This window comes from Pseudoalteromonas sp. 19-MNA-CIBAN-0066 (genome assembly GCF_040308705.1).
GTDB lineage: Bacteria > Pseudomonadota > Gammaproteobacteria > Enterobacterales > Alteromonadaceae > Pseudoalteromonas > Pseudoalteromonas nigrifaciens.
Genome location: NZ_JBEONZ010000005.1, coordinates 1 through 176,982 on the forward strand (window position 1 = coordinate 1; position 176,982 = coordinate 176,982).

General features: G+C 38.8%; 167 protein-coding genes and 6 pseudogenes. 105 read left to right on the forward strand and 68 right to left on the reverse strand.

The window, feature by feature from the left end; all coding sequences use genetic code 11:
- Positions 1-139: 139 nt before the first annotated feature.
- The 6 genes from AAEZ18_RS04545 (at position 140) to AAEZ18_RS04570 (ending at position 5,093) form a co-directional block, all read left to right on the forward strand.
- Positions 140-1,096, forward strand: coding sequence for a phosphotransferase (locus AAEZ18_RS04545; RefSeq protein WP_350594048.1), 957 nt, complete (start codon positions 140-142; stop codon positions 1,094-1,096).
- A gap of 145 nt (positions 1,097-1,241) precedes the next feature.
- Positions 1,242-1,871: a uracil phosphoribosyltransferase gene (gene upp, locus AAEZ18_RS04550; protein WP_011330005.1), complete on the forward strand. Its 630-nt coding sequence runs from the start codon at positions 1,242-1,244 to the stop codon at positions 1,869-1,871.
- Between the two features lie 24 nt (positions 1,872-1,895).
- On the forward strand, positions 1,896-3,137 hold the full coding sequence (locus tag AAEZ18_RS04555; protein WP_350594053.1) for a uracil-xanthine permease family protein: 1,242 nt from the start codon (positions 1,896-1,898) through the stop codon (positions 3,135-3,137).
- An 80-nt stretch (positions 3,138-3,217) separates the two neighbouring features.
- The gene (locus tag AAEZ18_RS04560; protein WP_350594046.1) at positions 3,218-4,090 is read left to right on the forward strand and encodes a kinase; all 873 of its coding nucleotides are present in this window, start codon (positions 3,218-3,220) and stop codon (positions 4,088-4,090) included.
- A gap of 216 nt (positions 4,091-4,306) precedes the next feature.
- Positions 4,307-4,696: a cytochrome b562 gene (locus AAEZ18_RS04565; RefSeq protein ID WP_350594044.1), complete on the forward strand. Its 390-nt coding sequence runs from the start codon at positions 4,307-4,309 to the stop codon at positions 4,694-4,696.
- A 10-nt stretch (positions 4,697-4,706) separates the two neighbouring features.
- Positions 4,707-5,093: an OsmC family protein gene (locus tag AAEZ18_RS04570; RefSeq protein ID WP_350594042.1), complete on the forward strand. Its 387-nt coding sequence runs from the start codon at positions 4,707-4,709 to the stop codon at positions 5,091-5,093.
- Between the two features lie 83 nt (positions 5,094-5,176).
- Here the strand turns inward: AAEZ18_RS04570 and ykgO are convergent, their stop codons facing one another.
- Complete coding sequence (gene ykgO / locus AAEZ18_RS04575) at positions 5,177-5,311, reverse strand: type B 50S ribosomal protein L36 (protein WP_011330010.1); 135 nt, start codon at positions 5,309-5,311, stop codon at positions 5,177-5,179.
- Between the two features lie 264 nt (positions 5,312-5,575).
- On the opposite strand from ykgO, the gene AAEZ18_RS04580 reads away from it, so the two are divergent.
- Together AAEZ18_RS04580 and AAEZ18_RS04585 are read left to right on the forward strand one after the other, a co-directional pair.
- Positions 5,576-5,845, forward strand: a complete 270-nt coding sequence (locus AAEZ18_RS04580) for a hypothetical protein (protein ID WP_179807125.1) — start codon at positions 5,576-5,578, stop codon at positions 5,843-5,845.
- Between the two features lie 292 nt (positions 5,846-6,137).
- Positions 6,138-6,617 carry a hypothetical protein gene (locus AAEZ18_RS04585; protein ID WP_350594040.1) on the forward strand — a complete coding sequence of 160 codons (480 nt, stop codon included), beginning with the start codon at positions 6,138-6,140 and terminating at the stop codon, positions 6,615-6,617.
- Positions 6,618-7,635: 1,018 nt separating this feature from the next.
- Here AAEZ18_RS04585 and AAEZ18_RS04590 read toward each other — a convergent pair.
- From AAEZ18_RS04590 to AAEZ18_RS04605, 4 genes are all read right to left on the reverse strand, one after another.
- Positions 7,636-7,845, reverse strand: coding sequence for a cold-shock protein (locus AAEZ18_RS04590; RefSeq protein WP_011330012.1), 210 nt, complete (start codon positions 7,843-7,845; stop codon positions 7,636-7,638).
- Between the two features lie 189 nt (positions 7,846-8,034).
- Positions 8,035-8,244, reverse strand: a complete 210-nt coding sequence (locus tag AAEZ18_RS04595; protein ID WP_011329603.1) for a cold-shock protein — start codon at positions 8,242-8,244, stop codon at positions 8,035-8,037.
- Between the two features lie 190 nt (positions 8,245-8,434).
- Entirely contained in the window at positions 8,435-8,641 is a 207-nt protein-coding gene (locus tag AAEZ18_RS04600) for a cold-shock protein (protein ID WP_011330013.1), read from the reverse strand.
- 391 nt (positions 8,642-9,032) lie between these two features.
- Positions 9,033-9,686 carry a DUF6058 family natural product biosynthesis protein gene (locus tag AAEZ18_RS04605; protein ID WP_011330015.1) on the reverse strand — a complete coding sequence of 218 codons (654 nt, stop codon included), beginning with the start codon at positions 9,684-9,686 and terminating at the stop codon, positions 9,033-9,035.
- Between the two features lie 172 nt (positions 9,687-9,858).
- Between AAEZ18_RS04605 and dapA the strand changes: the two genes are divergently transcribed.
- From dapA to AAEZ18_RS04710, 21 genes are all read left to right on the forward strand, one after another.
- Entirely contained in the window at positions 9,859-10,776 is a 918-nt protein-coding gene (gene dapA / locus AAEZ18_RS04610) for a 4-hydroxy-tetrahydrodipicolinate synthase (RefSeq protein ID WP_208833946.1), read from the forward strand.
- A 117-nt stretch (positions 10,777-10,893) separates the two neighbouring features.
- Positions 10,894-11,607, forward strand: a complete 714-nt coding sequence (locus AAEZ18_RS04615) for a beta-ketoacyl synthase chain length factor (protein ID WP_086995798.1) — start codon at positions 10,894-10,896, stop codon at positions 11,605-11,607.
- On the forward strand, positions 11,600-12,385 hold the full coding sequence (locus AAEZ18_RS04620) for a lysophospholipid acyltransferase family protein (RefSeq protein WP_089369240.1): 786 nt from the start codon (positions 11,600-11,602) through the stop codon (positions 12,383-12,385). The genes AAEZ18_RS04615 and AAEZ18_RS04620 overlap by 8 nt, the downstream gene beginning before the upstream one ends.
- On the forward strand, positions 12,382-12,639 hold the full coding sequence (locus tag AAEZ18_RS04625; RefSeq protein ID WP_011330019.1) for a phosphopantetheine-binding protein: 258 nt from the start codon (positions 12,382-12,384) through the stop codon (positions 12,637-12,639). Before AAEZ18_RS04620 ends, AAEZ18_RS04625 begins: the two co-directional genes overlap by 4 nt.
- A 25-nt stretch (positions 12,640-12,664) precedes the next feature.
- Positions 12,665-12,910, forward strand: coding sequence for an acyl carrier protein (locus AAEZ18_RS04630; RefSeq protein WP_011330020.1), 246 nt, complete (start codon positions 12,665-12,667; stop codon positions 12,908-12,910).
- A gap of 4 nt (positions 12,911-12,914) precedes the next feature.
- Positions 12,915-13,481: a COG4648 family protein gene (locus AAEZ18_RS04635; protein ID WP_086995804.1), complete on the forward strand. Its 567-nt coding sequence runs from the start codon at positions 12,915-12,917 to the stop codon at positions 13,479-13,481.
- On the forward strand, positions 13,474-14,853 hold the full coding sequence (locus AAEZ18_RS04640) for an AMP-binding protein (protein ID WP_192532286.1): 1,380 nt from the start codon (positions 13,474-13,476) through the stop codon (positions 14,851-14,853). The genes AAEZ18_RS04635 and AAEZ18_RS04640 overlap by 8 nt, the downstream gene beginning before the upstream one ends.
- Complete coding sequence (locus AAEZ18_RS04645) at positions 14,837-15,196, forward strand: ApeI family dehydratase (RefSeq protein WP_011330023.1); 360 nt, start codon at positions 14,837-14,839, stop codon at positions 15,194-15,196. The genes AAEZ18_RS04640 and AAEZ18_RS04645 overlap by 17 nt, the downstream gene beginning before the upstream one ends.
- Positions 15,197-15,946, forward strand: a complete 750-nt coding sequence (locus AAEZ18_RS04650; protein ID WP_350594037.1) for a glycosyltransferase family 2 protein — start codon at positions 15,197-15,199, stop codon at positions 15,944-15,946. It begins immediately after the preceding gene.
- Positions 15,936-16,895 carry a lysophospholipid acyltransferase family protein gene (locus AAEZ18_RS04655; protein WP_350594035.1) on the forward strand — a complete coding sequence of 320 codons (960 nt, stop codon included), beginning with the start codon at positions 15,936-15,938 and terminating at the stop codon, positions 16,893-16,895. Before AAEZ18_RS04650 ends, AAEZ18_RS04655 begins: the two co-directional genes overlap by 11 nt.
- 2 nt (positions 16,896-16,897) lie before the next feature.
- The gene (locus tag AAEZ18_RS04660) at positions 16,898-18,442 is read left to right on the forward strand and encodes an HAL/PAL/TAL family ammonia-lyase (RefSeq protein ID WP_011330026.1); all 1,545 of its coding nucleotides are present in this window, start codon (positions 16,898-16,900) and stop codon (positions 18,440-18,442) included.
- Positions 18,435-18,863, forward strand: a complete 429-nt coding sequence (locus tag AAEZ18_RS04665; RefSeq protein ID WP_350594033.1) for an acyl-CoA thioesterase — start codon at positions 18,435-18,437, stop codon at positions 18,861-18,863. Before AAEZ18_RS04660 ends, AAEZ18_RS04665 begins: the two co-directional genes overlap by 8 nt.
- Before the next feature lie 21 nt (positions 18,864-18,884).
- On the forward strand, positions 18,885-19,424 hold the full coding sequence (locus tag AAEZ18_RS04670; protein WP_011330028.1) for an outer membrane lipoprotein carrier protein LolA: 540 nt from the start codon (positions 18,885-18,887) through the stop codon (positions 19,422-19,424).
- A 40-nt stretch (positions 19,425-19,464) separates the two neighbouring features.
- The gene (locus AAEZ18_RS04675; protein ID WP_350594030.1) at positions 19,465-21,726 is read left to right on the forward strand and encodes an MMPL family transporter; all 2,262 of its coding nucleotides are present in this window, start codon (positions 19,465-19,467) and stop codon (positions 21,724-21,726) included.
- Between the two features lies 1 nt (position 21,727).
- Positions 21,728-23,023, forward strand: coding sequence for an NAD(P)/FAD-dependent oxidoreductase (locus AAEZ18_RS04680; protein ID WP_350594028.1), 1,296 nt, complete (start codon positions 21,728-21,730; stop codon positions 23,021-23,023).
- 156 nt (positions 23,024-23,179) lie between these two features.
- Entirely contained in the window at positions 23,180-23,599 is a 420-nt protein-coding gene (locus tag AAEZ18_RS04685) for a DUF3261 domain-containing protein (RefSeq protein WP_231613330.1), read from the forward strand.
- On the forward strand, positions 23,596-24,768 hold the full coding sequence (locus tag AAEZ18_RS04690) for a beta-ketoacyl-ACP synthase (protein WP_350594026.1): 1,173 nt from the start codon (positions 23,596-23,598) through the stop codon (positions 24,766-24,768). Before AAEZ18_RS04685 ends, AAEZ18_RS04690 begins: the two co-directional genes overlap by 4 nt.
- Positions 24,761-25,231: a hotdog family protein gene (locus AAEZ18_RS04695; RefSeq protein ID WP_225740935.1), complete on the forward strand. Its 471-nt coding sequence runs from the start codon at positions 24,761-24,763 to the stop codon at positions 25,229-25,231. Before AAEZ18_RS04690 ends, AAEZ18_RS04695 begins: the two co-directional genes overlap by 8 nt.
- Complete coding sequence (locus AAEZ18_RS04700; RefSeq protein WP_086995832.1) at positions 25,228-25,953, forward strand: 3-ketoacyl-ACP reductase FabG2; 726 nt, start codon at positions 25,228-25,230, stop codon at positions 25,951-25,953. The genes AAEZ18_RS04695 and AAEZ18_RS04700 overlap by 4 nt, the downstream gene beginning before the upstream one ends.
- Positions 25,953-27,182 (forward strand): beta-ketoacyl-ACP synthase, encoded by a 1,230-nt coding sequence (locus tag AAEZ18_RS04705; RefSeq protein ID WP_350594024.1) that lies wholly within the window; start codon positions 25,953-25,955, stop codon positions 27,180-27,182. The genes AAEZ18_RS04700 and AAEZ18_RS04705 overlap by 1 nt, the downstream gene beginning before the upstream one ends.
- A gap of 90 nt (positions 27,183-27,272) precedes the next feature.
- The gene (locus tag AAEZ18_RS04710; RefSeq protein ID WP_011330036.1) at positions 27,273-28,574 is read left to right on the forward strand and encodes a DEAD/DEAH box helicase; all 1,302 of its coding nucleotides are present in this window, start codon (positions 27,273-27,275) and stop codon (positions 28,572-28,574) included.
- 91 nt (positions 28,575-28,665) lie between these two features.
- Here the strand turns inward: AAEZ18_RS04710 and AAEZ18_RS04715 are convergent, their stop codons facing one another.
- On the reverse strand, positions 28,666-30,276 hold the full coding sequence (locus AAEZ18_RS04715; protein WP_011330037.1) for an NAD(P)/FAD-dependent oxidoreductase: 1,611 nt from the start codon (positions 30,274-30,276) through the stop codon (positions 28,666-28,668).
- Positions 30,277-30,470: 194 nt separating this feature from the next.
- Here AAEZ18_RS04715 and fdxA point away from each other — a divergent pair, with 194 nt between their 5' ends.
- Positions 30,471-30,794: a ferredoxin FdxA gene (gene fdxA / locus AAEZ18_RS04720; protein ID WP_011330038.1), complete on the forward strand. Its 324-nt coding sequence runs from the start codon at positions 30,471-30,473 to the stop codon at positions 30,792-30,794.
- Between the two features lie 146 nt (positions 30,795-30,940).
- Positions 30,941-33,183: pseudogene (locus AAEZ18_RS04725) on the forward strand (carbohydrate binding family 9 domain-containing protein).
- A 301-nt stretch (positions 33,184-33,484) separates the two neighbouring features.
- On the opposite strand, the pseudogene AAEZ18_RS04730 reads toward AAEZ18_RS04725, so the two are convergent.
- The 6 genes and pseudogenes from AAEZ18_RS04730 to AAEZ18_RS04755 all read right to left on the reverse strand — a co-directional run bounded on the left by AAEZ18_RS04730 (position 33,485) and on the right by AAEZ18_RS04755 (position 36,629).
- Positions 33,485-34,191: pseudogene (locus tag AAEZ18_RS04730) on the reverse strand (TorF family putative porin).
- A gap of 10 nt (positions 34,192-34,201) precedes the next feature.
- Positions 34,202-34,630, reverse strand: a pseudogene (locus AAEZ18_RS04735) (BCCT family transporter); the annotation flags it as partial.
- Positions 34,587-35,054, reverse strand: a pseudogene (locus AAEZ18_RS04740) (aldehyde dehydrogenase family protein); the annotation flags it as partial. The pseudogenes AAEZ18_RS04735 and AAEZ18_RS04740, both read right to left, overlap by 44 nt.
- A 1-nt stretch (position 35,055) precedes the next feature.
- Complete coding sequence (betI, locus tag AAEZ18_RS04745) at positions 35,056-35,631, reverse strand: transcriptional regulator BetI (protein ID WP_086995886.1); 576 nt, start codon at positions 35,629-35,631, stop codon at positions 35,056-35,058.
- 438 nt (positions 35,632-36,069) lie between these two features.
- Complete coding sequence (locus tag AAEZ18_RS04750) at positions 36,070-36,372, reverse strand: hypothetical protein (RefSeq protein ID WP_350594022.1); 303 nt, start codon at positions 36,370-36,372, stop codon at positions 36,070-36,072.
- Positions 36,372-36,629, reverse strand: coding sequence for a DUF3081 domain-containing protein (locus AAEZ18_RS04755; protein WP_086995854.1), 258 nt, complete (start codon positions 36,627-36,629; stop codon positions 36,372-36,374). The genes AAEZ18_RS04750 and AAEZ18_RS04755 overlap by 1 nt, the downstream gene beginning before the upstream one ends.
- Positions 36,630-36,775: 146 nt before the next feature.
- Between AAEZ18_RS04755 and AAEZ18_RS04760 the strand changes: the two genes are divergently transcribed.
- Positions 36,776-38,056, forward strand: coding sequence for a flavohemoglobin expression-modulating QEGLA motif protein (locus AAEZ18_RS04760; protein WP_011330049.1), 1,281 nt, complete (start codon positions 36,776-36,778; stop codon positions 38,054-38,056).
- Between the two features lie 441 nt (positions 38,057-38,497).
- Here AAEZ18_RS04760 and AAEZ18_RS04765 read toward each other — a convergent pair whose 3' ends face one another.
- Genes AAEZ18_RS04765 through AAEZ18_RS04780 form a run of 4 tightly spaced genes read right to left on the reverse strand, consistent with a single transcriptional unit; the run spans position 38,498 to position 43,113 of the window.
- Positions 38,498-39,301, reverse strand: a complete 804-nt coding sequence (locus tag AAEZ18_RS04765) for a DUF1338 domain-containing protein (protein WP_086995857.1) — start codon at positions 39,299-39,301, stop codon at positions 38,498-38,500.
- Positions 39,302-39,350: 49 nt separating this feature from the next.
- A complete protein-coding gene (astD, locus tag AAEZ18_RS04770) occupies positions 39,351-40,817 on the reverse strand; it encodes a succinylglutamate-semialdehyde dehydrogenase (RefSeq protein WP_350594020.1) in 1,467 nt (488 codons plus the stop codon).
- Positions 40,818-40,823: 6 nt separating this feature from the next.
- The gene (gene astA / locus AAEZ18_RS04775; RefSeq protein ID WP_350594018.1) at positions 40,824-41,858 is read right to left on the reverse strand and encodes an arginine N-succinyltransferase; all 1,035 of its coding nucleotides are present in this window, start codon (positions 41,856-41,858) and stop codon (positions 40,824-40,826) included.
- A gap of 49 nt (positions 41,859-41,907) precedes the next feature.
- The gene (locus AAEZ18_RS04780) at positions 41,908-43,113 is read right to left on the reverse strand and encodes an aspartate aminotransferase family protein (RefSeq protein WP_011330053.1); all 1,206 of its coding nucleotides are present in this window, start codon (positions 43,111-43,113) and stop codon (positions 41,908-41,910) included.
- A gap of 191 nt (positions 43,114-43,304) precedes the next feature.
- Between AAEZ18_RS04780 and AAEZ18_RS04785 the strand changes: the two genes are divergently transcribed.
- The 3 genes from AAEZ18_RS04785 to AAEZ18_RS04795 all read left to right on the forward strand — a co-directional run bounded on the left by AAEZ18_RS04785 (position 43,305) and on the right by AAEZ18_RS04795 (position 45,057).
- Positions 43,305-43,733 (forward strand): Lrp/AsnC family transcriptional regulator, encoded by a 429-nt coding sequence (locus AAEZ18_RS04785; protein ID WP_011330054.1) that lies wholly within the window; start codon positions 43,305-43,307, stop codon positions 43,731-43,733.
- A 282-nt stretch (positions 43,734-44,015) separates the two neighbouring features.
- Entirely contained in the window at positions 44,016-44,402 is a 387-nt protein-coding gene (locus AAEZ18_RS04790; RefSeq protein ID WP_350594016.1) for a hypothetical protein, read from the forward strand.
- A 226-nt stretch (positions 44,403-44,628) separates the two neighbouring features.
- Positions 44,629-45,057: a hypothetical protein gene (locus tag AAEZ18_RS04795; RefSeq protein ID WP_011330057.1), complete on the forward strand. Its 429-nt coding sequence runs from the start codon at positions 44,629-44,631 to the stop codon at positions 45,055-45,057.
- 79 nt (positions 45,058-45,136) lie between these two features.
- Here the strand turns inward: AAEZ18_RS04795 and AAEZ18_RS04800 are convergent, their stop codons facing one another.
- Entirely contained in the window at positions 45,137-46,057 is a 921-nt protein-coding gene (locus AAEZ18_RS04800; protein ID WP_041454933.1) for a hypothetical protein, read from the reverse strand.
- 224 nt (positions 46,058-46,281) lie between these two features.
- Between AAEZ18_RS04800 and AAEZ18_RS04805 the strand changes: the two genes are divergently transcribed.
- The 3 genes from AAEZ18_RS04805 (at position 46,282) to rluF (ending at position 49,671) form a co-directional block, all read left to right on the forward strand.
- Positions 46,282-47,496 (forward strand): HDOD domain-containing protein, encoded by a 1,215-nt coding sequence (locus AAEZ18_RS04805; RefSeq protein WP_179806894.1) that lies wholly within the window; start codon positions 46,282-46,284, stop codon positions 47,494-47,496.
- A gap of 11 nt (positions 47,497-47,507) precedes the next feature.
- Entirely contained in the window at positions 47,508-48,602 is a 1,095-nt protein-coding gene (locus AAEZ18_RS04810; protein WP_350594015.1) for a DUF418 domain-containing protein, read from the forward strand.
- Between the two features lie 85 nt (positions 48,603-48,687).
- Positions 48,688-49,671 (forward strand): 23S rRNA pseudouridine(2604) synthase RluF, encoded by a 984-nt coding sequence (gene rluF / locus AAEZ18_RS04815; RefSeq protein WP_182683614.1) that lies wholly within the window; start codon positions 48,688-48,690, stop codon positions 49,669-49,671.
- 71 nt (positions 49,672-49,742) lie between these two features.
- Here rluF and AAEZ18_RS04820 read toward each other — a convergent pair whose 3' ends face one another.
- The 3 genes from AAEZ18_RS04820 to AAEZ18_RS04830 form a co-directional block, all read right to left on the reverse strand.
- On the reverse strand, positions 49,743-52,277 hold the full coding sequence (locus tag AAEZ18_RS04820) for a putative bifunctional diguanylate cyclase/phosphodiesterase (RefSeq protein ID WP_350594012.1): 2,535 nt from the start codon (positions 52,275-52,277) through the stop codon (positions 49,743-49,745).
- A gap of 252 nt (positions 52,278-52,529) precedes the next feature.
- Complete coding sequence (locus AAEZ18_RS04825) at positions 52,530-55,610, reverse strand: efflux RND transporter permease subunit (protein WP_089369264.1); 3,081 nt, start codon at positions 55,608-55,610, stop codon at positions 52,530-52,532.
- 2 nt (positions 55,611-55,612) lie between these two features.
- Positions 55,613-56,695, reverse strand: coding sequence for an efflux RND transporter periplasmic adaptor subunit (locus AAEZ18_RS04830; RefSeq protein ID WP_089369265.1), 1,083 nt, complete (start codon positions 56,693-56,695; stop codon positions 55,613-55,615).
- Positions 56,696-56,819: 124 nt separating this feature from the next.
- Here AAEZ18_RS04830 and AAEZ18_RS04835 point away from each other — a divergent pair, with 124 nt between their 5' ends.
- The gene (locus tag AAEZ18_RS04835) at positions 56,820-57,722 is read left to right on the forward strand and encodes a LysR family transcriptional regulator (protein WP_011330065.1); all 903 of its coding nucleotides are present in this window, start codon (positions 56,820-56,822) and stop codon (positions 57,720-57,722) included.
- The gene (locus AAEZ18_RS04840) at positions 57,712-58,017 is read left to right on the forward strand and encodes an MGMT family protein (RefSeq protein ID WP_011330066.1); all 306 of its coding nucleotides are present in this window, start codon (positions 57,712-57,714) and stop codon (positions 58,015-58,017) included. The genes AAEZ18_RS04835 and AAEZ18_RS04840 overlap by 11 nt, the downstream gene beginning before the upstream one ends.
- Positions 58,018-58,174: 157 nt before the next feature.
- Here the strand turns inward: AAEZ18_RS04840 and AAEZ18_RS04845 are convergent, their stop codons facing one another.
- Positions 58,175-58,306 (reverse strand): putative transporter small subunit, encoded by a 132-nt coding sequence (locus tag AAEZ18_RS04845; protein WP_011330067.1) that lies wholly within the window; start codon positions 58,304-58,306, stop codon positions 58,175-58,177.
- A gap of 9 nt (positions 58,307-58,315) precedes the next feature.
- On the reverse strand, positions 58,316-59,941 hold the full coding sequence (locus AAEZ18_RS04850; RefSeq protein ID WP_192531854.1) for a sodium:solute symporter family transporter: 1,626 nt from the start codon (positions 59,939-59,941) through the stop codon (positions 58,316-58,318).
- A 425-nt stretch (positions 59,942-60,366) separates the two neighbouring features.
- On the opposite strand from AAEZ18_RS04850, the gene AAEZ18_RS04855 reads away from it, so the two are divergent.
- Positions 60,367-60,849, forward strand: coding sequence for a thioesterase family protein (locus AAEZ18_RS04855; protein WP_350594009.1), 483 nt, complete (start codon positions 60,367-60,369; stop codon positions 60,847-60,849).
- A gap of 218 nt (positions 60,850-61,067) precedes the next feature.
- On the opposite strand, the gene AAEZ18_RS04860 is transcribed toward AAEZ18_RS04855, so the two are convergent.
- Both AAEZ18_RS04860 and trhA read right to left on the reverse strand, forming a co-directional pair.
- Positions 61,068-61,697 carry a trimeric intracellular cation channel family protein gene (locus tag AAEZ18_RS04860; protein WP_011330070.1) on the reverse strand — a complete coding sequence of 210 codons (630 nt, stop codon included), beginning with the start codon at positions 61,695-61,697 and terminating at the stop codon, positions 61,068-61,070.
- 284 nt (positions 61,698-61,981) lie between these two features.
- Positions 61,982-62,611, reverse strand: a complete 630-nt coding sequence (gene trhA / locus AAEZ18_RS04865; protein WP_089369268.1) for a PAQR family membrane homeostasis protein TrhA — start codon at positions 62,609-62,611, stop codon at positions 61,982-61,984.
- Between the two features lie 169 nt (positions 62,612-62,780).
- Here trhA and AAEZ18_RS04870 point away from each other — a divergent pair, with 169 nt between their 5' ends.
- The 16 genes from AAEZ18_RS04870 (at position 62,781) to AAEZ18_RS04945 (ending at position 74,635) form a co-directional block, all read left to right on the forward strand.
- Positions 62,781-63,122 (forward strand): hypothetical protein, encoded by a 342-nt coding sequence (locus tag AAEZ18_RS04870; protein ID WP_011330072.1) that lies wholly within the window; start codon positions 62,781-62,783, stop codon positions 63,120-63,122.
- A 216-nt stretch (positions 63,123-63,338) separates the two neighbouring features.
- On the forward strand, positions 63,339-63,611 hold the full coding sequence (locus tag AAEZ18_RS04875; protein WP_011330073.1) for a hypothetical protein: 273 nt from the start codon (positions 63,339-63,341) through the stop codon (positions 63,609-63,611).
- A 219-nt stretch (positions 63,612-63,830) separates the two neighbouring features.
- Positions 63,831-64,409, forward strand: coding sequence for an LON peptidase substrate-binding domain-containing protein (locus AAEZ18_RS04880; protein ID WP_011330074.1), 579 nt, complete (start codon positions 63,831-63,833; stop codon positions 64,407-64,409).
- A gap of 69 nt (positions 64,410-64,478) precedes the next feature.
- Positions 64,479-65,102 carry a sigma-70 family RNA polymerase sigma factor gene (locus AAEZ18_RS04885; RefSeq protein ID WP_011330075.1) on the forward strand — a complete coding sequence of 208 codons (624 nt, stop codon included), beginning with the start codon at positions 64,479-64,481 and terminating at the stop codon, positions 65,100-65,102.
- Positions 65,095-65,769 carry a ChrR family anti-sigma-E factor gene (locus AAEZ18_RS04890; RefSeq protein WP_011330076.1) on the forward strand — a complete coding sequence of 225 codons (675 nt, stop codon included), beginning with the start codon at positions 65,095-65,097 and terminating at the stop codon, positions 65,767-65,769. Before AAEZ18_RS04885 ends, AAEZ18_RS04890 begins: the two co-directional genes overlap by 8 nt.
- Positions 65,770-65,793: 24 nt before the next feature.
- A complete protein-coding gene (locus tag AAEZ18_RS04895) occupies positions 65,794-66,747 on the forward strand; it encodes a YbgA family protein (protein ID WP_011330077.1) in 954 nt (317 codons plus the stop codon).
- The gene (gene phrB / locus AAEZ18_RS04900) at positions 66,747-68,153 is read left to right on the forward strand and encodes a deoxyribodipyrimidine photo-lyase (protein ID WP_350594007.1); all 1,407 of its coding nucleotides are present in this window, start codon (positions 66,747-66,749) and stop codon (positions 68,151-68,153) included. Before AAEZ18_RS04895 ends, phrB begins: the two co-directional genes overlap by 1 nt.
- 1 nt (position 68,154) lies before the next feature.
- Positions 68,155-68,583 carry a nuclear transport factor 2 family protein gene (locus AAEZ18_RS04905; protein WP_011330079.1) on the forward strand — a complete coding sequence of 143 codons (429 nt, stop codon included), beginning with the start codon at positions 68,155-68,157 and terminating at the stop codon, positions 68,581-68,583.
- A gap of 2 nt (positions 68,584-68,585) precedes the next feature.
- Entirely contained in the window at positions 68,586-69,296 is a 711-nt protein-coding gene (locus tag AAEZ18_RS04910; RefSeq protein WP_350594005.1) for an SDR family NAD(P)-dependent oxidoreductase, read from the forward strand.
- On the forward strand, positions 69,293-70,549 hold the full coding sequence (locus tag AAEZ18_RS04915) for an NAD(P)/FAD-dependent oxidoreductase (RefSeq protein ID WP_011330081.1): 1,257 nt from the start codon (positions 69,293-69,295) through the stop codon (positions 70,547-70,549). Before AAEZ18_RS04910 ends, AAEZ18_RS04915 begins: the two co-directional genes overlap by 4 nt.
- Positions 70,542-71,279: a DUF1365 domain-containing protein gene (locus AAEZ18_RS04920; RefSeq protein ID WP_350594002.1), complete on the forward strand. Its 738-nt coding sequence runs from the start codon at positions 70,542-70,544 to the stop codon at positions 71,277-71,279. The genes AAEZ18_RS04915 and AAEZ18_RS04920 overlap by 8 nt, the downstream gene beginning before the upstream one ends.
- Before the next feature lie 44 nt (positions 71,280-71,323).
- Entirely contained in the window at positions 71,324-72,586 is a 1,263-nt protein-coding gene (locus AAEZ18_RS04925; protein WP_350594000.1) for a class I SAM-dependent methyltransferase, read from the forward strand.
- On the forward strand, positions 72,564-73,064 hold the full coding sequence (locus AAEZ18_RS04930; protein ID WP_011330084.1) for a DUF2878 domain-containing protein: 501 nt from the start codon (positions 72,564-72,566) through the stop codon (positions 73,062-73,064). The genes AAEZ18_RS04925 and AAEZ18_RS04930 overlap by 23 nt, the downstream gene beginning before the upstream one ends.
- A 53-nt stretch (positions 73,065-73,117) precedes the next feature.
- Complete coding sequence (locus tag AAEZ18_RS04935; protein WP_041454935.1) at positions 73,118-73,609, forward strand: chalcone isomerase family protein; 492 nt, start codon at positions 73,118-73,120, stop codon at positions 73,607-73,609.
- Position 73,610: 1 nt separating this feature from the next.
- The gene (locus tag AAEZ18_RS04940; protein WP_182678660.1) at positions 73,611-74,150 is read left to right on the forward strand and encodes a DUF3833 domain-containing protein; all 540 of its coding nucleotides are present in this window, start codon (positions 73,611-73,613) and stop codon (positions 74,148-74,150) included.
- 209 nt (positions 74,151-74,359) lie between these two features.
- Positions 74,360-74,635 carry an HU family DNA-binding protein gene (locus AAEZ18_RS04945; RefSeq protein WP_008166804.1) on the forward strand — a complete coding sequence of 92 codons (276 nt, stop codon included), beginning with the start codon at positions 74,360-74,362 and terminating at the stop codon, positions 74,633-74,635.
- Positions 74,636-74,787: 152 nt separating this feature from the next.
- Here AAEZ18_RS04945 and ilvN read toward each other — a convergent pair whose 3' ends face one another.
- The 8 genes from ilvN to AAEZ18_RS04985 form a co-directional block, all read right to left on the reverse strand.
- Positions 74,788-75,288, reverse strand: coding sequence for an acetolactate synthase small subunit (gene ilvN / locus AAEZ18_RS04950; protein WP_011330087.1), 501 nt, complete (start codon positions 75,286-75,288; stop codon positions 74,788-74,790).
- Positions 75,288-77,012 carry an acetolactate synthase 3 large subunit gene (locus AAEZ18_RS04955; protein ID WP_011330088.1) on the reverse strand — a complete coding sequence of 575 codons (1,725 nt, stop codon included), beginning with the start codon at positions 77,010-77,012 and terminating at the stop codon, positions 75,288-75,290. The genes ilvN and AAEZ18_RS04955 overlap by 1 nt, the downstream gene beginning before the upstream one ends.
- Positions 77,013-77,450: 438 nt before the next feature.
- Entirely contained in the window at positions 77,451-78,458 is a 1,008-nt protein-coding gene (locus AAEZ18_RS04960) for an isocitrate dehydrogenase (protein WP_011330089.1), read from the reverse strand.
- A gap of 187 nt (positions 78,459-78,645) precedes the next feature.
- Entirely contained in the window at positions 78,646-80,328 is a 1,683-nt protein-coding gene (locus AAEZ18_RS04965; protein ID WP_192531851.1) for a hypothetical protein, read from the reverse strand.
- 12 nt (positions 80,329-80,340) lie between these two features.
- Positions 80,341-80,724 (reverse strand): DUF3192 domain-containing protein, encoded by a 384-nt coding sequence (locus AAEZ18_RS04970; RefSeq protein ID WP_011330091.1) that lies wholly within the window; start codon positions 80,722-80,724, stop codon positions 80,341-80,343.
- A 69-nt stretch (positions 80,725-80,793) separates the two neighbouring features.
- On the reverse strand, positions 80,794-81,567 hold the full coding sequence (xni, locus tag AAEZ18_RS04975; RefSeq protein WP_350593998.1) for a flap endonuclease Xni: 774 nt from the start codon (positions 81,565-81,567) through the stop codon (positions 80,794-80,796).
- A gap of 8 nt (positions 81,568-81,575) precedes the next feature.
- Entirely contained in the window at positions 81,576-82,919 is a 1,344-nt protein-coding gene (ppnN, locus tag AAEZ18_RS04980; protein WP_011330093.1) for a nucleotide 5'-monophosphate nucleosidase PpnN, read from the reverse strand.
- 216 nt (positions 82,920-83,135) lie between these two features.
- A complete protein-coding gene (locus AAEZ18_RS04985) occupies positions 83,136-84,650 on the reverse strand; it encodes a GGDEF domain-containing protein (protein ID WP_350594051.1) in 1,515 nt (504 codons plus the stop codon).
- 226 nt (positions 84,651-84,876) lie between these two features.
- On the opposite strand from AAEZ18_RS04985, the gene AAEZ18_RS04990 reads away from it, so the two are divergent.
- From AAEZ18_RS04990 to AAEZ18_RS05000, 3 genes are all read left to right on the forward strand, one after another.
- Positions 84,877-86,664, forward strand: a complete 1,788-nt coding sequence (locus AAEZ18_RS04990; RefSeq protein WP_309217421.1) for a M61 family metallopeptidase — start codon at positions 84,877-84,879, stop codon at positions 86,662-86,664.
- A 165-nt stretch (positions 86,665-86,829) separates the two neighbouring features.
- The gene (locus tag AAEZ18_RS04995; RefSeq protein WP_350593996.1) at positions 86,830-88,929 is read left to right on the forward strand and encodes a sensor domain-containing protein; all 2,100 of its coding nucleotides are present in this window, start codon (positions 86,830-86,832) and stop codon (positions 88,927-88,929) included.
- A 178-nt stretch (positions 88,930-89,107) separates the two neighbouring features.
- Positions 89,108-91,279, forward strand: coding sequence for a S46 family peptidase (locus tag AAEZ18_RS05000; RefSeq protein ID WP_350593994.1), 2,172 nt, complete (start codon positions 89,108-89,110; stop codon positions 91,277-91,279).
- Between the two features lie 133 nt (positions 91,280-91,412).
- Here AAEZ18_RS05000 and AAEZ18_RS05005 read toward each other — a convergent pair whose 3' ends face one another.
- Complete coding sequence (locus tag AAEZ18_RS05005) at positions 91,413-91,745, reverse strand: PBPRA1643 family SWIM/SEC-C metal-binding motif protein (RefSeq protein WP_179806871.1); 333 nt, start codon at positions 91,743-91,745, stop codon at positions 91,413-91,415.
- A 185-nt stretch (positions 91,746-91,930) separates the two neighbouring features.
- On the opposite strand from AAEZ18_RS05005, the gene AAEZ18_RS05010 reads away from it, so the two are divergent.
- The 4 genes and pseudogenes from AAEZ18_RS05010 to AAEZ18_RS05025 form a co-directional block, all read left to right on the forward strand.
- Positions 91,931-92,149, forward strand: a complete 219-nt coding sequence (locus AAEZ18_RS05010; protein ID WP_257025405.1) for a MetJ regulator of methionine regulon — start codon at positions 91,931-91,933, stop codon at positions 92,147-92,149.
- A 179-nt stretch (positions 92,150-92,328) separates the two neighbouring features.
- The gene (locus AAEZ18_RS05015) at positions 92,329-93,600 is read left to right on the forward strand and encodes an O-acetylhomoserine aminocarboxypropyltransferase/cysteine synthase family protein (protein WP_086997553.1); all 1,272 of its coding nucleotides are present in this window, start codon (positions 92,329-92,331) and stop codon (positions 93,598-93,600) included.
- Positions 93,601-93,836: 236 nt separating this feature from the next.
- The gene (locus tag AAEZ18_RS05020) at positions 93,837-94,178 is read left to right on the forward strand and encodes a LacI family DNA-binding transcriptional regulator (RefSeq protein WP_352255071.1); all 342 of its coding nucleotides are present in this window, start codon (positions 93,837-93,839) and stop codon (positions 94,176-94,178) included.
- Between the two features lie 15 nt (positions 94,179-94,193).
- Positions 94,194-94,847, forward strand: a pseudogene (locus tag AAEZ18_RS05025) (substrate-binding domain-containing protein); the annotation flags it as partial.
- 172 nt (positions 94,848-95,019) lie between these two features.
- Here the strand turns inward: AAEZ18_RS05025 and gntU are convergent.
- Positions 95,020-96,363, reverse strand: a complete 1,344-nt coding sequence (gene gntU / locus AAEZ18_RS05030; protein ID WP_011330103.1) for a gluconate transporter — start codon at positions 96,361-96,363, stop codon at positions 95,020-95,022.
- A gap of 153 nt (positions 96,364-96,516) precedes the next feature.
- Between gntU and AAEZ18_RS05035 the strand changes: the two genes are divergently transcribed.
- A complete protein-coding gene (locus tag AAEZ18_RS05035; RefSeq protein ID WP_011330104.1) occupies positions 96,517-97,056 on the forward strand; it encodes a gluconokinase in 540 nt (179 codons plus the stop codon).
- Positions 97,057-97,225: 169 nt separating this feature from the next.
- Here AAEZ18_RS05035 and AAEZ18_RS05040 read toward each other — a convergent pair whose 3' ends face one another.
- The 14 genes and pseudogenes from AAEZ18_RS05040 to hisG all read right to left on the reverse strand — a co-directional run bounded on the left by AAEZ18_RS05040 (position 97,226) and on the right by hisG (position 113,330).
- A complete protein-coding gene (locus AAEZ18_RS05040) occupies positions 97,226-97,402 on the reverse strand; it encodes a DUF1289 domain-containing protein (protein ID WP_350593990.1) in 177 nt (58 codons plus the stop codon).
- A 16-nt stretch (positions 97,403-97,418) separates the two neighbouring features.
- Entirely contained in the window at positions 97,419-97,934 is a 516-nt protein-coding gene (locus AAEZ18_RS05045; RefSeq protein WP_350593988.1) for a hypothetical protein, read from the reverse strand.
- A gap of 104 nt (positions 97,935-98,038) precedes the next feature.
- The gene (hisIE, locus tag AAEZ18_RS05050) at positions 98,039-98,653 is read right to left on the reverse strand and encodes a bifunctional phosphoribosyl-AMP cyclohydrolase/phosphoribosyl-ATP diphosphatase HisIE (RefSeq protein WP_341255519.1); all 615 of its coding nucleotides are present in this window, start codon (positions 98,651-98,653) and stop codon (positions 98,039-98,041) included.
- Entirely contained in the window at positions 98,650-99,423 is a 774-nt protein-coding gene (gene hisF / locus AAEZ18_RS05055) for an imidazole glycerol phosphate synthase subunit HisF (protein WP_011330107.1), read from the reverse strand. Before hisF ends, hisIE begins: the two co-directional genes overlap by 4 nt.
- Positions 99,424-99,819: 396 nt before the next feature.
- Entirely contained in the window at positions 99,820-102,195 is a 2,376-nt protein-coding gene (locus AAEZ18_RS05060) for a diguanylate cyclase domain-containing protein (RefSeq protein ID WP_350593986.1), read from the reverse strand.
- A gap of 322 nt (positions 102,196-102,517) precedes the next feature.
- Positions 102,518-102,673: pseudogene (locus tag AAEZ18_RS05065) on the reverse strand (SDR family NAD(P)-dependent oxidoreductase); the annotation flags it as partial.
- Between the two features lie 235 nt (positions 102,674-102,908).
- Positions 102,909-105,974 carry an efflux RND transporter permease subunit gene (locus tag AAEZ18_RS05070; protein WP_011330110.1) on the reverse strand — a complete coding sequence of 1,022 codons (3,066 nt, stop codon included), beginning with the start codon at positions 105,972-105,974 and terminating at the stop codon, positions 102,909-102,911.
- Positions 105,975-105,985: 11 nt separating this feature from the next.
- Positions 105,986-107,053, reverse strand: a complete 1,068-nt coding sequence (locus tag AAEZ18_RS05075; RefSeq protein ID WP_089369283.1) for an efflux RND transporter periplasmic adaptor subunit — start codon at positions 107,051-107,053, stop codon at positions 105,986-105,988.
- A gap of 564 nt (positions 107,054-107,617) precedes the next feature.
- Positions 107,618-108,346: a 1-(5-phosphoribosyl)-5-[(5-phosphoribosylamino)methylideneamino] imidazole-4-carboxamide isomerase gene (locus tag AAEZ18_RS05080; RefSeq protein WP_089369284.1), complete on the reverse strand. Its 729-nt coding sequence runs from the start codon at positions 108,344-108,346 to the stop codon at positions 107,618-107,620.
- 33 nt (positions 108,347-108,379) lie between these two features.
- The gene (hisH, locus tag AAEZ18_RS05085) at positions 108,380-108,970 is read right to left on the reverse strand and encodes an imidazole glycerol phosphate synthase subunit HisH (RefSeq protein ID WP_089369285.1); all 591 of its coding nucleotides are present in this window, start codon (positions 108,968-108,970) and stop codon (positions 108,380-108,382) included.
- Entirely contained in the window at positions 108,967-110,028 is a 1,062-nt protein-coding gene (gene hisB / locus AAEZ18_RS05090; protein WP_192531739.1) for a bifunctional histidinol-phosphatase/imidazoleglycerol-phosphate dehydratase HisB, read from the reverse strand. The genes hisH and hisB overlap by 4 nt, the downstream gene beginning before the upstream one ends.
- Complete coding sequence (hisC, locus tag AAEZ18_RS05095; RefSeq protein WP_350593983.1) at positions 110,025-111,134, reverse strand: histidinol-phosphate transaminase; 1,110 nt, start codon at positions 111,132-111,134, stop codon at positions 110,025-110,027. The genes hisB and hisC overlap by 4 nt, the downstream gene beginning before the upstream one ends.
- Complete coding sequence (hisD, locus tag AAEZ18_RS05100; RefSeq protein WP_350593980.1) at positions 111,124-112,425, reverse strand: histidinol dehydrogenase; 1,302 nt, start codon at positions 112,423-112,425, stop codon at positions 111,124-111,126. The genes hisC and hisD overlap by 11 nt, the downstream gene beginning before the upstream one ends.
- A 5-nt stretch (positions 112,426-112,430) precedes the next feature.
- Positions 112,431-113,330 (reverse strand): ATP phosphoribosyltransferase, encoded by a 900-nt coding sequence (gene hisG, locus AAEZ18_RS05105; protein ID WP_011330118.1) that lies wholly within the window; start codon positions 113,328-113,330, stop codon positions 112,431-112,433.
- 397 nt (positions 113,331-113,727) lie between these two features.
- Here hisG and AAEZ18_RS05110 point away from each other — a divergent pair, with 397 nt between their 5' ends.
- A complete protein-coding gene (locus tag AAEZ18_RS05110; protein ID WP_011330119.1) occupies positions 113,728-113,964 on the forward strand; it encodes a hypothetical protein in 237 nt (78 codons plus the stop codon).
- Positions 113,965-114,072: 108 nt separating this feature from the next.
- On the opposite strand, the gene AAEZ18_RS05115 is transcribed toward AAEZ18_RS05110, so the two are convergent.
- Positions 114,073-115,368: a cation:proton antiporter gene (locus AAEZ18_RS05115; RefSeq protein ID WP_086993462.1), complete on the reverse strand. Its 1,296-nt coding sequence runs from the start codon at positions 115,366-115,368 to the stop codon at positions 114,073-114,075.
- Between the two features lie 334 nt (positions 115,369-115,702).
- On the opposite strand from AAEZ18_RS05115, the gene yoaA reads away from it, so the two are divergent.
- From yoaA to AAEZ18_RS05130, 3 genes are all read left to right on the forward strand, one after another.
- Complete coding sequence (yoaA, locus tag AAEZ18_RS05120) at positions 115,703-117,619, forward strand: DNA repair helicase YoaA (protein ID WP_350593978.1); 1,917 nt, start codon at positions 115,703-115,705, stop codon at positions 117,617-117,619.
- 9 nt (positions 117,620-117,628) lie between these two features.
- Positions 117,629-118,333, forward strand: a complete 705-nt coding sequence (gene tsaB, locus AAEZ18_RS05125) for a tRNA (adenosine(37)-N6)-threonylcarbamoyltransferase complex dimerization subunit type 1 TsaB (protein ID WP_179806858.1) — start codon at positions 117,629-117,631, stop codon at positions 118,331-118,333.
- Between the two features lie 76 nt (positions 118,334-118,409).
- The gene (locus AAEZ18_RS05130) at positions 118,410-118,739 is read left to right on the forward strand and encodes a hypothetical protein (RefSeq protein ID WP_086993466.1); all 330 of its coding nucleotides are present in this window, start codon (positions 118,410-118,412) and stop codon (positions 118,737-118,739) included.
- A 92-nt stretch (positions 118,740-118,831) separates the two neighbouring features.
- Here the strand turns inward: AAEZ18_RS05130 and AAEZ18_RS05135 are convergent, their stop codons facing one another.
- Entirely contained in the window at positions 118,832-120,121 is a 1,290-nt protein-coding gene (locus tag AAEZ18_RS05135; protein WP_350593976.1) for an alkaline phosphatase, read from the reverse strand.
- A gap of 328 nt (positions 120,122-120,449) precedes the next feature.
- On the opposite strand from AAEZ18_RS05135, the gene AAEZ18_RS05140 reads away from it, so the two are divergent.
- The 4 genes from AAEZ18_RS05140 to kch all read left to right on the forward strand — a co-directional run bounded on the left by AAEZ18_RS05140 (position 120,450) and on the right by kch (position 125,614).
- Complete coding sequence (locus AAEZ18_RS05140; RefSeq protein ID WP_350593974.1) at positions 120,450-121,301, forward strand: alpha/beta hydrolase; 852 nt, start codon at positions 120,450-120,452, stop codon at positions 121,299-121,301.
- Positions 121,302-121,415: 114 nt separating this feature from the next.
- Positions 121,416-123,068, forward strand: a complete 1,653-nt coding sequence (gene fadD / locus AAEZ18_RS05145) for a long-chain-fatty-acid--CoA ligase FadD (RefSeq protein ID WP_089369289.1) — start codon at positions 121,416-121,418, stop codon at positions 123,066-123,068.
- Between the two features lie 51 nt (positions 123,069-123,119).
- The gene (gene rnd, locus AAEZ18_RS05150) at positions 123,120-124,250 is read left to right on the forward strand and encodes a ribonuclease D (RefSeq protein ID WP_011330127.1); all 1,131 of its coding nucleotides are present in this window, start codon (positions 123,120-123,122) and stop codon (positions 124,248-124,250) included.
- 188 nt (positions 124,251-124,438) lie between these two features.
- A complete protein-coding gene (gene kch / locus AAEZ18_RS05155; protein WP_011330128.1) occupies positions 124,439-125,614 on the forward strand; it encodes a voltage-gated potassium channel protein in 1,176 nt (391 codons plus the stop codon).
- A 218-nt stretch (positions 125,615-125,832) separates the two neighbouring features.
- On the opposite strand, the gene minE is transcribed toward kch, so the two are convergent.
- From minE to minC, 3 genes are read right to left on the reverse strand one after another with little or no spacing between them, the layout of a single operon-like run.
- Entirely contained in the window at positions 125,833-126,099 is a 267-nt protein-coding gene (gene minE / locus AAEZ18_RS05160) for a cell division topological specificity factor MinE (protein WP_024604840.1), read from the reverse strand.
- A 1-nt stretch (position 126,100) separates the two neighbouring features.
- Complete coding sequence (minD, locus tag AAEZ18_RS05165) at positions 126,101-126,910, reverse strand: septum site-determining protein MinD (protein ID WP_011330130.1); 810 nt, start codon at positions 126,908-126,910, stop codon at positions 126,101-126,103.
- 5 nt (positions 126,911-126,915) lie between these two features.
- Complete coding sequence (minC, locus tag AAEZ18_RS05170; RefSeq protein WP_011330131.1) at positions 126,916-127,620, reverse strand: septum site-determining protein MinC; 705 nt, start codon at positions 127,618-127,620, stop codon at positions 126,916-126,918.
- Between the two features lie 155 nt (positions 127,621-127,775).
- Between minC and AAEZ18_RS05175 the strand changes: the two genes are divergently transcribed.
- The gene (locus tag AAEZ18_RS05175) at positions 127,776-128,057 is read left to right on the forward strand and encodes a YcgL domain-containing protein (protein WP_179806791.1); all 282 of its coding nucleotides are present in this window, start codon (positions 127,776-127,778) and stop codon (positions 128,055-128,057) included.
- Positions 128,050-129,066 (forward strand): lytic murein transglycosylase, encoded by a 1,017-nt coding sequence (locus AAEZ18_RS05180; protein WP_179806790.1) that lies wholly within the window; start codon positions 128,050-128,052, stop codon positions 129,064-129,066. Before AAEZ18_RS05175 ends, AAEZ18_RS05180 begins: the two co-directional genes overlap by 8 nt.
- A 63-nt stretch (positions 129,067-129,129) precedes the next feature.
- Here AAEZ18_RS05180 and AAEZ18_RS05185 read toward each other — a convergent pair whose 3' ends face one another.
- Positions 129,130-129,675, reverse strand: coding sequence for a GbsR/MarR family transcriptional regulator (locus tag AAEZ18_RS05185; RefSeq protein WP_058375105.1), 546 nt, complete (start codon positions 129,673-129,675; stop codon positions 129,130-129,132).
- Positions 129,676-129,900: 225 nt separating this feature from the next.
- Between AAEZ18_RS05185 and adhP the strand changes: the two genes are divergently transcribed.
- Positions 129,901-130,911: an alcohol dehydrogenase AdhP gene (gene adhP, locus AAEZ18_RS05190; protein WP_011330135.1), complete on the forward strand. Its 1,011-nt coding sequence runs from the start codon at positions 129,901-129,903 to the stop codon at positions 130,909-130,911.
- A gap of 73 nt (positions 130,912-130,984) precedes the next feature.
- Here adhP and AAEZ18_RS05195 read toward each other — a convergent pair whose 3' ends face one another.
- Positions 130,985-133,405 (reverse strand): TonB-dependent receptor, encoded by a 2,421-nt coding sequence (locus AAEZ18_RS05195; protein ID WP_350593971.1) that lies wholly within the window; start codon positions 133,403-133,405, stop codon positions 130,985-130,987.
- Between the two features lie 292 nt (positions 133,406-133,697).
- Positions 133,698-134,969, reverse strand: coding sequence for a Xaa-Pro dipeptidase (locus AAEZ18_RS05200; RefSeq protein WP_350593970.1), 1,272 nt, complete (start codon positions 134,967-134,969; stop codon positions 133,698-133,700).
- Positions 134,970-135,126: 157 nt separating this feature from the next.
- Here AAEZ18_RS05200 and AAEZ18_RS05205 point away from each other — a divergent pair, with 157 nt between their 5' ends.
- The 14 genes from AAEZ18_RS05205 to AAEZ18_RS05270 all read left to right on the forward strand — a co-directional run bounded on the left by AAEZ18_RS05205 (position 135,127) and on the right by AAEZ18_RS05270 (position 151,747).
- The gene (locus AAEZ18_RS05205) at positions 135,127-136,980 is read left to right on the forward strand and encodes a DUF885 domain-containing protein (RefSeq protein ID WP_350593968.1); all 1,854 of its coding nucleotides are present in this window, start codon (positions 135,127-135,129) and stop codon (positions 136,978-136,980) included.
- Between the two features lie 93 nt (positions 136,981-137,073).
- Entirely contained in the window at positions 137,074-137,586 is a 513-nt protein-coding gene (locus AAEZ18_RS05210) for a YcgN family cysteine cluster protein (protein ID WP_086999091.1), read from the forward strand.
- On the forward strand, positions 137,586-138,098 hold the full coding sequence (locus tag AAEZ18_RS05215) for an RNA methyltransferase (protein WP_011330140.1): 513 nt from the start codon (positions 137,586-137,588) through the stop codon (positions 138,096-138,098). The genes AAEZ18_RS05210 and AAEZ18_RS05215 overlap by 1 nt, the downstream gene beginning before the upstream one ends.
- 279 nt (positions 138,099-138,377) lie before the next feature.
- Complete coding sequence (locus AAEZ18_RS05220; RefSeq protein ID WP_197107484.1) at positions 138,378-140,267, forward strand: methyl-accepting chemotaxis protein; 1,890 nt, start codon at positions 138,378-138,380, stop codon at positions 140,265-140,267.
- A gap of 103 nt (positions 140,268-140,370) precedes the next feature.
- Complete coding sequence (locus AAEZ18_RS05225; protein WP_350593966.1) at positions 140,371-140,985, forward strand: DsbA family protein; 615 nt, start codon at positions 140,371-140,373, stop codon at positions 140,983-140,985.
- Between the two features lie 308 nt (positions 140,986-141,293).
- Positions 141,294-142,046: a DUF3450 domain-containing protein gene (locus AAEZ18_RS05230; RefSeq protein WP_011330144.1), complete on the forward strand. Its 753-nt coding sequence runs from the start codon at positions 141,294-141,296 to the stop codon at positions 142,044-142,046.
- Between the two features lie 10 nt (positions 142,047-142,056).
- Entirely contained in the window at positions 142,057-143,424 is a 1,368-nt protein-coding gene (locus tag AAEZ18_RS05235) for a MotA/TolQ/ExbB proton channel family protein (RefSeq protein WP_350593964.1), read from the forward strand.
- Between the two features lie 3 nt (positions 143,425-143,427).
- On the forward strand, positions 143,428-143,955 hold the full coding sequence (locus tag AAEZ18_RS05240) for a MotA/TolQ/ExbB proton channel family protein (protein WP_011330146.1): 528 nt from the start codon (positions 143,428-143,430) through the stop codon (positions 143,953-143,955).
- Between the two features lie 54 nt (positions 143,956-144,009).
- On the forward strand, positions 144,010-144,420 hold the full coding sequence (locus AAEZ18_RS05245; protein WP_011330147.1) for an ExbD/TolR family protein: 411 nt from the start codon (positions 144,010-144,012) through the stop codon (positions 144,418-144,420).
- Between the two features lie 9 nt (positions 144,421-144,429).
- Positions 144,430-145,035: an energy transducer TonB gene (locus tag AAEZ18_RS05250; protein ID WP_011330148.1), complete on the forward strand. Its 606-nt coding sequence runs from the start codon at positions 144,430-144,432 to the stop codon at positions 145,033-145,035.
- A 51-nt stretch (positions 145,036-145,086) separates the two neighbouring features.
- Positions 145,087-146,412, forward strand: a complete 1,326-nt coding sequence (locus AAEZ18_RS05255) for a tetratricopeptide repeat protein (protein ID WP_197182658.1) — start codon at positions 145,087-145,089, stop codon at positions 146,410-146,412.
- Between the two features lie 309 nt (positions 146,413-146,721).
- Positions 146,722-148,329 carry a beta-helix domain-containing protein gene (locus AAEZ18_RS05260; RefSeq protein ID WP_197182648.1) on the forward strand — a complete coding sequence of 536 codons (1,608 nt, stop codon included), beginning with the start codon at positions 146,722-146,724 and terminating at the stop codon, positions 148,327-148,329.
- A 72-nt stretch (positions 148,330-148,401) separates the two neighbouring features.
- Entirely contained in the window at positions 148,402-151,125 is a 2,724-nt protein-coding gene (locus AAEZ18_RS05265) for a TonB-dependent receptor domain-containing protein (RefSeq protein ID WP_197182647.1), read from the forward strand.
- A 274-nt stretch (positions 151,126-151,399) separates the two neighbouring features.
- Positions 151,400-151,747: a hypothetical protein gene (locus AAEZ18_RS05270; protein ID WP_089369299.1), complete on the forward strand. Its 348-nt coding sequence runs from the start codon at positions 151,400-151,402 to the stop codon at positions 151,745-151,747.
- 275 nt (positions 151,748-152,022) lie between these two features.
- Here AAEZ18_RS05270 and AAEZ18_RS05275 read toward each other — a convergent pair whose 3' ends face one another.
- On the reverse strand, positions 152,023-152,220 hold the full coding sequence (locus AAEZ18_RS05275) for a hypothetical protein (RefSeq protein WP_231618002.1): 198 nt from the start codon (positions 152,218-152,220) through the stop codon (positions 152,023-152,025).
- Positions 152,221-152,488: 268 nt separating this feature from the next.
- Here AAEZ18_RS05275 and asd point away from each other — a divergent pair, with 268 nt between their 5' ends.
- On the forward strand, positions 152,489-153,628 hold the full coding sequence (gene asd / locus AAEZ18_RS05280; RefSeq protein WP_058375120.1) for an aspartate-semialdehyde dehydrogenase: 1,140 nt from the start codon (positions 152,489-152,491) through the stop codon (positions 153,626-153,628).
- A 138-nt stretch (positions 153,629-153,766) separates the two neighbouring features.
- On the opposite strand, the gene AAEZ18_RS05285 is transcribed toward asd, so the two are convergent.
- On the reverse strand, positions 153,767-154,576 hold the full coding sequence (locus AAEZ18_RS05285; protein ID WP_197182657.1) for an ion transporter: 810 nt from the start codon (positions 154,574-154,576) through the stop codon (positions 153,767-153,769).
- Between the two features lie 80 nt (positions 154,577-154,656).
- Between AAEZ18_RS05285 and AAEZ18_RS05290 the strand changes: the two genes are divergently transcribed.
- From AAEZ18_RS05290 to AAEZ18_RS05310, 5 genes are all read left to right on the forward strand, one after another.
- On the forward strand, positions 154,657-154,869 hold the full coding sequence (locus AAEZ18_RS05290; RefSeq protein WP_011330154.1) for a hypothetical protein: 213 nt from the start codon (positions 154,657-154,659) through the stop codon (positions 154,867-154,869).
- Positions 154,870-154,965: 96 nt separating this feature from the next.
- A complete protein-coding gene (locus AAEZ18_RS05295) occupies positions 154,966-155,247 on the forward strand; it encodes a hypothetical protein (protein WP_011330155.1) in 282 nt (93 codons plus the stop codon).
- 69 nt (positions 155,248-155,316) lie between these two features.
- Entirely contained in the window at positions 155,317-155,508 is a 192-nt protein-coding gene (locus AAEZ18_RS05300; RefSeq protein WP_197107473.1) for a YwbE family protein, read from the forward strand.
- Positions 155,508-156,026: a DUF4240 domain-containing protein gene (locus AAEZ18_RS05305; RefSeq protein WP_086999126.1), complete on the forward strand. Its 519-nt coding sequence runs from the start codon at positions 155,508-155,510 to the stop codon at positions 156,024-156,026. The genes AAEZ18_RS05300 and AAEZ18_RS05305 overlap by 1 nt, the downstream gene beginning before the upstream one ends.
- Positions 156,027-156,217: 191 nt before the next feature.
- Entirely contained in the window at positions 156,218-156,679 is a 462-nt protein-coding gene (locus tag AAEZ18_RS05310) for a hypothetical protein (protein WP_011330158.1), read from the forward strand.
- An 18-nt stretch (positions 156,680-156,697) separates the two neighbouring features.
- On the opposite strand, the gene AAEZ18_RS05315 is transcribed toward AAEZ18_RS05310, so the two are convergent.
- The 3 genes from AAEZ18_RS05315 to AAEZ18_RS05325 form a co-directional block, all read right to left on the reverse strand.
- Positions 156,698-157,957 (reverse strand): Y-family DNA polymerase, encoded by a 1,260-nt coding sequence (locus AAEZ18_RS05315; RefSeq protein WP_192531722.1) that lies wholly within the window; start codon positions 157,955-157,957, stop codon positions 156,698-156,700.
- A complete protein-coding gene (umuD, locus tag AAEZ18_RS05320) occupies positions 157,945-158,358 on the reverse strand; it encodes a translesion error-prone DNA polymerase V autoproteolytic subunit (protein WP_011330160.1) in 414 nt (137 codons plus the stop codon). Before umuD ends, AAEZ18_RS05315 begins: the two co-directional genes overlap by 13 nt.
- Positions 158,359-158,440: 82 nt before the next feature.
- Entirely contained in the window at positions 158,441-158,860 is a 420-nt protein-coding gene (locus tag AAEZ18_RS05325; protein ID WP_197182646.1) for a MarR family winged helix-turn-helix transcriptional regulator, read from the reverse strand.
- Positions 158,861-158,980: 120 nt separating this feature from the next.
- Between AAEZ18_RS05325 and AAEZ18_RS05330 the strand changes: the two genes are divergently transcribed.
- The 3 genes from AAEZ18_RS05330 to AAEZ18_RS05340 all read left to right on the forward strand — a co-directional run bounded on the left by AAEZ18_RS05330 (position 158,981) and on the right by AAEZ18_RS05340 (position 162,132).
- Positions 158,981-159,724 (forward strand): siderophore-interacting protein, encoded by a 744-nt coding sequence (locus tag AAEZ18_RS05330; protein WP_197182645.1) that lies wholly within the window; start codon positions 158,981-158,983, stop codon positions 159,722-159,724.
- A gap of 128 nt (positions 159,725-159,852) precedes the next feature.
- Entirely contained in the window at positions 159,853-160,842 is a 990-nt protein-coding gene (locus AAEZ18_RS05335; RefSeq protein ID WP_041455000.1) for an LLM class flavin-dependent oxidoreductase, read from the forward strand.
- Positions 160,843-161,112: 270 nt separating this feature from the next.
- Positions 161,113-162,132 carry a patatin-like phospholipase family protein gene (locus AAEZ18_RS05340; protein WP_011330164.1) on the forward strand — a complete coding sequence of 340 codons (1,020 nt, stop codon included), beginning with the start codon at positions 161,113-161,115 and terminating at the stop codon, positions 162,130-162,132.
- Positions 162,133-162,226: 94 nt separating this feature from the next.
- Here AAEZ18_RS05340 and AAEZ18_RS05345 read toward each other — a convergent pair whose 3' ends face one another.
- Positions 162,227-162,658: an Lrp/AsnC family transcriptional regulator gene (locus tag AAEZ18_RS05345; RefSeq protein ID WP_011330165.1), complete on the reverse strand. Its 432-nt coding sequence runs from the start codon at positions 162,656-162,658 to the stop codon at positions 162,227-162,229.
- A gap of 168 nt (positions 162,659-162,826) precedes the next feature.
- On the opposite strand from AAEZ18_RS05345, the gene ocd reads away from it, so the two are divergent.
- The 4 genes from ocd (at position 162,827) to AAEZ18_RS05365 (ending at position 167,545) form a co-directional block, all read left to right on the forward strand.
- A complete protein-coding gene (gene ocd, locus AAEZ18_RS05350; RefSeq protein ID WP_197182644.1) occupies positions 162,827-163,897 on the forward strand; it encodes an ornithine cyclodeaminase in 1,071 nt (356 codons plus the stop codon).
- On the forward strand, positions 163,894-164,805 hold the full coding sequence (ctlX, locus tag AAEZ18_RS05355) for a citrulline utilization hydrolase CtlX (RefSeq protein ID WP_193038656.1): 912 nt from the start codon (positions 163,894-163,896) through the stop codon (positions 164,803-164,805). The genes ocd and ctlX overlap by 4 nt, the downstream gene beginning before the upstream one ends.
- Positions 164,806-164,911: 106 nt before the next feature.
- Positions 164,912-166,318, forward strand: coding sequence for an alanine/glycine:cation symporter family protein (locus AAEZ18_RS05360; RefSeq protein WP_197182643.1), 1,407 nt, complete (start codon positions 164,912-164,914; stop codon positions 166,316-166,318).
- Positions 166,319-166,501: 183 nt separating this feature from the next.
- Positions 166,502-167,545, forward strand: coding sequence for a patatin-like phospholipase family protein (locus AAEZ18_RS05365; RefSeq protein ID WP_197182642.1), 1,044 nt, complete (start codon positions 166,502-166,504; stop codon positions 167,543-167,545).
- 141 nt (positions 167,546-167,686) lie between these two features.
- Here AAEZ18_RS05365 and AAEZ18_RS05370 read toward each other — a convergent pair whose 3' ends face one another.
- From AAEZ18_RS05370 to AAEZ18_RS05385, 4 genes are all read right to left on the reverse strand, one after another.
- Entirely contained in the window at positions 167,687-169,303 is a 1,617-nt protein-coding gene (locus AAEZ18_RS05370) for a glycerol-3-phosphate dehydrogenase/oxidase (RefSeq protein WP_197182641.1), read from the reverse strand.
- A gap of 122 nt (positions 169,304-169,425) precedes the next feature.
- Positions 169,426-170,322, reverse strand: a complete 897-nt coding sequence (locus AAEZ18_RS05375; RefSeq protein WP_011330171.1) for a fructose bisphosphate aldolase — start codon at positions 170,320-170,322, stop codon at positions 169,426-169,428.
- Between the two features lie 111 nt (positions 170,323-170,433).
- The gene (locus tag AAEZ18_RS05380; RefSeq protein WP_197182640.1) at positions 170,434-171,402 is read right to left on the reverse strand and encodes a class 1 fructose-bisphosphatase; all 969 of its coding nucleotides are present in this window, start codon (positions 171,400-171,402) and stop codon (positions 170,434-170,436) included.
- A gap of 289 nt (positions 171,403-171,691) precedes the next feature.
- Positions 171,692-172,453: a DeoR/GlpR family transcriptional regulator gene (locus tag AAEZ18_RS05385; RefSeq protein ID WP_011330173.1), complete on the reverse strand. Its 762-nt coding sequence runs from the start codon at positions 172,451-172,453 to the stop codon at positions 171,692-171,694.
- A 188-nt stretch (positions 172,454-172,641) separates the two neighbouring features.
- On the opposite strand from AAEZ18_RS05385, the gene glpK reads away from it, so the two are divergent.
- Both glpK and AAEZ18_RS05395 read left to right on the forward strand, forming a co-directional pair.
- The gene (gene glpK / locus AAEZ18_RS05390) at positions 172,642-174,126 is read left to right on the forward strand and encodes a glycerol kinase GlpK (RefSeq protein ID WP_192531716.1); all 1,485 of its coding nucleotides are present in this window, start codon (positions 172,642-172,644) and stop codon (positions 174,124-174,126) included.
- A 271-nt stretch (positions 174,127-174,397) separates the two neighbouring features.
- The gene (locus tag AAEZ18_RS05395; protein ID WP_033103174.1) at positions 174,398-175,129 is read left to right on the forward strand and encodes an MIP/aquaporin family protein; all 732 of its coding nucleotides are present in this window, start codon (positions 174,398-174,400) and stop codon (positions 175,127-175,129) included.
- A gap of 220 nt (positions 175,130-175,349) precedes the next feature.
- Here AAEZ18_RS05395 and AAEZ18_RS05400 read toward each other — a convergent pair whose 3' ends face one another.
- Positions 175,350-175,973: a hypothetical protein gene (locus tag AAEZ18_RS05400; protein WP_197182639.1), complete on the reverse strand. Its 624-nt coding sequence runs from the start codon at positions 175,971-175,973 to the stop codon at positions 175,350-175,352.
- Positions 175,974-176,262: 289 nt separating this feature from the next.
- On the reverse strand, positions 176,263-176,826 hold the full coding sequence (locus AAEZ18_RS05405) for a lipid-binding SYLF domain-containing protein (RefSeq protein WP_089369312.1): 564 nt from the start codon (positions 176,824-176,826) through the stop codon (positions 176,263-176,265).
- Positions 176,827-176,982: the final 156 nt, after the last annotated feature.

Here is a 176,982-nt window from a genome sequence, read left to right on the forward strand (position 1 = left end):
CCTTTGGCGAGAAAATGGCCGAATTATAACAGCTGGCCATCTAATCTGAGAAATTGCACTTATTATCCGAATTTAGGCTTTTTATAATAACAACGCTTTGCGTTAAACTAACTAAAATTTATTAATATTAAGTGCGGCTATGGCTTTTTACCTTTCTTTATTACAGCAACAGTTTAAACAGATAAAAGTGGGGGCTACGCTGACTTCTTTGTGGAGTGGTTGTGGCAGCATAGTGGCTTGTGAGCTTGACGGACAGGCGTGTGTTATAAAGGCGGTGAATATTCCTGAGGTTATAAATCACCCAAAGATTAAACAAACGGCGTTTGCTGTTAATCGTAAGCGTAAATCTTATAATGTTGAATACTACTTTTATAATGATTGCAGCCAGCAGTTACCTAATAACGCTGCTGCTATTGGCTGTTTAGCCGCAATCCAAAATGATCAGCAATATGTGCTGGCGTTTAACGATTTTACCCAGCAGGGCTATGTACAAGCTTTGCCTCAAGACTATCGCGAGGTTATTAAATGGTTAGCGCATTTTCATGCGTTTAATCTAACAATTGAAGCTGTTACTCACGCGGCTGAAAAGTTATGGCCACAGGGCAATTATTGGCATTTAAGTACGCGTCCCGATGAGCTTACAAAGCTCCAGCAATCAGCTATTAAGCAGGTTGCAGCTAAGCTAAATACGACATTATGCAATAGTGCATATAAAACAGTAATTCATGGTGATGCCAAGCTGGCAAATTTTGCCATAAACAAACAGCAGCACGTGCTAGGGTACGACTTTCAATATGTAGGTGCTGGTGTTGGGGTTATAGACGTGATGTATTTTATGACAAGCTGCTTTAACGAAACACAATTGCATCAGCATGCTGATAGTTGTTTAGAGTGGTATTTTAGCAAATTGAAGTTAGCATTAGGCGTTTATCATCCTAAGGTAGAGGCAAGTAAAGTGATTAACGATTGGCGCAATTTATGGAGTGTTGCATGGGCCGATTTTTATCGTTTTTTAGCAGGGTGGAGTCCAGAGCATAAAAAAATAAACAGTTACATGTTGCTTCACGTAAAGAGTGAGTTAAAAAAACACATTTAATTAACGCTTGAATTAGGTATATTGCCTTAATATCAGGCAAAATAATGTTATTTGGCAGCAATTGTGAGAACTTAACGAAAACTGCAGGCCAAATGCACTTTTTTACTATAAAATATCGCAAATTTTATCACTAGGTTTTTTTAATATGGCTATTCACGTTATAACTCATCCCCTTGTTCAACATAAATTAGGCTTAATGCGCTCCCATGGAATTAGCACTAAAAGCTTTCGTGAATTGTGCTCAGAAGTAGGTACTTTATTAACCTACGAAGCAACTCAAAACCTACCGTTAGAAGATAACGAAATTACCAGCTGGGATGGCACAAAGTTAAATGTGCAGCATATTAAAGGTAAAAAAATTACTGTAGTGCCTATTTTACGTGCGGGCTTAGGCATGATGGACGGTGTGATGCAGTTATTGCCGGCTGCCAAAGTAAGTGTTGTAGGCCTTGAGCGAAACGAAGAAACATTAGAGCCAATTCCATACTTTGAAAAGCTAGTAAGTAATATTAATGAGCGTTTAAGCTTAGTGATAGATCCTATGCTTGCAACAGGCGGCACTATGATTGCCACTATTGATATGCTTAAAAAGGCAGGCTGTAAAGAAATCAAGGTAATTGTATTAGTTGCAGCTCCTGAAGGGGTTGAAAAAACATTAGCTGCCCATCCAGATGTAGAAATATATACTGCATCGGTAGACAGCCACTTAAACGATAAAGGCTATATTGTGCCTGGTTTAGGTGATGCAGGTGATAAAATTTTCGGTACGGTTTAAGTGAAAACAGTGCAAAACGATACGATGAAAAACAATGCCATGTTCTCAATAAAAACGATACTTACTGGTGCGCAAATGTTGTTTGTAGCATTTGGCTCATTAGTACTAGTACCGCTGTTAACAGGGCTTGATCCAAGTGTTGCTCTTTTTACTGCGGGCTTAGGTACGCTATTATTTCAGTTTGTTACTAAAGGCCAAGTACCCATATTTTTAGCGTCATCGTTTGCTTTTATTGCACCGATTATTGCCTCAATACAAATGTGGGGCATACCTGCCACTATGGGTGGTTTAATGGCGGCTGGTTTTGCTTATATGCTATTGAGCTTTTTAGTTAAATTTAAAGGCACTGAAACGCTACATAAAATATTACCCCCAATAGTAGTCGGGCCGGTTATTATGGTTATTGGCCTAGCTTTAGCACCGGTTGCCGTAAACATGGCCATGGGCAAAAGTGGTGACGGCAGCACGCAAATTATTGCTTATGATAGTGCTATTTACATCTCATTATTTTCTTTAGTGGTTACGCTTATATTAGCGGTATGGGGTAAGGGTGTATTTAAACTTATTCCAATATTAGCAGGGGTGGTAGCAGGTTATAGTTTATCGCTTGCTATGGGCGTGGTGCAATTTGACGCCGTAACTAACACACAGTGGTTAGCTGTGCCTAACTTTGTTTTACCTGAGTTTAAATGGCAAGCCATTTTGTTTATGGTGCCGGTGGCGATTGCTCCCGCTGTTGAGCATATTGGCGACATGATGGCGATTAGCCAAGTTACCAATAAAGATTTTTTGAAAAAACCAGGGCTACATCGCACTCTATTTGGCGACGGATTAGCTACCTCAGCAGCATCATTGTTTGGTGGGCCGCCAAACACAACTTACTCAGAAGTAACCGGTGCGGTAATGCTGACTAAAAACTTTAACCCAAAAGTGATGATATGGACTGCAATTATTGCCATTACTTTAGCCTTTATAGCTAAAATGGGCGCAAGTTTACAAACAATTCCAGTGCCGGTTATGGGCGGCATTATGATTTTATTGTTTGGCTCAATTGCAGTGATCGGATTAAACACTTTAGTTAAATCTGGGGATGATTTAAGCGAACCGCGTAATTTAAGCATAGTAGCGCTTATTTTGATTTGTGGTATTGGTGGAATGCATATTGGCAGTAGTCAGTTTAGCCTAGAAGGCGTAAGCCTCTGCGCTATTTTAGGCATAGTGCTAAACTTAGTGTTACCAAAAGCCGAGAAGAAAAACGCAGCTTAAATTTATAGATAAGTTAAACTAACCTAATAGCGCATATATATGCGCTATTTTTTTAGCTAAAATAAAGGCGCAATAGAAATATGGATATCAGTGATTTTTTAGCAAAACATCAATTACCAATAAGCTATCAACAGCAGTGTGAACAGTTTTTTATTCCGGTAGCAAAAAATATATTGCACGCTAAAAAAAACAATACTCCGTTATTTGTTGCTATTAATGGCAGCCAAGGCTCGGGTAAAACCACCTTGGCTGATTTTTTAGTAACTTGGTTGGCAAAAAATAGTTCGTTTAATAGCATAGCGCTTTCTATTGATGACTTTTACCTTACTAAGCAGCGCCGACTGCAGCTTGCAAAAAATGTACACCCGCTACTTGCCACTCGCGGCGTACCCGGCACGCACGATGTAGCTTTAATGAAAAGCACACTTGAGCAGTTACTAGCAGGGCACAGTTGTGTGCCTCTACCTCATTTTAATAAGCATTTAGATGACAGTGCGCCACATAACGAGTGGCCGCGTAATAATACCGCTGTCGATATTATTATTTTAGAAGGGTGGTGCGTAGGTAGTAAGGCACAATCGGCATCAGCATTAACTGCGCCATTAAATGAGTTAGAGCAAAATGCAGATAGCCAAGGTGTTTGGCGTAACTATGTGAACAATTGTTTAAAAACAGAATATTTAAACATTTTTGCTAAAGTTGATTATTTAGTGATGCTTAAAGCCCCTAGTTTTGCTGCCGTATTTGCATGGCGAAAAGAGCAAGAGCAAAAGCTTATAGCCTTAAAAGGGCAAGGTGCAGGCACTATGAATGACGCCCAACTTAGATACTTTATTGCTCATTTTGAGCGTGTCACTCGAGAAAATTTAAACACACTAGCATCAACAGCAAACGCCCTTGTAACACTTAACGAGCAACGTGAAATTAGTTGCTTGGAGTTTAAAGCTGATTAATTAAAATGTTATGTCAGCAGCAATTGTGGCTTGCTATAACAAGGTTGAGTTTACTAAGCTCCTCAAAAAAGTCGCTCTTTACTCTTTAAGTTTGCATCTAAACTGTAAAGGGGCTTTACACAGCGAACAAGGCTAAACATTACACACTTTCATTTGCGGTTACTTACTAGCGTATTATTGGTATAATCGACGGAGTTTTTAATTGAAAGGTTTATCATGAAGTACTTTTATTTTGTTTTTATTTTACTCACGTCATCAGTCTCAATTGCCAGCGCGCCAGTTGACCTTGAAATTAATATGAAAAACACGGGGCTTGCATATAAACAAGCAGTGCAAGCGACTAATATTGACGAGTTTAACCTTGCGATTAATGAATTCATCTCGTTAGTGGAAATAAGTAAAACAGCTAAGTTTTATAAAGAACTAGAGCAATCATTACAAGGGCTTGATAAAGTCATTGCTCAGGCTGAGCTTGCAAAACAAGCTGCTAACCTGCAAGGTTTGAGTGCGGCTAAACAGCCACTAAAAAATATAGATAATTTACGTAAAAAGTACCATGAGTTACATGAGCCTCCAGGCTTTTTTGAATTACTATTTGGAAAATAAGGGACCCTCGATGGAAATTTCAGTTGTAATGTTAGATGGCCAAAAGCTCAGTGCTAAATTTGGCGATCATGAAGTGATAAGCGATCAGAGTTTGGCTGCAGGTGGCAACGCAGAGCACCCAGAACCGTTTGATTACTTTTTAGTGAGTATGGTGTTATGTGCAGGTTTTTATGCAAGAAAGTTTTGCCAACAACGCGATATTTCGACACAAGGGATGTCACTTAAGCAAAATAACGAAAATGTGGATGAAGATGGTAAAAAGTTATTTTCTATTGAGATAACACTCCCAGATGGATTCCCTGATAAGTATAAAAAAGCACTGGTTGCCGCGGTAAATACCTGCACCGTGAAAAAAGTAATTCAGGCAGTACCTGAATTTTCAGTGGTAGTTAAATAGATAGTTAAATAAGTAGTTAATTAAAGTCACTGAGTGTTACACAACATTCAGTGACTGCTTTATAAAGTGATAGTGGTCAAATGCTATTTCTTTTTCATACCCTGAACAGCTTTAAAGCGCGGGTTCTCCTTACAAATCACAAACACGCGTCCTTTACGTTTTACAACTTGACACCCTGCACGCTGCTTAGCACTTTTAAGTGAGCTTAATACTTTCATTTTATACCTCATTAATAAATAAAATAGGGAAATTCTCATAACAGCATTACGTTATGTGATATTATATTATTTTATTCATCAGGATCTATAGCCACTCAAAAATTATTTAATAAGCATTTAAAAACCATAATTGCTGGCTATTTATGCAAACAAATCAAAAAATGAGCAGTTAAACCAAAAGTGCTGGCTATTGGCGTTTAGCCTGTTATAACTATAATTACATTCGTTAAAAACAGCATAAACAGTAGATCTCAGAGGTAACATATGAGCGACGCAATACAAAAACAACAACAAATAGATCAAGGGGTAATGGATACTCTAAAAGAGCGCGACCATAGTGTTTTAGCACAACAAGTAAACCCTTTAACTTGCACCCATAATGATATTATTGAGTTACTTGCCCAATATATGGCATTAAGTGAACAAGATAACGATGATCTATTTGATCACTGGTTTGATAATTTATCAAAAGAACAACACACAGTATTAAAGGTATTTGAGGTATATAGAGGGCAGTATGAACACCAAAATTAAAATTAGTAAGAGAAGTTTTCTCTAAAAATTTCAGCTGTTAATCACTTCATTTCAAGTTATATACGCACAATTTTTAGTTAACCATTTGAATTTAAATTACTAAATTCAAATAGTTAACTCTCTTAAACGCACCTTAGTGCTTCAAAGTAAACACAATAACCTCTTATACTAAAAAGTAATTCCGGCATCTATTTATAATTTCAGTATTTTATTGATTACTTACATCTTTGGAATGATATTTGCTTGTAATTATAGAAATAAAATCGTCAATATTTAGACACATGAGGTAAAAATGAATTTTGGAGCTCTTTCTTCACAGTTATACAATGACAATAGCTATTCAAACCTAAGTAATTTAAATAAAAACACTGTAAAAATGGATGATCCTAGTAAAAGCGCAGAGGCTAAACCAGATACTTCTTTAAATAAAAGCGCTGAAAAAACAACGAGCTCAACTGAGACTATTGAAGACATAAAGCCGGTCATCAGCACCGAAACAGAAGATTCGAGCGACAACTCAGCAGTTCAAATGCATAAAGCTATCGGATCAATTAAGGACTTGCAGAATAAAATAAAAGAAATGACCAATAATTCTGATACGCCAACAGAAGAAACAGCAGAAGAACTAAGTAAACTTAAAAAGCAACTCGACAGTGAGCTATCGTCGATACAGTTAACAGTGCGAAAAAATGTATCTACTTTAATGGATTCACTATTTTCATCATCTTCAGATAATAAATACTCAGGTTTGCTTTTTAACAACAAAGTATAATCAAACTTAACTTTTCATGTGTTTATCAGTTTAATCGTGGCTTTATAAAGTCTAAAAAGCTGCGAGTCCAGCTTGTATTATTTCGCGATTATTGACTGCTATAATAACACTTGGTAGTAACTCTATAAGTATGTAATTTCTAATCATGAAATGTGAAAGAAAAGCAATACCTTGACGTGCGACACATATTTTCCTGAGTAGCTTTACCACTTCTAGCTGAATTAATACGTAACTTATCGAGCATGTAATAAATTATGCTTAAGTACTTTTCAATGGGTGAAAGGTAGAAAACATGAATCAGAAAGAACTTGAAGCTTAATACTTTTGTAAAGAAAGCCGCAAAAGTATTAAAATAGGTGAAGGGTGAAGGCGGTTAATTTGAGTTGAATATACCCTGCAACCGTAATGGTGGCTTGTGCCTCTCTCTCTGTAAAGAAATCAACTCCACTTTACCTCAATGAACAACAAAGTATTATGTTTACACGGTAAAGGAATGACGACGCGTAATATTGTAATTCATTCGATAAGACCTATTACGCCAAAAACCTTCTTAACTGAACTTCCCAAGTTAGAAGGTTGATGGTTGGTAAATAGGGCTGTTAGAGCTGTTTATATGGGCTGTATTTGTTTGAAAGCTAAAGAGGTAATAAGCTGATTGTCAGCAAAGTGATTAATTTGATACTAGGCGTTGACGTTACAGGCTAAAAAGATTTATTGGGATGTGTCTTTGAAGATGATATGGGTATATTGGGCTATATTTAAAATTAGTACTTACATAGGTATTGTCAAAGGCTAGCTTTAGGCGCGTAAATTCTCTTTCCCCCTATTAAAATCTCTAACTAGAAGAAAAGCAATTAAAATATTATACAGTTCCATGTGTTATTAAATTTCTTAACCAAAGTTCAAGTTAAATAGTAATGCTATAAATATAGAAAAGTAAAACAAAAAACCCACTATAGTCAGGCTATGAGTGGGTTTTTAGTGCGCTTTAAATTAAAAACGCATCAGCTAAAACAGCTTAGATAGCTACGATGTTTTCAGCTTGTGGACCTTTTTGACCTTGTGTAACAGTAAACTGTACACGTTGGCCTTCAGCTAGAGTTTTGAAACCGTCGCCAGAAATTGCGCTAAAATGTGCGAAAACGTCTGCGCCAGATTCTTGCTCGATAAAACCAAAACCTTTTGCTTCGTTAAACCATTTTACTGAACCAGTAGTTGTATTAGACATAATTATATCCTAAAAAATTAATAAAAGTGTGCCTGAAAATAGGCGATTGAGCTGGAAAAAACCTATATTTAACTTGAGGATAACGCGAAGGATTATTACTAATATCAACGTGGTACTTACAAATAAACAGTATTTCTTTCAAACTTATATAAATAGATGGGTTATAAATAACCCATCAACTTAAACATCTTAGATACAAACGATGTTTTCAGCTTGTGGACCTTTTTGACCTTGTGTAACAGTAAACTGTACACGTTGGCCTTCAGCTAGAGTTTTGAAACCGTCGCCAGAGATTGCACTGAAATGTGCGAAAACGTCTGCGCCAGATTCTTGCTCGATAAAACCAAAACCTTTAGCTTCGTTAAAAAACTTTACTGTACCAGTAGTTGTATTAGACATAATTGTATCCTAAGAAATTAATAAAAAATGTGCCTGAAAGTAGGCGATTAAGCTGGAAAAAATAAATATTTAACTTGAGGATAACACAAAGGATTATTACTAATATCAACGTGGTACGTACAAATAAACAGAACTTCTTTCAAACTAATATTCATTAACGGGTTATTACTAACCCATTAAATTAAACAATTTAGATGCAAACAATATTTTCAGCTTGCGGGCCTTTTTGACCTTGTGTAACAGTAAATTGTACACGTTGGCCTTCAGCTAAAGTTTTGAAGCCATCGCTAGTAATTGCGCTAAAATGAGCAAAAACATCAGGGCCAGACTCTTGTTCAATAAAACCAAAACCTTTTGCTTCATTAAACCATTTAACTGAACCAGTTGTTGTAGACATAGTAGTATCCTAAAAAATTAAAGTGCGCCCTATATAAGGCAATGTAAAGAGTAAGAAAACATATATTTAACTGAGGATAGCGCGAAGGATTATTACTAATAACAACGTGGTACTTACAAATAAACAGGGCTTTCTATCAACCCGATGCGACGTACTTTAACAGCAACCTCTGGCGGATATCAAGCTTTATTTTAAGTTTAGTTTTACGCATAGCACTTTGATCATCTGACTTTGTTACATACTTTATATAGGAATACTTGTATTGAGGGGGCTGTAACGCAAACAAACACTAATCCTATAGGCTGTATTTTCTTAAGCTACTGGCCGCTATACGTATATTCGTTAATTATAAATTGGCAGAGTTAATCTTAAAGTAGTAGTACATTAATAATTACTTTATCGATAAGTCGTATTTTAAAATAAGGGTATCTATATAGCGGGTTCTAAGTGTGTGTTGTTTTTCGTGATCGGCACCATGGCTCAAAGCCCGGTTGAGTAACTTTATAGCGGGGTGCAGTTTTGCACGCTCATCTTGATCTAACCCCGCTTTACTGCGTAATTCGGTTATGTCATCAACCACCAGGCGGCCTATATCAACAGCCACTATTTCGTCTATTAAGCCATTTTGAGTAAGCACGCCATATTTGCTGCATAAAAATTGCTGCCATACTTGTTGTACATGTTCTTCTATTTCGCAACCAAATAGTTCTTCGTTAAATTCAAACCCTTGTTGGGCAAGTTTGGTTAAGCTGGCGGTATATTGCTGGGCAAAGTAATTAAATGCCTGGCTGGATGAATCGATTTTTTGTTTTATCAGCCCTTGCCCCCAGTTTACACAACCTCGTGGGTAATAATCGTCGTACTCTTCGCATTCGTACAAACCCGAGTATGAGCTGCAACTTAGTTGGTTTTTAATACAATAACTAGGCTTAGGAAATACACTTTGCTGTTGCCAATGCTCAAGCTTATCTGCATCAATATTGAGTGCCTGGCATAGCTCGTCGGTATGATAAAAATGGGTTGTTAAGTACTGAGATAAACGCATAAAAGCTCGCCTAATATTAAAAATACAAACACTGTTTATATATACAGTTGTTCATTTTGTATTATCAAACTTAATATTACAAGCCATTTTATTACAAAATATGCGTTTACAGCTGCAAAAGCACACATAAATATGGTACAAATAGCGCAAGTTTTATAAAGAATGATTTTTTATGCGCAGCCTAGAACAAATTAAACAAGCAAGTCTTATTACAGCAATTAAAACACCTTATTTATCGAGTGGCGAAATTGACCTTGCAACATACGATCGCCTTGTTGAGTTACAAATAGCAGCTGGGGTTGACGGTATCGTTGTAGGCGGCACTACCGGCGAAGGCCAGTTAATGAACTGGGAAGAGCACTTAATGCTCATAGCGCATAGCGTAAATAAGTTTAGCAGTAAGCTAGTAATTGTAGGTAATACGGGCAGTAATAATACCCGAGAAGCGATTAAAGCCACTAAATATGGTTTTGCCAGTGGTATGGATGCTGCGTTGCAAATTAACCCTTACTATGGGCGCACCTCTATTGCGGGTGTAAAAGAGCATTTAAAGCGTGTTCTTGATATTGGCCCTGCATTTATTTACAACGTAGCGGGGCGTACAGGACAAGACTTAACGCCTGATATTATTGAACCACTAGCAAAGCACGAACATTTTATTGGTGTTAAAGAGTGTGGTGGTAACGAACGTATAGCTCATTATGAGAAGCAAGGCATAGCGTGTTGGTCGGGTAATGATGATGAAAGCCACGATGCTCGTCATACTCATGGCGCTCATGGGGTTATTTCGGTTAGTTCTAATCTTATGCCAGAATTGTTTCGCCAGTTAATGGATGCGCCAAATGCTGCGCTAAATACGTCATTACAACCATTAATAAATTGGTTGTTTTGCGAGCCAAATCCAATTGCGATTAATACTGCACTCATGATGACTGAGGCAGTTGAACCGGTATTTAGATTACCTTACTTACCCCTTAACGACGCACAGCAACAACAAGGTGAAAAGTTGATTAATCAGCTAAGCGCAAGTGATGTTGTTGGTGGCCATGCTCGCTGCATAAATGAACAAGAATTCTTTTTAATATCATAGAATTATTAGCCAGCGCTGAATGGAAATTCAGCGCTGGCTTTTTTTATTGTTTATTTTACTTTTTTTGTTAAAAAATGTAAGATCCTGCGTCCTATCATTAACTAAATATGTATATTTGTGAAATTTGTTGTTGAACAACTCGCTACATGGATCCAGCCAGAACAGCGACAAATAGAAAGCGATCATTGGTATGATAACTCGCCTATAACACTTGATTGGGTTGCACCTATGCAACGCCGGCGTATGACTCGTTTTAGCAAAATGGTATTACACAGTGCTCAGCAAGTAAGTAGCGCTGATCAGTATACTAATTTATCGGCGGTGTTCTCATCGCGCCACGGGGACTTTCATAAAACAGCCAATTTATTAGTTGATATAGTTAATCAGCAACCATTATCGCCCACAGGTTTTGGCCTGAGTGTGCATAATGCCGCAGCCGGACTTTTTAGTATTATCAAAAGTAATACCTGTGCAATGAATGCTATTGCAGCAGGGGCTGAGAGTTTTATGTGTGCAATTGTAGAGGCCTACATTCGCCTTGTTGATAGCAATGAGCCGTACATGTTAGTAGTCCATAGCGATGAAATCCTCCCCGATATATATAACCAATTTGCTGACGAGCTACAAATTACTCATTCCATTGCTATGATAGTGCGCCTTGCTCAAGCAAATGAGCCGTGCTTTAGTTTAAATAAAGTACTTAACCCTGCTGCAAAAAATAGTAACTTACCAATGAGCCTGCAAGGTGCTAAAGCCCTACACGATAAAAAAAGTGCGATATTAACCCACACTACATTGGCTCATCATTGGCAACTTACCTACCATGATTAAACACATTATAAAAATAACAGGGCTTTGTTGGCGTGTGCTTGCAACCGGTGTTTGTTTTAGCGTGTTTGGCATAGGTGGTTTAGTACTGACATTAGTGGTTTTTCCGCTGCAAAACGTATTAGAAGCAGATGTAAACACCCGTAAAAACAGAGCAAGAGCGACAGTACATTACTGTTTTAAATTTTTTGTTGGATTAATGCATTACACAGGCGTTATTCGTTTTAATATTAAAGACAAAACCCAGCTTGCTAATTTAAACGGAAAATTAGTACTTGCCAATCACCCCTCTTTAATTGATGTGGTTGTGCTTATATCTGTGATTAAAAATGCAGATTGCGTAGTAAAAGCCCATTTATTTAAAAACCCCTTTATGCGCGGTGTAATTAAAAGTACTGGTTATATAAGTAACGAAGATCCAGAAGGTTTATTACGTGAATGTGAGCGCAGTATAAGCAAAGGAAATAACTTAATAGTTTTTCCTGAAGGCACACGTTCACAGCCCCATACTGCACTTAAGTTTAAACGAGGAGCGGCCAATATAGCACTTAGATGTAATGTGCCAATCGCTACAGTATTAATAAAAATGCAGCCTAATACCTTAACCAAGGGTACACCTTGGTATAAAGTAGCGCCTTATCAAGCGCACTTTAGCTTGCAGCTGGCCAGCAAGCAGTTTAACAGTAACCTGCCTTATGTTAGTGACACACCCGCTATACAATCTCGGCATTTAACTAACAGCTTACAACATTATTTTACAGAAGAACTGAGCAATTTATGACTGAATTAAAAGTACAAATTAAACAATTAATTATATCCAGCCTTGATCTAGAAGATATGACAACTGCAGACATTGCTGATGATGAAGCATTATTTGTTGATGGTTTAGGGCTCGATAGCATAGATGCACTAGAACTTGGTTTGGCAATAAAAAAACAATTTGATGTGAAAATAGATGCCAATTCAGAGCAAACAAAAGCGCACTTTGCCTCGGTGAATTCTTTAGCACACTTTATAGAACAAGCACGTTCTTAAATTATAAAAATATATAGGAATAACAATGAAAACCGCTGCTGAAATTTATGATGTATTACACGGCATTTTAGAAAACGATTTTGAGATAGACCCAGCCGACATAAACCTAGACGCCAACTTATATCAAGACCTTGATTTAGACAGCATTGACGCTGTTGACTTGGTAGTAAAACTAAGAGAAATCACCGGTAAAAAAATTGATCCTGATGCATTTAAGCAAGTACGTACTGTGCAAAATGTAGTTAGCGAAATAGAAAAGCTCGTTAACTAAATAAATGCTTAAAGCCTTGTTAACCACCCTTATTATGCTTTGTTTGGCCTGCTACCCAGTTATTGTGTATGTGGGCCTGACGCAGTTTAATAGCCAACTGCTATCGATCGTATTATTATTTTTGCTTGCACTACGCTTGTGGTTAAGCAAAGCATTATTTGACAAAATGCCGTGGTTAAAGCCAGCGACATTTTTAGCTGTGATAGCAATCGTATTGTCAAAAGTGTTCGACAGTGATGTGGGTTTACGTTTATACCCGGTGATTATTAACACTGTGATGTTGCTCGTGTTTAGCTACTCACTTTATAAAGGGCCATCAATAATAGAAACCTTTGCCCGCATCACTGAGCCTGAGCTCGATGAGCAAGGTGTGCAATACACTAAAAAAGTAACTCAGTTGTGGTGCGTTTTTTTTATAGTTAATGGTGGTATTGCCTTATATACCAGCCTGTTTGCTAGTTTGGCAGTGTGGGCTTTTTATAATGGTGTGATTGCTTATGTAGCTATGGGCGTGTTGTTTGCCTTAGAGTGGCTAGTCAGGCTAAAAGTAAAAAGGAAAGCGCGTGTTTAGTACCTTTCAAAGTAAAGTATTTCAAAGTAATAATGTTAGTGTGTGCTTTAATCATGAAAATAAGGCAGTGACACAACGCCAGTTTGTTAGCGATGTTAATCGGCTATTAGCTAAGTATTCACCGGGCACAGCGCCCACATCTGTGGTGTTATATAGCACTAACACTTATAAGTTTGCGGTGAGTTTAATGGCACTCACCTTGCGCGGTTGCACGGTTATACTGCCACCTAATGGTCAACCCGAAACACTCAAAGCCTTACTACAGCAAACGCCTTGTTTTTTAGGTGACTCAGAGCTTGTTGAACCACTGGGTATTGACTTTATCAATATAGAAAACTTGCCTGAACAGCCTGGCTTTTTTCCTTTAGCGCAACTTGTTTGGCCCAAAGAAGGGAACTTGGTGTTTTACACTTCAGGATCAACAGGTAAAGCTAAGCCAATTGTAAAGTCGTGGCAAACAATTAACAAAGAGCTGAGCATTTTATCAAGCAGTTATGCGTTAAAATGTATGCCAATGTTTATTGCTAGCGTATCGCATCAGCATATTTACGGGCTGCTATTTAGGTTGTTATGGCCACTTAGTACCGGACATGTCGTTGATACCGATTTACTACACTACCCAGAGCATATAGCCGCCAAGCTCAAGGGCGCTAAACAAGTGGTGTTAATTTCTAGCCCCGCACAGCTAAAACGATTACGCGCAGACAACGTATTAATTGAACAAAAATCTCACTTACAATGGATATTTTCATCTGGTGGGCCGCTGGCAAACGAAGATGCAGTATCGCTATTCAGTCAGTTAAATAAACCAATAACACAAGTGTTTGGCAGTACCGAAACCGGTGGTATAGCGTATCGACAAGTTACCTCGCTTGAAAACGTGAGCTCGTGGCAGCCGTTTTCAGGTATAAAAATGAGTGTTGGCACAAACGATAGACTCCTTTTAAATTCACCGTTAGTGAACCACAAAGATTACCCGCTTGACGATAGAGGTTTGGTGCTTAAAAGTGGTCAATTTAAACTGCTTGGTCGATTAGACCGAATCATAAAATTAGAAGAAAAACGCCTCAGTTTGGATGAACTAGAACACCACCTAGCAAGCAGTGAGTGGGTAAACGACGTTAAAGTAATTGTATTACCTGGGGCAAGGCAAGTAATAGGTGCGGTAGTTGTGCTTAGCCAGCAAGGGGTAAAACATTTACAAAGTGAAAGTAAATTAGCCACTAATAAGCTTTTAAAAGAGCATGCACTAACGCGTTTTGAGCGCATTTGTACGCCTAAAAAGTGGCGTTTTATAGAGCAGTTACCTTATAACAGCCAAGCTAAATTAAACTTAAAAGCATTGGAGCACCTTTTTGACAAAGTTGATTAAAACGCAGCCGCAACTACTTAAATGTGAGCAAACCGAGCAAGGTTATCAATTAAGTTTATTTGTGCCCAAGGATTTAGATTACTTTAATGGCCATTTTAAAGACGGCCCTATTTTAGCAGGCGTAGTGCAGCTAGATTGGGCGGTTGCTGCAATTTGTAAGCAGTATAATATTCAATTAGCGGTAAAGAATGTCGAAGTGCTAAAGTTTCAGGTGGTGATTACGCCGGGCCTTACTATGGTATTAGCCATAGAGCAAAAAGCGCTTAATAAGTATGTGTTTTCTTATCGCTCGGCTAAGGGGCAACATGCGTCTGGGCGGATTGTTTTTGAAAGTGTTGTTTAAATGAATAAGTTTTGTATTGTCATTCCAAACTACAATCATACCTCTGTGATAGCGGGGGTATTAACCAGCCTAGCTGAATATAACTTACCAATTATTATGGTAGATGATGCAAGTAATGAGGCAGCTAAAGCAGTGTTTTCTGCACTTACACAGCAGCACCCGTTACTTACCATTGTTACCCATGAGCACAACCAAGGTAAAGGTGGGGCGGTACAAAGCGGTTTGCATTATGCGTATCAGCAAGGGTATTCCCATGCTATTCAAGTTGATGCCGACGGCCAACATAACTTGGCCGATTTAGCGCAGCTTTTGCGCCTGTCAAACGCCAATCCACAGGCATTAGTAAGCTGTTGCCCAATATACGACGCTTCAGTGCCTAAGCATCGCTATTTAGCACGGTACTTAACTCATGTGTGGGTATGGATTGAAACCCTTAGTTTTGAAATTGTTGACTCTATGTGTGGCTTTAGAGTGTATCCGCTGGGAGCCTGCGAAAAACTGTTAAAAGAAGTTAAGCTGGGCAAGCGGATGGACTTTGATCCTGAAATATTAGTGCGTTTATATTGGCGTAATGTGCCGTTTATATTTTTACCTAGCCAAGTGATCTATCCAGAGAATGGGCTTTCTCACTTTCAGCCATTGCACGACAACGTGCGTATATCTTGGCTACATACGCGATTATTTTTTGGTATGTTAGTGCGCTCGCCTTGGCTTATAGCACACAAATTAAAGAGACGTTATGGCCGTTAAACATTGGTCTAAAATGCAAGAGCGCGGTAATTATTTAGGCATTCAAACTCTGCTATTTACACATAAAATACTGGGTCGCAAAGGGCTGTGGCTAATTTTGTTTCCTGTGGTGGTGTATCTCTTTATTACTGGTAGGGTTGCCCGTGCTGCTTCAAAACAGTTTTTACAGCAAGTTAATTTGTACACCGGCACTAGGCAAAGCGTGACACTTAGACAGCAACTAAAGCACTTTTGTAGTTTTGCCGACAGCGCCTTTGATAAAATAGATGGTTGGCTTGGGCGTATTAGCTTAAGTGATATTGAATATACCAACGAGCATTTATTTAGCCAATTAAATGAGCAACGCCAAGGGGCTATTTTTATTGGCTCGCATTTGGGTAATTTAGAAGTGTGCCGAGCGCTTAGCCAACATCGCAGTGGCAAAGTTATTAACGTGCTGGTGTTTACTCATCATGCAGTAGAATTTAATAAAATGCTGAAAAAAATTAACCCCAACGTAGCGGTTAACTTAATTCAAGTAACTGACTTAGGCCCAGGTTTAGCTATTTTATTGAAAGAAAAAATTGAGCAAGGCGAAATTATTGTTATTGTTGGCGATCGCACCAGTACCACCACTGCCGCGCGCTCTGTGCAAGTGCCTTTTTTAGACAAGCCAGCCCCGTTTTCTCAAGGACCTTTTATTTTAGCGGCATTACTTGATTGCCCAGTTTATTTTTTGTTTTGTTTAAAAGATCAGCAAAGCAGTAAGTACCACGTAATATTTGAGCAATACAGCAACAGCTTAAAAATGCCACGCACCCAACGACAGGCAATTTTAAACCAAGTAATTACAGACTATGCGCAGCGTTTAGGTCACTATGCTGCGCAATATCCTTATCAATGGTTTAATTTTTACGATTTTTGGCAAAATGATCAGCAAGTCGCCCGCGATCAAGCAAAGGAGAAATAGAAGTGCCAGTTCAAAACACACAGCTTTTTGGTCAGCAGCGATTATCAATCGAAAACATTGTTGATATTGCACATAACCACACCCAAGTGCAAATTAGTGGTTGCAGCGAATTTAGTAGCAAAATTAATAGTGCGCTGAGTTTTTTAGATACATTATTAAAAGAAGACGGCGTTATTTACGGTGTAACGACCGGTTATGGCGACTCAGTAACCGTAGCAGTACCATTAAATTTAGTAGATGAACTCCCCCTACATTTAACGCGATTTCATGGATGTGGACTAGGCGATGTATTTAATAAAGTACAAGGACGAGCAATTTTAGCCACGCGGCTTACGTCTTTATCGCAAGGCTACTCGGGTATTAGCTGGGAAATGCTGAATTTACTGCGCGACTACTTAAATCACGATATTGTACCGGTTATTCCTCAAGAGGGATCGGTAGGTGCCAGTGGCGACTTAACGCCATTATCTTATGTTGCTGGTGCTATGATAGGCGAGCGCGACGTATATTATAAAGACACCGTACGTAATAGCTTAGCGGTAATGCAAGAAGTTGGCTTAACGCCGCTCGTGCTGCGCCCAAAAGAAGGCCTTGCAATAATGAATGGCACCGCGGTAATGACCGCATTAGCCTGCTTAGCCTTCGACAGAGCCAATTATTTAGCCAAATTAGCCAGTCGTATTACCGCCATTGCTAGCTTAGCGCTCAAAGGAAATAGCCATCATTTTGATGAAATTTTATTCTCGGTAAAACCTCACCCAGGGCAGCAGCAAATAGCACGTTGGATCAGAGATGATTTAAATCATCACGACCATCCACGTAATGCCGACCGCCTGCAAGATCGCTACTCAATTCGCTGTGCACCGCATGTTATTGGTGTGCTGCAAGACAGCTTGCCGTTTTTTAGGCAAATGATCGAAAACGAATTAAACTCAGCCAACGACAACCCAATTATTGATGGCGAAGGGGAGCATGTACTGCACGGCGGGCATTTTTATGGCGGCCACATTGCCATGGCAATGGACAGCATGAAAACCGCAGTAGCTAACTTAGCTGATTTAGCCGATCGACAAATAGCCTCATTGGTTGATACTAAATATAACAATGGTTTGGCGTCTAATTTATCCGACAGTGCCCCTGAGCGTCGTTATATAAATCATGGTTTTAAAGCGGTACAAATTGGTGCCAGTGCTTATACTGCTGAGGCATTGAAATTAACTATGCCTGCCAGTGTATTTTCGCGCTCTACCGAGTGTCACAATCAAGACAAAGTAAGTATGGGTACCATAGCCTCGCGCGATTGTTTACGTATTTTACAGCTTACCGAGCAAGTGATGGCCAGTACCTTATTAGCCGCTATTCAAGGGTTAAGGCTGCGAATTAAACAAGGCGAATTAGAATTTACGAGTTTAACTGACGATATGCAGCATATGTATAGCGATATAACAGGTTACTTTGAAAACCTGACCGAAGACAGACCAATGGAAGCGGTGCTAAGACAAACTATTAGCTATATTCAAAGCAAACGCTGGGCGCTTTATGAATAATAAAGGCGCATTACTTTCGCACAGCGTAGAAATAGAAATCCCTTTTCATGATTGCGATCCAATGAATGTAGTGTGGCATGGTAATTACCCACGCTATTTAGAAATTGCTCGTTGTGAGTTACTCAGAATATTTGACTACGACTACCTGCAAATGAAAGACTCTGGATTTGCGTGGCCCATTGTTGATATGCAAATTAAATACGTAGCATCAGCTGTATTTACACAAAAAATTAAAGTGGCAGCGTATTTAAAAGAGTATGAAAACCGCTTACGTATTGATTATGTTATTACCGATGCAATCAGTAATAAGCGCCTTACCAAGGCGTCCACTACACAAGTGGCGGTAGAAATTAGCTCCAAAGAAATGCAATTTGTTTCACCCCCAATACTTTATGAAAAACTAGCCCCTTTTTTAAAGTAGCTGGCAATTAAAGGAGAAGGAATGACAATGTTTAAATTATTTATAACCAGCGTATTGCTGCTATTTTGTAGTGCATTGCAAGCAAACACTGTATCGCAGGTAAATACCACATTAAAGGCTGATACAGTAACGGGTGAGTTTAAACAATATAAACAACTTGCTGGTTTTGCATCGCCGTTCGTCTCCTCTGGGGTGTTTTCTCTAAATGCCAAAAAGCTAGTATGGCAAGTAGAACAACCGGTAAAAAGCGCATTGATTGTAGAAAATGGCCAGGTATTGGTTGAAAATGCTAAAGGGGAGTTTGTACCACAGCCAGGCAGTGAGCAGTTTGTAGGGCTTTTAACTGACTTACTCAGTGTAGATATGAGCGCCCTTGCAACACGCTTTAGTATAAAAGCGCAAAACAATTGCCTGCAACTAACCCCAAAAGAAGCGTTGTTACAGCAATTATTTAGCCACTTTACTTTGTGTGAAAGTGATAAAACGGTACACAGCATCATCCTTTATGAGCATTCAGGTAGTAAAACAACTATTGAGTTTAGTTACCCTGAGCAGCCTTAACGGCTCAATCGTTTAAATAGTTAATTAATGGAATAGTGGATTGAAGAAACGAATTGGCATTGTTTTTATTTGGTTTAGTGGTTTAATTTTGCTTTTAACCAGTATATTTTGGCTGACTAAACCTACATTTAGTGCTGATATGTTTAGTTTGCTGCCAAAATCGCATTCTCAATTAGCTTATGGCGAACAGCTGTTTTTTGAAAAAAATGCCCACCGTGTGGTGTTTTCATTTGCTGGTGAACAAAAAAATAACGCCCACGATGAATTTAACAATTGGCTTGAGCAGCAAGGTATAACAAGCACATTTAATTTTCCCTCTATAAACGCTTTAACAACCACATTTGCGCCTTATAAATATGCACTATTAAGTAAGCCCTATAAGCAAAAAATAGCAGACAAAGCCAGCTTTGAGCAGTTTTACCTGCAGCAGTTAAATCAGTTAGGATCGCCATTTGTTAGTGCTACATTAAGTACTGATATTAGTTTAAGTTTAGCTGGCTTTATTAGCGAAAACTTAAGCCAAAGCCAAGTTTTTACTATTAAACAAAACCGCCTCACTCGCCAGTATGAGGGGGTTGAATATGCAATGCTTTTTGCCACACTGCCAGAGCCAAACTTGAGCATTAATAATGCAATTAGCTTAGCTGCTAAAATTAAAACGCAAATAAACACCCTAAGTAAAGCGTACCCAAATACCACTATTTCCTATTCAGGGGTGCTGTTTCATACGGCTGAAAATGCCCAACAAGCAAAATACGAAATGAGTTTGTTTGGTGGTATTAGCCTAATGGCACTAATGGTTATGGTGTTTTGGGTATTTAGAGCGATTAGCAGTATTTTATTAGCGAGCTTTACAGTGCTTAGCGCATTAATGGGCGGCGCTATTGTTATGTTATTGGTGTTTAACAGCATTCATTTATTAACCTTGGTATTTGCCGTAACCTTAATAGGCATTGCTATTGATTACGCCTTTCATGGCATGACCGACTTAGCTAAAGTAGCAAATGAAACTGCACAGCAGGCCTCTTCTAACGGCTATAGCAAAGGGGTGAAATCGGCGTTATTACTCTCTTTTATTACGACCGCATTAGGCTACAGCTGCTTATTAGGTGCACCGTTAACCTTATTAGCGCAAGTGGCTGTGTTTGTTATAGCGGGCTTATTTAGTGCATGGCTGTTTACTGTGTTAATTTTACCATTTTGGCAGCAAACACTGCGTGTATCGACATCAAGTTTATTACTCAGTAAAAAAATAACGCGGGTGTTTTTGTACTGTAATAAAATAAAAAAACCACTGTTTATTGCGCTAAGTATAGTGCTTGCAAGCTTATTGGTATTAAAACCGATTGAGTTTAATGATGATATTAGATTGCTTAATGCCAGCTCTGAGCAGCTAATGGCAAGTGAAAAAAAACACTTAACTTTACTGGATCAATGGCGCAGCCATATAGTATTTATTATTGGCGACAATGCACAACACGTGTTACAAAAACAACAGCGGTTAGTTAGCGATTTAACCGCGAGTAACCCGCATATTAAACACAATGCCATTAACCGATGGCTGCCTAGTATTGAGCAGCAAAAAAATAATTTAGCGGTGTTTAATCAAGCTAAAAAAAGTGGTGTGTTTGCACTCACCGAGCAATTAACTGGGCGGCAATTAAGTAGCGGCCCCGCGCAATTTATTACCTATAACACATTATTAAATAGCGAATTTAAACCCTTATTGTTAGCGCAAATGCATGTTGAGCCGCAGCAAGCCATAACCTGGATGACAATTACCAATATTAATACACAGAGCTTAAGCGCCGCGCTTTTAAAAGATGATGGCTTATTGCTATATAATAAACCGCAGCAAATTAGTGCGTTATTAAGCGATTACCGAGCATACTTATTGTTAAGTTTAGTGCTTGCAGGGGCCATTAGTTGGTTACTTTTTAGTTGGCGTTTTGGCGTAAAAATTGCCACTTTACAACTGTTAAGCTTGTTATTAGTGGTTGTTAGCATGCTGTGGGTGTGTAATGCAATTCAAGGCAGCCTGTCGTTATTTAATATGTTGGGCGCGTTGCTAGTGGTAGCCTTAGCTATTGACTACCTTGTTTTTTATCAAATAAATAAGTTACAGCCAAAAAATATATTGGCAATTAGTTTATCTGCAGCGTCTTCTATGTGGGTGTTTGGTATGTTAAGTGCCTCAAGCACCCCTGCTATTTTTAGTTTTGGACTTACCGTAATGGTAGGGATTTTAGCGGTATATATTTTATCGCCGCTGAGTGTATTACCCTCGCAAAAGGAAGGATAAAGTGAATAACCCTGAGCAGTTTGATGTTGTTGTAATTGGTGCGGGCCCCTCTGGCGCACTTGCAAGTAGCCTTTTAGTGCAAAAAGGCTGGCGAGTATTAGTGCTTGAGCAACAGATTTTTCCGCGCTTTACTATAGGTGAGAGCTTGTTACCGCAATGTATGGAATATTTGGCCGACGCTAATTTAGTCGCTCCATTGCATGAACACGCTGCTAGTTTGGGGTTTCAGTTTAAAAACGGCGCTGCGTTTCATCGAGCGGGTGAAAATACCGCTATTAATTTTACCGAAAAATCATCACCAGGGCCAGGTACTACTTATCAAGTGAAAAGAGGGCTGTTTGATAAATTACTAGCCGATAATGCACAGCTGCAAGGGGCTGTTATTCGTTATCAGCACAGTGTTAAAGACTACAAGGTTACTGATGTTTTTGAAAACAGTTCCGATAAAGGTAATACCAATAAAGATAGTACCGATAAAAATGGTGGTGCAACCTTATTAGTACACGACGCGCAGCAGCTGCCTTACCAAGTTCAAGCACGCTTTGTGTTAGATGCCAGCGGCTTTGGCCGAGTATTACCTAAACTACTAAACTTAGAGTTACCTTCTAACTTTCCGGTACGCAGTGCTTATTTTAGCCACTTTGTAGATAATATTAGCGATGAAAATTTTGATCGTAATAAAATCCTCATTACCGTACACCCAGAGCACCGAGATATATGGTATTGGCTAATTCCCTTTAGTGATGGCACCGCAAGTATTGGTGTTGTAGCAGAGTCTGAGCGTTTTAATGACGACGAAGCAGAGGTAATGTTAAATCGCTTTTTAGAGCAAGATCCACATTTAAAAGCACTGCTAGCTAAACGCGAATTAATTGGGCCAGCTCGCAGCATAACAGGCTACTCCTCTAATGTGAGTAAGCTGTATGGACAGCACTTTGCGCTATTAGGCAATGCGGGAGAGTTTTTAGATCCGGTGTTTTCATCAGGAGTAACCATTGCGCTTAAATCAGCAAGTTTAATTGCACCTTTGGTCGATCAGTATTTAAAAGGTGAGACGATTGACTTTGAGCAGCATTATGCAAAACCGCTACAAGCGGGAGTTAACTGTTTTAGAACTTTTGTTACAGGCTGGTACGATACGCGCTTTCAAGACGTAATATTTCATACAGAGCAAAACAAACAAGTGCGAGAAATGATCAGTGCAATTTTAGCCGGATACGCATGGGACACGAGTAACCCATTTGTTGCACAAAGTGAGCGCCGCTTAAATGTGCTAGCTCAGCTGTGCCGAAACTAATATGTTGAAATTAATATGCTTAAACTAATACTCCAGCGTGCACTGCTATTGCTAACCTGCATAGTGCTGTCAGCCTGTGCGAGTCAGTTTAGTTCCAGTGCAGCTATAAGCATAGCACCTGCGGCTAGCCTAAATTTAAATAGCATGGCGCCATCAATGTATGGCCGCTCTTGGCAACAAGTGTTATTTATTACCACTGGGCAAGAGCAGCATACCTTGTTATCGCAATTGGCGGTTAATGAGGCGGGAGGGGTCAAGTTGCTGATGATGACCAGCCAGGGCTTTCCAATTGTAGAGCTTGAAAAATCACCCAAAGAGCCAATTAAAGCTAAAAAAATGCTTGTAGGCGTCGATATAAATCCTGCTTATGTATTGGCCGACATTGCCTTAGTACATTGGCCTGTTGCGTTTATAAATGAGCAGCTGAGCGGCGCACTCGTGGAGCAAGTAGGCACACACAGACAAGTACTACAAAATCATAAAACCCTGATCACCATTGACTATAACGATGATGCAATTACGCTGCATAATATTGTACGTGATTATAAAATAATATTTAAAAAGGTAACTCAGTGACATATTGGCTAAATAACTTAGGTATTGTTAGTGCGATGGGAGTAGGCCCGCAGGCAACTCTCGATAGCTTAAACAGTTATAACTCTGCAACGCCTATATTAACTCTAAATTCTACACTTAGCGCGCAACAACAGCCGTTATATGTTGGCAAAGTAACCTCGGTTGCGTTGGCGCAAAAAAAACGTATAAATACCTTTATTGATATGTGCTTAGCGCAACTACAAACAACTATTGAGCAATTTTCGCATATCGATAAATCCCGTATTGCGGTGGTGTTAGGCACGAGTACTTCGGGTATTGCAGATGGTGAACGGGCTCGTGCTCATTTTGAACACACAGCGCAATGGCCAAATGACTTTCATTATTATGACCAAGAACTTGCCACCCCAGCACACTATATTGCGCAAAAGCTTGATGCAAAGGGACCCTGTTATAGTATTTCTACAGCCTGTACATCAAGTGCAAAAGCATTACTAAGTGCCCGCGCACTGCTAAAAGCTGATATGGCCGATGTTGTTATATGCGGTGGCGTTGACACCCTATGCCAACTTACTCTCAATGGTTTTGATTCGTTAGCGTCGTTAAGTAGCGGAGTTTGCCAGCCGTTTTCAAGTAGCCGAGACGGCATTAATATTGGTGAAGGCGCGGCATTATTTGTAATGAGTAAAGGCGTAAGCGCAATTACAGATAAAGCAATTGCACTGTACGGTGGCGGCGAAAGCTCTGATGCACATCATATTTCAGCGCCCGATCCCAATGGTATGGGCGCGCAATCTGCAATGCAAAAAGCACTAAAACAAGCGCAATTAGCTGCCCATGAAATTGACTACATAAATGCACACGGTACCGCAACGCTAAAAAATGATGAAATGGAGGCACTTGCAATTAATCGTGTGTTTGGCAACAATACGCCACTTAGCTCAAGCAAGCACTTAACTGGGCATACCTTAGGAGCTGCAGGCGCAATTGAAGCCGCGCTATGCTGGCTACTTCTTAAAGAGCAAGGCCAGTATGCATTGCCGTATAACGTATTATCAACAGGCGGTAACTTGGCCGATGTAAAAATAATAAAACAAGCATTTAAGCCCAAATTGCGTTACTGCTTGTCAAACTCATTTGCCTTTGGTGGCAATAACGCCAGTTTAATTTTAGGTATTGCCGATGAATGAGCTGAGCAGTAATCATTACGCAATTGAGCAGTTGCTTGCCCACGACGCACCAATGATTTTAATTGACACTTTAACGCATTATAGCGCCGAGAGTGCGCGTTGCCAGGTAACGATTACACCGCAAAGTGCGTTTTATAATGCCGATATTGCCGGTGTACCCAGTTATATTGGGGTTGAGTATATGGCGCAGTCAATAGCCGCTTACGCAGGCGCATTAGCAAACGATGCAAATGAGCCTCCTAAAATAGGCTTTTTAATTGGTACGCGTAAATATCAAACCCATCAAGCGTGTTTTAAAGTTAATAGTAGTTTAACTATTAAAGTGCATAAGCTATATCAAGAAGAGTCGGGATTGAGTGTGTTTGAATGCCAAATAATCCACGGCGATACATTAGCATGTGAAGCAAAAATTAATGTTTTTCAGCCCGAAAATCCGCTGGAATTTATAAGAGATAATCAATGACAAAACGAATTTTAGTCACAGGTTCAAGCCGTGGCATAGGCAGGGCTATTGCGCTTAAATTAGCATCCCAAGGGTATGACATTACAGTGCATTGTAAAAGTGGTGTGGCAGATGCACAAGCAACTTGCGCAGCAATACAGGCATTAGGCCAAGCTACTAGCTTATTACAATTTGATGTATGCGACAGAGCCGCCGCCAAAGCACAAATAGAGCAAGACATAGCCCAGCATGGTGCTTATTATGGCGTGGTATGTAACGCAGGTATTACCAATGATATGGCGTTTCCGGCTATGCAAGGCGAGGACTGGGATTGCGTTATTCGTACCGGGCTTGATGGCTTTTATAATGTGGTGCACCCCACGGTAATGCCTATGGTGCAAAACCGTAAAGGTGGGCGTATTGTAACCATGGCTTCTGTATCGGGCATTGCCGGTAACCGTGGGCAAGTAAATTACAGTGCGGCAAAAGCCGGTATTATTGGCGCTACAAAAGCGTTGTCGTTAGAGTTGGCTAAGCGAAAAATAACCGTAAACTGCGTTGCACCTGGGTTAATAGAAACCGCAATGACTGACGAGTTACCGGTAGACGAAATGCTAAAAATGATCCCGCTTAAGCGTATGGGCACAGTAGAGGAAGTTGCGGGTACTGTGGCATTTTTAATCTCAGATGATGCGGCCTACATTACCCGCCAAGTCATTTCAGTTAACGGCGGTATGGTGTAATGAAGCGCGTTGTAGTGACAGGTATGTCGGTGATCACCGCACTTGGCGATGAATGGTCGGTATTTAAACAAGCACTGATCAGAGGCGAAAATGCAGTGACCACTATGCCACAGTGGGACAAAGCACCAGAGCTTAATACGCGTTTAGCGGCGCCGGTTACTCATTTTGAGCGACCGAGTCATTATAAACGTAAACAAATACGCTCAATGGGGCGAGTGGCGCTTATGTCAACACGCGCTACAGAGTGCGCGTTAGAGCAAGCCCAGTTACTCAATCATAGTAGCTTAACCGATGGCTCTACGGGGGTTTCTTATGGTTCATCTATAGGGTCAACCCCGCCGTTACTCGCGTTTGCTAATATGATGGAGTCGGGCTCTATGTCTGGGGTAACAGCCACTAGTTATATTCAAATGATGGCGCATACTGCTCCGGTTAATGTTGGAGTGTTTTTTGGCTTAAAAGGGCGAGTGATCACCACAAGCTCAGCTTGTACCTCAGGCTCACAAGGTATTGGTTATGCCTATGAAGCAATAAAATTTGGTCGTCAAAAGGTGATGGTTGCTGGTGGTGCAGAGGAGTTATGTATTACCGAAGCCGCAGTATTTGATACCTTATATGCTACCAGCACAAAAAACGACACACCCAAGTTAACCCCCAGGCCATTTGATAAAGGCCGTGATGGATTAGTGATTGGCGAAGGTGCTGGCACACTGATTTTAGAAGAGTATGAACACGCAAAAGCGCGCGGTGCCACTATACTGGCAGAAGTGGTTGGTTTTGGTTGTAATAGTGATGGTGAGCATGTTACTCAACCTACCTCTAAAACAATGCAAATAGCGATTGAACAAGCCCTACACGATGCAAATTTAACCGCCCAGCAAATTGGTTATGTAAGTGCGCATGGCACCTCAACCGATCGAGGCGATATAGCAGAGTCGCATGCCACTTTTAACGCATTAGGGGCAAAACCCATTAGCTCTTTAAAAAGTTATTTAGGCCACACTTTGGGCGCATGCGGTGCTATTGAAGCGTGGGCGACGATTAATATGATGAATGATAACTGGTTTGCCCCCACAATAAACCTCACCGAGGTGGATAACGAGTGCGCTCAACTTGACTATATAACCGAGCAAGGGCGAGAAATTAACACCGATTATGTAATGAGTAATAACTTTGCTTTTGGCGGTATTAATACCTCTTTAATATTTAAACGCTATAAAACAGATTAAACCATGCAAAAGTAAAGTAATGACTAACTGTTAGCACTTTTTTACTGTATAATTTGCGACCCTTGATAATGTGGCCGCAGGTTATACACCATGAATTTTAAATCTTTTAGTTTTGCTCCTGAACTTGTTCAGGCGTTAGACGAACTTAACTATCACACCCTTACGCCCATTCAGCGCGCAGCAATTCCTGCTGTTCGTAAAGGTAAAGACGTTTTAGCAAGTGCACAAACGGGGACGGGTAAAACCGCCGCGTTTGCGCTACCAATTATTCAAAAATTATTTGAGTCTGAAGTAAGCACTACTAATGCTCCGCATGCTTTAGTTTTAGCGCCTACGCGCGAACTTGCAGAGCAAATAGCAAATAACTTTAAAGACTTCGCAAAACATACTTCGTTAAAAGTAGTCAGCTTATTTGGTGGTGTTAACACCGCAGGCCAAGCTAATGCACTTAAAGAAGGTGTTGATATTGTAGTAGCAACGCCAGGGCGTTTACTTGATCATATTCGCTTAGGTAACTTAAGCCTTGCCAGCGTAAAGCACTTAGTACTTGATGAAGCCGACCGTATGCTCGATATGGGCTTTATTGAAGAGATGCAAGGCGTTATAAAAAGCTGCGCTGACGATCGTCAAATCTTGTTGTTTTCAGCTACTTTCCCAGCAGCAATTAAACAGTTTGCATCTAAAGTATTAAAACAGCCAGAAATAGTACGTGTTGATCAAACAAACAGTACTGCTAGCACTGTAGCGCATGTGGTTTACCCCGTTGAAGAGCGCCGTAAGCAAGAGCTGCTTTCTGAGCTAATTGGTAAGAAAAACTGGCAGCAAGTGTTAGTATTTGTAAACATGAAAGAAACAGCCGATGAGCTAGTAACAGAGCTTAACCTTGATGGCATTCCGGCTGCGGTTTGTCATGGCGATAAGTCACAAGGTAATCGTCGTCGTGCGCTGCGTGAATTTAAAGAAGGTAAAGTACGTGTATTAGTGGCAACAGAAGTTGCGGCGCGTGGCATTGATATTGATGGTTTACCGCGTGTAATTAATATTGACTTACCTTGGCTTGCAGAGGACTACGTACATCGTATTGGTCGTACTGGCCGCGCAGGTAAAGAAGGCCAAGCAATTTCGTTTGTAAGCCGTGAAGAAGAAAACATGTTGTTTGAAATTGAAACCTTAATTGGTCAAAAAATTAAACGTGTTTACTTAGAAGGCTATGCAGTAAGTAACCGTGAAGTATTAATTGATAAAATTGGCAAAAAGCCTGCACACTTACGTCGTACTCGTGCTAATAAGCCATCTGGTCAAGCAACTGGCGAAGCAAGAGCAGTAAATCGCTCACGTATTTCTAAAATACGTAAAAGCTTAAAAGGCGAAAAACTGTCGCTTAAAAAGTAATTAATAATGCGCTAACCTAATATGGTTATTTGCAGTTACAAAAAAACCTGAGCTTCCTCAGGTTTTTTTATGGCTTAAATTAATAAAACGCTTATTTTGCGTTTTCTAGCATTGAAAGCGCCACCGCTTCAGCGGCTTTAATACCATCAATACCTGCCGATAAAATACCACCGGCATAGCCTGCGCCTTCGCCAGAAGGGTAAAGCCCTTTAGTATTAATACTTTGAAGTGTTTTATCGCGCTTAATACTTACCGGCGAAGAGGTACGTGTTTCTACCCCTGTTAGTAAGCCATCATTAGTTGAAAAACCACGAATTTGCTTATTAAATGCCGGAATTGCTTCACGCAGAGCATCAATTGCATATTTAGGTAATACATCGGCTAAATCGGTTAATTTAATACCCGGCGTATAAGATGATTGCACATCGCCTAAAGCTGATGACGATTTACCCTTTAAAAAGTCGCCAATAAGTTGTGCTGGCGCATCGTAATTACTGCCGCCAAGTTCGTATGCTTGTTTTTCAAGTTTACGTTGTAACTCAATACCCGCTAATGGATGACCCGGGAAGTCTTGCTCTGGCGAAATACCTACAACAATAGCGCTGTTTGCATTTCGCTCACTACGAGAATATTGGCTCATACCATTGGTAACAACTAGGCCTTCTTCAGAGGTGGCTGCAACCACAGTCCCCCCTGGGCACATACAAAAACTATATACGGTACGGCCATTATCACAGTGGTGAACTAGTTTGTAATCAGCAGAGCCTAAAATGGGGTTACCTGCATTGTCACCAAAGCGGCACTCATCGATCATAGATTGCTTATGCTCGATCCTAAAGCCCACCGAAAATGGTTTAGCTTCCATGTAAATACCTTTTTTATATAGCATATCAAAGGTATCACGGGCACTGTGACCCACAGCAAGCACTACATGGCGGGTATTTAGCTGCTCGCCATTTGACAAGGTTAAGCCCGTTACTTGGCCGTCTTCTAAATGAATGTCGTCTACGCGAGTGCTAAAGCGAATTTCGCCGCCAAGTTCTACAATATGCGCGCGCATTTTTTCAATCATAGTTACCAGTTTAAAGGTTCCTATGTGTGGCTTACTTACGTATAAAATTTCTTCTGGCGCGCCAGCGGCAACAAACTCGGTAATAACTTTACGGCCATAATGTTTTGGATCTTTTACTTGGCTGTATAATTTACCGTCGGAGAATGTACCTGCGCCGCCTTCACCAAATTGTACATTTGACTCGGTATTTAGTGCGCGCTTACGCCAAAAACCAAAGGTATCTTTAGTGCGCTCGCGTACTTCTTTACCACGCTCTAATATTATTGGCTTAAAGCCCATTTGTGCCAACACTAAACCTGCAAATAAACCACAAGGGCCAAAGCCTATTACGACAGGGCGCTCTTTTAAATCGTTATTTGCCTGGGCAACAAACTTATAAGCGGTGTCGGGTGCTACTTTTACATGCTGATCTTTGGCAAAAGTTGTGAGTAACTGCTCTTCGTTATCAACGCTTATATCTAAGGTATAAATAAGTAAAATAGCTGTTTTTTTACGGGCATCGTAACCACGTTTAAACACATTAAAACTATGTAACTGTTCTGGCGTTATTTTTAGCTTACTGACAATGGCATCTTTAATTGCATTTTCGTCATGATCTAGCGGTAGTTTTATTTCGGTTAAACGTATCATTTTGTCTCTTTTAGGTGTCTTAGCGGGCTTTTAATTACCGCTCACAATAAGGGGAGTAGCGCAAATAGCACCACAAAACATAAGGCGCTTATTTTACGTTAAATTACGCTATTATGGCACTCATATATTGTATTTTAGCCTTGGTTGGGTATGATCTGCCGTTGTCGTTATAAAACCTTAGGCATTGAACCATTATGGCATTTGTAGTCACCGAAAACTGTATTAAATGTAAGTACACAGATTGCGTATCAGTGTGCCCAGCAGATGCATTTTTTGAAGGCCCTAACTTTTTAGCTATAAGCCCAATTGATTGCATTGACTGTGGTTTATGCGTACCTGAATGTTCAGCTGATGCTATTTATCAAGAAGATGAATTACCAGAGTCACAACAAGAGTTTACCGAACTAAATGCCGAGCTTGCACTTATATGGCCACGCATTACGCAGGCAAAACCAGCCCCAGCCGATGCTGATGAGTGGAATGGTATTGCTGATAAACTCAAGCTTATTGAAACCTAATCGCTGCGCTTAAATACTTCTTTATTATTAATTAGTTAATGTTATGCAGAAAACTCTTTGCAAGGTATTAACAAATCCATTGGTATAAACTACAATCCACGCCAGAAATTACTCTTATTGAGTAATTTAAGTCTAAATGGCTGTTTATGCGGTACTTAATAATAAAAAAACAATCAGTGTTCTTTATTTTAAGCTTTTTCTTTCTTTTACTCACCACTCCAAGCGCGCTTGCCAATAAACAACACTATTCACTCACGCGTATTAATAAAAATATAACAGTAGATGGGGTAATGAATGAGGCGCATTGGCAAGATGCCACGCGCATTGCATTGCAGTTTCAAGATGAACCAAATGAAAAAGGTACGCCACCGGTAAAAACCGATGCTTATATATACGAAGACGGCAGTAACTTATATGTAGCGTTTGTTGCACACGATCCTGACCCAACGCACATTCGCGCTGCACTGCGAGATCGCGATACTCTGTGGCAAGATGACACCGTGGCACTAGTAATTGATACCTTTAATGATGAGCGCTCTGGTTATGAATTTTATGTGAACCCGCTAGGGGCTCAGGGCGATATTCGCATGACCGACACCGATGGCTGGCAACAAGACCTTTCTTGGAATGCCATTTGGGATAGCGCAGGCAAGATAACTGAGCAAGGTTATGTGGTAGAAATGCGTATTCCTTTTAAAGCGCTGCGTTTTGCACAAAATAAAGAGCAATTAACCTGGGGTTTTGCCCTAATGCGCAATTATCAACGAGATGTGCTTTATCAGTTATCAAACATTGGGTTTGATCGCGATATTAAGTGCAGCCTTTGTCAGTTTGATAAGCTTACCGGCTTTGAAAAAATAACGGTCAGCAAAAACCTGCAATTAACGCCTACTTTAACTGCGCTGCGTAACGATACCAAATCACAGTTACCGGGTGATTGGGAAAATGGCGATGTAAACGCCGAAATAGGTATAGATTTACGCTGGGGCTTAAGCCAAGACGCCGTTATAAACGCCACTATAAATCCAGACTTCTCGCAAGTGGAAACCGACTCTCTGGCGCTGGATATTAATACCACTTACTCTATATACTATGAAGAAAAACGGCCGTTTTTTTTAGACGGTGCGTCATATTTTAAAAGTAGTTTATTTGAGCTTTTATATACTCGCACCATTGCAGATCCTAATCTAGGCGCTAAATTAACCGGCAAAACAGCTAATCACAGTTATGCGGTGATGTTTGCCGATGACGACAATAGCAATATTTTACTGCCAACTAATCAGGGCTCAGGATTTGCAAGCTTAAACGAAAATACCAAAGTGGCAGTGGCGCGTTACCAGTACGATATTGGCCAGCAAGGCACTGTAGGGATTTCAAGTACGCATCGTGAAGGTGATGACTATCGCAATACGGTTTTATCAGTTGACGGTAGTTACTGGTTTAATCAATCAGACACCTTAAGTTATCAAGTTGCGAGCAGTGATACCCGCAACTCAGCATTTTTAGTTGAAAATTATAACCTGTCACAAACACAATCCGATCAAGCGTATGCAATTAAGCTCACCCGCGATAAACGCGATTATAAATTATTCGCAGAGTACGAAAATATTGGCGCAGATTATCGTGCCGATTTAGGCTATCAAGCTAAGGTCGATTACGAAAAAGTTATTTTAGGAGGCGGGCAAACCTGGTATCGAGATGAAAATGATTTAGTTACCTCTTGGTCATATGTAGCTGATTGGGATAAAACTTGGGCGAAAAATGGCGATTTACTTGAGCAAGAGTACGAAGGTTATTTAAGCTTTAAAGGCCAAAAACAGTCTATTTTCGAAATAGGGCTGATACATAGGTATGAAAATTATAACACTAATTTTTATAATCAAAACATTGGTTATATTTACAGCGGATTTAAACCAACAAAAGATCTTAGGCTGTCTTTGTATGTTGAATACGGGAGTCGCATTGACTACAGTAATGAGCAACTAGGTGACGCCTTTGATACCCAAACTCAAGCGGTGTGGGGTATAAACAATCATTGGCAAGTTGACATAAAGCATAGCTACAGCCAATTAGACAACCTACAAGGGGGCGTGTTTTTACAGCTAACCTAATTGATTTTAGTCTTTACTATAAATTTAATATGCGCTCAATGCTAAAGCTTATTTGGCAATTTGAAGATATTGATCGCAACGAAAATGCTTATTTTTATCAAGTGAACCAAACTAATAAAGATTACGGCAGCCAACTCGTTTATTCGTACAAAATTAATGCGCAAACATTATTTTACTTAGGGTATTCAGATAAAGGTTACCAAGATGAATCACTTAAAAGCTTTGAGCGCGACCAGCGCACCTTTTTTACTAAAGTCAGTTACGCACGGCAGCTTTAAGTAAGGTAAAAAACAACTCGAGTAGGGCTAGCAAGGATGATGGTTTGGATAAGTTTATCAACGCTTATAAAAGTAGATGCTTTAATAATTTAATAGCTTGAAAACTATGTAAAAAGGGTATTACGATTGCCATTGATGATTTTGCACTGGTTTTAGCTTTGTAAGTACTTTGGCTGATTTACCTATAGATGTGATTTAAATTGCTCGATCTTTTATTACTCAAGCAAATAAAAGTAAAAATGCCACTTAACTTAAGTGGCATTTTTTTGCTAAGTAATAGCATTCATTTAATTAATTAAGTTTATAAATTAAACGTACGTGATACGGCCAACACCAGGCGCTCATCTGTGTAGTCGTAATCTAAGCTGGTGTTCTCGGCGGCAACTTCAATATTAAAGCCTTCATAGCTAGTTTTGTATGCTAAGCGGTAATGGTTGTAAGATTTTTTTCATTGCTATCCCACGCGTATTTTTTACCGTCTAATGAGTTTGAAATATCAAAACTTGCACGTAACGCATGGTTAGGTGCTAACTCATATGTATGCGCTATTTGTGATATAACATGCCCTGCGCCGCTGCCAAAGTAGTCCCAGCTGTACCAAAAGTTAAGCTCTGTTTGGCCATAATCACTCGCATAGCCAAATTTTGTATAGGCTTCGCCATAATTAAAATCACTGCCGTCACCTTGATACGTATAATAAGCAATACCGTAATCTAGACTAACTTGTTCGTTAAGTTGCATAAAACGCCCAACGTAAGCGTCAAGCTCAAAGTCTATATCGTCGAGACCAATAATATCTACGTTAGAGGCCCAAATACCCGCATAAACACCGTTATCAAATGCATAATCAAGGCTTGCTTGAATTGCTGGGTCACTGTCGGTTTGGGATACACCATTAAAAGTATAGTCAGAAGCTGCAGTAATGGTTGTTGACCAATTTGCCGCTGCAGTTGTAGATAAAAGTGTAAAAGGTAAAGCGATAAAAAGTTGTTTTAGTTTATTATTCATAATGTTGTTCCTAGCTCATATTTTCAATTTTGGTGTAATCAATTTTGTTTGCTTTTGGTGAGCCTATAATGTCGTTCACCGTTTTTAATTTGTTGTAGCCAATATAAGCAATACAAATAAAGAACAAGGTAATAACTAATGCGCCAACCCATTGAATTTGTAAAAACTCTAACTTAAATAGTAATGTTAACAACGACAAAGCAACAATATTCATGGTTAAATATTTAAATTTACCTAAGCGTTTAACCGTCAAGTTTAAGTTATCTGTGTATAACCGGATAAGCGAATCAAGAGAGTTAATTACAAAAATAATACCAACAAATACCATGGCAAAGTTTTTAATACCTTCGGTAGGAATACCAGCTTCGTGGTAGTGATAAAGCACACTAAACCAGATAGCAATTGGAATTGATGGGAAAATCAACATTGCAGCCAATACCTAAAGGCTCTTTACGGGTATAGTAAAAGTCGCTGCCAACCATTTGTTGTTGGCCAACTTGTGCCGGTGCTAAACCAGCAAAGAATTCAATAACATCAGCGCCTGTTTCAATATCTACACAGTTTGCTTCTTGCATTGGTTTGCCGGTATCAAGTACCTCTACCAGCGCTAGCTCATCATTGCGCTCGCGTAAAATTGCTACGGCCTTGAGTAAAATGCGACTGCGCTCAATAGGCGACATGGCCGACCACTGCGCAAAACCTTGCTTTGCACTTGCAATGGCAGCGTTTTGAATAAACTCGTCAGCAATTTCTACTGCATAAATAACTTCACCCGTAGCAGGGTTAGTTACATCAAATGTTTTGCCGCTTTTATTTGCAAGGAAGTGGCCGTTAATAAAATTTTGATAGACAGGTGTTGTCACGCTAGGCTCCATATTGCTTGATGAGTGAATGCACATAACTTTTTGCTAGCTTTTCACTGTGATTAAACTGATGTTCGTTTGATTTACTAAGTACTGCGCGTAACCATAGGCCGTCGATCATGGCGGCGCTAAGTTCGGCAGCTTGTTTTGCTTGCTCAGTGGGCATTAATTGCTTAAATGAAAATGCTAAATTACTTTGCAAGCGTTTGCTGTTTACATTTTGTAGCCGGTGTAATTCGGCATCGTGCATTGATTGTGCCCAAAAGCTCAACCAAGTTCGTGTAGTGTCTGAGCGCTGTTGCACAAGTGCAAAGTTAGCTTCAATAATAAACATTAAGCGCTGCGTCGCGTTGGTATTTGCTTCAAGCTTGCAAACAAGCTCCTGTTTTAAACTCGTAAGTAAATACCTGACCGTTGCTTCAATTAATCCCTGCTTACCACCAAAGTAATGACTAATAATGCCAGAGGATAATCCCGCATTTTTACTAATACTGTTAATAGTGGTTGCTTGTAAACCGCGCTGTGCAACCGACTCAATTGTTGCGTCAATTAGCTGCTGACGTCTTATAGGTTCCATTCCAACTTTAGGCATATTTATTATTAATTGACCGTTCAATAAACATAAGCTTAAGGTAATAGCTCTAACAATTCAAGGCGCAGGTAAATGATCGGATGCCTAAATGTAGATGAAATATTAACAAAAAAGGTAATCTAGCATACGTAAATAACAAACAATTAATTTAATTTATATTATTTAAAAACAATAGTTTACGCGTTGTTTTATAGTGAGGTAAGTGAGGGTTATTTTTACTAAGAAATAAAATGTAAATAATTTCAAATAATATGCTTAGTACGGTAATCATTAGAGCACTAACGGTATGTGTTGCTGTTTATATAGCCAAAATTGCAATGGATATAATTATAACAACAGGCTGGTTTTATAAAGTTAATGTAAATATAGCAAAGCAAGAAGGGTTAATATATATACAAAGCAGAGGTATTGTTACAGCTTTATTTAAGGCGTTAATATACCTTTGAACAAAAGAGGATAACGCCTAAGACGATTTCCAATGTAGTCATCGGCCATAATTTGTGCGCAAATTTTATCCACGTTATTACATGCTGCAAACACCCAGTCAAATCGCTCAATAGCGAGAAGAAAGCCTTTTTTTAAATGAGTTTGGGTGCGGTAGTAAGCTAGGTTGTGGCGAATAATTTCGAGCTTGTGCGGATTAGCTTCAAGCTCAATAATTACTTGCGTAATAAAGGAAGTATTGAGCTTGCTAGTGGCGCGTTTTTTAAGCCTGGGTGGCAGCATTAGGTTTCATTGGCAATATTGTGTAATTTTTTTAAAAAGTCATCTTTTTGTTTTTCATGTTCGTAATCAAGATGATACGTATTATGAAAACCAAAGCGCAGTTCTACCCCGCTGCCTTGTAAATAAATGGTATAACCGTCTGCGTCTGAATACGCGGTAACGCCTTGATAATGCTTAGCATCATCCTGCATTTCGCCGCGTTGTATTATGCGTTCATACACAGCTAAAATTTGCTTGTTGTCGATTTCATTTTTCATTAATTAATCCTTAACTTTGCAAGTGTATACGTATTAGATATGTGGCCCGATCATCTTAAAAACAATGGTTAAAAAATGATGATATTACTTTGTAATTTGGTTATTTTAAATTATGCTCACAATTCATTATTTGTTGAGCTTACACCATGATAGACAAGGCGTTACTACTTAAAACTCGTGAATTATCAGATCAATTAGTTGCCCTGCAAACACCTATAAGAATACTGGATGCGATTAATTGGGATAAACAAATTAAAGAAGAATTTTTTAGACAAAAATGTCAAAAAAATCCAGTTATCGATCGTGCATATTATCAGCAGCGCGATTTAGGATTTGTGCCCAGCGAACTACGCCAAGCGTTTTCTACTTTGCAGCGTAACATTATTAACCAGTTAGGACAGCTAAACCCAATAGCTCAATATATGGGAAAAATGTGCAGCGAGTATAAAACCGTATTAAGCATGCTGGAATATCGAGGAACGCCTGAATTTCATGACCTATCAGTAGAGCTATTTGGGCACCCTAAAGATTTGTTTCATGCTGGTGAGCCTTCACTTACTGAGCTGGCAAACATGTTAGAGCGGCCGCTTAAAAACTTATTAATTGCCGATATACTGCCAGACGATCCTAAAAATATAGCAGCAAGCGATGCTGTGCGTATTTTATCTGAGCAAGTTAATGCCAGTATGGTAGGGATCAACGTAGAGGTAATGCTAAGCGATGGCATAGTGAGCGATGCAGCAGCTGGGGCTAATAATATTAAGCTAAATAAAGATGTGAAGTTTTCGCAGCGTGAACTCGATATTCTAGAAGTGCACGAAGGCTGGATACATGTAGGCACGACGCAAAATGGCCTAGCGCAACCTTACTTAACCTGTTTAAGTAAAGGCACGCCAAGCTCAACAGTGACCCAAGAGGGCCTTGCGGTATTAACCGAAATTATTACCTTAAAATCAACACCACGGCGCTTATCTAAATTAGTTAACCGTATTCAAGCGGTAACCAAGGTAATTGATGGTGCTGAATTTGTTGACATTTACCGCGATTATGTAGCGCAAGGATTATCGCAAGATGAAAGCTATACTTTAGCTCAGCGTGTATTTAGGGGCAGTACACCCACAGGTTTGCCGTTTACTAAAGACATTGCCTACATTAAAGGCTTTGTTTTGGTGTACAACTTGATTCGGGTTGCCATACAACTGGGCCGAATTGATCAACTGCCTTTATTATTGGTGGGAAAAATATCGATTGATGACTTTAGGCTGATTACGCAACTGCATAGTTTAGGAGTAATCGAATCGCCTAAGTTTGTACCGCCACACTTTAAAGACTTACGCGGTTTAGCAACTTGGCTCAGTTTTGGGCGCTTTATTGGTGACTTGTCGTTTGAACAATTAGAAAACGATTATAAGCCGCTGTTTTTATAATAACCACAGAGAGCTTGTCTCCCTTAAAGCAAAAAAACGCAGTTGGAATGAGCAACTGCGTTTAAGTATATAGTTACAAGCCAACGTAACTATAGTTGAGGAAAGTTTGCTAGTAATTAGCCAGGTAAAACTTGGCTGTATAGTTGCTGATTTGCCTTGCTACAAACTAGGTCTGTAATCTACTCGGATTGATTATAATCAAGAAACGGCGAAATAATAAAACGTGTTTTTAATTGGTGCAATAGTTAATTTTAAATAACGTGGAATTAATTTAAGTTAATATAAAACAGTAGTTTGGGTTGTTAATTTAAATCATCTTATCGATAAGTGAAATTAATCGAAGCGCCATTACGTTAGTAAATCTCTTCACCAGAGTTGATGTTAAATAGGCATAAAAAAAGCCCTTTACGGGCTTTTTAAAAGTAACTAAATACAGGCTAGTTAGCGCGCATTGGTACTTTCAAAAATTTTATCGGCAGAGGCTGCTACAAACCCGGTGTAAAGCTCGCCATCGGCTTTAGGATAGCGAATAGCAAACTCATAAAAACAGCTAGGAATGCTCATTTCACCATCGCTAAAGCTCACTGAGTACTCATCAGCAAGGGTTGACGATTGCTCAAGTAATACCTCTGGCGAGCCTTTTACTTCGCCGCCTGAGCTGTTAAGTGTAAAGCCTGCATCTTTTAGTGCTTGGTTAACATCTTCAATATTATCAAACTTATCAAGGGTATTAATATTTACCGTAAAGTGATTAGCTCGATAACCCCATGCCGACATCCACGCTGCATATTCGCTCTCGGCAAGAAGTTGTTTATAAGTGTCTGTGCTTACTTGCCAGTGCGTGCCTGAGTATAAAAAGTTATCGGCAGTCACTGCGCTTTCGTCAATTTGGCTTACCATATCATTTACAATTGCTTGTAACTCAGGAGAGCATTTATCGACCAACAACTCAGAAATAAATACTTTTGGCTGTGTTAAATCGCTATGCTCGTAGTGCTTTGCGTATAGTTTTTTAGCTTCAAAGTGATACTCACCGCATTCTTTATAACCTAAAGCTAAAAAGTGTGCTGCCAGCTTTTCTAAGCCCACTTTTTCAATGTTAAAGGTACGCAGAGCAATATGATCGTTAATAATGTCATCTTTTTGCGTTGAACCTAATAGATCATGAATTTTGTCTGCCGATGGCGTTACGTTTAAGTAGTTTTGCCATAGGTTATCAAATAATGTATTTACATCAGTATGCATTTTAAATCCTTAAATTTTGTTATATACCTTAACGCTAGTTAAGTTGTATTTATTCAATTATTAAGCCCGGCGCGAGGGTTTGCGGTAAAGTTACTTTATCTGATTCAACAGAAGCTACCGGGTAGGCGCAATAATCGGCAGCGTAATAGGCGCTTGCTCTGTGATTACCACTGGCGCCAATGCCACCAAATGGTGCAGCGCTAGATGCACCGGTAATGGGGCGATTCCAGTTAACAATGCCAGCACGAATACGCTTTAAAAAGTGGTTATAATCGTTTTCACTATCGGCGAGTAAGCCGGCAGATAAACCAAAGCTGGTGTTATTTGCTTCATTAATGGCGCTGTCAAAATCGCTGTAGCGATATATTTTAATTAATGGCCCAAAATGCTCTTCATCTGGCATATCATTAACATTAGTCACATCGATAATACCTGGGCTGACAAAACCAGTACCTGGTTTTAATTGCTTAAGTTCAACTAAAACCTCAGCGCCTTTAGCGACAAGTTCATTTTGCGCAGCCACCATACCTAATGCTGCTTTTTCGCTGATCATAGCACCCATAAATGGCTGCTCTGTTGCAAAGCTGTCATCAACTACAATATTTTTAGTGGCGCTAATAAGCTTAGCTAGAATGGCATCGCCATTACTCGAGTTTTCAATAAATACACGGCGTGCACAGGTACAGCGTTGGCCAGAAGTAATAAAGCCCGACTGAATAATGTCGTGTACTGCGGCGCTAACATCGTTTACGTCTTTAATTATAAGCGGGTTATTGCCGCCCATTTCAAGCGCTAAAATTTTACTCGGGTGGCCAGCAAACTGTTTATGTAATAAATGACCTGTATTAGAACTACCGGTAAAAAATAAGCCATCTATATCTTGGTGAGCGGCCAATGCCTTACCTGTTTCAATTTCGCCTTGTACTAGGTTAATTACACCAGCAGGTAAGCCCGCCTTTAACCACAGCGATAAAGTAAATTGTGCTACATGAGGAGTAAGCTCTGAGGGTTTAAATACCACAGTGTTACCCGCTAAAATAGCGGGCACAATATGCCCGTTAGGCAAGTGCCCAGGGAAGTTATAAGGGCCAAAAATAGCCACTACACCGTGCGGCTTATGCCTAATAAATGCTTTAGCACCTGGCATTGGGTTTTCTGTGGTACCGGTACGCTCATTATATGCTTTTACCGAAATAGCGACTTTACCTGTCATCGCGCCTACTTCAGTACGGGTTTCCCATAAAGGCTTCCCGGTTTCTTGGGCAATAATGACGGCAAACTCTTCGCTGTGTTCTTTTAGTTGTGCAGCAAAGTTCTCTAGTATGGTAATGCGCTGCTCAAGCGGGGTATCAGCCCACTGTAACTGCGCTGCTCTTGCGGCTTTTATTGCGCTATTTACTTGCTCAGCACTGGCGCCATTACCTTGCCAAATTGTTTCGCCATTGCTTGGATTAATTGAGACAAACGCGGGGCCTTGGCCTGCTTGCCATTGGTTATTTATAAGTTGTGTATTCATATATATTTACAGACGAAAGAATCGTGCTGCATCTCCTTGGCTTAACTTAAGTGCATCAGCCACTGCTTGGCTAATGATTAACGTATGCTTTGCATGATTATAATGCGCGTGTTTAGTAAATGTAGCTCTAAAGTCACTCACACCATGATTACAAATAGCGAGCGTGTCGGAACTGTTTTGTGTTATATGTTCAAGTTCACCTATGGTAATAGGGCACACTTGAGACTCGCGAATACTGCGAATATTACCTAGCTTGGCTTCTACAGTGGGGCCGGCATCAAATAAGTCAACATAGCCGCGATGTTCAAAACCTTCTTTTTCGAGAAGTTTAAGCGCGGGTTTGGTTTTTTCATGAACATGACCGATCACAGCTTGGGCTTTTTTACTCAGTAAATTTACGTAAATAGGGTACTTAGGCATGAGCTCGCTAATAAATACCTTGTCGCCTAAACCGACTAAATGATCTGCTTGTGGAAACTCAATACTAAAAAAGTGCTCTTGTAGCCATTGCCAAAATGGCGAATGGCCGTGCTCGTCGCTTACACCGCGCATTTCGGCAATGACGGTATCGGCAAAGCGTTCACTGTGCTGCGCCATAAACAAAAAGCGCGAGCGCGATAAAAAGCGCCCAGTTAAGCCTGCACGGCTGTCTTCACGTAAAAACAAAGTGCATATTTCAGAGCAACCCGTGTAGTCGTTACACATGCTCAAAATATCAACAGTGTTGTATACATTTAATGTAGGCGAGTGATGCACTGTTTTACCTAAGTGATAATGATATAGCGGCACAGTTAAGCCTACAGCGGCTTCTATTGCGGTTGTGCCAATCACTTTACCTGTTTCACTGTCTTCTAAAACAAATAAATAGCTCTCGTCCAATGGTTTATTAATGTTTTTAGCAAAGCTTTTTTCAGCGCGGTCAATTTTTTCTTTTAGCTGGGTGTCATCTACGGGCAAAGAGGTAAACCCATGCCCAGACTCTATTGCTATTTGCTTAAGCGCATCAAAGTCGTTGGCTGTAATAGGACGTAATACTTGCATTAATTACTTGCTCCAATAGCACGCCCAAAGGCGTGCTGGTTTACTATTATTAACCGTTAACTACATCGCTTACGGCTTTATCAAAGCGCTCTAGGCCTTCTTTAATATCTTCTAACGGAATAACTAAAGACGGAGTAAAACGAATAACATCCGCACCGGCTACTAAGTTCATTAAACCATTGTTAGCACTGGCTATTAAAAAGTCGCGTGCACGCCCAGCAAACTTGTCGTTTAGTGCAGCACCAATTAATAAACCTTTACCGCGAATTTCACTAAATACATTATATTTTTCGTTAATCGCATTTAGGCCATCACGAAACAGCTGTTCGCGCTCTTTTACGCCGCTAAGTACTTTTGGGGTATTTACTGTATCAAAAGCGGCTTCGGCTACGGCGCAGGCTAATGGATTTCCACCGTATGTAGAGCCATGTGTGCCAACTTTTAAATGCGCTGCTATTGCCGTGGTGGTGATCATGGCACCGATAGGAAAGCCTCCACCTAACGCTTTTGCTGTAGTTAAAATATCAGGTACTACGTTTAAGCCCTGATACGCGTATAAATCGCCAGTACGGCCAACACCCGTTTGCACTTCATCAAAAATAAGCAGCGCGTTGTGCTTAGTACATAGCTCGCGTACTTTGTGTGCAAAATCGTCAGTGGGTGAAATAATACCGCCTTCACCTTGTAGTGGCTCCATCATTACCGCACAGGTTTTATCGCTAATAAGGGCTTCAAATGCGCTAATGTCGTTAAAATCGCAATGCACAATATCGGCAGGCTTAGGGCCAAAACCATCTGAATAAGCTGCTTGACCACCAACCGTTACGGTAAAAAAGGTACGACCGTGGAAGCCTTTATTAAAAGCAATAATTTGCGTTTTTTCAGCACCGTGTACGTCTAGGGCAAAACGACGCGCTAATTTTAGCGCTGCTTCGTTAGCTTCGGCACCCGAGTTGGCAAAGTACACTTTTTCAGCAAATGTAGCATCAACCATTTTTTTAGCTAAACGCAAAGCAGGCTCATTAGTCATTACGTTTGATAAATGCCAAATTTTTTCACCTTGCTCTTTTAGTGCATTAACTAAAGCCGGATGACAATGTCCTAAACAGTTAACCGCAATACCACCGGCAAAATCAATAAACTCGTTATTATCTTGATCCCATACACGCGAACCTACGCCGCGTACCGGAATAACTGCTGAAGGATTGTAGTTTGGCACCATTACATCGTTAAATAAGTCTCTAGTTACTTGCATTTTTACACCTAAATTATGTGGCTACTTAAAAAAGTGTTGCTAAAACAAAGAAGAACTTAGCCTGTATTCTTCAGTAAACACTGTGTTTTTTGTTATAAGTGTCATTATCGAAGGTTGTGAATGAAATTTGCAGTGCTATTTTGTGAAAAATGATTAGAATAAAAGTCAAATTAACGAAGGGTTTGTGCATTATGATAACTCCACAAGACGAAAAGCTATTATCTATTTTAAAAACCAATGCCAGAGCGAGTATTTCAGATTTAGCTAGGCACCTTAATTTATCACGCTCAACTGTACAAAGCCGCATGTTAAAGCTAGAGGAAAGTGGCGTAATTAAAGGTTATAGCGTTGATTACGGCGATGACTTTTTAAATAGTATGGTAGCCGCTCATGTGTCTATTAAAGTAAGGCAAAAACTGACGACAAAAACCAATTTAGAGCTAAAGCAAATTAATGCTATATCGCAGCTTTATGCTATTAGTGGCGAGTTTGACTTAATTGCAGTTGTGCAAGCACAAAACTTAGAACAACTTAGCCACTTACTCGATGATATTGGCAACTTAGATGGTGTAGAACGCACTACTTCATCTGTTATTTTAGAAACCAAATTTAAACGTTAGGTTTGTTGTATAAAAATGTAAACAGGTAGCGATTACGCATTGATATAGCAAGCAATTTATAATAAAGTTATTGCATAGAGTACAAGCTCTAATGTCATGAAAGTGGATACTATTAGCTTGTACTTTGTAAACAAGGACTGTTTAAATAAACTTAGGAAAGTTGAATTTTACTCTCCCTTTTAATTCAATTAATAGCAATCAATTTACAGTACATTGGGTAGTTTATTTCATTAGCCGCACTGCCAAGGAATCAGCAATCTGCTGACATAATAAGGACAAATTGTGAAAGTTATTATAACCATCATTGTTTTATTAATAATAACGAGTGGCTATTACCTTAGTGTTCATGCCACCATTTTTAATGCGAACAAAACTATTGAAGTTAAAGAGTATAGCGATTTATTTTATAAACTAGGCTCAGATTCGGCCCCAGACTCAGTGAGCATAGATGAAATTATTGCTGGAGCTTCACAATTTGCACTTTCAATGTGCGATGATGCAGTTTATCAGCAGGTTTTAGGGAAAACGGTTGACTCTTGCAAACTCAAGTTTCATCAATCAAAAGCAAAATGCGCACAGTTTTTAACGGCGTATAACGCAGCATTTTACGATAAAAAAACACCGGTTAGCTTAGTCGCAGAAAAGTTTATTGACTGCGTAAGTTCGTAATATTTTAATTACTTATCTTTTGCTCGGGTAAATGCGTTAAACTTGTCACTAATAATTTAGTGGCTTTCTCGTCATTTAAATAGCTCTCTTAATCAATGGTATTGGTATTAATCTTGATAAAGTGCACTTCATTGCAGCTTATATTTATTAATTTGCTAAAATAAGTTTATTAAAGAGAGAATGATTAATTTACCCACTATTTAGTGGTAGCAAAAGGTAATTAGCAATGATGAACACCAAAGTATATAAAGCAGTACACGACTTAGCTGAAGAGCTAATGGCGGCTGCAAATAAAAACGATACAAAAAAGTTCGAGTCACTTTACGCGCAGCTTAAAGCAATTTGTATTGAAAACGAAAATACCAGCAAAGATCACCCTGTACAATGGGAAACGCTGGCTGATTTTACCGAAGAATTAGAGGAAGCAATTGAAGGCTACGAAAAAGCATTAAAAAAATCGATAGCCATTAACTCTAAAGATCATATGTCGTCGGTTGCATTTTCTATGGCAACTTTGCAGTTAGAATTAGGCCAAAAAGAGGCTGCAATTAAAAACCTTCAAGATGCTAAAATCAGCGCTAATAAAATTTCTGATAAAGAGCTTAAAGCAGAAATACACGACCTACTAGAGTCGCTGGTAGAAGAAGAAGGCTAGAGCCTTTTTTATTGATATTTATTTTGCTGAGCTACCTAAGCTCAGCACTTTAAAGTAATACATTAAGCACCATTAGTTATTATGGTTTTAAAGGGGCTTTTCTAATGATTTGCTTTTTGGCTTCGTCGAGTTTTATAACATAGGCATTACCGCCGATACCTTTAAATTCTTCATCGGTAAATACTATGGTGTTGTCGTCGTAAAAAGTAACCGCTTCTTTTTGGGTAACAATGCCTAGGTCTATTCGCGACACGTCACCCGAGAAAAACTTATCCCCTTTAAAATTTTCAAATAACCAAAGGCTAGTTGAGTCTAATAACACTAGTTTTTTCCGATCAGGGCTCAGTGCAGCAGAGGTTATCCAGCAGAGCTTTTCCATGGTGGTGCAGGTTTTAAATGAGTCGATTAGTTCTGCGTTAAAATTAGCCGCATGATCACCCACTTTATATACATTTGTAATGCCATCAAAGGGTTCAGTACGATTTTTGGTAAATAAATATAAGTGCCTACCTAATGCTACAAACGCCTCTAAGTCATAATTGCGGTTATCTGGAGCAACCGGTGTACCGTCTAACTCGGGGTAGGTAAACTTAATTATTTCAGCTTCGGTGGTATCGGTTTTAATATCAATGGGGTTTTCTATTTTATAAATAGTAAGCCAGCGGCGCTCATTGGTGTTATTACCAAAATCACCTAAAAAAAAGTGCCCAAATTTATTTTGGGTCATATCTTCCCAATCTATATTTTTAGCGTTAGTCACTAATATTTCTTTAGCAATTGAGCCATCATCATTGAGTCGGTAAAGTTTAGGCTCGTCGCCGCTATCGTTAATAGCCCATAAGCGTTTATGCTTATCATACTCAATACCAGATACTTCTTTGAGCCTAGGGTCAACAGAAATCATTTTTTTGCTATACAAGGTATAAATAGCAGAGCCTATATATGTGGCACTAAAAATAAACAGAGCAGCAATAGAAAGTAGAATGCTTTTTTTCAACATCAAATTAATATATTTCAGAATGTTAATTAATATATCGTTATTATCGCTGATGGTAGAAGAGAACTAAAGACTTATCTTGTAGCGTTTATTAACGGTTGCTTAAAATTGCATGTATTTTAAACTAAACGGTTTAAATAACATGATTTTGTCGAAGAAAAGTGACAATTATTGCTGATTACGTTATTAATAGCTAAGTACTATATAAAAACTAAGAAGTAGGTAATGTGTCTGTATTTGTTGCAAGGCAAGCAATATTAAATCGTCGCCAGAATGTGGTTGCTTATGAGCTATTATTTCGTGATAGTGATAAAAACTATTTTCCAGAAATATCTGATGGCCAAGCAACGGCAAGGTTGATCATGGAAAATCAGCTTAACTTAGGAACCCGCCATATAACGTCAGGTAAAAAAGCGCTGATTAATATAGGACCAGAGTCGTTAAAACTCGATTTATGTGCATTTTTACCCTGTAAAGATGTGGTGATTGAGTTACTCGAAACCATAGAGCCCACAGACGATAATTATGAGTTATGCCGTGATTTATTTCATAGTAATTATAAATTAGCGTTAGATGATTTTGTGTACACCCCACAGTGGGAGCGTTTTTTAAAGCTGGTAAATCTGATTAAGTTTGATATACGCCAAACCCCATTACCTGAAATTGCCCAGGTTGTTAAAAAACTAAAAAAACATAAAAGAATAAAAATACTTGCCGAAAAAATAGAAACGCCCGAGGAGTTTGAACTTGCCTATAAAATGGGCTTTGATTACTTTCAAGGTTATTATTTTGCAAAGCCAACCATGCTTAAACAAAACGATATTGACTATAATTACGCGCTAGTAATTGCAATTTATGCAGAAGTTATGAAACCCAATCCAGATATAAGCGTAATTTCTGGTTTATTTGAGCTTGATGCTGCGCTGGCATACAAACTATTACGCTTAATTAATAGTGGTGTGTTTCCTATTAAAAGCCAAATATCTTCCCTTAAACAAGCATTAGTATACTTAGGTCAGGAACGGTTAAAAAAGTTTGTAAGTTTGATTGTGACCGCTCATACCGCTAAGTCTAAGCCTGCCGAGTTAATGCAAATATGCGTAGTTCGTGCTCGCTTTTGCGAACTAATTGCCGCGCAAATAAGTAAACAGCAAAAAGGTGAAGCTTTTTTAACCGGGCTATTTTCGTTACTCGATGCCATATTAGATCAACCTATGAGTTTATTAGTTAATAAACTACCATTTCCAGATGACATTAAAGCAGCATTACAAGGCGAAAAAAACACCTTGCATTATATTCTTGAAACCGTAAAAGCATATGAATCAGGGAGCTGGTGGACATTAGAGCAAGCCGTTTTATTAATAAATATAGATAGCAAATTACTACCTAACATTTATAAGCAAGCGGTAAACTGGGCCGATAGCTATAAAAATACCACGTAATGGAATAGGTAATGCGTAATTATAATTTAGACTTCATTCGTGGTATTGCCGTACTTGGCTTGGTGTTTATGAATATATACACCTTTGGAGTATTTGAACTCGGTTATACGCCCCTAACAACCCCACCAAGCAGCGATAGCCTGATTCAAACATTAAACCTAATATTTATAGAGGGGCGTTTTAGGAGCATATTTAGCATACTGTTTGGGGCGGGTTTATACATACAATGGCAACGCTATAACTTGGTTTTACCACTTAAAAGCCGCCTATATTGGTTACTAGTTTTTGGTTTATTACATGGTTTTTTACTTTGGGCCGGCGATATTTTGTTTTTGTATGGGGTGTCGGGGTTGCTTGCTATAAGGTACTTAAGCAGTACCAATGAGCAACTTTTAAAGCACGCCTATGGGTTTATTCTACTCTCGGGTTTGGCAACCGCTTTAGTTATGTATAGCGTACCAGAGACATTAATATACCGTGATTCGCCAGAGTTTAATGCTTTGTATAGCCAATACTTTCAATCATATGGCGATCACTTGTTATCTAACATAACTATGAACGCCTTAATGGTGTTTATGGTGCCTATACTTACTATGTGGGTAACGACAGCGCTAATGTTATTAGGTATATATCTGTATAAGCAACAGGTGTTTGCTAGTGGCTTATCGGCAAAGCAACTCATTTTAGTAATTAGTAGTGCGCTACTATTTACCAGTTTACGGCTAACTACAGAGCAATATAGCAGTGGTGTATTTTATGCGCTGCAAGAATTAATTAACAGTGTGGCAGCATTATGTATGGCGGTTATTTATATTCACATTGCAGTTAAGTTGTGTAGTAACAATGCCAACACAGGAAAATTAATTCAACAAGTAGGGCGTTTAGCATTTAGTTTATATATAAGCCAAACGTTAATGCAACTTGTGTTGTTTAAAGTGTTTTTTAAGCAGTGGGCGCTCAGTTTTAATCGTATTGACTATTGTTTAGTTGCTACCTTACTAATCGTTATTCAGCTTATTATTACCGCCATTTATAGCCGCTATTTTCAACAAGGCCCTTTAGAATACATATGGCGAAAATTAACCTACGCAAAAATCACTGCTTAAACGGCTACAAAGGTTAAATTAAGGGCGAAAAATTATTGTGGGTGGTTTAAACTAGCAGCCTTTAAAATTAAGGTGAATTGCTTCCATGACAGACTTAAAACGATTAAATAAATTTATTAGCGATACTGGCTTTTGTTCGCGACGCGAGGCTGATAAATATATTGAAGACGGTCGTGTTACTGTTAATGGTATTCGCCCGGAAATGGGCGTAAAAGTTTCATCTACTGATGTTGTATTGGTAGATGGCAAAACACTTAAAGCAATCCCTAAACGCGTTTATATTGCCTATAACAAACCCGTTGGTATTACCTGTACTACAGAGCGAAAAATTCAAAGTAATATTGTTAAAGCAGTTAATTACCCCGATAGGATCTTTCCAATAGGGCGCTTAGATCGCCCATCTGAAGGGCTAATATTTTTAACTAACGAAGGCGACATTGTTAATAAAATTTTGCGCGCTGGCAATAATCACGAAAAAGAATATGTAGTTACTGTAGATAAACCATTAAACCGTCAGTTTGTAGCTAAAATGGGTAATGGTGTGCCCATACTCGATACCATCACTAAAAAATGTAAAGTAATCCAAACCGGTGCGCAGCAGTTTACTATTATTTTAACCCAAGGGTTAAATCGTCAAATACGTAGAATGTGTGAATATTTAGGTTACGAAGTGGTCACACTCAAACGCGTACGTATTATGAATGTGACGCTTAAAGGTTTAAAAGTAGGGCAATGGCGTCACTTAACTGAACAAGAAATGGCGATTATAAACAACTCTATTTCTGACTCAGGAAAAACCCAAGAGCATTCAGTATACGATGAAGCAAACGCTTTACAGCAACAAAGCCCGCAAGCTGTAGCTAAGCCGCAAAAAACAAGTGATAAAAAACGTGATTTTCAGGGCGAAAACCCTAAACGTTTTAATCAAGGTGAGCGCACTGAAGAACGTAAAAAAGAGCGTAGTAAAACGCCTTATCAAAAGCGCTCAACCACTTATGTTGGTAAACCTAAAAGTATAAAAGCAAATAAATCATCCGACTCAAAAGGAATATTGAGCCTTAAAAAATAAAGCGATATAACATTAGGTACAGTACAACAACTTAATTAACCTGCGATTTTAATAATTTATTATCAAAATCGCTATTTGTTGCTATGTATATATTCTATAAGTTTATCCAGAGGCATAGGTTTACAGTAATAAAAGCCTTGTATTCTAATGTTATTGAACTTAGATAAATAACCAATCAGCTCAGGACTTTCTACACCTTCTACTACCACTGTTTTATTTAACTGCGTGCAAATATTAATAATGCCTTCTAGCAATGCTCTTTTTTGCCCAGCTAATTCGGCGCCAATGGTAAATTCACGATCTATTTTTATTATATTTGCCGGCTGACGCGATAAATAAGACAAGCTTGAGTAACCCGTCCCAAAGTCATCAATTGCTACATTAAAACCTTTATTCATCAGTGCCTTAAGCACTTTTTCAATAGCGCCTTTTTCTGACATAATCATTTCGGTCACTTCGATGGTGAGTAACTTAGGCTGTATGTTTTTTTCAGACGTTAACTTATACAGCTTTTCGGTAAAGTTTCGCTGTTGTATTTGTTGGGGTGAAAAATTAACCGCAACACAAATATTTTGTAATTCAGCTATAGTACTTATATCATTTAGTACTTGAGTAAGGACTTGTTCGCCCACTTGTAGTATTTGCCCTGTTTGTTCTGCAATAGGAATAAAAACAGCAGGAGAAATGTAACTGCCATTATTTTTCCAGCGAACTAGAGCTTCTACAGCAACAATACAATGAGTAGTTAAGTTATAAATGGGTTGATAATAAACCTCTAATGCCTCATTTTTAATCGCTTTTTGTAGCTCACTTCTAATTGTAACCATAAAATTATGGCTCTCATCCATAAGCTTATGGTAAAAGCAAAATTGATTGCCGCCTAAAGCTTTAGCGTTATCCATTGCTATATCAGCTTGTTGTAGTAGTAATGCAGGGCTAATGACCTCTCCATCAGACATAGCTATGCCAACACTCACAGTAAGGTGGATATCAACCTCACCTAAGTTATATATATCGGCTAGCGATTTTATTACGAGTGTAATTTCATCCGATAGCTGCTGCTTAGATATATTACAGTAATGCAATACAAACTCATCATTACCAAAACGCGATATGGCGCCTGCCCCAACAGCATTTTTCTTAAGCCTTTTAGCGACTAATTGCAAAACCATGTCACCTAATTTATGGCCTAAACTATTGTTTACTGCGCTAAAGCCATCTAAATTAAAAAACACCATCGCACAATTTACATCGACACAGTTAACTTGCTTAGCCTCTATTTCTGCATTTAATGCATCACGGCGCAGCAGGCCGGTTAACTCGTCGTATTTAGCCATTTTATGTAACACAATAGACTGTTGTCTGAGCAAAAAAGTAGAGTCAGTGGCTAATATCAAAATATAAATAAACGCAAAAGTAAGCCATATTATCATTTGCTCAATTTGTGCAGCTTCCCTAAGTTTTGAATAGTCTTTAATAAAGCTATAAACGTTGTGCTTAATTAATCCTCTTACAACAATTTCGTTAACTATATAGTGCTTACTATAACGGCTTAATAAGCTATTTAAGTCTTGAACATTTTTTTGGTTTTTGTCGATTGCGAAATAAATTTTAGGTGTTAACTCAATAAAAGTATCAAACGAGCTGAGATAATCTATGTATCTGTTTTCAATTAACAAGTTTAAATTTAACAGTGCCAGCACTTGGTATTTTTTACCATTGCTTGCCGTTATTGGAATTGAGAACATAATTATGGGCGTGTCTGTGTCTAATGTTGCTGAGTTAGCCGCAAATCTAACTTCATTTTTAGCGGCTTTTAACCAGTTAGTAATAGGAGTGGTTGAAATTAATCCGTCATTAGTAAATTGCTTAGAATACGTTGTGCCGCTTATGTAATTCAAATCTTCATCGAGAAGAAGCATACTGCTAATAATTTCAAAGTCTTGGGTATAAATTTTTAAGTCTATATTAGCCATTTTTATAAAGTCGTCGGCATTCACTGCTTCTAAACGTGTTTTTATGCGAGTAAGTGATGTGATATGACTTTCGAGGTTTTTATTGAGTATAGTTTCAACAAACTTAATTTTATTTTGTGCATCTACAGCTACATTAGTTACCGTTTTAACCGCGGTAACTTGCCAAAGTGTTATGCCAATAAAAATAGCAAAAAACGTAATTACTTTAGCGGTTATAGAACCTTTAACGGTAGTAATTGGGTTTTTAATTTTTATAATTAAAGCTAAAAAAAACACAAATACCATTACAGCACTAAAAGATGAGATAAAAGGGTTATGGCTGTCCCAAAACCAGCTACTGCTATCGTGTCGCCACAAACTTAGCTCAAAGTTAATAAACAATATAGCGCCGGTAATGAGTAATATAGGTATGAGATATTTAATTTTTTTTGTAGGTAAAACCTTAGGTAAAAAAGCCAATAAAATAGCTAAGCCTAACGCAGTCAAAGAAAGTTGCAGAGAAATAACCGGCATTAAGCTTTGCGTAACAACAACACTTTCTAAAGCCCCCAAAAATGCAACAACAAGAAAAAATTGGATAAAACCTAAATACAATATACTTGCTGCTGATTGAGTTAGGGATAGTCTCATTATTTTCTCATGTCCTTAAAATGATTAACCTTAAAGTTACATTAGCATTATTAAAACAAAATACCAGATATTTAAAATGTTTGTATGTATATAAAATATAAGAAAAACGATGTTTTTGAGCGGCATAATCACAATGGTACTTTATTACTAAGAGTAGGCAGTTATAAGGCAGTTATAAGGCAGGTATAAAGTGGTATATAAAATAAACGCAGCTTTAGCTGCGTTTATTAATATACTAAAAGCTTATTTGCTTTATTTAATTCGAGTTTTAAGTGGCTGATATTCAATTTTATATATAATGGTATAAAGCACAGGCACTACAATTAAAGTTAATATGGTAGCAAAACCTAAGCCAAACATAATGGTAACCGCCATTGATTGAAAAAACACATCAAATAATAGTGGGATCATCCCCAATATAGTGGTTATTGCTGCCATAGCAACAGGGCGTACACGGCTTACTCCTGAATCAAATACCGCCTGGTATGGCGCTTTACCTTCAGATAACTCAAGATTTATTTGATCCACTAATACTATGCCATTTTTTATTAACATACCGCTTAAGCTTAGTAATCCTAATAATGCCATAAAGCTAAACGGCGCATTCATGACCAATAGCCCAGCGCTTACCCCAATAATTGCCAGTGGTACAGTAGCCCAAATAACTAAAGGCTGCTTAACAGAATTAAACAGCAATACTGTAATTGCAAACATAGCTAAGTAACCAATCGGCAATGAGCCAAAGATAGCTTTTTTAGCTTTACTCGATGACTCGTATTCGCCACCCCATTGCATTTCGTAACCGCGTGGCAGCTCAATGTTTTCGATATCGGTGCGAATGCGTGCAAATAGTTTAGCCGGCGTTTCGTCACTTAGTACATCATGGTCAGCCATAACGGTAATAGTGCGCTTACGATCGCGGCGCATAATCAAGCTGTCTTCCCATTCAACTACAAACTCATCAACAACTTGAGTAACCGGTATAAACACCCCCAATACTGGGCTGAAAATTTGTAGGTCGTGTACACTTTCTACGTTTAAGCGCTCGTTAGCAGGAGAGCGCGCAATAATAGGCAGTAATTGGGTGCCATCACGATATACACCTACTTGCTTACCCGACAAGTTAGTAAGCAATACTTGATCAAGGTCTGATTTACTAATACCTAAACGACGCGCTTTTTGTTCGTTAAACTGTGGGCGGATCATTTTGGTACGTGCCCGCCAATCATCACGAATATTATGCGAACCTGTATCTTGCGCTATGATATGTTTGGCTTGAGCAGATAGTTTTCTAAGTACAACTGGATCTGGGCCTGAAAAACGCGCTTCTATTTTTGCATCAGTTGAAGGGCCTATTTCCATAGGTTTAACTTTAAGCTGTGCGGCAACCGGATTGTTCTGTGCAAAGTCTCGTACTTTTTGCATAACAGTGGCAACTGCTTCACGGTCAGTTACACGAATAATTAATTGCCCGTACGCGGGGTATGATTTTTCAGGAGCATAGGTAAGCATAAAGCGCGGAGCACCTTGGCCTACAGTACTGGTTATTTCAGTAACGAGCGGGTTTTGCTGTAAAAATGCTTCTAACTTTTTAATCCCCTCAAGCGTTGAGCGAATATCAGCGCCTTGTTCTTGCCAATAATCGACATAAAACATTGGCGTATTAGATGCCGGAAAAAATGATTGCTTTACAGCGCCAAAACCAACAACAGCACTACATAACAGTACTAACATTAAAACTAAAGTGCTTTTTCTAAAGCGCATAGCAAGGTTTAAACTGGCTTTGTAACTGGTGAATATAAAACCTTGATATGGGTCGTCATACTGTTGCTCGCCATCAGCGTTTAATTGCGTTTCTTTAAACATTAGGTTGGCAAAAAATGGTGTGAGGGTAATGGCAGTGATCCAGCTTAATAAAAGCGAAATAAGTAATACCCAAAATAAACTACCGGCAAACTCACCGCTGGCGTCGGAGCTTAAACCAATCGGCGCAAATGCAGTAATCGCAATCACAGTTGCCCCAAGTAATGGCCACTTAGTTTGTTCAACAATATTAATAGAGGCTCTTAGCTTAGTTTGCCCACGTTTGAGGTTAATTAAAATACCTTCGGTAACAACAATGGCATTATCAACAAGCATACCAAGTGCGATTATTAGCGCACCTAACGAAATTCTTTGCAAATCTATAGCAAATAACTTCATAAAAATAAAAGTACCTAAAACGGTAAGCAGTAAAATACCGCCAATTAATAGCCCGCTTTTAACCCCCATAAACAGCAGTAACACTATAATTACAATAGCAATCGCTTCAACTAAGCTAACAATAAAACCGTTTACCGATTTTTCTACTTCGTTTGGTTGGTTATAAACAGCATTAATTTTAATCCCATGTGGCCGCTGGTACTCAAGCGACGCAAGGTGCGCGTCAATGTCGTTACCTATATCAACCACATTAACGCCCGACATAAACGACACGCCAATTAACAATGCTTGTTGTTGGTTGTAACGAATAATATTGTTGGGCACTTCGGCGTACTCGCGATATACCTTAGCTACATCACCTAAATAAATTAGCTCGCTGGCACCCGATTTAGAAATAAGCAGGGTTTCTAACTCTTTTACATCTTTAAACTCGCCAGTAGGATGTAAACGAATAGACTCACTGCCGACCCTAATTTTACCTGCGTTAGAAACCGTATTTTGCGATTGTAATAATTGAAAAATATGACTAGGCGCTATGCCTAATTGAGCAAGTTTTTGCGTAGAAATTTCAACCATTACTTGCGCTTGTTGCTCTCCTGCAATAGTTACTTTACTTACGCCTTTAACCAGTACTAGTTCGCGTTTAAGGTAGTCTACGTAGTCTTTAAGCTCGTCATACGAATAGCCGTCGCCGGTTACTGAATACATTACGCCGTAAACATCAGCAAAGTCATCAATAATTTTACTAGCGTATACACCACTGGGCAAAGATGGGTTGAGGTCGTTAATTTTACGCCGCATTTCATCCCAAATTTGTCTTAACTCTTGTTTTCGGTAGTTACTTTTCATTTCTACGGTAATTTGCGACTTACCATTTGACGAAATAGAGGTAACGTAATCAACGTAAGGTAATTGCTGAATCGCATTTTCGATAGGAAAGGTAACTTCTTCCTCTACTTGCTGTGGCGACGCGCCGGGATACATGGTGATAACCATGGCTTTTTTTAACGTAAATTCAGGGTCTTCTAATTGCCCTAAGTCAAAATAAGAAACACCACCGCCAATAAGTAGCAGTAGGGTAAACATCCAACTAATAACTTTTTTCTCTATAGATAGTTGTGCAAAGCTCATAATTATAGGCCTCGCTCTTTATTCCATGGGCGTACCTGCATGCCTTCTTTTAATGAATGTACACCGGCAGAAACAATTTGCTGTCCTTCTGTAATCCCACTGAGTACTTCAATGCCATCGCGGTGTAATTGGCCCACTTTTACTGCTTGTTTATGTATTTGGCCGGTTTGCTCGTTATATAACCATACATAAGCGTTGTTACTAATAGATTGCTGCGGATCAGAAAACACTGCCTCGTTGGGCAAAATAGTGTAAGCGGTTTGTGATTGCGTTACTTTACTTAAATCGATAAGTACGCGGCCAGTCATACCGGCAAGTAAGTTAAAATCTTCTGGCACTGGCAGCGAGAACACAACTTTATACGTTAATGTGGCGGGATCTGCTTGAGTGTCCCACTCCTTAAGTGTGAGTGTGTATTTTTTATCGTGATAGCCGTCAAAAATAACCGTTGGTTGGTATTGAGTTCCTTTAATAAAGCGCGCCACAATTCTTTCAGGTACTTGAATTTCAACATCCATTAAATCGCGGGTTTCTAAACGCAGTATATTTTGCTTTGCTTGTACACTTTCAAAGTTTTTTACAAACACTTTTGCAACAGTACCCGCAAATGGCGCTCTAAGTTGGCTATATTCCACATTCGTTTGTGCAATTTTAAAGGCCGATTCGGCAACTTGCTTGTTAGCAATAGCCTGATCAAGCTCTGATTGGCTGGTAATGCGTTTTTCGAATAGTTGTTCAATGCGCCCTAATTGTGATTTAGCCAGCTCGTAGCGGGCTTTACGCTCATTATATTGCAGCTGAAAATCTTCAGGGTCTAACTTAGCTAATAGTTGTCCTTTTTTTACATGCTGACCCGCTAATACCGGAAACTCAACCAGCTCACCACTTACTCTAAATGCAAGGTAAGAGCCTTGATTTGCAACTACTTCACCAGGAAAACTGCGAATGTTAACTTGCGAATCGTGACCAATATTAAATAACTTTACCGGGCGTATTGGCTCTTCTTTTACTTGCGGCTCAGGCTCAGAGCAGGCTATTAAACCAAGTAAAGTCGTCGTTACTACACATAGACGTAAGAGGTGCATATTTTCTCCATGAAAATTAAAAGCTAAATAAAGTCAGTGCAGCATACTCCGCAAACATATAAAATAAAATTCATTAAATTTTAAAAACTCAATAAGTTTTACTTATGTTGTTATTGGCAGTGCTATGAAACTCAACCAGCTACAAATATTAGACGCCATTGTACAAAGCGCAAGCTTAAGTGCAGCGGCACTTAAGCTACACAAAACGCAGCCAGCGCTTACGTTAGCAATTAAAAGTTTAGAGACAAAAATAGGCTTTGCGCTACTCGACCGTTCGCAATACCGTTTACAATTAACCGAAAAAGGGCGGATTTTTCATCGCCAAGCTAAGCAACTACTCAATAACAACGAAGAGCTTGCACAACTTGCAAAAGAGCTAGCACTGGGCAATGAAGCGCAATTTAGAATTTGTTATGAACAAATATGCCATGTGCAAAGCTACAATGAGATCATAAGTAATACTTTTAGAGTATTTAATAGCACTGAGTTTAGTTTAACCAGTGGTAAACGTTTTATTTCGTTGGAGCAAGTTAATAATGGCCAAGCAGAGCTTGGCATAGGCCCTTGGTTTGACTTGTTTCATGCTACCGGCGATTTAGAAAGCTTGCCCATAGGCAAGCTCGACATTGGTATTGTTAGCGCAAAAAATATTATACCCAACACACTTAGCTACAGTGAATTACAGTCGTACCCGTGTTTAGCCATGTTTGAAAGCGGCCTGAGTATAGACAGTGATAGGCTGTCTTATTCTAAAGGCCCAGCAATGATGAAAATTGACGATATATCGAGCTTAAAATCGTTTTTATTATCGGGCGCTGGTTGGGCTATGATCAGCTTAGAGCATTGCGCTGAAGAAATTAAATCGGGGTTATTACAAAAAGTCAGCATAACTGATCGCGAGCATGAATTTAGCACGCAAATTCGCGTTTTTAGGCAGCACTCTAGCCATCATGGGCCAGTAGCACGTACTATTTGGCAGCAGTTTACTCAACTTAGCCAGGCGTATTTGAAAAAACATGGAAATTGATAAAGAAACGCTTATTTATACCGTTATTGGTAGTATTCCTAAAGGGCAAGTTGCAAGTTATGGGCAAGTAGCCGCTATTGCGGGGTATCCGCAAAATGCGCGTTTAGTGGGGCGGTTATTAAAGCTAATGCCCAACGACTCAACAATTCCTTGGCATAGAGTAGTAAACAGCCAAGGTAAAATATCGTTTCCTATAGGCAGTAATAAATACCAAGAGCAGCGACAAAAGCTGTTATTAGAAGGCATTGCATTTAAAAATGAGCGAGTGAATATGCGTGTGTACCAATGGCAGTAATATAACAATTTTAATCTGCCTGCTGTTTACTTAGCCACTTGCTTAATGAGTGCGCTGTTAAAATAGTGCTAGCGTTAAAGTGTTTATAACTAAGTGCTTAACGCAATAAAAAGGGCAAGTTAAATGCTTGCCCTAGTTTGCGTGTAAAGTGCATGCTTTACACTAAGTTTTTGCCTTTTTGTTTCGCATTTTTAAGATCTTTTATAAGTGAGCAAAGTAAAATAACAAATACACCAAAGGCAATCACAGGCCAAATTAATACATAAATAGTAAGTAATGTTGTAGACATAATTTTTCCTTATTTATTGTCACTAAATTCAACAACACGTTGCTTAATTAAAGCAAAATCAAACGCGCTTTTGTTGCTGGTTAAGGTAAGCACTACACAAATAATAGCGCTGGCACCGTAAGCGGTCAGTGAGCTTAGCAATACAATATAGTCGCGTAAAAAACCTAAAGTAAAAAACAGTAGTATTACGGCTGTTATTGCGCCCAAAATTAACCCCGCAGTGCGGCCAAAAAAACCAAAACACATTAAGCCAATAACAACACCGCCGCCTACGCTTGCTATTACCTCAAAAAACAACGCGACAGCGCCAGTTAATTCCAGCCACTCAAAGCGTGCGATAATAAAGAGTAAAAACGCGCCGGTTACCGCGGCAGTAAACGCCAGATTTGTCACCTTATTCCAATATAAGCTAGAAATAACCGGAAACACAATTGCGCCCCACAGTGCGCCAACAAAAATTAGCATTGAGAGAATATCGAGTTTAAGGCTTGCAAATATAACGCCTAACATGGTGGCAACAACCATGGTAAAGCGGCCAACCCAAAGCATTTTTTTAGGATTAGGGTTGTTTTTACTTAAATGTTTACCGTATACGTCGGTCATTATAATTGCCGATAAGGCTGACAAGTCAGAATCGGCGGTGGATGAAAGCGAGCCAATAATCATCACAAATAATACTAATACCATTACAGGTGACAGGTAGGTGGCGGCCATCTGTGGAATGAGGTTATTTAAATCACCGTCTATAGGTTGCACGCCGGCTAGTAACGCCAGTAAACCCAGCATACCTAAGCCTATAACAATAGAGCCATAACCTATGGTTGCTGTAATAAAGCTCGGTTTTATTAAGTCTTCGCGTACAGCAAATAAGCGTTGGGCAATAGTTTGATTACCAATAGCGTATGCAAGAACTGCAACAAAAAATGGCGCGCCTTGCTCTAAAATGGCAGTAGTAGAGAAAAAGTCAGCTTGTTCTATTGTTAAATTACTCATGCCTTGAGTAAATAAGTCGGGGCCATCGAGCTCAAAAAATAGCATAGGAATAATAACCACAGCGGCGAGCATCATAGCCATTAACTGGCCAAAATCGGTAAAAACCGAGGAGCGAAACCCCGACCAAAAAGTGTATATAAGCACGCCAGAGCCTGCAATTAATACCCCTTCGGTAAAGTTCAGTGGTGATAAAATATCTACCAGCGCACCGGCTGCAGTAAAGTTAACCATTAAACTAATTATACTGCCGACTATGTTTGAGGAGGCTAAAATCATTTGGCTAGCACTGCCATGCCGCGCATGCATAATTTCGGCTAAGGTACGCGCATTTGGCGCAAGCTCTCTAAAGCGCTTACCAAAGGGGTAAATAAATAAAATCATCAGTGCGCCCCAAAAACCGTAATGGATTGCCCCCGATAAACCATATTTGTACCCTGAGCTTGCAGCAGCATAAAACGATGCTGCCCATATCCATGTGGCTGTCATACTCGCTGCAGACATGCTAAATCCAACGGATCCGTTGGAAACCATATAGCCATCGGCATTTTCTTGTTTTTTGCCAATACTTAGCGTGAATAAAAAGGTTAAACCATAAAAAGCAAATAAAACCAGCAGTATAGTGCTGGTACTAAACTGAAACATTTTGACTCCTTCGCCGCGTCACTCGTCATTACAATAGAGGTAATAAGGTGACGGTTATTATTTATTTTACGCAGTTAAAAACGCACGTAAATAATTAGAGGGCTACTAAAAACTTTATAAAATAGCTTAATAAAACTAGTAGCAAAAAATAGCTGATACGATCATCAGTAAAGAATAATGTAAGCAAAAACGCCCACATAAGAAATTAATGTTAACACAAATGGAGGATGTTATGTGATTTAGCTTGGTTTACAGTATTAAATGCTGAAATTGGTGCTGCTCAATATTTAATATAAATCAATTTTCCGCTAACGAATAACAACCAACAGGACAGCTATTTAATGTAATTACACAGCCAGTTTTCAGTGTTTGGTTAATACAGCAATAGCAGCTTAAGCCTTATCGTTACCCTAAAAGGAAGTAAAATGTCGCTCTACCCATTTAAAAAATATTCAGCCACAGTGCCCACCCAGTGGGTTGATTTTAACGGCCATATGAATACAAAATATTATGGTTTAGTTATTTACGATGCGCATATAGATTTTACCGAACATCTGGATTTAGGTGAGCGATACCGTTATGCAAATAACTGCAGCAAAGCATTAGTCGAAAGCCATTGTATTTTTGAAAGGGAGTTGTGCGAAGGCGATAAAATTGAGGTTGTGTCTTGGCTGTTGTACGTTGATGAAAAACGTATTCATACATTTCATGAAATATATTGCACCAATAAAGGGTATCGCGCCGCTGCGGGCGAGCACTTAGATTTGCATATTGATTTAGCAACCAGGCGAGTATCTCCATTTCCAAGTGAGGTGCTAGAGCGTTTAAAGGTAATAGAGCAGCAATTTTGCCAACTACCCAAGCCCGTTAAAGTGGGCAGTACAATTAAAATACCCAGCATAACTTGAACTATGGATAACAAATCTATTTCAAGCAGCTATTTTCGGCGCTAACTACGTTAAAATTACTTGCAATAGGCTAGCTATTGGCGCGTTAATTCGCCTTGTTTTCACTGAAAATCTCTTAATCAGAGTTCATGTTATATATTTCACGTTGATTTTATTTTAGCGGCAGGTAGAGCATAAGCTGCCGCTAAAGCGAAACACAAAGCGGTTAATTTTTAGCGTTATTTATTTTTAACTGTTCTTTTTCTAAATATGTTTGGCTGCCAACCCCAATGCAGCGCGCCCAAACGTAAAAATACGGTAATAAACAAGGAGCCTAAAATACACCATATATAAGACACTCCGAGTAAAAACAACGCTGCATAAGTTAAACCGCCCGACAGACACGCAGTAGAATACAGCTCTTCGCGCATTACTAGCGGAATTTCTCTGCAAATTACATCGCGCATTAGCCCGCCAAATATACCGGTAGTCATACCCATGGTAATGGCAACTATCATGGTAGTGCCTTCAATTAACGACTTTTCAATGCCGACAATGTTAAATATAGCCATGCCTAATACATCAACTAGCAGCATGTAATAATTAGATACGTGCGGTAAATGGCGAATAAACACCACCGCAATAAATATTGCGCCATAGGTGGCGTATAAATAATCGGGCTCTGCAATCCAAAACACTGGCTGATTTAATAATATATCACGCAGTGTACCGCCGCCAAGCGCAGTAACTGAGCCTACAACTACAACACCAAAACCCCCAATGTTTTTTTCGTGGCCTAATAAAGTGCCCGATATAGCAAAAAAGGCCACCCCAATTAAACTCATAAAATGAAAGTATTCAAACGCCATGGTGTGGTTTCCTTACCATAATTAGGAGAGGTAGAATTAATAAACAGTGTAGCGTATTTAAAATTTATTTTTGCTGAACACTCCCCCCACAACAATAGCTTTAATATGAAATTACGTAGGTTGGTTTAGGCGCAGTGAACCCAACGAAAAAAGGCAGCATCAATTAATCTAGGCGTTTTGCATTATAGATTGGCTTAAATAATTGGCTAAACTAAGCATCAATTTAATAAATAAAATAAACCTTATTCACGATTTTATCGGCTTTATCAGAGGACGCTTTCCTTTCAATACACATAACGACTAATACCTACATAGTGACAAACGCAGCCGGCAATAACAAATAAGTGCCAAATGGCGTGGCTAAATTGGGTGTTTTTGGCGCTGTAAAATACTGTGCCTAGGCTGTAAAAAATGCCGCCGGCAAGTAACCAATATAATGCGTTTACATTAATAACTAAGTAAAGCGGATAAATAATGGCGAGTGCAAACCATCCCATAAGTAAGTAGGTGGCAAGGGAGACTTTTTTATTACCATTGTGAACTAAAACTTTATACGCTACGCCAGCAAGTGCCACTGACCAAATAAAGGTGAGGGTTGCCCAAGACCAAATACCTGTTAACGACAGGTGTAAAAAGGGAGTGTAAGTACCGGCAATAAGAATATAAATAGCGCAGTGGTCGCACTTTTTATAAAATGCTCTGAGCCTAGGTTGTACACTGGCGTGATATAAAGTAGATGATAAAAACAAAATAAAGATGCTGGCGCTATAAATCGTTGCACTTATATAGGCTTTAGTGCTACTTGATTGATTAAACAGATCCCACATTACCCAGAAAGCAAATAACACACCTATTGCATGGCTAATTACATTGAGCTGTTCTTCTTTACGCGAATAGGGCGCATTCAATGACATAACTGATCCTACCACTTTTAATTGTTTTCAGTGTACGTGTGTACGCTGAATCTTTCAATTATTATAAGCAAACATAAGGGCAAACTTTCGCTTGCTTTAAAGGCTCATTAATTCAATATGTTTTACTACAAAATAGGCTGAACACTCAACTGTTACTTAAAGGAAAATTATGCAAAAAAGCTTTAAAGCAGCATTACTTAGCGCTTTAATTTACCCAGGTGCTGGGCACTTTGCGTTAAAAAAGCATTTAATAGGCGCTATTTTTGCGGGAGTATTTTCGGTTTTACTACTGTTAACTTTACAAGAGGTGTATGCAATGGCGCAATGCATAGCTAATGACATAGTAAACACAAGGGGCGGTGCTAGCTTTGATGATATTTTGGCTGCAGTAAAGCACCCATCAGCGCACTGTGCAGCATTAGGGCAATACCAGTATATTTACTTAATGTTGGTTATTTGGTTTTTGAGCATAGTAGATGCTTACAGGTTAGGTAGAAAGGCGGTTAAATAAACAGCGGTATTGGCGCATAAATAAAGCGTGTTATATTAACTAAAATTTAGCTGAAAAGTTAAATTAATTAGTTATATTAACCAACGCTGAATTTCATTTTCGGCTACTTTTATTTAAATATATTTTATAAACAATGGGTTATATTTTTAATTTAGTGTGGCACATCCCTTGAATATGTAATTGAGTCGAAACAATACACAAACAAGGAAATCCATTATGAAACATTCAATTAAAATCGCTATGGCAAGTTTATTAGTATTAGGTTCGTTGCAAGCAAACGCAACCGAAGTTGACCTTGATGTAACTGATATGCTCACACAAACAATTACCAGCTATATATCGCAAACCACCATAGAGCTTGAAAACTCAATAAAAGACACGCTTACTTTTAATACCGAAACTATGCTTAATAGCTGGTTAAGTGAGCCATTAATTACCGATATTCAAGCTGAAATTAAAACCGAAAATACCGTTAAACCAGTGCAATAATATACGTCAATTATAAGGAATAACCCTATGAGCAGTGAATTTGGATTATTTGCTTTAATGCTGGCGCCGGTTGTAAGTATGATCAGCGCTTATTATTCGGTGCAATTACTTAAAAGTATGGGAGCGTGGTTTAATATTTAACATTGGTTTAATAAAAGCTGATCGACTTAGTTAAAGCGCACGTAAATGAAGGCAGAATGTTTTAAACAAGTAGACTTTATGAAACGTGCGATTTTTCCATTACCCTTATTTATCCTCCCTGACGGTTATACGCGTTTACGCATATTTGAACCTCGCTATTTAAATATGGTTAAAAGCGCATTAAAAGAAAACATTGGATTTGTGCTTTGTAGTTTTGAGCACGACACGCCATTTAATATCAGCGCCCAAGGTTGCCTAATGAACATTATTGACTTTGATCAAGATGATAATGGCATGCTACTTATAGATGTATGTGCTACTCAAAGTGTGCAAATAAACGATGTGTTTCAAGACGAGCAAGAACTGCGCTACGGTTTAATGTCGAACTGTAATACGCCTTATTGGTACACAGAGGCAAACAATAATATTGGCGAGCATAAACGCCTACAAGATACGCTGCGTGAAGTGTTCACTAATAACCCAGAGCTTAGTTCGTTATATAAACAAACCTATTTTGACAAGCTTACTTGGGTTGCTGCTCGATGGCTTGAGCTGTTACCTATATCTATTGAGAAAAAACAGCAACTTGCGTTTGAAACTAACTTTGATAACTTACTAAGTTTCCTCCATACTGTGATTAATAACGAATTTGCCTAATTTAATTTGATCCTTATTTAATTATTGCCCGTATTTACATGTACTAAAGCAATAACGGGATAAATTACTATGGTAAGTCAACAACAATCATTACGTTGTGAACCTAATACAGGTAAGTACACTGCCATGCCAGAAACGCCAAGTAAGGAATTGATGCAAGCATTAATTGATGTTGCACAAAGCCGCGATAAAAAAGCATTTGCTTATTTATTTGAATATTTTTCGCCAAAAATTAAACGTTTTGGTATCAAGCAATTTGGTATTGAAGCTCAAGCAATGGAGTTAGTGCAAGAAACACTAACATCGGTTTGGCGTAAAGCACATTTGTACAATAGTGACAAAGGGGCTGCGACTACTTGGGTTTACACGGTAATGCGAAATGCTTCGTTTGATATGCTGCGCAAAATGAAAAGCAATAAAGAAGAAAACATCAGCGAAGATATTTGGCCGTTATTGAACGAATCGCAAAATACGCATCACGAATACACAGATCATTTAGAAGATAAACAAATTAAACGCTACCTTGAAAAGCTACCAGTAGCTCAGCGGGAAGTAGTAAGAGGTGTTTATTTTCAAGATATGTCGCAAGAACAACTTGCACAACAACTTAATATTCCAGTAGGCACGGTAAAATCACGGTTACGTTTAGCCTTGCAAAAATTACGTAATGAAATGGGAGATCAGCATGATTAAACATCACCCGAGTGATACTTTACTGACACAATATTGCAGTGCATCACTTAGCGCATCGTTAAGTTTAGCTGTGTCTATACACGTAGATATGTGCCCAGTATGCCAAGAAAAAGTAACAAAGCTTGAAGCTGATAATGCAGCTGAAGTGTTTAACGATGCATTACCTTCAGAGGCTAAGGATGATACTAGTGGTTATTTTGAGCAAGAAAGCTCAAGCTTATTTGATTTAATAACCAGCGATACCAGTATTGATGAAGTATACGAAGTTGAACCAATTGCTGTTGAAATAAACCAGCAAAACTATCAACTGCCGCGTGCTTTAACACGTATTTCGCACAGCAAATTTACTCAAGTTGGCAAACTAGCCCGCTCGCGCGTTGCCCTAGATGATGGCCCATTACGTACCAGCTTATTGCACATTGCTGCGGGTGGAGAAATACCAGAGCATACTCATACCGGATTTGAGATTACTTTGTTACTAAACGGCGAGTTTAGCGACGAAGAGGGTAGCTACGTACCGGGTGATTTTATTTGGCAAGATGGCAGCCATCTGCACACACCGGTAACAAAAGAAGGCTGTTTATGCTTTACAGTAGTCAGTAGTGCGCTACATTTTAATAAAGGGCTGAGTAAGTTACTTAACCCAATTGGTAATTTAATTTACTAATATAAACAGTTTATTAGGGATATTATGCAAGCTGATACAATTAAAATAGGCATTAGTGCATGCCTAGCAGGCGAAAAAGTGCGTTTTGACACAGGCCATAAACGCTCAAACTTTTGTATGGATGAGTTTGCAAAGCATGTTGAATATACGCGCTTTTGCCCAGAGGTGGCGGTGGGTTTACCTATTCCAAGGCCAACTATTCGCCAAGTACGAGTAGGCGATACAATAAAAGTGTGTCGCCCTGATGGTTCTGGCGACGTTGGACCACAACTTACTGCTTACGGTATTAAAGTAGCTACCGAACAAGCGAAAGAGTTAAGCGGCTTTGTGTTTTGTGCTAAAAGCCCAAGCTGTGGCATGGAGCGCATTAAAATATACAACGAAGCGGGTACTGGTAACACATCAGAAGGTGTTGGTTTTTTTGCAGAGCAAATAATGAAGCACAATCCATTATTACCGTGCGAAGAAAATGGCCGTTTAAACGACATGCACTTGCGTGAAAACTTTGTAATGCGAGTGTATACGTTTAAAAATTGGCAAAAATTAATACAGCAGCCACTGAACGTTCATCGCTTAACCCAGTTTCATGCGCAATATAAATACTTGTTAATGGCGCATAATTACCAAGCTTACCGCGATCTAGGTCATTTGTTAGGCACGTTTTTAGGTGATGACGTAACCGAGCTTGCTGATAAGTACATTTTAGGTTTGATGAATGGACTTAAAAAGCCAGCCTCACGCAAAAATAATTGTAATACCTTAATGCATTTACAGGGCTACTTTAAAAAAGATTTATCGTCAGTCGAAAAACAAGAAATGCGAGAAGCAATTGATGAATACAGCGATGGTTTAGTGCCTCTTTACGTGCCACTTACTTTGCTAAAGCATCATTTAAAAGTGCACCCAAACGAGTATCTTGAAAAACAAGTATTTTTTAATCCTTATCCTAATGAATTAAAACTACGCTACGGTATTTAATGAACACATTATTTTGGTTTAGGCGCGATTTGCGCCTTTTTTCTAATGAGGCGCTAATTCAAGCGCTTAATAATGGCGCTAACCACGCTATTTTTTTTATCTGCGAAAAACAATGGCAGCAGCATCAAGCAGCGCCAATACAAATTGACTTACTTAAACGTCGCATTACTTACCTGCACCAGCAACTTGCTGAGCACGGCATTACCTTACACATTATTGACGCACCATACTTTACTGATTGCGAAACTCAATTCATTGATTTTTGTAAGGCTAATAATGTTAAGCATGTAATTGCCAATACCGAGTATGAACTAAACGAAGTAAACCGCGATAAAGCCATTTTAGCAAAGTGCGATGAGCTTTCTATTACGTTTACCTTGTACGAAGGCGATTTAATTGCCCCGGTAGGCAGCGTTAAAAACCAAAGCAATGAAATGTACAAAGTATTTACGCCATTTAAACGTGCTTGGTTAAAGCAGTACATTGAGGTGCATTTTTCTTTGCCGCAGTGGCCTGTAGAGCACGTTAGCGGCGGTGCGCAGTTAAGCAAAAACGAAACAAATTTACTCAAAGGCGATAGCAGCTCTGAAAAATGGCCCGTTGATGATAAAACATTGGCCACTGTGGTCGATAACTTTATTTGCGATAAACTAACAAGTTACGACGATCACCGTGATATTCCCAGTATTAAAGGCACCTCAGGCCTTAGCCCTTATTTAGCGCTAGGTATTATTAGTACTAAGCAATTATTAATAAATATACAGCAGCGCTACCCCGATATCTTAAGCACTTCAAAAAGCAAAACCTTTACTTGGGTTAATGAGCTTATTTGGCGTGAATTTTATCGGCATTTAATTGCGCAATTTCCAAAGCTTTCGCGTGGCGATAATTTTAACGAAAAGTATAACGCGGTAGTTTGGCGTAGCAGCAATGACGAATTTAAAGCATGGTGCGAAGGCCGCACAGGTTACCCGCTTGTTGACGCTGCGATGAGGCAACTCTTGCAAACCGGGTGGATGCATAACCGTTTACGCATGGTGGTTGCTAGCTTTTTAACTAAACACCTACTTATAGATTGGCGCAAAGGCGAGCGTTTTTTTATGCAACATCTTATAGATGGCGATTTGGCCTCTAATAATGGTGGTTGGCAGTGGGCGGCCAGTACCGGGTGTGATGCACAGCCTTACTTTAGAGTTTTTAATCCTATAAGACAAAGTGAACGCTTTGATCCAAACGGCGAATTTATTCGTAAATACATACCAGAGCTTGAAAACGTGCCAGATAAACACATTCACTTTCCACATAGCTATTTAGCCTCATTGGGGCAAAGTGATTCGTGTTATTGGCCAGCAATTGTTGATCATAAAGCGGCGCGAGAGCGTGCCCTAGCAGCATTTAAGGTATGATATGGATAACCAGTTACCAGTAGATAAGTTTGTAGATATATATCAAAAACTTAATAATAGTAACCTTGATTTATTAAGTGAAATTTACTGCGACGATATACAATTTACCGACCCAATGCACAACATTAATGGCATTGTTGAGCTGCGCAAATACTTTGCTAATTTGTATAGCAATGTTACGCATTGCCAGTTTGATATAACTGATTCCTTCAGTGTTGCCAATAACGCCTTTGTGTATTGGAGTATGCATTATGTGCATCCTAAATTAGCCTCAGGAAACACCATTACTGTGCAGGGGCACAGTAAGCTTACATTTAACGGTGACAAAATAATTGAGCACCGCGACTATTTTAACGTAGGCGAGCTACTGTATAAGCATATTCCTTTATTAGGCCGTATTATTAAGCTTATAGATAAAAGGGCGGGCTAATTATGATCACACTTATTACCGGTGCTACCTCAGGTATTGGCGAACAATTAGCAATAAAATATGCCGAGCAAGGCGATACTGTTATTGCTTGCGGTCGTAACAGCGAAAAGTTAGCTGAGCTTGCTAAGCATAACAATATTCAAACCTGCCAATTTGATGCTACAAACTTACAACAAATAAAGTCGGCTACCATTGGCTTTACTCATTTTGATCGGGTCATACTCAATGCTGGTAACTGCGAATACGTTGACGATGCACGAAATTTTGACAGCGCCTTATTTGAGCGGGTCATTAGCGTTAATTTACTGGCTATGGGGTATTGCTTAGAAGCTTTATTACCTAAAATAAATAGTGGTGGCCAGCTGGTGTTAGTCAGCTCAAGTGTAACCTATTTAGCACTACCGCGCTCAGAGGCGTATGGCGCTTCTAAAGCGGGTGTAAGCTACTTGGCTAAAAGCTTAGCAATTGATTTAAATGACGTTGATGTAACCTTAGTGCATCCTGGTTTTGTTAAAACCCCTCTAACTAATAAAAATGACTTTCCTATGCCTATGGCCGTTACAGCGCAAAAAGCGGCAGACTATATGATAAAAGGCATACACAAGCGTCGTAAAGAAGTGCATTTTCCGTATCGTTTTACACTAATATTAAAAGCACTGCGCATATTACCATTGCCGCTGTGGCTCAAAATTGCAAAAGGACTAGCGCGTTGAAAAAAATAGCTATAATTGGCACTGGCGTTTCAGGTTTAACCTGTGGGCATTTATTGCATAAGCACTATGATGTAACGCTATTTGAAAAAAACAATTACATTGGTGGCCACACGGCTACGGTTGATGTGCAAGTTGATGGTATTGAACACGCGATTGATACTGGTTTTATTGTATTTAATAACAGAACCTACCCTTATTTTGAAAAGTTATTAGCGCGTATTGGCGTTGATAAGCAAGAAACAGAAATGAGTTTTAGTGTGCATAACGATGCCACAGGTTTTGAATACAACGGCCATACCTTTACGAGTTTATTTGCACAGCGTCGTAATATTTTTAGACCAAAGTTTTGGCGTTTACTGTACGACATAGTTAGGTTTAATAAATTATGTAAAACAATACACGAGCAAGGCAGCTATAAAGCCGATCACTCATTAGGTGAGCTACTAAGTGAGCATAATTTTAACGACTTTTTTAAATATCATTATATTTTACCTATGGGCGCTGCTATTTGGTCTACCAGCATTAAAGAAATGCAAAATGTAGGCGTTGAATTTTTTGTTAAATTCTTTTTTAATCATGGCTTATTAGATGTAGTAAACAGGCCGCAATGGTATGTAATACCCGGTGGTTCTCGTCAATATATTAACCCGCTAATTAGAGGCTTTGCCGACAAAATTAAACTCAATACAGATATTAAATCAGTAACTAGAGCTGCCGATAAAGTAACCATTGTGTTTGCTAATGGTGAGCAAAGCGAGTTTGATAAAGTGATATTTGCTTGTCATTCAAATCAGGCGTTAGCGTTATTGGGCGATGCCAGCGAGCAAGAAAAGTCAGTGTTGGGCGCTATTCCTTATACCGAAAATTCAGTGGTGCTTCATACCGATACTAATTTATTACCCGACAGAAAAGCAGCCTGGGCTAGTTGGAATTATTTACTCAATAATAATACCGATAAAGCGGCTGTTGTTACGTATCAAATGAATATACTTCAAGGGTTACAGTCAGATACGCAGTTTTGTGTAACATTGAACCATCTACAAGGAATAGAAAAGAGTAAGATATTACGTGAATTTACTTACCATCACCCAGTATTTAACCAAGAATCGATAGCCGCGCAGCAACAAAAGCACAGCATTGACGGGAAAAATAATAGCTATTTTTGTGGTGCGTATTGGTATAACGGTTTTCACGAAGATGGGGTGCATAGTGGCGTAGACGTTGCCAAACAGCTTGGGGTTGAATTTGACTAGCGCTGTATATTTAGGCGATGTAAAACATCGCCGTTTTGCGGTTAAAAGCCATAGCTTTAGTTACCCTTTGTACATGATGTGGGTTGATTTAAATAACCCACAGCAATTAAACGGTGTCCATAGCCAATTGGGCAGTTCAGGTTTTAAAACTCTTAAATTTAACCAAGCAGACTATCTAAATAAAGACCCGCAATTAAATACCTTTTCGTTAGTAGAGCGCGCGCGCAAACACCTTGCAAAGCTAGGTGTTAAACAAACCTTTAGCCATGTTTATATGCTGGGGCAATTACGCTGTTTAGGTATTTACTTTAGCCCAGTAAATTTTTATTTTTTTGGCCATAACGATACAAAATTTAGTTACATGATCGCAGAGGTTAGCAACACACCTTGGAATGAACGCCACTATTATTTAGTTCCGTTAGAAAAAAAAGTGAACTTTAAGAAAACCTTTTCCGTATCACCTTTTATGGACTTGGACATGAACTACCACTGGCATATTCGACAAACGCAGGATAAAGCATTAATACAGATTAAAAATATACGCGACGAGCAGGTATTATTCGACGCTACACTAAGGTTAAAACGCCACGAATTAACTGAGCAACAAGTAAGTAGGTTGCTTAAACGTTTTCCGGCGATGACTTGGTCAATTTTTAAGGGTATTTATTATCAAGCATTAAAGTTGTTTATTAAAAGAGTGCCTTTTTTAGGCCACTCAGGTAAGCCATAAAGCAAGTTGTTATGTTGTTTAAGAGTAATAATATAGGTGATTTTATGGAAAAAGCGACGCATTTACGTTGTCAAAATAATCGAAGCTGGCTTACTAATTTATATAAAAAAATAGTATTTAAAGCCTTTTCATCGATTCAAACAGGGCAAATAACGTTAGTTGATAATAACGAACGCAGTACTTTTGGCGATTTATCGTCAGCTGCAAAAGTAACGATTACTGTTAATAATAAAGCAATGTACAAAGCATTTTGTTTGTCGGGTAGTGTGGGCGCAGGCGAGTCTTATATTTTAGGACAATGGTCTTGCGATAACTTAACTCAGCTGATCGAAATATTTGCAATTAATCAAAATCAATTAGATGCTTTTGAAAAAAAGTTTTCTTTTTTCAGTAATATTGTCAATCGCTTAAATCACTTAAAAAACAAAAACTCAGAATCGGGTTCGAAAAAAAATATTATTGCTCATTATGATTTAGGGAATGATTTATACGAATCGTTTTTAAGCAAAGAAATGCTCTATTCGTGTGCAGTCTATCCCGAAAAAGAAGCAACCTTAGAGCAAGCTCAACAATATAAGTTACATCGAATTTGTGAACAAGTTGAACTACAAAAAGGCGACTCGGTAATAGAGATAGGCACCGGATGGGGGGCATTCGCAATTTATGCAGCTACTCATTACGACTGCTATGTTACTACCACGACTATATCTGATGAGCAGCACGACTATGTTGAACAAAAAGTGAAGCAACTTGGGCTTGAACATAAAATAACTTTGCTTAAATTAGACTACCGTTCACTTAAAGGGCAATACGATAAACTGGTTTCAATTGAGATGATTGAAGCGGTAGGGCACGATTACCTACCAAGCTTTTTTACTCAATGTAGTGCGTTATTAAAAGATGATGGCGCTATGCTTATTCAGGCGATTACTATTGGCGATCAGCGTTATAAACATTATTTAAAAAATTCAGATTTTATTCAGCAATATATTTTTCCTGGTGGTTGTTTGCCATCGTTAAATGAAATGAGTGAACAAATTAAAAATAATACCGATATGGTTATTCATACCGTAAACGATATTGGTGCCCATTATGCACGTACACTTGCCGATTGGCGTACGCGCTTTATACAAAGCTGGCCAGACTTAGACAGCTCTAAATTTGATGAGCGCTTTTATCGTTTGTGGTTATTTTACTTTGCTTACTGCGAAGGTGCATTTAGAGCACGTGCAACTAGTACCGTGCATTTAATGGCGCGTAAACCACGTTTTATCAGTACTGATGATGAAATTGCACTCGGTTATTAATTTTGTGTTATTTCAAGCAGTGTGGTTTTTATCCTTACTGCTTGAATCAAGCTCTGTTGTGTTTAGTAGCGCTATTATTGCGTTGATGTTTTATTTATCAAAACAAAAGAAGCACGACGCATTACTGGTTTTAGTGGCTTTGCCCTTGGCTTTATTGAGCGAGTTTATTGCCGTTAAAAGTGGCTTATTAGAGTTTAAAGTATCCCCATTTCCTGTTTGGCTTGCCTTATTGTGGTTTGCATTACTGCTTAGCATAAACACCTCAATGCGCTTTTTAATCTCACTAAAACTTTGGCAAGTATTTATTATTTGCCTTGTGTTTTCCCCTGCAAGTTACTGGGCCGGCGCGCGCTTTGAAGTGCTAAATTTAGGCCTGCCACTATTGGAGTTTTGGCTGGTATACGGTGCTCTTTGGGCTGCTGTATTTACTTTAATTATTTTAGCTAATTTAAAACTTAAATTACTTATTACTCGCTGATCCTCGCCCTTGCCGCTCCCGTATGATTATTCACTTACCTGAAGGGATTTACCATGAACGCTATATTTAAAGTACTGTGTATTTGTTTACTCACAACGAGTTGTGTTGCTGTGGCACAAATTAGCTTAACGAAGGTAGGGGATGCGCGGATGGAGTATTTATTTTGGGATGTATACGACGCTACATTATTTACTACAACAGGAGAGTATAAGCTAGGCGATAATCCGATTAAATTTAAGCTGACTTATTTGCGTGACTTTGCTGCTAAAGACATAGTAAAAGCGACCAACGAGCAGTGGCAACATTTAGGTAAAAAACAGCTAACAACGCAATATAGCGATAAATTATTAGCGATGTGGCCAAATATAAAAAAAGGCGAGTCGTTAACGCTCGTAACAGACAAGCAAGGGCTTAGTGTTTTTTACCATAATGATAAACACATTGGTGAAATTAATGAGCCTGGCTTTGCCGCTGACTTTTTGGCGATTTGGCTGAGCGAAAATACCTCTGAGCCCGCACTTCGAAAGCAATTATTAGGAAATTAATATGACGATTTTAAATTATGCAAAAGTAACCTTTGCCGCTATATGTGCGCTGTTATTGGTAAGTTGCTCTGCCCCCAATGTCGAACATTACAATAACACCTCTCCAGAATTTGACTTTAAAACGTTTTTTAGCGGAAATTTAAAAGCCTATGGCGTTGTACAAGACTATAAAGGTGAATTAACCCGCAAGCTCGTGGTTGACATGCATGCAAGCTGGGAGGGCAACCAAGGCGTTATAGAAGAAGATTTTATTTATGATGATGGTGAAACTCAAAAACGTATTTGGAAAGTAACACTCAATGATGACAAGAGTTTAACCGGCACTGCAGATGATGTTTTAGGCACAGCTAAAGGGAAAAGTGATGGCAGTGTATTTCATTGGAATTACGCTGTTGAACTGCCGTACGATGGCAGCACTTTAACGGTAAACTTTGATGATTGGATGTACTTGGTAACACAAACTCGCTTGATAAACCGTACGTCTATTGTTAAGTTTGGTATCGAAGTTGGGGAAGTTACCTTGGTTATCGAAAAAATATAGCTTATGACTTTGTGGCTTAACTTGCGTTAAAATTGCACTTAAATTAAGTCTTTGTTAACTCAACACGCTGTATTTTACCGATAATTATTTTAATTTTACGCATTTTATAAGATTTTAAGCAAAAAATGCAATTTGCTGTTGCTAACTCTTCAAAAATGCATAAAGATAGGTTTTGCGAAGGCAAAATAATAACGAATAGGAATCAAATAATGAATAAAGCTCAATTAGTTGAAAAAATTGCTACTGATGCAGAAATCTCTAAAGCCGCTGCTACACGCGCTCTTGACGCGTTTACTGGCGCTGTAACTTCTTCTTTAAAAGAAGGTGATTCAGTAGCGTTAGTTGGTTTTGGTACTTTTTCGGTTAAAGAACGTGCAGCACGTACTGGCCGTAACCCACAAACGGGTGCTGAGATCCAAATCGCAGCGGCAACTATCCCAAGCTTTAAAGCAGGTAAAGGTCTTAAAGATCAAGTAAACCTTTAATTGTAGGTTTATCTAATTAAATGAAAAGAGGGCCTTTTAGCCCTTTTTTTTATGCCTAAAATATTTGCCAACCTTGATAACATTATAATTACATTTAATAATTGTAATAAAGTTAATCCACCTTTATTAAGGTGGATTAACTTTTTAGTTATTTATTTGGCTTTTAGGGCTTTATCGCCACGGCCAATGCCAACTGCACCAGAGCGCACTACCTCAATAATGTCGGTTTCGTGGCGTAGCGTATCTAAAAATGATTCAATTTTATCTGTGCTACTCACTAACTGTAGGCTATAACTTAGCCGGCCCATATCTAAAATAGTCCCTTGGAATACATCTGCTACGCGGGTAACCGCTGCGCGTGTTGTTTCGTCTTGGGCAAATACTTTAACCAATAATAGTTCACGCTCAATATGACTCATTTCGGTTAAATCAATAATTTTTAGTACATCAACAAGCTTGTTTACCTGTTTGGTAATTTGCTCTACTACACGGTCATCACCCATAGTGGTAATAGTAATGCGCGATAAAGACTGATCATCCGTTGTGCCAACCGTTAGGCTGTCGATGTTATAAGCACGCTGCGAAAATAATCCTACAATACGCGACAGTGCTCCTGGTTCGTTTTCTAATAATATAGATAAAATACGACGCATTATGCTTTTACTCCTTTACGTAGCCACATCTCATCAATGCCACCAAACTTAATTTGCATTGGGTATACATGTTCTTTTTCGTCTACAAGAATGTCTAAAAATACTAAACGATCGTTAATCGACATGGCTTTGTCGATAGCCGGTTGTAACTCATCTAGGGTGTTTACTTTAATACCTACATGGCCGTAGCTTTCTACTAATTTAACAAAATCAGGCAAAGACTCCATGTAAGATGATGAATGACGCCCGCCATACACCATATCTTGCCATTGGCGTACCATGCCTAAAGAGCGGTTATTTAATGAAACGACTTTTACCGCTAAGTTATATTGTAAACACGTAGCTAGCTCTTGAATATTCATTTGAATAGAGCCGTCGCCAGTAATACATACCGATTCTTTATCCGGAAAAGCAAGTTTTACACCCATGGCAGCAGGTAAGCCAAAGCCCATAGTGCCAAGGCCGCCTGAGTTGATCCACTGACGCGGATGTTTAAACGGGTAATACTGGGCTGCAAACATTTGATGTTGGCCAACATCGGAGCTTACATAAGCGTCGCCATTGGTGGCTTTATAAACCGCTTCAATTACGGCTTGCGGTTTAATTGCATCGCCATCGGTGTTATAGCTTAAGCACTTTTGTTCGCGCCAGCTGATAATTTGACGCCACCAATCTTCTTGGGCGCTGCGATCAATTTGAATAGGGCTCTTATCAATACCAGCTTGTAGCTGCTCTAGTACGGTTGCAAGACAGCCAACTACCGGAATGTGAGCTTTAATTGTTTTAGAAATAGACGTTGGATCAACATCTACATGCACTATAGTGGCGTTGGGACAAAATTTTTGCACATTATTGGTGACCCGATCATCAAAACGCGCCCCTAATGCTAATATTACATCGGCATTAGCCATGGCTTTATTGGCTTCAAGGGTGCCATGCATACCTAGCATGCCTACAAAGTTTGGATGCACGCCTGAAATGCCACCTAGCCCCATAAGGGTATTGGTAATTGGCGCATTTAGTGACTCTACCAAGTGAGTTAATTGCTCAGAAGTGTTTGAAATTACAATTCCGCCGCCAGAGTACACTACCAGTTTTTTTGCTTCTAGTATGGCGGTAACGGCTTTGCGTATTTGTTTTGAGTGGCCTTTAGTGTTTGGGTTGTAAGTTCTTAAATCGGTAGATTTAGGAAATTCATAATCAAACTTTATCTCAGGGTTTAGCATGTCTTTTGGCAGCTCTACTACCACTGGGCCTGGGCGGCCTGTGCTGGCAATATAAAAAGCTTTAGCTAAAATAGTTGGGATATCTTTTGCGCTTCTGCAGTTAAAGCTGTGCTTTACTATAGGGCGCGAGCAACCAACGATATCAGTTTCTTGAAAAGCATCATCACCAATCAAGTTGGTAGGTACTTGCCCCGATAGCACGACCATTGGAATGGAGTCCATATAGGCTGTAGCAATGCCGGTAATACAGTTTGTAGCACCAGGGCCTGATGTTGCCAGTACTACGCCTACATCGCCAGTAGCACGCGCATAACCATCGGCCATATGTGTGGCGGCTTGCTCATGACGAACTAAAATATGTTCAATGTCGTCTTGCTGGAAAAGCGCATCGTATAAATCTAATACTGACCCCCCGGGGTAGCCAAATATGTATTTAACCTTTAATTCTTTTAATGCCTGAACAACTAGTTCAGAACCATTATATTGTTGTTTGCTCATCCTCATTCCTCTGCCGTTATTTTTATGCATAAAAAAACCCCCGCATGGGGCGGGGGTTTTTAAAAAGCAGTATCACCTTTCAATACATCCCCGCTGGGCTTATAACTAAGACCAGTACGAGTACGACTAATAGGCGAATTGTAGTATTCATAATTAATTACTCTATTACAAAGCGTTAATACTGCTTTAAACTAAAATTGTGTATGTGGTTATTTTTAAGGGTTTTGAGGGAGTATGTCAACCGCGAAATGGCTTTTTTGCATTGTTTTTTCTCATCATGCTATTTTTGTGCTGGAATTAGTTGTTTTTTGAAGTTTGAAAGTGGATAAAAGGAGGTTTTATGCAGTTTTATAAGTTGGAATATTAAAAAGCCAGCAATTGCTGGCTTTTTATATCAGTACGCTTACAAGTACTTATGTATGTACTTTATACTTTATATTACAAACGGTCGATAACAGCTTGAGTAAAGTCTGTTGTACCGTGGCTGCCGCCTAAATCGCGAGTAGTACGATCGCCTGACTTAATCACATCAGCAACTGCACTTCTAATGCGCTCTGCGGTGTCGCCCATGTTTAAATGCTCAAGCATTTGAATAGACGCTAAAATTACAGAAGTAGGGTTAGCTAAGTTTTTACCTGCAATATCAGGCGCACTGCCGTGTACTGCTTCAAAAATTGCAGTATCTTCGCCAATGTTAGCACCTGGTGCCATGCCTAAGCCGCCAACTAAACCAGCACATAGGTCTGATAAAATATCACCAAATAAGTTTGTGGTTACTATTACGTCAAACTCTTCTGGCGTCATTACTAGTTTCATACAGGTTGCATCAACAATCATTTCGGTTGATTCAATTTCTGGGAAACGCTCAGCAACTTCACGCGCTACTTTTAAAAATAGGCCTGATGTAGATTTTAAAATATTTGCTTTATGTACCGCTGTTACTTTTTTACGGCCTTCACGTACTGCTAGCTCGTAAGCAAACGTTACGATTTTTTCTGCGCCTTCGCGAGTAATAACAGATTTTGCTTCTGCTTCGTTACCATCTTCACTTACAATTTGACCAGCGCCAGAGTACATACCTTGGGTGTTTTCACGAATAGTAATGATATCAATATCATCATAACGTGCTTTTGTGCCTACAAACGATTTAACAGGACGTACGTTTGCGTACAAACCAAATTGCTTACGTAGTGTTACGTTTATAGAAGTAAAGCCTTCACCAACTGGCGTTGTTAAAGGACCTTTTAAGGTGATTTTGTTTTTAGCGATAGTATCGATTGTGTCTTGCGGAAGTAACTCACCTGTTTTTTCAAGTGCAGCTAGGCCAGCATCAACAAATTCATAATCAAAATCGCATCCTGCGGCTTTTAGTATTTCAAGTGCTGAGTCGATAATGCTAGGGCCGATGCCGTCGCCTTTGATCACTGTTATGGTTTGTTTGGCCATTAACTTATCCTTTAAAGAGTTTGATTTGCACATAAATTGTGGCTCCGAGGGAGCAACTGCTTGTTAGAAAATTTATGTGAACGAGCTTGAGAATTCAAGGGCGCATTTATACCAATTATTAAGTCATTTTGCCAGTTTATACTATTAATACTGGGTATAACCGCTGCTTATAGTTAAAATAAGTAGCTTAAATACTATCAAACAAAGCTAATGTTTGAAGTTTGTCATAAAAATCGGCTTGATTGTCCCAGCCCTGGGCTATTAATTGCTGCTTAAGTGTTTGCTGTTGCCAAGGTGTTAATGCTGTTTTTGGCTTAAACACGCTTTGTGCTACTACTTTAAATGCTACCCATAGCTTACTTTGCTCAGTGAGTTCGTTTTTAGCTACTTGTTCGGCATCTAATAATGCAAAGGTCCATGGGTTATCACTTAAAAGCGCTGATAACTGCTGATTTAAATGCTTACTATCCATGCTTTCTATGCCAAAAAATGCGCACATAGGTGTATCGGATGATTTATTGGGGGCGTGCGCTATAGGCGTCTTTCTTGAAAGTTGCGTACTACAATGTATTAAAAAGTAATGCGCGTAAGCATATAAAGGCAAACAAATATGCTCAAACTGATATTGCTTATTGTTATAGACCAATAGCCTCATTATATCGACCATACATTTGAGTCGATTAACTAAAAAAGCATGTAAAGGATGCGGAATAGCAAAAACTAGTTGCTCAAACACCACGCGCTGTATAATAGCAGGGGCATTATTGTAGCCAACCATAGACAAACTATGCGTTAAATTTTTAGCGGCTTGATGCTCTTTGTTATACGGTTTAACTGCTTGGCATAAGCTTTTAATAACATTAGGATGTGGGGCTAATAAAGTATTTATATTGTTAAAGCTATACTCTTGTTGCAGTTTAATAAGCCCAATTAGATCATATAATGTGTTTTGGGTACTGGGAGTTGCGGCTTTTATATTTACATATTCAGTATCCCACACTTTATAAAGTATACGTTTATCAGCGCATAGCCATTGTACTGCGTTATCGTTAAGCGTTGCTTTTACCCTGTACCAAACTATTTTGTTCTTTAAGCTTTTAATAAGTATGTGGCGCTGCTCGGCGTCGGTTGCTAAATAAATCATTGCTTGTTCGGCATATAAAACTCGGCTCCCGGGGAGCAAAGGACCAATATGCGCAATTAATGATTTTAAGAGCCGCTGAGCAAATAAATTTGGGGTTCGCAAATATAAGTCGCCTATCGCTTTATAAAAATTTATTTGCTGATTTGCTGCATTACACGTGAGGTTAACTGCCAAAATATTAGCTAACGCCACAATTATTGTGCCGCCATCGTATAACATTATTTTAGGGGTGCTTACTAAAGCGTGTTTATATTTACTCAGTTTAGCTAATACTTGAGTAATACTATGAGCAGGTTGTTTTGCGGTTAGTAATACGCGCGCTGCAAGTTTGTGGCGTAATTGCCATATTTGGCTTTCGGTACTGGTAAACGCTATTTGTTTGGACAGTTTATTAAGTTGAGCGCCTACGCACAAGTGCTCAATTAATGACGCACTAATATACAACTCACTTAGTTCGTCATCGTAATTTTGGCTTACGCACAGTGCGGTTGTTAAAATACATTGGTTAATTACAAGGTTGGTAGCAAAGTCGTACTGAGTTTTATAAAGCATAAGTTGCGCTTGTAGAGCACTCGGGTTTTGCTTATAAAGGGTTCGGTATTGCTCTGCAAGTTTGCACACTAGCGGATAAAAGGTAGGCCATTGTTTTTTATTATTGTATGAAGCTAAAAATAGCTGCGTATGCTCAAGCAACCTTTTTAGCTTTATTGATACAGGCTCATCCATTATGCCGTTTCCCTAACCTGGTTTTAGATATTGATCGTAAGCACTGGGACCCCATAAAATGAGCTGCCCGTTTTTAAATAATAAGCCGGTACATTCATCTATAGTAGTAATGCCGTCAGATGTTTTATGCTGGGTACGATAAAAAACAATTTGCCATACTTGGTCCTCATCACGCTTAGCAAAGGTAAGATCTGGGCTACCTAAATATTCGAGTACACTATTGAGGGTTGCAGTGTCTTCTATTTTTAGCTTTTCGATATAGCGTTTATTATAGGCTTCTCTGTCTTGCCAAATCATAGCTTGTGGATCATCTTTATAAAAAACGATCACTAACGTGGCTATTAGCGCATACAGCCCTAAACCTAAAATTAAATATCTAAAAAACTTTTTGAACATTACTTACTCTACTAACCATCACTGCTAATAGTATACGTATTGTCGTACGGCAGTGCTATTAACTTGCGACTAATTAAGCCTTAACTGCTTTAAACTAAAGCCTAAGTTTATATCGGTGCGTAAACTAACCAGTTGCTTTGAAATAACATACATATCCATATTCTCAGTTAGCTTTTTACGTAAGCTGGCACTAAGAGCATCGTCATTGAGTGCATCCTCGACAGAGCTATAGTTATTAACTAGTAGCTGTGCCGATTTAGTGCCTATGCCTTTTACGCCCGGAATATCATTGGTTTTATCGCCAGCAAATGCCCAAAACTCTACTAGTTTTTTTTGCTCAACGCCAAAGCGTTGCTTAATACTATCTTGATCTAAATAATGTTTTTTAAAATAATCATACACAGCTATATGCTCATTTAAAAAAGGTAAAAAGCCTTTATCAGTTGAGACAATCACACTGCTGATGTTGTTATGTGATGCCTTATTTGCAAGAGTTGCAATAATATCATCAGCTTCATCGTTTATTGGTTCAAACACTACAGTACCGGTTTCTTCAATGGCGGCTTTAAATTGCACTAATGCATCTTTAAGTATTTGTGGCATAGGAGCACGGGAGTGTTTGTAATCTTTATAAAAATGATAGCGCCAACTTTTATCGCCATCAAATACGGCAATGGCATGGGTTGCTTTAGTGCTGCTTAAAAGTTTTGAGCAGGTATGCGCTACACGTGCGCAGCTTGCTTTAAGCATCTGCTCATCACTGTGATGTTTTTGATTCGCGTCAACCGCGTAAATGCGCCTAATTAAATTAAGCGCATCAATAAGTAATAAATGGGGTTTCAATACAGAACTCACGCCTTGATTGTGTAGCAGGGGACATATTTACTGCCGGGTAGTTTCATTCTTCCCTCGTCAACATAAGCTTGTAATAACTTATCCATTGCTTTCATTAAACTAGGCTCGCCACTTAGAATATAAGGCCCATGTTGTTTAATTGCTTTTACGCCTTCTTCTTTAACATTACCGGCAACAATGCCCGAAAATGCGCGGCGTAAATTTGCAGCTAATAACTGTTTTGGTTGTTCTAGGTGCAAGTCTAGGTTCGCCATTTGTTCATGTGATGGTATAAACGGCTGTTGAAAGTCATTTTCTATTTTTAATGTCCAGTTAAAATAGTATGCATCGCCTTGGCTTTTACGATAGTCGCGAACATTAGCCATGGTCGACTTTAATTTTTGCGCTACTAATTGTGGGTTATCTATAATAACTTCAAATTTGCTGAGTGCTTCTACACCCAGTGTCATTTCAATAAAGTGGCACAGCTCTTTAAAGTAGGCTTCACTTTGTTTGGGTCCTGTTAAAATAACCGGTAGGCACTGCTTGTCATTTTCTGGGTGTAATAATATCCCTAATAAATAAAGAAACTCTTCAGCAGTACCAGCGCCACCAGGAAAAATAATGATAGCGTGCGCAGTGCGTATAAAGGCTTCTAAACGTTTTTCTATGTCGGGTAAAATGACTAATTCATTTACAATTGGGTTAGGCGGCTCTGCTGCAATAATGCTGGGCTCGGTTAATCCTAAATAACGATTGTTTTTAATGCGCTGCTTAGCGTGGCCAATAGTAGCGCCTTTCATTGGACCTTTCATAGCGCCAGGGCCACAGCCGGTACAAATGTTTAAGCCGCGCAGGCCCAGCTCATAGCCTACTTGTTTGGTATATTTATACTCAACTTCACTAATAGAATGCCCACCCCAACATACAATCATGCTTGGTTCGCTGTTTACTTTTAGTGCATCGGCATTTCTGAGCATATCAAAAACCATGTGGGTAATGGCTTTTTGTTCTTTAAGATCTTTTTCGTATTTTTGACATATAAATAAAATATCGCGGATCACAGAAAATATATGCTCGTGAATACCGGTAATAATTTCACCATCAACAAATGCGGTATCAGGTGCGTTAATTAGTTCTATTTTTATGCCGCGCTCACGGCTAACTAAACGAATATCAAAGTCTTGGTATTTATCGTAGATGTCGCTACTTTCATCTGTATGGCTGCCTACGTTGAGGACGGCAAGCGCGCAGTTTCTAAATAATCGATAGCGTTCACTAGCGGAAGATTGCTCTAATAAATCAACTTCTAATTGCGACAGTAAATCTAAAACCCCAGTTGGGTTTAACTGTATTAACATCGGCATTCTCCTTGCTGCTTAATACCAATTGAATACAAGCGTTGATTGTTCTAGCAGGTTAAACTCATTTTGGGCACTTGAACTTATATAAGTAATATATAAGGCGCCGTACTTTTTTAGAGCGGTAGCTATAATTAACGACTCATTTAATACAATTGGTATAAAATGTAAAAAACTAGCTAGTTATAAAACTCAAAACAATTGAGCTATATAACATTATTTACGTATACACAGACGATCCCGACCTGCGTTTTTGGCTTCGTATAAAGCATCGTCTGCTCTATCAAATGCCTTTAATAATGTGTCACCTTGTTTAAACTGAGTTGCGCCAAGTGACACTGTAATTTCTATTTGCTTATCTTTAAACTTAAACGGGATCTTTTTTATATTCTTTTTAAGCTTTTCGAGTTGGGGAATGGCATGCTCCAAAGAAGTACCTGGCATTAATAGTACAAATTCTTCGCCGCCATAACGCGCTATAAAGTCAGTTTTTTCTATCGACTTTTGCAAGGCTTTAGCAATAACTTGTAGCGTAATATCTCCAGCAGTATGACCAAATCTGTCGTTTATTGACTTAAAATAATCTACGTCAATTACCACCAGAGTAACATCGGATGCTTGCACATTAAATAAGTGCATTTCGTGGTTATAGCGCTCATCAAACGCAGCTCGGTTTGGCAGTTTAGTTAGGCTATCGAACAGGCTTTTAAAACGTTGATCGTTAAGACGCTTTTTATACTTTGTGAGTTTTTTTTCTAGGCTGCCAATACGATTATTTATTTCATCAAAGCTGGTTATAAGTACTTTGCGATCTTTGCGTTCAAGTTCTTCTTTGGCAATAAAATCTTCACCGAGGGATTTTAATTCATGATCAACCAATTTTCTTAACGATGAAATTGAAGTGGTACTCTTAGTTTGTTCATTAAGATTATTAATTTTAGTTTTTATACGCTTATTTAATACGTCAAACTCAATTCCCATAGATTCGGAATGTTTACTGGTCGAAAAAATCGAATGGTGTAACTCTTCTAAGGTTTTATTTAAAGACACTAAAAAGCTTTGCGCTGATTGGCGCTCGTTATTAATGTTTTTTACAATAATACTAATAATTTCAATCGCCGCAGCGAGTAAGTCATCTACTGTATTACTTTGTAAAATAGTGGTTCTTATCGATTGAATTTGCTCAGCTGCTTCATCTTCAAGTACCAGCTGGTGGGCAAGTTCTAACAACTTTTTAGCAATTGCTGGAGTATCGGTATGTTGTTCTGCGGGTATTGCATTAAATTTAGTGTGCAATGCTTGGTTATAAATAGTAATTAATTGATTTAATAGCGGTATAAAACCATGGGTTGACTGAACGGCATCAAGTTCATTATCTAACAAGTTACGCAGTGTTCTGCGTGTGTTGTCAGGTAAACCATTGGTTTTTTGTAATTGTTTACCTGCATTTTTTACACTTGTGCGTAAATCGCGTTGATGAGCGAGTTGAATGGCTTCTTGGTTTTTTAAAAGTACTAAAATATCATTAATTAACGGCGATAAGTGCTCAAAGCTAACTCCTTTATTAAGTGCGCTTCTAAATTTGGCTAGGCGATTATCTAATTCAATATCAAGACCCTTACAGCTTAAAGATAATTTAGCTGCAAAATTTGACAGAGTATCTACTTGAGTTTTCCTTGCGCTCTCAATTACTATTCGTTGTTCAATAGCTTGTTTGAGTTTTTTGTCCATAGGATTAGATTTATCAGGCACCTAAACATACCGCCATTGTGTTAATTAGTATCAGTTAAGTTTACAACAAATTTATATTAAGTGTAGTTATCTCATTAAAAACTTTGTGTTTTTAATGAGATATTGCCAATAAACGTATCTAAAAGTCTATTTATCGCTTTTAATTCACTTTTAAATAGCGCCTTGTTAGTCTTCTTTACACACTAAGTTATCTTTATGAGCCATTATGAAAAAGCTATTAGCGCTGTCTATTTTAGCCGCATGTTCAGCCCCTACGTTTGCTGATGTAAATTATTCATTAAACATTTCTCAGCCACAGCACCACTTAGGTAATGTTACGGTAGAGTTTCCCAAAACGGCACAAGCGCATTTAGACATTAAATTACCTGCATGGCGCACTGGGCGTTACGAAATATTAAATTTAGCCAATGGGGTGCGTTACTTTGATGCAAAAGACAGTACGGGTAACCCCCTAAAGTGGGAAAAAATTGATCACAGCACCTGGCGTGTACATTTAAATAAACCAACTAAAGTTAACTTAGCATATCAAGTATACGCAAATGAGCTTGGCAAACGTGCGCGCCATATTGATGACAGCCATGCATTTATTGATGCATCAGGCTTTTTTATGTTTAGTGACTCATTTCGCCAAGAACCCGTTACGGTTAATTTAGAGGTGCCTAAACAGTGGCGCTCTGTTTCTGGAATGAAAAATAACAAAGGTAAAAATACATTTAAGGCGGCAGATTATGACGTACTTGTAGACTCACCAATCGAGACAGGTATTAACCAATTACACACCTTTAAAGTTGATGGCCGTGAATACGATTTAGTTATATGGGGCGATGGTAATTATGATGTAGAGCTCATGCTAACTGATCTAAAAAAATTAGTGGCTACTGGTAATGTAATTTGGGATGGCTACCCGTATGAACGTTATGTATTTATGGTGCATGCAACATCGGGAGCGGGTGGTGCTACTGAACATTTAAATTCGACTATTATTCAGCGCCCGCGAGACCGATTTGCGAAGCGCGAAGATTACTTAGCCTTTATAAGCACTGCGGCACATGAATTTATTCATACTTGGAACGTTAAAGCATACCGCCCAGCGGGCCTTACACCTTACGATTACACCAATATGAATTACTCTAAATTACTTTGGATAGCAGAGGGCTCAACCAGCTATTTTGAAGATCATTTATTAGTGCGTTCAGGCATTCAAAGCACTGATGAGTTTTTTAACCTACTGAGTAAAACAATTAATCGTCATCTACAAACACCTGGTCGCGAAGTACAAAGCGCCAGCGAAACCAGCTTTGATAAGTGGATAAACCAAGGCGGGGACCACGCGCGTAATTACTCTACTAACATTTATTCAGAAGGCTCATTGTTATCTCTTGCTTTAGATATTGATTTACTAGAAAAAAGCCAAGGTAAAATAAGTTATCGCGATGTACACAAGGCACTTTATAAGCAACATAAATTACCTGCAGGTTTTACTTCTTTAGATGTACTCAATATTTTAAAAGACCTAACCGGGCGTGATTACAACACTTGGTGGCAAACTAATGTCGACTCGCCAGCTTCACTAAATTTTGACGAGTTACTCAATAAAGTAGGTTTAACATTTGAGCGTCCAGAAAAAGCGAAAGCCTTAGCGAGTATAAATGCTGTGGCAAAAAATACCGGCCAACTCCTTACGCTTTCGCATGTTAAACGCGGTGGCAGTGCATGGCAGGCAGGCTTAACAACAGATGATAAAATTGTTGCTATTAATAAGCATCACGTTGGTAAGGATTTAACCAGCAGCCTAGAAATGTATAAAGTAGGGGATAAAATTACAATTGATTACATTCGCCGCGATGCACTTGCTAGCACCAGTTTAGTTTTATCAGAAGATTTTGATAAACCTAAAAAGGTGATTGCTAATAAGCAAGCATCGAGTGAACAAAAGGCGTTGTTTAAAGCATGGATAGGTGTTGAGCATCCTAATAACGCTAAAAAAGATTAACATTAATGAGTTAAAAACTAATAACTAAAAGGAGCAACGGCTCCTTTTTATTTTTACACTCTTATATTGCCGCATTACCTAAAAGCATTTATTCGCTCCTTTAAGTGTTAATTTAATTATTTCGTTCTATTATTAACATTAAGTATTGTTTAGTAATTAATCAGAATGAAATCTAAAAATAATATACATACTTTAGCTCACCAATATGTTGTTAATGACCCATTACATCAATTATTTGATGCTGTGAATGCTATTTCTGTACAGGGGTATGATGAACAACGCCGTGTTATTTATTGGAATAAAGGCAGCGAAGTACTCTATGGCTATACAAAAAGTGAAGCAACAGGTAAGAAAATTGAAGACTTAATTATACCAAGTGATTTACAAGAGATAGTGATTGCTGCCCATACTCATTGGATCACAAAAGGAATAGAAATTCCTGCAGCAGAGCTAACTCTTCGTGATAAAAATAATAATGATGTTTCGGTGTTTTCAAGCCATGTAATGTTTATAAATCAATATGGCATTAAACAAATGTATTGTATTGATATTGATTTAACCGATGTTAAACAGGCGCAAGAACAGGCTATGTTTAGAGAGAAAATGTTGGAAACAATATTTGAGGCTATTCCTGATCTATTTTTTGTAATGCAAGAAGATGGCAAAATCCTTGATTATCAAGCCAGCAGCAGTAGTAGCAGTAATCTTTATGCTTTACCTCAGCAATTTATTGGTAGCAGTATGTTTGATTTATTACCAGACGATGTTAGCAGTAAGTTTAGAAAAAATATTTCCCAAGCCTTAAGCCAAAAACAAATGGTGAGCTTTCAATATCAACTAACTATGTCGCAGGGAGCTGTGTACTTTGAGGCAAGAATTAACCATGTTTCGCAATACCAGCAAGTTATGGTTATTATTCGAGATATTACCGAGCAGCACGATGCAGAAGAGCTGATCCGTAAACAAGCTTATTATGATAATTTAACCTCTTTACCTAACCGCTTTTTAGCACTTGACCGACTATCGCATATGCTTTTTGAAGCACAAAGAAACAAGGGGCATGTGGCTGTACTTTTTATTGATTTAGATAACTTTAAAAAAGTAAATGACTCGTTTGGCCATGAACTAGGCGATAAGCTACTGGTTAAATCAGCTGCAAGATTACAGCAAGTCATTCGCAAAGAAGACACCATAGGGCGTTTAGGAGGAGATGAATTTATTGTACTGTTGCGGGGTATTAATAGTCATTATAACGCAATAGATATTGCAGAAAAGCTACTGAAAAGTTTTACCTCGCCATTTAAAATTGAAGGGAGAGAACTTGTACTCACTATGAGTATTGGGGTTGCTATGTACCCCGAAAATGGCGATACAGCGTCTGATCTTTTACGCAATGCAGATACGGCAATGTATCAAGCAAAAGCCTTGGGACGTAATAGTTACTCGTTTTTTACTCCACAAATGAACGTAGTAATTCAGCGTCGCCTTGCGATAGAGGAGCAGATGCAAGGTGCGTTACAGCGTAATGAATTTGAACTATATTACCAACCGCAGTTAGATGTTAAAAATAAACATGTTACTGGCGCGGAAGCTTTGCTACGTTGGTATAACCCAGTGCTGGGGAATATACCGCCCGATGAATTTATTCCAATAGCCGAGCATAATGGATTGATTATCCCCATTGGGAAGTTTGTTATTAAGCAAGCCTTACAGTTTTTAAAAAAATGGCAAAATCAGTGCTTTAATAAAGGGCAACACCATAAATATACTATGGCTGTTAATTTATCCCCAAGTCAATTTAGAGACACATCCCTACTTAGTTTTATAAAAGACACTCTTAGCGAGCTAGATGTAAAGGCTAAATATTTAGAGTTAGAAATTACCGAAGGGGTGTTAATGAATGCTAAATTGAATATAAATGACACCTTGCAAGAAATAACTAAATTGGGCATAAAGCTATCAATGGATGACTTTGGTACTGGGTATTCATCATTAAGCTATTTAAGGCAGTACCCTTTTAATGTTTTAAAAATAGATCGCATGTTTATTAATGGCATTACATCCAAAAAAGAAGACTGTAATTTAGTCAAAGCAACTATAGCCATGTCGCATAGCTTAGGGTTAACCGTGGTTGCAGAGGGAGTGGAAACGAAAGAGCAGCTTGTTTTACTTGGTGAGTTAAATTGTGATTTTGTTCAAGGTTACTATTTTAGTAAGCCATTACCTGAGGAGTTGTTATTGGATTTTTCACCAAGGTTTTTATAAATAATCACATATTATATAAAGTAGTTATAAGTAAATACAAAATATAGCTGCCACAATTTGCTATTAACGCTATATATGAGGGTTTATAGGCCACATTGTAACAATTTATTACCACGGTATTGACCTGCATAATACTTCACGAGTAACCTGTTATAGAAACAATAAAAAGGACTCTATAATGCGTTTAACACCTCTTGTCGCTACAATAGCATCAACTTTAGCAATTACACTCTCAAGCACTGCAATTGCAGATGAAGGCATGTGGCAACCACATCAGCTTCCAGAATTAGAATCAATATTAAAAGCCAAAGGGCTTGAAATAGATGCTAAATCTATTTCAAAATTAACCGAATTCCCGATGAATGCGGTAATTAGCCTAGGTGGTTGTACGGCATCATTTGTATCGCCAAAAGGTTTGGTGGTAACAAACCATCACTGTGCTTATGGCTCTATTCAATACAACTCAACAACCGATAATAATATTTTAAAAAATGGCTTTTTAGCTAAAACTCCAGCGCTAGATTTACCCGCAGCTCCTGGCTCTCGTGTTTATGTTACTAAAACCGTAACTAACGTTACCGACAAAGTAATTAAAGACACTCAAAAGTTAAGTGCTAAAGCACGCTACGATGCCCTTGAAAAAAACGAAAAAGCATTAGTAGCTCAGTGTGAAGCCGATGAGAGCTATCGTTGTAATGTGTATTCGTTTCATGGTGGCTTAGAGTATTACCTCATTAAGTCGCTAGAAATAAAAGATGTACGCTTAGCATACGCTCCCGCTATGGGCGTAGGTAAATATGGCGGTGATATAGACAATTGGATGTGGCCGCGCCATACCGGCGACTTTGGTTTTTACCGTGCGTATGTAGGAAAAGATGGTAAACCAGCACAGTACAGCGAAGATAACGTACCTTATGAACCCGATTCTTACTTAAGTGTAAGTGCTAAAGGTGTGCAAGAGGGCGACTTTGTAATGGTAACAGGCTATCCGGGGCGTACTAACCGTTACCGTATTGCTGCAGAAGTAGATAACGTATTTAACGACAGCTATCCTAAAGCGCGTGAACATAATTCAAAATACGTAGCACTTATTGAAGAAAACGCAGAGGACGGCAGTAAAGCGCGTATAGCTTACGAAAGCACTATTGCAGGTTACAATAATTACATTAAAAACTATGGCTCAATGATAGAAAGCTTTAAAAAAGGCACCATGTTTGAGCGCAAAAAACAGTTTGAGCAAGAACTAACTCAATGGATAAATAGTGATAAAACACGCAAGCAGCAATATGGCGATGTTTTAAATGAGCTATCGGCATTAGTAACGCAATCGCAACTGCATAGCGAGCGCGATCGTATGTTAGGTTATGTACACAGATCACAAATGATCAGTACCGCTCGCAGCTTATACCGTTTAGCGTATGAGCAACAAAAGCCAAATGCAGAGCGAGAGTCTGGATACCAAGAGCGTGACTTACCGCGCATTAAAGCTGGGCTTGAGCGTATGACGCGTCGCTTTGATGCCAATGTAGATAAAGCTATTTTACTGCACTTTTTAGAGCTTTATGCCGCACTTCCGAAAGAAGAGCGCTTTAGCGAGGTTGATAAGGCATTTAAACTACAAAATGGTTTTGATAAAGCGAAACAAAGTGCATTGCTTGAGCAAATGTATACTAAATCAACACTTGATAACGAACTTGTACGCAATTCATTGTTTGAGCAATCGTTTAGCCAGCTAAACCAAAGCCAAGACCCATTTATGCAATACGCTAAAGCGATATTTGCAGTAATGAAAACTGAAGAAGATAAATCAAAAGCACTTGCAGGCAAGTTACAAGCTGCTCGCCCACAATTAATGAGCGCTATTATTGCCTTTAATAAAGCACAAAATAAGGCCGTATATGCAGATGCAAACAGCACATTACGAGTAACTTACGGCACGGTAGGAGGCTACTCACCACAAGATGGTTTAGTGGCAACACCATTTACGTCATTAGAAGGTTTACTGGCTAAAAATACCAATGTAGCGCCATTTAATGCACCTAAAAAGCTACAACAGCAAATTAAAGCGAAACTTTACGGTGATTACACCGGCGGCATGAACACAGTACCTGTTAACTTTTTATCAAACGTAGATACAACCGGCGGTAACTCAGGCTCGCCAACACTCAATGGTAAAGCCGAGCTGGTGGGTTTATTGTTTGATGGCGTATATGAAAGCATCATTGGCGATTGGGATTATAACCCAGAACTAAACCGCTCAATTCACGTAGATTCTCGTTACATGCTATGGGTAATGGACAAGGTAGATAATGCCCAAAATTTATTAGATGAAATGAAAATAGTAAAATAAGTTAAGCGCAAAAATAAAGCCGAACCTTTATTTTAGCTGAACTTTATAGCAAATAATAAAATGCCACTTGTTATTAACAGGTGGCATTTTTATATTAAAGAATGAGAAAGGAGATTAAATTATGAGCTATAATTTAAGCACAACACTTTTTATACTTTTTACCACTACCGCATAAACAAGGAGAGTTACGCTCAGGGACTTTATCGAATACTTGCGGTGTAGACTTAACCAGCGCGAATTCAAGCTCTCTTATATCTTCATCACTTTGAGTATTAAGCTCTACTGTAGCAAATAACCTATGTTCTTGTACTATTGCTTCTACTTCTAACTTGCGTTGTGGTGAATTAACCACTAACGATAATGGATGAAGCTCGCTGCCCACTTTTTCATTGCGCTTAGGACTAAAACCGTTACTGTTATTTTTACCCATTATATCGGGCTTACCCATAAAGAAAAATTTAGACATTATACTTATATAACCGTTCTACATTATTTAGACGGCGTATCCTAACAGCTTAGGCATAATATAACTAAGATGTACGCACTATTAGCCAATTTAAATAGTGAAGTTAAAAGTAGCGTTAATAAGTATAACGTCCTATCAAACTATCAATATTAAACTAAGCACTTAAATTAAAAGTGAGCATACCCATGGAAAGTTTAAAAATTGGATTATTAATATCGGCAAGTATTATTATACTTATTGGTTATTTACGCATTATTACAGATGAAAAAGGTAATATAAATTTAAATAATTATAGACTAACAGGGGGAGTATTATTGGTGTGCAAAGGGATATATAAAGGCACGTGCGACCTGATTGCAGGTGAGACATCAAAAAATATGAATCTGCATGTATTATTTATTTAGGCGTAATACTCTTTATTATTGGTTTTAGTTTACAGCTAAACTAGTTATAGCTTTAAAAGTTAACAGTGGTTGTTTTTAAAGGTTAAAAATTTCAATTGTCATTAGTATATTTCAAGTGCACTTAGTAGCATATAAGTGCTAATTTAACGCTAAGTAAATTAATAACAGGGAATATACTAATGAAACTAGAATCTTTAGCGCTGCATCATGGCTACGAATCAGAATCAACCACAAAGTCTGCAGCAGTGCCAATTTATAATACTTCATCTTATACGTTTGATAACACCCAGCATGGTGCTGATTTATTTGATTTAAAAGTACCTGGTAATATTTACACCCGTATTATGAACCCGACTAACGCAGTATTAGAGCAGCGTATCGCGGCTATGGAAGGGGGCGTAGGCGCACTGGCTGTAGCCTCTGGCATGGCAGCAATTACTTACGCAATTCAATGTTTATGTGAAGTTGGCACCAACATTGTTAGTACTAGCCAAGTATATGGCGGCACTTACAACTTATTTGCACATTCATTACCACGCCAAGGAATTGAAGCACGGATGATCAAAGCAGATGACTTTGAGGCCTTTGAAAACGCAATAGATGATAATACTCGAGCAGTATTTTGTGAATCAATTGGCAACCCTGCAGGTAATATTGTTGATATTGCCCGATTAGCCAAAATAGCACACAGTAAAGGTGTGCCCCTTATTGTTGATAACACAGTTGCAACGCCGTACTTATGCCGCCCATTCGAGTTGGGTGCAGATATAGTGGTGCATTCTTTAACTAAATATATAAATGGGCACGGTACAGCCATAGGTGGAATGATTGTGGACTCAGGTAAGTTTGATTGGAAAGCTAATGCAACACGCTTTGCCATGATGAACGAGCCAGATCCGTCTTATCATAATGTTGTTTATACCGAAGCCTTTGCAGAAGCCGCGTTTATTGGTCGCTGTAGAGTGGTTCCGCTTAGAAATACCGGTGCGGCACTTGCACCAAAAAATGCATCAGACATTCTAATTGGCCTTGAAACCTTAGGTTTGCGAATGGAACGTCACTGCGAAAATGCACAAAAGGTGGCTGAGTATTTACAAAAGCACCCTAAAGTTTCATGGGTTAACTATGCAGGCTTAGCGTCAAGTCCATACAACGCAATGTGTAAAAAAACAACTAATGGTAAAGCATCGGGTATATTAAGTTTTGGTATTGTAGGTGGCTTGGAAGCAGGCACTCGTTTTATCGACGCACTCAATATGATACTGCGTTTGGTAAACATCGGTGATGCTAAGTCGCTAGCGTGTCATCCTGCATCAACCACGCATCGTCAGCTTAATGATGAAGAACTCGCTAATGCGGGTGTGAGCCGTGATTTAGTGCGTTTATCGATTGGTATTGAAAATATCGACGATATTATTGCAGATGTAAGTCAAGCGCTCGATAAAGCGTAAGCTATTTATAAGTAATAACATCGTTTAAAATGCCTCTATACACTGAGGCATTTGTATTTTTTTCATTGAAAAGCATATAATTAAGTATCTAATTTGATAATCAGTTGATTTAAGTAAGCCTAGGCAGTATAGATATTATCAATAAGGTTAAATTTACCTAGAAAAATAGCTTAAAAGTGGCTAACCGCGATTATAATTGTTATGTTACTTGTAACATAATAAATTAATTACCTGTGATGAAAAAAAATAAACGCTCTTCACTTCAAAATATAGCGGATGCAGTAGGGGTAACTAAAATGACGGTAAGTCGTTATTTACGTAACCCAGAGAAAGTATCAGCAACAACTCAAATCAAAATTAAAGCAGCCATAGATTCACTTGGTTATATTGCTAATAAAGCCCCTGATTTATTATCCAATGCCAAAAGCTACTCTATAGGTGTGCTTGTCCCATCGTTAACTAATCAAGTGTTTTCGCAAGTTATTCGCGGAATTGAAGATATTACTGAGCCTGCTGGGTATCAAACAATGCTCGCGCATTATGGCTATAGCCCCGAAATTGAAGAAAAGAGAGTTTAATATTTATTATCATATCATGTAGATGGGCTAATTTTATCGGAAACAACGCATACCGACAGAACCCGAAAAATGATTGCTATGGCGGGTATTCCTGTGGTTGAAATAATGGATATTCATCACACTCCAATACACCAAGCGGTTGGTTTTGATAACGCTAAAGCTGCTTTTGAGATGACCAATGCGCTTTTAAATAAAGGCTACCGGAATATTGTTTACCTTGGTGCAAGGTTAGATATGCGCACACAATTGAAGTTTCAAGGCTATAGCGACGCAATGTTACTAAGGGGGCTTACTCCTAAAAGTGTGATGACAAATGAAGCTTCGTCGTTTAGTTTGGGCGCTAAATTATTGCAAAAAACACGTACTGAACACCCAGATACTGACTGTATATTTTGTACTAATGATGATTTGGCTATTGGTGCTATTTTTGAGTGTCAAAGAAATAATATTTCTGTTCCTCAACACATGGGGGTTGTAGGCTTTCATGGCCATGATATTGGTCAATCTATGGTGCCTCAGCTAGCCAGTGTGATCACGCCGCGTTATCAGATTGGTAACCTTGCGGGGGCTAAATTACTCAGTCGTATTAGTTCAACAGCAGATATTGAAATACCCGATGAGCAAATATGTGATACCGGTTATGTGATTCATTTAGGTGAAAGTGTTTGATTAACTATGTCACTCATAAAGCAAGAAAATATTAAACCTAGAATATTGAGTTGTAAGTGAAATATGGTGCTTGCCTCCATCAAACAGTAAAAGCTATAACACTCGAAGTAAACACCGATGCTGCTATTTAAGCACAGCATCGGACATATTCAGGGTTTTGAATAAAAATAATTTATAAAAAGAGGGAAATAATCATAGCTACAATAGCACCCGTTGTACCAATAATGGTCTCCATCACCGTCCATGTTTTCAGCGTTTGCATTTCAGTTAGGCCAAGGTAGCGATTAGCTAACCAAAAGCCAGAGTCATTTACATGCGATAAAACGATTGAGCCTCCACCAATGGCGATAGTAACCGCTGCAAGTTGAGCGCCATCTAGTCCAAGCGGCTCTAACATAGGTATAATTAAACCGCATGCTGTAAGCATAGCAACAGTTGCAGAGCCTTGAATTACGCGTACTGCGGCTGCTAATATAAAAGCTAACATAACAATCGGTAAGCCAGATCCCGCAAGCATATTACCAAGCGCTGCACCTACACCCGAATCAACCAATACTTGTTTAAATACTCCCCCAGCGCCTGTTACCAAAATGATAACGCCAGCAGGTTGTAAGGCACTACTGCAAATTTCCATTATACGATCTTGAGGCACACCACGTTTTACACCCAGTAAATAAAATGCCATTAAGCAAGCTGCAAGAATTGCAGTAAATGGGTGACCGATAAACTCCAGCCAATGATGTAAGTTAGATTGTTGTTCAACAAAACGAGAGCCAATCGTATTTAAAGCAATCATTAATAATGGCAGTGCAATTAAACCTAGAGCTAAGCCAAAACTAGGCTCGCCCTCACCGTCTCTAGTATTATCATTATTTTGGGCGTGTTCAGGTAGTTCAACATGAATTGACTTAGCAATTAGCGATCCCCAAAGAGGGCCGCCAATGATCATAGCTGGAATAGCAGCAAGCAAGCCAAATAAAATCATATAACCGTAATCGGCACCAAGTTGAGATGCTACCAAAATAGGGCCTGGCGCAGGGATGAGAAATGCCTGACAAGCAGCGATACCAGCAAGCAGTGCAATACCTATTTTAATAACACTACCACCGCCTTTACGTACCACAGCAAATGCAATACCAATTAAAAGTACCACAGCAACATCAAAAAATAGTGGTAAAGCACATATAAAACCAGTAAAGGTGAGCGCCCAGTTAGCGTTTTTCTCGCCAAAACGATGTAATAACGTATGAGCAATACGGTCAAGCGCTCCAGTTTCTTCCATTACTTTGCCAAACATGGCACCTAATGCAACCACAACAGCAACAAAGCCTAAAGTGCCGCCCATTCCTTTTTGGATAGTTCCAGCGATCATTTGTGGGCTCATTCCAGAGAAAATCCCGGCTATCATCGAAACTAAAATTAAAGCGACAACCGCGTGTAGCCTTACTTTCATGACTAAAAAAAGTAACAGTAGAATAGAGCCTACCGCGGTTAGTATTAAAGATAAATCTGACATATGTTCCCTACTTAAATCCAACTCAAATTATGACGGTTAACTTGTGTTTAATTTCATATTATATTAAGTTACGCGTAACATGTTACCAGTAACTTAATATAAAAATTCATTCAAAGCTAATGAATTTTTAAAAAATAGAGTGAGATTAGCTAAATGAGCCAAATAAACGCGGGTCGAATATTTATTATTATGGGTGTATCAAGCACCGGAAAGTCGAGTATTGGTTATGCGCTTGCGAAAAAAATGGACGCTAAATTTATTGATGGCGATGATTTACACCCTAAAGCAAATATTTTGAAAATGTCATCAGGGCAACCTCTAAATGACGAAGATCGTGTGCCGTGGTTAGAAAGAATTCGTGACGCTGCGTTTAGTATTGAGCAAAAAAATGAAGTGGCCGTTATTGTTTGTTCAGCCTTAAAGAAAAAATACCGAGAGCAAATATGCGAAGGAAATGTGAATATTACTTTTTTACATTTACAGGGAAGTTTTGAATTAGTTAAGCAGCGAATGCAAGATAGAAGAGGCCATTTTATGCCTACTGAGCTATTAAAAAGTCAATTCGAGACATTGGAAATCCCCCAAGCAGATGAGTTAAATGTAATTAGTATCGACATTAATAAATCATTTAAGCAGGTTGTAAGCGCTTGTTTTCAAGCTACGCAAACCGATATAAATTTAGCTAGCGGGTAACCTATAAGGTATAAATACAAAAATAATGAGTAATAAAGTAGATGCCATTTATTTCAAACGTTCAATAACAGGCTAAATTTAACAACAGTTAGTTTTAGTCTATTATTGAAGTTAAAGTTTTATAACCCAGATGTTTAGCTTACCTATTAAAACCCCAGCTATTCATTGCTTAATCTTTTCGTGGGGTTGCTAAAATCACCTTTTTTTCATCTTCAGATAAAATAATCCACTCAAAAATTTCATCGTTGGTACGTCCGCAGCCAGTACATAGGCCACTGCGCCGCTGGCAAACTCCAATACAATCGGTTTTAAGTTTAGTCTTGCTAGTTTTTGTTTTAAAACCCATAAAACCCTATAAAAAATTATTGTTTAGTAGCTACTGATTTGCCAATTTCTAATGAGGTAGACCACGATTTTAAACTAGATAACGTTTTACCGGTGTAGATTGAAATAACAGGGGTATTTTCATCAAGCACGAAAGTAGTACGAATCGAGTTTTTTGACTCTTTTTGGCTTTCATGCCAATTATTTTCAAGCAAACATTGGCGAGTAAAAGCCACTGCTTTTTGATGATCTGTTACAGCAGCTACTTGCTCTTTGTAACTATTTTGACAGCGGTAAATAACATTATCATGATCAAATGCAGTAATTTGGCAGTGTTGACCCACTAAATGATAGTTAGTACTCCAGCTATCCATAAATTTTGTAGTTACTTTGGTTGTTTTTAGCGATTCAAAACGGGTATCGTATGCACCAAGTAAGGTTTGAATTTTATTACATGGTGTAAGTTGATCTATGGCGGCTGTTTGCTCAGTAACAACGCTAGAACAACCTGAAATTACCAAGCCAGTAAATACGACAGAGGCTAACTTCTTCATTCAATATTATCCTTTTAATTAATGAATTTAGTGCGCTATGTGCTAAAGCACACTAAATAATTTAAGCGTGCTTTTATAAAAGTTGTTGGTATTAAAGCTACAACTTACTTGTGGCGACCTATTAAGCATTTAACTACGTCTTCAAGGGCTAAGCCTTGGCGTTGTAATAACACTGTAAGGTGATAAATTAAATCAGCAGACTCGTTTGTTAGCTCATCGTTATCGTGTTTCATTGCAGCAAGGGCAACTTCTACGCCTTCCTCGCCTACTTTTTGACAACTACGGCTTAAATCTTCTGCAAACAAAGACGCTGTATAGCTTTTAGCTGGGTCGTCGTTTTTACGCGCTACAATAACATCTTCAAGTTGCGCTAAAAAGCTTAGGCTTGGTTTTGCATCATCGCCAAAACAGCTTTGCGTACCTAAGTGGCACGTTGGGCCTTCTGGGTTGGCAAGTACCAAAATAGAATCGTTGTCACAATCGGTGTGTACTGACACGACATTTAAATAGTTTTGAGATGACTCACCTTTGGTCCACAAACGCGATTTTGAGCGCGAGTAAAACGTTACATTGTTACTTTCAAGTGTCACCTTTAGTGCTTCGCTGTTCATGAAGCCTTGCATTAAAATAACACCAGAACGTGCATCTTGAATAATAGCAGGGATCATTTCACTTTTAGTGAAATCAACTTGAGTTTGGTTGTCGAGTGTTAATATCATAATCTTGCTGCCACTTGGTTATTAGTTAAAAATTGTTTTAGTTCACCAATGTTAATCACATTTTTATGAAAAACACTGGCTGCAAGTGCGCCATCAACTTCACTTTGTTTAAACACATCTACAAAATCTTGCATAGATCCAGCACCGCCTGAGGCGATAAGAGGAATATTACACAGTTCGCGTATTTTACTTAATTGCTCAATATCATAACCGTTACGTACGCCGTCTTGGTTCATACAGTTTAATACTATTTCGCCTGCTCCTAAGTCTTGTACGCGTTTAACCCATTCTTGTGTTTTATAACGGGTACGGCTTGACGCATTAGGATCGCCAGTAAGTTGGTACACTAAGTATTCACCGGTCACTTCATCGTAAAAGCTATCTATACCGACCACTACGCATTGCTTACCAAACTCATCGTGCAGCTCTTTTATTAGCTCAGGGCGGGCAATAGCAGGGCTGTTAATGCTGATTTTGTCTGCGCCGCGTTCAAGTACGCGAGCGGCATCGGCAACCGACTTAATTCCGCCAGCCACACAAAAAGGAATATCAATATGACGGGCAATACTCTCTACCCAATTTACATCGAGTAAGCGTTTTTCAACACTGGCACTAATTTCGTAAAAAACAAGTTCATCTGCACCGGCCTCGCTGTAAGCTTTTGCCATAGTTAAAATATCACCAACTACTTCATGGCCTTTAAATTTTACGCCTTTGACTACTTGGCCGTCTTTAACGTCGAGACATGGAATTATGCGTTTTGATAACATGGGAAAGTCTCGCAGGTAGTGTGTTTATTTTTGAAAGTCATAGCTACTATTCTTTTCGTTAATATTTTGCATTAATAACAACAACACTAAAAACATTATTGTCAGCAAAAAGTCATATTAATAATTACCTACAGTATATATATATCTAAGCGTTATTTATAGGCGAAATATCTTATAGTTAATTACTTTTAAAGCTATTTAGAGGGTTGTATAAATAATAAAAAGTGAGAACTTACGGATGCTAATTCCATGCTGTATTAATGTGTTAAATTATAACAAATGGGCAATAAGCAGCCGCTAACTTAGCGCTATTTAGGATATACATAGTGAAGCTGTAGGAATATTTGAGTTTTTTAGTTCAGTTCATTTAAGTTATGTATTGTTAAAATTAAATGCTCAACTTAAATTGACTTGTGGTTGGCTGTTATTAGCATGATCATGCTTTTTACTTTTATGTTCATACATTCTTTTATCCGCTTTGTTAAGTAACTCATCTAAGTCTGCTGCTTCGTCGGGATATATAGCATAGCCAATGCTTACTGTAACTAAGAGTTCGTTGTGCTGCAAAACAATAGGTAACTCAATCGCACTTAAGTATCTGGTTATTTGTTTTTCTATTTGGTTTAGGCTTTCAATGTTGGTGCTTATAACAACGAATTCATCCCCGCCAATACGGGCGATACAGTCAGTTTTACGGGTTATATCTTTTAAGCGGTCGGCTATTACGGTTAATACACAGTCGCCAACTATATGGCCGTGAGTATCGTTTATTGGCTTAAGCTTATCTAAGTCAAAATATAAGCATGCCACTTTACTGTTTTCTTGTTTAGCTTTTCTAAACTCACATTCAGCAAACTTTGTCAGGGTGTTGCGGTTTGCAAGCCCGGTTAAATAATCGGTTTGAGCTAGTTTTAGTACTTCTTTTTCAGCGATAATACGCTTTGAAATATCAAAATTAATACCGACTATGCTATCACCATATACTCGCCCATCGGCGTTTATATAACGTATTGCTCCACAGGGCAGTATAATTTTAAACTCAGCATGAAACTTTTCATTGGTTGCTATTGCTTTGGTCAGCCTATTGGTAACATCATCATAATCATCGGGATGAATTGTTTTTGACCACTGAGCATAGTTACAAGAAAAAGTACCCTTTTTAATGCCATAAAGTGTGTGCATCCAGTCATCCCAAATAAGCACATCGGTTTTAAAATTCCATTCCCATATGCCAATATTAGCCGCATCTGCTGCTAATGCTATTCGATGATGCAAGTTATCTAACTCAATCCTAGCTTCTCTGAGCTCAGTAATATCTTCAGCAATACCAAGTAAAAATTTAGCCTTACCCATATTATCTTTTATAATCACTTTGTGAGTACGTAAATAGCGAGTTGTTCCATTTATGGTAACTGGCTCTTCGTTAATTGTTATCGAATTGTTTGAGTTCAATACTTTGCGATCTGCTTTTGCAAAAAATTCTGCTTGCTCTGCTGGGAATATATCAAAGTCATTTAATCCTATAAGTTGCTCTTGTGATTTACCAAGTAATTTTTCAGCTGATTTATTTACATGGCTATAACTTAGATGCTTAGCTTCTTTAATAAACAAAATGTTAGGTAGGGTATCAAATATAGTTTGTGTAAAGGCTTCTTGATTTTGAATATCGGTTAAATCTTTAATAGTAGCTACTAAAGGGGCGTTAGTTAGCTCACTTATAGGGTTGATTGCGATTGTTATAGGAAACTCTTGCCCACATTTTTTGCATCCCTGTAATAATTGGCTTTTTCCAAAGTTGGATTGATCTTTATTAAATGAATGATAAAATTTTGCATGCTTTTTTGGCAGCAATATAGCAATGTTTTTGCCAATTAACGCTTGTTGATCAAAACCAAATACTTTAGTGGTTGGAGGGTTAGCAAATTCGATAATGCCTTGGCGATCAAAACATATCACTACGTCTTGTACTGTATTTAGTACTGCTTTTAATTTTGCCGATAACAAGCTTCTGGCGCGTAATTCAATACTGCCTACTAAAAATAAGCTCAATACTAGCACTACAAATATAATCACTTGGGCAAGTTGTGCACTGTTGTCATTTGCAAGGTAGGTTGTATGGCTAGATTCAAATACATACATAGAGAGCATACCAATATAATGCATACCCGAAATAGCACTGCCCATTACCAGCGCTGCTAAGAAGTTAACCCGCTTTTGTTTATTTTGCGTTGTTTGGCGTAATTCATTTATTTTTAAAGCTAAGCCCGAAAGTGCTACGGCAATAAATACAGAGAACGTAAACAGAGTGGGCTCATAAGCCATATGCGCTGGCATTATCATGGCTATCATACCTACGTAATGCATACTGCCAATACCTAAGCCCATAAGTACACTTCTAAACCATAAGTGTTTAAAACGCTCTAAATTAGGGGATATAACAAAATAACTAGCAAATATACTGGGTAAAATTGAAACTAGTGTTATAGGTATATTGTATCTTACAGGAATAGGGAGTTGGTAGGCTAACATGCCAACAAAATGCATTGCCCAAATACCTGCACCTAAAAAGCAAGATGGCAGTAGGGTCCAAAAAAGCTTTTCGTTTTTAAGTTGCGCGCCTTTAATACGAGCAGAAAGTAAAAATGAAATATAAGATGCAAATACCGCTGTAAATACAGATGCTAAAACAAGTATGGGGTCATATTTGGCTGTGATCACCGCTGCTTTGAGCATTTCTGGCGTTACAAAATGTAGCGTTAAATGATTAGTCAAAGCGGTCCCTCACCTTAATTATAAGCTCTAAGGGCCTATTTATGAATAACTTAAGTATAGTATACAAATATAGTGTTGACCATTAAATGCTTAACTGAAAAGTATTTACTTTGGGTTATTTTAGTACCGTTAGTATGAGGGTTTTTAGAGGTTTTATAACGGGGAAATAGAGTTAAGCAAGTTGGTTATGTTAAGTAAGTTGCGATATAAAATGAGTTTGTTGGATTAACTATGGTGTTAGCTTTAACGTATTGATAATAAAAGTATGAAGTAACATTATTTTAATACTTCAGAGGTAAGCACTTTTTAAGTGCATCAGTACTTACAGCGCGTGGGCCATGGCGCTAATAGCGGGGCTGTTGTTAACGCTCGCCATAGAAGAGATATTAATTATGCTGCCATAATCGCTATTTTTCACGTGGGGAGCCACTAATTGACAAAGTCGGCACATGGTAAACACATTCATATCAAATACGCGTTTAAATTGGCTACTTTAATGTCGCAAGGGTTTTATTTACCTGTACCATCGCCGCCAACAGTGTTAACAAGTACGCCGATGGGCACTTTATTAAAGTTATGAAGCTAGTTATTTATCAACAGCATAGAGCGATATTTTATGTTGTGGGTTGGGTATAAAAAAGCATGCGGCCAGATAATATTTTACATTAGCTGGCCGTATATTTTATTTACTTTGCAATATTTAGTTTATTACCTTAGGCATTAACTGGTGTGCGTTCATCTTTTTTAACGCCCATAAAAATAGCGTAAAGCACAGGTATAACAATTAAGGTTAGTAATGTAGCAAAGAGTAGGCCAAATACTAATACAACCGCCATTGATTGGAAAAATGCATCAAAATAAAGCGGTATTACCCCAAGTACTGTTGTTAGTGTTCCCATCATTACTGGTCTTACTCGGCTATTAGCCGAATCGACAATGGCATCATAACGTGGTTTACCTTGCTTAATTTCCATATCCATTTGATCAACCAATACAATGGCATTTTTAATGAGTAGACCAGATAAAGAGAGCAATCCTAATATCCCCATAAACTCAAGTGGAGTTTGTGTTGTTACTAAGCCAAATACCACGCCTATAAGAGCCAGCGGTACCACAAGCCAAATAATAATAGGTTGTTTTAAAGCATTGAATAACACCACTACAATTAGCACCATAGCTAAAAGGCCAAGTGGTAGTGTTGATGCAAGCATTTCATTTGACTCTTTTGATTGCCCATACTCACCATCCCATTCCAATGTGTAACCGGCAGGTAAGTCAATCGCTTCTATTTGTGGCCTTACTCGATTAAATAATTCAGATGCAAGCTGCCCAGGAAGTGGATCGGCTTGAGCCTTAATTGTCCACATTCTATCTTCGCGCTTTAAAATACCATCACGCCATACGGTTTTAAATCCATTAGTAACTTGCTCTAATGGGATTGTTTTACCTGTGATTTGGCTAGGAATTTGAATGTTGCCTATATCATTAACATTCGAGCGCTCTTTTAGGGGAGCTCTAACAATAATAGGAATTAACTCTTCACCTTCTCTATATTGGCCAACCGTTTTACCAGAAAAGTTTTGTTGTAACGCTTCAGCAATTGCTTTGCGTGTTACACCTGCACGCTGGGCATTAATTGGCGAGTATTGCGGTTCAATAACCCTAACTTGCTGGCGCCAAGTATCTTTAATTGAGAGTGCACCGCCGTCATCAATCATGATTGCTTTCGCTTTATCGGCTAATTCACGAATTACAGCGGGTTCTGGTCCTTTAAATGTTGCCTCAATTTTAGAACCACCTCCGGGTCCCATTACAAAGCGCCATACTTTGCCTTGCGCTTCTGGGAAGGTGTCATCTATATACGCTTGTACTTTAGGGATCATAGTATCAAGCACTTTATAGTCATCTACTTTAGCTAATATTTGGCCGTAAGAACTGTTTGGTGATTCTGCTCCATAAATAAGCATAAATCGTAAACCGCCACCACCAATTAAGGTTTGTACGCCCTCAATACTCTCTTGCTGTTGAATAAAGGATTCAAGCTTGATCATATCTTTTTTGGTTTTTTCGATATCAGTTCCTTGCGGTAACCAAAAATCTACTACCATTTGTGGTGTTGTAGAGGCTGGGAAAAACCCAGATTTTACAAACTGAAATCCCCACATTGATGCACTAAAAGTAAATATCACTACAGCAACTGTTAACCAGCGATGATTAAGCGAGCTAACAACAATGGATTGATAAGCCGCCATAATCATATTAGGCTTAGCTGTTGTAGAGGTGTCTTTATCTTGTTCTTTAAACAAGCAAAAACAAAATAGTGGCGTTAGGGTAATTGCAAATAACCAACTGTAAAGTAAAGAAATTAAAATAACCCAAAATAAATGCCCAGTAAATTCGGCAGTATCACCCGGTGCTAAACCTATAGGTGCAAAGGCCACAATACCTACCAAAGTGCCGCCTAATAAGGGCCACCTTGTTTGCTTTACAACTTCAGATGCTATTTCTAGCTTTTTGCGCCCTTGTTTAGTACCAACCAGTATTCCCTCGGTGACAACAATGGCATTATCAACCATCATCCCTAAAGCAATAATTAATGCCCCAAGTGAAATTCGGTGCATGGGTATGCCGCTAAAATCCATGGTTGCTAGTGTGGCAAAAATAGTCAGTAGTAATACTGCGCCAATAACAAGTCCAGAGCGCAGCCCCATAAACACAAGTAAAGTAACAACAACAATAATTAATGCCACAATTACATTTACTACAAAGTTATCTACCGATGCCTGAACAACCTTACCTTGATGATAATATTCATGCACTGTTATACCAATGGGTCTCACGTTTTCAGCTTGTTTAACGCGCTCATCTACGCGCTCAAACACTTTAACAACGTTAGTACCAAGCACACTGGCAACCCCTAAAGAAATTGCCGGTTGCCCGTTGTAACGTACAAGTTTAGTTGCTGGGCTTTGAAAACCACGATATACATTAGCAATATCTTTTAAATATATAGCTTTACCGTCATTGGTGGCGCTGACTAATAGGTTTTGTATTGTTTCAATAGAATTAATAGAGCCGGTGGGATCTATAAAAATACGTTGATCACCAATTTGCGTATTACCGGCACTTATTACTGTATTTTGCTTATCTAAAATTGAATAAATATTACTGATTGAGCTACCTAAAGTGGCCAAATCTTCACGGGCTATTTCAACAAAAATACCTTCTTGCTGAACACCGGTCATAGCTACTTTAGCAACGCCTTTAACCTGTAAAATATCACTTTGTAGGTTTTTAGCGTAGGCATGCAGCTCATCAGGAGAGTAACCCTCGGCTGTAATTAAATAGCTTAAACCATATACATCACCAAAATCGTCAAATATTTGTGGCGTACCTGTACCTGGTGGAAGGGAAGGGCGAGCATCATTAATTTTATTTCTTAGTTTGGTCCATATAATCTGTAGCTCAGACTTTGTCGGCGAAAACTCCGATTTAATCTCAACTTTTATCTCAGACATACCCGATGAAGAGGTAGACGATATGGTATCAATTTCCTGCAATTCTTGAATAGCACGCTCTAAAGGCTCAGTTACTTCTCGGGCTACCTCTAAAGGGCTCGCACCAGAGTAAGGAACAAACACTTGTGCGGTACGAATTATAAACTCAGGGTCTTCAAATCGTGCCATGTTTTTATATGAAGAGAAGCCAAAGCCTAACGTCAGTATAATAATTATGGTACTAATGAGTTTGTTATTAATAGTCCACTTTGCTAAATCCATTACTCAAGCTCCTATGACTTAGTCCAAGCGCGTACTTTCATACCATCGGTTACATAATTTGCACCGGCACCAACAATTACATCGCCGGCTTTTATACCACTGGTAACAACTAGTTCTTCACCAATACCGTTTACTAAGGTGACAACCGTTTTACTCACGATCATAGATTCACTTACTGTCCATACATAGTGCTGGCCATTTTCTTCAAAAATAGCAAATGTAGGCAGAGTAATTTCATTTGTAGTCGACTTATTATCAAATTCGATACGTAAACTGGCATTCATGCCGGGTAAAATATTTAGCTTTTGCGGTACAGCAAATGAAAACCTAACTTCATAAGTTTGGCTAGACGTATCAGCTTCTAAATTAGCGCGACGAAATGTAGCAGGAATAGGAGTATTAGCAGCTGATTCTAAAAGTACAAAGGCACGGCTGTCTGTACGCGAGTCAACGGTGGCAACAATAGAAGATGGAATATTAACAACCACTTCCATTTCGCCTTTACCAAATAAAGTAACTATATGCTGGCCTGCATTTACATTCTCAAGCGCCTCTACTGGTACAGCGGCTACAATTGCATCATAAGGGGCAACTAAAGTACTGTCTGTCAGTGCTTTTTTTGCTGAGTCATAGCGAGATTGAGCAACTTCTTTTTTCGATTTTAGCTGCTCTATATCTCTAGCCGAAATTACGCCATCTTTAGAGAGCTTAATTCCGCGATTAAAGTCATTATTAGCTGTTTCATACTGTATTTTTGTAGAGTTTACTTCGTTAATAAAGTTACGCTTTTCTAACGATGCCAGTTCGTCACCTTTTAATACGGATTGCGCTGCAATAACATTGAGTTTGTCTATTTTGCCGCCAACTTGAAATGCCAACTTTGCGCTTTTTATCGCATCGACAGTAGCAGGATAAGTAAGAATGTTTGATTGCGCAGTATCTTTAATGGTAATTAATTTAACAGGCTTTGGGGCCTTTTCAATTTTTGTATCTACCTCAGGCTCAGAGCAGCCCGACAGTAGTACTGCTAATGCAATGCTTAGCGTATATCGATTTTTTACTACGTGTTTTATATTCATATTTTATGCCTTTTATAAAAATCAGGTACGCTTAAACTATATAAACCGGTAAACCTACAACAAACTGTGTAACTATTAATAAGCTTGATAACCTTATTACTTATAAGGAGTATCACCATTGCTTTTATTAACTTTCCCAACGACTTATGAATAATTATACCAAATCGATTGAGTGTAATTCTGTATTGTTATGCTGTTATTAGAAGTAAACGCTATAAAGCCAAATACTGCAATTATAATTGTTATTATAATGTTAATTTAATATTTGTTATACAAAGAGTATACTTTAGCGCATATTTTAAGAATAACATTGTAAATTCAATACGTTAATATATCTGTGCGTTAATGTTTTTGTTTGTGCGATTGTGTAACTCAGTGATACAGGTAAGTATATTATGTTGCAAAATTGCGAGCTTGAAAGAGCTTAATATATTACTAGGGCTACTTTAAGTACTGTATGAGGCTAGGTTAAGGGCTTTACCTGAGGTGTTGCTATTAAGAATTAAGTTAATGAATAAAAGCACAGTATAGGCACTGTGCTTGTATATATATTAGTAAAGTGCCTTAGCGTGTTACTGCTAGTGCTTGCTCGACACTAAATGCGCCATCGAGCAGTGATTTACCTAAAATAATACCGCCAATCCCCAGCTCTTTGAGCTTTTTAATGTCATCAAGAGAACTTACGCCACCAGATGCTTGTACTTTAATAGTTGGGTTATGCTTAATTAAATCCTCGTACAGCGCGAACGATGGGCCGGTCATGGTGCCATCCTTACTGATGTCCGTACATAAAAAGTCAATAACACCTAAGTTAGCATAAAAATCTACTAGCTCAAGTAAACCAAACTCAGATTCAGTTAGCCAACCATGGGTTGCCGGTGCCCAGCCAGTGGCTGTTTTATTTACATCAAGGGCAATAACAAAGTGCTCAGCGCCAAATTGCTCGATCCAGGCTTTAACTTGTTCGCGTTTTTCAACCGCCATTGAGCCAATAACCACTTGGCTTGCGCCGGCTTTTAGCCAATCACTTACATCTTGCTCACAGCGAATGCCACCGCCAACTTGATACGGCACATTAAGTGCTTTTGTAGCCGCTTGAATGTGTTGCCACTGTTTTTTACTTGGATCGCGGGCACCTTCTAAATCAACTAAGTGAAGTTTACCTGCGCCGCTGTCGGCGTATTCTTTTAAACGCGCGCCTAACTCGAATGGGTAAAACTGTACAGTCTCGTATTTGCCTTGATATAAGCGCACAATTTGATTTTGTAATACGTCTAATGCTGGAATAATCACAGTGTGTCTCTTTATTAATAGATGAGTGGCAGCCTATAGCTGCCAATCAACAAAATTTTGTAATAAACGTGCGCCTATTTTAGCGCTGCGCTCTGGGTGAAACTGCATGCCGGCATAGTTATCTTTAGCTACTATGGCCGAAAAACGTTGTCCGTACTCGCCACTTACTAATGTGGCGTTGTTTACCGTGTGCGCAAAGCTGTGTACAAAGTACACTTGCTCGTCGGGTTTTAGTCCTTTCGTTAAGGCATGCTCTTTATTAATGGTTAAATTGTTCCAGCCCATATGCGGTGATGTAAGTTGGCCTACATCAAGCGCTGTTACATGGCCAGGTATTTTACCTAAGCACTGCACGTTACCTTCTTCGGTGCTTTCGCACAGTAACTGCATACCTAAGCAAATACCCATTAGCGGGCGCTGGTATTCGTTTATAGCGTGTTGCCAACCGTTATCTACTAAGCGTTTCATGGCAACCGAAGCATGGCCAACACCGGGTAATATAGCGCGCTCAAAACCCGCTAACTGCTCTGGAGAGGTAATTACAGTTGGCGTTTGTCCTAAACGTTCAAAGGCAAAACGGACTGAGTTTATATTAGCGCACCCGGTATTTATTATCGCAATCATAAACACCCTTTAGAGCTAGCAGTTTGCTGGCTAATATCTTGCGCTATTGCCATGCGCAGTGCGCGAGAAAATGCTTTAAATAACCCCTCTACTTGATGATGGCAGTTACCGTCGCTTACCGATAAAATTAGGCTAATTGCGGCGTTATCGCTTAAGCTTTTGAAAAAATGCTCAACCATTTGTACATCTAAATCGCCTGCTTTTTCGCGGCTAAAATTAGCGTTAAGTACAAACGAAGCGCGCCCCGATAAATCAATTTGTGCTTCGGCTTTACATTCATCCATTGGTAGGGCAAAACCATAGCGAGCAATTTGCGATTTAGTGCCTAAGGCTTGTTTAAGTGCAACACCTAGAGCAATACCTATGTCTTCAACAAGGTGGTGCTCGTCTATGTGCAAATCGCCTTTGGCTTTAATGTTTAAACCAATGTTTGCGTGGGTGCGAATTTGATCAAGCATATGATCAAAAAAGCCAAGGCCGGTATCTATACTGCCGTTTTTAGTTTGATCTAAGTTTATTGCTACATCTATTTGAGTTTCTTTGGTATTACGTGTAACGCGGCCCTCGCGGTTTGCGGTAGTTAGTTTAGTAACTATTGCACTCCAATCGCCATCGTACAAAATACCTTCGCAACATAAATTTTGCGCCAGGCCTATATCAGTTTCACGGTCGCCAATTACAAAAGAGCGCGCTAAATCTACTTTGCCTGAGCGCATTAGCTCGGTAAGTAAACCTGTTTTAGGTTTACGGCAATCGCAGTTTTGCTCGTCAAAGTGTGGGCAAATTAATACCTCGTCAAAGTTAATGCCTTGGCTTTGTAGTATGTCCATCATTTTGTCTTGGGCTAGATCAAAATCCTGTGTAGGAAAGCTGTCGGTGCCTAAACCATCTTGGTTAGATACCATTACTAAGCGATAGCCTGCTGCTTGTAATTGTAATAATGCGGGCATTACACCGGGTAAAAACGCCAGCTTTTCAAGGCTGTCTACCTGTTTATCGGTAATTGGCTCTTCAATTATGGTGCCGTCGCGGTCAATAAATAAATAGGGGTTACTCATGATACTTCCTGTTGTGCTGAAATTGCTGAGGCTGTTGGCAATGCTAGGCCATCAAGCCAAATTTTTACTTGTTTAAGTTCTTGTTCGCTACCAATTGAAATGCGTAGCCAGTCGTTTTCACCATATAAGGTAAAAGCACGCATAACCAAACCTTGCTCAAGTGCGATTTTAAAATAGTTTTTATCGGCTAACTTTAAAGTAACAAAGTTACCTTCACCAGTGAGAATTTTTAATACAGCAGGCGATTCACTTAGCCACTGTACAAGTTTAGCTTTTAAAGTGTTTAAAATAATCACTTGGCGGCGCATTGAGGTAATTGCATCGGGAGCAATTGCTTGCGCTGCAATACTTGCTACTACGCCAGATACCGGATACGGCGCTATTACTTTACGAATTGGCGCAAGAGTTGCTGCTTGTGCAAGCGTAAAACCGGTTCTAAGGCCTGCCAGTGCAAATGCTTTTGAAAGGGTACGTAGCACCACTACATTACTAAATTGGTTTATTAATTTTGTAGCGCTTTGCTCTGGGCAAAATTCTATATAGGCTTCATCAACAATAACCAATGCTTTATCTGCAAGTGCTGTTGCAATTGCTGTCACTTTATCAAGTGGGGTTAAGCTGCCTGTGGGGTTATTTGGGTTACAAATAAATACCAATTTTGAGCTGCCAACCGCATCTACTATTTCATCAACACTGCCATTTAATAATTGCGCTTGTGTTAGTGCGTTAATGGCGACATTGTGTGTATCGGCAGTGACTTTATACATGCCGTAAGTTGGCAAAAATAGCGCAATGCTGTCTTTTGCGCTTTCGCAGTATGTTCGCACTAAAAGCTCTATGCCTTCGTCGGCACCACGGGTCATTAGCACGTTTTCGCTTTCAAGCTCTGCATACGCCGCGTAGCGATCAATAACCAGTTGTGGTTGTGGATCTGGATAGCGGTTTAAATCTTCAACACTCAGCTGGATGGTTTTAGCATACGGACTTTCGTTGGCATTTAACCAAGTTGTGCCGCTTAACTTTTCACTTTTAGCTGAGCTGTAAGCAGCAAGCGCTGCAATATTTGCTGGTAATAAGTTATTAGCTTGCGTGCTCTCATTGCTCATTTTTAATTGCCTCTAAGCGAATTGAAACCGCATTTGCGTGAGCATCAAGGCCCTCGGCATTTGCAAGGGGTAAAATAGCTTTTGACAGCTGGGTTAAACCACTTTTAGTAATTGTTTGCACTGTGTAGGTGCGAAAAAAATCAAGTAAGTTCAAGCTAGAATAGCTTGCGCTATAACCATAGGTTGGCAATACGTGATTAGTACCTGATGCATAATCGCCTGCCGATTCAGGCGTATAATCACCCACAAATACTGAGCCCGCATTTTTAACTTTATCTAGGTAGGGTGTGGAGTCTGCTAGTTGCAAAATTAAGTGCTCAGGGCCGTACTGCGCTGATACGTCAAACGCTTGTGCGATTGAGTCAACTAAAATAAGTGACGAGTTAGCCAAGGCTTGCTCGGCGGTTTCTTTGCGGCTTAATTTAGCAAGTTGGCGAGTAAGCGCCTGCTGAGTTTGCTCTATAATACTTTCGCTGTTACATAATAAAATAACTTGCGAGTCAGCACCGTGCTCTGCTTGTGAGAGTAAATCGGCGGCTATAAATTCTGGGTTTGCACGTTCATCTGCAATAACTAATACTTCAGATGGGCCTGCAGGCATATCAATGGCCATGCCAGGTACAGTTTGCGCCACAAGTTGCTTAGCCATAGTGACAAAGCTATTACCTGGGCCAAAAATTTTATTCACTTTAGGCACTGAATCTGTGCCATAAGCCATTGCTGCAATTGCGCCTGCGCCACCACTTTCTATTAGCGTGGTAATGCCGCATAATTTTGCTGCGTATAAAATAGCGGGGTTAATGGCTTTATCGCCTTGTACGGGGGTAGCAAGTACAACGGTTTTTGCACCGCTTAATTGGGCTAATACACCTTGCATAATAACCGACGATGGCAGTGGAGCACTGCCACCGGGTACATATATACCAACAGCTTCGATGGCTTGATATTTCAGTTCACACACAACGCCCGGTTGGGTCGATAATTTAATACCTTTAGGTAATTGCGCTTCATGAAAACATTTTACATTTGCATAAGCGGTATCAATGGCATACTTAAGCTCTGCACTGAGCGCCTGCTCAGATGCGTTTATTTCATCAAGCGGCACACGTAAACGTGGATTCGCTCTATTATCAAACTCTTTAGCCATGTCCAGCAAAGCCTCGTCGCCTTGCTCTTTTACTTTAGCTAAAATAGTTTTACATATAGCTTCAACCTTAGCGCTGGCCGAAACCGCAGGGCGTGTTAGCGCCGCTGCTTGTGCTTGTGAAGATTCCTCATTCCAACGAAGCATGTTACTTACTCCATCATTTTTTCAATAGGCATAACTAAAATTGAGTTAGCACCTAGGGCTTTTAGCTGCTCCATGGTTTCCCAAAATAAAGTTTCGCTGCTTACCATGTGCAGTGCTACATAATCATCACTACCGGCAAGGGCAAGTAGGGTAGGTTGACCAGAGCCAGGCAAAATTTCGCAAATTTCTTCAAGCTTATTTTTTGGCGCGTGTAGCATGATGTATTTGCTTTCTTTAGCTTGTCTAACACCACGTAGGCGCGGCATAAGCTTATTAATAAGTGCTAATTTATCGGTATCTTGTAGGTCTTTATTTTGAATTAAACAAGCGTTTGATTCTAAAATAGTATCGCCTTGCATTAATCCATTCGCTTCAAGCGTTGCGCCAGTAGAAACCAAGTCACAAATTGCATCAGCAAGGCCTGCACGTGGCGCTACTTCAACCGAGCCGGTAAGCATAACCGTGCTCGCGTTAATGCCTTCGCGTTTTAAGTACTGTTTTAAAATTTCAGGGTAGGTTGTAGCAATGCGCTTGCCTTCAAACCAGCTCTTGTCTTGCTTACCAAGCTCTTGTGGCCACGCTAGTGCTAGGCGGCAGTAGCCAAAGTCTAGTTTAGACAGTTTAGTTACTTCGCTTGGGATACCTTGGCGTAAACGCTCAGCTTGCACTTCTACTAGTACGTTTTCACCCACTATACCTAAATCACATACGCCTTCCATTACTAAGCCCGGAATATCGTCATCGCGCACACGTAATACATCAATTGGCATATTAGTTGAGTGTGCAATTAAGCGTTGTTCACGAAGGTTAAGTTTGATACCTAGCTGTTTAAGTAGCTCTTGGCAATCTTTTGAAAGGCGGCCGCCCTTTTGGATGGCGATACGTAGACGATTACTGTTGTTCATTATTCATTTTCCTTTAATTTAAAAACTAAAAACCCCGAGGCGGAACCTCAGGGCGAAAATGAATCAATTTTTTATGACTCGCCAGAGGTTCCTTTTAGGAATAACCTCTCAGCGAAAGACCTGACAGGTTATTCCGATGAATGGTGGTGATGTACTGATGTCAGGTTTAAGCGCATTTTATTGTCCTATTTAACAAACGTTTATATAGTTAACGTGTGTTGTTATGTATCTCGATTTGTGCGTATTATAAAAACATAAAGCAGCATAATATGGCAAGCCTTTTTTTACATAATTAAAGAATATGTTATAACCGCCGATATAAACTAGGATTAATGTATATTAACTTAAGCTTTAAAAGCTCAAACCATAAATTGATTTTGGTATTGAAGGAGGATGTATGGATATTATGATCCCCTACTTAGGGCCAATTACGCGTTTAGCGCTCGAGCCTAAAGGGGCTTTTTATATTGCGGGCGTAAAACAAGGTGCGAGTACTGACAAAGTCGCATTAGACGAGCGTAAAAAACGTGAGTTAGAAAAAAAACAAAAGCTTTCACTTATCAACGAAAACACCGATAACTCGGGTATTAAAAAAGATGAAGACGGTACGCCGCACCTAGATACATGGGCATAAGTTGTTAAGCTGCGTTATTAAGCGCAGCTACAAAACAGATCAAATACGCCCCAAAGTAGGCGCTATTTGATCATGTATATAACCAGTTAACCGCAGCAAAGTAATAGCTTAATTAGCCGTTTTTTTAGTTTGCTCTGCAGATGCAATACTGCTGTGAATAAGTGGTGAAATAGTTAAACCTTGAATAATAATTGAAAAAATCACCACTACATAGGTCACAATTACAATTAGGTTATGTAAATCAGAGCCGCCAATAAAAACTTCTTCACGGGGTATGGCCGCTGCCATGGCTAATGCTAAGCCACCTCTTAATCCGCCCCAGGTTAATATTTTAACGCTATGCTTGTCGTAACTTCTAAATTGTTTAAACAATACAAAAGGGGCACCTACACTAATAAAACGGGCTATAAGCACAGCAGGTATCATCAGCAAGCCTACGCCAATTTCACTTAGCGTAATGGGCATGGTCACTATGAGCATGCCAATAATTAAAAACAGTAGCGCATTTAAAAAGCTGTCCGTGGCATGCCAAAAGTCTTTTACATAACGGGTATCATCGGGCCCTGTGCGTTCAGTGGCTTTAGAGCGAGTAATATTACCTAACAAAATACCGCTGGTTACCATAGCAAGCGCGCCCGATATTTCCCATAAATTAGCCGCTGCAAATCCTGCGCTTGGGATAGTGAGAGTAATAAGCAAGCGAATATTTACGTCGCGACTATTAATAATTAAAAAGTGGCCAACCAGTGCGATAGCCAAGCCAAACGCTATACCACCAAGGGCATCAACAAAAAACAGCTCGGCTATATCTTTAAAGTTTGCATCGGTACCATAAAAGGCTACTGAAAAAATAGTGGTAAATATAACTAAACCAATCCCATCGTTAAAAAGCGATTCGCCCTCAACTTGTACCGAAATACCCTCAGGTGCACGCATTTGCTTAATGATAGCCAGTACTGCAATTGGGTCGGTGGGGCTAATTAATGCACCAAATAATAAACAGTATATAAAAGGCACTGGCCAGCCAAAGGCTGCAAATAAGTAAAAACTTAAATAGCCAACTATAAAAGTAGAAACCAAGGTAGAAAACAAGACTAAAACGGTTATTTCCCAGCGTTGTTTTTTAAGAGCTTGCAGGTTAATTTCCAGTGCGCCGGCAAACAACAAAAAGCCTAGCATGCCTTTAAGAAGTAACTCATTAAAGTTAATACTCGAGACAATTTGGGTCATAGCTAACGCGTTTTGATCGCCCAAAAGCTTAACAGCAATGATCAACAATAATGAAATGACAACCGAGCCTGTGGTAATGGCAATAGTGGTTTGCATTTTAAGAATATATTGATTTGCAAATGCAATAAAAATAGCAAGTGCAGAAAGAAAGCAAATGAGGTACCAAGCATTCATCGATTAACCTTAATTAATTATAAGCGACACACAAAAAGCGAGTTTCAAGGCTGCTATGGTACTCCTGTCATATTATAGTGTCACAATATTTATAGGCGAATTAGGCGTTTAATTTAACTTTACTATCGCAACTGGTTAATAGTAAATGAGCCATTGTTAATAGTGTTGTCATAACTTTAAAGCTAAGTTAGTAATAACGTGTCTTGGTAATTTAGGATGAATAATTAAAATGAAGATTTTATTTTATAAATAGCGTCATAAAAGTAAAACTACTTTGTAATTACTTGCCCTTGGTGGTTAGCTTACGTAAAATCGCGCTATTATTTATTGTAAAGTGATTGGTATTATCAAACAGCTGTTTAGTGCAACCGGGCCTTTGGCGTTATCTTTAGATGGGTATACACCACGACAGCCACAAATAGATATGGCCGTTGCCGTTGCTGATGCGTTAAAAAACAGCTCACAACTAGTAGTTGAAGCCGGTACGGGTACAGGAAAAACGTTTGCCTATTTAGCCCCTGCACTTAAATCAAAAGGTAAAACCATCATATCTACGGGCTCTAAAGCCCTGCAAGAGCAGTTATATCACCGCGACTTACCACAACTCGTAAAAGCGTTAAGTGCTTCTAAAAAAACGGCCTTATTAAAAGGCCGAGCAAACTACTTATGTACCTATCGGCTTAATCAGCATGTGGCTCATGTACCTACCGACGATTCTGATGTAATGCACCAATTAGCTATGGTGGCTAAGTTTGCCAGCGAAACACAGTCAGGCGACTTAGCCGACTGTATTGGTATAGAAGATGATGCAAAAGTATTGCCTTATGTAAACTCCACCGCAGACAACTGTTTAGGCAAAGAATGCCCCGACTTTCAAGCTTGTTATATAAGAAAAGCACGCTTAAATGCTGCTGATGCCGATATAGTGGTAATTAACCATCATTTATTTTTTGCTGATATGGCAGTAAAAGACAGTGGCTTTGCGGAGCTAATGCCCACAGTAGATGCTTATATATTTGACGAAGCACACCAATTAAGCGAAATTGCTAGTGATTACTTTGGCGAAAGCGTTAGCACTAAAAAGCTGGTGGATTTAATTAACGATTTACGTGCCATTTATCGTGCCGAAATCCCTGACATGCTGCAGCTAGGTAAAAGCTTAAATAAACTCGAAACCAGTGTTGCCGATTTACGTCTGCAGTTTGGCGTTGATGGCAGCCGTGGTGATTGGCGCACCAAGCTCAGCGATAAGCAAATTTGCGCCGCGTTGCATCGGGTTATTAGCGACCTAGACTTTGTTTATCAGGTATTAAAACTTTGCTTAGACAGAAGCGATAAAATAGAGCACCCGTTTGAACGTGCACTTGCATTCAAAGGCCAGTTGGAGCGGGTATTCGATATCACGCAAACAGGTTTTAGCTATTGGTACGAAACCACCCGCCGTTATTTAACTATTAATATAACGCCATTAAATGTATCAGTTAAATTTGCTAAAATGATGGCCGATACTGGCGCAGGGTTTGTATTTACCTCGGCTACATTGTCGGTCGATAATCAGCTTAACCACTTTAACGCTAGCCTTGGATTAACACCCAAACAAAGCATGATGGTAGATAGCCCGTTTGATTATCCAAACCAAGCACTGCTGTGTTTGCCGCGTTATTTACCTGAGTCGCACGCAGACAATATGCCCCACGCAATTGTAAAATTAACGCTGGAACTGATTAAGTCGGCTAAAGGACGCTGTTTTGTGCTTTTTACAAGTTACCGTATGATGCATTTAGTAGCCGAAGGGCTTACTACACAAATAGACTACCCAGTTTATATGCAAGGACAAATGTCGAAACGTATTATTTTAGAAAAGTTTACCCGTCATGGTAATGCAGTGCTATTAGGGACGGCTTCATTTTGGGAAGGGGTTGATGTACGCGGCAGTACGCTAAGCTGTGTTATTATTGATAAGCTTCCATTTGCCGCACCAGATGACCCTTTGCTACAAGCTAAAATGCAAGACTGCCAAATGCAAGGAAAAGACCCCTTTGCACATATACAATTACCACAAGCAGTTATTGCGCTTAAGCAAGGAGTAGGGCGGTTAATACGCGACAGTAAAGACAAAGGCGTACTTGTAATATGCGATAATCGCTTAGTTACACGCCAGTACGGGCAAGTATTTTTAAAGAGCTTACCGCCAATGCGCCGCACGCGAAGCTTAGAAGATGCCAATAAATTTTTACAACAAATTAATTAGAGTAATAAAATGATCAAAAGTAATATTCTTGCCCTTGATGCGTCTACCGAAGCGCTATCAATTGTTTTACATTTTAAGGGGCAAACATTTCATCATTTTGAAGAATGCCCGCAGCAGCATAGTCAAAAAATACTGCCATTAATAGATCAGCTATTAACCAGCGCAAACTGTAAATTAAAAGACTTAGACGTAATTGGCTTTGGTCAAGGTCCAGGTAGTTTTACGGGAGTACGTATTAGTGTAGCTATTGCACAAGGCCTTGCATATTCAACTAAATTACCACTTGTAGGGGTATCTACGTTAGCTATTATGGCGCAACAAGCGTTTGAGCAACACGGCCATGAAAGTGTTTATCCTAGTATTGACGCCCGCATGGGAGAGATTTACTTTGCGCATTACCAAGCACAAAATGGCTTAATGCAATTAGCTAATCAAGAATGCGTAATTAAACCTGAGTTGTTAAATCAAGATTATATAGCCAATAGTGCACCACAATCGGTTGCTGTAGGTACAGGGTTTAAAACATACCCTGATGCGTTGAATGATTTTGATAACGTAACTATTAATAGCGAGATCACACTGCCCGATGCACGCTACATGCTAGCATTTGTAGAGGCAGGCTTTTTAGCGGGTAACGTTGTAAAAGCAAGCGATGCACAGCCTAAATATGTACGCGATACTGTTACTTGGAAAAAGCTTCCAGGTCGAGAGTGAAAATTAAATAACGAGTATTTGCAAATCGGTTGTTTTTAAATCATAATTTTAAATAGATTAAGATTGGAGACGCGTAATGACGCTGCCTATTGGTTCAGGTTTTTTTACCGGAGATATTCCGGGTAGAGTTAGCTCTGCTAAAGTAGTTACTAATAAACCTCAAGGTTTGTTAGAGCACACTGCTGCGCCAAAAACGAATACCGATTATGTTAAAAACAGTCGTGAAGGCGTAGAGTTAGCCAATCAATTTTTTAAAGCAAGCGCAGCAAATACACAATATAATCAAACTATTTACGACCAACCCTCAGCACAAGTAAGCAAGGCTATTTCCACTTATACCGAATTTGCAAATTTAGAACGACGTGCTGAAGTGCAAGATTTAATTGGTGTAGACATTTACGCTTAAATTACTCAAGCATAAAATTTAAAAATAAAAAGCCCGAACATATTAGATGCTCGGGCTTTTTGTTTGTTACATATTTATTGTATTTAATAACGTTATTTTTCTATAAATGCAATTAGCTTATCGGCAATGTCAATATTGTTTTGTGAGCCCGTAAATTGCTCGCTACCTTTACCATAGGCAAATACTTGTACATCAACTGCTGTGTGGCCACCAGTTGTCCAGCCAGTAAAACTGGCATCGTTAATAATACTTTTAATGGCTAAATTTAAAGGCTTTTTACCCATTTTTTTAGCTTGCTCAAGTTTAATTTGGTGCTCAGCACTAAACTCAATATTAGTATTAGCCGACCAAACTGTTTTTAAATCACTGGCATCCATTAATAGCGAGGTTAATTTACCAGCCGAGGCTTTAACGCCTTTAACTATTTCGGTATCCCACTTGTATTGTCCGTGGGCACCAAGTGTTAAACCACCTGTTGAGTGATCTGCGGTAACAATTAAAATCGTGTCTTGGTTTTTATCAACGTATGCTTTTGCTTTTTCGACCGATTTAGCAAAGTCGTCCATTTCTGCCATAGCACAGGCTATATCGTTAGCATGGCCACACCAATCAATTTGGCTGCCTTCAATCATCACAAAAAAGCCTTTTTTGTTTTGGCCATCTAACAAATCAAGTGTTTTAGTGGTTAATCTTGCAAGGCGAGTAGGGTGTTCATCAATTGCGTATGGAAGGCCTTTTTCGGCGTATAAACCAATGGCAGGGAGCTGCGTAATTTGGCCTAGGTTATTAATGTCGTCGGAGTATTGATAACCAGCGGCTTTAAATTCTTCAATTAAGTTACGGTCTTCACGAATAAAATATTTAGTCCCTCCACCTAGCATTAAATCAACGGGTAGCTTGCCGGCAATTTTATTATCAATGTAATCGTTAGCAATTTCATCGTAGTTACCGCGAGATTCATTATGAGCCGCAAAGCTTGCCGGTGTGGCGTGGTTAATTTGTAAAGTAGCGACAAGTGCAGTGGTCATACCGCGCTCTTTTGCAATTTCTAACATCGTTTTAACGGGCTTTTTATTGGTATCTACGCCAATAGCACCGTTATAGCTTTTATGACCACTACTTAACGCTGTAGCGCTTGCTGCGCTGTCGGTAACATAAGTATGATCGTCTGGGTAGGTGTGTGCCATACCGGTTAACATAGTATCGAATACAGTGCTTTCAATTGCCTTTGTGTTTGGATCGTCTTTAAAGTAACGATAAGCAGTTGTATAAGCTGGGCCCATACCATCACCAATCATATAAATAATGTTTTTTGGTGCCGAATCTGCATAAGCACCTGTTGCGCTGCATAAAAGCGCCAATAAACTGAGCTGTTTTTTCATGTTTGTACCTTTTAAATGTACTTAATTTAATAGCTTGGAGTTATTGTATACAGTTAATATGAAAAATAAATTAATATCGATGAACGACTAAAGCAAAGTGTTAAAGTTATATTGCGCTTAAGCTTTATTAAATCAGGATTATATAAACTAATTTACTTGCTTAGTTAGTTATAATTACTCCTTTGTTTTAAATTAGCTGGTAGCAAATACCTATCATTAAAGGTTACATTGTCTATAACTACTGAAAGATAGATTTAAAAACACCTTTTAAAACACGTTAGAGCTAACAGTTATAAATAATCATTAATAAAATTAATAGGGGTATGCTGTGGAACCATTTAATATTCAAATCAATAATTTAAATATTCATGGTTTAAAAGCGGGAAGTGGAGATGAAGTTGTAATTGCGCTGCATGGTTGGCTTGATAATAGTGCAAGTTATATCCCTATGTTAGCAAATGCCAAAGTACAGCAAACGTGGTATTGCCTTGATTTTGCCGGACACGGTTTGTCGTCGTGGCGTAGCGACGACGCACACTATTATTTTGTAGATTATATTGATGATATATATCAGTTTATAAATGCTTTAGGGGTAAAAAAAGTACACCTAGTAGGGCACTCTATGGGCGCTATGGTGGCGGGGTTGTTTGCAAGCTGTTTTAGTGATTATGTAACGTCTGTAACATTTATAGAAGGGATTGGGTGCGTAACAACCCCAAGTGAAGAAGTAACGCAAAAACTTAAAAGTGCTATTTTAAACCGAGGCAGGCTAAAAAATAAAAAGCCAAGAGTGTATCAATCTAAAGAGCAAATACACCAAGCACGTGCGCAAACAACAGATTTAAGTAGCCAGCTTATTGAGGTATTAATGGCGCGCAATATTAAAACAATTAAAAATGGATTTGCATTAACAACCGACCCAAAGCTTAAAAATCATTCAGGTTTTAGGTTTGATGAGGCGCAATGTATTGGTGCAATAAAAAATTTAATTGCGCCATGTCAGTTAATACTAGGGGATACAGGCTACACTTTTGTAAAACAAAATTTAGAAAACTATGCTAAATATTACAATAGCTTAAATGTAATAACTGTAGAGGGCGGGCATCACTGTCATATGCAAAGTAGTGCGCACTGTTTTGAACAGATTCAAGCATTTATGGTGCAAAGTAGCGTGTGTTAATTGTATATTAGCGTTAAATGTGGGATTATTCTTCATTAGAGTATTTGCTCAATTGTCAAAGTGCCTTACTTAGATTAAGGTTAATAAAAATATAACTATAAACAGGGGCTAAGAGTGGAAAAAATTTGGCTTAAGCGCTACCCAGAAGGTATGCCTGAAACTATCGATCCTGAGCACTATGCCTCATTACTCGAAGTGTTTGAAAAAAGTTTTACCGACTACAAAGATTTACCTGCATTTACAAATATGGGTAAAACCTTGTCTTATGATGAAATTGATACTGCAACTAAAAAAGTTGCGTCTTATATTCAAAATGATTTAGGCCTTAAAAAATGTGACAAAGTGGCAGTTATGATGCCTAATTTGTTACAAACGCCCATTGCTATTTTAGGTATTTTACGTGCAGGCTGTGTTGTTGTTAATGTAAACCCACTCTACACAGTGCGTGAACTTGAGCACCAACTCAAAGATTCTGATACTTCAGCAATTTTTATATTGGCTAACTTTGCCGATACACTCGAAAAAGCGCTACCGCATACCGATGTTAAACATATTGTTGTTACCCAAGTAGGTGACATGATGGGTGGCATTAAAAAGCATGTTGTAAACTTTGTTGTTAAGTACATTAAAAAGATGGTGCCAAGCTACACTTTGCCAAATACCATAGATTTTTGCGACTTACTTAAAGCCGACGAAAATGCCTATGTACGTCCAGAGGTTAACTTAAGTGATTTAGCTTTTTTACAATATACCGGTGGAACAACGGGTGTATCTAAAGGCGCAATGTTAAGCCACGGTAATATGGTAGGTAATCTTGAGCAAGTTTCAGGATGTTTAGACCCAGTGCTTGAGCGCGGTAAAGAAGTGGTAATAACTGCGTTACCGCTTTACCATATTTTTGCATTAACGGCTAACTGCTTAACATTTATGAAGTACGGTGGCCTAAATGTACTTATAACTAACCCACGCGACATGCCTGGTTTTATTAAAGAATTAAGTAAAGCTAAATTTACTGCTATTACGGGTGTAAATACTTTATTTAATGGTTTGTTAAACACGCCAGGATTTGCCGAACTTGATTTTAGTCACTTAAAAATGTCATTAGGCGGCGGTATGGCTGTACAACGCCCAGTTGCTGAAAAATGGCAAACAGTTACAAAATCTAAATTAATGGAAGGGTATGGTTTAACCGAGTGTTCTCCTTTAGTTACCGTTAGTCCTTATGACTTAACGGCATATAATGGCTCAATTGGTTTACCGGCTCCAAGTACTGAAATCAAATTAATTCTTGATAATGGCCAAGAAGCAGCAAAAGGTGAACCAGGAGAGCTTTGGGTTAAAGGCCCGCAAGTTATGCTTGGTTACTACAAACGCCCAGATGCAACCGCTGAGAGCTTACAAGATGGCTGGTTTGCTACCGGTGACATAGCAACTTATGACGACGAAGGTTTCTTTTATATAGTCGATCGTAAAAAAGATATGATTATTGTCTCGGGCTTTAATGTATTCCCTAACGAAATTGAAGAAGTTGTTGCCATGCACGACGGAGTGCTTGAAGTAGCAGCTATTGGTATCCCTCACGATACGAGTGGTGAACAAGTTAAAGTTTTTGTTGTAAAAAAAGACCCTTCTTTAACTGAAAAAGATATAATAAAACACTGTCGTGATAATTTAACTAATTATAAGGTGCCTAAGCTTGTTGAGTTTAGGGATGAGTTACCTAAAACTAACGTAGGTAAAATACTCAGAAGAGCCTTGAAAGATTAGCAACCATTAAAAAAGCCGACATATGTCGGCTTTTTTATTGTAGGAGACTAAGTGCACTACCAATTAATTGAAACCCAAAATCAGCTTAATACTTTTGTTGAGCAAATTAAAAACAAGCCCGTTTTAGCCATAGACACAGAGTTTATGCGTCGTCGTACTTTGTACCCAGAAGTTGCACTTATTCAAGTTTATGATGGCGAGCATTTAGCACTTATAGATCCACTGGCAGAACTGTCATTATTCGATTTTTGGCAAATTTTAAAAGATCCTGCTGTTTTAAAAGTATTTCATTCCCCTTCAGAAGACATAGAAGTTTTTCAAAAGTACGCAGGGTTTGTTCCTACGCCGTTATTCGATACTCAATTTGCACTGCAAATTTTAGGCGAAGGAAACTGCATGGGCTTTGCCCTTATGGTAAAAACCTTACTGGATATTGAAATAGATAAAAGTGAATCACGTACAAATTGGTTGCAACGGCCATTAACAAATAAACAATTAGAGTACGCTGCTGCCGATGCCTATCATTTATTACCCTGTTTTAATCTTATTATTGACAGTGTAAAAGCCGCCGATTTATTTAATATTGTTATTAGCGAAAGTGAGTTAGTGGCTAATAAGCGTGAATTTCAAACCCCAGATGAACTGCTCTATAAAGACATTAAAAATGCGTGGCAACTAAGGCCACATGAACTTGCAATATTAAGAGAGCTGGCTGTTTGGCGTCGAAATAAAGCAATTCGTAAAAATTTAGCACTTAACTTTGTATTAAAAGAACATAATATGACAGAAATTGCTAAACGAGGGCCAGCAAGTTTAAATGCATTAAGGCAAATTCCGGGCGTTGAGGCGATAGAAGTGAACCGCTCGGGAGTCGAAATACTAAAGTGTATTGAGCAAGCAAAAGCATTGCCTGAGGAGCAACACCCAGCAATTTTAAAGCGTTTAATAGACTTTCCTAGTTACAAAAAAGTAGCGAAAGAGATAAAACAAAAAATTAATAAAGTTGCCAAAGAACATAATATTCCAGAGGATGTAATGGCTTCTAAAAAGCAGGTTAATCAACTAATTAGTTGGAATTGGAAATTATCTGCAGCACAAAAAGAGCAGCATATTAAACCAGATTTGCTTAGTTCTTGGCGCTATTCTTTTGTAAAAGATACGCTAAAAGAATGGGATGTTTGATCGTATTTAAGTATCTAAGGTTAGCTTACATAGATAACTTACTTAATAGTGTATTGAGCTAACAGGTATAAATACTAAACTATTATAAGTGCACCTATTATTGGGAGGCAGTTATAATAGCTTTATTAATTTATTTGCTATTCATTTAGTGGTATTTTTTATATACCACTGTTATTAAAGTGCTTTTTATGAAAGTTGAAACAATAAAACGTAAACTATTAGAACTATGTAAACCAGCTTGGATATTAGCTATTTTGGTTGCTTTTAATGGTTACTGGCTAATTAAACCTGTTGTTGCACGTATGCTCGAAATGCTACCGGGTGTATTAAACTGGTCGCTCGATTGGTTAAATTTAATTGATAAAATAGGAATAACAGAACTACCGCGCTTTATTTTAGGTGCAGGCTTAATAATAATGTCGGTTGGCTTAGCTTTAAAAGCACGTTTAGCGTGGGCTTTTTCACTGATACTATTAATAGTGGTCGCGGTTATTAGTATTTCATCGTCAAGCTCTGGGCTAATATTATTGTCTTACACTATGGTTGTGAGCATGTTATTACTCGTATACTGGAAAAGCTTTGATGGCTCTAGTATTACCGCAGGTAGTTTGTTTGCTCTAACCAGTACAGGCGCATTAATGCTTTATGCTGTGTTTGGCACTTTGTATTTAGGCAGCGAGTTTAGTACCCCTATTACCGATTTACCCACTGCATTTTACTTTTCTATTGTGAGCATGTCGACGGTAGGCTATGGCGATCTTTACCCTGTAACGTCTACAGCGCGATTATTTACCGCATCAATTATTGTTATGGGTATTACCGTTTTTGCTACTTCGATCAGTGCTATTATAGGCCCTGTGATTGGTGGTAATCTTAAAAAAATTGTTAAAGGTAGGATTTCGAACGTAATGAGAAAAAATCATTTTATTATTTTAGGTATTTCACCCACCGCACACAGTGTTTATGCCGGTTTGGTAGAGCGTGGCGATGCAGTTACTTTAGTGTGCCCAACAGGGTCTGAACACGAATACCCGGTAGATGCAGACATTGTTTATGGCGACTCAAGCTCAGCCGATATATTAATCGAAGCGGGCGCTAAAAAGGCAAATTATATTTTAGCGTTACGTAATGATGATGCTGAAAATGCGTTTAGTATTTTAGCGGCTAAAGAAGTTGCTGGCGAGGACACCAAAACAATTGCTTTGGTTAATTCAAGTAAACATATTCCGCAAATTAAGCGCGTAAAACCTGACGTAGTATTTTCATTGCAACTACTCGGTAGTGAGCTGTTAGTGAGAACGCTAAAGGGTGAGACTATTGATAATAAATTGATCACTAAATTGTTTTTTGGTGATGCAGAATAAGCTAGGCTAATTACTCAGGCCAATGTTTAACTCTTATTATAATAACCCTAAGTGTTAGCTAAACTGGTTCAACATTAAGTTGAAATAAAAAAGCTTAAATGACTCTCTTATTTCCATTTTATGGTAAAGCTATAAAATAAAGTCGTTAAACATAAAAAAGCCGTTCACTTTAATGAACGGCTTTTTTGCGAGCAGTAATTTAATGCTTAATTACTGCCTTATACTTTTGGCTCTTCGTCAGGCAAGGTTACGTTTAGCTCAAGCACGGCTAAGTCATCTTCGTTCTGATCAAATTGAACTTGGACTGCGTCACTGCTCACGTTAACGTATTTACGGATCACATCTAAAATATCTTGTTTTAATTGTGGTAAGTAATCCGGCGTTCCTCGTTGAGAACGTTCGTGCGCGACTATGATCTGCAATCGCTCTTTTGCTAATGACGCACTGTTTTTCTTTTCTGAGCGGAAGTAGTCAAGTAAAGACACGTTAACCTCCAAATATCCGTTTGAATAAACCTTTTTTCTCTACATCTAAGAAGCGAAAGTCGACAGTCTCACCTAGTAAGCGGCTAATCGCATCTGCATAAGCTTGGCCTGCATCAGATTCGCTGTCTAAAATAACAGGTTGGCCAGAGTTAGATGCGCTTAATACTGCTTGAGACTCAGGAATAACGCCTAATAAATCAATCGCTAAAATATCCTGAATATCTTCAACCGATAACATTTCACCTTTAGAAACACGATCTGGATTGTAGCGAGTAATTAATAGATGTTCTTTTATGTTTTCTAAGCCTTCTTCAGCGCGCTTAGACTTACTGTGTAAAATACCTAAAATACGGTCTGAATCTCGCACTGACGATACTTCAGGGTTTGTTGTTACAATTGCTTCATCGGCAAAGTACATAGCCATCATAGCGCCAGCTTCAATACCCGCTGGTGAATCACAAACAATGTAATCAAAGTCTTCTTTTAATTCGTTAAGCACGCGCTCAACACCTTCACGTGTTAGGGCGTCTTTATCACGAGTTTGTGATGCAGGAAGTAAAAATAGTTTATCAACGCGCTTATCTTTAATAAGTGCTTGATTTAAATTTGCTTCACCATTAATTACGTTTACAAAGTCGTACACTACACGACGTTCACAACCCATAATTAAATCTAAATTACGTAAGCCAATATCGAAATCGATAATAACTGTTTTGTAGCCTTTTAATGCTAAGCCTGTACCAATTGCGGCACTTGACGTTGTTTTACCAACGCCACCTTTACCCGAGGTAACGACAATAACTTTTGCCATGAGATTTATCCTTTAACCAAAGCTGAAATTTCTAATGATTCATTTTTTTGTTGTATCTGCACAGCGCTACCCCAGTGTTCACCTTGCAGTGAATCACTGATCCAGTAATTGCCATTAATAGAAACAAGTTCTGCTTCTAAGCGATTACAAAATATATGTGCGTTTTTAAACCCTTTTGCGCCAGCGATTGCTCTGCCACGCAGGGTTCCGTATATATGTACGTTGCCATCAGCAATAACTTCTGCGCCATGGCTTACAGCACCTAGTACCACTAAATCACGATCTTTTGCATAAACTTGCTGACCAGAGCGTACCGTGCCATTAATTATTTGTGCAGGCAAGTGCACTGTTTTTTCAACAATAGATGTATTGGGTTCTTTTTTAACAGATTCACTCTTAACGTCTTGTGAATAATTTAATACCGATAGGCCAGCAGCTTTGGCTTGCGTATGTTGCTCGTCTGAACCATTACATACACCAACGGCATTAAAGCTCATGCGCTCAAGTAATGACTTTAAATGGACAAAATCGAGAGAGTTATTTTTTATCTCAATTAAGTTAACAACAATAGGCGCACCTTCAAAAAACTTGGGTGCTTGGGCTATTTTTATATACAGTTGCTCTGCTAAAAGATTTATATCAGTACTATAAAGATGTAAAACTGATAACGTAAAAAGATTCCCTTTTAGCTCAAAAATTTGTTCTGACATACACGCTCAATTGAATTATCTGATCAGAGATTAAATTTAGATAAACGCAGGCTGAATAAGGCCTTTATTGAAATTTTCAATCTAATTTTTCTAACTTATTATTGCTCTCATGTTATAGTGTGAATCATTGTTAAGCAAGAATTTATAGGGCCATAATGCTCACTGCGGTATATAAAAGTAAGAAAAAAGCGGATAGCTTCTTATTTGTTGAAAAAAGAGATGATTTTACTAAAGTTCCGGAACCTTTAATGGCTATGTTTGGTCAACCTAAATATGTGATGCTGATAAACCTAGCAAAACGTGAGGTGTTAGGTACAGCTGATTTAGAAACCGTAAAAGCAGCATTGACAGAAAAAGGGTATTATTTACAAATACCGCCTCCGCAAGAGAATCTGTTAAGCCAATTGCGAAAAGAAAACGGAGCCGAGAATGATTAAAAAATTAGCCATAATTTTATGTGGAGTATGTTTAAGCACATCTGTAATGGCAAAAACCCAAGCTGAATTTCAAACATATTTGGACGCTTTAAAGCAAGAAGCAATTGCAAAGGGTTACGACAGCCAGCTTATTGATCAAGCATTTGCTGGTGCAAGCTATAAAGAAAAAATAGTATCTGCTGATAAAAATCAGCCAGAAGTCAAAGAAACGCTTGAAACCTATTTACCTAAACGTGTACCGCAATGGAAAATTGATCGCGCCCGTAAATTATACGCCGAAAACCAAGACGTGCTAGAAAAAGTAGCTAAAGACTTTGGCGTGCAAGCGCGCTTTATTGTGGCAATTTGGGGCCTTGAAAGTAACTTTGGTGCTATACAAGGTGGCCATAATGTAATTTCATCGCTCGTTACGCTCGCATTCGATGGTCGTCGCGAAACCATGTATAAAAAACAGCTTTGGGCTGCGCTTGATATTTTAAAGTCAGGGCACATTACCCTTGACAAGTTTAAAGGCTCTTGGGCAGGTGCTATGGGGCAAACGCAATTTATGCCAACTTCATTTAACGCTTACGCGGTTGACTATAATAACGATGGTCGCAAAGATATTTGGACGACCAAAGAAGATGCATTCGCCTCTATTGCTAATTACTTAAAGCAAGAAGGCTGGAACGACTCGCTTACATGGGGTCGTCAGGTTAAGTTACCAGAAAACTTTGATAGTAAATACGTGCTAGTGCGCGGTACTAAAACGCGTAAACAATGGTTAGAATTTTGGAATGACTCAGAGCGCTCATTAGCCGAATGGCAAGCACTAGGTGTACGCCGTGCAGATGGTAGTGATCTGCCAAATGTAGATGTGCGAGCAGCGTTGGTAATGCCAGATGATATAAATGGTCGTATGTACTTAGCCTACGATAACTATAAAGTATTTATGCACTGGAATCGCTCGTATTACTTTGCTACCAGTGTAGGTTATTTGTCAGACAGAATTGGCTATCCAAAAATATAATACAGATTAAATAAGTATCTAAAAAAAAGCCGCAATTGCGGCTTTTTTGAATTTGGGTTTTACTTACTCTTTTTTGAATATTTTATCTTTTAAATCAATTACCTTACCGATACCAGAGCCTAACTTCATTAGCTTATTAAGTTGCTCAGGAGTTAAACGCTGTAGTTCAGACGACCATTTAGTCACTGTTTCAAGCAAGTTATGAATTTCGCCCATTTGTTTTTGTGCGTAAAGTTCATCTTCGTTGTTTGCAGTGTCTAACAGGTTATCGCGCAGTAAGCTTAGAGTAGGCTCTACTTCGCGTTTTTTACGTTCTTCGAATACCCGGTTGGCCATGTCCCAAATATCACCCGCAGGGGCATAATATTCTTTTCTGTCGCCAGGAATATGTTGTACTTTAATGAGCTGCCACGATTGCAGCTCTTTAATGCCCATACTAACATTGCCGCGTGAAATACTGAGGGATTCTGCAATTTGGTTCGCGGTCATCGGATTTTTAGTAATAATCAATAAGCCACACATTTGTCCAATAGTACGATTGAATCCCCAGCGGCTACCCATTTCACCACAGTGCATTACAAAGGAAAAATTTTTGTCGGATAAACTCATAGCTTCTTAATTTTTAGTAATTTCAGAAACTAATGCTAGCACGCTTATTGAGTATGGCAAGATTTTACAGCGAGTTAAGTAATTACTGTCAGACTAAAGTTTGATTTAGATTAATAATTACTCAGCTATATTGGTTTAAGTTGTAACGGGTATAAAGCAATGAAGTTTATTTTTAATACACATTAATACTTATTTTATAGGTATTACTTAAATGATGGAATGATTATGAAAGCTGCAATTAATAATGAATTTAAAGGTAAATTACAAATAATAGACATGCCTATCCCAGAGGTTGGCATAAATGATGTATTGGTAAAAATAGCGGCCTGTGGGGTGTGTCATACAGATTTACATGCATGTCATGGCGATTGGCCTGTTGCGCCTAAAATGCCTTTAGTGCCAGGTCACGAAGGCGTAGGTGTAATTGAAAAGGTCGGTAGCAATATTAAACACCTAGAAGTAGGCGATCGCGTAGGTGTGCCTTGGCTTTACAGTGCCTGTGGGCATTGTGAGTTTTGCTTAGATGGCAGAGAAACCCTGTGTTTGTCACAGCATAATACCGGCTACTCTATAGATGGTAGTTACGCCGAATATTGTTTAGCACACGGTGACTACGTGGTAAAAATACCCGAAGGGCTTGGATTTTCAGAAGCCGCGCCATTATTTTGCGCTGGAGTAACCACGTATAAAGCACTTAAAGTATCGGGAGCTAAACCCGGGCAATGGGTGGCTATTGTGGGAGTAGGCGGTCTTGGGCACTTAGCTGTACAGTATGCTAAAGCAATGGGGTTTAATGTTATAGCGGTTGATACCGGCAAAGAAAAACTCGCGCTGGCCAAAGAGCTTGGCGCAGATATTACCCTCGACTTTAAAGAAGTGGTTCCAAGCGAAGCCATTTTTGAACAAGTAGGCGGCGCGCATGCAGTTGTATGTACTGCAGTTTCAAAGCCTGGTTTTGAGCAAGCTTATAAAAGTGTACGTCGTGGTGGTAAGTGTGTGTTAGTTGGTTTACCGCCAGAGGATATGCCATTACCTATTTTTGACACAGTATTAAATGGTGTGTCAGTTGTGGGCTCTATTGTAGGTACTCGAAAAGATTTACAAGAGTGCTTAGAATTTGCAGCACAAGGTAAAGTAAAAGCAATTATTGAAGAAAAACGCTTAGAGGATATTAACGAAATTTTTGATGATATGCTCAAAGGCGAAATTAACGGCCGTATAGTTGTTACTATTTAACGGTTAAAAAAGGCAATAAAAGGCGTACATATTAAGTATGTACGCCTTTTATTATTTTAGTGACAAATCCTAGTTAAAGTGTGTAGCTAAAGCTCAATTTAGCATTGCGCTCTTGCCCAGGCATACCGCCTAAAAACATGGCTTTAGAGTAATAACGCTTATTAAATAAATTATTAAGATTTAGCTGCATATGCCATTTATCAGTTGTGTACGAAATAGCAGTGTCATAAATTGTATAGCTAGGTACATAACCATCCGGAATCGAAAACGAGCTAGAGTTAGTGCTGCGGTTATCTACAAAAGTAATACCGCCGCTAATATTTACCGCCTCTGGTAAATTAAACATGTTTGCGTAGTAAGTTACCCAAGTGCTGGCAGTTACATAGGGCACGCCTTTTTGGCGAGTATCGAAACTGCTGCTATTAGGATTACTTTGATCACGTGCATCTTGGTATACGCCGTTGACGTTTATTTTCCATTTATCGTTTAAGTAAGCGTTTAAATCAAGCTCCACACCTTTGGTTTCTTCTTTACCATTATAAAAGCTTTCAACTACCCCCTCTGCAGATACACCCGCTTCATAAAGAGGATTAGCATACTCTAAATTAGTTCGTGCGCTTTCAAATACCACAATAGATGCTAATAACTGATCGTCAAAGGCCTTAAAGCGAAATCCTAAATCGTTACTTAACGATTCAGAATCTTCTCTGTCGGCTTCGTTACCACTTACAGAGCCTAAAACACTGTAGGCTGTACGCCCTTTAGAATGATTAATAAATATCGAAAAATCTTCAGTTGGCTGATAAGTCGCACCTAAATTATAGGTTAAACCACTGTCTGATGTATTTGCCTCAGGTGTTGGGTTTGCACGGCTTGAACTGTAGCGCTCATCTACACCTAAATGCTCGTAACTTTGTTTAATGCGGTTATAGGCAACCCCAATACGTGTAGTAAGGGCTTCATTAATATAGCTTACATGTTGAATACCTAACCCCCAAGCTTGTACTTTTTTATTATAGTCGCTGGTTTTAAGTGGGTCGTAATCGGCAAAGTTACCGGTTGGCCAGTTAGGCTCTCGTATATCGTAAATGTAGGGCAGTGTGCCTTGGTAAAGTAAGTTACCGTCGCTATCGTTGATCACTTTATCGGCATCATAAATAGAGTACTGTTTAAAGCCAATATCTCTATCTTCATAATTAGCGTTTACTAATAACTCGTTGTCTATATCGGCTACTGAAAAGTCGTAACGCAAATCGGCAAAGTACTGCCACGACTTCTCGTCGGCCTCCACTTGGCGATACTCTTGGCGGCGTGCTGCAAACGGGTAAAGTACACCGTCTTCAACTAGTGGCGCGCGCGGATCTTGATTTATTACTCCACTGCGGGTTGAATACACGTAATTATAAGCCCCGGTTTGACGAGCAAAGCTTGAGGTGTAATTACGATACTGCAATTGTTGATTCAAAAACAAATCATCGGTAATAAAGTAGTTGTGGGTTAATTTAAAACGCAGCTCCTCACCTTCGTTATCTTTAGCCATAGGTGAAATAATACCATTAGTACCAAAGCTGTAAGGCGTTAAACCATCGGAAGACGATAATGAATTTGCAAGCTCAATGCGTTGCGCTTCAGATAATTGCAAGCCATTGCCAGAAGGATCACTTACTAAGTCAGCACCGGTTACTTGATCAGACGTTAGTCCATTTACCGAGTTTGCATCGTAAATACGAATAGGGTGACCAATTGAATCCACTGCAATGGCATCTTTAATGTAGGCCGCGGAGAGCATAATATTTTGTTTGTTATCGAATACATATTTAAGCGAGGTATAAATTTCGTCGCGATCTTCTTTTAAGTCACGAAAACCGGCACTGGAAGCCGTTTTAGCCATGACTCTGTAGGCTAAATTATCGGTTATAGCATTGGTGCTATCAATCGAAACTGCATAGCTATCCCACTGGCCAAGCTCTACGCCCACTTTATGTTTTTCGTTAAACTCAGGCTTTTTTTCAATAAGGTTTATTACGCCACCAGCGCTACCAATGCCATATAAACCAGTAGCAGGGCCTTTTAGTACTTCAACCGATTCAACATTAGTAAGCGAACGAGTCGGGTTAAAGGTATTACCTAGCCCCGCACCGCCATACATACCGTCGTAGGTGTAATTGGCATCTAAACCGCGAATAACTAAATTATCGCCAATACCGTAGTTATTGCCGGCTTGAGTTAAACCACTTACGTTGCGTACTAAGTCTTGCAGGCTATTAACCCCTTGTGATTCTATAAGTTCACGGTCAATAATAACCACAGGAGCTGGGGTTTCCATTAACGACATATTTGACTTAGTAGCTAGGCCGGAACTCATAACAACACGGTTTTGTTTTTCGTAAACGCTAATGCGCTCTATGTTGTCTTCAACTTTTATGTCATCGGCAAAGGCTAATTGTGTATTTAAACAAGCAAGGGTAAGTAAAGAATATTTAAAGTTATGCATATAATGGTAAGTATTCGTATTTAACAAGTTGCACGAATGATAATGGTTATCGTTATACAAATAAATAAAAAGTTTTAAAAAACCTTAATAACAATCTGTTTGCTGGTTTTTTAAGCGAGCTGGAGTTAGCAAGCGTAACTTATGCTTTTTAAATGCACGATTATCTTTTTCAGCCTAAGTTGGTCAGAGTTTCAGCTATTAATTGTTTAGGCATAAAAATTATTTAGACTTAAAATAAAGGCCCGCTATAAACTAAAAGCGAGCCTTATGTAGATCTACCTAAAAAGAGTTACTAGTTTTTGTAAACTACCCCTGCTTTCATTACAAAAGGAATGTGCTCAAGCGTTGCTATATTTTTAAGCGGATTGCCTTTTACTGCAATAATATCGGCTGCAAAGCCTGTTTTAAGTTGGCCTAATTGCTTATCCATTTTTAATAGCTTTGCGCTATTTACAGTAGATGCTTGAATTGCTTGCAGTTCAGTCATACCAAACTCAACCATGCGAGAAAACTGTTTGGCATTATCGCCATGCGGGTAAATAGCAGCATCGGTGCCAAATACCATATTAACGCCGGCGTTAACTGCACGTTTAAAGCTGTCACGCTGCACCTTAGATACTTGGCGTTCTTTATCTAGATTTTCCTCAACTACGCCATTTTGCTCGCCAAAACTCAATGTATATTCGGTATTGTAAATATCCATTGAGAGCCAAGTGCCATGATCTTTAGCCAGTTTAATTGCCTCGTCATCTAAATAACTGGCATGCTCTACGCTATCAACACCGGCTCTAATTGCGGTTTTTATACCATCTGTACCATGAGCATGCGCGGCTACTGGTAAGTCGCGAAGATGCGCTTCATCTACAATGGCTTTCATTTCTTCAAATGAGTACTGCTGTGCACCCAATTTAGTCCCTTTTGAAAATACTCCTCCTGTGGCACAAAATTTAATGGCGTTGGCACCGTATTTAATATTTTCGCGCACTTTAACGCGTACCGCCCATGGACCATCCGCAACGCCTTGCGAGGTATATTTAAGCTCAGGTGGCAAACGGTTGTTATCACAATGGCCGCCGGTAATACCTAAAGAGGGGCCTGCTGCCCAAATACGAGGGCCAATTATATCGCCTGCATTAATTCCATCGCGTACTGCAATTACGCTGTAACCTTCTGCGCCCACGTTACGCACAGTAGTAAACCCAGCTTCTAGGGTTTTTTTCGCAAAGTATGCTGCTTTTACAGCCATACGCGGTATCGATTGTCCTACACGCTCACTGCGAGGTACCGTTGGATCGCTGGTTAAATGCACGTGCATGTCCATTAATCCTGGCATAAGTGTCAGTTCAGGCAGCTTAATATGTTCATCCCCTTTATTAAGCTTAGGCGTTTTATTGCTGTCAATTGCGGTGATCACGCCATTATCTATGGTAACTAGGGGCGACTGTATTAACTTACCACTTTGAACATCAAGCATTGCCTTAGCAGATACATAAGTAACAGCATAGGCATTCATACTGTTTAAACATAAAAGTGCGATAGAAGCAGACAGTAGTTGTTTTTTCATATTAGGGGGTCTTTTATTAGTATTTTAAATTAACTCGACTTTACCAACCTAAACACAAACTGCAAATAAATAGCGATGGCTGTTATCTATCGTAATTTCTTTATTTAGTTGATGTAACTACGCATACTCGATAAGTAAATTTTAACAAGGTATCAGCATGAAATTAATAAACTTGGCGGTTATAGCCAGTGGTGTACTGCTTGCTTTAAGTGGTTGCACTAATATAAATAAAAGTAAGCATGAAAGTAACACCACCAGTAGCCACGCGCAATTGAGCATGGCTAATACTGCCAAAGCAGTGGTGTCAGAGCTTTCAGCACAACAACAGCTTGATGTACTGGTAGCGCAATATTACGATGAATCGCTTATGTTTAGCCCTCTCAGTGCCACTTACAATGGCCGTAATGAGTTTAATAACCAATTTACGCCTGTTATTTCATCGGCTAGCCGTGATAAAAAAGCCGCTTTTTATAAAAAATATCAACAGCGCTTATCACTTATAGATAAAGAGCAGCTAGTAGGACAAGCATTATTAAGCTTTGAAATATTAACCCAAGACTTAGCGCTTAAGCTTGAAGGAATGCAATACCCAGATTATTTACTGCCAATTAATCAAATGGCAGGGGCACATAACACCTTTGCTGGTTTTGGCTCGGGACAAAGTGCACAACCTTTTAATACAGTTGAAGATTACAGCAACTTTTTAGCCCGAGGTGAGGGCTTTATTAATTGGCTTGTAAGTGTGCAAGAATCAATGGCGCAAGGCATAAAGCTTGGCGTAGTGTTACCAAGGCCACTGGCTAAAAAGCTGCAACCACAATTTGCAGCCCATCTGGTAACTGACGCTGAAGACTCACTATTTTGGGCGCCAATTAAAAACTTCCCAGAGTCGTTTACAGCACAGCAAAAGCAACAAATTACAGCACAATATAGAAAATTGATTATAGAGCGTTTAGTACCTGCATATAACAGCATGAGCGAGTTTTTAGCTAATCAATATATTCCTAATAGCCGAGAAAGTGTTGGTTATAGCGATTTACCTAACGGTAAAGCGTGGTACGAATACCAAATTAAAAAACACACTACGCTTAGTTTATCTGCCAACGAAATTCATGATATTGGTTTAAGTGAAGTAGCGCGTATTTTATCGCAAATGAAAAAAGTAAAAGAAACAGTTGGCTTTAAAGGTGACTTATCTGCATTTTTTGACCACTTACGTGATTCGGACGAATTTTATTACAACACGCCGCAAGAGTTAATAGCGGCATACGAAAACGTAAAACAAAAAATTGATGCGCGTTTGCCACTGCTTTTTAACATAGCACCAAAAGCGCCATACGTTGTAAAAGCAGTAGAAGCTTACAGAGCACAGTCGGCTGCGGGCGCATCTTATGCGTCTCCAGCACCAGATGGTTCTCGCCCAGGTGTTTTTTATATTAATACCTATAACTTAAAGGCGCAGGCTAAGTTTTTACTCGAAACACTATCGATTCACGAAGCAGCACCTGGGCATCACTTTCAAATAGCATTACAGCAAGAAATAGATGGCCTGCCAGATTTTCGTAAATTTGGTGGCTACACCGTATTTGCCGAAGGTTGGGCGTTGTACGCTGAAAGTTTAGGGAAAGAGCTTGGCTTATTTACCGACCCGTATATGTGGTATGGGCGTTTATCAGATGAGCAATTACGCGCTATGCGTTTAGTACTCGACACTGGTTTTCATGCAAAAGGCTGGACGCGTGAGCAAGGTATTGATTACATGCTAGCTAATTCGTCTATGGCTAAAAGTGATGTAATAGCCGAAGTTGAGCGTTACATAGCATGGCCAGGCCAAGCGCTGTCATATAAATTAGGAGAGTTTAAAATTCGTGAGCTGCGCGACTACGCACATAAACAGCTAGGTAATAAGTTTGATATTAAAGCGTTTCACACGCAAATACTCATAGATGGCGCATTACCTATGCCAATTTTAGAACAGAAAATAAAGCGCTGGGTTAAATCAGTACAATAATGCTTAGGCAAAGCCCTTACCTGCAAGGTATTGGCTTTGCGCCATTTGCAGCAATACGGTAGAATGCGCGCTCTTTAGGGGCGCGAGTACATTATGTTTGATCAACAATTAGCAAATACACAATTTTGGCTTAAAAAAAGCCTAAGCGACATGAACCAAAATGAATGGGAAGCCATTTGTGACGGCTGCGGGAAATGCTGCTTAAATACCTTTATTGATAGCGAAGATGAAGATGAATTTACCGCCACCGATCAGCTACGCGAAGGTGAGCAGTTAATATTTACTAATATTGTGTGTCAGTATCTCGATAATAATACCTGTGGTTGTAGCGAATACGAAAATCGTCAAACGCTGGTACCATCTTGTGTAAAACTTACCAAAGAAAACCTCAAAGATATCTTTTTTATGCCACAAAGTTGCAGCTATCGCCGTTTGCACGAAGGGCGAGGGTTGGCCTCGTGGCATCCGCTGTTAAATAATGGCGACAAAACAAAAATGCATCAGCAGGGCATTTCGGTAAAAGACAAAACCGTAAAAGATTGCGACGTTAAGCTCGATGACTTTGACCTATATATAGCAGAGTGGCCAACCAAGGATAGTGATTAATGAGCAAGCAACAGGCTGTTATTGGTTTATTAAATCCCAAAAGCCCAACTAATGTGGGCGGTGTATTACGTGCTGCAGGTTGCTACGACGCACAGCAGGTGTTTTTTACCGGAAACCGTTATTTAAATGCACAAAAGTTTCATACCGATACAAAAAATGTGGTTGAGCGAATTTCACTAACTGCCACCGATAATTTAGAAAAAGTAAAGCCACAAGGTGCCACGGTTGTGGTTATTGAGCTAATTGAAGGTGCAACGCCACTGCCTGAGTTTACCCACCCAGAAAACGCATTTTATGTGTTTGGCCCAGAGGATGGCTCAGTGTCTAAAGACGTTTTAAAGTGGGCCGACGAAGTCGTGTATATTCCTACTATTGGCTGCATGAACCTCGCCGCCACTTGTAACGTGGTGCTATACGACCGTTTAGCAAAACTAGGCGGCGTAGAGAGCAGCGATACTACAATTATCAATTCGCGCGATACCAATAATAAAATGAAATGGGAAAAAGCATAGCGCTTTAGTCGCTGTGCAGCGTATTTTAAAACGACATAAATCTCCCGCAGTTAAGCGCCAATCAGTAATAAGCCTCGCAAGGGGCTTGTATTTTTAAGTACACAATTTAAACAACACACCTTAATCTTCCCGATCCTTCTAAGTTCATGAATAATCATAATTAAGCCTTTATTACTGTTTTAGCTCTTTTGTTGCTCGTAAGCTTTAATAACTAAGACATTTAGTTAAATATTTGCTAAAACTGTAGGTGCTAATAATAACAATTAAAAAAGGGCACTTATGCTTGGCACGTTAAAATTTACCTCTAAGGTCACTATTGCTGCATCACTGGTATTAGTGTTGGTACTTGGTGTTTTTACAATTAATAACTATGTATCTATGCGTAATCAAACCGAGCAGCAACTTGCTCTTGTACTGCAACAAAGTTCAGAATCTGTTTCGCAAAACATTGCTAATTGGCTAAATGACAAACTGGCAATTGTTATTGCCATAGCAAAAACGCACCAATCTGGTGATAGCAAAGCGCTTACCCTTACACAGCTTAATACCGCTGAGTTGGCCGGAAACTTTAAAAATACCTATATTGGTAAATCCAATGGCGTGTTTATATTAAACGATCAAAGCGTAGTATTGCCCGCTGATTTTGATGCCACGTCTCGCCCTTGGTACAAGCTAGTAGAAAACAAAGAAAATACTGCCTTTACTACCCCTTATATAGATGTAACCAGCAATGAACTTACTATATCTGCGGTTGTGCCGATGCAGCAAAATGAGCAGTTTATTGGTGTAGCGGGCGCCGATATAGAAATGAGCATTATTACAAAAATTATTAACGATATAGATTTTTTAGGCTTAGGTTACGGCTTTTTAATTGACAGTAACGGCCAAGTGTTAAGCCACCCTAACAGAGCACTTAATTTAAAAAATACTACTGAGTTATTTGGTACCCACACTGCTTTGCAAAGCGAATTTACAGAGTATCAAGTGGCAGGGCAAAGTAAGCTTATATCGTATACAAAAATACGCGGTATAGAAAACGTTGACTGGTACTTAGGCGTGGTAATCGATAAAGATAAAGCCTTTGCTAGTGTATCGGCCTTTGGTAAAACGGCCGCTATATATATGCTTATTGGTATAGTTGTTATTATTATTATGATGCAACTATTATTGCGCTATTTAATGCGGCCAATGCAGCGATTAAACGACGCTATTAAAAACATTGCCCAAGGTGAAGGCGACCTAACGTGTAGATTAGAAGTTGAAAATGAAGACGAATTCGGCGAGTTAAGTCATTCTTTTAATTTATTCATTGAAAAAATACAGCACTCTATTGAGCAAGTAAAGCACACCACAGAGTCATTAGATGTGGCTATTTCGAGTTTAGTGGCGCAAACCGACTCAACATTATTAATGTACGAAGACCAAACTAAACGTACCGACAGTGTAGCTACCGCTATTAATCAGTTTTCTGCCACCGCAATGGAAATATCAAACAGTGCTGAGCGTGCCTCTAAGTTAGCTAAAAATGCCGATCAACACTCAGCGCAAAACCAGCAAACACTCAGTAATAATGTGGCCAGTATTCATCAGTTATCAAAAAATATGGAACAGGCACAGCAAACTATTAATAGCTTAAACGTGCATACAGCCAGTATTGGCCAAGTGCTTGAGGTAATTAAAGGGGTAAGCGAGCAAACAAATTTACTTGCCCTTAACGCTGCAATAGAAGCTGCACGGGCTGGTGAAGCTGGGCGAGGTTTTGCTGTAGTTGCTGATGAAGTTCGTCAATTAGCGCACCGAACCCAGCAATCAACCCAAGAAATAGAAGACACCGTAAGCCAATTACAAAAAGGCTCTAATTTAGCGGTAGAACTAATGAAAACCAGTTTAAGCGACAGCGAAACAAGCGTGCAACAAGCCGATGCAGTAGGTGTTGTAATGCAGCAGATTATAGATGCAATACAAAAAATTAGCGATGCGAATCATGTTGTAGCTAGTGCAACCGATGAGCAAAATCAGGTTGTTAAGTCTCTCGATTCAGACATTCATAATATTAGTGAGCTTTCAATACAGGGCAAAGCTAATTTAAACCGTACCTTGGATGAATGCACCAAGCTTAAACAACAATTTAGCGATTTAGAGCGTATGGTTAAAAAGTTTAAAGTTTAAATTTTAAAAACAAACGCTAACAACAGTTTAGCTATTAATCATTATAGTATGTGTAAATGCTGGTGGCTTACATTAAGCACGAGCTGTTAATACGGAGGAGCAAATGGCTCAAAGTAAACTTGTTTATGTACACGACCCTATGTGCAGTTGGTGCTGGGGTTATGCGCCAAGCTGGCTTAAGTTAAAAGCCGCTCTTGAGAGTAAACTAGTAGTTGAATACAAAGTTGGAGGGCTTGCTCCTGACAGCCAAGATCCCATGCCACAAAACATGCAAGATATGCTACAAAACACCTGGCATAAAATAGCAGCGCAATTGGGCACTGAGTTTAATTTTGATTTTTGGCGCAACTGTAAACCAAGGCGCTCAACGTACCCGGCATGTAGAGCGGCGCTTATTGCGCGTAAAGCGGGCAAAGAAAGTGCAATGGTTGCAGCCATTCAGCAAGCTTACTATTTAAATGCTCAAAACCCCTCAGATGAAAGCACATTAATTAGCTTAGCCGAGCAAATAGGTTTAAATAAAGCGCAGTTTGCAAATAGGCTTCAATCAAAAGAGCTTAATGATGAGTTAATTGCAGAGCTTAATTATGTACATAGTTTGCCCATTCAGGGTTTTCCATCTTTAGTGCTTATTAATGACAATAAAGTGCACCCAATAGCAATAAACTACACCGACTGGCAAAAAACATTTAATCAAATTAATGCTATTTTAAGTTAAATAGCCTGAACTCAGGTTAAGTATTGCTAAATTATGCGTGTTTGGCTGCCAAACACTCACTCTCCCTTATAACACTTTTTACACATTAGACAGCACTCCTTACACAGCACTCTTTACATAGCCCCCTTAGACAGGCTATTTATTAACGCTGTCATAAAAGAGACTTCTTTGCGCAACATGCTTGTCATTTTTCATCTATACACTTTCGCTCATTGAAAATATTTAGTTTTTAATTGTTTGTATCAAACGTTTAAAGCTAACAAAAACAAACTAGCAAATCTGCTAACTAACGAGTAAAGGTGTATGCGATGAAAGGCGTTAAACCATTAATTATAGCTGGTATTGTGGCCGCAAGTGCCGCTGTACACGCAAACGATTTAAATAAGGTTATTGATAAAAGCAGTGAAATTACTAAATCGGCTGCGCAATCACAAACAAAAATAGACAAGATTGCAGATTCAATGCAAGGGCGTCTGCAACAGTTTAAAACCCTTAATAAAGAAATTGATGGTTTAGCTGTGTATAACGCTCAGCTTACAAAACAGTTAAATAACCAAATTGCAGAAATGCAATCGATGAATCTCTCTATGGATCAGGTTTCAATTATTGAGCGTCAAATTACGCCACTAATGATGCGCATGATCACCGGCCTTGAACAGTTTGTATTACTCGATGTGCCATTTTTAAAAGACGAGCGTGAAAAGCGTTTAACCTCTTTAAAAGCCATGATGGAACGTGCCGATATTACCTCTAGCGAAAAGTTCCGCCGCGTACTCGAAGCCTACCAAGTAGAAGTTGATTATGGCCGCACTATTGAAGCTTACAGCGCACTGCTTGAGGTAAATGGTAAAGAACGCGAAGTTGACTTTTTACGCATTGGTCGCTTAGAGCTCATTTACTTAACCCGCGATAGTAAATTAGCTGGTAGCTGGGATACACAAACAAAAACGTTTGCAGCACTTCCAGACTCAACCATTAGCCAAATTAATAAAGGTTTACGCATTGCGCGTAAGCAACTTGCCCCAGATATGTTAACTCTGCCAGTTCACGCAGCACGATAAGAGGTCGAAAATGAAATTGTTTACTCAAATGACAAAAATGGCCGTACTTGCTGCAAGTATCAGTTTTACATGCGCAAGTGTAGCAGCTGAGCCAATGGATTTAGATTCATTACTTAAAAACCTTGAACAAGGTAAATCTGCGCAAAGTGTGCAAAATACTCAGCGTGAACAACAATTTACTGCGCGTCAAAACGAGCAAGTACAAATGCTAAAAGACACGCAAGCAAAGCGTAGTCAAATGCTTAGTGAATCAGAGCGTTTAGAAACACAGTTTGAAGAAAACGAAATTAAACTGGCTAATTTAACCGATACCCTATCAAAGCGTATGGGATCACTTAAAGAATTGTTTGGTGTGTTGCAACAAGTGGCAGGCGATTCAAGCAATAAGTTTGCTACCTCTGTGGTATCGGCAGAAATACCTGGTCGAAGTGTTTTTATGGACGATCTGGCACAAAAAATGGGATCTACTTCACAACTTGCTTCAATCGAAGATATTGAAAAAGTGTGGTATGAGCTACAACGTGAAATGACCGAGCAAGGCAAAGTGAGCCGCTTTAATACTCAGGTTATTATTGAAGGTGGTAACAAAGCAGAGCAAGAAGTTGTGCGTGTTGGTGCTTTTAACCTTATTTCCAACGGTAAATATTTAGAGTACAGCTCAAGTACAAATACGCTAAGTGAGCTTACTCGCCAGCCCGTATCGCGCTATACATCAACCGCAGGAGATTTACAGCAGGCTAAAAACGGTATTGTACAGTTTGCACTAGACCCAACCGGTGGCTCAATTTTAGGTTTACTAGTACAAGCCCCAGATACCGCTGAGCAAGTTCACCAAGGCGGCGCTGTGGGTTACGTTATTTTAGGTGTGGGTTTATTAGCCCTGTTAATTGCAATTGAGCGTTTCGTATCTTTATTGCTAGTGGGTGGCAAAATTCGCCGTCAACTTAAAGACACGGTTGCTCGCGACGATAATCCACTAGGCCGTGTTATGAAAGTAAAAGACGACTACCCAAATGTAGCCTACGACACCCTAGAGCTTAAATTAAGCGAAGCTATACTGCGTGAAATGCCAAAAATAACCCGTAACTTAACCCTGATTAAAATTATTTCAGTAGTGGCTCCGCTGCTTGGTTTACTTGGTACAGTTACCGGGATGATCAATACCTTCCAAGCCATTACCTTGTTTGGCACCGGGGATCCTAAGCTCATGGCAGGCGGTATTTCTCAAGCGCTTGTAACAACAGTACTTGGCTTAGTTGTGGCAATACCCACAGTATTTATTTACACCATACTCAACACCCGAGCAAAAAGCTTACTGCTTATTTTACAAGAGCAAAGCGCGGGCATTATTGCAAAACGAAGTGAAAAAGGAGCATAAACCATGGTGCTATTGATTGATTCAATCAATGCTATCCGTGATTTTCTCGACACTGGTGGCCAAGTTCTCTTGGTCATTGGGGTGTTAATCTTCGCGATGTGGTTATTGATACTCGAGCGATTCATTTACTTTTTTAATGGTTTTCGTGGTTACAAAAAAGCCATCAAAAACAGTTGGCTTAAGCGCAACGAGCGTAATAGCTGGAATGCAGAACAAATTCGCCAAGCGATGATCTCACGCGCCAGTATGCGTCTTAACGCTAACTTAGCACTTATTAATGTGATGGTTGCATTGTGTCCGCTACTTGGCTTACTTGGCACAGTAACAGGAATGATTGAAGTGTTTGATGTTATGGCTATTACAGGTACAGGCAGTGCGCGCTCTATGGCGTCGGGCGTATCTAAAGCAACTATTCCAACTATGGCAGGCATGGTCGGTGCGTTATCTGGGGTATTTGCCTCAACGTACTTACAACGCCGGGCTAAACGTGAAGTAGCGCTACTTGAAGACAGCATGGTTTTAGACCATTAAGCAATTATTAATAAGTGGCTCTATCTATAGCCACTTATTTCAGGAGAATAAAAAATGAGAGCCCCATTAGGAAACCTATTTCAAGAAGACGAAGCAGAAGAAATAAACATGACCCCCATGCTAGATGTGGTATTTATCATGCTTATTTTCTTTATTGTGACCGCCTCATTCGTAAAAGAGTCGGGTATTGATGTTAACCGCCCCGAAGCCGCCACTGCGGTTAAAAAAGAACGCGCTAATATTTTGGTCGCTATTTCAGACACAGGTGAAATTTGGATTAATAAACGCCAAATAGATGTGCGTGCGGTGCAGGCAAATATTGAGCGTTTAAAAGCCGAAAACCCACAAGGGAGCGTGGTTATTCAAGCAGATAAAAAGTCGACCACGGATACTTTAATTAAAGTAATGGATGCAGCGCGCGCCGCGGGTGTGTTTGATGTGTCGATTGCGGCCCAAGAAGCCTAAGGGTTAGCCATGCGTTATTTAATAGCATTTGTAATAGCCATTTTAGTGACCTTTATGCTGTTTTTAGGCATGCAGGCACTTATTACTGGTGGTGAGGGCGCAATGAGCGAACCAGCAAAGGGGAACGTGCTTGACTTTGTACGGCTTAAAAAAGAAGAAAGCTTACAAACAAAACAGCGCAAACCTCAAAAACCTCCCACACCCAAAGAGCCGCCACCACCAATGGAGTCACCAAAAATGCAAAACAGCGATGCCAATGCAAAAGCTAATAATTTTGACTTTGCGGCCAATGTTGATGCCGAGGTGAATTTAGCCGGTGGTTTAGCCCTTGAATCAAGTGATGGTGAATACCTGCCCATTGTAAAAGTGGCGCCAGTGTACCCAAGGCGCGCACTGTCTCGTGGGATTGAAGGCTACGTTATTGTTGAGTTTACAGTAACCAAACAAGGCACTGTTCGCGACCCTCAGGTATTAAAGGCAGAGCCTGAATCGCTATTTGACCGAGCGGCGATGGATGCAGCCCTTAAATTTAAATATAAGCCCCGCGTAGTCAATGGTGAAGCCGTTGAAGTTGCGGGAGTGCAGAACAAAATATCTTTCCAGATAAGCGGTTAATTTTTGGATTAATTAATTCAACCTATTAATGGATAGAAAAGCGAGGCGATGATGAAATTACAACCAATAGCAGTTATTTTTAAATTAACACTTTTTTGCACCGTAACAATAAGCGCAAGTATTGTAACCCCCAGTGCACTTAGTTTATTACCAGGTGTGAGTGCTTTTACAGCGCAAGCCGCAGAGCAAAAAACCAAACGAGTACCGGCCCTGCGTGAAAAAGTATATAGCCAGTTAGCGCGAGCCCAAAAGCTTGCCGACGATGGCGATGTTAAAGCAGGCCTTGAAGCGCTTGATTCTATACAAGATCGCGCATCAAGCATGAACTCCTACGAAATTGCAATGATGCATAACTTTTATGGCTTTATTTATTACAACGAAAACGACTTACCCAAAGCAATAGCCGCGTTTGAAAAAGTAGTCGCTGAGGAGGGTATTCCAGAAACATTACGTTTAAGCACTACGTTTAGTTTGGCTCAATTGGCAATGGCTAACAGTGACTACAACAAAGTAATTACGTTTTTAGATCAATGGGATGCTATTAATACAAAAGATAAGCCAGAGAGCTACTATGTGTTAAGAGCGCAAACCTATTATCAGCTAAAAGACTACCAGCAAGGCCTTAACTATATAACGCAAGCTATTACACTAAGTGACAGCGAAGGCAAAGTACCAAAAGAGAACTGGCTAGTATTACAGCGTGCTATGTACTACTCACTTAATCAGTCCGATAAAGTGGTAAAGGTACTAGAGCGCATGGTTAAGCTGTATAACAAACCAGAATACTGGGTGCAGTTAGCAGGTATGTATGGCGAAACAGGTCGAGAAAAACAACAACTAGCAATTATTGAAGCGGCATATCAGCAAGGCTTTTTAACCTCCAAGTCAGATTTACGCCAATTAGCCCAGGTGTATTTATACAATGGCTTGGCTTATAAAGCAGCCATAGTGATGAGTAAAGCAATTGAGGCAGGAATAGCAGAGCAAACCGCTAAAAACTATGCCTTTGTAGCTGAAGCCATGATCCAAGCTAAAGAAGATGCGCAATCGATTAAATACTTTGTAAAAGCGGCGCAGTTATCAAGCAGTGGTAACTACGATCAGCGCTTAGCACAAGTGTATGTAAATACAGAGCAATATGAAGAAGCTGCCGACTCTGCGCGTAAAGCACTTGATAAAGGCAACCTTGATTTTGAATCAAACGCATTTGTAGCTTTGGGCATGGCACAGTTCAATTTACAAAACTTTGATGCCTCTATTTTAGCGTTTGAACAAGCGCAAATACATAAAAAGTCGCAGCGCTTAGCCAAGCAATGGATTAAATATGTAAAGCGCGAAAAAATACATGCTGAAACCCTAAAAACAGCATTACTTTAATGTTTTACTTTTGCGCTAGGTGCTAAATTAATAGCGCATAAAAACAGTTTATAATCGCAACGCCAAACCGCACTAATATTAATTTAGTGCGGTTTTTTTACTTCTGTAAAGTTAACCATATGAATATATTTAATTTATTATTGTCACATAGTGTTTATTAAAATGTAACGGCACTGTCATATCTCTCCCGTATTGTACTCCTATTCGATAACTCAAGTGACCTTAATGCATGAGTGTCGTGCCTTAAAGTGACTTAAGTTATTACTTAATGCGCTAACAAAATAATTAAATACTTTAACGGAGTGAACAATGACATTATCTGGCTTATTTAAGGTTAGTCTAGTGGCTACTGCAATGACTTTAGCAGGCTGTGGCGGTGGTGATATTAACGTTACACCGACTACAGTTGATAACAGTGTAGACAATTCAGTGACTAACCCAGGTGGTGATAATGGTGGCGATACAATAAGTTGTGCCACATACACATTAGATGGAGCTACATTTACGGGTGAAGCAGAAGGCATTAACTGTTTATACAGCCAAGCATTTGCAAGTAATGCAAAAGAAATTACAAGCTCTTTTGTTATCCCTGCGCTAGACGATGGCGGTGCCCATGTATTTGAAGGTGCTTTATTTATTGGTGACGATGTAGACACATCTACTGGCGCCACTATTGATGTTAATGGCCCAACATTGTCTATTGAAGCAGGCGCTACCATTGCGTTTACCAAGCCAGAGAGTTTTATTCGTATTGCTCGCGGTGCAAATATTGAAGCAATTGGTGAAGTAGATAAGCCAATTATTTTCACAAGCATTAAAGAAGTTGATGGTGATGATTCTACCACCGCTCAAATTGGGGATTGGGGTGGTGTTCAGGTAAATGGACGTGGTCATTCTATTCGTTGTACAGCAACAGCTGCGGCACAAGACATGTGTAACCACTCAGCTGAAGGTATTGTATCTTATTACGGTGGTAATGATCCGCAAGATAGTAGCGGTATTCTAAAGCATATTGTTATTAAGTATGCAGGATTTGGTGTTGAAGGTGATGAGCTAAATGGTTTAACACTAAATGCTGTTGGCTCAGGCACAACAATTGATTATGTCCATGTACATAATGGTTTTGATGATGGTATAGAGCTCTTTGGTGGTAGTGTTAACCTTAAACACATCGTTGTTACTGATACAGGCGATGATGGTATTGACTGGGATGAGGGTTGGAAAGGCTATGGACAGTACATTCTTGTCCGTTCAAATGAATATGGAAATCATGGTTTTGAAACAGATGGCGCAAAAGTTGATCCATTATCTGCAGACGCACAAGATTTAGTAACGACTGTTTCTAATCCAACTATTGCTAATGCAACCGTTGTTACTACTGGTGACCAAGGTGCTGAAGGGCGTCGTACTGGTGCCGGTATGGAAATGAAAGAATGGGGTAAAGCGCAATTAGCTAATATGCTGTTTGTAAACTCATCATCTGTAGATGGTGCTGGCTGTTTTGATTTATATAATGAAAAAGATAAATCAGGAGATGCTGGTGTGCATACCAATGCAAACAACGGTGATATCGCATTTATGAGTTCAATATTTGCGTGTGGTAAGAATTTTGAAGACGTAAATACTCCTTTAACAGGCGCGTTAGCAAGCTTTGATATCAATACCTGGTTTACTGGTGGCGAAAATAACCAGCTGATTGGTTTTGCTGATTTTGCAAATGTGCTTGGTGCTGATGGTGTTTCAACTGCAGCAACTATTACAGATTCACAAGGTACTGCGGTAGCTACAACAGCTAAAGACATGAGTGAGGTTGACTCTTTCTTTACTAACGCAGGCTACATTGGTGCACTTAAAGAAGGTGAATCAAGTGAATGGGCTGATTTTGTAGCTGCATCTTTACAACGCGCTAGTAATTAATCTAGACCGGCTCTAATTATAAGGCGCTCTGGCGCCTTTTTTAAGGGAATTTTAGGTTTAGAGGATATAAATATGAAACATCAAAAGCAGTTTAAAACTAATCTAATAACGTTATCTCTGCTCTCCCTTTTTTCTTCATTTAATTCTTTTGCTGAACAGGCACAAGAAATAATCAATGAAGAAGCGATAGAAGAAGTTGTTGCAACAGGTACACGCCTTAAAGGCAGTGCTAGTGCCGTAATTGATGAACGTAAAAACCAGGCATTTGTTGCTGATATAATGGGTTCAGAGCAAATATCTAGAACAGGTGATAGCGATGCCGCTTCTGCACTTCGCCGTGTTACAGGCTTATCGTTAGTTAACGATAAGTTTATTTATGTACGCGGTTTAGGTGAGCGTTACTCAAGCGTGCGTTTAAATGGCGCGGTTGTTCCAAGCCCAGATCTGACTCGAAATGTAATTCCACTTGATATTTTCCCATCAAGTATTATTGAATCTTTAGCTGTTCAAAAAGCCTATTCGCCTAATATGCCTGCGGCTTTTGGTGGTGGTGACGTTAATATCAGGACGAAAAGCATTCCAAGTGATACTTTATTTAAAGTTGAGATTGGTGCTAGCTATAAAGATACAAACGATGAAGGCTACACATACAATGGCGGCAGTGACGACTGGTTAGGTAAAGATGATGGTACACGCGCATTACCTGGAGCCGTTAAAACGGCGCTAAATACCTATATCAATGGCTTGTCTGATATCTCATACAGAAATATAAGAGATGTCGAGTCAAGACGTCAGGGGACTGATATTGGTCAAGCAGCTGCAATAGACTTAAATAAAAGTTTATCAAAAGCACTACCAAGAGATTTTGGCTTAGAAAAAGAAAGCTTAAACCCTGATGCAGACATTAAAGCTGTTTATGGCGACCGATTTGATAACTTATTTGGCCTAGACGGATCTTTTGGTTTCTTAGCATCAGTTGCTTATGAAAATGAATGGTCTAATGCAGAGAAGTTTAGCGCAGTACTTTCTTCTGTTGACGCATCTGAATCTGAATGTTCAAAAGATGATTTTACTTGTTACTCTGCCACAGAGAAAGAAGTATCAACCAAGCATAATATAAAATTAAATAGCTCTCTAAATTTAGGTTATAAAATTGGCGGCCATGATTTAACAGCTACCTATATGATGCTACGAGATACTGAAGATGAAGCTTCTGTTTCGCTTTACCAAGAGCCTTCAAAGTCATTAAGCATTGATGCTGGGCAATTACAGCGAAGCCACTTAACCTCTTTTGAGGAACGGGAACTTGAAATACTTCAACTTCGTGGAATGCACAATTTAGAGTGGAGTTTTCTTGAAGGTGTCGGTGTAGATTGGCAATACACTGATTCAACAGCGACGACGAGTATACCCGGCGAGCTTGAAGTAACGGTGCGTGATGAGTACGCCGATGGCGAATATCAACGTACTTTTTATAATGGTAGCTTAGGTGGCAACCCTTATTTGTATCGATTTGTTGAGCTAGAAGACGATGTTGAAAACTGGGGCGTTAATATTAATAAAGTTTTTTACTTTGAGAACGCCGAAGTTGAAATCGCGGGTGGCGGCTATTTTGTTGAAAAAACGCGTGATTACCGCACAGACTTTTTTAACTATCGTTTTAGCCAAACACAGTCTTTAGATTTAGCACAAAGTGAAGAAGAAGCACTGTCAATTGGTAGTTTCTTTGCAAATGATGCTGTGATCGATTCAACGGATTTAGAGTTATTGTTTCAAGAACCTACAGCCGATGATTACTTAGCAGCGCAAATGATTGATGCTTATTATGGCTCTTTTGATATCACTTTTGCTCAAGATTGGCGTTTAAGTGGTGGTGTGCGTTACGAGGATTTCCGCCAAGTTGCCCTCGCTTTTTCTCGCTCAGCATTCGATCCTGCTTTATTGGCAGATAAATTAAGTGCAGATGCAATAAAACAAGCAAGTGTGATGGAAGATGAGTATTTTACTTCATTATCCATGACATACAGTCAGCAGTCGTACCAGGTTCGTTTTGGCTATGGCAGCACGGTTGTTCGTCCTGACTTGCGTGAGTTAAGCCCTGTTCAATTCCAAGATCCGTTGACCGGTTATCGAACGCTTGGTAATCCATTCTTAGAATCTAGTTACCTAGATAACTTTGATGCACGTATCGAATTTTATATGGACAATGGTGATAACTACTCAGTTGGCGCATTCTATAAAGATATAGATAACCCAATCGAAGCATTATTAACCGAAAGTGACGGCCGTTTTACGCTGCAGTTTGACAATGCAGATACAGCCTATGTTTACGGTATAGAAGCAGAATGGTTAACTGAGTTGCATAGTGATTTATTAGGAGGTGCTTTTTTTACTTCTGGTAATTTAACAGTAAGTGATTCAGAAGTTGAAATTGCACAAGAGCAGCGCGCTGACCTTACTAATCTAAAGCGACGCATGACTGGCCACTCAAAGTATGTTGCCAACTTACAATTGAATTACGATTCGCATGATGGCATGCACCAAGCTTCAGTTATTTATAACGTATTTGGTGACCGTATTTTAGCTGCGGGTGTTAACAATTTTGATGACGCTTACGAACAACCTTTAAACTCGTTAGACATGGTTTATAGTTACTACCCAACGTTCAATACTACATTAACACTTAAAGTGAAAAATATGTTGGGACAAAACTTTGAAGTAGAACAAAATGATGTGCTAATTCGTTCTCAAGAAACGCCTAGAGAGCTGAGTTTAAGCTTTAGCTATGAGTTTTAAACCCCTTGAACGACTAAAATAAGCCGTTACAACCTAGCCCTGCCATATGTAGGGCTTTTTACTACCTCAGTTTTAAACGCAGTTATAGTTTAATATTGATTATATAAATGATGTTTTTATATCTCTTTTAACTTAAACATTATTCACTTCATACACACACTCTCTCTAAATCATTTAACTTTAATAACTCTTTAACAAATAACACATAATTGTTGTTTATATTTAACAGGCTGTAATTAAGTTTTATAATTTTATTTTAAAAGGAATAATATCCATGAATTTAATAAGAAAGGTTATTAGCTCAGTTGTTATAGTTGGTTCTTTTGGTTTTGCGAATGATGCTCTAGCTGCAAGATCATGTTCTGTTATTGTTGATGATATCCAGCTAAATCATTCTCAGGTAATTGTGAAAACAACTAATAGTATTACTCACATGGCTAATGACAAGTTAACTTTAGCTTATCAAGACACTCAATTTGGCCAGATCTTAGAAAAGCTTGCTGAAGCAAAAAGTTTAGAAACGCCTGTAAAAATTTATATACTTGAGGAGTTTAATGGTGATGATGCGCGCAGTTGTAGTGATAGCGTTACTGACTATATAGGATCAGTTCATCGCTTCTAATGTACTAAATTGTTTGTAGCCCCATAATTAGTATAGGGCTACAATTTTATATACTACTGACACTTTATAGTTGCATAAAGTTGATAGCATTGGTTTTTACTACCAGTGCTTTTCATTGTCCATAATTGGTTATACCAATCAAAGTTACCATAAGCGCTTTCATCCTCTCCGCAGGTAATTGTGCTTCCAGAAATTTCTTGATTGTGACCACGCTCTTCACAAAATTGATTTCCATTTGTAGAACCCACAAAAAACAGCTCTAAGCGCCCATTTATTCAAACCTTTGGTGCGTAATAGGTTGTTGCAGTATTTACCAATATGCCTTGTTGCTGTTCCATATTTATTTCTGCGCGCTCAAAGGATACTTTTTCATTTTCTTTTAGCGTTACTGTGCTTGCTGAAAGCGTAGTATCTGCAAATACATTAAGTGATACTGAACTTAAAGTAAGTAGAGCAAGAGTGAATGTCTTCATTATCTTTTCCTTTAGTTAAATGTAGAATTACACAAAACATCTTTATTCAATGTGTCTATTAAGCGTGGTAAATATAAGTTTCAACAAGGTTAAGCTTTTATTAAAGTTTAAAATAAGCACTGCATGCCTTTGCATTTTTTACACTATGAAAAAAATTTGAGTTCTACTTTATTCACTAGTTTTAGCCGTCTACGAGTGTTAGTTTAGCGTTAATGAAAATTAAATCTCACGCAATGAATTTAATTTTTAATGTATTAAGGCATCTTTTATGAATCAAATAATGGAACTCACAATGAAAAAAGTAGGATTAGTCGGTTGGCGTGGCATGGTTGGCTCTGTGTTATTAGAGCGTATGAAGCAACAAAGTGATTTTGCACTTATCGACACCACCTTTTTCACCACCTCACAAGCGGGCCAATTAGGCCCAGATATTGCGGGCGAAGCAAAGCCGTTACTCGATGCCAGCAATATTTCCGAACTGGCTAAAATGGATATTATTGTTACCTGCCAAGGTGGCGATTACACTAATGCTGTTTATCCACAATTGCGCGAGTCGGGTTGGGATGGTTATTGGATAGATGCAGCGTCGGCACTGCGTATGGCTAACGACAGCATTATAGTACTCGATCCGGTCAATAAAGACGTTATTGAGCAAGGTTTATCACAAGGTGTTAAAACCTTTGTAGGCGGTAACTGTACGGTTTCTCTTATGCTGCTTGCACTGGGCGGTTTATTTGAGCAAGACTTAATAGAATGGGTAAGCCCCATGACCTATCAAGCTGCGTCGGGCGCGGGTGCGCGCAACATGAAAGAGTTAATTGCACAAATGGGCGCAATTCATCAAAGTGTTGCCGAGCAACTTGCAAATCCAAGCGCTGCTATTTTAGAAATAGATAAAATAGTCAGTGAAAAAATGGCATCAGATTCACTGCCGCAAGATCAGTTTGGTGTGCCACTCGCGGGAAGTTTAATTCCATGGATTGATGTGCCTATGCCAAGTGGCCAAAGTAAAGAAGAATGGAAAGCGCAAGTTGAAGCGAATAAAATTTTAGGCTCGGCTAAGCAACCTATTCCAATAGATGGTTTATGTGTGCGTATTGGTGCTATGCGTTGTCATTCACAAGCAATGACCATTAAATTACGTGAAGATATTAGCGTTGCCAAAATAGAGCAAATCTTAGAATCGCATAACGAGTGGGTAAAGGTTATTCCTAATGAGCGCGACATTAGCACTACCGACCTAACCCCAGTTAAAGTCACCGGTACACTGAGTATTCCAATTGGGCGTATTCGTAAATTAGCCATGGGGCCTAAATATATTAGCGCCTTTACTGTTGGCGATCAGCTGTTATGGGGTGCTGCAGAGCCGCTACGTCGTATGCTTCGCATAATTGTTGATAGCGAATAATAGCAATTTAATGTAACTGCTATAAACGCTTAAATTGTTTTATAAAAAAAGGGTTAGCGATTGGCTAACCCTTTTTATTTTAAATGCTAAATTAATTATTTTTCAATTTAGAATTATTAAGCTGGTGGCTGTAAATAATTAATACTCTTTTTCTTTGAGTAATGACTTTAGATCAGCAATTTGTGCTTGCAAGGCGTTTACTTGCCCTTGTGTCGCGGGCAGTGAGTCGTTATCGGCCAGATCATCGCGGGCATTTTTGTGCTCTTGCGACATCACTTCTAAAATAGCGCCAACCATCATATTTAAAAATACAAACGCAGTTAAAAATATAAAGGTTAAGTAGTAAATCCAGCTAAGTTTATAAACCAGCATGGTTTCGTACATTACGTCGGTCCAATCTTCAAACGTGGCAATTCTGAACAAGGTCAACATAGATATTGATACATCACCCCACAATACGGGGTTTATATGTGCAAACATCATACTGCCTATAGCGGCGTAAATATAAAAAATAACAAACATCAGCAGGGCTATGTAACCCATTTGCGGAATAGCTTTAAGTAAAGCGTTAACTAATAAACGCAGCTCGGGGACCATAGACACCAGCCGCAATACACGAAATATTCGCAATAAGCGTGCAATTAGCATACTTGAGCCTGCCGCAGGGTATAAGCTACCTAGTACGATAAGGGTGTCGAAAATATTCCAACCTTTGGAGAAAAAATCTTTGATACCTTTACTGGCAATAAAGCGAATTACGAGTTCAATTAAAAAGAACGCCGTAATGCCTATATCCATCCAATTAAGGACAATTTCTACCGTTGGCGGAAGAGAATAGGTGTGAGCACCTACGGTAAGAGCAGAAACAACAATTACAGCAATAACAAATGATTGAAATAGTTTGCTTTTATCTATACGCTGAAACTGCTTTTGCAACTGCGGCAACATCATAATAAGTCCTGTACAAAGTAAGGTTTTTTGAGGCGCTTAATATACAGTTTTTACCTTCTAAAGTGTAAGGAATTTTAATGATTATTAATAAACTAAACGCGAGTTTACTGTTTGTAGCCGGTTTGAGTTTGCTCGCTGGCTGCAGCTCTGATGCACGCTTTCATGAAATACAATCTGCACGTCTTGATGAGTGTAACTACAAAGCAGACAAAGAATATTACGAATGCCTTAAATTACAAGAGGCTAATTTTGAAGAGTTTAAAAAACAACGAGCCGAAAACACTCAGTAACGCTTATTTAATCACTCTTATTAAATAACGGCTATTAAGCGTTATTACTATTTAATTTCAAATATTAATAAATTAAGAGGTTATGGCTAACACATTATGACAAAAACTCAAAAACAGCGTGATAAACAAATACGCCAAGTACTGACAATTGCCTGTGAAAATATAAAACAAACCGATTTTGGCTTTGCTTATTTAACACATACCGTTGATTTAAATAACGAAGCTAACACCTTAAAAGTTCAATGCTATTTTAACGATGACCTAGCGTATCAAAAAAGCGAGTTACATTTTGACGCGCTTAAAAATGAGATCACACAACAGCTTGCAACAATTGGTTTGGCTATTAAAGCAGCGAATATTTCGTTTTTAGTCGATTAACCTTTGTTAGGTTGGTTTGTGTATGCTTGGAGGCTATAATTGGCCAAATTATTTTTTAGGGTATAAATTATGGCTGTCCCTACTCGTTCGCAAATCTCCCTTGGTACAAAAGTAAATATCGTATTAAAAGAAGATCAACGCAGTGGCACATTAACGCAAGGTGTGGTTGAGCGTTTATTAACAAAGTCACCAAACCATCCTCATGGTATTAAAGTACGTTTAGACGATGGCCAAGTAGGCCGAGTGAAAGAGATCTTATAATGAGCACTTTAACAGAACAGGCTTTTTGGGATTTAGTAACCGCCCCCGATTTAGGGCTCGATCCGCAAAATGTGAGTGATAACTTAAAGCTTAAACTGCACGATTTAACCGATCAGCAGTTAATTGAGTTTGATAAATTCTTTGGTATTTGTATGCGTAAATGCTACACCTGGGATTTATTTGGCGCAGCATTTGTAATGGCCGGTTGTAACGACGAATATGGTTTTAGTGAGTTTAGATGCTGGTTAATATCGCGCGGTGCAGACGTGTTCGAAAACGCTTTACTAAACCCTGATTCAATTGCCGCCTGTACGCCTGTGTATCATGTTAACGAGCAGCCTTATCCGTACATTGATGAATACGACTTAATTGCTGGTTTACTTTACGAGGAGCGTAACGATGACGAACTGCCATTTATTCCCTCAGGAAGTGACGAGCCAAGAGGCAAACGCTTTAAAGACAAAGCTAAGTTTTTAAAGCAAAGCTATCCGCTGTTATTTGCTAAGTACTGGCAGTAATATTTTCACACCCTAATCGTTTTATTTTTTACTGCGTATAAAAACGCTTAGGGTGTGTAGCGCCTTTTTAAAGCAACACGACTTCTCTCCTTTTAAAGTAAATCTCTGTTATAGTTATAAAAGTTATAAAAATTAAGCAACCAAGCATTTCGCTATTATTTAACCCACTAATTCGAGGATACAACCACTTAATGAAATACTTAACACTTGCTTTATTAGCTATTGCTTTTACCAGCGCTCATGCAGTTGCAACCCCAAGTAATAAAAGCCGTTTTATTCCGCTTTTAAAAACAAAACTGGGTGCCTATGAGGTGGTGTCGGCTAATTCAGCGTTATGCGTTAATAGCCAATTGAGTTTAGTAAATCCAGATAATGAAGATGCCGGTTTTACTTTAGGTGAGCAAATTATTTTTGACTCATTACATAACGGAACACAAACGGTTAAAAAGCCCGATTTTTGTTTTGTTACTAGCTCATTAAAATACAAAAGCGACGGCATTGAAAACGGCTTAAGAATGAGTCGCTGCGAAAATCCAGCTAACGAAAAAATAATTAGCCAAAGCATTTACTTTTTAGCTAACGACACACTTAAATATACTTTAAGCCAGCCAAGCGTTGCATGCACTTTTAAAAAAGTGCCCGACAGTCAGTAACGCATAGGTAAGCTATACTTACTCACAATATATTTTGGGTATATCACGCCAGCGCGTGGTGTACTGCGGGGATAAAAAATTCCTGTTCATATGCCAACCTTCATTTAATTTACTGCTTGCTAAACTTAGCATTCCTTTACCATAGCGTTTATTTATTGCATCAAGACAATTCATTAATGGTGGATTGTCGGTGCGTTTATTAAATAAATCGTCTTGTTGAAATTGCTGCGCAATAAGCTCTAAAGCACCTACACCACATTTATAATAGCGAATACCCGGCTGGTATATTTGCTCAAACACTTGCGATACAGCACTAGCCATTACGCAGGTGTCGTTAGTGGGGCTGGCAAATGTATACATATACGACTTTTTATAAAAAACGTTTTCGTGAGACGAGCTCGCCGCAAAAATATAAAGTTGTTTGGTAAGCGATTTTTGCTTTCTTAATTTACTAGCAACCACAGTAACGTGATTAATTAACGCGGTTTTAAGTGCCGTTGGCTCGTATATACGCTCACCAAAGCTTCGGGTCGAAAATATCTCGCGCTTATCTTGGCGTACGTCGTCCCAATTTAAGCAAGGTATGCCATTAAGCTCATTTACAGTGCGCTCTACCACCACACTAAATGCACGGCGCATACTGTTAGGGTTTTGCTGCGCTAATTGCCATGCAGTGTGTATGTTCATTACTTTTAATTTTTTGGCTAAACGCTTACCAATACCCCATATATCTTGGCAACTCATTCTTTGTAAAATAGCTTTACGGCTTGCTTCGCAGTTAATAACAGCAACGCCATTAAATCCGGATAATTTTTTAGCGGCATGGTTTGCCGCTTTTGCTAAAGTAGCCGTAGAGCCAAAGCCAACACCAACGGGGAGCTTAGTTTCGCGCCATACGGTGCGCCTAATAGTGTGCCCGTATGCAAACCAGTCATTAATAATAGGGGTGTAACCGTTAAAGTGTAAAAATGATTCGTCGATACTGTATACGTGTTGCACGTCGCAAAAGCGGCCAATAACGTTCATCATTTTGTCGCTTAAATCTGCATATAATTCATAATTACTAGAACGAATTACTACATTATTTTGCGCAAGTAACTGCTTAACTTTAAAGTAAGGCGCAAATTTAGGAATATTTAAACGCCGAGCAATGGGGCACACCGCGCATATGCAACCGTCGTTATTGGTAAGCACCACCACAGGTTTTGAGCGAATAGCCGGATCGAATACTTTTTCAGCACTGGCATAAAAGGCCACCGCGTCTACTAGGGCATACATAACAGTAACTCAGGGCTTTGGCGGTGCAGGCGAATTGAGCGTGTCACTACGCCCTCAAGCTGAAACTCATCGCAGGAGGTTAGTTGTACTGGTTTATACAAAGGGGATGCCGAGAGCAGCCGAGCATTGGTTTTATCAAGTAGCTTACACACAAATAAGCCATTTAAATTAGCAACTATAACGTCGCCATTTTTAGCCTGTTCAGCGCGGTCTACTATTAGCAAGTCACCTTCAAAAATACCCACGTCTTGCATTGAGCTGCCAGAGGCAACGCCAATAAAAGTGGCGTCGGGGTGCTTTATTAATAGCTCATCAAGCGATACACCAAGCTCGCTATATGGCGCAGCAGGCGATTCAAACCCGCACACACCCGCTTCTATATAAATGGGAATAACAAACATAAAGATCAACCAAAACGCATATACTGTACAAGCATACAGTATATGCGTTTTGTTTTACTTTTGCCAAGTAATGAATGAAAGATCACTGCATGTTTTTGATCATTGTTTGTGCGGTATTTAAGAAGTCGTTGATTTGCGTCGAGTTTAAATTTTTACACATTTGCTCGTTAACCTGGCGCTCGGCACTTAGTAATTTGTTAAAAAGCGCAGTGCCAAAGGCAGTAAAAGAAACAATAAAACAGCGTTTATCGTGCTCACTGGCACATTTGTTGATTAAATTTAACGCTAAAAGTTCTTTAATTAAACGGGCAATTTGTGCTTTGTCGCGTTGAGTTTGGGTAACAATATCGTTAGCAGTACACTGCGGCGTTGCTGCAATAATATGCAAGCAACGCACATGCATAGCGTTTAAACCAAGGTCGTTCGCATTAATCGCATCACGCGTTGTTACGCGGTAGCTTTGCATTAGCATAAAGAGTGTATTAGGTAGAGATGATTTCATAGTAATTACCAAATGGTTGACAATATCAATTAAATTGCTATAGTTGATTTTATCAACCAATGGGGCGTTGTGCAAATGTTGCTGCATGCAATTTAAACTTTTTGTAAAACGAGGTAATACATGAGTAGACAAATACGCAAAGCGCAGGTGCTAAGTACGAAGCAAATTACACCGCACTTACAACGCATTGTGGTAGGTTCTGATGAATTTAAAGATCTTACGCCAAGTTACATAGGCCACTATGTAAAAGTGTTACTGCCCCATAATGGTGAACTTGATTTAAACATAAAAACGGCGCTTATGCGCTCCTATACTATTAACCATGTTAATGAGCAAACGGGGGCGCTCACGCTCGACTTTGTAATTAATATGCATCAAGGTCCTGCTACAAACTGGGCGCAAACAGCAAAAGTAGGAGACACCCTAGCCATAGCTGGCCCGGGCCCTAAAAAACTCGATAATTATAGCCATTCGCACTACGTACTCCTTGGCGACTTAACTTCAGTTAATGCAGTGAAAGGCTATGCTCAGCAGTTACCGCATAGCGCGAAAATTGATATGTTTATTCATGCTCCTAGCAAGCAAGACATTATTAGTTTAGATACGCCGCGCACTGTAAATTGGCTAGTTACCAATAGCCCAGATGAAAGCATGCTAACGGCATTAAACAATTTAAAAGTAGGCGCACAACCTCCAATTGTTTTTATGGCGCTAGAGGCAGGCTTAGTGCGCAAAGTAAAAACTAAACTTAATGAGCTATACGCCATACCACGTGCGCATATTGTGGCATCGGGTTATTGGAAAAAGGGACTAAATTCAGAGAGCTATAAACAGCAACGTCAGCAAGCGGCACAACCCGCTTAAATATGCTCAGGTTATTTAGTGTTTAGCACCTTTAGTATCTTGAATTACAGGTAACGCACACCCATCTCTAGTTTTTATGCTTGTGGTTATAGCACACCATAAGCATGCCATTTATAGGAGCTGCTATTTTGTTATCTAATATTCCCTTTTCGTTATTAGAGCTTGCCCCGATGCCCAAAGGGGCAACGGTATCCGAAACACTACATAAAAGTACTAAATACGCACAAAGAGCCGACGAACTAGGTTTTAATCGCTTTTGGTTAGCAGAGCACCATAATATGCCAGGTATTATATGTGCAGCTACCTCTATTTTAGTGGGCCATATAGCCAGTAAAACCGATCGAATACGTGTAGGCTCGGGGGGGATTATGCTGCCGAATCACTCGCCATTAGTTGTAGCCGAACAATTTGGTACATTAGAGAGCTTATACCCAGGGCGTATTGATTTAGGGCTTGGCCGTGCACCAGGAAGCGATCCTATTACGAGTAGAGCTTTAAATTCAGACATGAGCCGAGCAGAGCGCTTCCCTCAAGAAGTAACCGAACTGCAAACCTTATTAGGGCCTTATAATGGCACTCACCCAATACGGGCTATACCCGGTGAGGATACCAATATACCTATTTGGTTATTAGGCTCAAGCTTATTTAGCGCGCAACTTGCAGCGCAAAAAGGGTTACCGTATGTATTTGCAGGGCACTTTGCTCCGCGCTTTTTGTACGATGCCATAGAGTTGTATAAGCGTGAATTTAAACCTTCAAAGGTACTTGATAAGCCATACATAATGCTGGCGTTACCGCTGATAGCAGCCGATACCGACGAAGAAGCACAATACCTATCGACCACTTCGCAACAGCGGGTACTTGCGCTAATGCGTGGCAGTGAATTATGGCTGCAACCACCTGTTGACTCTATGGACGGCCTATGGAGCGAGCAAGAGCGTGCACAAGTGGAAAACTTTTTAAGTTTAAGTGTAATAGGCGGGCATGTAAGTATAAGACACAAGTTAGAAATGATAGTAAAAGAGCTGGGCGTTGATGAATTTATATTTACCAACGATTTATACGACAGCGAAAAACGCCATAGAGCTATCGAAATTTTAATGGAATTAAAACGTTAAGTTTCATTTAGTTAAGCAGGCGTACACCTTACGCCTGCTATATTATACGCGAAATCTAAACTAGTTTTGCTTATAGGCAACATCAATCTGTATTTTGGCTGCTCATTTAAGCTACTCCCAAATAACAGCAAATAAATTACCCTACCGTATTCGCTTTAAGCGATTAAACTAATAGATTTAATCAAATTTTATAGTGATAACTTACCCGCTATAATTAAAACCACAAAACGTTATAACTCTATAACTCTACTTTTTACAGGAAGGTGCATCGTGAACTCGCTAAATAATGTAATCCCTAATTCAGTTAATAAAGCAGCGCTGCCAAAAATTGCGCTGATTGCTGAAGGTGGCGGACAGCGAGGTATATTTACAGCCGGTGTACTCGATGCGTGGTTAGAGCAAGACTACGACCCATTTGATTTATTTATTGGTACATCTGCGGGTTCGCAAAACTTAACTAGTTTTTTAGCCAGGCAAAAAGGCTATGCAAAACGCTTGATAAGAGGGTTGTCGCGTAATAAAAATTTTTTTCAATTAAGCCGTGGTTTAATTGGTAAGCACATAATGGATTTAGACTGGTACTTTGATAAAACCACAGAGGTAAATCGTAGTTTAGATTTTAAAACAGCCAAAAATAACTTAGGGGATCGTGAATTGCTTATTACAGCAACTAACTCACGAGACCGCAAACCGTACTTTTTAGCGCCTACAGGCGAGAGCAAGCAATGGCGTGAGCTATTAAAAGCATCAAGTGCGTTACCATTTTTGTATAAGCAAGGTGTAAAACTAACACCTTGGATGAATACTTTAGCAGCTAACGAAGCCGAGCTTGCCTTAGAGCAAGTAGAACCAGCAGTAGCCGACTTTTACTTAGATGGCGGCCTTGCAGCACCTTTACCTGTACGTGAAGCCTATAACCGAGGCGCACGTAAAATAGTGGTGATCCGCACGGTCGATATTAACTTTCAAGTACAATCGGCATGGGTAAATAAACTAAGAGCATTTGTGTGCGCGTCAGGCTATTGTCCTAAAACCATAGATTATTTACTACAGCACGAACAAGCATACCAAGAAGAGTTGGAGTTTATTGCAAACCCACCAGAGGATGTTGAAATTATACAAATTTTTGCAACCGAAAAACTGCATAGCAAATTACTTGGCAGTTCAGATAACGATTTACGTTTTGATCACAAACTTGGTTTACAGGCAGGGCGTGCTTATTTAGCAGAGCAAAACCCGCAAATTTGGGATCATAGCCATAATCAAGCATTGCAGTACTGTTATAACTAAATATAACTAAAACTAAGGGGGTTATTTACTCAATTGAATTGAGGTAATAAATAACCTCTTTGCTGGCGTATGTAATGCACGCCAGCATTTTATTTTAAGTAGACGAAAGCAAAATACTGGTTTCGCTATTTAAAATACCGTCTATTTCCCTTACTTGCCTAAGCACCCCATCAAATTCACTTAAGTTAGCAGCTTGAATTTCGGCTACTAAATCCCATGCACCGTTAGTGGTGTGCAATTTAGTTAGCTCAGGAATACCGCGCATCGTTTTTATAACTTGCGAGGTCGACTTACCTACCACTTCTACCATCATAATTGCTCTGACTGCTTCGGTTTCAATGTGCTGATGTACACGCACGGTAAAACCTAAAATTGCCCCTGATGAAAGTAATCTGTCTAACCTATTTTGTACTGTGCCCCGCGACACGTTTAATGTAGTGGCTAAGGTTGAAATAGAAGCGCGGCCGTCTTTTCTAAGTTCAGCTATTAATGCTTTGTCGAGGGCGTCATAAATATAGGGAGTCATAGGTTAAGCCTTAGGTAAGTTTTAATCAAAATACTAAATTTAACCATTGCCGCCTAGCAAAATGACAAAAAACAATGCTATTTGTATAACTAATTGCCATTTTAACTGGCGCACCAGAGCGATAAACTGTCTATAAATAATTGCACACACTTACTTATAGAGGTTTTAATGACGCATTTTATAGCACAGCCAAAACAAGGCGTTCCTTTTGTTAGCGTACAAACAATGGCACAGCTTATAAATAAACTCGGCATAGAAAATGTTTTACAACAGCTAACAAAGCGACTAGAAACAGACTTTACTCGTTGGCAGCAATTTGATAAATCCCCACGTTATGCAGCGCATTCACCAGAGGGCGTAATAGAGCTTATGCCAGTGAGCGACGGCGAACTATTTAGCTGTAAGTATGTAAACGGGCATCCTAAAAATACTTTTAGAGAACTGCAAACCGTTGCTGCATTTGGAATTTTAGCCGATGTAGATAGCGGCTATCCGATTATGATCAGCGAAATGTGCCTACTTACCGCACTCAGAACTGCAGCCACTTCAGCATTAGTCGCAAAATACTTAGCTCCTAAAAATGCAACCACACTAACGCTAATTGGTAACGGTGCGCAGTCTGAGTTTCAGGCGTTGGCATTTAAAAGTGTACTAGGTATTACTGATATTCATTTATACGATATAGACCCGAGTGCGTCGCAAAAAGCTTTTAATAACCTCACAGCCTATGGCTTAAACGTCACTATTTGTAACAGTGCTGCAGAGGCCGTAAAAGGTGCGCATATAATAACAACCTGCACTGCAGATAAAACCAACGCCACAATTTTAACCAGCGAGATGATCCCACAAGGCGTGCATATAAATGCTATTGGTGGCGACTGCCCAGGTAAAACAGAATTAGATGCAAAGCTGCTTGAACGCGCTGCTGTATTTGTAGAGTACGAGCCACAAACACGTATTGAAGGTGAAATTCAACAAATGAGGGCTGATTTTGCTGTAACCGAGTTTCATCAAGTTATTAATGGGCAAGCTTGCGGGCGTGAGAGTCAGCAACAACTTACTATTTTTGATGGTGTGGGCTTTGCTAGCGAAGATTTTACGGCATTGGCATTTATTCGCGATCAGCTCATTGCAACGGGGCAGTACAGCTTACTTGATTTAATTACCCAGCAAGCCGATCCGCGTAATTTGTTTTCAGTTTTAACCGCTGAGCATACGCAGCAAGAGAGTGTGGCATAAGTATGGTAAACCAAGCACCAAATAGTATTGTGATGGTTCGCCCACATCATTTTACTTCTAACCCGCAAACCATGCGTGATAACACATTTCAACGCAGCTGTTTAACAACAGATCAAAGCTTACACGCGTATAACGAAGTAACCAATGCAGTCGAAGTGTTAAAGCAAGAAGGGATCCTCGTTCACCTTTTTGAAGATGAGCATAAAGGTACACCCGACTCGGTATTTCCTAATAATTGGTTTACTACTCACCAAAATGGCGAAATACTAACCTATCCAATGTACGCACAAAGCAGAAGAGCAGAATATCGCAAAGATATTATTGATTTTTTAACGGATCAATATAAAGTGTCTGCAGTGACTGATTATTCATTTTTAGCGAAAGAAAATTCATTCTTAGAGGGCACTGGTTCACTGGTTATTGATCATCAATATAAGTTTGCTTATGCGGTTGAATCAAAGCGAACGACACAGTCAGTTGTTAACACAGTATGCGAGCAATTAAAGCTAACCCCGGTGGTTTTTAATGCCTACGATATGCAAGGCACAGCGGTTTACCATACCAATGTATTAATGTGTGTTGCTACAGAGTTTGCCATGATTGGCTTAGACATGGTGCCAAACGAACAGCGCAGGCAGCTAGTAAGCCATTTATTGCAAAGCTATCATCAAGTCATTGAGTTATCGGGCGATCAAATTAATAACTTTTGCGGCAATGCCATTGAGTTACAGGGTAAAAGCGGACGGATTTTAGCGTTATCAGCAACGGCTTTTAAAGCACTTACTGCAGCGCAAATTAAGGTAATAGAAAAAAGTGCCAAATTGGTGCCTTTACCTATTCCTACCATTGAATCTGCTGGTGGCTCAGTAAGGTGTATGATCGCTGGCATTCATTTACCAACAAAGTAAATGTATAAAATAATAAAGGCAGTGTTACTGCCTTTATTATTTTATAACGTATATTTGTGTCGCTTGCAGTGCCTATTTAAATAAGAAATATAACAAGGAATTAGCAATGTTCGATACCGTAGTAAAAAGTGTAAATGGTATTTTATGGGGAGAGGGCCAAGTCCTCATTTACATTTTATTGTTTGCTGGTATTTGGTTTTCGGTGCGTTTAAAAGCCATTCAAATACTTAAATTTAAACATATGTTTAGTTTACTAAAAGGCAGCAGCAAATGTAAAAAAGGCGACATATCATCATTTCAAGCGCTGTGTACTGGTTTATGTGCGCGGGTAGGCACGGGTAACTTAGCAGGTGTTGCCGTTGCTATATCATTAGGTGGTAGTGGTGCCATTTTTTGGATGTGGGTTATTGCCATATTAGGCATGGCCACAGGCTTTGCCGAAAGTGTATTAGGTCAAGTATATAAAGTGCGCGACAGCCAAGGCGAGTTTAGAGGCGGCCCTGCGTATTATATTCAACAAGGATTAGGCAATCGAGCCTTCGCTATTACTTTTGCACTGTGCTTATTTTTAGGTTACGGCTTTACCTTTAGCGCCATGCAAACCAACACCATTACCGATGCACTTAATTTTGCCTTCGAAATTCCAACCTTTTACTCTGGATTAGTGATCACTGTGTTAGCCGGCTCTATTATTGTGGGTGGTTTTAAAGCAATCGCTCGCTTTGCTGAGTGCGTAGTACCGGTAATGGGCATAGTGTTTGTGCTTGTTGCAGTTATTATTACCTTAATAAACTTCACCCAAGTGCCTGCTATGCTTAAAGATATATTTTTATCAGCATTTGGGCTGCAAGAAGCAGGTGCAGGCGCGATGGGCGCAGCAATAAAAAATGGTATTCAACGTGGCCTTTATTCAAACGAAGCGGGCGCGGGCAGTGTGCCACATGCTTCAGCCAGTGCAAGCCCACTGCCTAATCATCCGGTAACACAGGGCTACATTCAAATGTTAGGGGTGTTTTTCGACACCATAGTATTGTGTAGTTGTACTGCGGTTATTATTTTACTTGCCGATATAGACATAAGCGGCGAAATGGAAGGTATACGTTTAACGCAAAGCGCCATGACCGCTCATTTAGCGCAAGGGGGTGTGTACTTTGTAGCAGCCGCTATTACCTTGTTTGCCTTTACGTCTGTAGTAGCCAACTATGCTTACGCAGAAAGTAACTTGCACTTATTTAAACTCGATAACAAAATGGGTCGTGGTATTTATACTTTGCTTTATTTATCAATGATGTTGTGGGGCGCGTCGGCCACATTAAAGCAAGTATGGGATTTAGCCGATATTGCTTTAGGTCTAATGACAGTGGTTAACGTTATCGCTATTATATTGCTAACCCCAACAATATTAGCGGTTACTCGCGATTATCATACGCAACGCGAAAAAGGCTTAGAGCCCGAATTTAAAGTAAATGATGTAAAAGTACAGGGTAAATGCGAAACCGGCATTTGGGACTAGTTAACGTATTTTAAGTCACTTTTAGCATTAATAAACGGTTTTATGGCAGCATAAAATCGTTTTTATTTTTGCATAACTATTCTATTTTTAGCCTGGTTATATACAAAGTAAGTAACAAATATATACCATTAAATAGAAATAAGCAGCGCAATTAAACACAGATTTTATAGGCTAAATTTTTAGATGATCAACATTTACGCAGGTAAAACTGCTGCAAAAATAATAAACGAACAGGGGCTTAAACCCGAATTATTCAGCTCATTTTTAGGTGCCAGCGGCGGGCCAAAATGGTTTACCTTGTTTGGCTTAGACAAGTATATATTTGGTGAGTTTTTTAAAAACCATAGCCAACCGCTTAACTTAATTGGCTCATCGGCCGGGGCATTTCGCTCAGCGTGTTTTGCGCAAAATGATCCGGTTGCAGCAATTGAGCGCTTAGCAACATCGTATTCGCAAACGCGCTATTCTAGTAATAAACCTACCCCCGCAGAAATAACATTAAAAGCCCGCGCACTGCTTGAAGATGTTTTTGGCAATAACGGCGTGGCTGAAATCATAAATAACCCCGTATTTAAAGCACATTTTATAGTGGCAAAATCGAATGGATTTATAGCCAGTGAAAATAAATTATTACAGCTTATGGGTTTATCAAAAAGTTATATGCTTAATCGAGTAAACCGAAAATATTTAGGATCGCAATATGAGCGTTTTATATTTGGCCCCGCAACAAGCGACTTATCAATTACCGACAGCTATAATTTTAAAACACAAAAAATAGCGCTTACCCAAAATAATTTAAAAGAGGCATTACTTGCATCGGGTTCAATACCGTTAGTTATGCAAGGAATTAAAAATATTGCAGGAACACCCGCAGGCATTTATCGCGATGGCGGCATTATTGATTACCACTTTGATTTAAAAATTAACAACCCAGGACTCATTTTATATCCACACTTTAATAGCGATCCAAAAGCAGGATGGTTCGATAAAAATTTAAAACGTAAAGTCTCACCACTTAATTACGATAACGTGGTGATGATCACGCCATCAAAAGAATTTATAGCAGGCTTACCCTACGGGAAAATTCCAGATAGAAATGATTTTACCGATCTAGATGCCGACACACGCATTAAATATTGGAATACCGTTTTTAGTGAAACAGAAAGATTAGCAGAGGCGTTTGATGAGAAGTTATATAATAATTTTAAAATAATACCAATTGAATAAATTGCCAATTTTGCTGATGCAATGAAGCATTTATTGTTATATAAAAGGGCTAGTTTACATCGCGATTATATAGTGATGTAAATTAGCCCTATGGTTGGTTTTGATTGCTGTGTATTTAAATAAAATCACGGAATCGATGGGTTATTGGGATATTTCCTCTATATATTCTTGAAGCCTGGCTTGCGCATTTTCTTCACCAAATAGAATATGACATACCTCTTGTAGCCCCGGATCAGAGAGGATATCTTCTTTACGTACAACCAGTGATATTTTAGAGCGGCGACGTAAAAAATCACTTAGTTTAGTTACCATTTCTCGTTCGGCAGCATGTTCAATTTCAACACGTAAATACTCTGAATTTTTAATTAGAAGCTCAGCTTTTTCAGGAACTTCTCGAATTTTTTCTAACATGTTAATTGCATTTCTTCCGTAACGTCTCCAAAAGCGTTTGCTGAGTACTTCAGTAGATGTTTTGGGAGTTAAGCCGTCTAAATTCATTAGCTTAGCACGATGCATAAATTCATTTTTGACAGTATCGTCAGGCTCGCCGTACCATTTGTAATCCTCGTAAGGAAGGTTAATACCAAGCTTTTTGATTAACTCAGCAACTTCATCACCGACATTGATACAATCAGTTAATTTCCCACCAAATATAGAAAGGTATTGTTTCTCATAGTTAGTGTCGATTGCGTGTTTGCGCGATAATTGCACCCAGTCAGCCTTACCATTACCATCTTTTTTAATTGCTAATGGCCTTACACCACATCGTTCAGCTATTATATCGTCTTTTGTGAGCTGTTTATCCAGTTCTAGTAACTTGTTCGCATTATCTAACACAAACTTTCTATCTTCATCAGTAACATGCGAATGTGGGCTCTCAACTTGTGTATCAGTTGTACCAATACAAGTTTTAGGTCCCATAGGGATCACGAAGAATAGTCTGCCATCGTCAGCAAAAAATGTAAGTACTTTATTACTGCTAGTAATTTTATCAACAATAAGGTGAATACCTTTTGAAAATAAATGGTGATGTGCTGTAGTTTGACTGTTAGTAATATTAATAGGATCAACAAAAGGGCCTGCGGCGTTTATAATTACTTTAGAACGTATCGAAAATTGTTCTTTCGTTATTTCGTCCATTGCATTTGTTGTCCAAATATCACCTGTACGGTTTGAGCCTTGTGCACTTACATAGTTAGCACCGATACAGCCATGGCTCATACTAGAGCGAATAAAGTTAAAAACAAACCGGGCATCGTTGTCTAATAAAAAGCTGTCTGAATACTCAAAACCGGCTTCTACATTTGTAGTGTTGACGACTGGCTCTAATGATTTAATTTTTATTGCATTAAGGTAGCGAGGCGATTGCGTAAAAAATCGGCCCATAAACCAATAGACGATTGTTCCTAAATAGACAAAGAAAGCTGGGAATCTAAAGCCTTTTTGAATACTGGTAAAAAAACGAATTTCTTTAACTGTCGATGGGTAGCTGCGCATTAAATGGTTTCTACTTTTACATAGTTTATTTACCAAGTTATATTCATGGCTTTCTAAATACTTTATGCCGCCCCAGGCCAAGTTAGATGAGTTTGAACTAGTGAAACCAGCGAAATCTTCTTTATCGATTAATGCAACTTTGGCGCCTTTTGCAGCTAATGCTGCAGCTGATACTGCACCATTAATACCCCCTCCAATTATCAATACATCGAATATATCTTGAGGAAGTTTTTTTATATTATTCTTTCTCAGTTGGCTCATTTTTTGGATTACCTATTATTAATTACTAGCCTTTTATATCTACTTGGTTAGGTTATTTTCGTACAAGCTAGAGCTATAAAAGATTACGTATAAAGTTTTTATGCTTATGGAAGTTGGATTACTTATAATTTATATATTGAAGCTTCATAAATGGCTTCTATAGAATTATTTAATTTTTCATCAAACTTTTTATCAGACATGTCATGATGTAGGCCAATCAATAATGCTCTTGAAAAACTAGCAATAATACCAGTATTTCTTTTTAGCTTTTCATTGGCTTGTGTAATAGAGTAACCACCAGATAGAGCAACTAATTTTAAAACTTTTGGGTGTGTTGCAAGATCTTTATATAAATTAGGCACTTCAGGTAACGTGAGTTTTAATATTACTTGCTGTCCATTTTCAAGGTTATTCAGCTCTTCAATAATTACATCATGCAACATGAGTTCTGCAGATTGCTTTTCTTCGCAATAAATATCAACTTCAGGCTCAATAATAGGCATTAGCCCTGAATTTATTACCTCTTTTGCAATTTCAAATTGCTGTTTAACAACATTTTGGATACCAATACGACTAGCTTGTTTTATAACAGACCGCATTTTTGTGCCAAAAACAAAATTAGTATCAACCGTTAGTATTGAACCAAGGTTTTTAATGGGTTTCATTAACTGTACACCGTCAGATTCAGGCATTAAACCTTCATCTATTTTTAAAAATGGTACAATTTCTTTATGTTTCCACAAATATTCAGCTGTTGGAATATTTTCAATGTAACGATTTAAAGTATCTTTAAATAGAATTGCGCCCAATATTTTTTGTGAATTAAATGGACTACTTGAAATTATTCGTGCTCGCATAGAATGTATATATTTAAACATCTCCTCATCAGATGAAATCTCACTAGATGAGATACCATACTGCTCTAAAGCTTTTGGTGAACTCCCACCACTTTGATCTAGTGCAGCTATAAAGCCTTGACTATTTTTTATTTTTTCTAGCATGTTAAGTCTTATTGACATGATTTTAACCTTTAAATAATTGAAAGCAGATATGTTTCTTAACAAAAGTAAAGTTAGATACAATTTCTATATAAATACAGATGTCACTCTTAAAGTAATAATGTATGTTTTTTATTTTCCTAAAGCATACTTTTCTATAAGTAGAACTTCATTCTTAGAACCAATAAATACAGGGATCCGTTGATGTATACTTGAAGGCACAGTGTCTAAAATAGAAGTAGTCCCATTACTTGCTAAACCATTTGCTTGCTCTACTAAAAATGCAATTGGGTTTGCTTCATAAAGTAATCTTAATTTACCGTATTTAAAGTTTTTTTCTTCAGGGTACCCAAATATACCTCCCTTACATAGAATTCTATGCATATCACCTACCATGGCTCCCAACCATCTCATATTAAAGTTTTTCTTTCGGATACCATCGGTACCAAGCTGTAAATCAACAATATATTTTTGTACATTTTCAGGCCACTTAAATTGGTTTGATAAATTAAATGAAAATTCATTCGTATCTTCTGGAATGTTTAAATTAGGATGTGTGAGCATAAAGTTATTATTTGAGGGATCTAATGTATAAATATGTGTTCCTGAACCTGTTGATAAGGCAAGCATAAGCGATGGGCCATATAGAACATAGCCTGCAGCGATAATTGATCTTCCTGTAGAAAAAAAGTCTTCTTCACTAACTTCTGTTTGGGCAGGAGAAGCTGAAGTTATAGAAAAAATAGTACCTAATGAACCATTTACATCAGTATTAGATGAACCATCTAATGGGTCGAAACAAATAAGGTATTTGCCAAAACTATTACATAATATAATGTCTTCTACTTCTTCAGATGCGACAGCTCTAACCTGCTTATTCTTTTTTAGAGATTCAATCAAAATATTATTAGCGATAACATCTAACTTCTTTTGTACCTCTCCTTGTACATTGTGATCAGGCAATGAGCCAAGCACATCAGATAATGCACCATGATTAATACGAGTAGCTATTTCTGTGCATGCACCAACTATGCTTTGGAGCAGCAGTGTGAGTGTTTTTGGAACGTTATCCTGCTCTAATTGTGTATATAGGTTTTTCATTGGTGCCTTATCGATAACATTAATACTAAAGAGTAATACATGGTTTTAATTTGCTTTTATGTTCATTTTTAAAAGTATCACTTATTTGCGAACATTTGCAAACATTAAAGTACATAAAAGAAAATAAATTCTGGTATACAGGAGTGAAATAGAGGAGGGAATTACAAAGTTATATATTAATTTAACCAATTTATTATTTAATTATTAACTACATTAACAACGAAATTCATGGTATCTACTTGAAATTATTTGAATTGTTCTGTATGTATTAGATGGTTTTGATTGACTACTATCGTGCTATATGAAGCTTAACGTCATGTTCGGAAAGTAAGGTTAGAATACTCTTAGGTGGTTTAGCATCAGTAATAAAGTCATCTGCTTGACTAATGTTACCTAAACGAACCATAGCGCACCTACCAAATTTTGAATTATCAGCGGCGAGTAAAACTTTACGTGAATTTTTGATGATTGCTTGAGCAACACGAACTTCACGATAATCGAAATCAAGTAGAGAACCATTTTCTTCTATCCCACTTATGCCGATAATGCCGAAGTCCATACGAAACTGATTGATAAAATCTTCAGTTGTTTCACCAATAATACCACCATCTCTATGTCTAACTTCTCCTCCTGCTATAAGAACTGAAAAATCCTTTTTAACGCCTAATATAGCAGCAACATTTAAATTGTTAGTTACAACTTTAAGGTTTTCATGCGATAGAAGTGCTTTAGCTATAGTCTCAGTCGTTGTTCCTATATTTATAAATAAAGAAGAACCATTTGGTATCATACTAACTAAATGTTGCGCTATTTTTTGTTTAGCTTCTAAATCCATGATTTTTCTAGTTTGATACGCCATATTTTGAATGCTTGAGACTACACTAGCGCCTCCATGATGACGCCTTAATTTGTTTAACTTTGCAAGATGGGTAAGGTCGCGTCTTATCGTCTGTGGAGTGACTTTATAGTGCTCAACTAATTCTTCAATAGAAATGGAATCTCTTTCTTTTAATAGTTTTAATATAGATTCGTGTCTCTGATCTTGGGTCATTTTTATTTAGCATAATTTTAATTTTAATTAGTAAAACTATTATAAGTGAAAAAGAAGTAAATGAGAATTTTATAGAAATTATTTCATTAAATAATTGTATATAAAAGTTTGATATTTGTTGTATGTTACATTTAATTCATGTAATAGTACAAAAACGAAAATAACCGAATGTTAAAGTGTAAAAAATAATGAATAATTATATCCTTTCAATTGATCAAGGTACGACTAGCTCTCGCAGTGTTTTATTCGATTTAAATGGCAAAGTTGCATATATAGAACAACAAGAATTTGAACAACATTTTCCAAAAGATGGTTATGTTGAGCATAAGCCTGAGGACATATGGGAGTCTGTTCTTCATACTATTAATGCTGTTATGAAGAACCTAGATCCTGAGCATGATAAAGTTATTGCTATTGGTATTACTAATCAACGCGAAACTACAATCGTTTGGGATAAAGTAACCGGTGAACCCATTTATAATGCGATAGTCTGGCAAGATAGGCGTACAACAGAACTATGCGATAGTTTAAGGCTTGCAGGAAAAGAAGAACTAATTATGCAAAAAACGGGGTTATTAATCGATCCGTATTTTTCTGCGACTAAAATAAATTGGATTTTAGAAAGTTGTCCAGGCGCTCGTGAAAAAGCAGAAAATGGTGATTTAATTTTTGGTACGGTCGATACTTATTTGTTATGGAAGTTGACAGGCGGAAAAGAACATCGCACAGATGCAACTAATGCATCGAGAACTATGCTATTTAATATTCATACGCAAGAATGGGATACCGAACTACTTGAATTACTTGATGTTCCATTAAATATGCTACCAGAAGTAATGGATTCATCAGATGACTTTGGTATGGCGAGTGAAAAATATTTAGGTTACGAAGTGCCTATTTTAGGTATGGCAGGTGATCAACAGTCAGCACTGTTTGGCCAAACATGCTTTCAAGCAGGTATGGCTAAAAGTACCTATGGAACAGGGTGCTTTATGATGGTTAATACAGGTGATCAAGTTCTTCAATCTAAAAATAGACTTCTTAGTACTGTCGCCTATCGTTTGAATGGCAAACCAACCTATGCATTAGAGGGCAGTATTTTTATAGCTGGCGCAGCAATTCAATGGCTTAGAGATGGCTTACAGTTAATTGAAAAAGCAGATGAAACAGAATTACTCGCTATCAATACCTCCCTAGATCATGGAATATATATGGTTCCTGCATTTACTGGTTTGGGTGCACCATATTGGGATCCAAATGCTCGTGGGGCTATATTTGGATTAACTAGAGATACGGGTATTAAAGAGATAGTAACAGCAGGATTACAGTCTGTTTGTTTTCAAACTAAAGATCTTCAAAAGGCTATGGAATCAGACGGCGTAAGGCCTCAGGTACTTAGAGTTGATGGTGGTATGGTCATAAATGGATGGCTTATGCAGTTTTTGTCAGACGTTTTAGGTGCAGAGGTTGACCGTTCAACTATTAGTGAAACGACTGCTTTAGGTGTAGCTTATCTTGCAGGACTCAGGGCTGGTGTATTCTCATCACTTGAGTCATTGGCAACTAATTGGAATTGTGAAAGACGATTCGAACCTGGCATGACCAAAACAAAACGTGATGAGCTTTATGATGGCTGGTGTAAATCAGTTAAAAAAGTACAAAGTGAAGGATAAGTTACTAATTTACCTTTAAATATAAATTCATACCAAACTTGTTTGATTAGAGTTTATGGATGTAAGTAAAGTTATTCAAACTCGCAATCATAAACTCTAAGCTCAATAGGATAGTTTTATTAGTGACCATTATAGATGCTTTTAAGGATATCAAGCACTTTGAATTACAACATTTAAACAAAAATAGTTTCATAGTGTAGATAGTATTCGCTTATAAAAAGACATGTTCATTAAGGTAGATTTAATTTTAGCTTTTAGCAAGGAATATAAAATGACACCATTTATAGCAGAAATATTAGGAACGGCCCTCTTAATTTTAATTGGAGGCGGTGTAGTTGCTAATAATATTTTAAAAAAAACAATAGGTGAAGGAGGAGGGTGGATGGCTGTTACTACAGCTTGGGGTCTTGCTGTATTTATTGGTGTGGTTGTCGCTGGCCCTTATAGTGGAGCACATCTAAACCCAGCTGTAACACTTAGCTTAGCAGTAGCTGAAAAATTTTCTTGGACTGAAGTCCCTGCTTACATTGCTGCACAATTTATTGGTGCAATGATTGGAGCTTTTTTAGTTTATGTAATATATAAAGATCACTTTGATGCTACAGATGATGCAGAATTAAAACGAGCAGTCTTTTGTACAGCACCAGCAATACCAAATACATTTAGAAATATAATTAGTGAAATTGTAGGTACTTTTGTTTTATTGATTTGTGTATTTTATTTTTCGGCGGCTGAAATCGACAATGGTACTGGGACTAAAATTGGTTTGGGCTCTATAGGTGCAATTCCAGTTGCTTTTGTTGTGTGGGGAATTGGGCTTTCATTGGGTGGTACAACAGGATATGCAATAAATCCAGCTAGAGATTTAGGGCCTAGAATTGTACATGCTTTGTTACCGATCAAAGGTAAGATAGATAGTAATTGGAGTTATTCATGGATTCCAGTGTTAGGTCCGACTATAGGTGGTACTTTAGCTGCGTTACTTTACACTATTCTTAGTTAATAAAAGTTATAATTAAGATCCAGACGCTCTGTATAATACAGGGCATCTGGATCTTATACTTATTTATTGTATAGTTATTACAGCCCATAAATTACGGTACGTAACATTAAAGAAAAGGGCGAAAAGCCCTTTTTTATTAATTAGTTACAATGCTGTCATGGTTGACAGCCTGTCAGTTGGGAGATTTGATTGGACAGAATTTTACTATTATTAATTCTATTCAAAAAAAAGTGGTTAGTTTAATAATCGAACCTTCCCAATCTGATTTTAACGCAACTACAAAAGTAAAAAGACTAATCAAAAATGGAAGAAAGTAATTAGTAAAAATTGTAGTTAAGAACAAAAAATTCAGAAAAAACTTTAGTTTAGTAAACATGAACTGTTTTTCATAAAACTGAATTTCATCGTTCTTTTGAGATTCAGAAATTGGATTATAAGGCATTGGAATCAAACATCTGAAACGATTATGCTTAAGTTGAGAATATGAAAAATCATTAAATCTAAGATCTTTACCACTAATGAATAATAATTTTCTATATTTATTATTAAGGAAATAGTGGAAGGAGTCAGAAAATTTATGTTTACACTTAGACCATTCATCTTCGAGGAAATAAAGAATAAATCTATAGAAAAAATAGCCCCATGAAACCCATAAGAAAAGAAATATTGCTTTTGGGTTACCAAACTTTTCAAAGCTAACTCCCCCCAGCGTAATCTTATTTGCTTGCACTTCTGCTAACATCATAAAAAGTACTAATAAATTTATAATAAACAAATTACGTCGTTGACGTAAGAAGTTATCTGACATCACATTACTTGGCTTATTACTTAAATTCACTTCCATTTGTTACCTACAGATTGATCAAAAGAACTTTAAAAGACATTAATTTTCAGATAGCTAGACTACTCTTAATTAATGTCTAAATAAAGAGAGAACTATATGGCTAACGAGGGAAATATTGGTTAATTTCTCTAAAGTTTATGAAATTAACAGCCATTGCTAATCAGCTAGTAACCTCTCATTTACAGCATAATAGATAACCTATAAGTTATGTTATGTTAAATTGATATATTTAAAAGAAAGCGAGGGTGATTATTCAAATCAGCTCGCTTTTAGGAGAGTAATTTAGGGGTTAATTAAGCTCGGAGTCGACCCAAAACTTAGTACCTTTTAATACTGCTTGTAGTGCAAGGCCGCTTTCGGTCAAAGAATACACAGTAACTTGGTCTGCTATTGCTTCGGCAACTAATGCACCGCCTTTTTCTTTATATTTAGCTGCTGCATCTGCGTTTCCGCCAAATGCCCAACCGTGTTCAATAAATCTGTTTAGTGCCGCTTGGTTATGAAAAACCATAACAACGTTAAAGTCTTTAACACCTAAACCTAGGCCTAAACCGGCTTCGCCCATATTCATGTATGTAGATTTACCCGTTAGGTTATTTTTAATAACACCATAACCACCACCAAAACTAGCTAAAACAACATTGACGTTGGCATTATCAAAAACAGCATAACCTGCAGAGTTAGCAATTTGCTTTTTAACATCTGGTTTTATCGTGTAAAGTTTACTTAATGTATTTGATTCCATGCTATGCACTAATGCACGTTTTTCGCTTGGTGAGGCGCTGCCTGTTGTTGCACAACCTGTGAGCGCGAGTGTAAATACGACCATACTTAGCAAAATAAATCTTTTCATGAATTTTCCTTAAATAACATTTATAACTAGCAAGTATATAATTACAAAATAATAGAATCTATTTATGTCCAATACTTAGCATTATATATAGTGATTACTGTGTACTAATTATTTTTTTGAATTGTAACAATGAGTTATACTTTAAATTGAGATACA

Excerpts from the sequence above, each read along its gene's own strand:
- AAEZ18_RS04545 (WP_350594048.1), top strand. The coding sequence starts at position 140 with ATGGCTTTTTACCTTTCTTTATTACAGCAACAGTTTAAACAGATAAAA.
- upp (WP_011330005.1), top strand. The coding sequence starts at position 1,242 with ATGGCTATTCACGTTATAACTCATCCCCTTGTTCAACATAAATTAGGC.
- AAEZ18_RS04555 (WP_350594053.1), top strand. The coding sequence starts at position 1,896 with ATGAAAAACAATGCCATGTTCTCAATAAAAACGATACTTACTGGTGCG.
- AAEZ18_RS04560 (WP_350594046.1), top strand. The coding sequence starts at position 3,218 with ATGGATATCAGTGATTTTTTAGCAAAACATCAATTACCAATAAGCTAT.
- AAEZ18_RS04565 (WP_350594044.1), top strand. The coding sequence starts at position 4,307 with ATGAAGTACTTTTATTTTGTTTTTATTTTACTCACGTCATCAGTCTCA.
- AAEZ18_RS04570 (WP_350594042.1), top strand. The coding sequence starts at position 4,707 with ATGGAAATTTCAGTTGTAATGTTAGATGGCCAAAAGCTCAGTGCTAAA.
- ykgO (WP_011330010.1), bottom strand. The coding sequence starts at position 5,311 with ATGAAAGTATTAAGCTCACTTAAAAGTGCTAAGCAGCGTGCAGGGTGT.
- AAEZ18_RS04580 (WP_179807125.1), top strand. The coding sequence starts at position 5,576 with ATGAGCGACGCAATACAAAAACAACAACAAATAGATCAAGGGGTAATG.
- AAEZ18_RS04585 (WP_350594040.1), top strand. The coding sequence starts at position 6,138 with ATGAATTTTGGAGCTCTTTCTTCACAGTTATACAATGACAATAGCTAT.
- AAEZ18_RS04590 (WP_011330012.1), bottom strand. The coding sequence starts at position 7,845 with ATGTCTAATACAACTACTGGTTCAGTAAAATGGTTTAACGAAGCAAAA.
- AAEZ18_RS04595 (WP_011329603.1), bottom strand. The coding sequence starts at position 8,244 with ATGTCTAATACAACTACTGGTACAGTAAAGTTTTTTAACGAAGCTAAA.
- AAEZ18_RS04600 (WP_011330013.1), bottom strand. The coding sequence starts at position 8,641 with ATGTCTACAACAACTGGTTCAGTTAAATGGTTTAATGAAGCAAAAGGT.
- AAEZ18_RS04605 (WP_011330015.1), bottom strand. The coding sequence starts at position 9,686 with ATGCGTTTATCTCAGTACTTAACAACCCATTTTTATCATACCGACGAG.
- dapA (WP_208833946.1), top strand. The coding sequence starts at position 9,859 with ATGCGCAGCCTAGAACAAATTAAACAAGCAAGTCTTATTACAGCAATT.
- AAEZ18_RS04620 (WP_089369240.1), top strand. The coding sequence starts at position 11,600 with ATGATTAAACACATTATAAAAATAACAGGGCTTTGTTGGCGTGTGCTT.
- AAEZ18_RS04625 (WP_011330019.1), top strand. The coding sequence starts at position 12,382 with ATGACTGAATTAAAAGTACAAATTAAACAATTAATTATATCCAGCCTT.
- AAEZ18_RS04630 (WP_011330020.1), top strand. The coding sequence starts at position 12,665 with ATGAAAACCGCTGCTGAAATTTATGATGTATTACACGGCATTTTAGAA.
- AAEZ18_RS04635 (WP_086995804.1), top strand. The coding sequence starts at position 12,915 with ATGCTTAAAGCCTTGTTAACCACCCTTATTATGCTTTGTTTGGCCTGC.
- AAEZ18_RS04650 (WP_350594037.1), top strand. The coding sequence starts at position 15,197 with ATGAATAAGTTTTGTATTGTCATTCCAAACTACAATCATACCTCTGTG.
- AAEZ18_RS04655 (WP_350594035.1), top strand. The coding sequence starts at position 15,936 with ATGGCCGTTAAACATTGGTCTAAAATGCAAGAGCGCGGTAATTATTTA.
- AAEZ18_RS04665 (WP_350594033.1), top strand. The coding sequence starts at position 18,435 with ATGAATAATAAAGGCGCATTACTTTCGCACAGCGTAGAAATAGAAATC.
- AAEZ18_RS04670 (WP_011330028.1), top strand. The coding sequence starts at position 18,885 with ATGACAATGTTTAAATTATTTATAACCAGCGTATTGCTGCTATTTTGT.
- AAEZ18_RS04685 (WP_231613330.1), top strand. The coding sequence starts at position 23,180 with ATGTATGGCCGCTCTTGGCAACAAGTGTTATTTATTACCACTGGGCAA.
- AAEZ18_RS04695 (WP_225740935.1), top strand. The coding sequence starts at position 24,761 with ATGAATGAGCTGAGCAGTAATCATTACGCAATTGAGCAGTTGCTTGCC.
- AAEZ18_RS04700 (WP_086995832.1), top strand. The coding sequence starts at position 25,228 with ATGACAAAACGAATTTTAGTCACAGGTTCAAGCCGTGGCATAGGCAGG.
- AAEZ18_RS04705 (WP_350594024.1), top strand. The coding sequence starts at position 25,953 with ATGAAGCGCGTTGTAGTGACAGGTATGTCGGTGATCACCGCACTTGGC.
- AAEZ18_RS04710 (WP_011330036.1), top strand. The coding sequence starts at position 27,273 with ATGAATTTTAAATCTTTTAGTTTTGCTCCTGAACTTGTTCAGGCGTTA.
- AAEZ18_RS04715 (WP_011330037.1), bottom strand. The coding sequence starts at position 30,276 with ATGATACGTTTAACCGAAATAAAACTACCGCTAGATCATGACGAAAAT.
- fdxA (WP_011330038.1), top strand. The coding sequence starts at position 30,471 with ATGGCATTTGTAGTCACCGAAAACTGTATTAAATGTAAGTACACAGAT.
- betI (WP_086995886.1), bottom strand. The coding sequence starts at position 35,631 with ATGGAACCTATAAGACGTCAGCAGCTAATTGACGCAACAATTGAGTCG.
- AAEZ18_RS04750 (WP_350594022.1), bottom strand. The coding sequence starts at position 36,372 with ATGCTGCCACCCAGGCTTAAAAAACGCGCCACTAGCAAGCTCAATACT.
- AAEZ18_RS04755 (WP_086995854.1), bottom strand. The coding sequence starts at position 36,629 with ATGAAAAATGAAATCGACAACAAGCAAATTTTAGCTGTGTATGAACGC.
- AAEZ18_RS04760 (WP_011330049.1), top strand. The coding sequence starts at position 36,776 with ATGATAGACAAGGCGTTACTACTTAAAACTCGTGAATTATCAGATCAA.
- AAEZ18_RS04765 (WP_086995857.1), bottom strand. The coding sequence starts at position 39,301 with ATGCATACTGATGTAAATACATTATTTGATAACCTATGGCAAAACTAC.
- astD (WP_350594020.1), bottom strand. The coding sequence starts at position 40,817 with ATGAATACACAACTTATAAATAACCAATGGCAAGCAGGCCAAGGCCCC.
- astA (WP_350594018.1), bottom strand. The coding sequence starts at position 41,858 with ATGCAAGTATTACGTCCTATTACAGCCAACGACTTTGATGCGCTTAAG.
- AAEZ18_RS04780 (WP_011330053.1), bottom strand. The coding sequence starts at position 43,113 with ATGCAAGTAACTAGAGACTTATTTAACGATGTAATGGTGCCAAACTAC.
- AAEZ18_RS04785 (WP_011330054.1), top strand. The coding sequence starts at position 43,305 with ATGATAACTCCACAAGACGAAAAGCTATTATCTATTTTAAAAACCAAT.
- AAEZ18_RS04795 (WP_011330057.1), top strand. The coding sequence starts at position 44,629 with ATGATGAACACCAAAGTATATAAAGCAGTACACGACTTAGCTGAAGAG.
- AAEZ18_RS04800 (WP_041454933.1), bottom strand. The coding sequence starts at position 46,057 with ATGTTGAAAAAAAGCATTCTACTTTCTATTGCTGCTCTGTTTATTTTT.
- AAEZ18_RS04810 (WP_350594015.1), top strand. The coding sequence starts at position 47,508 with ATGCGTAATTATAATTTAGACTTCATTCGTGGTATTGCCGTACTTGGC.
- rluF (WP_182683614.1), top strand. The coding sequence starts at position 48,688 with ATGACAGACTTAAAACGATTAAATAAATTTATTAGCGATACTGGCTTT.
- AAEZ18_RS04820 (WP_350594012.1), bottom strand. The coding sequence starts at position 52,277 with ATGAGACTATCCCTAACTCAATCAGCAGCAAGTATATTGTATTTAGGT.
- AAEZ18_RS04825 (WP_089369264.1), bottom strand. The coding sequence starts at position 55,610 with ATGAGCTTTGCACAACTATCTATAGAGAAAAAAGTTATTAGTTGGATG.
- AAEZ18_RS04830 (WP_089369265.1), bottom strand. The coding sequence starts at position 56,695 with ATGCACCTCTTACGTCTATGTGTAGTAACGACGACTTTACTTGGTTTA.
- AAEZ18_RS04835 (WP_011330065.1), top strand. The coding sequence starts at position 56,820 with ATGAAACTCAACCAGCTACAAATATTAGACGCCATTGTACAAAGCGCA.
- AAEZ18_RS04840 (WP_011330066.1), top strand. The coding sequence starts at position 57,712 with ATGGAAATTGATAAAGAAACGCTTATTTATACCGTTATTGGTAGTATT.
- AAEZ18_RS04845 (WP_011330067.1), bottom strand. The coding sequence starts at position 58,306 with ATGTCTACAACATTACTTACTATTTATGTATTAATTTGGCCTGTGATT.
- AAEZ18_RS04850 (WP_192531854.1), bottom strand. The coding sequence starts at position 59,941 with ATGTTTCAGTTTAGTACCAGCACTATACTGCTGGTTTTATTTGCTTTT.
- AAEZ18_RS04855 (WP_350594009.1), top strand. The coding sequence starts at position 60,367 with ATGTCGCTCTACCCATTTAAAAAATATTCAGCCACAGTGCCCACCCAG.
- AAEZ18_RS04860 (WP_011330070.1), bottom strand. The coding sequence starts at position 61,697 with ATGGCGTTTGAATACTTTCATTTTATGAGTTTAATTGGGGTGGCCTTT.
- trhA (WP_089369268.1), bottom strand. The coding sequence starts at position 62,611 with ATGTCATTGAATGCGCCCTATTCGCGTAAAGAAGAACAGCTCAATGTA.
- AAEZ18_RS04870 (WP_011330072.1), top strand. The coding sequence starts at position 62,781 with ATGCAAAAAAGCTTTAAAGCAGCATTACTTAGCGCTTTAATTTACCCA.
- AAEZ18_RS04875 (WP_011330073.1), top strand. The coding sequence starts at position 63,339 with ATGAAACATTCAATTAAAATCGCTATGGCAAGTTTATTAGTATTAGGT.
- AAEZ18_RS04880 (WP_011330074.1), top strand. The coding sequence starts at position 63,831 with ATGAAACGTGCGATTTTTCCATTACCCTTATTTATCCTCCCTGACGGT.
- AAEZ18_RS04885 (WP_011330075.1), top strand. The coding sequence starts at position 64,479 with ATGGTAAGTCAACAACAATCATTACGTTGTGAACCTAATACAGGTAAG.
- AAEZ18_RS04890 (WP_011330076.1), top strand. The coding sequence starts at position 65,095 with ATGATTAAACATCACCCGAGTGATACTTTACTGACACAATATTGCAGT.
- AAEZ18_RS04895 (WP_011330077.1), top strand. The coding sequence starts at position 65,794 with ATGCAAGCTGATACAATTAAAATAGGCATTAGTGCATGCCTAGCAGGC.
- phrB (WP_350594007.1), top strand. The coding sequence starts at position 66,747 with ATGAACACATTATTTTGGTTTAGGCGCGATTTGCGCCTTTTTTCTAAT.
- AAEZ18_RS04905 (WP_011330079.1), top strand. The coding sequence starts at position 68,155 with ATGGATAACCAGTTACCAGTAGATAAGTTTGTAGATATATATCAAAAA.
- AAEZ18_RS04910 (WP_350594005.1), top strand. The coding sequence starts at position 68,586 with ATGATCACACTTATTACCGGTGCTACCTCAGGTATTGGCGAACAATTA.
- AAEZ18_RS04925 (WP_350594000.1), top strand. The coding sequence starts at position 71,324 with ATGGAAAAAGCGACGCATTTACGTTGTCAAAATAATCGAAGCTGGCTT.
- AAEZ18_RS04930 (WP_011330084.1), top strand. The coding sequence starts at position 72,564 with ATGAAATTGCACTCGGTTATTAATTTTGTGTTATTTCAAGCAGTGTGG.
- AAEZ18_RS04935 (WP_041454935.1), top strand. The coding sequence starts at position 73,118 with ATGAACGCTATATTTAAAGTACTGTGTATTTGTTTACTCACAACGAGT.
- AAEZ18_RS04940 (WP_182678660.1), top strand. The coding sequence starts at position 73,611 with ATGACGATTTTAAATTATGCAAAAGTAACCTTTGCCGCTATATGTGCG.
- AAEZ18_RS04945 (WP_008166804.1), top strand. The coding sequence starts at position 74,360 with ATGAATAAAGCTCAATTAGTTGAAAAAATTGCTACTGATGCAGAAATC.
- ilvN (WP_011330087.1), bottom strand. The coding sequence starts at position 75,288 with ATGCGTCGTATTTTATCTATATTATTAGAAAACGAACCAGGAGCACTG.
- AAEZ18_RS04955 (WP_011330088.1), bottom strand. The coding sequence starts at position 77,012 with ATGAGCAAACAACAATATAATGGTTCTGAACTAGTTGTTCAGGCATTA.
- AAEZ18_RS04960 (WP_011330089.1), bottom strand. The coding sequence starts at position 78,458 with ATGGCCAAACAAACCATAACAGTGATCAAAGGCGACGGCATCGGCCCT.
- AAEZ18_RS04965 (WP_192531851.1), bottom strand. The coding sequence starts at position 80,328 with ATGGATGAGCCTGTATCAATAAAGCTAAAAAGGTTGCTTGAGCATACG.
- AAEZ18_RS04970 (WP_011330091.1), bottom strand. The coding sequence starts at position 80,724 with ATGTTCAAAAAGTTTTTTAGATATTTAATTTTAGGTTTAGGGCTGTAT.
- ppnN (WP_011330093.1), bottom strand. The coding sequence starts at position 82,919 with ATGTTAATACAGTTAAACCCAACTGGGGTTTTAGATTTACTGTCGCAA.
- AAEZ18_RS04985 (WP_350594051.1), bottom strand. The coding sequence starts at position 84,650 with ATGGACAAAAAACTCAAACAAGCTATTGAACAACGAATAGTAATTGAG.
- AAEZ18_RS04990 (WP_309217421.1), top strand. The coding sequence starts at position 84,877 with ATGAAAAAGCTATTAGCGCTGTCTATTTTAGCCGCATGTTCAGCCCCT.
- AAEZ18_RS04995 (WP_350593996.1), top strand. The coding sequence starts at position 86,830 with ATGAAATCTAAAAATAATATACATACTTTAGCTCACCAATATGTTGTT.
- AAEZ18_RS05000 (WP_350593994.1), top strand. The coding sequence starts at position 89,108 with ATGCGTTTAACACCTCTTGTCGCTACAATAGCATCAACTTTAGCAATT.
- AAEZ18_RS05005 (WP_179806871.1), bottom strand. The coding sequence starts at position 91,745 with ATGTCTAAATTTTTCTTTATGGGTAAGCCCGATATAATGGGTAAAAAT.
- AAEZ18_RS05010 (WP_257025405.1), top strand. The coding sequence starts at position 91,931 with ATGGAAAGTTTAAAAATTGGATTATTAATATCGGCAAGTATTATTATA.
- AAEZ18_RS05015 (WP_086997553.1), top strand. The coding sequence starts at position 92,329 with ATGAAACTAGAATCTTTAGCGCTGCATCATGGCTACGAATCAGAATCA.
- AAEZ18_RS05020 (WP_352255071.1), top strand. The coding sequence starts at position 93,837 with ATGAAAAAAAATAAACGCTCTTCACTTCAAAATATAGCGGATGCAGTA.
- gntU (WP_011330103.1), bottom strand. The coding sequence starts at position 96,363 with ATGTCAGATTTATCTTTAATACTAACCGCGGTAGGCTCTATTCTACTG.
- AAEZ18_RS05035 (WP_011330104.1), top strand. The coding sequence starts at position 96,517 with ATGAGCCAAATAAACGCGGGTCGAATATTTATTATTATGGGTGTATCA.
- AAEZ18_RS05040 (WP_350593990.1), bottom strand. The coding sequence starts at position 97,402 with ATGGGTTTTAAAACAAAAACTAGCAAGACTAAACTTAAAACCGATTGT.
- AAEZ18_RS05045 (WP_350593988.1), bottom strand. The coding sequence starts at position 97,934 with ATGAAGAAGTTAGCCTCTGTCGTATTTACTGGCTTGGTAATTTCAGGT.
- hisIE (WP_341255519.1), bottom strand. The coding sequence starts at position 98,653 with ATGATATTAACACTCGACAACCAAACTCAAGTTGATTTCACTAAAAGT.
- hisF (WP_011330107.1), bottom strand. The coding sequence starts at position 99,423 with ATGTTATCAAAACGCATAATTCCATGTCTCGACGTTAAAGACGGCCAA.
- AAEZ18_RS05070 (WP_011330110.1), bottom strand. The coding sequence starts at position 105,974 with ATGGATTTAGCAAAGTGGACTATTAATAACAAACTCATTAGTACCATA.
- AAEZ18_RS05075 (WP_089369283.1), bottom strand. The coding sequence starts at position 107,053 with ATGAATATAAAACACGTAGTAAAAAATCGATATACGCTAAGCATTGCA.
- hisH (WP_089369285.1), bottom strand. The coding sequence starts at position 108,970 with ATGATTGCGATAATAAATACCGGGTGCGCTAATATAAACTCAGTCCGT.
- hisB (WP_192531739.1), bottom strand. The coding sequence starts at position 110,028 with ATGAGTAACCCCTATTTATTTATTGACCGCGACGGCACCATAATTGAA.
- hisC (WP_350593983.1), bottom strand. The coding sequence starts at position 111,134 with ATGAGCAATGAGAGCACGCAAGCTAATAACTTATTACCAGCAAATATT.
- hisD (WP_350593980.1), bottom strand. The coding sequence starts at position 112,425 with ATGCTTCGTTGGAATGAGGAATCTTCACAAGCACAAGCAGCGGCGCTA.
- hisG (WP_011330118.1), bottom strand. The coding sequence starts at position 113,330 with ATGAACAACAGTAATCGTCTACGTATCGCCATCCAAAAGGGCGGCCGC.
- AAEZ18_RS05110 (WP_011330119.1), top strand. The coding sequence starts at position 113,728 with ATGGATATTATGATCCCCTACTTAGGGCCAATTACGCGTTTAGCGCTC.
- AAEZ18_RS05115 (WP_086993462.1), bottom strand. The coding sequence starts at position 115,368 with ATGAATGCTTGGTACCTCATTTGCTTTCTTTCTGCACTTGCTATTTTT.
- tsaB (WP_179806858.1), top strand. The coding sequence starts at position 117,629 with ATGATCAAAAGTAATATTCTTGCCCTTGATGCGTCTACCGAAGCGCTA.
- AAEZ18_RS05130 (WP_086993466.1), top strand. The coding sequence starts at position 118,410 with ATGACGCTGCCTATTGGTTCAGGTTTTTTTACCGGAGATATTCCGGGT.
- AAEZ18_RS05135 (WP_350593976.1), bottom strand. The coding sequence starts at position 120,121 with ATGAAAAAACAGCTCAGTTTATTGGCGCTTTTATGCAGCGCAACAGGT.
- kch (WP_011330128.1), top strand. The coding sequence starts at position 124,439 with ATGAAAGTTGAAACAATAAAACGTAAACTATTAGAACTATGTAAACCA.
- minD (WP_011330130.1), bottom strand. The coding sequence starts at position 126,910 with ATGGCAAAAGTTATTGTCGTTACCTCGGGTAAAGGTGGCGTTGGTAAA.
- minC (WP_011330131.1), bottom strand. The coding sequence starts at position 127,620 with ATGTCAGAACAAATTTTTGAGCTAAAAGGGAATCTTTTTACGTTATCA.
- AAEZ18_RS05175 (WP_179806791.1), top strand. The coding sequence starts at position 127,776 with ATGCTCACTGCGGTATATAAAAGTAAGAAAAAAGCGGATAGCTTCTTA.
- AAEZ18_RS05180 (WP_179806790.1), top strand. The coding sequence starts at position 128,050 with ATGATTAAAAAATTAGCCATAATTTTATGTGGAGTATGTTTAAGCACA.
- AAEZ18_RS05185 (WP_058375105.1), bottom strand. The coding sequence starts at position 129,675 with ATGAGTTTATCCGACAAAAATTTTTCCTTTGTAATGCACTGTGGTGAA.
- adhP (WP_011330135.1), top strand. The coding sequence starts at position 129,901 with ATGAAAGCTGCAATTAATAATGAATTTAAAGGTAAATTACAAATAATA.
- AAEZ18_RS05195 (WP_350593971.1), bottom strand. The coding sequence starts at position 133,405 with ATGCATAACTTTAAATATTCTTTACTTACCCTTGCTTGTTTAAATACA.
- AAEZ18_RS05200 (WP_350593970.1), bottom strand. The coding sequence starts at position 134,969 with ATGAAAAAACAACTACTGTCTGCTTCTATCGCACTTTTATGTTTAAAC.
- AAEZ18_RS05205 (WP_350593968.1), top strand. The coding sequence starts at position 135,127 with ATGAAATTAATAAACTTGGCGGTTATAGCCAGTGGTGTACTGCTTGCT.
- AAEZ18_RS05210 (WP_086999091.1), top strand. The coding sequence starts at position 137,074 with ATGTTTGATCAACAATTAGCAAATACACAATTTTGGCTTAAAAAAAGC.
- AAEZ18_RS05215 (WP_011330140.1), top strand. The coding sequence starts at position 137,586 with ATGAGCAAGCAACAGGCTGTTATTGGTTTATTAAATCCCAAAAGCCCA.
- AAEZ18_RS05220 (WP_197107484.1), top strand. The coding sequence starts at position 138,378 with ATGCTTGGCACGTTAAAATTTACCTCTAAGGTCACTATTGCTGCATCA.
- AAEZ18_RS05225 (WP_350593966.1), top strand. The coding sequence starts at position 140,371 with ATGGCTCAAAGTAAACTTGTTTATGTACACGACCCTATGTGCAGTTGG.
- AAEZ18_RS05230 (WP_011330144.1), top strand. The coding sequence starts at position 141,294 with ATGAAAGGCGTTAAACCATTAATTATAGCTGGTATTGTGGCCGCAAGT.
- AAEZ18_RS05235 (WP_350593964.1), top strand. The coding sequence starts at position 142,057 with ATGAAATTGTTTACTCAAATGACAAAAATGGCCGTACTTGCTGCAAGT.
- AAEZ18_RS05240 (WP_011330146.1), top strand. The coding sequence starts at position 143,428 with ATGGTGCTATTGATTGATTCAATCAATGCTATCCGTGATTTTCTCGAC.
- AAEZ18_RS05245 (WP_011330147.1), top strand. The coding sequence starts at position 144,010 with ATGAGAGCCCCATTAGGAAACCTATTTCAAGAAGACGAAGCAGAAGAA.
- AAEZ18_RS05250 (WP_011330148.1), top strand. The coding sequence starts at position 144,430 with ATGCGTTATTTAATAGCATTTGTAATAGCCATTTTAGTGACCTTTATG.
- AAEZ18_RS05255 (WP_197182658.1), top strand. The coding sequence starts at position 145,087 with ATGAAATTACAACCAATAGCAGTTATTTTTAAATTAACACTTTTTTGC.
- AAEZ18_RS05260 (WP_197182648.1), top strand. The coding sequence starts at position 146,722 with ATGACATTATCTGGCTTATTTAAGGTTAGTCTAGTGGCTACTGCAATG.
- AAEZ18_RS05265 (WP_197182647.1), top strand. The coding sequence starts at position 148,402 with ATGAAACATCAAAAGCAGTTTAAAACTAATCTAATAACGTTATCTCTG.
- AAEZ18_RS05270 (WP_089369299.1), top strand. The coding sequence starts at position 151,400 with ATGAATTTAATAAGAAAGGTTATTAGCTCAGTTGTTATAGTTGGTTCT.
- AAEZ18_RS05275 (WP_231618002.1), bottom strand. The coding sequence starts at position 152,220 with ATGAAGACATTCACTCTTGCTCTACTTACTTTAAGTTCAGTATCACTT.
- asd (WP_058375120.1), top strand. The coding sequence starts at position 152,489 with ATGAATCAAATAATGGAACTCACAATGAAAAAAGTAGGATTAGTCGGT.
- AAEZ18_RS05285 (WP_197182657.1), bottom strand. The coding sequence starts at position 154,576 with ATGTTGCCGCAGTTGCAAAAGCAGTTTCAGCGTATAGATAAAAGCAAA.
- AAEZ18_RS05290 (WP_011330154.1), top strand. The coding sequence starts at position 154,657 with ATGATTATTAATAAACTAAACGCGAGTTTACTGTTTGTAGCCGGTTTG.
- AAEZ18_RS05295 (WP_011330155.1), top strand. The coding sequence starts at position 154,966 with ATGACAAAAACTCAAAAACAGCGTGATAAACAAATACGCCAAGTACTG.
- AAEZ18_RS05300 (WP_197107473.1), top strand. The coding sequence starts at position 155,317 with ATGGCTGTCCCTACTCGTTCGCAAATCTCCCTTGGTACAAAAGTAAAT.
- AAEZ18_RS05305 (WP_086999126.1), top strand. The coding sequence starts at position 155,508 with ATGAGCACTTTAACAGAACAGGCTTTTTGGGATTTAGTAACCGCCCCC.
- AAEZ18_RS05310 (WP_011330158.1), top strand. The coding sequence starts at position 156,218 with ATGAAATACTTAACACTTGCTTTATTAGCTATTGCTTTTACCAGCGCT.
- AAEZ18_RS05315 (WP_192531722.1), bottom strand. The coding sequence starts at position 157,957 with ATGTATGCCCTAGTAGACGCGGTGGCCTTTTATGCCAGTGCTGAAAAA.
- umuD (WP_011330160.1), bottom strand. The coding sequence starts at position 158,358 with ATGTTTGTTATTCCCATTTATATAGAAGCGGGTGTGTGCGGGTTTGAA.
- AAEZ18_RS05325 (WP_197182646.1), bottom strand. The coding sequence starts at position 158,860 with ATGAAATCATCTCTACCTAATACACTCTTTATGCTAATGCAAAGCTAC.
- AAEZ18_RS05330 (WP_197182645.1), top strand. The coding sequence starts at position 158,981 with ATGAGTAGACAAATACGCAAAGCGCAGGTGCTAAGTACGAAGCAAATT.
- AAEZ18_RS05345 (WP_011330165.1), bottom strand. The coding sequence starts at position 162,658 with ATGACTCCCTATATTTATGACGCCCTCGACAAAGCATTAATAGCTGAA.
- ocd (WP_197182644.1), top strand. The coding sequence starts at position 162,827 with ATGACGCATTTTATAGCACAGCCAAAACAAGGCGTTCCTTTTGTTAGC.
- AAEZ18_RS05360 (WP_197182643.1), top strand. The coding sequence starts at position 164,912 with ATGTTCGATACCGTAGTAAAAAGTGTAAATGGTATTTTATGGGGAGAG.
- AAEZ18_RS05365 (WP_197182642.1), top strand. The coding sequence starts at position 166,502 with ATGATCAACATTTACGCAGGTAAAACTGCTGCAAAAATAATAAACGAA.
- AAEZ18_RS05370 (WP_197182641.1), bottom strand. The coding sequence starts at position 169,303 with ATGAGCCAACTGAGAAAGAATAATATAAAAAAACTTCCTCAAGATATA.
- AAEZ18_RS05375 (WP_011330171.1), bottom strand. The coding sequence starts at position 170,322 with ATGTCAATAAGACTTAACATGCTAGAAAAAATAAAAAATAGTCAAGGC.
- AAEZ18_RS05380 (WP_197182640.1), bottom strand. The coding sequence starts at position 171,402 with ATGAAAAACCTATATACACAATTAGAGCAGGATAACGTTCCAAAAACA.
- AAEZ18_RS05385 (WP_011330173.1), bottom strand. The coding sequence starts at position 172,453 with ATGACCCAAGATCAGAGACACGAATCTATATTAAAACTATTAAAAGAA.
- glpK (WP_192531716.1), top strand. The coding sequence starts at position 172,642 with ATGAATAATTATATCCTTTCAATTGATCAAGGTACGACTAGCTCTCGC.
- AAEZ18_RS05395 (WP_033103174.1), top strand. The coding sequence starts at position 174,398 with ATGACACCATTTATAGCAGAAATATTAGGAACGGCCCTCTTAATTTTA.
- AAEZ18_RS05400 (WP_197182639.1), bottom strand. The coding sequence starts at position 175,973 with ATGGAAGTGAATTTAAGTAATAAGCCAAGTAATGTGATGTCAGATAAC.
- AAEZ18_RS05405 (WP_089369312.1), bottom strand. The coding sequence starts at position 176,826 with ATGAAAAGATTTATTTTGCTAAGTATGGTCGTATTTACACTCGCGCTC.